The organism is Kineococcus sp. AC630 (genome assembly GCF_979255925.1).
Window position 1 is genome coordinate 1 of sequence record NZ_CEEDMJ010000008.1, and the last position, 205845, is coordinate 205845.

The 205845-nt window shown below is 72.6% G+C and carries 202 protein-coding genes, 4 tRNA genes, 2 pseudogenes and 2 riboswitches; of the genes and pseudogenes, 125 read left to right on the top strand and 83 right to left on the bottom strand.

Annotation, left to right across the window (positions count from 1 at the left end):
* Positions 1-146 precede the first annotated feature (146 nt).
* The 4 genes from AC0I8G_RS09935 to AC0I8G_RS09950 all read left to right on the top strand — a co-directional run bounded on the left by AC0I8G_RS09935 (position 147) and on the right by AC0I8G_RS09950 (position 4435).
* Positions 147-1160 carry a LacI family DNA-binding transcriptional regulator gene (locus tag AC0I8G_RS09935; RefSeq protein WP_471729768.1) on the top strand — a complete coding sequence of 338 codons (1014 nt, stop codon included), beginning with the start codon at positions 147-149 and terminating at the stop codon, positions 1158-1160.
* Positions 1161-1185: 25 nt separating this feature from the next.
* On the top strand, positions 1186-1575 hold the full coding sequence (locus AC0I8G_RS09940; RefSeq protein WP_471729769.1) for a tautomerase family protein: 390 nt from the start codon (positions 1186-1188) through the stop codon (positions 1573-1575).
* Positions 1576-1661: 86 nt separating this feature from the next.
* A riboswitch (glycine riboswitch) is annotated at positions 1662-1756 on the top strand.
* Between the two features lies 1 nt (position 1757).
* A riboswitch (glycine riboswitch) is annotated at positions 1758-1847 on the top strand.
* A gap of 44 nt (positions 1848-1891) precedes the next feature.
* On the top strand, positions 1892-3016 hold the full coding sequence (gene gcvT, locus AC0I8G_RS09945) for a glycine cleavage system aminomethyltransferase GcvT (protein WP_471729770.1): 1125 nt from the start codon (positions 1892-1894) through the stop codon (positions 3014-3016).
* A gap of 30 nt (positions 3017-3046) precedes the next feature.
* The gene (locus AC0I8G_RS09950) at positions 3047-4435 is read left to right on the top strand and encodes an L-serine ammonia-lyase (RefSeq protein WP_471729942.1); all 1389 of its coding nucleotides are present in this window, start codon (positions 3047-3049) and stop codon (positions 4433-4435) included.
* Here AC0I8G_RS09950 and AC0I8G_RS09955 read toward each other — a convergent pair.
* Positions 4416-5345, bottom strand: a complete 930-nt coding sequence (locus tag AC0I8G_RS09955; protein WP_471729771.1) for a LysR family transcriptional regulator — start codon at positions 5343-5345, stop codon at positions 4416-4418. The genes AC0I8G_RS09950 and AC0I8G_RS09955 overlap by 20 nt on opposite strands.
* 100 nt (positions 5346-5445) lie before the next feature.
* Here AC0I8G_RS09955 and AC0I8G_RS09960 point away from each other — a divergent pair, with 100 nt between their 5' ends.
* The 6 genes from AC0I8G_RS09960 to purM all read left to right on the top strand — a co-directional run bounded on the left by AC0I8G_RS09960 (position 5446) and on the right by purM (position 10497).
* Entirely contained in the window at positions 5446-6741 is a 1296-nt protein-coding gene (locus AC0I8G_RS09960; RefSeq protein WP_471729772.1) for an MFS transporter, read from the top strand.
* A gap of 10 nt (positions 6742-6751) precedes the next feature.
* Entirely contained in the window at positions 6752-6997 is a 246-nt protein-coding gene (locus tag AC0I8G_RS09965; RefSeq protein ID WP_471729773.1) for a hypothetical protein, read from the top strand.
* A 31-nt stretch (positions 6998-7028) separates the two neighbouring features.
* Entirely contained in the window at positions 7029-7421 is a 393-nt protein-coding gene (locus AC0I8G_RS09970; RefSeq protein WP_471729774.1) for a sterol carrier family protein, read from the top strand.
* Positions 7418-7774 carry a hypothetical protein gene (locus tag AC0I8G_RS09975; RefSeq protein ID WP_471729775.1) on the top strand — a complete coding sequence of 119 codons (357 nt, stop codon included), beginning with the start codon at positions 7418-7420 and terminating at the stop codon, positions 7772-7774. Before AC0I8G_RS09970 ends, AC0I8G_RS09975 begins: the two co-directional genes overlap by 4 nt.
* A 63-nt stretch (positions 7775-7837) precedes the next feature.
* Positions 7838-9382: an amidophosphoribosyltransferase gene (purF, locus tag AC0I8G_RS09980; RefSeq protein WP_380160696.1), complete on the top strand. Its 1545-nt coding sequence runs from the start codon at positions 7838-7840 to the stop codon at positions 9380-9382.
* Entirely contained in the window at positions 9379-10497 is a 1119-nt protein-coding gene (gene purM / locus AC0I8G_RS09985; protein ID WP_471729776.1) for a phosphoribosylformylglycinamidine cyclo-ligase, read from the top strand. The genes purF and purM overlap by 4 nt, the downstream gene beginning before the upstream one ends.
* A gap of 77 nt (positions 10498-10574) precedes the next feature.
* Here purM and AC0I8G_RS09990 read toward each other — a convergent pair whose 3' ends face one another.
* Positions 10575-10835 (bottom strand): DUF3073 domain-containing protein, encoded by a 261-nt coding sequence (locus AC0I8G_RS09990; RefSeq protein WP_328293037.1) that lies wholly within the window; start codon positions 10833-10835, stop codon positions 10575-10577.
* Positions 10836-11019: 184 nt separating this feature from the next.
* Between AC0I8G_RS09990 and xylB the strand changes: the two genes are divergently transcribed.
* A complete protein-coding gene (gene xylB / locus AC0I8G_RS09995; RefSeq protein WP_471729777.1) occupies positions 11020-12453 on the top strand; it encodes a xylulokinase in 1434 nt (477 codons plus the stop codon).
* Positions 12454-12464: 11 nt separating this feature from the next.
* On the opposite strand, the gene AC0I8G_RS10000 is transcribed toward xylB, so the two are convergent.
* The 5 genes from AC0I8G_RS10000 to AC0I8G_RS10020 form a co-directional block, all read right to left on the bottom strand.
* Entirely contained in the window at positions 12465-13334 is an 870-nt protein-coding gene (locus tag AC0I8G_RS10000) for a GGDEF domain-containing protein (protein ID WP_471729778.1), read from the bottom strand.
* On the bottom strand, positions 13331-13651 hold the full coding sequence (locus tag AC0I8G_RS10005) for a hypothetical protein (RefSeq protein WP_471729779.1): 321 nt from the start codon (positions 13649-13651) through the stop codon (positions 13331-13333). Before AC0I8G_RS10005 ends, AC0I8G_RS10000 begins: the two co-directional genes overlap by 4 nt.
* 115 nt (positions 13652-13766) lie before the next feature.
* Positions 13767-13839 (bottom strand) — tRNA-Phe (locus AC0I8G_RS10010).
* Between the two features lie 29 nt (positions 13840-13868).
* Positions 13869-13942 (bottom strand) — tRNA-Asp (locus tag AC0I8G_RS10015).
* Between the two features lie 111 nt (positions 13943-14053).
* Positions 14054-14126 (bottom strand) — tRNA-Glu (locus tag AC0I8G_RS10020).
* 92 nt (positions 14127-14218) lie between these two features.
* Here AC0I8G_RS10020 and AC0I8G_RS10025 point away from each other — a divergent pair.
* Entirely contained in the window at positions 14219-15304 is a 1086-nt protein-coding gene (locus tag AC0I8G_RS10025) for a PHP domain-containing protein (protein WP_471729780.1), read from the top strand.
* On the opposite strand, the gene AC0I8G_RS10030 is transcribed toward AC0I8G_RS10025, so the two are convergent.
* The gene (locus AC0I8G_RS10030) at positions 15237-16124 is read right to left on the bottom strand and encodes a helix-turn-helix transcriptional regulator (protein ID WP_471729781.1); all 888 of its coding nucleotides are present in this window, start codon (positions 16122-16124) and stop codon (positions 15237-15239) included. The two genes, AC0I8G_RS10025 and AC0I8G_RS10030, sit on opposite strands and share 68 nt — an antisense overlap.
* Before the next feature lie 113 nt (positions 16125-16237).
* Here AC0I8G_RS10030 and AC0I8G_RS10035 point away from each other — a divergent pair, with 113 nt between their 5' ends.
* Positions 16238-16933: an SDR family NAD(P)-dependent oxidoreductase gene (locus AC0I8G_RS10035; protein WP_471729782.1), complete on the top strand. Its 696-nt coding sequence runs from the start codon at positions 16238-16240 to the stop codon at positions 16931-16933.
* A gap of 253 nt (positions 16934-17186) precedes the next feature.
* Here the strand turns inward: AC0I8G_RS10035 and AC0I8G_RS10040 are convergent, their stop codons facing one another.
* From AC0I8G_RS10040 to AC0I8G_RS10055, 4 genes are all read right to left on the bottom strand, one after another.
* Entirely contained in the window at positions 17187-17858 is a 672-nt protein-coding gene (locus AC0I8G_RS10040) for a response regulator (protein ID WP_471729783.1), read from the bottom strand.
* Positions 17855-19003, bottom strand: coding sequence for a sensor histidine kinase (locus tag AC0I8G_RS10045; RefSeq protein WP_471729784.1), 1149 nt, complete (start codon positions 19001-19003; stop codon positions 17855-17857). The genes AC0I8G_RS10040 and AC0I8G_RS10045 overlap by 4 nt, the downstream gene beginning before the upstream one ends.
* Positions 19000-19848, bottom strand: a complete 849-nt coding sequence (locus tag AC0I8G_RS10050; protein ID WP_471729785.1) for a lysostaphin resistance A-like protein — start codon at positions 19846-19848, stop codon at positions 19000-19002. The genes AC0I8G_RS10045 and AC0I8G_RS10050 overlap by 4 nt, the downstream gene beginning before the upstream one ends.
* A 468-nt stretch (positions 19849-20316) precedes the next feature.
* Positions 20317-21285 (bottom strand): alpha/beta hydrolase family protein, encoded by a 969-nt coding sequence (locus AC0I8G_RS10055; RefSeq protein ID WP_471729786.1) that lies wholly within the window; start codon positions 21283-21285, stop codon positions 20317-20319.
* A 145-nt stretch (positions 21286-21430) separates the two neighbouring features.
* Here AC0I8G_RS10055 and AC0I8G_RS10060 point away from each other — a divergent pair, with 145 nt between their 5' ends.
* Positions 21431-21919, top strand: a complete 489-nt coding sequence (locus AC0I8G_RS10060) for a MarR family winged helix-turn-helix transcriptional regulator (protein ID WP_471729787.1) — start codon at positions 21431-21433, stop codon at positions 21917-21919.
* Positions 21920-21968: 49 nt separating this feature from the next.
* Here AC0I8G_RS10060 and AC0I8G_RS10065 read toward each other — a convergent pair whose 3' ends face one another.
* Positions 21969-22412 carry a VOC family protein gene (locus AC0I8G_RS10065; protein ID WP_471729788.1) on the bottom strand — a complete coding sequence of 148 codons (444 nt, stop codon included), beginning with the start codon at positions 22410-22412 and terminating at the stop codon, positions 21969-21971.
* 62 nt (positions 22413-22474) lie between these two features.
* On the opposite strand from AC0I8G_RS10065, the gene AC0I8G_RS10070 reads away from it, so the two are divergent.
* Positions 22475-23476, top strand: coding sequence for a helix-turn-helix transcriptional regulator (locus tag AC0I8G_RS10070; RefSeq protein WP_471729789.1), 1002 nt, complete (start codon positions 22475-22477; stop codon positions 23474-23476).
* 111 nt (positions 23477-23587) lie between these two features.
* Here AC0I8G_RS10070 and AC0I8G_RS10075 read toward each other — a convergent pair whose 3' ends face one another.
* The gene (locus AC0I8G_RS10075; protein WP_471729790.1) at positions 23588-24781 is read right to left on the bottom strand and encodes a phytanoyl-CoA dioxygenase family protein; all 1194 of its coding nucleotides are present in this window, start codon (positions 24779-24781) and stop codon (positions 23588-23590) included.
* 124 nt (positions 24782-24905) lie between these two features.
* Between AC0I8G_RS10075 and AC0I8G_RS10080 the strand changes: the two genes are divergently transcribed.
* Positions 24906-25940 carry a LacI family DNA-binding transcriptional regulator gene (locus AC0I8G_RS10080; RefSeq protein ID WP_471729791.1) on the top strand — a complete coding sequence of 345 codons (1035 nt, stop codon included), beginning with the start codon at positions 24906-24908 and terminating at the stop codon, positions 25938-25940.
* Between the two features lie 189 nt (positions 25941-26129).
* Complete coding sequence (gene argS, locus AC0I8G_RS10085; RefSeq protein ID WP_471729792.1) at positions 26130-27854, top strand: arginine--tRNA ligase; 1725 nt, start codon at positions 26130-26132, stop codon at positions 27852-27854.
* Between the two features lie 92 nt (positions 27855-27946).
* On the opposite strand, the gene AC0I8G_RS10090 is transcribed toward argS, so the two are convergent.
* The 4 genes from AC0I8G_RS10090 to AC0I8G_RS10105 are packed head-to-tail and all read right to left on the bottom strand — an operon-like array spanning position 27947 to position 31924.
* A complete protein-coding gene (locus AC0I8G_RS10090; RefSeq protein ID WP_380160713.1) occupies positions 27947-28189 on the bottom strand; it encodes a hypothetical protein in 243 nt (80 codons plus the stop codon).
* 38 nt (positions 28190-28227) lie between these two features.
* Positions 28228-29277 carry a lipoate--protein ligase family protein gene (locus tag AC0I8G_RS10095; RefSeq protein WP_471729793.1) on the bottom strand — a complete coding sequence of 350 codons (1050 nt, stop codon included), beginning with the start codon at positions 29275-29277 and terminating at the stop codon, positions 28228-28230.
* 47 nt (positions 29278-29324) lie between these two features.
* Positions 29325-31283, bottom strand: coding sequence for an acyl-CoA dehydrogenase family protein (locus tag AC0I8G_RS10100; protein ID WP_471729794.1), 1959 nt, complete (start codon positions 31281-31283; stop codon positions 29325-29327).
* Complete coding sequence (locus tag AC0I8G_RS10105; RefSeq protein ID WP_328293023.1) at positions 31280-31924, bottom strand: TetR/AcrR family transcriptional regulator; 645 nt, start codon at positions 31922-31924, stop codon at positions 31280-31282. The genes AC0I8G_RS10100 and AC0I8G_RS10105 overlap by 4 nt, the downstream gene beginning before the upstream one ends.
* Positions 31925-31987: 63 nt before the next feature.
* Here AC0I8G_RS10105 and AC0I8G_RS10110 point away from each other — a divergent pair, with 63 nt between their 5' ends.
* Genes AC0I8G_RS10110 through AC0I8G_RS10120 form a run of 3 tightly spaced genes read left to right on the top strand, consistent with a single transcriptional unit; the run spans position 31988 to position 35405 of the window.
* Positions 31988-33241, top strand: a complete 1254-nt coding sequence (locus AC0I8G_RS10110) for an acetyl-CoA C-acetyltransferase (RefSeq protein WP_471729795.1) — start codon at positions 31988-31990, stop codon at positions 33239-33241.
* The gene (locus AC0I8G_RS10115; RefSeq protein ID WP_471729796.1) at positions 33241-34563 is read left to right on the top strand and encodes a 3-oxoacyl-ACP reductase; all 1323 of its coding nucleotides are present in this window, start codon (positions 33241-33243) and stop codon (positions 34561-34563) included. The genes AC0I8G_RS10110 and AC0I8G_RS10115 overlap by 1 nt, the downstream gene beginning before the upstream one ends.
* Complete coding sequence (locus AC0I8G_RS10120) at positions 34563-35405, top strand: MaoC family dehydratase (RefSeq protein WP_471729797.1); 843 nt, start codon at positions 34563-34565, stop codon at positions 35403-35405. Before AC0I8G_RS10115 ends, AC0I8G_RS10120 begins: the two co-directional genes overlap by 1 nt.
* A gap of 17 nt (positions 35406-35422) precedes the next feature.
* Here the strand turns inward: AC0I8G_RS10120 and AC0I8G_RS10125 are convergent, their stop codons facing one another.
* The gene (locus AC0I8G_RS10125) at positions 35423-36322 is read right to left on the bottom strand and encodes a PHP domain-containing protein (protein WP_471729798.1); all 900 of its coding nucleotides are present in this window, start codon (positions 36320-36322) and stop codon (positions 35423-35425) included.
* Positions 36323-36498: 176 nt separating this feature from the next.
* Here AC0I8G_RS10125 and AC0I8G_RS10130 point away from each other — a divergent pair, with 176 nt between their 5' ends.
* The 8 genes and pseudogenes from AC0I8G_RS10130 to AC0I8G_RS10165 all read left to right on the top strand — a co-directional run bounded on the left by AC0I8G_RS10130 (position 36499) and on the right by AC0I8G_RS10165 (position 43074).
* Positions 36499-37413: an ABC transporter ATP-binding protein gene (locus AC0I8G_RS10130; RefSeq protein WP_471729799.1), complete on the top strand. Its 915-nt coding sequence runs from the start codon at positions 36499-36501 to the stop codon at positions 37411-37413.
* Positions 37413-38216: an ABC transporter permease gene (locus AC0I8G_RS10135; protein ID WP_471729800.1), complete on the top strand. Its 804-nt coding sequence runs from the start codon at positions 37413-37415 to the stop codon at positions 38214-38216. The genes AC0I8G_RS10130 and AC0I8G_RS10135 overlap by 1 nt, the downstream gene beginning before the upstream one ends.
* 20 nt (positions 38217-38236) lie before the next feature.
* On the top strand, positions 38237-39367 hold the full coding sequence (locus AC0I8G_RS10140) for a sensor histidine kinase (RefSeq protein ID WP_471729801.1): 1131 nt from the start codon (positions 38237-38239) through the stop codon (positions 39365-39367).
* Positions 39364-39993, top strand: coding sequence for a response regulator (locus AC0I8G_RS10145; RefSeq protein WP_471729802.1), 630 nt, complete (start codon positions 39364-39366; stop codon positions 39991-39993). Before AC0I8G_RS10140 ends, AC0I8G_RS10145 begins: the two co-directional genes overlap by 4 nt.
* Positions 39984-40634 (top strand): hypothetical protein, encoded by a 651-nt coding sequence (locus AC0I8G_RS10150; protein ID WP_471729803.1) that lies wholly within the window; start codon positions 39984-39986, stop codon positions 40632-40634. Before AC0I8G_RS10145 ends, AC0I8G_RS10150 begins: the two co-directional genes overlap by 10 nt.
* A gap of 33 nt (positions 40635-40667) precedes the next feature.
* Positions 40668-41402, top strand: coding sequence for an SDR family NAD(P)-dependent oxidoreductase (locus tag AC0I8G_RS10155; RefSeq protein ID WP_471729804.1), 735 nt, complete (start codon positions 40668-40670; stop codon positions 41400-41402).
* A gap of 42 nt (positions 41403-41444) precedes the next feature.
* Positions 41445-41738, top strand: a pseudogene (locus tag AC0I8G_RS10160) (SDR family oxidoreductase); the annotation flags it as partial.
* Positions 41739-41766: 28 nt separating this feature from the next.
* The gene (locus AC0I8G_RS10165) at positions 41767-43074 is read left to right on the top strand and encodes an MFS transporter (protein WP_471729805.1); all 1308 of its coding nucleotides are present in this window, start codon (positions 41767-41769) and stop codon (positions 43072-43074) included.
* Here the strand turns inward: AC0I8G_RS10165 and AC0I8G_RS10170 are convergent.
* Both AC0I8G_RS10170 and AC0I8G_RS10175 read right to left on the bottom strand, forming a co-directional pair.
* Entirely contained in the window at positions 43071-43646 is a 576-nt protein-coding gene (locus tag AC0I8G_RS10170; RefSeq protein ID WP_328293008.1) for a hypothetical protein, read from the bottom strand. The genes AC0I8G_RS10165 and AC0I8G_RS10170 overlap by 4 nt on opposite strands.
* Before the next feature lie 22 nt (positions 43647-43668).
* The gene (locus tag AC0I8G_RS10175; protein ID WP_380260641.1) at positions 43669-44010 is read right to left on the bottom strand and encodes a nuclear transport factor 2 family protein; all 342 of its coding nucleotides are present in this window, start codon (positions 44008-44010) and stop codon (positions 43669-43671) included.
* 52 nt (positions 44011-44062) lie between these two features.
* On the opposite strand from AC0I8G_RS10175, the gene AC0I8G_RS10180 reads away from it, so the two are divergent.
* The gene (locus tag AC0I8G_RS10180; protein WP_471729806.1) at positions 44063-45235 is read left to right on the top strand and encodes a winged helix DNA-binding domain-containing protein; all 1173 of its coding nucleotides are present in this window, start codon (positions 44063-44065) and stop codon (positions 45233-45235) included.
* A 1-nt stretch (position 45236) separates the two neighbouring features.
* Here the strand turns inward: AC0I8G_RS10180 and AC0I8G_RS10185 are convergent, their stop codons facing one another.
* Both AC0I8G_RS10185 and AC0I8G_RS10190 read right to left on the bottom strand, forming a co-directional pair.
* On the bottom strand, positions 45237-45854 hold the full coding sequence (locus AC0I8G_RS10185; protein ID WP_471729807.1) for an MBL fold metallo-hydrolase: 618 nt from the start codon (positions 45852-45854) through the stop codon (positions 45237-45239).
* A 27-nt stretch (positions 45855-45881) separates the two neighbouring features.
* The gene (locus AC0I8G_RS10190; protein WP_471729808.1) at positions 45882-46118 is read right to left on the bottom strand and encodes a hypothetical protein; all 237 of its coding nucleotides are present in this window, start codon (positions 46116-46118) and stop codon (positions 45882-45884) included.
* Between the two features lie 185 nt (positions 46119-46303).
* Here AC0I8G_RS10190 and AC0I8G_RS10195 point away from each other — a divergent pair, with 185 nt between their 5' ends.
* The 3 genes from AC0I8G_RS10195 to AC0I8G_RS10205 are packed head-to-tail and all read left to right on the top strand — an operon-like array spanning position 46304 to position 49919.
* Positions 46304-46474 carry a hypothetical protein gene (locus AC0I8G_RS10195; protein WP_328293003.1) on the top strand — a complete coding sequence of 57 codons (171 nt, stop codon included), beginning with the start codon at positions 46304-46306 and terminating at the stop codon, positions 46472-46474.
* 37 nt (positions 46475-46511) lie between these two features.
* Positions 46512-49427 carry a helix-turn-helix transcriptional regulator gene (locus AC0I8G_RS10200; RefSeq protein WP_471729809.1) on the top strand — a complete coding sequence of 972 codons (2916 nt, stop codon included), beginning with the start codon at positions 46512-46514 and terminating at the stop codon, positions 49425-49427.
* 45 nt (positions 49428-49472) lie between these two features.
* Positions 49473-49919, top strand: coding sequence for a YbaK/EbsC family protein (locus AC0I8G_RS10205; protein WP_471729810.1), 447 nt, complete (start codon positions 49473-49475; stop codon positions 49917-49919).
* 77 nt (positions 49920-49996) lie between these two features.
* Here AC0I8G_RS10205 and argG read toward each other — a convergent pair whose 3' ends face one another.
* Together argG and AC0I8G_RS10215 are read right to left on the bottom strand one after the other, a co-directional pair.
* On the bottom strand, positions 49997-51409 hold the full coding sequence (gene argG / locus AC0I8G_RS10210; protein ID WP_380260647.1) for an argininosuccinate synthase: 1413 nt from the start codon (positions 51407-51409) through the stop codon (positions 49997-49999).
* Positions 51410-51473: 64 nt separating this feature from the next.
* Positions 51474-52364, bottom strand: a complete 891-nt coding sequence (locus tag AC0I8G_RS10215; RefSeq protein ID WP_471729811.1) for an aldo/keto reductase — start codon at positions 52362-52364, stop codon at positions 51474-51476.
* A 90-nt stretch (positions 52365-52454) separates the two neighbouring features.
* Here AC0I8G_RS10215 and AC0I8G_RS10220 point away from each other — a divergent pair, with 90 nt between their 5' ends.
* A complete protein-coding gene (locus tag AC0I8G_RS10220; RefSeq protein ID WP_471729812.1) occupies positions 52455-53021 on the top strand; it encodes a TetR/AcrR family transcriptional regulator in 567 nt (188 codons plus the stop codon).
* On the opposite strand, the gene AC0I8G_RS10225 is transcribed toward AC0I8G_RS10220, so the two are convergent.
* Positions 53022-54341: an FAD-binding oxidoreductase gene (locus tag AC0I8G_RS10225; protein WP_471729813.1), complete on the bottom strand. Its 1320-nt coding sequence runs from the start codon at positions 54339-54341 to the stop codon at positions 53022-53024. It abuts the gene before it with no gap.
* Entirely contained in the window at positions 54338-54607 is a 270-nt protein-coding gene (locus tag AC0I8G_RS10230; RefSeq protein ID WP_471729814.1) for a helix-turn-helix domain-containing protein, read from the bottom strand. Before AC0I8G_RS10230 ends, AC0I8G_RS10225 begins: the two co-directional genes overlap by 4 nt.
* Positions 54608-54664: 57 nt before the next feature.
* Between AC0I8G_RS10230 and map the strand changes: the two genes are divergently transcribed.
* From map to AC0I8G_RS10245, 3 genes are all read left to right on the top strand, one after another.
* Positions 54665-55432, top strand: coding sequence for a type I methionyl aminopeptidase (gene map / locus AC0I8G_RS10235; protein WP_471729815.1), 768 nt, complete (start codon positions 54665-54667; stop codon positions 55430-55432).
* Between the two features lie 102 nt (positions 55433-55534).
* The gene (locus AC0I8G_RS10240) at positions 55535-56698 is read left to right on the top strand and encodes an enolase C-terminal domain-like protein (RefSeq protein ID WP_471729816.1); all 1164 of its coding nucleotides are present in this window, start codon (positions 55535-55537) and stop codon (positions 56696-56698) included.
* 88 nt (positions 56699-56786) lie between these two features.
* Entirely contained in the window at positions 56787-57233 is a 447-nt protein-coding gene (locus AC0I8G_RS10245; protein WP_471729817.1) for a GNAT family N-acetyltransferase, read from the top strand.
* A 24-nt stretch (positions 57234-57257) separates the two neighbouring features.
* Here the strand turns inward: AC0I8G_RS10245 and AC0I8G_RS10250 are convergent, their stop codons facing one another.
* Positions 57258-57761 (bottom strand): P-loop nucleotide/nucleoside kinase family protein, encoded by a 504-nt coding sequence (locus tag AC0I8G_RS10250; protein WP_471729818.1) that lies wholly within the window; start codon positions 57759-57761, stop codon positions 57258-57260.
* 101 nt (positions 57762-57862) lie between these two features.
* Here AC0I8G_RS10250 and AC0I8G_RS10255 point away from each other — a divergent pair, with 101 nt between their 5' ends.
* Positions 57863-58753 (top strand): helix-turn-helix transcriptional regulator, encoded by an 891-nt coding sequence (locus tag AC0I8G_RS10255; protein WP_471729819.1) that lies wholly within the window; start codon positions 57863-57865, stop codon positions 58751-58753.
* Here AC0I8G_RS10255 and AC0I8G_RS10260 read toward each other — a convergent pair.
* Positions 58693-59604: a MurR/RpiR family transcriptional regulator gene (locus AC0I8G_RS10260; protein ID WP_471729820.1), complete on the bottom strand. Its 912-nt coding sequence runs from the start codon at positions 59602-59604 to the stop codon at positions 58693-58695. The two genes, AC0I8G_RS10255 and AC0I8G_RS10260, sit on opposite strands and share 61 nt — an antisense overlap.
* A gap of 96 nt (positions 59605-59700) precedes the next feature.
* Here AC0I8G_RS10260 and AC0I8G_RS10265 point away from each other — a divergent pair, with 96 nt between their 5' ends.
* On the top strand, positions 59701-60741 hold the full coding sequence (locus AC0I8G_RS10265; RefSeq protein ID WP_471729821.1) for an SIS domain-containing protein: 1041 nt from the start codon (positions 59701-59703) through the stop codon (positions 60739-60741).
* A complete protein-coding gene (gene nagA / locus AC0I8G_RS10270; RefSeq protein WP_471729822.1) occupies positions 60738-61835 on the top strand; it encodes an N-acetylglucosamine-6-phosphate deacetylase in 1098 nt (365 codons plus the stop codon). The genes AC0I8G_RS10265 and nagA overlap by 4 nt, the downstream gene beginning before the upstream one ends.
* Position 61836: 1 nt before the next feature.
* Here nagA and AC0I8G_RS10275 read toward each other — a convergent pair whose 3' ends face one another.
* Positions 61837-63363 carry an APC family permease gene (locus tag AC0I8G_RS10275; protein ID WP_471729823.1) on the bottom strand — a complete coding sequence of 509 codons (1527 nt, stop codon included), beginning with the start codon at positions 63361-63363 and terminating at the stop codon, positions 61837-61839.
* Positions 63364-63507: 144 nt separating this feature from the next.
* On the opposite strand from AC0I8G_RS10275, the gene AC0I8G_RS10280 reads away from it, so the two are divergent.
* A complete protein-coding gene (locus tag AC0I8G_RS10280) occupies positions 63508-65469 on the top strand; it encodes a primary-amine oxidase (protein ID WP_471729943.1) in 1962 nt (653 codons plus the stop codon).
* Positions 65470-65480: 11 nt separating this feature from the next.
* On the opposite strand, the gene AC0I8G_RS10285 is transcribed toward AC0I8G_RS10280, so the two are convergent.
* Positions 65481-66863: an NAD(P)/FAD-dependent oxidoreductase gene (locus AC0I8G_RS10285; protein ID WP_471729944.1), complete on the bottom strand. Its 1383-nt coding sequence runs from the start codon at positions 66861-66863 to the stop codon at positions 65481-65483.
* 96 nt (positions 66864-66959) lie between these two features.
* Between AC0I8G_RS10285 and AC0I8G_RS10290 the strand changes: the two genes are divergently transcribed.
* From AC0I8G_RS10290 to AC0I8G_RS10330, 9 genes are all read left to right on the top strand, one after another.
* On the top strand, positions 66960-67427 hold the full coding sequence (locus AC0I8G_RS10290) for an Lrp/AsnC family transcriptional regulator (RefSeq protein ID WP_380160778.1): 468 nt from the start codon (positions 66960-66962) through the stop codon (positions 67425-67427).
* 75 nt (positions 67428-67502) lie between these two features.
* A complete protein-coding gene (locus tag AC0I8G_RS10295) occupies positions 67503-68897 on the top strand; it encodes an aspartate aminotransferase family protein (RefSeq protein ID WP_380160780.1) in 1395 nt (464 codons plus the stop codon).
* Positions 68894-70255, top strand: coding sequence for an NAD(P)/FAD-dependent oxidoreductase (locus AC0I8G_RS10300; RefSeq protein WP_471729824.1), 1362 nt, complete (start codon positions 68894-68896; stop codon positions 70253-70255). Before AC0I8G_RS10295 ends, AC0I8G_RS10300 begins: the two co-directional genes overlap by 4 nt.
* 183 nt (positions 70256-70438) lie before the next feature.
* Positions 70439-72124 carry an amidohydrolase gene (locus tag AC0I8G_RS10305; RefSeq protein ID WP_471729825.1) on the top strand — a complete coding sequence of 562 codons (1686 nt, stop codon included), beginning with the start codon at positions 70439-70441 and terminating at the stop codon, positions 72122-72124.
* Entirely contained in the window at positions 72121-73251 is a 1131-nt protein-coding gene (locus tag AC0I8G_RS10310) for an ABC transporter ATP-binding protein (protein WP_471729826.1), read from the top strand. The genes AC0I8G_RS10305 and AC0I8G_RS10310 overlap by 4 nt, the downstream gene beginning before the upstream one ends.
* Positions 73252-73277: 26 nt before the next feature.
* Positions 73278-74453, top strand: coding sequence for a polyamine ABC transporter substrate-binding protein (locus tag AC0I8G_RS10315; protein ID WP_471729827.1), 1176 nt, complete (start codon positions 73278-73280; stop codon positions 74451-74453).
* The gene (locus AC0I8G_RS10320; RefSeq protein ID WP_471729828.1) at positions 74453-75346 is read left to right on the top strand and encodes an ABC transporter permease; all 894 of its coding nucleotides are present in this window, start codon (positions 74453-74455) and stop codon (positions 75344-75346) included. The genes AC0I8G_RS10315 and AC0I8G_RS10320 overlap by 1 nt, the downstream gene beginning before the upstream one ends.
* Positions 75343-76233: an ABC transporter permease gene (locus AC0I8G_RS10325; RefSeq protein ID WP_471729829.1), complete on the top strand. Its 891-nt coding sequence runs from the start codon at positions 75343-75345 to the stop codon at positions 76231-76233. The genes AC0I8G_RS10320 and AC0I8G_RS10325 overlap by 4 nt, the downstream gene beginning before the upstream one ends.
* An 87-nt stretch (positions 76234-76320) precedes the next feature.
* Positions 76321-77145 (top strand): hypothetical protein, encoded by an 825-nt coding sequence (locus tag AC0I8G_RS10330; protein WP_471729830.1) that lies wholly within the window; start codon positions 76321-76323, stop codon positions 77143-77145.
* A 9-nt stretch (positions 77146-77154) separates the two neighbouring features.
* Here the strand turns inward: AC0I8G_RS10330 and AC0I8G_RS10335 are convergent, their stop codons facing one another.
* Positions 77155-77550, bottom strand: coding sequence for an ATP-binding protein (locus AC0I8G_RS10335; RefSeq protein WP_471729831.1), 396 nt, complete (start codon positions 77548-77550; stop codon positions 77155-77157).
* A gap of 253 nt (positions 77551-77803) precedes the next feature.
* Between AC0I8G_RS10335 and AC0I8G_RS10340 the strand changes: the two genes are divergently transcribed.
* The 7 genes from AC0I8G_RS10340 to AC0I8G_RS10370 all read left to right on the top strand — a co-directional run bounded on the left by AC0I8G_RS10340 (position 77804) and on the right by AC0I8G_RS10370 (position 84598).
* Positions 77804-78847, top strand: coding sequence for a LacI family DNA-binding transcriptional regulator (locus AC0I8G_RS10340; RefSeq protein ID WP_380260671.1), 1044 nt, complete (start codon positions 77804-77806; stop codon positions 78845-78847).
* Positions 78848-78960: 113 nt separating this feature from the next.
* Entirely contained in the window at positions 78961-79935 is a 975-nt protein-coding gene (locus tag AC0I8G_RS10345) for an ABC transporter substrate-binding protein (RefSeq protein ID WP_471729832.1), read from the top strand.
* 53 nt (positions 79936-79988) lie between these two features.
* Positions 79989-81539: a sugar ABC transporter ATP-binding protein gene (locus AC0I8G_RS10350; RefSeq protein WP_471729833.1), complete on the top strand. Its 1551-nt coding sequence runs from the start codon at positions 79989-79991 to the stop codon at positions 81537-81539.
* Positions 81536-82606, top strand: coding sequence for an ABC transporter permease (locus AC0I8G_RS10355; protein ID WP_471729834.1), 1071 nt, complete (start codon positions 81536-81538; stop codon positions 82604-82606). Before AC0I8G_RS10350 ends, AC0I8G_RS10355 begins: the two co-directional genes overlap by 4 nt.
* Entirely contained in the window at positions 82603-83655 is a 1053-nt protein-coding gene (locus AC0I8G_RS10360; protein ID WP_328292969.1) for an ABC transporter permease subunit, read from the top strand. Before AC0I8G_RS10355 ends, AC0I8G_RS10360 begins: the two co-directional genes overlap by 4 nt.
* Before the next feature lie 266 nt (positions 83656-83921).
* Positions 83922-84218, top strand: coding sequence for a type II toxin-antitoxin system Phd/YefM family antitoxin (locus AC0I8G_RS10365; RefSeq protein WP_471729835.1), 297 nt, complete (start codon positions 83922-83924; stop codon positions 84216-84218).
* The gene (locus AC0I8G_RS10370) at positions 84215-84598 is read left to right on the top strand and encodes a PIN domain-containing protein (RefSeq protein ID WP_471729836.1); all 384 of its coding nucleotides are present in this window, start codon (positions 84215-84217) and stop codon (positions 84596-84598) included. The genes AC0I8G_RS10365 and AC0I8G_RS10370 overlap by 4 nt, the downstream gene beginning before the upstream one ends.
* Positions 84599-85258: 660 nt before the next feature.
* Here the strand turns inward: AC0I8G_RS10370 and AC0I8G_RS10375 are convergent.
* Together AC0I8G_RS10375 and AC0I8G_RS10380 are read right to left on the bottom strand one after the other, a co-directional pair.
* Complete coding sequence (locus AC0I8G_RS10375; protein WP_328292966.1) at positions 85259-85585, bottom strand: hypothetical protein; 327 nt, start codon at positions 85583-85585, stop codon at positions 85259-85261.
* Between the two features lie 140 nt (positions 85586-85725).
* Positions 85726-86256, bottom strand: a complete 531-nt coding sequence (locus AC0I8G_RS10380; protein ID WP_471729837.1) for a hypothetical protein — start codon at positions 86254-86256, stop codon at positions 85726-85728.
* A gap of 37 nt (positions 86257-86293) precedes the next feature.
* Here AC0I8G_RS10380 and AC0I8G_RS10385 point away from each other — a divergent pair, with 37 nt between their 5' ends.
* A complete protein-coding gene (locus AC0I8G_RS10385; protein ID WP_471729838.1) occupies positions 86294-86431 on the top strand; it encodes a hypothetical protein in 138 nt (45 codons plus the stop codon).
* 152 nt (positions 86432-86583) lie between these two features.
* On the opposite strand, the gene AC0I8G_RS10390 is transcribed toward AC0I8G_RS10385, so the two are convergent.
* The 3 genes from AC0I8G_RS10390 to AC0I8G_RS10400 all read right to left on the bottom strand — a co-directional run bounded on the left by AC0I8G_RS10390 (position 86584) and on the right by AC0I8G_RS10400 (position 89826).
* Positions 86584-87804 (bottom strand): saccharopine dehydrogenase family protein, encoded by a 1221-nt coding sequence (locus tag AC0I8G_RS10390; RefSeq protein ID WP_471729839.1) that lies wholly within the window; start codon positions 87802-87804, stop codon positions 86584-86586.
* 449 nt (positions 87805-88253) lie between these two features.
* Positions 88254-89315 (bottom strand): helix-turn-helix transcriptional regulator, encoded by a 1062-nt coding sequence (locus AC0I8G_RS10395; RefSeq protein WP_471729840.1) that lies wholly within the window; start codon positions 89313-89315, stop codon positions 88254-88256.
* Positions 89316-89394: 79 nt separating this feature from the next.
* Positions 89395-89826 carry a VOC family protein gene (locus AC0I8G_RS10400; protein ID WP_380260681.1) on the bottom strand — a complete coding sequence of 144 codons (432 nt, stop codon included), beginning with the start codon at positions 89824-89826 and terminating at the stop codon, positions 89395-89397.
* A gap of 198 nt (positions 89827-90024) precedes the next feature.
* Between AC0I8G_RS10400 and AC0I8G_RS10405 the strand changes: the two genes are divergently transcribed.
* Positions 90025-90324, top strand: a complete 300-nt coding sequence (locus AC0I8G_RS10405; protein WP_471729841.1) for a hypothetical protein — start codon at positions 90025-90027, stop codon at positions 90322-90324.
* On the opposite strand, the gene AC0I8G_RS10410 is transcribed toward AC0I8G_RS10405, so the two are convergent.
* The gene (locus tag AC0I8G_RS10410; protein WP_380160809.1) at positions 90311-90745 is read right to left on the bottom strand and encodes a RidA family protein; all 435 of its coding nucleotides are present in this window, start codon (positions 90743-90745) and stop codon (positions 90311-90313) included. The two genes, AC0I8G_RS10405 and AC0I8G_RS10410, sit on opposite strands and share 14 nt — an antisense overlap.
* Here AC0I8G_RS10410 and AC0I8G_RS10415 point away from each other — a divergent pair.
* On the top strand, positions 90744-91277 hold the full coding sequence (locus tag AC0I8G_RS10415; RefSeq protein WP_471729842.1) for a cysteine hydrolase family protein: 534 nt from the start codon (positions 90744-90746) through the stop codon (positions 91275-91277). The genes AC0I8G_RS10410 and AC0I8G_RS10415 overlap by 2 nt on opposite strands.
* Here the strand turns inward: AC0I8G_RS10415 and AC0I8G_RS10420 are convergent.
* Together AC0I8G_RS10420 and AC0I8G_RS10425 are read right to left on the bottom strand one after the other, a co-directional pair.
* Complete coding sequence (locus AC0I8G_RS10420; RefSeq protein WP_471729843.1) at positions 91235-91975, bottom strand: FadR/GntR family transcriptional regulator; 741 nt, start codon at positions 91973-91975, stop codon at positions 91235-91237. The genes AC0I8G_RS10415 and AC0I8G_RS10420 overlap by 43 nt on opposite strands.
* Positions 91972-92688, bottom strand: a complete 717-nt coding sequence (locus AC0I8G_RS10425; protein ID WP_471729844.1) for an SDR family oxidoreductase — start codon at positions 92686-92688, stop codon at positions 91972-91974. Before AC0I8G_RS10425 ends, AC0I8G_RS10420 begins: the two co-directional genes overlap by 4 nt.
* A gap of 63 nt (positions 92689-92751) precedes the next feature.
* Here AC0I8G_RS10425 and AC0I8G_RS10430 point away from each other — a divergent pair, with 63 nt between their 5' ends.
* The 3 genes from AC0I8G_RS10430 to AC0I8G_RS10440 all read left to right on the top strand — a co-directional run bounded on the left by AC0I8G_RS10430 (position 92752) and on the right by AC0I8G_RS10440 (position 95458).
* Complete coding sequence (locus tag AC0I8G_RS10430) at positions 92752-93504, top strand: SDR family NAD(P)-dependent oxidoreductase (RefSeq protein ID WP_471729845.1); 753 nt, start codon at positions 92752-92754, stop codon at positions 93502-93504.
* A gap of 160 nt (positions 93505-93664) precedes the next feature.
* Positions 93665-94222: a hypothetical protein gene (locus AC0I8G_RS10435; protein WP_471729846.1), complete on the top strand. Its 558-nt coding sequence runs from the start codon at positions 93665-93667 to the stop codon at positions 94220-94222.
* Positions 94223-94285: 63 nt separating this feature from the next.
* Complete coding sequence (locus tag AC0I8G_RS10440) at positions 94286-95458, top strand: MFS transporter (protein ID WP_471729847.1); 1173 nt, start codon at positions 94286-94288, stop codon at positions 95456-95458.
* 73 nt (positions 95459-95531) lie between these two features.
* On the opposite strand, the gene AC0I8G_RS10445 is transcribed toward AC0I8G_RS10440, so the two are convergent.
* Both AC0I8G_RS10445 and AC0I8G_RS10450 read right to left on the bottom strand, forming a co-directional pair.
* On the bottom strand, positions 95532-96353 hold the full coding sequence (locus AC0I8G_RS10445) for an IclR family transcriptional regulator (RefSeq protein WP_471729848.1): 822 nt from the start codon (positions 96351-96353) through the stop codon (positions 95532-95534).
* Between the two features lie 251 nt (positions 96354-96604).
* The gene (locus AC0I8G_RS10450) at positions 96605-97534 is read right to left on the bottom strand and encodes an exopolyphosphatase (RefSeq protein WP_328292952.1); all 930 of its coding nucleotides are present in this window, start codon (positions 97532-97534) and stop codon (positions 96605-96607) included.
* A 180-nt stretch (positions 97535-97714) separates the two neighbouring features.
* Here AC0I8G_RS10450 and AC0I8G_RS10455 point away from each other — a divergent pair, with 180 nt between their 5' ends.
* The 3 genes from AC0I8G_RS10455 (at position 97715) to AC0I8G_RS10465 (ending at position 99958) form a co-directional block, all read left to right on the top strand.
* Entirely contained in the window at positions 97715-98044 is a 330-nt protein-coding gene (locus tag AC0I8G_RS10455) for an L-rhamnose mutarotase (RefSeq protein ID WP_328292951.1), read from the top strand.
* Positions 98045-98117: 73 nt separating this feature from the next.
* Complete coding sequence (locus AC0I8G_RS10460; protein WP_471729849.1) at positions 98118-99119, top strand: LacI family DNA-binding transcriptional regulator; 1002 nt, start codon at positions 98118-98120, stop codon at positions 99117-99119.
* 59 nt (positions 99120-99178) lie between these two features.
* Complete coding sequence (locus AC0I8G_RS10465; protein WP_471729850.1) at positions 99179-99958, top strand: carbon-nitrogen hydrolase family protein; 780 nt, start codon at positions 99179-99181, stop codon at positions 99956-99958.
* On the opposite strand, the gene AC0I8G_RS10470 is transcribed toward AC0I8G_RS10465, so the two are convergent.
* Positions 99942-101171, bottom strand: a complete 1230-nt coding sequence (locus AC0I8G_RS10470; RefSeq protein ID WP_471729851.1) for an MFS transporter — start codon at positions 101169-101171, stop codon at positions 99942-99944. The genes AC0I8G_RS10465 and AC0I8G_RS10470 overlap by 17 nt on opposite strands.
* A 637-nt stretch (positions 101172-101808) precedes the next feature.
* On the opposite strand from AC0I8G_RS10470, the gene nrdH reads away from it, so the two are divergent.
* From nrdH to nrdF, 4 genes are read left to right on the top strand one after another with little or no spacing between them, the layout of a single operon-like run.
* Positions 101809-102048, top strand: coding sequence for a glutaredoxin-like protein NrdH (gene nrdH, locus AC0I8G_RS10475; protein WP_471729852.1), 240 nt, complete (start codon positions 101809-101811; stop codon positions 102046-102048).
* Between the two features lie 20 nt (positions 102049-102068).
* A complete protein-coding gene (gene nrdI / locus AC0I8G_RS10480) occupies positions 102069-102467 on the top strand; it encodes a class Ib ribonucleoside-diphosphate reductase assembly flavoprotein NrdI (protein WP_471729853.1) in 399 nt (132 codons plus the stop codon).
* Positions 102464-104623, top strand: coding sequence for a class 1b ribonucleoside-diphosphate reductase subunit alpha (nrdE, locus tag AC0I8G_RS10485; RefSeq protein ID WP_471729854.1), 2160 nt, complete (start codon positions 102464-102466; stop codon positions 104621-104623). The genes nrdI and nrdE overlap by 4 nt, the downstream gene beginning before the upstream one ends.
* A 28-nt stretch (positions 104624-104651) precedes the next feature.
* Entirely contained in the window at positions 104652-105623 is a 972-nt protein-coding gene (nrdF, locus tag AC0I8G_RS10490) for a class 1b ribonucleoside-diphosphate reductase subunit beta (RefSeq protein ID WP_471729855.1), read from the top strand.
* 64 nt (positions 105624-105687) lie between these two features.
* Here the strand turns inward: nrdF and AC0I8G_RS10495 are convergent, their stop codons facing one another.
* From AC0I8G_RS10495 to AC0I8G_RS10505, 3 genes are all read right to left on the bottom strand, one after another.
* Positions 105688-107247, bottom strand: a complete 1560-nt coding sequence (locus AC0I8G_RS10495) for an amidase (RefSeq protein ID WP_471729856.1) — start codon at positions 107245-107247, stop codon at positions 105688-105690.
* Positions 107244-107543, bottom strand: coding sequence for a hypothetical protein (locus tag AC0I8G_RS10500; RefSeq protein ID WP_471729857.1), 300 nt, complete (start codon positions 107541-107543; stop codon positions 107244-107246). Before AC0I8G_RS10500 ends, AC0I8G_RS10495 begins: the two co-directional genes overlap by 4 nt.
* An 84-nt stretch (positions 107544-107627) precedes the next feature.
* Complete coding sequence (locus AC0I8G_RS10505) at positions 107628-108353, bottom strand: FadR/GntR family transcriptional regulator (RefSeq protein WP_471729945.1); 726 nt, start codon at positions 108351-108353, stop codon at positions 107628-107630.
* Positions 108354-108514: 161 nt separating this feature from the next.
* Here AC0I8G_RS10505 and AC0I8G_RS10510 point away from each other — a divergent pair, with 161 nt between their 5' ends.
* The 3 genes from AC0I8G_RS10510 to AC0I8G_RS10520 are packed head-to-tail and all read left to right on the top strand — an operon-like array spanning position 108515 to position 111996.
* Complete coding sequence (locus AC0I8G_RS10510; protein WP_471729858.1) at positions 108515-109270, top strand: SDR family NAD(P)-dependent oxidoreductase; 756 nt, start codon at positions 108515-108517, stop codon at positions 109268-109270.
* Positions 109267-110919 carry a D-apionate lactonase family protein gene (locus AC0I8G_RS10515; RefSeq protein WP_471729859.1) on the top strand — a complete coding sequence of 551 codons (1653 nt, stop codon included), beginning with the start codon at positions 109267-109269 and terminating at the stop codon, positions 110917-110919. The genes AC0I8G_RS10510 and AC0I8G_RS10515 overlap by 4 nt, the downstream gene beginning before the upstream one ends.
* A 48-nt stretch (positions 110920-110967) precedes the next feature.
* Entirely contained in the window at positions 110968-111996 is a 1029-nt protein-coding gene (locus tag AC0I8G_RS10520; protein WP_471729860.1) for an ABC transporter substrate-binding protein, read from the top strand.
* Between the two features lie 406 nt (positions 111997-112402).
* Here the strand turns inward: AC0I8G_RS10520 and AC0I8G_RS10525 are convergent, their stop codons facing one another.
* Together AC0I8G_RS10525 and AC0I8G_RS10530 are read right to left on the bottom strand one after the other, a co-directional pair.
* A complete protein-coding gene (locus AC0I8G_RS10525) occupies positions 112403-112975 on the bottom strand; it encodes a TetR/AcrR family transcriptional regulator (RefSeq protein ID WP_380260706.1) in 573 nt (190 codons plus the stop codon).
* Complete coding sequence (locus AC0I8G_RS10530) at positions 112968-113816, bottom strand: alpha/beta fold hydrolase (protein WP_471729861.1); 849 nt, start codon at positions 113814-113816, stop codon at positions 112968-112970. The genes AC0I8G_RS10525 and AC0I8G_RS10530 overlap by 8 nt, the downstream gene beginning before the upstream one ends.
* A 79-nt stretch (positions 113817-113895) precedes the next feature.
* Here AC0I8G_RS10530 and AC0I8G_RS10535 point away from each other — a divergent pair, with 79 nt between their 5' ends.
* On the top strand, positions 113896-114855 hold the full coding sequence (locus AC0I8G_RS10535; protein ID WP_471729862.1) for a glycoside hydrolase family 43 protein: 960 nt from the start codon (positions 113896-113898) through the stop codon (positions 114853-114855).
* On the opposite strand, the gene AC0I8G_RS10540 is transcribed toward AC0I8G_RS10535, so the two are convergent.
* Together AC0I8G_RS10540 and AC0I8G_RS10545 are read right to left on the bottom strand one after the other, a co-directional pair.
* Positions 114843-115760: an NmrA family NAD(P)-binding protein gene (locus AC0I8G_RS10540; RefSeq protein ID WP_471729863.1), complete on the bottom strand. Its 918-nt coding sequence runs from the start codon at positions 115758-115760 to the stop codon at positions 114843-114845. The genes AC0I8G_RS10535 and AC0I8G_RS10540 overlap by 13 nt on opposite strands.
* Positions 115761-115770: 10 nt before the next feature.
* Positions 115771-116334, bottom strand: a complete 564-nt coding sequence (locus tag AC0I8G_RS10545; RefSeq protein WP_380260710.1) for a MarR family winged helix-turn-helix transcriptional regulator — start codon at positions 116332-116334, stop codon at positions 115771-115773.
* A 99-nt stretch (positions 116335-116433) separates the two neighbouring features.
* On the opposite strand from AC0I8G_RS10545, the gene AC0I8G_RS10550 reads away from it, so the two are divergent.
* Positions 116434-117630: an epoxide hydrolase family protein gene (locus tag AC0I8G_RS10550; RefSeq protein WP_471729864.1), complete on the top strand. Its 1197-nt coding sequence runs from the start codon at positions 116434-116436 to the stop codon at positions 117628-117630.
* Here the strand turns inward: AC0I8G_RS10550 and AC0I8G_RS10555 are convergent.
* Positions 117621-118577: an arginine deiminase-related protein gene (locus tag AC0I8G_RS10555; RefSeq protein ID WP_471729865.1), complete on the bottom strand. Its 957-nt coding sequence runs from the start codon at positions 118575-118577 to the stop codon at positions 117621-117623. The genes AC0I8G_RS10550 and AC0I8G_RS10555 overlap by 10 nt on opposite strands.
* A 105-nt stretch (positions 118578-118682) precedes the next feature.
* Positions 118683-119585 carry a dihydrodipicolinate synthase family protein gene (locus AC0I8G_RS10560; protein WP_471729866.1) on the bottom strand — a complete coding sequence of 301 codons (903 nt, stop codon included), beginning with the start codon at positions 119583-119585 and terminating at the stop codon, positions 118683-118685.
* 258 nt (positions 119586-119843) lie between these two features.
* On the opposite strand from AC0I8G_RS10560, the gene AC0I8G_RS10565 reads away from it, so the two are divergent.
* The 4 genes from AC0I8G_RS10565 to AC0I8G_RS10580 all read left to right on the top strand — a co-directional run bounded on the left by AC0I8G_RS10565 (position 119844) and on the right by AC0I8G_RS10580 (position 123679).
* The gene (locus AC0I8G_RS10565; RefSeq protein WP_471729867.1) at positions 119844-120581 is read left to right on the top strand and encodes a GAF and ANTAR domain-containing protein; all 738 of its coding nucleotides are present in this window, start codon (positions 119844-119846) and stop codon (positions 120579-120581) included.
* A gap of 61 nt (positions 120582-120642) precedes the next feature.
* Complete coding sequence (locus AC0I8G_RS10570; RefSeq protein WP_471729868.1) at positions 120643-121623, top strand: acyl-CoA dehydrogenase; 981 nt, start codon at positions 120643-120645, stop codon at positions 121621-121623.
* Positions 121611-123008 carry a PIG-L family deacetylase gene (locus tag AC0I8G_RS10575; RefSeq protein ID WP_471729869.1) on the top strand — a complete coding sequence of 466 codons (1398 nt, stop codon included), beginning with the start codon at positions 121611-121613 and terminating at the stop codon, positions 123006-123008. The genes AC0I8G_RS10570 and AC0I8G_RS10575 overlap by 13 nt, the downstream gene beginning before the upstream one ends.
* The gene (locus AC0I8G_RS10580) at positions 123005-123679 is read left to right on the top strand and encodes a glycosyltransferase family 2 protein (RefSeq protein ID WP_471729870.1); all 675 of its coding nucleotides are present in this window, start codon (positions 123005-123007) and stop codon (positions 123677-123679) included. Before AC0I8G_RS10575 ends, AC0I8G_RS10580 begins: the two co-directional genes overlap by 4 nt.
* Positions 123680-123821: 142 nt before the next feature.
* On the opposite strand, the gene AC0I8G_RS10585 is transcribed toward AC0I8G_RS10580, so the two are convergent.
* Both AC0I8G_RS10585 and AC0I8G_RS10590 read right to left on the bottom strand, forming a co-directional pair.
* Positions 123822-125030 carry a zinc-dependent alcohol dehydrogenase gene (locus AC0I8G_RS10585; RefSeq protein ID WP_471729871.1) on the bottom strand — a complete coding sequence of 403 codons (1209 nt, stop codon included), beginning with the start codon at positions 125028-125030 and terminating at the stop codon, positions 123822-123824.
* A 35-nt stretch (positions 125031-125065) separates the two neighbouring features.
* Positions 125066-125950 (bottom strand): Rieske (2Fe-2S) protein, encoded by an 885-nt coding sequence (locus AC0I8G_RS10590; RefSeq protein ID WP_471729872.1) that lies wholly within the window; start codon positions 125948-125950, stop codon positions 125066-125068.
* 172 nt (positions 125951-126122) lie between these two features.
* On the opposite strand from AC0I8G_RS10590, the gene AC0I8G_RS10595 reads away from it, so the two are divergent.
* Positions 126123-127163 (top strand): NAD-dependent epimerase/dehydratase family protein, encoded by a 1041-nt coding sequence (locus tag AC0I8G_RS10595; RefSeq protein WP_471729873.1) that lies wholly within the window; start codon positions 126123-126125, stop codon positions 127161-127163.
* Here AC0I8G_RS10595 and AC0I8G_RS10600 read toward each other — a convergent pair.
* Positions 127049-127837: a sigma-70 family RNA polymerase sigma factor gene (locus tag AC0I8G_RS10600; RefSeq protein WP_471729874.1), complete on the bottom strand. Its 789-nt coding sequence runs from the start codon at positions 127835-127837 to the stop codon at positions 127049-127051. The genes AC0I8G_RS10595 and AC0I8G_RS10600 overlap by 115 nt on opposite strands.
* 223 nt (positions 127838-128060) lie before the next feature.
* On the opposite strand from AC0I8G_RS10600, the gene AC0I8G_RS10605 reads away from it, so the two are divergent.
* The 3 genes from AC0I8G_RS10605 to AC0I8G_RS10615 all read left to right on the top strand — a co-directional run bounded on the left by AC0I8G_RS10605 (position 128061) and on the right by AC0I8G_RS10615 (position 131268).
* Positions 128061-130193, top strand: coding sequence for a catalase (locus AC0I8G_RS10605; protein ID WP_471729875.1), 2133 nt, complete (start codon positions 128061-128063; stop codon positions 130191-130193).
* A gap of 23 nt (positions 130194-130216) precedes the next feature.
* Complete coding sequence (locus AC0I8G_RS10610; RefSeq protein WP_471729876.1) at positions 130217-130360, top strand: hypothetical protein; 144 nt, start codon at positions 130217-130219, stop codon at positions 130358-130360.
* 182 nt (positions 130361-130542) lie between these two features.
* Positions 130543-131268, top strand: coding sequence for an ANTAR domain-containing protein (locus AC0I8G_RS10615; RefSeq protein WP_471729877.1), 726 nt, complete (start codon positions 130543-130545; stop codon positions 131266-131268).
* 90 nt (positions 131269-131358) lie between these two features.
* Here the strand turns inward: AC0I8G_RS10615 and AC0I8G_RS10620 are convergent, their stop codons facing one another.
* Positions 131359-131817 carry an SRPBCC family protein gene (locus tag AC0I8G_RS10620; protein ID WP_328292919.1) on the bottom strand — a complete coding sequence of 153 codons (459 nt, stop codon included), beginning with the start codon at positions 131815-131817 and terminating at the stop codon, positions 131359-131361.
* Between the two features lie 144 nt (positions 131818-131961).
* Complete coding sequence (locus tag AC0I8G_RS10625; protein WP_471729878.1) at positions 131962-132288, bottom strand: DUF3140 domain-containing protein; 327 nt, start codon at positions 132286-132288, stop codon at positions 131962-131964.
* Between the two features lie 95 nt (positions 132289-132383).
* Between AC0I8G_RS10625 and AC0I8G_RS10630 the strand changes: the two genes are divergently transcribed.
* On the top strand, positions 132384-133277 hold the full coding sequence (locus AC0I8G_RS10630) for an SDR family oxidoreductase (protein WP_471729879.1): 894 nt from the start codon (positions 132384-132386) through the stop codon (positions 133275-133277).
* Positions 133278-133304: 27 nt separating this feature from the next.
* Here the strand turns inward: AC0I8G_RS10630 and AC0I8G_RS10635 are convergent, their stop codons facing one another.
* Complete coding sequence (locus AC0I8G_RS10635; protein ID WP_471729880.1) at positions 133305-133946, bottom strand: trimeric intracellular cation channel family protein; 642 nt, start codon at positions 133944-133946, stop codon at positions 133305-133307.
* 58 nt (positions 133947-134004) lie between these two features.
* Here AC0I8G_RS10635 and AC0I8G_RS10640 point away from each other — a divergent pair, with 58 nt between their 5' ends.
* From AC0I8G_RS10640 to AC0I8G_RS10655, 4 genes are read left to right on the top strand one after another with little or no spacing between them, the layout of a single operon-like run.
* Positions 134005-134838 carry a GAF and ANTAR domain-containing protein gene (locus AC0I8G_RS10640; protein ID WP_471729881.1) on the top strand — a complete coding sequence of 278 codons (834 nt, stop codon included), beginning with the start codon at positions 134005-134007 and terminating at the stop codon, positions 134836-134838.
* Positions 134839-134864: 26 nt separating this feature from the next.
* On the top strand, positions 134865-135908 hold the full coding sequence (locus AC0I8G_RS10645) for a chemotaxis protein CheB (RefSeq protein ID WP_471729882.1): 1044 nt from the start codon (positions 134865-134867) through the stop codon (positions 135906-135908).
* Positions 135905-137773: a CheR family methyltransferase gene (locus AC0I8G_RS10650; protein WP_471729883.1), complete on the top strand. Its 1869-nt coding sequence runs from the start codon at positions 135905-135907 to the stop codon at positions 137771-137773. Before AC0I8G_RS10645 ends, AC0I8G_RS10650 begins: the two co-directional genes overlap by 4 nt.
* Positions 137774-137818: 45 nt before the next feature.
* Entirely contained in the window at positions 137819-138274 is a 456-nt protein-coding gene (locus AC0I8G_RS10655) for a DUF4383 domain-containing protein (protein WP_471729884.1), read from the top strand.
* A 7-nt stretch (positions 138275-138281) separates the two neighbouring features.
* Here the strand turns inward: AC0I8G_RS10655 and AC0I8G_RS10660 are convergent, their stop codons facing one another.
* From AC0I8G_RS10660 to AC0I8G_RS10675, 4 genes are read right to left on the bottom strand one after another with little or no spacing between them, the layout of a single operon-like run.
* Complete coding sequence (locus AC0I8G_RS10660) at positions 138282-139157, bottom strand: NAD(P)-dependent oxidoreductase (protein ID WP_471729885.1); 876 nt, start codon at positions 139155-139157, stop codon at positions 138282-138284.
* On the bottom strand, positions 139154-140191 hold the full coding sequence (locus tag AC0I8G_RS10665) for an alcohol dehydrogenase catalytic domain-containing protein (protein WP_471729886.1): 1038 nt from the start codon (positions 140189-140191) through the stop codon (positions 139154-139156). Before AC0I8G_RS10665 ends, AC0I8G_RS10660 begins: the two co-directional genes overlap by 4 nt.
* Positions 140192-140228: 37 nt before the next feature.
* On the bottom strand, positions 140229-141017 hold the full coding sequence (locus tag AC0I8G_RS10670; protein ID WP_471729887.1) for an SDR family NAD(P)-dependent oxidoreductase: 789 nt from the start codon (positions 141015-141017) through the stop codon (positions 140229-140231).
* Positions 141018-141047: 30 nt separating this feature from the next.
* Positions 141048-141704: a TetR/AcrR family transcriptional regulator gene (locus AC0I8G_RS10675; RefSeq protein ID WP_471729888.1), complete on the bottom strand. Its 657-nt coding sequence runs from the start codon at positions 141702-141704 to the stop codon at positions 141048-141050.
* A 119-nt stretch (positions 141705-141823) separates the two neighbouring features.
* Here AC0I8G_RS10675 and AC0I8G_RS10680 point away from each other — a divergent pair, with 119 nt between their 5' ends.
* The 6 genes from AC0I8G_RS10680 (at position 141824) to AC0I8G_RS10705 (ending at position 152003) form a co-directional block, all read left to right on the top strand.
* The gene (locus AC0I8G_RS10680) at positions 141824-143194 is read left to right on the top strand and encodes a flavin monoamine oxidase family protein (protein WP_471729889.1); all 1371 of its coding nucleotides are present in this window, start codon (positions 141824-141826) and stop codon (positions 143192-143194) included.
* Positions 143191-144057 carry a universal stress protein gene (locus AC0I8G_RS10685; protein WP_471729890.1) on the top strand — a complete coding sequence of 289 codons (867 nt, stop codon included), beginning with the start codon at positions 143191-143193 and terminating at the stop codon, positions 144055-144057. The genes AC0I8G_RS10680 and AC0I8G_RS10685 overlap by 4 nt, the downstream gene beginning before the upstream one ends.
* Positions 144054-145589 (top strand): APC family permease, encoded by a 1536-nt coding sequence (locus AC0I8G_RS10690; protein ID WP_471729891.1) that lies wholly within the window; start codon positions 144054-144056, stop codon positions 145587-145589. The genes AC0I8G_RS10685 and AC0I8G_RS10690 overlap by 4 nt, the downstream gene beginning before the upstream one ends.
* A 17-nt stretch (positions 145590-145606) precedes the next feature.
* A complete protein-coding gene (locus AC0I8G_RS10695) occupies positions 145607-147022 on the top strand; it encodes a gamma-aminobutyraldehyde dehydrogenase (protein ID WP_471729946.1) in 1416 nt (471 codons plus the stop codon).
* Between the two features lie 99 nt (positions 147023-147121).
* Positions 147122-147194, top strand: a tRNA-Lys gene (locus AC0I8G_RS10700).
* A 2505-nt stretch (positions 147195-149699) separates the two neighbouring features.
* On the top strand, positions 149700-152003 hold the full coding sequence (locus tag AC0I8G_RS10705; RefSeq protein WP_471729892.1) for a lanthionine synthetase LanC family protein: 2304 nt from the start codon (positions 149700-149702) through the stop codon (positions 152001-152003).
* 268 nt (positions 152004-152271) lie between these two features.
* Here the strand turns inward: AC0I8G_RS10705 and AC0I8G_RS10710 are convergent, their stop codons facing one another.
* Positions 152272-153087, bottom strand: coding sequence for a nitrilase-related carbon-nitrogen hydrolase (locus AC0I8G_RS10710; RefSeq protein ID WP_471729893.1), 816 nt, complete (start codon positions 153085-153087; stop codon positions 152272-152274).
* Between the two features lie 19 nt (positions 153088-153106).
* Positions 153107-154423 carry a histidinol dehydrogenase gene (gene hisD / locus AC0I8G_RS10715; RefSeq protein ID WP_471729894.1) on the bottom strand — a complete coding sequence of 439 codons (1317 nt, stop codon included), beginning with the start codon at positions 154421-154423 and terminating at the stop codon, positions 153107-153109.
* Positions 154424-154502: 79 nt separating this feature from the next.
* Here hisD (AC0I8G_RS10715) and AC0I8G_RS10720 point away from each other — a divergent pair, with 79 nt between their 5' ends.
* Complete coding sequence (locus tag AC0I8G_RS10720; RefSeq protein WP_471729895.1) at positions 154503-155429, top strand: LysR family transcriptional regulator; 927 nt, start codon at positions 154503-154505, stop codon at positions 155427-155429.
* Positions 155430-155438: 9 nt separating this feature from the next.
* Here AC0I8G_RS10720 and AC0I8G_RS10725 read toward each other — a convergent pair whose 3' ends face one another.
* The 3 genes from AC0I8G_RS10725 to AC0I8G_RS10735 form a co-directional block, all read right to left on the bottom strand.
* Entirely contained in the window at positions 155439-156617 is a 1179-nt protein-coding gene (locus AC0I8G_RS10725; protein WP_471729896.1) for a cupin domain-containing protein, read from the bottom strand.
* A gap of 51 nt (positions 156618-156668) precedes the next feature.
* Positions 156669-157649 carry an ester cyclase gene (locus AC0I8G_RS10730; protein ID WP_471729897.1) on the bottom strand — a complete coding sequence of 327 codons (981 nt, stop codon included), beginning with the start codon at positions 157647-157649 and terminating at the stop codon, positions 156669-156671.
* Between the two features lie 112 nt (positions 157650-157761).
* Complete coding sequence (locus AC0I8G_RS10735; RefSeq protein WP_471729898.1) at positions 157762-158757, bottom strand: LacI family DNA-binding transcriptional regulator; 996 nt, start codon at positions 158755-158757, stop codon at positions 157762-157764.
* A 134-nt stretch (positions 158758-158891) separates the two neighbouring features.
* Between AC0I8G_RS10735 and hisD (AC0I8G_RS10740) the strand changes: the two genes are divergently transcribed.
* Genes hisD (AC0I8G_RS10740) through AC0I8G_RS10760 form a run of 5 tightly spaced genes read left to right on the top strand, consistent with a single transcriptional unit; the run spans position 158892 to position 162669 of the window.
* Complete coding sequence (gene hisD, locus AC0I8G_RS10740) at positions 158892-160217, top strand: histidinol dehydrogenase (RefSeq protein WP_471729899.1); 1326 nt, start codon at positions 158892-158894, stop codon at positions 160215-160217.
* Positions 160214-160981: an SDR family NAD(P)-dependent oxidoreductase gene (locus AC0I8G_RS10745; protein WP_471729900.1), complete on the top strand. Its 768-nt coding sequence runs from the start codon at positions 160214-160216 to the stop codon at positions 160979-160981. The genes hisD (AC0I8G_RS10740) and AC0I8G_RS10745 overlap by 4 nt, the downstream gene beginning before the upstream one ends.
* The gene (locus AC0I8G_RS10750; protein WP_471729901.1) at positions 160981-161745 is read left to right on the top strand and encodes an HpcH/HpaI aldolase family protein; all 765 of its coding nucleotides are present in this window, start codon (positions 160981-160983) and stop codon (positions 161743-161745) included. Before AC0I8G_RS10745 ends, AC0I8G_RS10750 begins: the two co-directional genes overlap by 1 nt.
* Before the next feature lie 55 nt (positions 161746-161800).
* A complete protein-coding gene (locus AC0I8G_RS10755) occupies positions 161801-161983 on the top strand; it encodes a hypothetical protein (protein ID WP_471729902.1) in 183 nt (60 codons plus the stop codon).
* On the top strand, positions 161980-162669 hold the full coding sequence (locus AC0I8G_RS10760; RefSeq protein ID WP_471729903.1) for an alpha/beta fold hydrolase: 690 nt from the start codon (positions 161980-161982) through the stop codon (positions 162667-162669). Before AC0I8G_RS10755 ends, AC0I8G_RS10760 begins: the two co-directional genes overlap by 4 nt.
* Before the next feature lie 16 nt (positions 162670-162685).
* Here AC0I8G_RS10760 and AC0I8G_RS10765 read toward each other — a convergent pair whose 3' ends face one another.
* Positions 162686-162937, bottom strand: a complete 252-nt coding sequence (locus AC0I8G_RS10765) for a WhiB family transcriptional regulator (protein ID WP_471729904.1) — start codon at positions 162935-162937, stop codon at positions 162686-162688.
* Between the two features lie 373 nt (positions 162938-163310).
* Between AC0I8G_RS10765 and AC0I8G_RS10770 the strand changes: the two genes are divergently transcribed.
* The 7 genes from AC0I8G_RS10770 to AC0I8G_RS10800 all read left to right on the top strand — a co-directional run bounded on the left by AC0I8G_RS10770 (position 163311) and on the right by AC0I8G_RS10800 (position 173065).
* A complete protein-coding gene (locus AC0I8G_RS10770; RefSeq protein ID WP_471729905.1) occupies positions 163311-164909 on the top strand; it encodes an alkaline phosphatase family protein in 1599 nt (532 codons plus the stop codon).
* Positions 164906-165466 carry a hypothetical protein gene (locus AC0I8G_RS10775; protein WP_471729906.1) on the top strand — a complete coding sequence of 187 codons (561 nt, stop codon included), beginning with the start codon at positions 164906-164908 and terminating at the stop codon, positions 165464-165466. Before AC0I8G_RS10770 ends, AC0I8G_RS10775 begins: the two co-directional genes overlap by 4 nt.
* A 137-nt stretch (positions 165467-165603) precedes the next feature.
* The gene (locus tag AC0I8G_RS10780; protein ID WP_471729907.1) at positions 165604-166536 is read left to right on the top strand and encodes an ABC transporter ATP-binding protein; all 933 of its coding nucleotides are present in this window, start codon (positions 165604-165606) and stop codon (positions 166534-166536) included.
* Positions 166533-167888 (top strand): ABC transporter permease, encoded by a 1356-nt coding sequence (locus AC0I8G_RS10785; RefSeq protein WP_471729908.1) that lies wholly within the window; start codon positions 166533-166535, stop codon positions 167886-167888. The genes AC0I8G_RS10780 and AC0I8G_RS10785 overlap by 4 nt, the downstream gene beginning before the upstream one ends.
* Positions 167889-167894: 6 nt before the next feature.
* The gene (locus tag AC0I8G_RS10790) at positions 167895-170708 is read left to right on the top strand and encodes a bifunctional YncE family protein/alkaline phosphatase family protein (protein WP_471729909.1); all 2814 of its coding nucleotides are present in this window, start codon (positions 167895-167897) and stop codon (positions 170706-170708) included.
* Positions 170709-170859: 151 nt separating this feature from the next.
* Positions 170860-172467, top strand: a complete 1608-nt coding sequence (locus AC0I8G_RS10795; RefSeq protein ID WP_471729910.1) for a methyl-accepting chemotaxis protein — start codon at positions 170860-170862, stop codon at positions 172465-172467.
* 115 nt (positions 172468-172582) lie between these two features.
* Positions 172583-173065 (top strand): DinB family protein, encoded by a 483-nt coding sequence (locus AC0I8G_RS10800; RefSeq protein WP_471729911.1) that lies wholly within the window; start codon positions 172583-172585, stop codon positions 173063-173065.
* 69 nt (positions 173066-173134) lie between these two features.
* Here AC0I8G_RS10800 and AC0I8G_RS10805 read toward each other — a convergent pair whose 3' ends face one another.
* A complete protein-coding gene (locus AC0I8G_RS10805; protein WP_471729947.1) occupies positions 173135-174331 on the bottom strand; it encodes a threonine aldolase family protein in 1197 nt (398 codons plus the stop codon).
* A gap of 98 nt (positions 174332-174429) precedes the next feature.
* On the opposite strand from AC0I8G_RS10805, the gene AC0I8G_RS10810 reads away from it, so the two are divergent.
* Positions 174430-174681 (top strand): type B 50S ribosomal protein L31, encoded by a 252-nt coding sequence (locus AC0I8G_RS10810; RefSeq protein ID WP_471729912.1) that lies wholly within the window; start codon positions 174430-174432, stop codon positions 174679-174681.
* Between the two features lie 398 nt (positions 174682-175079).
* Positions 175080-176582, top strand: a complete 1503-nt coding sequence (locus tag AC0I8G_RS10815; RefSeq protein WP_471729913.1) for a methyl-accepting chemotaxis protein — start codon at positions 175080-175082, stop codon at positions 176580-176582.
* Positions 176583-176630: 48 nt separating this feature from the next.
* Here the strand turns inward: AC0I8G_RS10815 and AC0I8G_RS10820 are convergent.
* Positions 176631-176849: pseudogene (locus AC0I8G_RS10820) on the bottom strand (TetR family transcriptional regulator C-terminal domain-containing protein); the annotation flags it as partial.
* 147 nt (positions 176850-176996) lie between these two features.
* On the opposite strand from AC0I8G_RS10820, the gene AC0I8G_RS10825 reads away from it, so the two are divergent.
* Together AC0I8G_RS10825 and AC0I8G_RS10830 are read left to right on the top strand one after the other, a co-directional pair.
* Positions 176997-178253: a phophatidylserine decarboxylase associated domain-containing protein gene (locus AC0I8G_RS10825; protein ID WP_471729914.1), complete on the top strand. Its 1257-nt coding sequence runs from the start codon at positions 176997-176999 to the stop codon at positions 178251-178253.
* Between the two features lie 74 nt (positions 178254-178327).
* Positions 178328-179125: an MBL fold metallo-hydrolase gene (locus tag AC0I8G_RS10830; RefSeq protein WP_471729915.1), complete on the top strand. Its 798-nt coding sequence runs from the start codon at positions 178328-178330 to the stop codon at positions 179123-179125.
* A gap of 22 nt (positions 179126-179147) precedes the next feature.
* Here AC0I8G_RS10830 and AC0I8G_RS10835 read toward each other — a convergent pair whose 3' ends face one another.
* The 7 genes from AC0I8G_RS10835 to AC0I8G_RS10865 form a co-directional block, all read right to left on the bottom strand.
* A complete protein-coding gene (locus AC0I8G_RS10835) occupies positions 179148-179618 on the bottom strand; it encodes a hypothetical protein (RefSeq protein ID WP_471729916.1) in 471 nt (156 codons plus the stop codon).
* 92 nt (positions 179619-179710) lie between these two features.
* Positions 179711-180439: a cytochrome c oxidase assembly protein gene (locus AC0I8G_RS10840; RefSeq protein ID WP_471729917.1), complete on the bottom strand. Its 729-nt coding sequence runs from the start codon at positions 180437-180439 to the stop codon at positions 179711-179713.
* A complete protein-coding gene (locus tag AC0I8G_RS10845; protein ID WP_471729918.1) occupies positions 180436-180885 on the bottom strand; it encodes a DUF2243 domain-containing protein in 450 nt (149 codons plus the stop codon). The genes AC0I8G_RS10840 and AC0I8G_RS10845 overlap by 4 nt, the downstream gene beginning before the upstream one ends.
* A 7-nt stretch (positions 180886-180892) precedes the next feature.
* On the bottom strand, positions 180893-181387 hold the full coding sequence (locus tag AC0I8G_RS10850; protein WP_471729919.1) for a hypothetical protein: 495 nt from the start codon (positions 181385-181387) through the stop codon (positions 180893-180895).
* A 210-nt stretch (positions 181388-181597) separates the two neighbouring features.
* Complete coding sequence (locus AC0I8G_RS10855) at positions 181598-182260, bottom strand: SDR family NAD(P)-dependent oxidoreductase (RefSeq protein WP_471729920.1); 663 nt, start codon at positions 182258-182260, stop codon at positions 181598-181600.
* A 68-nt stretch (positions 182261-182328) separates the two neighbouring features.
* Positions 182329-182739: a (R)-mandelonitrile lyase gene (locus AC0I8G_RS10860; protein ID WP_471729921.1), complete on the bottom strand. Its 411-nt coding sequence runs from the start codon at positions 182737-182739 to the stop codon at positions 182329-182331.
* A gap of 29 nt (positions 182740-182768) precedes the next feature.
* Complete coding sequence (locus AC0I8G_RS10865; RefSeq protein WP_471729922.1) at positions 182769-183791, bottom strand: zinc-dependent alcohol dehydrogenase family protein; 1023 nt, start codon at positions 183789-183791, stop codon at positions 182769-182771.
* 193 nt (positions 183792-183984) lie between these two features.
* Between AC0I8G_RS10865 and AC0I8G_RS10870 the strand changes: the two genes are divergently transcribed.
* The gene (locus tag AC0I8G_RS10870) at positions 183985-184911 is read left to right on the top strand and encodes a helix-turn-helix transcriptional regulator (RefSeq protein ID WP_471729923.1); all 927 of its coding nucleotides are present in this window, start codon (positions 183985-183987) and stop codon (positions 184909-184911) included.
* A gap of 68 nt (positions 184912-184979) precedes the next feature.
* Here AC0I8G_RS10870 and AC0I8G_RS10875 read toward each other — a convergent pair whose 3' ends face one another.
* Complete coding sequence (locus tag AC0I8G_RS10875) at positions 184980-186089, bottom strand: alpha/beta hydrolase (protein ID WP_471729924.1); 1110 nt, start codon at positions 186087-186089, stop codon at positions 184980-184982.
* Between AC0I8G_RS10875 and AC0I8G_RS10880 the strand changes: the two genes are divergently transcribed.
* Both AC0I8G_RS10880 and AC0I8G_RS10885 read left to right on the top strand, forming a co-directional pair.
* Positions 186061-187041, top strand: a complete 981-nt coding sequence (locus tag AC0I8G_RS10880; protein ID WP_471729925.1) for a cyclophilin-like fold protein — start codon at positions 186061-186063, stop codon at positions 187039-187041. The genes AC0I8G_RS10875 and AC0I8G_RS10880 overlap by 29 nt on opposite strands.
* 94 nt (positions 187042-187135) lie before the next feature.
* The gene (locus AC0I8G_RS10885; RefSeq protein WP_471729926.1) at positions 187136-188350 is read left to right on the top strand and encodes an MFS transporter; all 1215 of its coding nucleotides are present in this window, start codon (positions 187136-187138) and stop codon (positions 188348-188350) included.
* Positions 188351-188443: 93 nt separating this feature from the next.
* Here the strand turns inward: AC0I8G_RS10885 and AC0I8G_RS10890 are convergent, their stop codons facing one another.
* On the bottom strand, positions 188444-189217 hold the full coding sequence (locus tag AC0I8G_RS10890; protein WP_471729927.1) for a peptidase: 774 nt from the start codon (positions 189215-189217) through the stop codon (positions 188444-188446).
* A gap of 190 nt (positions 189218-189407) precedes the next feature.
* On the opposite strand from AC0I8G_RS10890, the gene AC0I8G_RS10895 reads away from it, so the two are divergent.
* The 6 genes from AC0I8G_RS10895 (at position 189408) to AC0I8G_RS10920 (ending at position 195385) form a co-directional block, all read left to right on the top strand.
* Complete coding sequence (locus AC0I8G_RS10895) at positions 189408-190385, top strand: pyridoxal-phosphate dependent enzyme (protein ID WP_471729928.1); 978 nt, start codon at positions 189408-189410, stop codon at positions 190383-190385.
* A 172-nt stretch (positions 190386-190557) separates the two neighbouring features.
* Positions 190558-191529, top strand: a complete 972-nt coding sequence (locus tag AC0I8G_RS10900) for an AAA family ATPase (RefSeq protein WP_471729929.1) — start codon at positions 190558-190560, stop codon at positions 191527-191529.
* The gene (locus tag AC0I8G_RS10905) at positions 191526-192428 is read left to right on the top strand and encodes a DUF58 domain-containing protein (RefSeq protein ID WP_471729930.1); all 903 of its coding nucleotides are present in this window, start codon (positions 191526-191528) and stop codon (positions 192426-192428) included. Before AC0I8G_RS10900 ends, AC0I8G_RS10905 begins: the two co-directional genes overlap by 4 nt.
* A 1-nt stretch (position 192429) precedes the next feature.
* Positions 192430-192879: a hypothetical protein gene (locus AC0I8G_RS10910; RefSeq protein ID WP_471729931.1), complete on the top strand. Its 450-nt coding sequence runs from the start codon at positions 192430-192432 to the stop codon at positions 192877-192879.
* The gene (locus AC0I8G_RS10915; RefSeq protein ID WP_471729932.1) at positions 192876-194732 is read left to right on the top strand and encodes a VWA domain-containing protein; all 1857 of its coding nucleotides are present in this window, start codon (positions 192876-192878) and stop codon (positions 194730-194732) included. Before AC0I8G_RS10910 ends, AC0I8G_RS10915 begins: the two co-directional genes overlap by 4 nt.
* Positions 194729-195385, top strand: a complete 657-nt coding sequence (locus AC0I8G_RS10920; RefSeq protein ID WP_471729933.1) for a hypothetical protein — start codon at positions 194729-194731, stop codon at positions 195383-195385. Before AC0I8G_RS10915 ends, AC0I8G_RS10920 begins: the two co-directional genes overlap by 4 nt.
* Before the next feature lie 25 nt (positions 195386-195410).
* Here the strand turns inward: AC0I8G_RS10920 and AC0I8G_RS10925 are convergent, their stop codons facing one another.
* Positions 195411-196250, bottom strand: a complete 840-nt coding sequence (locus AC0I8G_RS10925) for a DUF4232 domain-containing protein (protein WP_471729934.1) — start codon at positions 196248-196250, stop codon at positions 195411-195413.
* A 125-nt stretch (positions 196251-196375) separates the two neighbouring features.
* Between AC0I8G_RS10925 and AC0I8G_RS10930 the strand changes: the two genes are divergently transcribed.
* Both AC0I8G_RS10930 and AC0I8G_RS10935 read left to right on the top strand, forming a co-directional pair.
* Positions 196376-197083 (top strand): response regulator transcription factor, encoded by a 708-nt coding sequence (locus AC0I8G_RS10930; RefSeq protein ID WP_328292843.1) that lies wholly within the window; start codon positions 196376-196378, stop codon positions 197081-197083.
* 1 nt (position 197084) lies between these two features.
* Positions 197085-198101, top strand: coding sequence for a sensor histidine kinase (locus AC0I8G_RS10935; RefSeq protein ID WP_471729935.1), 1017 nt, complete (start codon positions 197085-197087; stop codon positions 198099-198101).
* Between the two features lie 31 nt (positions 198102-198132).
* On the opposite strand, the gene AC0I8G_RS10940 is transcribed toward AC0I8G_RS10935, so the two are convergent.
* Complete coding sequence (locus AC0I8G_RS10940; RefSeq protein ID WP_380260800.1) at positions 198133-198417, bottom strand: KTSC domain-containing protein; 285 nt, start codon at positions 198415-198417, stop codon at positions 198133-198135.
* A 341-nt stretch (positions 198418-198758) separates the two neighbouring features.
* On the opposite strand from AC0I8G_RS10940, the gene AC0I8G_RS10945 reads away from it, so the two are divergent.
* From AC0I8G_RS10945 to AC0I8G_RS10955, 3 genes are all read left to right on the top strand, one after another.
* The gene (locus AC0I8G_RS10945) at positions 198759-200501 is read left to right on the top strand and encodes an ATP-binding SpoIIE family protein phosphatase (RefSeq protein WP_471729936.1); all 1743 of its coding nucleotides are present in this window, start codon (positions 198759-198761) and stop codon (positions 200499-200501) included.
* Between the two features lie 147 nt (positions 200502-200648).
* A complete protein-coding gene (locus AC0I8G_RS10950; protein ID WP_471729937.1) occupies positions 200649-202070 on the top strand; it encodes an MDR family MFS transporter in 1422 nt (473 codons plus the stop codon).
* A 40-nt stretch (positions 202071-202110) separates the two neighbouring features.
* Complete coding sequence (locus AC0I8G_RS10955) at positions 202111-202908, top strand: thioesterase family protein (RefSeq protein ID WP_471729938.1); 798 nt, start codon at positions 202111-202113, stop codon at positions 202906-202908.
* Between the two features lie 43 nt (positions 202909-202951).
* Here the strand turns inward: AC0I8G_RS10955 and AC0I8G_RS10960 are convergent, their stop codons facing one another.
* Entirely contained in the window at positions 202952-204022 is a 1071-nt protein-coding gene (locus AC0I8G_RS10960) for a cell wall-binding repeat-containing protein (protein WP_471729939.1), read from the bottom strand.
* 210 nt (positions 204023-204232) lie between these two features.
* Here AC0I8G_RS10960 and AC0I8G_RS10965 point away from each other — a divergent pair, with 210 nt between their 5' ends.
* On the top strand, positions 204233-205432 hold the full coding sequence (locus tag AC0I8G_RS10965) for an MFS transporter (RefSeq protein WP_471729940.1): 1200 nt from the start codon (positions 204233-204235) through the stop codon (positions 205430-205432).
* A gap of 21 nt (positions 205433-205453) precedes the next feature.
* Here AC0I8G_RS10965 and AC0I8G_RS10970 read toward each other — a convergent pair.
* A partial coding sequence (locus tag AC0I8G_RS10970) for a pentapeptide repeat-containing protein (protein ID WP_471729941.1) occupies positions 205454-205845 on the bottom strand: 392 nt, incomplete at its 5' end.

Sequence of the window (205845 nt, forward strand, 5' to 3'; positions counted from 1 at the left end):
GGTGGGGGGCATCGGTCGGGCCTCTCGGGAGGGGTCGCGGGTCGGCACCGGCACTGGTGCGACGTGGTTTCAAACCGGTTTGAACGAATGCCGCTAGAATCGGTTCGACCGTCCGCCGTTGTCAAGCGGGCCAAGGAGGCAGTCCGGTGTCCGCTCGACCCACGATCAAGGACGTCGCGGCCCGGGCCGGGGTGTCGAAGGGCATGGTGTCCCTCGCCCTGCGGGGGGCTCCGGGGCCCAGCGCCGAGACGGCTGCCCGCGTGTTGCGGGCGGCCGCCGACCTCGGGTACCGCGCCGACCGCGCGGCGAGCAGCCTCGCGCTGCGGCGCACCCGCCTGCTCGGGATCACCGTGGCCGTCCGCAACGCCTTCCACGCCGAGCTCGTCGAGGAGCTGCAGGACGCCGCGGAGGAGGCCGGCTACGACGTCGTGCTCGCTGCGGTGACCCGCACGCGGGGGGAGCGGGCGGCGGTCGAGACCCTGCTCGACTCCCGCTGCGAGGCGCTGCTGCTGCTCGGGCCGGAACTGCCCGGTGCGGAGCTGGCGAAGCTGCGGCGACGCGTCCCCGTCGTGGTCCTGGGACGGCGGCCGCGCCTCGCGGACCCCGGGTCGCCGAGGCCCGACGTCGTGCGCGCCTCCGACGAGGTCGGGACGCGGCTGCTGGTCGAGCACCTGGTCGGCCTGGGTCACCGGGACCTGCTGCACGTCTCGGGCGGTGCGGGGGACATCGCCGCCGACCGCCGCGCCGGGTTCGAGGCCGCCGTCGCGGCCGCCGGGGTGCGCGGGCGGGTCGTGGAGGGGACCTTCGACGAGGAGGGCGGGGCGGCCGCCACCCGGCGGGTCCTGGGTGGGGGGTGGACGGGGACGGCGGTGGTGGCCGCCAGCGACCGGATCGCGCTCGGCGTCCTCGACGTCCTCCTGCGGGACGGGATCGCGGTCCCCGGGCGGGTGTCGGTGACCGGCTACGACGACAGCCTCCTGGCCCGGCTGGGGCACGTGCGGCTGACGTCGGTGAGCCAGGACGCGGCGGGGCAGGCGGCGTGCGCGGTGCGGGCGGCCGTGCGGCGCCTGGACGGCGCGGACGATCCGGGCCCCGCCGACGTCGTCCTCGCCCCGCGGCTGGTGGTGCGGGACACGACCGGTTCAGTCATGTCAGAATGACAGGACAAACTACCTGGAGGTTCTCGTGCCCCTGCTCCGCTTCGACCTCGTCGCCGGCCGTCGCCCCGACGAGGTCGCCACGCTGCTCGACGCCGCCCACGCCGCCGTGGTCGAGGCGTTCGGCGTCCCCGACGGCGACCGGTACCAGGTCGTCCACCAGCACCCCGAGGGCGAGCTCGTCGTCCACGACACCGGCCTCGGCATCGAGCGCACCCGCGACGTCGTCGTGCTGCAGGTGACCAGCCGCCCCCGCCCGCGCGCGCAGAAGGAGGCGTTCTACCGCCTGCTCGTCGAGCGGCTGCGCACCCGCTGCGGGACCGCACCCTCCGACGTCGTCGTCTCGGTCGTGGAGAACTCCGACGCCGACTGGTCCTTCGGCCACGGCCGCGCCCAGTTCCTCACCGGGGAGCTCTGAGCCGGCGCGGCGGGACGCGGCGGCGCTGGTCCCCAGGGGCGGTCGTGTGCCACGCTGACGGGCAGCACAACTGAACACACGGCCGCTTCCCCCGGGCGGGAGAGCCTCACCGGTCCCACCGGTGGGCACCGAAGGAGCAACCACCCCGGAACCTCTCAGGTCCACGTACCGCCACGGGCAGGCCGCTCTGGAGAGCAGGACCCCTGGGTCCTCACCGACGGGGAAAGCCCTGCCCCGCAGGGTGAAGCTCTCAGGTTCCGCGACAGAGGGGGTCCAGCACGCGACCGCACCGCGCGGTCGCGACGAGAGGAGCCCTGTGAACACCCAGGTCAGCAGCTCGACGGCCAGCCCGACGAGCACGCCCCTCGCCGACGTCCACGCGGCGCTCGGCGCCTCCTTCACCGACTTCGCCGGCTGGCAGATGCCGCTGCGCTACGCCTCCGACCTCGCCGAGCACAAGGCCGTCCGCGAGAGCGCCGGGGTCTTCGACCTCTCGCACATGGGAGAGATCCGGGTCACCGGCCCCGAGGCGGGAGCGGCGCTGGACGCGGCCCTCGTCGGGCGGGCCTCGACCATGCCGATCGGCCGGGCGGCCTACGGGATGCTCGTCGACCACGAGGGCGGGATCGTCGACGACCTCGTGACCTACCGCCTCGGCGAGCAGGAGTTCCTCGTCGTCGCCAACGCCGCGAACGTCGAACCCGTCGTCGTGGCCATCGCCGACCGGTGTCGCCCCTTCGACGTCCACGTCGCCGACGAGACCGCCCGCTGGGCCCTCGTCGCGGTGCAGGGGCCGGCGTCGGTGGCGATCCTCGGACCCCTCGTGGACGTCGACCTCGACGCGCTCGGCTACTACCGCAGCGCGTCCGCCACCCTGCGCGACGTCCCCGTGCTGCTCGCGCGCACCGGGTACACCGGGGAGGACGGTTTCGAGGTGTTCGCCCCGGTCGAGCACGCGGTCACCGTCTGGGACGCGCTGCTGTCCGCGGCCCGGGAGCACGGTGGGGTCCCCGCCGGGCTGGCCTGCCGGGACACCCTGCGCCTGGAGGCGGGGATGCCGCTCTACGGCCACGAACTCACCCGCGGGACCAGCCCGTTCGCCGCCGGCCTCGGCCGTGTCGTGAAGCTGGACAAGGACCCGGGACCGGTCGGGCTCGAGGCGCTGCGACGACTCGCCGAGGTCGCACCCGCCCGGGTGCTGGTCGGCCTGAAGGGATCGGGGCGCCGGGCTCCCCGTGCCGGGTACGCCGTCGTCTCCGACGGGAACCCGGTCGGGGAGGTCACCAGCGGCGCGTTGTCGCCCACGCTCGGCTACCCCGTCGCGATGGCCTACGTCGACGCCGCGCTCTCCGCCCCCGGCACCGCGCTGGCCGTCGACGTCCGCGGTTCCGAACTGCCCGTCGAGGTCGTCGCACTGCCCTTCTACCGTCGGGAGCGCTGACGCGTGAGCGCTCCGCTGTCCGTCTTCGACATGTTCTCCATCGGCATCGGCCCGTCGAGCTCGCACACCGTCGGCCCGATGCGCGCCGCCCTCGCCTTCGCCGAGCACCTCGAGGGAACCGCCGCGCTGGAACGGGTCGTCTCCGTCACCATCGACCTCTACGGATCGCTGGGGGCCACCGGCCGCGGACACGGCACCGACCGGGCCGTCGTCCTGGGACTGCTCGGTGAACGGCCCGAACTCATCGATCCCGACGCCGTGGGAGGGCTCCTCGACGAGATCCGGCGCAGCGGTGAACTGCGGGTCCTCGGCCGGCACGCGGTGGGTTTCGACCTCGACGGCGACGTCCGCCTGATCGGCCGGACCTCGCTGCCCGCCCACCCCAACGGCATGGTGTTCACGGCCCGCGACGCCGCCGGTGACGTCGTCGCCGAACGGACGTCGTACTCCGTCGGTGGGGGTTTCGTCCGCGACCACCCGCTGGACGCGAGCGAACCCGTCGTGGGGACCGGGGCGGGGTTGCCGCACGGTTTCCGCAGCGCCCAGGAACTCCTCGACCACTGCCGCTCGACCGGCCTCGGGGTCGCGGACCTGGTGCGCCGCAACGAGGAGAGCCTCCGCTCCGGGAACGACGTGGACTCCGGGCTGCTGGACATCTTCGCCGCCATGGCCGCCTGCGTCGACCACGGCCTCGTCACCGACGGAACCCTCCCCGGCGGGCTCGGCGTCCGCCGCCGCGCCCCGCGCCTGCACCGCGAACTCCTCTCCGAGGAGGGGAACACCGCCGCCGACGTCCTGCACGCGATGGACTGGGTCAGCCTCTTCGCGCTCGCGGTGAACGAGGAGAACGCCGCCGGCGGCCGGGTCGTCACGGCCCCGACGAACGGCGCCGCGGGCATCGTCCCCGCCGTGCTGCACTTCTACCGGCGTTTCGTCCGCGGCGCCGACGACGCCGGGACGGTCCGGTTCCTGCTGGCGGCCGGGGGGATCGGGATCATCCTCAAGGAGACGGGTTCCATCTCCGGCGCCGAGGTCGGGTGCCAGGGCGAGGTGGGTTCGGCCAGCGCGATGGCCGCGGCCGGTCTCGCCGAGGTCCTCGGGGGAACGCCCGAGCAGGTGGAGAACGCCGCCGAGATCGCCGTCGAGCACCACCTGGGCCTCACCTGCGACCCCGTCGGCGGGCTCGTCCAGATCCCCTGCATCGAACGCAACGCCGTCGGCGCGACCACCGCGATCCACGCGGCCCGCACCGCGATGCGCGGCGACGGCAGCCACGTCGTGAGCCTGGACACCGCGATCGCCACCATGCGCCAGACCGGCGCGCACATGCGCTCGGAGTACAAGGAGACCTCCCTCGGCGGTCTCGCCCTCACCGTCATCGGCCGCCCCACCGTCGGGGTCAACGTCCCCGAGTGCTGACTCCCGGGTCGGGCGCGGAGCGGCGGACGTGGCGGTCGACGGCCTCGGTGAAGGCGGTGACGGCCTTGCGCACGGGACGTTCGGGGGAGGGACGCGAGGTCGCCAGCGACAACGTCCAGCTCAGCGGCTCACCCGCGACGGGCTGCTCGTGGCAGCCGGCCCGGACGGGGACCGAACCCGGCACGAACGCCGGGCCGAGACCGGCGGCGACGTAGCGGGGGAACGTCGAGACGTCCGGCACCTCCAGGACCACCCGTCGCGTCGCGCCGACCCGCGCGAACAGCGCGTCGACCTGCAGGCGGTTCGCGAAACCCGGCGGCCCGTCGATCCAGCGGTCCCCCGCGAGGTCCGCCAGTTCCACCGGGGCCGAGGAGGCCAGCGGGTGCCCCGGGGGCAGCAGCAACCGGAAGGCGCTCCGGTCGAGGTGGCGCAGCACGACGCTCGCCGGCGGCCGGAACGGCCAGGACAGGAACGCGACGTCCAGCTCGCCGCCGACGAGGGCGCGCAGCAGACCCCGCGAACCGTCCGCGAACACCCGCATCGACACCGACACCCGGGGGTTCGCCGTCGTGAACCGCTGCAGCAGCAGGGGCAGGTCCACCGGGTGCATCGTCGTCACGACGCCCACGGCCAGCGGCCCGGAGGGTCCGCCGTCGGCGTCGAGCACCGCCGAGCGCGCCTCGGAGACCCCGGCGAGCACCCGTCGGGCCTCCGGGAGCAGGGCCCGGCCCGCGTCGGTGACGACGGCCCGGCGTGAGGTGCGGACGAACAGGGCGACGCCCAGGTCCTCCTCCAGCGCCCGGACGACGGTGCTCACCGCGGACTGCGCGGCCCCCAGCCGCCGGGCGGCCGCGCTGATCGTCCCCGCCTCCACGACGGCGAGGAACACCTCCAGCTGACGCAGCTCCACCGCACTCCCATCCCGCTCTTCCATCGTTGATCGCGATGGATGGTCCCACCGCCCAGCGGTGGAACGGAAGGCTTCGTGCCGACCGGTGCTTGCACGGTCCATGGGATCGAACCGCCGGCACCGTCTCGGCTTCTGGATCGTCGCCTCCGCCTTCGCGACCGCGCTGGCCTTCGCCACCGTGCCGACCCCGCTGTGGGCCCTCTACCGCCAACGCGACGGGCTGCCCACGGTCGTGGTGACCGTCGCCTTCGCGGTCTACGCGGCCGGCGTCGCGATCGCCCTCTTCACCGTCGGGCACCTCTCCGACCACCTGGGCCGGCGCCGGGTCCTCGCCCCCGCCCTCGTGCTCGAGGCCGTCGCCGCGCTCGCCCTCGCGCTCACCCCGAACCTCGCGGTCCTCATCGTCGCCCGGGTCGTGACCGGGCTCGCCGTCGGGGCGCTGACCCCCACCGCCACCGCGTACCTCGCCGAGCTCCACGGCCGGACCGCCTCCCGCAGGCCGGGGCTCGGCGCCGTCGTCGCCACCGCCGCCAACCTCGGCGGCCTCGGCCTCGGGGCCCTCGTCGCCGGGTTGCTCGTCGGCCACCTCGGGGACCCGCTGCGGGTCCCGCACGAGGTCTTCCTCGTCCTGCTGCTGCTCGCCGCCGCGGCCGTCGCGCTGCTCGTCCCCGAGACCGTCGAGCGCGAGCACCGGCCCTACCGCGTCCAGCGGATCGCCGTCCCGGCCGCCGCCCGGGGCCGCTACCTCGCCGCCGCCCTCGCCTCCTTCGCGCTCTTCGCCGTCCTGGGGCTCTTCACCTCCCTCGCCCCCGCGGTCCTGGCCTCCCTCGGGCACCCCGGCCCGGTGACCGGCGGGGCGAGCACCTTCGCCGTCCTCGCGGCGGCGGCGCTCAGCCAGGTCCTCCTCGTCCGCCTGCACGCCACCCACCAGGTGCGGATCGGGCTGGCCCTCACCGCCCTCGGCGTCGTCGGTCTCGGGGTCGGGGTGGTGCTCGGGCTCGTCGCGGTGTTCCTCGGCGGCTCGGTCGTGGCGGGGGCGGGCGTCGGCGTCCTGCTCAAGGGCTCGCTCACGACGGCGACCTCGCTGGCCCCGGCGGGTGCCCGCGGTGAGGCGGCCGCCGGCATCTTCCTGGCCGGCTACCTCGGGATGGCCGTCCCGGCGCTCGCCGTCGGGTTCAGCAGTTCCGCCGGGGTCGCCTACGACGTCTCGGTCCCCGTCCTCGCCGTCGTCGTGCTCGCCCTCCTGGGCACCGTCGCGGTGGCCCTGCGCCGCAACCCCGCGCCCGACTCGGGACCTGACTCCGGGTCCGGCTCGGGGCCTGCTGACAGCGGCCCCGTCCAGGTGTCTACTGGTGGCGGCGACGACCGGCAGGGGGTCGCCGCCGGCCCTCGGTGAGGAGGTCCACGTGCGCACCACGAGAACCGCTGCCCCGGACCGTCTCGAGGTCGAACACCCTCCCCACCCGCACCCCGGCCTGGCCGTCGCGCTGCTCGGGCTCGCCCTCGTCGTGGCCGTCGTCGTGGCGGTGGTCGTCGTCCTCCTCGTCCGCGCCGGCGACGGCGGAGTGCCCGCAGCGCCCGGTCTGCCGGGTCTGTCGGGTGTGCCAGGTCACGTCCCGCAGCCCGTCCCCGGCCCGGTGGTCCGCGCCTGACCTGGAACGCTCGACCTGGGACGATGACGCGATGCCCACCCGTCGCCGCACCGACCCCGCCGAAGGCCTCGCCGCCGTCCGCGCCGTGGAGGACCTCTGGGAACGGGGCGAGAAGCCCGGCCGGCCGGTGCTGGCCACCGCCGTGCGGTACTCGCTGGAGGAGCTCGCGGCCCGCTACCCCGGGGGGAGCGTCGAGGTGCGCGTACCGCCGTTCGCGGCGGTGCAGGTCATCGAGGGCCCGCGGCACACCCGGGGCACCCCGCCGGCCGTCGTGGAGATGGACGCCACGACCTGGATCGAGCTCGCGACGGGCCGGACGGAGTTCGACGCGGCCCGGGCCGCGGGACGGGTCCAGGCCAGCGGCAACCGCGCAGACCTCGGCGAACTGCTGCCGCTCGTCCCACCGCGTACCGTTCACCCGTGAGCGAGCAGGCCCAGACCCCGTCCCCCGGCGACGCGCCGGAGGAGACCCCTCAGGTGTCCCCCGAGGTGTCGCCGGAGCGCGAGGGCACCGCGTTCGTCCAGGTCACCCGTCGTCGGGCGCCCCGGTTCCGCGCCTTCGTCGTCACCGGACTGGTGCTCGCCTTCGTCGTCGCCGCGGTCGTCGCGGCCGTGACCCCGGCGCGCGACGGCTACTCCCAACGCGCCCTCTTCGGGTACCTGTTCTGCGCGCTGGCCCTGTTCGGGGTCCTGCTGGGGGGTCTGGTGGCCGTGCTCGTGGACCGCCGCACCGGGACCCGACCCGCTCCCCGCGTGCGGCGCGGCCGCCGTCGTTGACGTCGGTCCCCGACGCGGTCGTTGACGTCGGTCCCCGACGCGGGGGTGTGACACACTTCGAGCGTGGCCCGCGGTGACGGACGTCTGAACCACGACCTGCTTCCCGGCGAGAAAGGACCTCAGGACGCTTGCGGCGTCTTCGGGGTCTGGGCTCCCGGTGAGGAAGTCTCCAAACTGACCTTCTACGGTCTCTACGCCCTGCAGCACCGGGGGCAGGAGGCAGCTGGCATCGCCGTGAGCAACGGCGAGCAGATCCTCGTCTTCAAGGACACCGGTCTGGTGTCCCAGGTCTTCGACGAGTCCGCGCTGGAGTCCCTCCAGGGGCACATCGCGGTCGGTCACGCCCGCTACTCCACGACCGGTGGCGGCGGGTGGCAGAACGCCCAGCCCACCCTCGGCGACACCGCCGGCGGGACCGTGGCGCTCGCGCACAACGGGAACCTCACGAACCTGTTCGCGCTGCGCGACCTGCAGGCCGAGCGCTACCCGAACTCCGCCCGTCCCGTGCTGCCCGGACGGCCCTCGCCCAGCGAGCTGGCCCGCGGCAACACCACGGACACCGCGATCCTCACGGCCCTCTTCGCCGGGGACCCCGACCACACGCTCGAAGCGACGGCCGCGGAGGTCCTGCCGCACGTGCAGGGCGCCTTCAGCCTCGTCTTCATGGACGAGCACACCCTCTACGCCGCACGGGACCCCCAGGGCATCCGCCCGCTGGTCCTGGGGCGCCTGGACCGCGGCTGGGTCGTGGCCTCGGAGATCCCCGCGCTGGACATCGTCGGTGCGAGCTTCGTCCGCGAGATCGAACCCGGCGAGCTCATCGCCATCGACGCGGACGGCCTGCGCAGCACTCGCTTCGCCGAGGCCAAGCCCAAGGGCTGCGTCTTCGAGTACGTCTACCTGGCCCGCCCGGACACCGCCATCAACGGCAAGGTCGTCCAGGAGGCCCGTGTCGAGATGGGCCGGGTCCTGGCCCGCGAACACCCCGTCGAGGCCGACCTCGTCATCCCCACCCCGGAGTCCGGGACGCCCGCCGCCATCGGCTACGCCGAGGAGTCCGGCATCCCCTACGGACAGGGGATGGTGAAGAACTCCTACGTGGGCCGCACCTTCATCCAGCCCAACCAGACGATCCGCCAGCTCGGGATCCGGTTGAAGCTGAACCCGCTCAAGCACGTCGTGGCGGGCAAGCGCCTCGTCGTCGTGGACGACTCGATCGTCCGCGGCAACACCCAGCGCGCCCTGATCCGGATGCTGCGCGAGGCCGGCGCCGCCGAGATCCACGTCCGGATCTCCTCTCCGCCGGTGAAGTGGCCGTGCTTCTACGGCATCGACTTCGCGACCCGGGCCGAGCTGATCGCCAACGGCCTCTCCGTCGAGGACATCGCCCAGAGCATCGGGGCCGACTCGCTCGGCTACATCTCGACCGAGGGCATGATCGAGGCGACCGAGCAGCCCGTCGAGCGGCTCTGCACCGCTTGCTTCTCCGGCGAGTACCCCGTCCCGCTGAACGACCTCGACCGTCTCGGCGAGCACGCGATGGACAAGCCGCGCATCCCGATCACACCGGTCTCCCGGTCCGAACCCGCCCAGGGGGCCCAGCAGTGAGCGCGACGACGACACCGGCGACGACACCCGCGGGGACGACGTACGCGGACGCAGGGGTCGACGTCGTCGCGGGGGACCGCGCCGTCGAGCTCATGAAGGCGTCCGTCGCCCGGACCCAGGGACCCGAGGTCGTCGGCGGCTTCGGCGGCTTCGCCGGCCTCTACGACGTCTCGGTGCTCAAGGACTACCGCCGCCCGCTGCTGGCCACCAGCACCGACGGGGTCGGCACGAAGGTCGCGATCGCGCAGGCGCTCGACCGGCACGACACCATCGGCTCCGACCTCGTCGGCATGGTCGTCGACGACATCGTCGTCTGCGGTGCGACGCCCCTGTTCATGACCGACTACATCGCGTGCGGACGGGTCGTCCCCGAGCGGATGGCCGCGATCGTCGCCGGCATCGCCCGCGGCTGCGAAGAGGCGGGCGTGGCGCTGGTCGGCGGCGAGACCGCCGAGCACCCCGGGCTCCTCGGGCCGGAGGAGTACGACGTCGCCGGAGCGGTCACGGGGGTCGTCGAGGCCGACGAGCTGCTGGGCGCGGAACGCGTCGAGGTCGGCGACGTGCTCGTCGCGATGGCCAGCTCCGGGCTGCACTCCAACGGGTACTCGCTGGTCCGCCGCGTCTTCGCCGACGCCGGGTGGGCCTACGACCGGCACGTGGAGGAGTTCGGCCGCACCCTGGGCGAGGAGCTCCTCGTCCCGACCCGGATCTACGCCCGGCCCGCGCTGGCCACGTTGAGCTCCGGTGGCGTGCACGCCATGAGTCACGTGACCGGGGGCGGCCTCGCGGCCAACCTGGCGCGCTGCCTGCCGGCGGACGTGACGGCCGTTGTGGACCGCACGACCTGGACCCCGGGTGCGGTGTTCAGCCTGGTCCGCGACCTCGGCCGGGTGCCGACGGACGACCTCGAGCGCACCCTGAACCTGGGCGTGGGCATGCTGGCCGTCGTGCGTCCCGACAGCGTCGACGCCGTGGTGGCCACCCTGGAACAGGCCGGCATCCCGGCGTGGGTGTGCGGCGAGGTGCGTGGACGCACCGAGGCGGACGGCCCCAGCAACGGCAAGGGCATCGCAGGAGGCGTGACCCTCCTCCAGGGCCGGCACCAGGGTTGGTGACGGCGGTGGAGGCGGGACACGCCTCGTGCGATGCCTCGGTCGTGCGTGCTGCGGTAGACCCGTAGCCTCCGAGCCGGTCAGGCTCGGCGCTTGGACGTCCACTCGTCGTGGTCGTCCGTCGCGGTGTACTTCGACCAGTCCTCGGCTTCGTCCTCCGAGTCGTCGTCCTCTACCACGTCAGACTCCGGCGCCTTCTGGGGCTCTGGTCGCCCGAGTTGGCGGTACGGGTCGGGCCCGTGAAGCTCACGTTGCAGAGCGTTGTAGTCGGTGTCGGGACTGAAGTACTTCAGCTCCCGAGCGACCTTCGTCTGCTTGGCCTTCTGACGGCCGCGCCCCATGGCGTCGACCCCCTCGCGCGTCGGCCGGGGCAGACAGTGCTGACCCCGGAGCAGCTGTCATCTCTCCGTGGCTCCAACGGTACATGTTCGCGAGACCTTCCGGCATCCCGGTCGCCACCTGGACACCCCGGACGGCCCACGAGCGTGTCCCGCACGGCTGCCGCGCATGCTGTTAGCTGTGCCCATGACCAGCGTCGGAGGCGGAACGGACCGCCGTGTCGTGGCCGGGATCGACTCCTCGACCCAGTCCTGCAAGGTCGTCGTCCGCGACGCCGGAACGGGCGAGTTGCTGCGGATCGGGCGGGCCAAGCACCCCGACGGCACCGAGATCGACCCCGCACGCTGGTGGCAGGCCCTCGAGGAGGCCGTCGCCGACGCCGGTGGCCTCGACGACGTGGACGCGCTCGCCGTCGGCGCCCAGCAGCACGGCTCGGTGCTGCTCGACGAGTCCGGCGAGGTCGTCCGGCCCGCGCTGCTCTGGAACGACGGACGCTCCGCGCCCGCGGCCGAGGCGCTGACCGCCGAGCTGGGCGGCCCGAAGGCCTGGGCCGACCAGGTCGGCAGCGTCCTGGTGGCCTCGCTGACGATCACCAAGCTGCGCTGGATCGCCGAGCACGAGCCCGAGAACGTGGCCCGCACCGCCGCGGTCTGCCTCCCGCACGACTGGCTGACCTGGAAGTTGGCCGGCGGTCAGGGGGCGCGGCTGGTGACGGATCGCGGGGACGCGTCCGGGACGGGCTACTGGTCACCCGCCGAGGGGGGCTACCGCACGGACCTGCTGCAGTCCGCCTTCGGCGCCTCGCCGGACCTGCCGGACGTCCTGGGGCCGGCGGAGTCCGCAGGCGCCAGCGCCAGCGCTCTCTCCCGGGGTGCCCTGATCGGGCCGGGGACCGGGGACAACATGGCCGCCGCCCTCGGGGTGGGGGCCCGGGTCGGTGACGTCGTCGTGTCGATCGGGACGTCCGGCGTCGTCAGCGTCGTCAGCGACGTCGCGACCCACGACCCGAGCGGTCTGGTCGCCGGGTTCGCCGACGCGAGCGGTCGCTACCTGCCGCTGGTCTGCACGCTCAACGCCGCCCGCGTCCTGGACGCCGCCGCCCGGATGCTGGGGGTCGACCACGACGAGCTGTCCCGGCTGGCCCTCTCGGCCCCCGCCGGCAGCGGGGGACTCGTCTTCGTGCCCTACCTGGAGGGGGAGCGGACCCCGGTGAAGCCGGACTCCACCGGCGCGCTGCACGGACTCACACTGTCGACCTCGACCCCCGCGCACGTGGCCCGCGCCACCGTCGAGGGACTGCTGTGCGGTCTCGCCGACGGCCTGGACGCCCTCGTGGCCCAGGGGGTCGAGATCGGGCGCGTCGTGCTCGTCGGCGGCGGGGCGCGTTCGGAGGCCGTGCGGCGTCTGGCTCCCGCGGTGCTGGCCCGTCCCGTCGTCGTCCCCGAACCGGGGGAGTACGTCGCCGACGGTGCCGCGCGGCAGGCGGCGTGGGTGCTCTCCGGTGCAGAGGCCCCACCGGACTGGACGTTGAACGCGTCGCAGACCTTCGAGGCCGACCCGACCCCGCACGTGCGGGAGCGCTACGCGCAGGTGCGCGACCTGACGGCGGACCGGATCTGACGTCGCCGCCCTCAGGCGTGCGGACCGGTGCCGTGGATCCCGGGCAGGTCGATGCTGCGACCTGCACGCTTGTCCTCGTACATGCGCGCCTCCGCCTCCGCCAGCACGGCCTCCGTGGTGCGGGTGAGGTCGTCGGCGGCCCAGCCGACCGAGAGCCGCACGTGGACGCCGGCCTGCACCACGGCGATGCTCCGGCGCAACCGGTGGGCGAGGGCCTCGACGTGGGCCGAGGGCACCGCCTCGACCAGGACCACGAACTCGTCCCCACCGAGACGGGCGACGGTGTCGCTCGGGCGGACCTCCGCGGCCAGCCGGCGGGCGACCTCGACGAGCAGGGCGTCCCCGGCCCGGTGCCCGAGCCCGTCGTTGACCTCCTTCAGCCCGTCGACGTCGCACAGGAGGACGAACGTGGCCAGGGCGGGGTCGGCCTGCACCCGGGAGCGGGAACGGCCCCAGCGGTCCGCCAGGAGCGCGCGGTTGGGCAGCCCGGTGAGGTGGTCGTGGCTCGCGCGGTGCCCGAGCTCCCGTTCCACCGCCAGCCGGTGGGAGACGTCCCAGGCCGCCACCACGAGGTGGTCGGCGGCGCGGGCCCGGGCGACGAGTTCGAGGCGCACCTCAGGACGTGCGGCGGGCCGCAGCCGCAGCGGCCCGGAACGCTGCCCCGGCTCTCGCACGGCCCTCAGCGCGGCGCGGGCGCGGGGGCGGTCGGCCGCCAGGACGAGGTCCAGGGCGTCGGTGCCGACGAGGGCGGGCGGGTCGACCAGGACGAACTCCGCGAGCCCCGGCGAGGCCCACTGCACGGTGCTGCCGAGCAGGAGGGCGGTGGCGGGTGCCCCGGCGGCCAGCGCGCGCCAGTCGGGACTCGCCCCGTGGGGGGTCACGACCCGGCGCTGCCGACCCGTCCCGCGAGGCCGTCGCCCACGCCCGCCAGGACGGCGGCGGCCGCGGACGTCGTCAGCACGGCCGGCCACGGGCCCAGGCGCTGGGACAGCGGGTGCGAGACGCCCACGAGACCGACCGTGCCCAGGGCCAGGGCGATCGCAAGGACGGGGGAGCGCTTCGCCCAGCGGGGGAGGGCGAGGCCCAGACCGGCCGCGAGCGCGACCCCGGCGAGCGCGCGGTTCCCCGTCGTGCGTCCGAGGACGTACCCCCCGAGGACGGCGGGGCCGATGAGGGCGGGACTCGGGATCGCAGGCACGCCAGGAGGTTAACGGCCGGACCTCGGCGCAGCGCAGGGTGGGGCTGGAGGCCGGCTGGGAACGACGAAGGCCCCGACGCGGGTGCGTCAGGGCCTTCGGGAGGTTCTTTCCAGGTGGCCAGGAGCGGGGTCGAACCGCTGACCTTCCGATTTTCAGTCGGACGCTCTACCAACTGAGCTACCTGGCCGTGCCGGGTCGGTGAACCGACACGACGAGCGACCCCGACGGGACTCGAACCCGCGACCTCCGCCGTGACAGGGCGGCGCGCTAACCAACTGCGCTACGGGGCCTCAGAAGAGACCTTGTCTTGCTGTGGTGCTTGCTTGCAGAGAAGACCTTACCCGATGTCGGCCGGTGGTCGTGACCACCGTTCGGCACCACCTGACGGCAGGGCTGCTGCGTACCCCCAACGGGATTCGAACCCGTGCTACCGCCTTGAAAGGGCGGCGTCCTAGGCCACTAAACGATGAGGGCGTGGCGCTGCGGCACTGGTGCCGAAGCCCGTCCAGCATAGAGGACCCGACGGGGTGCTGCTGACGGTGCCGGTGTCGTGGCGATGGGGCAGAGTGGTCCACGCTCAGCTCGACCCCGACCTGGAGGTGGCCGTGGATCCCGTGCAGGCGTTGCGGCGCACCGCTTTCCTGCTGGAACGCGAACAGGCGAGCAGCTTCCGGGTCGAAGCGTTCCGCAAGGCCGCCTCGGTCCTGCTGGCCCTCCCCGCCGAGGAGTTCGACACCCGCCTCGCCGCCGGCACGCTGACCGACCTGAAGGGGATCGGGAAGTCGTCGGCCGAGCTCGTCACGCAGGCCGCCGCCGGCCGCACCCCGGACCGCCTCCGGAAGCTCGAGGACGCAGCGGGCCCCCTCGTCGAGGGCGGGGAGGCGCTGCGCGCGCAGTTGAAGGGCGACCTGCACACCCACACCGACGCCAGCGACGGCGGCAGTCCGCTCGCCGAGATGGCCTTCACCGCCGTCGAGCTCGGTCACGACTACATCGCCGTCACCGACCACTCCGAGGGTCTCAAGGTCGCCAACGGTCTGGACCGGGGCCGTCGGGAGGACCAGCTGGCCCAGATCGAGGCCCTCGCTGCGCCGCTGCGACCGTTCCGGCTGCTGTCCGGCATCGAGGTCGACATCGGCAGGGACGGGGTCCTGGACTGCCCGCCCGACCTGCTGGAACGCCTCGACGTCGTCGTCGCCTCGGTGCACTCCGAACTCCGCATGCCCGGCGACGCGATGACCCGCCGCATGCTCACCGCGATCCGCTCGGGCCGGATGGACGTCCTCGGCCACTGCACCGGGCGGATGGTCAAGGGCGGGCACGGCCGGGTCGGCGAGAAGGGCCGCCCACCGAGCGACTTCGACGCCGAGCAGGTGTTCGCGGCCTGCGTCGAGTTCGACGTCGCGGTGGAGATCAACGCCCGTCCCGAACGCCTCGACCCACCGCGGGCGCTGCTGCGGCAGGCCGTCGAGGCCGGCTGCACGTTCACCCTCTCCACCGACGCGCACGCGCCCGGCCAGCTCGACTGGCAGCCCTACGGCTGCGCGCGCGCCGAGGAGTGCGGCGTCCCCGCCGAGCGCGTCGTCACGACGTGGCCGGTCGAACGGGTGCTGGAGTGGACGGCGCGTCGCCGGCGCGCTGCCCTCGGGTGACCCGCAGGAACTCCAGCTTCTCCTCGTCCACCGAACCCGGCACCGGGGTGTAGACCACGAGCCGGACGTCGGAACCCGGAGCGGTCAGGACGTCGCAGTCGAGGGTGATGTCGCCGACGTCGGGGTGCTCGACGGTCTTGCGCGAGGAGACGTGGCGTCCCACGGTCCCCTCCCGGCAGTAGCGCGCGAACTCCGGGCTCGCGGCCTTCATCTCCGCGGTCAGGGCGATCAGGCCCTGGTCGTGCGGGTAGTCGACCAGCGCCGAGCGGAGGTCCGCGACGAGCGCCGCGGGCAGACCCACGTCCTCGTGGCGCACCGGCCAGTTCGAGAGCCCGCTGCGCCCCTCGGTGAAGACGGCCCGGATGAGGTTGAGCTCCTTCGCGGGCTTCCCGCTCGGGTCGCCGATGAGCACCGCCCACGACGGGGTCCAGGTCAGCAGCGTCCAGTCCGCGGCGAACACGCCGACGGGGAAGGCCCCGAGCCGGGACAGCATCCGTTGCACACCGGCGGGGACGAGGTGGGAGATCGTCCCGTCCGCAGGGGGCAGCAGACCGGACAGCCGGTAGGCGTGGTCCCGCTCCTCCCGGCTCAGTTGCAGCGCACGGGCCAGCGTGGCCACGACCTGGGCCGAGGGGTTCGTGGCCCGGCCCTGCTCCAACCGCACGACGTAGTCGACGGAGAGGCCCGCGAGGTCGGCGAGCTCCTCCCGCCGCAACCCCGCCGCCCGCCGCTTCGCCCGGTGCGGCAGGCCGACGGCCTCCGGGGTCAGCCGGTCCCGCCACCGCCGCAGCGCCGTTCCGAGGTTCTCGCCTTCCACCACGAGACCATCCTGCCCCCTCGCGAGGCGTCGGACGCGGTCCCAGCCTGGTACTGCGCGTCCCACCGTCGCAGCGGGCACTGGTTGAGCCCGAGGAAACGGGCGATGGTCTTCCCATGACCACCACGTTCATCACCGGAGCCAACAAGTCCCTCGGCTACGAGACGGCCCGCCGCCTCATCGCCGCCGGGCACACCGTCCTGATCGGCGCTCGCGACCCCCAGCGCGGGCAGGCCGCCGCCGAGGCCCTCGGTGCGCGTTTCGTCCAGATCGACGTGACCGACGACGCGTCCGTGCAGGCCGCGGTCGACGACGTCGCCGCCCACGAGGGCACCGTCGACGTCCTCGTCAACAACGCGGGGGTCTCCGGCCCGTTCACGCCGGCCGACGAACTGACCGCCGCCGACGCCGCGGCCGTCTACGACGTCAACGTGTTCGGCATCGTGCGGGTGACCCACGCGTTCCTGCCGTTGCTGCGCAAGTCCTCGAACCCCGTCGTCGTCAACGTGTCCAGCGGTCTCGGGTCCTTCGCCGTGACCCACGACCCCGAGCGCGTCGAAGGCCGGCTCGCCGCCCCGCTCTACACCTCGTCCAAGGCGGCGGTGACGATGCTGACCACGCAGTACGCCAAGGCGCTGCCCGACGTGAAGTTCAACGCCGTCGACCCCGGCTACACCGCCACGGACTTCAACGGCCACGGCGGCCCGCAGACCGTCACCGAGGGGACCGACGCGATCGTCGAACTCGCGAGCATCGGCACCGACGGCCCGACCGGCGTGTTCCGCGACCGTCACGGTGTCGTCGCCTGGTGACGTCCTGACCGGCGGGAGTTCCGACCCGCCCGGTCTCGAGGTTCCGCCGCAGCTGCGCCAGGGCCGCGGCAGCACCCGAGAGCTGCGCCGACGTCAGCGGCCCGAGCAGTTCCGCGAGTCGCCGGGTGACGGTCGCGTGCGCGGCGTCGACCAGTTCCCGGCCCTCCGGCGTGAGTTCCAGCAGGGACGAGCGGCGGTCGGTCGGGTTCTGGAGGCGGCGCAGCCAGCCCCGCTGCTCGCAGCGGTCGACGCCCTAGGTCACCAGCCCGTGCCGGTACGCGTACACGACGGCTTGGACGCGGTCACGCAGGTCGAGCTTGGCGAGCAGCCGGGACACGTACGTCTTCACCGTCTCCGGGCTGAGGGTCAACGTCGCAGCGATCTCGCTGTTGGACAACCCGTCGGCGATCAGCCGCAGGACCTCGAGTTCGCGCCGCGTGAGGACGGTGTCCTCCGGTGCTCGCCGGGTCGCTCGGATCCGTGAGGCGTAGCGGCCGACGAGCCGCCGGGTGACCTCCGGCGCGAGCAGGGAGGTTCCGGCGGCCACGGTCCGGATCCCGTGCAGGAGCTGGGCAGGCCGCGCGTCCTTGAGCAGGAAACCGCTGGCGCCGGCGCGCAGGGCTTCGTAGACGTACTCGTCGAGGTTGAACGTGGTGACGATGAGGACCTTCGTCGGCGGCTCGACGCCCGGGCCGGCCAGCAGGCGCGTCGCGCCGATCCCGTCGAGGACGGGCATGCGCACGTCCATCACCACCACGTCGGGACGCAACTCGCCGGCGAGGTCGACCGCGGCGCGCCCGTCGCCGCACTCGCCGACGACCTCGAGGTCGGCCTGGGCGTCGATGATGGTCGCGAAGCCGGCCCGGATCATGGCCTGGTCGTCGCACACCAGGACCCTGATCGGCGCCTCGACCGGGAGGTTCACGACGACGCCCCGGCAGGGATGCGGGCGCGGACGACGAAGTCGCCGTTCGCACAGCGGCGTGCGCTGAACTCGCCGCCGAGGACGGTGACCCGCTCACGCAGACCGCTCAGTCCGCGTCCGCTGCCACCCACCGCCTCGCCCACCGCCTCCGCGGCCCGGGTCCTCACCTCCACGGTGATCTCCTGCGCCCGGTGCTGGACGCTGACGGCCGTGGCGCTGCCGCGCGCGTGCTTGAGGGCGTTCGTCAAGGCCTCCTGCACCACCCGGTACGTCACGAACTCCGCACTGCCACTGCTCACCGCGACCCTGCCTTCCTGCGTGAACTCCACGGGCTGGCCGGCCCGACGTGCCTGCTCGACGAGGACCTCCACCTCGCCGGGGCGCACCGGCCCGTCGCTGCCGTGCCCGGGGTCGAGCAGGTCGAGGAGGTGGCGCAGGTCGGAGATCGCCCGCCGGCCCGTGTCGGCGATCTCGGTCAGGGTCGCCTCGAGCCTGTCGGGCGCGCCGGTCAGGTAGTGCGCTGCTTCGGTCTGCACCACCATCGCGGTCACGTGGTGGGTGACGACGTCGTGCAGTTCCCCGGCGATCCGCGTGCGCTCGGCGGCCACGGCGACCGCGGCCTCGGCCCGCTGCCGCCTGGCCTCGCCGGCGCGGGTGGAGCGCCACCACGCACCAGCGCCCCAGGCGAGGACCAGCAGCAGGTAGAACTGCACGAATCCGCTCACCAGTTCTCCGGAGCCGAGCTGGTCGAGTCGGACGGCCAACAGGAGGTAGGCCGCCGACAGCAGCACCGCCCCGGTCCGGCGGTGCCGTTCCTGGTGCGCCCCGGCCGAGAACAGCGCGACGGCCAGCGCGGTTCCGGCGAGGGAGTGGTAGGCGCGAACCTGGTCCACGAGAAAACCGAGCGAGACCACCGCCAGGCACGCGAGCGGCCACCTGCGCCGCCCCAGCAGGGGCAGCGACTGCATCAGCACGACCACGACGGCCAGCGCGTCGAAGGGGCGGGCCGGCAGGTTCCCGACCTGCGTTCCGTGACCCTGGGAGGAGGGCAGCAACGACCCGACCACGAACACGAGGGCCAGCGGGAGGTCTCGCGCCGTGACGTCGAGCCTGCGCCACCGCTCCAGGAGCAGCTTCTCGCTCACCGGACCGGCCTCGGCTCCTCGTGAGGAGCGGCGATGCCCCCGGTGCGGACGGAACTCCTGGGACGCAGGTTCCCGCGGCGACGGGCGAGCAGGAGGAATCCGGTGGTGACGGTGCTGCACACCAGCACCGAGAACACGCCGGCCTCCGGGCCGAAGTCGCCGCCGGTGATCCAGGTCGAGCCGGCCAGGGTGCTGTGCAGCAGGCCCGGGGGCTGGTCCGTGCCGGACACGCTCATCCCGAAGACGCCGCCCTCGGCGAAGTTCCAGGCGAAGTGCACGCCGATCGGCAACCACAGGGTCCGCGTCGCCGTGTAGGCGGCGGCGAGCATCGCCCCGGCTTCGACGGCGATGGCCACGGCCCCCCAGGGACTGGCGTGCGGGTTGAGCAGGTGCGAGGCGCCGAACAGGGCTGCCGTCAGGATCAGAGCGGGCCAGCTGCCCAGCCGGCCCTCGACCACCCGGAACAGCACGCCACGGAAGACGACTTCCTCCGTCACCGCGGCTGCGGCGCTGAACCCGAGCAGAGCCGCAGCTCCGGACGCGGAACCCCATCCGTCGATCCGGTAGTCCCCGACGACGGCCATCAGGGCGATGACGCTGCCGAACAGGGCGAACCCGAGCAGCACCCCGCGACCCAGGGCCGGCCCGGCCCCGCGGAGCAGCAGCTCGGTGGGAGCTCGTCGCTCCGTGCGGCGCACGATCCACCGGTACGCCACGACGGTGGCTGCTGCTGCTGCGAGCCCCAGCAGCAGGGTGAGCGGCGCGTTCCAGTGCGCTGCCCGCACCACGAGACTTCCCAGCAGCGCAACGATCATCACGCATCCGAGCTGTTTGACCACACGCACGACGACTCCTCTGCAGACGGACACCGGCGGCCGGTTGTCCCTTGAGAACGAGGCTAGGGACGTGCAGCGCCGGGGTCGTCACCGTCAGGTGGACACTTCCCGGTAGTCCTCACGGGGGACCGCTCGACCGACACCCGGAGGTTCGATGCGGGCGGTGATGACGGGGTCCGGGCCGAGCTGCGGGCCGTGACTGATCGGCTCGAGCTGGTAGCGGCCTCGTTCTCGTCGATGAACTCGACGCTCACTGTCGTGGACGGTCGGGCTCTCTCGCGGGGAATCCTCCTGCGCTGCAGAGAATCGCGTTCGTCCGATCCGGTTGCCGTCCCCCCCGCGCCGGCCCGGCCAGCGGCTGTGCACCTCTGCCCGAGTTTCCCGGCCGCTGCACAGCGTCGGTCTCGACCTGCTGAACTCCCGTCGGACGCCGCTCGAGGTCAGGGCGGGGGTGATCTGAGGTTCGTGCGCCTGCTGCTACTTCGCCTCGACCTCGGCCAGGGGCTGCTCGGCGTTGGTGAGGGCGTCGAGAGAGTTCTGCCAGGCGGGGTCGTCGGCGAAGAGGAGGCTGCGCAGGTACGCCCACACGAGGGCCCGCAGGGCGGCGACCCGTTCGGGGTTCTCGTCCGAGGTCTCGGCCGCGTCGTAGCCGGAGACGCCTCCGTAGATGTGCTCTGCTCCGAAGAAGGTCAGGAGGGTCTTGCCGGGCCCCGGGCTGAGGGTGAACGCGTCGGAGCGGTAGCTGATCCGCTCCGAGAAGAACGGGTTGAGGTCCGCGTCGCCGGCGATGACGAGACCCCTGCCCGTCATGGTGCTGAAGTCGAGGTGCTGCAGGACGGGGTAGTTCTCCCGGGCCCAGTCCGCGAGGTCGTGGCCCGCTCCGGGAGCGCCGATGATGACGCCGGCCTTGATGCGGGGGTCAGAGAGGTCCTTGGCGCGCCGGTCGCGGGGGTCCTGGACCTGCATGCCGAGCAGGGACGCGACGGTCATGCCTCCCAGGGAGTGACCGACAGCGGTGACTCGTCCGGCGTCGAGCCTGCGGGCGGCGAGGCCGGGGACCTGGTCCTGGATGTCGTCGAGGTGGTCGAGGACGTGGTGCATGTCGGTGGCGCGGTCGTGCCAGAAGAGCGGCGCGTCGGGGAGGTCGGTGTCGCGCAGGCCGAGCTCGTTGGCGTCGAGGTGCGTGGGCTGGATGACGGCGAAACCGTGGGCGGCCCAGAACTCGACCACCGGGGCGTAACCCTTCATGGAGGCCAGGAAGTTGGACGCGCCGTGACCGTGGGAGAGGAGGATGACCGGCAGGTCAGTGCCCGTGGCGGGCACGGAAACCTTGACCTCGAGGGGGGCGGGGCGGCCCGGGGCGTCGACCGTGACCGGGTGGTAGGTGATGACCGGCTGCGGTTCGTCGACGGGGAAGCCGGCGGAATCGGCGTAGGACGACGTCATGGTGTGTCTCCTCGGGGAGCTCGGGTGGGTGAGGCCGCGGGGTGCGGCACGGCTGGAGCGGCGGAACCGGAGGTACCTCTCAGCTTTGTCAGCTCCAACAATCATCAGTAGTACTGACGATCAGCTTAAGAGTAAGGTTCTCGGCATGTCAACCGTCGGCTCCTCCGCCCCGCCCGTGCCCGCTCGAGCGCACGACCAGGTCCTGGGCTACCTGTTCAAGCACGCCTACCTGGAGCTGGAGGAACAGACGGACGCCGCTCTGGAGCCGCTGGGTACCACTGCCCGCGACCTCGGGGTCCTGCGGGTGGTCGCCGCGGCAGCAGGGCGATCGCAGCAGGAGGTGGCCGCGGTGCTCGGGGTGGACCGCACGTCCATGGTGGCGCTGCTGGACCGGCTGGAGCGCAAGGCGATCATCGCCCGGCGGCCGTCGACGCAGGACCGTCGCCGCAACGTCGTCGAGCTCACCCCGGCTGGACGGGAACTCTTCGAGCAGGCAGAGCGGATCAACCTCCAGGTCGAGGAGGAGTTCACGCGCTCGATCGGGTCGCGCCGAGCCGGGGAGCTCAGGCGCACCCTGCGGTCGCTGCTCACCGTTCCCGCCGCAGGGGCAGCTGCACCGGAACAGCTGCCCTGAGCTGACCGAGACGCGCCCGAGCCCCGCCGCCGGCGCGGCCGGCTGCAGGTCAGAGGCCGAACTTGGCGATGGCCTGCGCCGTGACGGGAGTGAAGAGGTTGACGAGGTTCCCGTCGGGATCGCGCAGCAGCAGGGACCGGTTGCCCCACGGCATGGTCACCGGCTCCGCCAGGCCACCGTCCACGAGTGGGCGCAGCCGGGCGTGCTCGGCGTCGACGTCCGCGACGAGGAACTCGATGATCGCGCTGTGGTTCTCGCCCGCTCGCGCCGAGCCGGCACCGAAGAGGGCCACGGTGCGCGTGCTGGCGATGGCCAGGGTGCCCACCGCGGTGACCACCTCGGCGAAGTCGGGGGTGGACCACTGCGCGGGCGCGGCGGTGACGTGCTCGTAGAAGGTGACCAGGCCCGCGACGTCGTCGGTGATCAGACGCATCGAGATCAGGCGCGCGGCAGGGGTGGAGGAGGTGGCGGGGGAGTGCGGGGTGCTCGTCATGCACACCACGCTAGGACCGGTACCGGACAGTTTCCGCCCGGTATCGGTGGCACCCTGGGAGGGTGACCCGTCCGACCGCTCGTGTGCTGGCTCTGCTGGAGCTGCTGCAGTCCAGCGCCCGCATCCGCACCGTGGCGGACCTGGCCCAGCGGCTGGACGTCGACGAGCGGACCCTGCGCCGCTACGTGGCTCACCTGGTCGAGCTCGGCGTGCCGGTGCGTTCGCTGCGGGGCCGCTACGGCGGCATCACCCTGGCCCCGGGCTACCGCATGCCCCCGCTGATGCTCACCGACGAGGAGGCCCTCGCGGTTCTGCTGGGGTTGGTCACCGCTCGCCGGGCGGGGGTGGTGGCGACCTCGCCGGGGGTGGCCGATGCCGCGGTGGCGAAGCTGCGGCGGGTCCTGCCCGCCGCCGTGGTGCAGCGCCTCGACACGCTCCTCGCCGTCGCGGACGCCGCGCTCCCCGCTCCTCCGGTCAGCACCCCGCAGGCCGATGTCCTGCTGGTGCTGGAGCAGGCGGTGCGCGAGCGGCGAGCGCTGTCCCTGACCTACACCGCCACCGACGGCCGCCGCAGCAACCGCACCGTCCACCCCTACGGGCTGGTGGTCGCCTCCGGGCACTGGTACCTCAGCGCCGCCGACGCCGACCGCGGGGAGCTGCGCGCCTTCCGGGTGGACCGCGTCGGTTCGGCGCAGGTGCTGATCGACGGGTTCGAGGTCCCGCCAGGTTTCGACGCCGGCGCCCAGGTGGCCTCCGCCCTGGCCCAGGTGCCGTGGCGGCACGAGGTGTCCCTGCGGGTGCGCACCACCCTCGAGCAGGCCGCAGGGCTGTTCCCGCCCGGGTTGGTCACCCTCGAGCAGGTACCGGTGGAGCAGGTACCAGGGGAGCAGCAGTGGGTGCGGGTCACGCTGCGGGCCGAGCGCCTGGAGTGGTTGCCCGCCGTGCTCGCCGGCCTGCCGGTCCCCTTCGTCATCGATTCACCGCAGGACCTGCGTGAGCTCGTGCGCTCGCTGGCGCGACGTCTGAACGCCGCAGCCGACACCCCTCCGGGTCCTTCCCGGTAGGGGTTCCCCCTGACGCCGTCTCCGCCGAGAACCTCGGGGCCGTCCTCGGCGAAGATCGAGGTGCGATGTCCACCGCCGGGGCGACCGGCCGCAGCCGGCCGGGGCCAGGCGTCAGATCTCGTCGGTCCGGCGCCGGGCCGCGTAGGCGTCGAGTTCCGTGGTCGTCCGTTCGACGTCCCACCCCTCGGCCAGCGCCCGGTGCAGGAGTTCGGTCTCGGAGAGCGGGGTGAGACCGTCGACGTTCGGGTCGCGGTCGAGGTTCGTGGGGAACGGGTAACCCTCGGTGGCGCTGGTCACCGCGTTCGCCACGAACTCCTCGCCGGCGCCGGAGTCCTTGCGCGACAACAGGGCCGGGTAGACGGATTTGGCGACCTTCACCCGGTCCACGGTCTCCATGGCGCGTCCGAACGCCGAGGAGACCTGCAGCAGGTTCGCGACCCGTTGCACGTCGCTGGAGACGTTGGTCCCGGCGCCGTGGAACAGGGCGGGGTTGAAGAACCCGGCGTCGCCCTTCTCGAGCGGCAGCTGCACGTGGTGCTCGGCGAAGTACTCCTTGAACTCCGCCTGACGCCACGCGAGGTACCCCTGCGGGTACTGGTGGGAGTACGGCAGGTACAGCGTCGGACCGCTCTCGAGCGGCATGTCGCTGTGCGCCACGGCGCCCTGCAGGGTGAGGACGGGGGAGAGCAGGTGGACGTGCGCGGGGTAGCGCGCGGCGACGGGGTTGGACAGGAAACCCAGGTGGTAGTCGCGGTGCGGGTCCTGCGCCCGGCCGCCGGGGCGGACGACGTTGACCTGCGAGGTGACCTGGTAGCCCGGGCCCAGCCAGGCCGTCGAGACCAGGGCGAGCACGTCGTTGGCGTAGTAGTCGACGAACGCCTCGGGGTCGCGCACGGCGAGCTTCTCGAGGGCGTTCCAGACCCGGTCGTTGGCCCCGGCCTTCGCGAAGTGGTCGCCCTTCGCCGTCCCGGACGCCTTCTCGTCGGCGATGATCCGGTCGAAGACCGCGGTCACGCGGTCGACGACGGAGAGGTCGGGGAAGGCACCCTTGAGGACGACGACCCCGGGACCGTCGGTGAGGGCCCGCACGAGTTCGCCCTCCACCTCCTCGCGGCCCGCGTCGGTCGCGACGGCCCGCCGCAGGAGCGCGGAGTCGTAGAGCAGGACGTTCTGCTGGACGTCGACGGCGTGCGGGAAGTCGGCCAGGACGGTGGTCCGGTCGAGCAGCTTCGCGAACTCCGTGACGTCGCAGTCGCTCTCGCGGAACCGGATGGGGGTGTGCCGGGCGGTGGTCGGTGCGCTCATGGGGTTTCTCCTCGTCGAGAGTCGTGCGGTGGGCTGCGCGCTGGTCCAACGGTAGGACGCGTTGACGCCGCCGTGGCATCCTCGACGCATCAAGAACGCATCACGCACGCATCGGGGGATGTCGATGGCGCACCCGTACCGGATCCGTGAGATCGCGCAGCAGGCCGGCCTGAGCACCGCGACGGTCGACCGCGTGCTCAACGGGCGGGCCGGCGTGCGCGCGAGCACGGTCGCCGAGGTGCACCGCGCGATCGCCGACCTCGAACGACAGGCGTCGCAGGTCCGGATCGGTGGCCGGACGTTCTTCCTCGACGTGGTCGTCCTCGCGCCGGACCGCTTCTCGCGCGAAGTGCGGGCCGCCCTGGAGGCCGAGCTCCCGTCGCTGCGCCCGGCGGTGATCCGGGCGAGGTTCCACCTCCGCGAGGAGGGCAGCGCCGCGGACCTCGCGACCCTGCTCGACGCCATCGCGCGCAAGGGTTCCAGCGGCGTGCTGCTCAAGGCGCCGGACGACCCGGCCGTCGTGGCGGCCGTCGCCCGCCTGGAGGACGCGGGGATCCCGGTGGTCACCTTCGTCACCGACGTGCCCACCAGCCGTCGCATCGCCTACGTCGGGATGGACGACCGCGCGGCCGGGGCCACCGCGGCCTACCTGCTGACGGCCGTGGCCCCGGACGCGGGTGGGGTCCTGGTCTCGTTGAGCCGCAGCGCCTTCCGCGGCGAAGGGGACCGCGAACTGGGTTTCCGTGCCGCGTTGCGCGACCTCGCGCCGCAGGTACCGGTGACGGTGGTCGAGGGCACCGACGGACTCGACGCGTCGATGTTCGCGACGGTGTCGGCGGCGCTGGGACGCAACCCGGGGATCGACGCGGTGTACTCGGTCGGTGGGGGGAACCAGGCCGTCCTCGCCGCCTTCGACGCGGTCGGGCGCACCGTCCGCGCGTTCGTCGCGCACGACCTCGACGCCGAGAACCTCGTCCTGCTGCGTCGCCGCCGCTTGACCGCCGTGCTGCACCACGACCTGCGCACCGACGTGCGCCGGGTCTGCCGCGCGGTCATGCAGGCCCAGGGGGCGCTGCCGGGGCGACCGGGTTCCCAGCCCTCGCAGATCCAGGTGATCACCCCCTACAACGAGCCGGCCGGGTTGGTGGACGCGGTCTGAGTTCCCGTGTCATGCTCCTGGCATGTCGTCGACCCGTGCTTCCCGTCGTGACGCGCTCGCCGCGTCCCGACGACGCGCCGGGCGACGCCGACTCGCGGTCTGACCGAGCTGTAGTCCACCGCGGGTTCCCTGTCCCGCACGCACGTCCGGCACCTCTGCACCTCCCTCCTGTCGTGAGGAAACTCCACCGTGCTCACTCCCGATCGACTCCTCGCCTCCCGGTTCCGGCCGGCCCTCCAGGGACTCGGCGCTCCGTACGCCGGGTGGGACCCCGAACTGCGACCGGCCACCCGGCCCGAGTTCGGGCACTTCCAGACCAACCTCCCGGTGCGGTTGGCGAAACCCCTGGGACTGCCGCCCCGGGAGGTCGCCGACCGGCTGCTCGCCGGGTCGCACCTCGACGACGTGTGCCTGCCGCCCACCTTCGCCGGAGCGGGGTTCCTGAACCTCACGTTGCGGCCGGAGTTCCTGGCGCGCCAGGTCAGTGCCCTCCTCACCGATCCGCACCTCGGTGTGGCACAGGCCGATCCACCGCGACGGGTCGTCGTCGACCACTCCTCGCCGAACGTCGCGAAGCAGATGCACGTGGGTCACCTCCGCTCGACCGTCATCGGGGACGCGCTGGCCCGGGTCTTCGCCGCGGTGGGGGACGTCGTCGTGCGCCAGAACCACGTGGGCGACTGGGGAACCCAGTTCGGGATGCTGATCGAGCACTTCCTCGAGGAGGGCCACGACGGCGCCGACCTGGACCTCTCGGCGCTGGACGGGTTCTACCGGCAGGCCCGGGAACGCTTCGACGCCGACCCGGGTTTCGCGGGCCGGGCCCGGGCCAGGGTCGTCGCCCTGCAGAGCGGCGACCCGCGGACGCACCACGTCTGGCGCGGGCTGGTCGACACGTCGATGACGTCGTTCGCCGAGGTGTACGCCCGGTTGGGATCGGGCCTCACCCCGGCCGACACCGCGGGGGAGAGCAGTTACGCCGCCGACCTTGCCGGGGTGGTGGACGACCTGCGCGCGGCGGGACTGCTCGTGGAGTCGGACGGGGCGTCGTGCGTGTTCCCCCGGGGTTTCGCGAACCGCGACGGGGAACCGTTGCCGGTGGTGGTGCGCAAGTCCGACGGGGGGTACGGCTACGACGCGACCGACCTGGCGGCGCTGCGGCACCGGGTGACGGCGTTGCGGGCCGACCGGATCGTCTACGTGGTCGACGCCCGGCAGGCGTTGCACTTCGACCAGGTGTTCGCCGTCGCCCGGGAGGCCGGGTGGCTTCCCGAGGAGGTGACGGTGCAGCACGTCGCCTTCGGGACGGTGCTGGGGGAGGACGGTCGACCGTTCAAGACGAGGACGGGAGGCACCGTTTCCCTCAGCGCGCTGCTCGACGCGGCCGAGAGCCGGGCGGCGGAGGTGCTGGGCGGACGGGGGTCGCGCCTCGACGCGCCGGAGCGCGCCGCGGTGGTGCGGGCCGTCGGGATCGGCGCCGTGAAGTACGCCGACCTCGTCAACGGCCTCGGTCGCGACTACGTGTTCTCGCTGGAGCGGATGGTCGCCATGGACGGCAACACCGGCCCCTACCTGCAGTACGCGCACGCCCGGGCGGCGTCGCTGCTGGAGCGCAGCGCGATCGTGACCCGGGACGTGTCGGTGCTGGACCACCCCGCGGAGGTGCGGCTCGCGCTGCTCCTGACCGGCTTCCCCGGAGCCGTCGCGTCGGTGGCGGAGACGCTCGAACCACACCGGCTGTGCGGTCACCTGCACCAGGTGGCGACGGCGCTGTCGGCGTTCTACGAGGCCTGCCCGGTGCTCTCGGCGGAGGGGGAGGTCCGGGCGAGCCGGCTCGCCCTGTGCCGGGCGACACGGGAGGTGCTCGCGGCGGGCCTGGGTCTCCTGGGGATCGACGCTCCGGAGCGCATGTAGGGGCCCGGAACGACGAAACCCCGGTCCGGCTGAGCGCCGATCCCGAGGTACGTCGTGATTTTCCCAGATTTCGTGGTCGTTGTCAATCGCGGCTACGTACCGGTCGGGTCCACGAGGAGGGAGGACCCGAGGGCCGCGAGCAGCTCGACGACCTCGGCGCGGTCGAGGCGGACGGTCGAGATGCAGGTGGAGTCCTGCCACGTCGAGAGGACGACACGACCGTCCCCCGGGGCGGCAGCGGGGTGCGCGCTGACCCGCAACGCCCGCCCGGGCCGGTCCGCGTCCCGGACGACTCCCGTGCGCACTCCCCGCTCGACCGCCGCACCGTGCTCCATCGACCGAGTCTGCGCCCCGGCCGGACGGCTGTCGAGACTCAGGGGATGCGGGCCACCCACTCGCGCGTGGCGAACTTCTGGGCGACCAGTTCCTCGGCCGCCGCGAGCTCCGCGGCGCTCAGCGCGGAGTCGGTGAGGCCGTACTGGCGGCGGAAGGTGGCGACCATCGAGTCGATGACGTCCTCGCGCGGCAGGCCCGTCTGACGGCGCAGCGGGTCGACCCGCTTCGCGGCGCTGGCGAGGCCCTTCCCGGACAGCTTCTCGCGGCCGATCCGCAGCACCTGCAGCATCTTCGCCGCGTCGATGTCGTAGGACATCGTCACGTGGTGCAGGACCGTCCCGTCCGCGAGGCGCTTCTGCGCCGCGCCCGCGATCTTGCCCTGCTCGGTCGCGATGTCGTTGATCGGCTGGTACCAGGCCTTGATGCCGAGGTCGCCCAGCGCGACGAGGACCCAGTCGTCGAGGAACGCGTAGGACTCGGTGAACGAGAGCCCCTCGACGAGCGAACCGGGTGCGTAGACGGAGTAGGTGATGGTGTTGCCCGGCTCCACGAACATGGCGCCACCCCCCGAGACCCGGCGCACGACCTCGACCCCGAGCCGTTGCGCCGCGTCGCCGTCGACCTCGTTCACGAGCGACTGGAAACTCCCGAGCACCACGGCCGAGCTGCCCCACTCCCACACCCGCAGGGTGGGCGGACGACGGCCGGCCGCCACCTCGCGGGTCAGGACCTCGTCCAGCGCCATGTGCGTCTGCGGGGACTGGGGACCCGTGTGGACGAACTGCCAGTCGTGGTCCAGCCACCCGCTGGCCCCGCCGACGGCGCGTCGCACCGTCGTCGCGACGGCCTCGGGGGTGAAACCGAGCAGCACCGCGCCGCTCGGCAGGGCCGAGCGGACGCGGTGCGCGAGGTCGGCGGCGTCGCTGTCGGCGGGGACCCCCGTCAGCGCCGCGTCGATGGCCTCGAGCGCGTCGTCGGGTTCGAGGAAGAAGTCCCCGCTGAGGCGCACCCCGGCGAGCCGCCCCTCCTCGATGTCCAGATCGACGACGACGAGCTTCCCGCCCGGGACCTTGTACTCACCATGCACTCGCGCAGGCTACGCCAGCCCCCACCGTCACCCCGGGGACCCGACGGTCACGGCACCAGGGAGGAGGCCAGCCAGGCCCGCGGCGTCCCGAACCCGTCCAGCAGTTCCCCGGTCCGCGGCCGCAGCTTGCGGCACACCGCGTTCACCGCGGTCGTGACCGCCTTGGCGCGCAACGTCGTCATCCGGCGGTGCTGGAGGTACCAGCCCTTCTCGGCCTCGAGCACCGAGAGGGCGTGCAGGTCGAAGACGTCGGACAGGAGTTCCACGACGGCCGGGTCGTCGCAGCGCGCGATCGCGGCGGCGAAGGCTTCCGCGACGACGCGCTCGACGTGCGCACGACCGGCCAGCAGCAGGTGGTCCTGCAGTTCGTCGACGGCCTCGAAGCGTTCCGCCTCGGGCCTGGACCGCGCCTTGCGCATCCGCTTGGCCAGCGACTCCACGACGTGGCGCTCGCGGTCGGCGAGCATCCGCAGCTGCCAGGCCCGGTCGTGCAGCTCCTCGGGGATCCGGCCCGCTTCGACGACGTCGGCCACGAGGGAGCGGGCGGGGCTGCGGCCGGCGTAGGTGCTGACGAAGTCGCGCGTCGCGAATCGCGCCATGCCGAGGGTGTCGAGGTCGGAGAACTGCTGGGCGTACGCCGTGAGCTGGCCCTTGGCGACGAGTTGCAGCAGGACGGTGTTGTCGCCCTCGAAGGTGGTGAACACGTCGGTGTCCGCCTTCAACTGCGGCAGGCGCGAATCGGCGAGGAACCCGTTGCCGCCGCAGGCTTCGCGACAGGTCTGCAGGGTGCGGGTCGCGTGCCAGGTGGAGGCGACCTTGAGACCCGCGGCGTGCGACTCGAACGCGCGCTGCCGGGTCGCGTCGGGCTCGTTCCCGGCGAGTTGGACGCGCAGCAGTTCGTCCATCTCGCTCAGCAGGTCGTCCTGCGCGAACGAGAGCGCGTAGGTCGTCGCGAGCGGGATCAGCAACCGGCGCTGGTGGGCCAGGTAGTCGAGCAGGACGACTTCGCCGTCGCCCCCCGGGCGCTTGAACTGGGTGCGCTGCAGGGCGTAGCGCAGCGCGATCTCGAGGCCCACCTTCGTCTGCGACAGCGCACCGCCGGAGACGCTGACCCGGCCCTTGACGAGGGCGCCGAGCATCGTGAAGAACCGCGAGTTGGCGCTGGCGATGGGAGAGGAGTAGCTGCCGTCCTCGGCCACGTCGGCGTAGCGGTTCAGCAGCGCGGTCCGGGGGATCCGCACCCGGTCGAAACCGAGTCGGCCGTTGTCGAGGCCGTTGAGCCCCATCTTGCGGCCGTCGTCACCGCGCCAGATCCCCGGGAGATCCACCCCGTCCTCGCGCAGCGGGACGACGAAGGCGTGGACGCCCTGCGAGGTCCCGCCCGTGACGAGCTGGGCGAACACCACGGCGACGTCGGCGTCCTCCGCCGCGCCGCCGATGTAGTCCTTGCGGCAGGAGACGTCCGGGGTGTGGACGACGAACTCCTGCGTCGCCGGGTCGTACGTCGCGGTCGTCCCGATGGAGGAGACGTCGGAACCGTGCCCGGTCTCGGTCATCCCGAAGCAGCCGACGAGTTCCAGTCGCAGGAGCGGCTCGAGCAGGGTCGAGTGGTGGCGTTCGGTGCCGAGCGCCTGGACGGCGCCGCCGAACAGGCCCCACTGCACCCCCGACTTGATCATCAGGGACGCGTCGCCGAACCCCAGCATCTCGAACTGCGCGACCTGACCGCCGGGGGAGTCGCCGCCCCAGGGCCGCGCGTAGCCCAGTTCGTGACCGCCGAGTTCCGCCAGCTGCCCCAGCCGCTGCCGGGTGAGGTCCCGGTGGTCGCGGGTGGAGAGGTCGTCGGTGGGGGTGAAGAGGTCGGCGGGGGCCTCGCGGCGGAACTGCTCGCGCAGGTCGGCGAAACGGCCGTCGAGGACGCGGCGCAGGACCTCGGTGTCCAGCGGCGGCGGAACCTCGACGGGCTCGTCGAGGGGGGTCTCGGGTCGCAGTTCGGTGGTGGTCACGGAACCTCCTCGGGAACGGGTGCCAGGGGTGGGGCGCTGAGAACGGTGGCGAGACCACCCCAGGCCAGGTGGGTGAGATCGGAGACGAGCGTGGCCGCCGGCACCCGGTCGGTGCTGGAGATCCACCGGTCCGCGGCGGTGCGGATCATCGCGACGAGGCCGTGGGCGAGGGCGTCGGCGGAGGAGTCGCGGGCGCCGCCCACGCGCAGGTGGGCGGTGATGGTGCGGGCAGTCTCGTCGGCGATGGTGCCGGAGATCCGCTGCACGGGGTCGTTGCTGAGCGGCCGTTCCAGGAACGGGTGGACCACGACGAAGCGGTAGACCTCGGGATCGGCCTCGACGAGCTGGACGTAGGCGGCGATGATCCCGCTGAGGGCCTCGCGGGGGGAGTTCGAGGAGGCGACGGCCTCGCCGAGTTCGCGCAGGATCCGCGAGTTCACCCGTTCGGCGACGGCGAGGTAGAGCTCCTCCTTGTCGGCGAAGTGCCGGTAGAGCACGGTCTTGCTGGTGCCGGCGGCCGCGGCGACCTCGTCCATGCCGACGCCGGCGCCCTTGGCCGTGATCGCGCGCAGCGTCGCCGTCACGAGTTCTTCGCGACGCCGTTTCCGGTGCTCTTCCCAGCGCGTGGCGCGACCGTCCATGCCCTCGACGGTACCCCGCACGACGGGTATCGGGTACCCGTAGTACCTGATAACTTCGGCCGGGTGAGCACCCGTGCTGTCCGCAACGTCGCGATCATCGGTGGCAACCGCACCCCGTTCGTCCGGGCCGGTCGCCGCTACGCCCAGGCCTCGGCCCAGGACCTGCTCGTCGCGGCCCTCGACGGGCTGGTCGCCCGGTACGGACTGGCGGGGGAGCGGCTGGGCGAGGTCGTCGCCGGGGCCGTGCTCAAGCACAGCCGCGACCTCAACCTCACCCGCGAGGCCGTCCTGTCGACCGCGCTCGACCCGAGCACCCCCGCCTACGACGTGCAGCAGGCCTGCGCCACCGGTCTGGAGGCCGCCGTCCTGCTGGGCGGCAAGATCGCCCTCGGGCAGGTCGACGTCGGGATCGCCGGGGGTGCCGACTCCGCCAGCGACGCCCCCATCGCGGTCGACGACGGACTGCGGCGGGTGCTGCTGGAACTTTCGAGGGCCAGGACCGCCGGCGCCAAGCTGGCCGCGCTCGCGAAGCTGCGGCCCGGTCAGCTCAGACCCGATCCGCCGCGCAACGCCGAGGTCCGCACGGGACTGTCGATGGGGGAGCACGCGGCCCGCACGGCCCTGGAGTGGAAGGTCACCCGCGAGGCGCAGGACGAACTCGCCCTGGCCAGCCACCGCAACCTCGCCGCCGCCTACGACCGCGGGTTCTTCAACGACCTCCTCACCCCCTACCTCGGCGTTCGACGCGACGACCTGCTGCGCCCCGACACCTCGCTGGAGAAGCTGGCCGCGCTGCGTCCCGTCTTCGGTCGCGACCTCGACGGCGAGGCCACGATGACCGCCGGGAACTCGACCCCCCTGACCGACGGCGCCGCCGCCGTCCTGCTCGCCACCGACGAGTGGGCCGCCTCCCGCCGCCTCCCCGTCCTGGCCCACCTGGTCGACGCCGAGACCGCCGCCGTCGACCACGTCCACGGGGCGGGGCTGCTCACCGCACCCGTCGTCGCCGTACCGCGGTTGTTGCAGCGCAACGGGTTGACCCTGGCCGACCTCGACCTCGTCGAGATCCACGAGGCGTTCGCCTCCACCGTCCTCGCCACGACGGCAGCCTGGGCCGACGCGGGGCTGGGCACGGTGGACCCCGCGCGCCTCAACGTCACGGGCTCCTCCCTCGCGACGGGGCACCCCTTCGCGGCGACCGGCGCGCGCATCCTCGCGACCACCGCGAAGCTGCTGCACGAACGCGGGGGTGGCCGCGCGCTCATCTCGGTCTGCGCCGCCGGCGGGCAGGGCATCGCGGCCCTGGTGGAGGCGTGATGTCCGACCCCTACGGCGCCTTCGTGCGCACCGCCCCGGGGAGGTTGCTCGCCGCCCGGACCGGGCTGCCGAGGCCGCCGCGGCTGCGCCGGTACCAGCCCGGGCAGCCGCTGCTCACCGGACCCGCCCTGGTGATCGGGCTCGAGGGTGCGAGCTGGGTCGAGGAACTCTCGGACTGGTTGCGCGCGGCCGGGGCCACCGTGAGCGAGGGGACCGGGGAACCCCTCGGCGCCGTGCTCGTCGACGCGACCGGTCTGCGTCGCGTTGCCGGTCTGGAGGAGTTGCGGCAGCGGCTCGCCCCCGCGTTCCGCCGGACCACCGGCCGCGTCCTGGTCCTCGCGGCCGATCCCGCCACCGATCCCGCCGTCTCGGGCGACCCCGAGACCCGTGCGGTCCAGCAGGGTCTGGAGGGTTTCGTGCGCAGCCTCGCCAAGGAGGCCCGCGGTGGCACAACGGTCAACCTCGTGCGCGTTGCGGCCGGTGCCCGCACGTCGTTGCGCAGTGCCGTCGAGTTCTTCTGCTCCACCCGTTCGGCGTTCGTCGACGGGCAGCCGATCGTCGTCGGACCCGGTGTCCCCGTTCCGTCACGGGAACGACCGGTCGCCGTCGTCACCGGTGCGGCGCAGGGGATCGGGGCCGCGGTCGCGGACGTCCTGGCCCGCACCGGTCACCACGTCGTCTGCGTCGACATCGCCGCCTCGGGGGAGAAGCTGGCCGCCGTGGCGAACCGCGTCAAGGGGGCGACGCTGCACCTGGACGTCACGGCCGAGACCGCGCCGCAGACCCTGGCGACCCACCTGGCCGACCGGTTCGACGGGGCCGACGTCGTCGTGCACAACGCCGGCATCACCCGCGACCGCTCCTTCGTGAACGTCGACGAGGAGGCCTGGAACTCCGTCCTCGCGGTGAACCTGCTCGCCCCCGTGCGGTTGACGACGGAACTCCTCGACCACCCCGGCGCGCTCGCGCCCGGAGCCCGGTTCGTGTACCTGTCCTCCATCAACGGTCTCGCCGGCGCGAAGGGGCAGACGAACTACGCGACGAGCAAGGCGGGACTCGTCGGTCTCGTCCAGGCCCTCGCGGAACCGTTGGCGCAGCGTGGTCTCGCGGCCAACGCCGTCGCTCCGGGTTTCATCGAGACCCCCATGACGGCGGTCATGCCGCCGGTCCCGCGCGAACTCGGCCGACGGATCGCCAGCCTGCAGCAGGGCGGGTTGCCGATCGACGTCGCCGAAGCGGTCGGCTGGCTCGCGCAACGAGACGCCACCGGCATCGACGGTCAGGTGCTGCGGGTGTGCGGCCAGAGCCTGCTGGGGGCGTGATGACCAGGGAACTCAGGACGGCCCCGTCGCTGTCGGCGTTGTACGCGCGTTCGCTGCTGCACCGGCCCCGGCGCGCGGTGGACTTCCCGCGCACCACGGTGTCCCTGCGGGGCAACCGCTTCGACGTCGACCGGGTGGCGGCCTTCTGCCGCAGCACCGGGTTCCCGCTCCGCGACACCGTGCCGCTGCCGTTCCCGCACCTCGTCGGTTTCGGTCTGCAGGTGGACCTGATGGTCCGGGAACCCTTCCCGTTCACCCTGCTGGGTCTCGTGCACCTCGCCCAGTCCTTCGAGCAGACCCGGCCGCTGTCGGTCGAGGAGGACTTCGACGTCAGCGTCCGCGCCGTCGGGATGCACGCCCACCGCCGCGGCGCGACCGTCGACCTGGTGACGGAGGTCCGCACCGGGACCGAGAAGGTCTGGACGGGCCGTAGCCGCTACCTCGCGCGCGGGGTGTCGTGGCCCGGTCGGGCGGAGGAACCCGCACGGCTCCCCGCCGCGGAGGGGCAGGGCACCCTCTGGCGGGTCCCCGCCGACACGGGCCGCACCTACGCCGCCGTCTCCGGTGACGTGAACCCCCTCCACCTCTCCCCGGTCACCGCCCGACTCCTGGGGTTCCGACGTGCCCTCGCGCACGGGATGTGGACGGCGTCCCGGAGCCTCTCCGCGATCGGCGGCCCCCCACCGGGGGCGGCACGGTTCGAGGTCGAGTTCGGGAAACCCCTGCTGCTCCCCGCGACCATCCGGCACATCGCCGTCGAGGAACCCGACGGGTGGTCCACCGCCGTTCGCAGTCGCGACGGCTCGAAGCTCCACCTCGCCGCCCGCCTCACCTCCTCGTGAGCTGACGGCCCCGTCGGTCAGCGCACGCGTCCCCAGAAGGCCGTCGGGTCGTCGGTGGCCCGGAACCCGCAGCCTGCGACGGCGGAGGAGACCTCCCGGAACCGGCGACCCACGTCCCCCGGGACGTGGGCGTCGCTGCCGAAGGAGACCGCCGCCCCGCCGGCCTCGTGCCACCAGCGGACCACCCGCAGGTCCAGAGGGATCGAGGTGTTGACCTCCAGCACGCGGCCCGACGCGGCGAGCACCTCCAGGACGTGACGGGTCTGCTCCTCCACCGCAGCCCACGGCGACGGTTCGAGGTCCGGGGAGGAGTGCCGCAGGGGGAAGTCGATGTGGCCCAGGACCTCGAACGGGCCGTCGCTCGCCGCCATCGCCTCCACCTCGCGCAGGTAGGCGGAGAGCAGGTCGACCGGTGAACGCTGGTCCTTCGCGTGGTCGACCAGGACGTGTTCTCCGGGTTCCCGCAGATCGTCGAGGGTGTGGACGGACCCGACGACCCGGTCGAAACCCCGGGAGAGGACGTCCCGGACGGCGTCGGTGTGCCAATGGACCTCCGACATCTCCACACCCGAGCGGATCACCAGGTCCGGGAAGCGGTCGCGACACCGCTCGATGGCCGCCTGGTAGGCGTCGACCTCCAGCGGTGCCCCCATGAAGTGGCCGTGCCCGTCGTAGTCGCCGCGAATCCCCTCGTCCCACGCCCAGCCTCCCGGTGGCGCGTTCCAGGCGGTGAAGTCGACGTGCTCGGTGAACGAGATCGCCGGCAGGCCCACCTCGACGGCGTGCCTGCAGCTGGCCTCCATGTTGCCGTGGGCCGAGTCCCATGAGAACTGCGAGTGGGTGTGGTCGTCGGCGGGCATCCGGACGGCCGAGTCGTGCTCGGGTCGTGAGGGCAGGGAGACCACAGCGCAGGTCATGGAGCGCAGTCCACCACCCCAGCTGTTGCGACGACAGCCCGGACCCGGCGCCGGTGCGGGTGTCGAACCAGGCGCCGCCGGCCGTGAGGTTCGTCATGGGTGAGGGGTGCGGGAGACGGCGGAACTCGTGACGGCGGACACGGGGACGACGCGCGGTCCGCCGCCACGCTGGAGACATGAGCGCAGTCGTCGTCAGGGACCTCGAACGGACCTACGCCAGCGGCACGAGAGCCGTCCGCGGCATCAGCTTCTCCGTCGAACGCGGTGAGGTCTTCGGCCTCCTCGGCACCAACGGAGCCGGCAAGACCTCCACCGTCGACGTCGTCACCGGGCTGGTGCGACCGTCGGGTGGCAGCGTCAGCGTGCTGGGGCACGACCCCGTCCGCGAGCGCCGCCAGGTCCGGCCGCGCACGGGTGTGGTCCTGCAGTCCGGCAGCCTGCCCGGGGACCTGACCGTCGCGGAGTCGCTGCAGATGTGGAGCGGCACCCTCACCCGGCGGCGGCCCACCGCGGAGGTCGTCGAGGTCGTGGGCCTGCAGCACAATCTCGACGCCCCGGTGAAGTCGTTGTCCGGGGGGGAGCGTCGCCGTCTCGACCTCGGGGTCGCGCTGCTCGGCCGGCCGGAGGTCCTCGTCCTCGACGAACCCACGACGGGGCTGGACGCGCAGTCGCGTCGCTCGGTCTGGGAACTGGTCCGCGACCTCGTCGCCGGGGGCACGGCCGTGATGCTCACGACCCACCACCTGGAGGAGGCCGAGGAACTCTCCGACCGCCTCGCGATCATGCACCGGGGACTGGTCGCCGCCGAGGGGACCGTCGCCGACGTCGTCGCCGGGCACCGCTCGGAGATCCGCTGGAACGCCGACGCGGGGCGTCCCGAGCTCGCGGACCTCAGCCCGGGCGACACCGTCCAGCACCACGGCCGCTACGTGGCCGTGCGGACGAACCACCTGCAGCGCAGCCTGTCCCGGGTCCTCGCCTGGGCCGACGACCACGCCCTCGCCCTGTCCGAGTTGAAGGCCACCCCGGCTTCGCTCGAGACCGCCTTCCTCGAACTCGCCGGCACCCACGTCACGGAAGAGGCCGCCTGATGACCACCCTCGAGACCGCACCCGCACCCGCGGTCCGGACCACGAACCGCGTCGCCGCCAGCGCCCGCCGCACCTGGTCCCTCACCCGCGCCGAACTGCTGCTGCTGCGCCGCAACCGGACCCTGATGTCCATCACCCTGATCATGCCGATCAGCGTCATCGGCCTCTTCAGCACCCTCGACGGTGTCGGGGACGGGGGGAACGCCACGGCGCTCGCGATCGCCAGCCTGGTCGGGATGCTGTTGTTGTTCGTCGTCTACTACAACGTCCTCTCGGCCTCCGTCGCCCGCCGCGAGGAAGGAGTCCTGCAGCGGTTGCGGACCGGGGAGGCGGCCGACGGCGAGATCCTCGTCGCGCTCGCCGCGCCGTCGGTGGCGATCACCCTCGTGCAGTCGCTGGTCCTCGCCGTGGCGGGGGCCGTCGTGCTCGGGCTGCCGGTCCCGCAGAACCCCGTCCTCACCCTGGCCGGGATCCTCGTCGGGTCGGCCGTCTTCACCGGGCTCGCGCTGGTGACGGCGGTGTTCTCACCGACCCTGGAGTCCGTGCAGATGACCAGCCTGCCCGTCATCGGGATCGCGGTGCTGGGGGCCGGTCTGGCGATGCCGCTGGACGCCCTGCCCGGGAGCATCAACCGGATCGCGCAGTTCACGCCGATGAGCCCGGTGCTGGACCTCGTCAACGCGGGCTGGACCGGTGACCCCGCGGGGATCGACCTCCTGCAGGCCGCGGGGGTGGCGCTGGCCTGGATCGTCCTGGCCGTCGTCGTCGTGCAGCGGCGGTTCCGCTGGTCGCCGCGGGTCTGAGGGTCTGGGAGAGTCGGCCCGTGAACCTGCTGGGACGCTGGCGCGCCGCGGACGACCCGCGGCGCGTCGAGCTGTACACCCACTGGTCGCTGGTCCCGGCGGTGTTCTGCGCGCCGTTGCTCGTGCTCGGCCTGGGAGTCGGGGCCGACGCCTCCGGGGCGTGGGTGGCGGCCGCCGCCTCGCTCGTGCAGGCGTTCGCCGTGGCGCTCGCCGTCAGCCGCGTCGTGCACCGCAGGGCCTGGGGGCTCTCGCTGGTCGTCGCGTGGGTCACGGCGTCGGCCCTCGCCTACGTGGTCGGGCTCCTCGCCCTGCGGGGGACCACCGCCACGGCAGGTGTCGCGACCGCCGCCGCGGTCCTCTCGGTGACCCCGCTGGGCCGGTTCCGGTTCCGCCGCTACGCCCCCGTCGTGGTCGTCGTCGTGGGGGCGGCCACCGCACCGCTCACCGCGCCCCCGGCGGTCGCCGTGATGTTCGTGGTCTACGGCTGGATCCTGGCGTCGATCCTGCAGCTCTCGATGTGGCTCCTGGACGTCGTGCGCCGCCTGGCCGACGCCGAACGCGTCGGGGTCCGGCTGGCGCTGGCCGAGGAGCGGTTGCGGTTCGCCCGCGACCTGCACGACGTCGTGGGACGCGACCTCTCCGCCATCGCCGTGACGAGCGACCTCGTCGCGGAACTGGCCCGCCGGGGTCGCCCCGAGGCCGTCGACCGTGCCGAGGAGGTCCGGACGATCGCGCAGAACTCGTTGCAGCAGATCCGCGACGTCGTCCGCGGGTACCGCGCGGTCGACCTCGCGACGGAGCTCGAGGGGTCGGTGGCGCTGCTGCGCTCCGCTGGCGTCGAGTGCACCGTGGAGCACACCGAGAGCGACCTGCCCGTCGAGGTCCGGTCCGCGGCGGCCTGGGTCATCCGCGAGGGGGTCACCAACGTCGTGCGGCACAGCGCCGCGACGTGGTGCCGCATCACCGTCTTCCGCTCCGCCGACGAGCTGGGGGTGCTGCTCGAGAACGACGGGGTGAGCTCGGCCGCCACCGGGAACGGTTCCGGCCTGGCGGGTCTGGCCGAACGGCTGCACCCCCTCGGCGGTCGCCTCGACGTCCGACGGGGCGACGGCACGTTCGTCCTCGACGCCCGACTGGAGGTCCCCGCGTGATCAGAGTCCTGCTCGCCGACGACGAGAACCTCGTCCGCAGTGCCGTCGCCGGTCTGCTCGACCTGCAGGACGACCTCGAGGTCGTCGGCCAGGCCGCGTCCTGCGCGGAGGCGCTGGCCGTGGCGTCCAGGACGAACCCCGACGTGGCGGTCCTCGACCTGCAGATGCCGGCGGGAGACGTCCGCGCGGGGGCGCCGTCGGACGGCATCGCCCTCGCCGAGCGGCTGCACGTCGAGGTTCCCGGCATCACGACCCTGCTCCTGACCAGCCACGGTCGTCCCGGTCACCTGAAACGGGCCCTGGAGGCGGGCGTGCGGGGTTTCCTGCCCAAGACGTCCTCGGGATCCGTTCTCGCCGAAGCGATCCGCACCGTGTCGTCCGGGGGTCGCTACGTCGACCCGTCGCTGGCGGCCGACGCGATCGCCGCCGGGGCCAGCCCGCTCACGGCCCGTGAGTCCGACGTGCTGGAACTCGCCGCCGACGGCGCCGGGGTCGAGGAGATCGCGGTGAAGGTGTCACTCTCGCCCGGGACGGTCCGCAACCACCTGTCCTCCGCCTCCGGCAAGCTCGGCGCCGCCAACCGCCACGAAGCCGTCGCCCTGGCCCGGAAGGCGGGATGGATCTGAACGGCCGGACTGCCGAGGAACAGGCTCTGGCCTGGGCCCTGGTGAACCCAGCGCCCGCCGTCGAGCTGCCGCTGCGTCCCGAGGCGCGGGCGGTGCTGGACCACCTGCGGTTCGCCGCGGGGATGCGGGGGTGGGGCGCGCGGCGCGGCCGTCCTCGCGACGAGCCACTGCTGGCCGGACGAATCCTGCTGTCCGACGAGGAGTTCACCGCGTGGGCCGGTGTCGAGACACCCGAGATCGTCACTCCCCGGGCGCACCGTCGCGTCTGCACCCGGCGTGGGGGCCACGACCGGGTCACGGTCTTCTGGCTCCCGGCTGACGCCGACGTGGGGGAGTTCACCCGGGAGGAGGCCGAGGCGTCCGCTGCCCCCACGCTCTCGGTCGACCGTCACGACGGGGCACCCGCCGCGCACCCCGAGTCGCCGGTGACGTCGTTCGCGGGCGCCCCCGGCGGGAGGACGTCGGTGACCGTGGGGCGCAGCGTCGTCACCGTCCAGCGGATCGGTCCCGACGCGACGCGGATCACCTGGGTCCGCGAGGACCTGCCCCGCCCGCTCGCGCACGTGCTGATCGTCCCCTTGCTGCCCACGCCGGCTGTCGAACTGGCGCTGCGCAGCCCCGGACTGCCCTTCGCCCGCTGAGCCGGGCCAGGTCGGACCAGGCAGGATGGCGGGATGAACCCCGTCCTGCTCCTCGGTGGCCGCAGCGAGATCGGACTCGAGGTGGCCGAACGACTCGTGCGGGCCGGGGCGCGGACGGTGGTCCTGGCGGCCCGCCGCTCCGGGGAACTGCAGGGGGAATCGGCCCGGCTCAGCGCCCTGGGCGCGAGCGTCGAGACGGTCGAGTTCGACGCCGACGACGTCAGTTCGCACGGACTGCTGCTGAGCGACGTCGTCGCCCGGCACGGCGCGGTCGACGCCGTCGTCGCGTTCGGGATCCTCGGTGACCAGGCGCGGGCGGAGACCGACGTCGCGCACGCCCTCGCCGTCGTGCACACCGACTTCGTCGCCCAGGTCAGCGTCCTGTCGCACCTGGCGAACCTGCTGCGGCCGTTGCGGTCCGGGCGGATCGTCGTGTTCTCCTCGATCGCCGGGGCGCGGGTGCGCCGGGCGAACTACGTCTACGGGTCCGCGAAGGCCGGACTCGACGGTTTCGCCTCCGGACTCGCCGACGCGTTGCACGGCAGCGGGGTCCGGCTGCTGCTGGCCCGGCCGGGTTTCGTGGTCGGGCGGATGACCACGGGCATGTCGCCCGCACCGCTGGCCAGCGATCCCGCGCAGGTCGCCGACGCCGTGGTGGCCGGTCTGGCCGCCGGGCGCGACGTCGTCTGGGTCCCCGGCACCCTGCGCGCCCTGGCCGCCGCGATGACGGTCACACCGCGCGCCGTGTGGCGCCGGGCGCCCCGGTAGTCCACCGGGCGGCCTCGCGCGGCCGTGACCGGCGTGACCGGCATGGACCGGCAGGTCGCCGCCGCCGTCCGGGTGGCGCGGACGTTCCTGGACGGCATGCGGCGCAGGGGATGGGGACGCATCGTCCTGCTGGTCTCCGAGGACGCCGTGGAACTCGGCACGAGCGTCGAGCAGGCGATCAGCGGTTTCCTCGACGAGGAACGGCCGTCCACGGAGCTGGAGCGGTGGGGCGAACCCGAGGAGGTCGCCGCGCTCATCGCGTTCCTGCTGTCCGAGCGCGCGAGTTTCGTCGACGGCAGCGACTACCGCGTGGACTCCGGGAGCGTCGCGACCGTCGAGGGCCCGGCACCTAGGCTTGGCGAACGTGAGCGCACCCACGACCGTCTCGCAACGCCTCGACACGTTGCCCTTCACCCGCCGCCACCGGCGCCTGCTCGTCGGCTCCGGGGTCGGCTGGGCGCTCGACGCCTTCGACGTCGGTCTCGTCGCCTACGTGCTCGTCGCGCTCAAAGCGCAGTGGGACCTGGACGCGTCGCAGTTGTCGTGGATCGCGTCGATCGGGTTCGCCGGGATGGCTCTCGGCGCCACGTTCGGCGGCCTGCTCGCCGACCGGATCGGGCGACGCCAGGTCTTCGCGTTGACGTTGCTCGTGTACGGGATCGCCACCGGCGCCGCGGCGTTGTCGTGGTCGCTGGGAGCCTTGCTGGTCTTCCGCTTCCTCGTCGGCCTCGGGCTGGGCGCGGAACTACCCGTGGCCTCGACCCTGGTCAGCGAGTTCGCACCGCGTCGGATCCGCGGTCGGGTCGTCGTGGCGCTGGAGGCGTTCTGGGCCCTGGGCTGGACCCTCGCCGCCCTGGTCGGGTACCTCCTGGTCCCGGCGTCGGAGGACGGGTGGCGCTGGGCACTCGCGCTGGGGGCACTACCGGCCGTCTACGCCGTCGTCGTGCGCCGCGGGCTGCCGGAGTCCGTGCGGTTCCTGCTCTCGAAGGGTCGCACCGCGGAGGCGACCGCGGTCGTCGAGGAGTTCGAGGCCGCCGCCGGGGTCCGGCCCGTCGGGGAGCTCGTGCCCGATCCGCGACCGGTCGGCGGGCACGGGATCTGGCACCCGACGTTGCGTCGCCGCACGCTGGGCCTGTGGCTGGTCTGGTTCTTCGTGAACTTCAGCTACTACGGCGCGTTCACCTGGATCCCCAGCCTGCTCGTCGAGGACGGGTTCACCGTGATCCGGTCGTTGCAGTTCACGCTGATCATCACGCTCGCCCAGCTGCCGGGGTACGCGGTCGCGGCCGTGCTGGTCGAGACGTGGGGGCGGCGGCGGACCCTGGCGCTGTTCCTCGTCGGCTCGGCCCTCTCCGCCCTGGGTTACGCCGCAGCCGGTTCCACGACGACGATCCTCGCGGCCGGGATGGCCCTGTCGTTCTTCAACCTGGGGGCGTGGGGTGCGCTGTACGCCGTGACGCCCGAGGTCTACCCGACGGCCGTGCGCGGCCGGGGCACCGGGTCGGCGGCGGGTTTCGGCCGGATCGCCTCGATCCTGGCCCCGCTGAGCGTCCCGGTGCTCCTGGGCACCGGGGGCAGCGCGGTCGTGTTCGTGGTGTTCGCGCTGGCCTTCGCGATCGCCGCGTCGGCGAGCTTCCTGCTCCCCGAGACCCGCGGGACGGCGCTGGACTAACGGCTCCGCGCCGCCTCGGCCTCGAGGGCGGCGAGGTCCACGAGCATGCTCGCGGCCCCGTGCAGCCCGGCGCTGAGCGCGTCCATCCCGGGGGAGAGGATCGTCAGGTCACCGCGCTCGGCGAGTTCGGCGAAGATCCCGTCGTTGCTCACCACGAGGAACTCCACCGGGTCCGCCACCTTCGCGGCCGCGGCCAGCAGCGCGTAGTCGGCCACGTCGGCGCCCTGCGGGACGGCCTTGGCCCGGTCGGCGAACTCCTCGAGCCACGGCCTGGAGCGGGCCACCGCCCCGACCTGCCCGGCGAGCGCCACGTGGTCGGCCTGGCGGGCGAGCTCGACGACGACGGCGAGCCGGGCGCGCAACCGGCTGGGGGAGGCCCGCAGGTTGTCGAGGTCGACGAGCAGGACCCGCTGGGCACCCTGCTGGGCCCACACGGGGTAGTCCCGCACGAGCAGGCGCAGCGCGTCGCTGGCCGGGTCCGGGCCGACGCGGACGACCTCGGGGGCGGGGACGTCCTCGAGCCTGAACCACTCGTAGTCGGCCCACTCGTCCGGCGCTCCACCCAGTCCCATGGCTCAAGACTCCCACCGATGATCAGCAGAGCGTGCCCTGGTGGTACCGCAACTTCCAGCCGTCCGGGGTCCGGCGCCACAGCGAGGACCGGCGGGCGCGGCGGCCGGTGGGGTCGGAGACGTAGGTGAGGAGCACGACGCCCGGGGCCAGGACCTCCCCGGTGAGCTCGGCGTGCGGGGTCGGCTCGGTCCGGTCCTCGCCTGCCAGCAGCTCGATCGTCTCGGCGCGCGACCAGACCCGACCGGAGGCGCCGATCTCGCGGAAGTCCGCGTCGAGCAGCTGCCCCAGCCGCTCCGGGGAGCGTCGGGCGGCGGGGGAGAGCAGTTCGACCTCGAGGTCCCGGACCACGTCCACGTCGTTCACGACGTGATCCTGGCAGCAGCGGTCCCGCGCCGCGGTGGAGGAGGATGGCGCTGTGCGCCACGTGACCGACGCCGAACGCCGTGCCCGGATCGCGTGGCGGCACGCCCTGGCGCCGGCGGCGAGGCTCGACAGCCCGGAGGCCGTCACGCGGGCGATGACGGTCCTGCACTCCACGGAACCGGCGACGGTGCACCTCTCCTGCTGGGCGCGGGGACGGGACCTGCGGGTCGCCGACGTCGAACGGGCGCTCCACGTCGACCGCACCCTGGTGAAGCAGCTCGCGATGCGGCGCACGCTGTTCGTGTTCCCGCGGGAACTGCTGCCCCACGTCTGGCCGAGCGCGTCGGCGCGGGTCGCGGGCACCGAACGCGCGACGATCGCGAAGGACGTGGTGAAGGCGGACCTCGCGCAGGACGGTCAGGAGTGGCTGGACCGCGCCCGCCGGGAGGTCCTCGCCGTCCTCGCCGACGCGCCGGAAGGCCTGACGGCGCAACAGGTCCGGCTCGCGGTGCCGATGATCGACGTCAAGGTCTCGGTCTCACCGGGGTCGTCGTGGTCGGCCTCGCGGATCCTCACCCACCTCGGGCTGACGGGACACGTGGTGCGGGGCGTCAACACCGGGCACTGGCGGACGTCGCGGCCCCGGTGGACGCTGACCCCCGACTGGCTGGGTGAGGTTCCCGCACCCACCTCGGCGCAGGAGGGCTACCGGGAACTCGTCCGGCGCTGGCTGGGGAGGTTCGGGCCGGGGACCGAGGACGACGTCGTCTGGTGGCTGGGCGCGACCAAGACGATCGTGCGTGCGGCGCTGCGCGAACTCGACGCCGTCGAGGTGTCGCTGGACGGCGGGTCGCTCGGGTACCTCCTGCCCGACGACGTCGAGGAGACGCCCGACCCGGGCGCCTGGGCGTCGCTGCTGCCGGTGCTGGACCCGACGGTGATGGGCTGGAAGGCGCGGGAGTTCTACCTCGGCCCGCACCGCGAGCAGCTCTTCGACCGCAACGGCAACGCCGGCACGACCGCCTGGGTCGACGGGCGCGTCGTGGGCTGCTGGGTGCAGGACGAGGCCGGTGTGGTGCACCTGCGGCTGTTGGAGCAGGTCGGTGCCCGCGCCCGGAAGGCGCTGCGGGCCGAGGCCGCGCGTCTGACGTCCTGGCTCGGCGGGGTGCGCGTCGGGACGGTCTACCCGTCCGCGGCGATGCGGGGACCGGTCGTCCCGCCGTGACCTACCAGCCGCGTTCGCGCCACTGCGCCAGGTGCGGGCGTTCGGTGCCGATCGTCGTGGGGGCCCCGTGGCCGGGGTGCACGACGGTGTCGTCGTCGAGGACGTCGAACAACCTCGTGCTGACGTCGTCGAGGAGCCGGGCGAAGTCGGCGGCGTCGCCGCGGGTGTTGCCGACGCCACCGGGGAACAGCGAGTCGCCCGTGAAGACCTGGTCGGGCCCGTCGGCGTCGCGCAGGACGAGGGCCACGGACCCGGGGGTGTGCCCGCGCAGGTGCACGACCTCGAGGACCACGTCACCGACGCGGACGACGTCGCCGTGCGTGAGGCGCTGCTGCACGGGGAGGGGCAGGTGGTCGGCGTCGTCCTCGCCCGCGGCGGTGGTGGCGCCCGTGGCCTCGACGAGCGCGGCGAGGGCCCCGACGTGGTCGTGGTGGCGGTGGGTGGTGACGATCAGGTCCAGCGGGCCGCCGACGAACTCCAGCAGCTTCGCGGGCTCGGCGGCCGCGTCGATCAGCAGGCGGCGGCCGGTGCTGCGGCAGGTCACGAGGTAGGCGACGTTGTCCATGTCCCCGACGTGGACGGAGTCGACCTCGGCGGAGCTGGTGGTGGTGGCGCTCATGTCCAGACCGTAGCGACCGCGGGCGGGTCAGCGCGGGCGGGCCACCGGGTGGAGGACCGGTGTCGCGGCGTTCTCGCGCAGGTCGATGACGCGGTCCTGCGCGGTCCGGCGCTGGGCCAGGCCGATGGCGAAGGCCATGGTCAGCAGGCCGTAGAAGACGGCCCGGGCGACCTCGCCGTCGGCGGCGAACCCGCCGGTCAGGGCGAGGCACCCCAGCGCACCGATGAGGTGCACGAGGTCCATGAAGGACTTCCAGACGGCCACCTCACGATGGTGGCTCGGCGTCGGGGCCGATGCACGCTCGAGCGTCGAAGTCGACCGGGCCGGTCCACGCCTCAGGACACTGCGTTCCACCTCATGAACTGTAAGTAACTAAGGCGCGGAGTGCGCGCCGAGGCGACGTGAACGCCGGACGACCAGCCCCGGGCCTCAGCAGGAACGTCGTCCGCATGAACCTCACCGCCCTGGAGTGGGAACTGCACGGAGGACTCGACCAGCGCCGGAAGGAGGCCGAAGCCCTCGCCGCCCGCGAACACCTCGTGCGGGTGCTGCGCACCGCCCGTCGCGCCGCCGGCCCGCCGCAGCGACGTCACTGGTGGACGCGACGGCTCCGGCGCTGACCGGCCCCGCGTCCCCCTCGGTGCCACGATGTCCGGCGTGCCCGCGCTGCCGCCCGACCCGACCCGCCTCGTCGGGCGGGCACGGGAACTCGACGTGCTCGAGGGAGCCCTCGGTGCGGCCCGCGCGGGAACCTCCGGGGCCGTCCTGGTCGAGGCCGACGCCGGGGTCGGCAAGTCCCGGCTCGTCGCCGAACTCGCCCACCGCGCGCGCGGGAACGGGGACACCGTCCTCCTCGGGCACTGCGCCTCCGCCGGTGGCGAGGCCCTGCCGTACCTGCCCTTCGTCGAAGCCCTGGAACCGTTGCGCGGCGACGACCCCGACCGGTGGTTCGGTGGCCGACCGGGCCCGACCGGTTCCGACCTGTCCCCGCTGCAGCTCTTCGACGCGGTCACCGCCACCCTGGCCGCCGCCGCCCGGGACCGGCCGGTCCTGCTCGTCCTCGAGGACCTGCACTGGGCCGACAGCGCCAGCCGCGACCTGCTGACCTACCTGCTCCGCCGGGTGCGGGAGGAACGACTCCTCGTCGTCGCCACCGTCCGCACCGACGACCTGCACCGGCGTCACCCGCTGCGGCCCGTCCTCGCCGAACTCGGCCGGCTGGCCTCCGTGCGGCGCCTGGCCCTCGAACCCTTCACGGGTGCGGAGATGCGTCAGTTCCTGCGCGACCTCCTCGGGCGCGACGTCGACCCCACGACGGCGAGCCGCATCCACCAGCGCGCCGAGGGGAACGCCTACTACGCGGCGGAACTCCTGCTCGCCGCGCCCGTGCGCGGTGGTCGCCTGCCGACCGCCCTCGCCGACGTCGTCCTCGCCCGGGTCGAGACGCTGCCACCCGAGGTGGCCGACCTCGTCCGGGCCGCCTCCGTCGGCGGCCGCCGCGTCCGGCACGACCTGCTGCGGGCCGCGACGGGAACCTCCGACGACGACCTCGACGCACGGGTCCGGACGGCCGTCGCCCTCCGGATCCTCGACGTCGACGGCCAGGACGGCTACGCCTTCCGGCACGCCCTGCTGCAGGAAGCCGTCTACGAGGACCTGCTGCCCGGTGAACGGGTCCGGCTGCACGCCGCCTACGCCCGCGCCATCACCGGCTCCACCGCCGCGGGGCAGCCCTCCGCCTCCGCCGCGACACACTCCTTCGCCTCCGCTGCCGAACTCGCCCACCACGCCCGCCGCAGCAACGACCTCGCCGGGGCGCTCGTCGCGGGCATCGCCGCCGCCGACGAGGCCGAACGCCTGCGCGCCCCGGCCGAGGCCTGGCGACACCTCGAGGAGGTCCTCCCGCTCTTCGACGCCGTACCCGACGCCGCCCGACGGTCCGGGACGACCCTCCTCGAACTCACCACGCGTGCCTCCGACCTCGCGATGGTCTCCGGGGATCCCGGACGGTCCGCCCTGCTCGCCCGCGCCGCGGTCGACCTCCTGCCCGACGACGCCGCGCCCGCGCTGGCCGCCGAGGTCCACCGGCAGTGCGCCACCGCGCTCTGGGGGTGCGGGCAGCAGGAACGGGCCATCACCCAGGCCCGCGAGGCGCAACGCCGGGGCGGCGACGATCCCGCTGCGGCGCAGGCGGTCTGCTGGGCCACCGCCGTGATCGCCCGGTGCTACCTGAACCTCGACCGGTTCACCGAGTGCCGGCGGGAAGCCGAACGCGCGCTCGCCCTGGTCGCCACGTCGGGCGACCTCGCGGGGGCCGAGGCCGACGTCCTCATCACCCTCGGCGGTCTCGACAACCTCGACGGCGCGCTCGCCGACGCCGACGCGCTCTTCGCCCGCGCCGCCCGCACGGCCGAGGAGGCCGGCCACCTCGGCACCGCCCTGCGGGCCCGGTACAACCTGGCCGTCGAACGCTACGACCGGGGAGACCTCGCGGGTGCGGCGGAGGTCCTCGACGACTCCTGCGCCTGGGCCGCCTCGGTCGGGCTGTCCTGGGCGCCCTACGGCCTGCAACTGCTCTGGCTGCAGGTCACGACGAGCTTCGTCACCGGGGAGTTCGACCGCGCGCTGCGTCAGGCCCGGGCGATCGGATCGCAGGCCCCCCACCTGGCCGCCGCGGCCGTCGGCGTCGTCCAGGCGCAGGTCCTCGCCGCGCGCGGGGCCTTCGACGAGGTCACCGCCCTGCTCGACCCCGCCTGGTCCGACGACCCCGAGGAAGGCCTCTCCGTCACCGTCGTGCAGGCCGAGGTGCTGAGCTGGCGCGGGGACCCGGCCGGTGCCGCCCGGCTGCTCACCGAGGCCCTCTTCAGCTTCGAGGGCATCGAGAACCCCGCCCACCTGCGCGGTCTGCGCCTGGGAGCCCAGGCCGTCGCGGCGCTCGCGGACGCCCGTTCCACCGACGACGCTCTCGTGCAGCGCATCCACGACCGCGTGCTGCACCTCGTCGAGGTGGGACAACCGCGCGCGGGGACGATGGGCCCGGAAGGTCGCGCCTGGCTCGCGACGGTTCACGCCGAGGTGGCCCGGTTCCGCGGGAGCGACCCGGCGGAGCAGGTGCGGGCCTGGCGCCTCGCGGTCGAGGAGTTCTCCTACGGCGACGTCTACGACCTGGCCCGGGCGCGGTGGCGCCTGGCCGAGGCGTGCAGCGCGGCCGGTCTGCGCGAGGAGGGGTTGCTCGCCCTCGACGAGGCGCGTCGGGCGGCGGCGGCGATGCGCGCCGTCCCGTTGTCGGCGGCGCTGGAGGACCTGGCCCGCCGGATGCGCGCCACGGCGGCTCCCGGGCGCGGCCCGCTGACCGCGCGGGAGTTGCAGGTCCTCGACCTGCTCGCCGCCGGGCGCACCAACCGGCAGGTGGGGGAGGAGTTGTTCATGGCCGAGAAGACCGCCAGCGTGCACGTCTCCCGCATCTTCGCCAAACTCGGGGCGTCCTCCCGTGCCGAAGCGGTGTCGATCGGGCTGCGCAGCGGCTTGCTCTCCCCGGCGGTCCGGGGCGAGGATCGCCAGGACACCTCGTAGCTCCACCCGATCCCGGGAGTTCGCGTGCACCGCAACGCCGAAGTCGTGTCGCAAGCCCTGCACGAGGCCGGAGCGGGTGGTGAGGTCGTGGAACTGACGACGTCGGCCCGCACGGCCGCCGACGCCGCCGGTGCCCTGGGGTGTTCGGTGGGGGCGATCGCCAACAGCCTGGTGTTCCTCGCCGACGGTGAGCCGGTCCTCGTCCTCACCAGCGGTGGGCACCGCGTGGACCCGGAGCACACCGCGGCCGCCCTCGGGGTGGAGAAGCTGACCCGCCCGAACGCGGCGACGGTCCGGGCCGCGACGGGGCAGCCCATCGGCGGGGTCGCACCGCTCGGGCACCCGGCCCACCTGCGGACGGTGATCGACGTCGACCTGCTGCGCTACGACGTCGTCTGGGCCGCTGCGGGAACCCCGCACACGGTCTTCCCGACGACGTACTCCGAGCTCCTGCGCATCTGCGACGCCGAACCGGTGACCGTCGCGCCGTGACGGCCTGACCCCCGGTGCCGGTCAGTCGGTGCCGGTCGGTCGGTGACGGTCGGTCGGTGACGGTCGGTCGGTGCCGGTCAGTCGGTGCCGGCCTCCATGGCCGCCCGGTCGAGGAGCTCGTCGCCGCTGCCCGTGCCGCGGGACGCGATCGCCTCCGCGCCACCGGCCTCCAGGGCCCCGATGAGGCTGACCTGGGAACTGCCGACCATGCCCATGCCCGCGTACTGCTCGAGCTTGGCGCGGGAGTCGGCGATGTCGAGGTTGCGCATGGTCAGCTGCCCGATGCGGTCGACGGGACCGAAGGCGGAGTCCTCGGTGCGTTCCATCGACAGCTTGTCCGGGTGGTAGCTGAAGGCCGGACCCTGGGTGTCGAGGATCGAGTAGTCCTCGCCGCGGCGCAGCCGCAGGCTGACGGAACCGGTGACGGCGTTGCCGACCCAGCGCTGCAGCGACTCCCTCAGCATGAGCGCCTGCGGGTCCAGCCAGCGGCCCTCGTACATGAGGCGACCGAGGCGACGACCCTCGTTGTGGTAGCTCGCGACGGTGTCCTCGTTGTGGACGGCGTTGACGAGGCGTTCGTAGGCCGCGTGCAGCAGGGCCATGCCCGGCGCCTCGTAGATCCCGCGGGACTTGGCCTCGATGATCCGGTTCTCGATCTGGTCGGACATGCCGAGCCCGTGCCGACCGCCGATGGCGTTCGCGGCCAGGACGAGGTCCACGGCGTTCTCGAACGTCTCACCGTTGATCGAGACGGGACGGCCCTGTTCGAAGCCGATCGTCACGTCCTCGGTCGCGATCTCGACGGCGGGGTCCCAGAACCGGACGCCCATGATGGGTTCGACCAGTTCGACGCCGACGTCGAGGTGCTCGAGGCGCTTGGCCTCGTGGGTGGCGCCCCAGATGTTCGCGTCGGTGGAGTACGCCTTCTCGGTGCTCGCGCGGTAGGGGAGGTCGCGGGCCTGCAGCCACTCCGACATCTCCTTGCGCCCACCGAGCTCGGTGACGAAGTCGGCGTCCAGCCACGGCTTGTAGATCCGCAGCGAGGGGTTGGCGAGCAGGCCGTAGCGGTAGAACCGCTCGATGTCGTTGCCCTTGTAGGTGGAGCCGTCGCCCCAGATCTGGACGTCGTCCGCGAGCATCGCGCGCACCAGCAGCGTGCCGGTGACGGCCCGGCCCAGCGGGGTGGTGTTGAAGTAGCTGCGGCCGCCGGAACGGATGTGGAAGGCACCGGTGGTCAGGGCGGCGAGGCCCTCCTCGACCAGCGCGGCCCGGCAGTCGACGAGGCGCGCGAGCTCGGCGCCGTAGGCCGAGGCCCGTCCCGGCACGGAGTCGATGTCGGGTTCGTCGTACTGCCCGATGTCGGCGGTGTAGGTGCAGGGCACCGCGCCCTTCTCGCGCATCCACGCGACGGCCACCGACGTGTCGAGACCGCCCGAGAAGGCGATGCCGACGCGTTCGCCGGCGGGCAGGGACGTGAGCACCTTGGACATGCGGAACATTATGCACCGGAGTGCATGTTCATGCAAACATCACCCGGCCGGAGGGCGGGGCGTCTCACTGGGTGGTGATGTTCCCGGAGCGGGACGGGACCGCGTCGAGCGCGGCCAGGGTCGCGGCGTCCAGCGTGATCCCGCCGACGGCGAGGTTCGCCTCGAGGTGGGCGAGGTCCGCCGTGCCCGGGATGAGGTGGGTGGTGGCGGCGTGGGCCAGCAGCCATGCGAGACCGACCTGCGCGGGGGTGACCCCGAGGGCCTGCGCCGCAGCCCGAACCGCGGGTTCGTCGGTCACCTTCGGCAGGCCCGGGAACGCCCCGCCGAGCGGGAAGTACGGCACCCAGGCGATGTCCTCCGTCGTGCAGAGGTCGAGGAGGTCCTCGCTGTCGCGGCTCACCAGGCTGTAGGAGTTCTGCACGCAGGCGATCCCGACGGGCAGTGCCCGTCGCAGGTCGGACAGGGTGACGTTGCTCAGGCCGATCGCCCCGACCTTCCCGGCGTCCCGCAGTTCCGTCAGGACGGCGAGCTGGTCGTCGAGGTCGACGACCTGGTCACCTTCCGCGATCAGACCCGGTCCGACCTCGGCCCGGCGCAGGTTCACCAGGGGCAGCCGGTCGAGGCGGAGGCTCGTCAGGTTCGCCTCGACGCTCGCCCGGAGCTGCTCGGGACGCTGGGCCAGTCGCAACGGGACCGGGCCGGTGGGGTTCGGTTCGCCGCCGACCTTGGTCGCGACCAGGACGTCGTCGTCGCGGCGCAGTGCGTCGCGCAGCACGCCGTTGACGAAACCGTCGCCGTAGAACTGCGCCGTGTCGACGTGGTCGACGCCGCGGTCGAAGGCGTGGCGCAGCAGGGTGATCGCGGCTTCGCGGTCGGTGTGGAGCCGTTCCAGCTGCATGGCGCCGTAGCCGATGCGGTGGACGGTGCGGCCCGCGAGCGTGGCGGTGCTGGTCATCGTGGGATCCCTCTCGACGTGGGATGATGGGTTGAAGCGGAGGAGCCTCCGTATCGACGACGTTAGCACTGAAACGGAGGAACCTCCGCTTTGTCTGTCGCTCCCCGTCGTCCACGCGCCGACGTAGCCCGCAACCGCGAGCTGCTGCTGAGCGCCGCCCGGGCGGCCTTCGCCGGTGGCGAGGCCGTCGCGCTCGAGACCATCGCCCGTGACGCCGGGGTCGGGATCGGGACGCTCTACCGGCACTTCCCGACCCGGGACGCGCTGGTGGAAGCCGTCTACGGCGCAGAGCTCGACGGCGTCGTCGAGGCCGCGTCCGGGGTGCTGGCCGAGCTTCCGCCGGACCTCGCCCTGCGGGCCTGGCTGGCCCGCTACGCCGAGTTCGTCGCCACCAAGCGCGCGATGATGGACACGTTGCGGGCCGGCTGGGCCTCGGGTCGGATCACCACTCCGGCGACGCGGGAACGCATCACCGCGGTCCTGGCGACGTTCCTCGCGGAGGGGGCGAGGACCGGGACGTTGCGCGCCGACGTCGAACCCGACGACGTGGCCGCGATGCTGCTCGGGGTGTTCCTCTCCACCGCCGGCGGGCCGCCAGGACAACCCGTCCGCCTGCTCGACCTGCTCGTCGACGCCCTCCGCGCTGCCCCGCGGTGATCAGACGGCCTTGCCGGGGTTGAGGATCCCCAGCGGGTCGAACACCGCCTTGATGCTGCGCTGCAACGAGAGCGAGTCGTCGCCGAGTTCCCGCCGCAACCAGGTGCGTTTCAGCAACCCGACGCCGTGCTCACCCGTGAGGGTCCCGCCGAGGGCCAGGGCGAGGTCGAACACCGCGCAGGCCGCGTCCCAGGGCGGGCCCTCCGTGACCGTCCCGCCGCGTTCCACGACGATGATCGGGTGCAGGTTCCCGTCGCCGGCGTGGGCGATCGTCGCGATCCGCACCCCGGTGCGGGCGGAGATCTCCTGGATGCCCGCGACGGCCGCGGCCAGCTGCGACCGCGGCACGGCGACGTCCTCGATGAACACGTCGCCCGTGCGTTCCAGGGCCGGCAGTCCCGCCCGGCGGGCGGCCAGCAGTTCCTCGGCCTCGACGGGGTCGCTCGTCGAACGCCACGACGACGCGAACGGCGCCACGACCGCGGCGACGGCGTCGATCTCGGCCTGAGCGCTGAGGCCGTCGCACTGCACGACGAGGACGGCGGCACCCAGGGCGCGCAACGAGGAACCCCGGGCCGCGTCGACGGCCTCGAGGGTGACGCTGTCCACGAGTTCCAGGACGGAGGGTTGCAGGCGGGCCGTCGTGATCGCCGAGGCGGCGGCCGCCGCGGCCACGAGGTCGTCGAAGTGCGCCGCCAGCGTGGCGATCGCGGCCGGTCGCGGCCGCAACCGCAGGGTCGCGCCCACGACGACGGCGAGGGTCCCCTCCGAACCCACGACGAGGCTGGTGAGGTCGTAGCCGGCGACGCCCTTGACGGTCTGGCGCCCCGTCGAGACCTTCCGGCCGTCGGCGAGCACCAGGTCCAGACCGAGGACGGCGTCGCGGGTCACGCCGTACTTCGCGCAGCGCAGACCGCCCGCGTTGGTGGCGATGTTCCCGCCGATCGAGGAGATCGCGGAACTGGCCGGGTCAGGCGCGTAGAACAGCCCGTGCTCGCCGGCCGCGGCGTCCAGGTCGGCGGTGAGGACGCCGGGTTCGACGACGGCGACCTGGTCGTCGGGGCGGATCCCGACGATGCGGTCCATCCCCGACAGGTCCAGGACGATCTCGCCCGCCTGGGCGCTCGACCCGGCGGCGAGGCCCGTCCCGGCGCCCCGGGTGACGACCGGGGTGCGGTGCTCGGTGGCCCAGCGGAGGGTCTCGACGACGTCGTCGACGGTGGCCGCGCGCACGACCCCGTCGGGCAACGTCGCCGGCAGGTGGCCGGAGCGGTCGGTCGCGACGGCGCGCCGGGACCCCTCGTCGGTGAACAGCTTCACGCGACCCCCTCCGTCCGGGATGCCGGTGCGGCGCAGTGGGTCACGAGGTCCGCTAGAGGCAGGTCCAGGGCGTTCGCGAGGGCCACGACGGTGAAGAACGCGGGGGTCGGGATGCGGCCGGACTCGATCTTGCGCAGCGTCTCGGCCGGGACGCCGGAGGCGGCGGAGATCTGCGGGACGGTGCGCTCGCCGCGCGCGGAGCGGAGCAGTTCGCCCAGGAGACGACCTCGGGCGCGGACTTCCTCGGGCAGCGGCGGACGGACCATGGAGTGATACTAATACCGGGATAGGAATACCAAGTCCGTGACGAGCAGGAGGTCGACGTGGTCGAGCTGAAGACACCCCGCGAGATCGAGGGGATGCGGGCCGCCGGTCGGGTCGTCGGCGCGGCCCTGGCCGCGGTGAGGGAGCACGCGGCCGTCGGGATGCGCCTCGACGAACTCGACGCCGTCGCCCGTGAGGTGATCTTCGGGGCCGGGGCGACCTCCCCGTTCCTCGGCTACCAGCCCGGATTCGCCGACTCGCCCTTCCCCGGGGTCATCTGCGCCTCGGTGAACGACGCCGTGCTGCACGGGATCCCCGGCCGCTACGTCCTGCGCGACGGTGACCTGCTGAGCGTCGACTGCGGTGCGGTCCTCGGCGGCTGGGCCGGTGACTCCGCCACGACCTTCAGCGTCGGCACTCCCCGCCCCGGTGACGCGGAACTCGTCGCGGCGACCAGGGAGGCGCTCGCGGCCGGGATCGCCGCCGCCGTCGTCGGGAACCGGATCGGTGACGTCTCCGCCGCGATCGGTGCCGTCGGCCGGGCGCACGGGTGCGGGGTCAACACCACCTTCGGTGGTCACGGCGTCGGGCACACGATGCACGAGGACCCCTCGGTCCCCAACGACGGCCGCGCCGGTCGCGGGCTCGTCCTCAAGCCCGGGCTGGTCGTCGCCATCGAACCCTGGTTCATGGCCGGTGGGAGCCCCGAGTTCACGACCGACGACGACGGGTGGACGATGCGCAGCGTCGACGGGAGTTCCGGGGCGCACGAGGAGCACACCGTGGCGATCACCTCCGACGGACCGGTCGTCCTCACCCTGCCCTGAGCGGGTCCCGGTCGACGGGGAGTTGCGCGGAGGGGGTTTCGTTGACACCCCTCCGCGCGCTGCCTAGGGTCGGTCGCACACGCTGCGAGGAGGCAGGCACCCGTGCCCACGAGCATCACCGACGTCTCGGTCCGGGTCTTCGAGACCGAGACCCGGCTGCACGTCGACAGCGACGGTCACGCCCACCCGGGCCCCGGGCACACCACGACGGCCGCGCTGCTGACGGTCCGGGACAGCGACGGGGTCGAAGGCCGTTGTCTCGCAGCTCCTTCCTTTGCCGTCGAACGTTCCCTGGTCGAGCAGCACGTCCGGCCCGTCCTGCTCGGGGCCGATCCGTACCAGCGGGACCGGCTCTGGTACGAGCTGGCGAAACGTCGACGCGGCACCCACGGCGCACTGCTGGACCGGACGCTCAGCACCGTCGACCAGGCGTTGTGGGACCTGCTCGGACGGCGGACCGGGATGCCGGTGTGGCGGTTGCTCGGCGGGGTCCGCGACCGGGTTCCCGCCTACGGCAGCACGATGTGCGGCGACGACGTCCCCGGCGGGCTGAGTTCCCCGCAGGAGTACGGGGAGTTCGCGGTGCAGCTCCTGGACCAGGGGTACCCGGCGATCAAACTCCACACCTGGATGCCGCCCGTCCCCGGGGCCCCCGACGTCCGGCGGGACATCGCCGCCTGCACGGCCGTCCGCGAGGCGGTCGGGCCGGACGTCCCCCTGATGCTCGACGCGAACCACTGGTACTCCCGGGTGGAGGCGCTCACCCTGGGCCGGGCGATCCAGGAGCTGGGTTTCGCCTGGTACGAGGAACCCATGGAGGAGTCCTCGATGCAGTCCTACCGCTGGCTCGCCGACCAGTTGGAGATCCCGGTCGTCGGGCCCGAGACGGCGTTCGGGACGTTCCACGTCCGTGCGGAGTGGGCGGTCGCCGGAGCGTGCGACATCCTCCGGGTGGGGGCCTCCAACGGGGCCGGCATCGGTGCGGCGATGAAGGCCGTGCACGTCGCCGAGGCGTTCGGGATGGACTGCGAGATCCACGGGCCGGGATCGGCGAACCTGGCCCTGCTCGGCGCGATGGGAAACGGTCGCTGGTACGAGCGCGGGTTGCTGCACCCGCACCTGGACTACGACTGGGTCCCACCGCACCTGAACTCGATCGTGGACCCGATGGACGCCGACGGGTCCGTGGCCATGCCCGAAACCCCTGGCCTCGGCGACGACCTGGACCTGGAGCACGTGGAACGGCACGCCGTTGCGACCTGGTGAGGAACGGGGGACCGGCCGGGCACCGAGCCCCGCGGACCCGTCCCCGCACCGGCCGTACCCGGAGTCGCTGCTCGTGGGTGACGAGGGGTTGCGACTCAGCACGTCCGAGGACGCCGAACTCATCACCGGGTGGTTGGCCGACCCCCGTGTCCACCGCTGGTGGGGCGGCGAACCGGTGCCGCTCGCGGAGGTCCAGCGCAAGTACACCGGAGCGCGCGCCCCCGACGTCGTCGTCCACCTCGTGCTCCGGGACGGCGAGCCGGTCGGGTTGCTGCAGGCCTGGCGCGACCCCGACGGCAGCACCGGCCTCGACATGTTCCTGGCCGCGCACGCGCAGGGTCGGAGGACGGGCCCCCGGGTCGCCCGGGCCCTGGCCGAGGAGCTGACCCGTTCCGGCTGGGGAACCCTCACCGTCGACCCCGGGGTGGACAACGCCCGGGCGATCGCCGCCTGGCAGCGGGCGGGTTTCGTGCCCACGGGGGAGCGCGGTGAGGACGAGGGACGCGAGACCCTCCTGATGGTCTTCCGCCCCTGAGGACGGGAGACGTTCCTCCACCCGTCACGGTCGGGCCGGCCCCTCGAGCACGCGTTCGACGGCCGCGGCGACCGCCTCCGTCGCGGTGTCGACGACCAGCCGGTCCCCGTCCCACGGCTCGAACTCCACGGCTTGCACGTCCTCCCAGGTGGGCAGCGGCAACCCCTCGACGTCACCGACGCGCTCGCGCACCCGCCGCTCGTGCAGCGCGACGTCGGAACACACGACCTCGACCTCGCGGAACCCCACGTCGGCCTCCCGCGCGACCCGTCGCCACATCTCCCGCGTGACCGTCAGCGGGTTCACGCTGTCGGCGACCACGGTGTGTCCCTGGCGCAGCAGGTCGCCCGCCAACGCGCGCAGGACGTAGTACCCGGCGGGGCTCACGGGGTGGGTCTCGCGGCCGGAGTCGACCAGGGCCTGCTCCACGGTGTCCATCCGCAGGTGCACCACACCCGCGCGGGCGGTCAGTGCCCGGGCCACGGTCGTCTTCCCGCTGCCGGGCAGTCCGGACAGGACGATCAGCATCGTTTCCTCCTCAGGGTCCCGGGACCCAGTCCACCTCTCCCCGGGACGGAGCAACAGGTTCCCGGTGCTCACGGGCATGTTCCGGCGTCTACGGTGCAGGGGTGCTCGGCGATCTGCTCGGCGGGAGGGCCCGCACGCACGTCTCGCTCTCCTACCTGGCGGAACCGTGGGGGATGCGGTTCGTCGGCGACGCGGGACTGACCGTCCACGTGCTCGTCCGCGGTGCGGCCGGGTGCGCCGGGGAGGTCGTCGAACCGGGTGACGTGCTGCTCGTCCGCGGCCCGCACGAACTCCGGGACGCCCGGGGAACCCCGCCCGGGGTCGTCGTCGAGGGTCCGGGGCGGAGTCGGGAACCCGCTGAACCCACGGTCGCGGCGGGCGACCGGTGGCGCCTGCACCAGGCCCGCAGCTACGGGAGCGCGCTGGGGGCGGAGACCCTCGTCGTCCACGCCACCCACCCGGCGGGTGACGTCCTCGATCGGCGTGTCCTCGCCGCCCTCCCCGCGGTCGTGCGGGCTCCCGCACCACCGGCGTTGCGGGAACTCCTGACCACGGAGTCGGTGCGGGAAGGGGCGTGGCAGCACGCCGTCCTCGACCGTCTCGTGGACCTCCTCGTCATCACGGTGCTCCGGTCGCGCGACGACACCGGGTGGCTGGCGGCGGTGGCCGATCCCGTGGTGGGTCCGGTGCTGGAACTCCTGCACGGCGATCCCGCCCGGCCGTGGACGGTCGGGGAGCTCGCGGGCCGGGTGGGCGTCTCCCGGGCGTCCCTCGCGCGGCGTTTCCACGGCCTCACCGGAGAGCCGGTGATCGCCTACCTCCGGGCCCACCGCCTCGACCTCGCCGCGGAACTGCTGCGGACCAGCGACCGGACGATCGCCGCCATCGCCCGCGAGGTCGGCTACGCCGACGCGTTCAGCCTCAGCGCCGCCTACCGGCGACGGACCGGTCGCCCGCCCTCGACCGACCGCGGTCCTTCGACGGCGCGGTAGGTCCGTTGCAGCGCAGCGGTGGCGGAACTCCCGCGTCGCTGCACGACCGCCACGTACAGGCAGTCGAGGACGAGCAGGGAACTCGCGCGGCTCGCCATCGCCCCCGCGCGGTAGGCCGTCTCCCGCCCGGTCGCGACCAGCGTGTGGTCCGCGCACCCGGCCAACGGCGAACCCGCCGAACTCGTCACCGCGACGACGGTGGCTCCCCGGTCCCGGGCCTGCCGGGCGGCGGTCACGACGTCGACCGTCCGCCCCGAGTGGCTGACGACGAGGGCCGTGTCGCCGGGTTCCAGCAGGGCGGAACTGACGAGGGCGCCGTGCCCCTCGGTGCGCAGCCGGGTGAGCAGACCGACCCGGGCGGCCTTGTGGTCGAAGTCCGCGGCCAGCAGGCCCGAGGCGCCGATGCCGTAGCAGTCGACGACCCGCGCGGTGTGGACCGCGTCGGCGGCCGCGGCGAGGGCGACGACGTCCAGCGTGCGGGCGGTCGCCGTGATCGCCTCGGTCTCGACGGCGGCCAGCGTCGCGACGACGGTGGCGAGGTCAGCGGAGTCCTCGATCGAACCGGTCAGCAGTGCGGCGGGTTCGTGGGCGGCGCCGGACGCGGCGAGGGCGAGGCGCAGCTGCGGGTAGCCGGCGAAACCCAGGGACCGCGCGGTACGCACCACGGTCGCCTCGCTCGTGGTGGCCCGCCGGGCGAGTTCGGTGACGGTCAGCTGGGCGGCGCCCGCGGGGTCGTCGAGCACTTCCCGCAGGACGCGCGCCGCGGACGCCGTCGCCGAGGGCAGCGCGGAGAGCAGACGAGCGTGCAGCGTCGCCGGGTCGTGCGCGGGGTCGTGCGCGGGGTCGGTCACGAAGCTCCGTCCAGAGGGGTCTGGCGATGACTTTCACCAACGGCTACGGTTGTGTCAACTTCCTTCATCGTCAGCACCACGGAACTGGAGCAGCGCGTGAGCACCCCCCGGGGACACCTCGTCCGATCCGAGATCGCCGAACAGCCGGCCGTCGCCGACCGGATCCTCTCCAGCGCGACGGGGGAGGTCGCGCGCATCGCGGGCCTCATCCGCGAGGCGGCTCCCCGCGCCGTGCTGCTGACCGCGCGCGGCACCAGCGACCACGCCGCCCTCTACGCGAAGTACCTCGTCGAGGTCGGGCTCGGGCTGCCCTGCGGGCTGACCTCCACCTCGACGCTCACCGTCTACGGCGCGACCCCCGACCTGCGCGGGGTGCTGTGGATCAGCGTCAGCCAGTCCGGCGGGTCACCGGACCTCGTCGAGTCGACCGCCGCGGCCCGCCGGGCCGGGGCGATCACCCTCGCCGTCACCAACAACCCGTCCTCCCCGCTGGCCGCGGCCGCCGAGCACCACCTCGACGTCCACGCCGGACCGGAACTCGCCGTCGCCGCCACCAAGAGCTACACCGCCCAGCTCCTCACGCTGTGGCTGCTGATCACGACCTGGCGCGGGGGCGACCTCACGCCCGCGAAGGCGCTGCCGCAGTTCCTGGAACGGGCCGTCTCCAGCCCGGACGTGCCCGAGGTCGCCGCGCGCTACCGCTTCGTCGACCGGCTCGTGGTCACCGCCCGCGGGTACTCCTACCCGACGGCGCGCGAGGCCGCGCTGAAGCTCATGGAGACCAGCTACCTCTCCGCCCAGGCGTTCTCCGCCGCCGACCTCATGCACGGCCCGCTGGCGATGGTCGACGCGGACCGGCCCGTCATCGCGATCGTGGCCGAAGGTCCCGGCGGGGACGCCATGGCGCCGGTCCTCGACGCCCTGAAGGACCGGGGCGCCGACGTCTGCGCGGTCGCCCCTGCCGGCCGTGCCCCGGACGCGACCGTCCGGCTCGACCTGCCGACCGGGATGCCCGAGGACCTCGCTCCCGTGGTGCAGATCGTTCCGCTGCAACGCCTCGCGCTCGAGATGGCGGTCGCGCGCGGTCTCGACCCGGACGCGCCGCGCGGGCTGCGCAAGGTGACGGAGACCCGGTGAGCACCGTCCTCGCGCGGGGGACGGTCCACACCGGGGGACGGGTCGTCCCCGACGGGTGGGTGCTGCTGCGGGCGGGGGAGGTCGTGGCGGTCGGGACGGGTCCCGCGCCCGCGGCGGACGAGGTCGTCACCGGCGCGCACGTCGTCCCCGGTTTCGTCGACGTCCACTGCCACGGCGGGGGCGGGGCGAGCTTCGGGGGTTCGCTCGAGGACGCCCGCACCGTCGCCGCCGTGCACCGCGCGCACGGCACCACGACGCTGGTCGCCAGCCTCGTGACCCGCCCGGTCGACGACCTGGCCGCCACCCTCGACGCCTACGCGGACCTCGTCACCGACGGGGTGCTGGCCGGGGTCCACCTCGAGGGGCCGTGGCTCAGCCCGCTGCACCAGGGGGCGCACGACCCGTCGCTGCTGCGGGAGCCCGATCCGGTCGACCTGGACCGCCTGCTCGGCACGGGGCTGGTCCGCGTCGTCACCCTCGCCCCCGAACTGCCGGGTGGACTGGCTGCCGTGGAACGGATCGTCGCGGCCGGAGCGGTCGCGGCCATCGGCCACACCGACGCCGACGCCGCCACGGCGCGACGGGCCGTCGACGCCGGGGTCAGCCTCGCCACGCACCTCTTCAACGCGATGCCGCCCCTGCACCACCGGGCCCCCGGAGCGGTCGGGGCGCTGCTGGACGACGACCGCGTCACCGTCGAACTCATCGCCGACGGGGTGCACCTCGACCCGCTCGTGGTGTCGCTCGCCGCGCACCGGGCCGGCCGGGGTCGTGTCGCCCTGGTCACCGACGCCATGGCCGCGACGGGTTCCGCGGACGGTCGCTACCTGCTGGGGGACCTGGAGGTCGACGTCGTCGACGGGGTCGCCCGCCTCGTCGAGGGCGGCTCGATCGCCGGCAGCACCCTGACCCTCGACCGCGCGCTCCGCTTCGCCGTGCTCACCGCGGGGATCGACCTGGACGACGCCCTCGCCGCCCTCACCTCCACCCCCGCCCTGGTGCTGGGCCGCACCGACGTCGGGCACCTGGAGCCCGGCGCGCGGGGTGGCGCCGTCGTCCTCGACGCCGACCTGACCCTCCAGCGCGTCCTCTGACTCAGAGGCCGCCGATGGGGGGCTCGCCGGTCTCCGGCACCAGGATCGGGGTGTCCGCGTCGAGGGTCTCGCCGCGGAAGAACGCCCGCAGGCGGGTCGCGCAGAGCAGCATCAGCGGGACGCCCAGCACGAGCATCCCGACGCCGATGACGAACACCCCGCCGAGGGGACCGAACGTGGTGTAGCCGTAGTCCGGGGCGAGCATGTCCACGCAGCTCTGGACGAAGGCCCAGAGCATCGCGATCCCGCCGAGCGCGGGCAGCAGACCCCGCAGCAGGAAGTCCCGGGCGGACCGGTTCAGGGTGCGGCGGAAGTACCAGACGCACGCGAACGCCGTGATGCCGTAGTAGAACGCGACGGCCAGCCCCAGCGAGGCGATCGAGTCCTGCAGGGCGTTCTGGCTCACCAGGCTGAGGACGAGGTAGAACGCGACGGCCGCGGCGCCCATCACCACCGTCCCGAAGGACGGCGTCCTGAACTTCGGGTGCACCTTCGCGAACCGTTGCGGCAGAGCGCCGTAGACCGCCATCGACAGGGTGCCCCGCGCCGTCGGCAGGATGGTCGTCTGGGTCGAGGAGGCCGCCGAGATCGCGACCGTGAACAACAGCAACCCCGACATCACCGCCCCGCCGACCGGATCGCCGAGCAGGGTGAGGACGTCGTCGGCGTTCTCCTCGTTGGCCAGCCCGATGCCGCTCGTCCCGAAACCGGCGTAGGCCTGCACCGCCACGGCCACCAGGACGTAGGTCACGACGAGGATGACCGTCGCGAGCAGCGCCGCCCGCCCGGGGGTCCGGTCGGCGTCCTTCGTCTCCTCGCTCACCGCGAGGCAGGCGTCCCAGCCCCAGTAGATGAAGATGCAGAGGATCACGGCTTCGGCCAGCGCCGAACCGCTCACGCCGAAGGGGCTGAACCAGTCCCACGACGGGTGCACCGCCTGGGCGCCGGCCCCGCCGGAGTAGACCAGGTACAGGGCGCCGATCGAGATGATCCCCAGCACCGCGAACTGCACCAGGATCAGCACGTTCTGGATCCGCTCGGAGATGGTGATCCCGCGGTAGCTGACCCAGGTCATCCCGACGATGAACACCAGGCCGAGGCCGACCCGGACGAGGAGGTTCTCCGCTGCGGCGTCCAGGCCGAGCAGTCGCAGCGTGTAGACCGCCGAGATCTCCGCGACGTTGGCGAGCACGATGATCGCGGACACCGCGACCCCCCAGCCGCCCATCCACCCGACCCACGGCCCGAACGCCTTGGTGCCCCAGGTGAAGGTCGTCCCGCAGTCCGGAGCGGCGCGGTTCAGTTCGCGGTAGGCGATCGCGACCAGCAGCATCGGGACGAACGCGACCAGGAACATCGCCGGGGCCTTGTCGTGCACCGCGAGCACCACGTACCCCAGCGTCGCCGCCAGGCTGTAGGCCGGTGCCGTCGCGCCGAGGCCGATGACGGTGTTGCCCCACAACCCCAGGGCGCCGGACTGCAGGCCCTTCCCGGAGGGTGCGGCGGTGGGGTGGTCGGTTGCTGCCACGGGGGCTCCTTGCGGGCTTTCAGGGTCGAGAACCCGGAGACACTAGCAGTCCCAGAGGGTCTCACCACGGAATCCGTGGTGAACCGGGAGGCACGCGACGGAGAACGCCGGTCGAGCTTGTAGGGGGTGCGGGATGCGGTCACACTGTGGCTCCGACGCCCCGCCCAGGAGGACCCCGACGTGCCTGCGCACCCGCTCACCCCCCTCCGCGAGGAGGAGTTCCGCCGCAACCTCGACGTGCTCCGCGCCGAGAACCGCCTGACCCCCTCGATGCGCTTCGCCGGGGTCGTGCTGGCGGAACCGCCGAAGGAACGGGTGCTGGCCTGGGAGCCCGGTGACCCCGTCGAGCGGCGGGCGCGCTCCACGGTCTGGGACCGCGCCGACAACCGCACCTACGACGTGCTGGTCGAGCTCGAGGGCGGGGTGGTCGAGCGGTTCGAGCACCTGCCCGGGATCACGCCGAACTTCACCCTCGACGAGTTCCACGAGGTCGCGGAGGCGCTCATCGCGGAACCCCGCGTGGTCGCGGCGCTCGCGGCGCGGGGCATCACCGACCTGTCCCTGGTCCTGCTCGACACCTGGACCTACGGTGCGGCCGTCATGCCCCCGCAGTGGCGCGACCGCCGCCTCGGGTGGGTCGACGTCTGGGTGCGCGAGACCCCGAACGGGAACCCCTACGCCCACCCCGTGAGCGGGCTCAAGTTCGTCGTCGACGTGAACACGTTCGAACTGCTGTCCGTCGACGAGGACGTCGCCGCCGCCCCCGCCCCCGTGATGGGGGAGTACGTGCCCGAACTCGTCCCCGGGCTCGTCCCGCGGGAACCGTTGCAGCCCCTGGAGATCACTCAGCCGGACGGCCCGTCGTTCACGATCTCCGACGACGGGGAGCTCCGCTGGGCGCAGTGGTCGTTGCGGCTCGGCTTCACCCACCGCGAGGGTCTCGTCCTGCACCAGCTCGCCTGGGACGACGGCAGCGGGCGACGCGAGATCGGCTACCGCCTGTCCTTCGCCGAGATGGTCGTGCCCTACCGCGACGCGAGCTTCGACCACCGCCGCCGCACGGCCTACGACATCGGCGAGTGGGGCCTCGGGTACATGACGACCTCGCTCGAACTGGGCTGCGACTGCCTCGGGGAGATCCGCTACCTCGACGCGGTCCTCTCCGACTCCCGGGGCGAGCCGTACTCCGTGCCGCAGGCGATCTGCCTGCACGAGGAGGACGACGGCGTCCTGTGGAAGCACGTCGACGAGAACGCCGGCGCGGAGGTCCGCCGGTCGCGACGGATGGTCGTCTCCTTCCACGCGACGGTCGCGAACTACGAGTACCTCGTCTACTGGCGGCTCTACCTCGACGGCACGATCGAGTGCGAGGTGCGCGCGACCGGGATCATGGTGACGACGCCGTTGCCGGAGGGGGCCGCCACCCCGTCGACGGGAACCCTCGTCGACCAGCGGACCTACGCCCCGATCCACCAGCACTTCCTCGTCGCCCGCCTCGACCTCGACGTCGACGGCCAGCGGAACACGGTGCACGAGGTCGACACCCACGTCGTGGCGACCGGTCCGGACAACCCGCACGGGCTCGCGCTCGCGACGACCGCGACGCCGGTCCGTTCCGAGCGCGAGGCGGGCCGCGACGTCGACTGGCAGCGCCAGCGGGTCTGGAAGGTCGTGAGCTCCGACCGGCGGAACTCCCTGGGGACCCCGACGGCCTACGCCCTGCACACCCCGAACGCGTTGCCGCACCTGTTCGCACCCGATGCGCCGCAGTTCCTGCGGGCCCCCGTCATCGGGCACGACGTGTGGGTCACCCGCCACCACGACGACGAGCTGTGGCCGGCCGGTGACCACCCGACGCAGAGTTCCGAGGACCTCGGGATGACCCGCTGGACCGCCGACGACGAACCGCTGGTGGACACCGACGTCGTGCTCTGGCACGTCTTCGGCATCCACCACGTCCCCCGTCCCGAGGACTGGCCGGTCATGCCCGTCGACGTCGTCTCGTTCTCGCTGACCCCGTCGGGGTTCTTCGACCGCAACCCCGCCCTCGACCTGCCGCGGAGCCCGTCCGGCCACTGCCACCCGCCCGCCACCGGCAAACCCTGAGCCGTCGGGGTTCAGGAGTCGAAGCCGAGACCGAACCGGTCGAGGGCCCGCAACCACACGTTGCGGTGGCCCTCGTGCCGGTCGGCGTGGGCCAACGACAGGGTCGTCGCCTCCACCCCGGCCCAGGCGAGGGGTTCCGGCGGGAACGGGACGGGGGTGCGCCGGACGAGTTCGAGCTCGGTGAGCTCGGTGGGGCCCTGCTCGTCGGCGGCGAGCAGGTCGAGCAGGACGTCCGCGGCGAACCGCGTCATGCCGACCCCGAGGCCCGTGTAGCCGGCGACGTGCGCGACGCGGCCGTCGTGGGCCGTGCCGAAGAACGGGAAGAACCGCGTGCAGGTGTCGATCGCCCCACCCCAGGCGTGGGTGAACCCCAGCCCCTCGAGCTGCGGGAACGTCTGCTGGAAGTGCGAGGCCAGCGTCCGGAACGACTCCGGGTTCTGGTCGTGCTCCGAGGACAGCGACCTTCCGTAGTGGTAGACGGCGTCGAAACCGCCGAACAGGATGCGGTCGTCGGCGGTCAACCGGTAGTAGTGGAACCGGTTGCCGAGGTCGTCGATGCCCTGCCGGTTCTGCCAGCCGATCTCCGCGAGCTGGGCGGTGGAGAGGGGTTCGGTGACCAGGGCGTAGTCGTAGACCGGGATGGTGTGCAGCCGGTAGCGCCGGAGCAGGGCCGGGAAGACGTTGGTGGCCAACGCCACCCGGCGAGCCCGCACGGTTCCCGACGTCGTCTGCACCGACACCCCCGACCGGTTCGAGCGGATCGCCCGCACCGGGGTGTTCTCGGCGATCCGGACCCCGAGGTCGAGGCAGGTCCGCTTCATCTCCCAGACCAGGCGGGCTGGGTTCACCAGGGCGGTGTCCTCGGGGGTCCAGACCCCGGCCAGGTAGGTGGGGGAGTTCACCTGGTCCCGGACGGCCGCGGTGTCCAGGAAACCGTCCTGCCCCCGCAGCTCGTCGACCTGGTACGGCTCGGTCGCCACCGACAGGCCGCCCGTGCGTTCGTAGTCGCAGACCCAGCCGTACTGCGCGACGGACTTGCCGAGGGCGTCGAGGTTCGCGATCCCGAGTTCGTCGAGCCGGTCCACCTCGTCGGGCAGGTGGAGTTCCCCGTTGCTGCGCCCGTGGGTGAGGCTCGCCGAGACGAACCCGCCGTTGCGACCCGACGCCGCCCAGCCCGTCCACGCCCCCTCCAGGAGCAGCACGTTGCGGTCGGGGTCGCGTTCCTTGGCGCGCAACGCCGTCCACAGCCCGGTGAAGCCGCCGCCGACGACGACGAGTTCGGCCGTCGAGTTCCCGCGCAGGGCGGGTTCCGGGTCGGGGCGACCGGGGTCGTCCAGCCAGAAGGGGGTGCTCGCGGCATGGCGCAGAGCGTCGTCGACGGCCGGGGAACTCATCGAGAGGAACGGCACCCCGGGAGTTCTACCGTTCTCCGGCCGGTCGGACAAGGGGGAACCCCTGACCGCGCAGGGTGTGGCCCGTAGACTCACCCGGTGTCCAGCCGCCTTCCCGCCCCCGCTCTCGACGACGTCTCCAAGCGGATCATCGAGGTCCTGCAGGAGGACGGACGGATGTCCTACGCAGCGATCGGGAAGGCCGTGGGGTTGTCCGAGGCGGCGGTGCGCCAGCGGGTGCAGCGCCTCCTCGACGGTGGGGTCATGCAGATCGTCGCCGTCACCGACCCGGTCCAGGTCGGTTTCGCCCGGCAGGCGATGATCGGCATCCGCGCCGAGGGGGACACCCGCGTCGTCGCGGACCGCCTCGCCGAGCTGGCCCAGATCGACTACGTCGTGGTGACGGCCGGCTCCTTCGACATCCTCGTCGAGGTCGTCTGCGAGGACGACGACGGCCTGCTCGAGCTCATCAACGCCAGGATCCGGGCCATCCCCGGCGTGGTCGCGACGGAGACCTTCGTCTACCTCAAGCTGCGCAAACAGCTCTACAACTGGGGTACTCGCTGACGGGATCCGTCGTTCGTCTTCGATTCAACGACTGAATCCCTTGTCCGAGCCGGGCTGAGCGCCTAGTCTCCGGGCATGTCCAGCCTCCCCGCGACGACCCCGCGCGGCACGGAGCGCTCCGCCGCCGCCCGCGACCACCTGTGGATGCACTTCACCCGCCACGCCCCCTACGAGCGGGGCGAGGAGGTCCCGATGATCGTCCGCGGCGAGGGCGCGCGGATCTGGGACCAGCACGGCCGCGAGTACATCGACGGCCTCGCCGGGCTGTTCACCGTCCAGGTCGGGCACGGGCGCACCGAACTCGCCGAGGCCGCCGCCCGGCAGGCCTCGACGCTGGGCTTCTTCCCGCTGTGGTCCTACGCGCACCCCGCGGCCGTCGACCTCGCCGAGCGCCTGGCCCACGAGGCACCCGGCGACCTCGACCGGGTGTTCTTCACGACCTCCGGCAGCGAGGCCGTCGAGACGGCCTGGAAACTGGCCAAGGCCTACTTCAAACGCGTCGGCAAGCCCGGCAAGCACAAGGTCGTCAGCCGTTCGATCGCCTACCACGGCACCACGCACGGCGCGCTCTCCATCACGGGGATCCCGGGGGTGAAGGCGGAGTTCGAACCCCTGGTGCCCGGCACCTTCCGGGTGCCCAACACGAACTCCTACCGGGCTCCGGAGCACCTGCGCGACGACCCCAAGGCGTTCGGGCGCTGGGCCGCCGATCGGGTGGGGGAGGCCATCGAGTTCGAGGGCCCCGACACCGTCGCCGCGGTGTTCGTGGAACCCGTGCAGAACGCCGGTGGGTGCTTCCCGCCGCCGCCCGGGTACTTCGAGCGGCTGCGTGAGATCTGCGACGAGCACGACGTCCTGCTGGTCAGCGACGAGACGATCTGCGCGTTCGGCCGCATCGGTGAGTTGTTCGCCTGCAAGGACTTCGACTACGTCCCCGACATGATCACCTGCGCCAAGGGACTCACCAGCGGGTACTCCCCGCTGGGGGCGGTCATCGCCTCGGACCGCATCTTCGAACCCTTCCGCCGCGACGAGGACAGCTTCGCCCACGGCTACACCTTCGGTGGGCACCCGGTGTCGGCGGCCGTCGCGATGGCCAACCTCGACATCTTCGAACGCGAGGGACTCGTCCAGCACGTCCACGAGAACGCACCGCTCTTCCGCTCCACCCTGGAGAAGCTGCTGGACCTGCCGATCGTGGGGGACGTGCGCGGAGCGGGGTTCTTCTACGGGATCGAACTGGTGAAGGACCGCCAGACCCGGGAGACGTTCGACGACGCCGAGGCCGAACGGTTGCTGCGGGGGTTCATCTCCCCCGCGTTGTGGGAGGCCGGCCTCTACTGCCGGGCCGACGACCGCGGCGACCCCGTCATCCAGCTGGCGCCCCCGCTGATCATCGGCCCGAGCGACTTCGACGAGATCGAGCGGCGCCTGCGCTCGGTCCTCGACGAGGCGGGGAAGCGCCTGTGAGGGTCCGCTCGCTCTGGGCCGACACCGCTCCGGAGGCCCCGGAACGGGCCCCGCTGGACGGGGACACCGAGGTCGACGTGTGCGTCGTGGGCGCGGGGTACACCGGCCTGTGGACCGCCTACTACCTGCTGCGGCGCGACCCGACCCTGCAGGTCCTCGTCGTGGAGGCCGAGACGGTGGCGTTCGGCGCCAGCGGTCGCAACGGTGGCTGGTGTTCCGCCCTGTTGCCGCAGGGCGTCGACCGGATGACCCGTGACCACGGACCGGTTGCGGCGCAGGCGATGCGCACCGCGATGCGCGGAACCCTCGACGAGGTCGAGCGGGTCGTGCGGGAGGAGGGCATCGACTGCCACTGGCGGCGCGGAGGGACCGTCGTCGTCGCCCGCAGCGCTCCGCAGCTCGCCCGCGCGGCGGCCGAGGTTTCCGACGACGAGGCCGGCGGGTCGCCCGAGGGCCTGCGCCTGCTCGACGCCGAGGAGACCCGCAAGACCGTCGGCATGACCCGCGCCCTCGGAGCGACCCACACCCCCGACTGCGCCCGCATCCACCCGTTGCGACTGGCCCGCGGCCTGGCCGCGGCCGTCGAACGCCGCGGCGGGCGCATCGTCGAGCGCACCCGCGCCCTCGATCTCTCGCCCGGTGCGGTCCGCACCGACCGCGGGGTCGTCCGGGCGCGGCACGTGCTGCGCGCGACGGAGGGGTGGACCCCGCGACTGCCCGGGGCGGCCCGCGAGGTCGTCCCGGTGTACTCGCTCGTGGTGGCGACGGAACCGTTGCCCGCACCGTTCTGGGACGAGGTCGGGCTGTCCGGCGGGGAGACGTTCTCCGACTTCCGCCACGTGATCGTCTACGGCCAGCGCACCGCCGACGACCGGCTGGTGTTCGGCGGACGGGGTGCGCCGTACCACTTCGGCTCCTCCGTGCGCCCGGAGTTCGACGGGGACGAGACCGTGTTCCGGAGGCTGCGGAGCACGCTCGCCGACATGTTCCCCGCTGTGGCCGGGGCACGCTTCACCCACGCCTGGGGCGGCCCGCTCGGGATCTCCCGGGACTGGCACGCCGTGGTCCGCCACGACCCGGCCTCCGGGCTCGGGAGTGCCGGCGGCTACGTCGGCGACGGGGTCGCGACGACGAACCTCGCCGGGCGGACGCTCGCCGACGCCGTGACCGGGACCGGTTCCGACCTCGTGCGGTTGCCCTGGTTCAACCACACCTCACCACGGTGGGAACCCGAACCCCTGCGCTGGCTCGGCGTGAACGCCGGCCTGCTCGTCGCGCGCGCCGCCGACGCCGCGGAGAACGTCCTGAACCGTCCCACGCCGCTCTCCGGCGCCCTGGCCCGCCTCACCGCGCACTGACGCCTCCGCGCAACCTTCGTGCGAGGTCCGCCACGGGGGGGTTCGTCGACGACGAGGTGGAACTCCTCCCCGGTGTCGGCGAATCCCCGATCGTGGGACGAGGGGAGCGGAATCCGTGGTGGCAACACGATCGAAACATCGAATCCGTTGTCACAGCGATGAGTTGCTTGTACGTTCCGGTTCATGAGGGACAGCGCAGAACTCGTCCTGCACTCGGGCCGGGTCTTCACCGGGGCCGGGCTCCACGAGACGGCCACCGCGGTGGCCGTCTCGGGGGGACGGGTCGTCGCCGTCGGCAGCGACGCCGACGTGCGGGCGGCGGTCGGAGCGGAGGCGGAAACCCTCGACCTCGCGGGGCGGCTCGTCCTGCCCGGTTTCACCGACGCCCACGTCCACCCCGTCATGGGCGGGCTGGAACGGCTGGGGTGCGACCTGACGGCGACGTCGGGACCGGGCGGCGCGTTGCGGCGGGTCGCCGAGTTCGCCGCGCAGAACCCGGGGGAGTGGATCTCCGGCGGGGGCTGGGCGATGGCCGACTTCCCCGGCGGGACCCCGCGGCGCGAGGACCTCGACCGGGTGGTGCCCGACCGGCCCGTGTTCCTGCTGAACCGCGACCACCACGGGGCCTGGGTGAACTCGCGGGCCCTCGAACTGGCCGGTGTCGACGCCGGCACTCCCGACCCGACCGACGGCCGGATCGAACGCGACCCGGACGGTACCCCGACGGGAACCCTGCACGAGGGCGCGATGGACCTCGTCTCCCGGCACCTGCCCCCGGTGACCCGCGACCAGCTCGCCGCCGGCCTCGCCGAGGGCCAGCGCTACCTCCACTCCGTCGGCGTGACCGGGTGGCAGGACGCGATCGTCGGTGCCTACGCCGGCCACGAGGACACGACTCCCGTCTACCTCGACGCCGTGGCCGCGGGAACCCTGACGGCCCGTGTCGTGGGGGCGCTCTGGTGGCCCCGCGGGCACACCGTCACCGACGTCGACGCCCTGGTCGAGGGGTTCGCCGCCCACCGCGAGGCCGTCTCCGTGCGGACGGCGGAACTCGGGTCGGACCGGTTCGTCACCACGAGCATCAAGATCATGCTGGACGGCGTCGCCGAGAACCGCACGGCCTCGATGCTGGCGCCCTACCTCGACGGGTGCGGCTGCAGCACCGGTGAAGAGGGGTTGTCCTACCTCGACCGTGACCTCCTGCTGGCGGCCGTCCCGGCGCTGGACGCCGCGGGTTTCGACGTCCACGTGCACGTCATCGGCGACCGGGCCGTGCGCGACGCCCTCGACGCGGTCGAAGCGGCCCGCCGGGCCTCGGGCACCGGTCGCCACCACCTGGCGCACCTGCAGGTCGTCCACCCCGACGACGTCGCGCGGTTCGCCGCGCTCGACGTCGCCGCCAACGCGCAGGCCCTCTGGGCCTGCGACGACGCGCAGATGTCCGAACTCACCGTCCCCTTCCTGGGTCCCGAACGCAGTTCCTGGCAGTACCCCTTCGCGGGGTTCCTGCGGGCCGGGGCGCGGTTGGTCATGGGCTCGGACTGGCCCGTGTCCACCCCCGATCCCTGGCAGGCGATCCACGTCGCCGTGAACCGCACCCCACCGGGGGAACCGGGAGAACCGTTCCTGCCCGAGCAGGCCCTCACCCTCACGCAGGCCCTCACCGCCTACACCGCCGGATCGGCGTGGATCAACCGCCACGCCGGCGCCGGGTCGATCGCACCGGGTGCGGTGGCGGACCTCGCGGTCTGCAGCGCCGACCCCTTCACCCTCGACGCCGCCGACCTCTGGGAGGTCGCCGTCGACCACACCTTCGTCGGGGGCCGTCCCGTGCACGAGAAGAACCTGACCAGCGGAGGAGTCCTGTGAGCGTCCTGGCCCCGGACACGGCGTCCCTCACGGGGGTCGGCGGAGGGTCCGTCACCCTCACCGGCATCGTCAAGCGCTTCGGCACCGCGACCGCGGTCGCCGGGGTCGACCTGGCCGTGGAGTCGGGGGAGTTCCTCTCGCTGCTGGGGCCCTCCGGGTGCGGGAAGACGACCCTGCTGCGGATGCTCGCCGGTTTCGAGGACCCCGACGAGGGGGACATCGCCATCGCCGGGTCGTCCGTGCTGGGGCTCCCCGCGCACCGGCGTCCCGTCAACACCGTGTTCCAGGCCTACGCGCTGTTCCCGCACATGAGCGTCGCCGAGAACGTCGCCTACGGGCTGCGTCAGCGCCGGGCGGGGGGCCGGGCCGGCCGAGCCAGTAAGGACGAGATCCGCCGCCGCGTCGGCGAGGCGCTGGAGATGGTTCGCATGAGCGCCTTCGCCACCCGGGCCCCGGCCGCGCTCTCCGGCGGGCAGCAGCAGCGGGTCGCCCTCGCCCGGGCCCTGGTCAACCGGCCGCAGGTGCTGCTGCTGGACGAACCCCTCTCGGCGCTGGACCGCAAGCTGCGGGAGGAGATGCAGGTCGAGCTGAAGCTCCTGCAGAGCTCGCTGGGGACGACGTTCGTGTTCGTCACCCACGACCAGGAGGAGGCGCTGTCGATGAGCGACCGCATCGCGGTCATGCTCGACGGGCGCATCCAGCAGTTCGGGGCACCCGAGGACATCTACGCCGAACCGGTGAGCGCCTTCGTCGCCGGGTTCATCGGCAAGCAGAACTTCCTGCCCGCGACGGTCGTCCAGCCCGGCGTCCTGCACTGCGCCGACGCGACGCTGTCGAGCTCCCGCGCGGGCGACCTCGCTGCCGGGACGGCGGTGCTGGCCGCCGTGCGGCCGGAGTCGCTGCACGTCAGCACCACCGAGCCGGTCGCGACCCCGAACCGGGTCCGTGGGCGCCTGGCCGGGGTCGCCCACCTCGGCGACGTGGTCCAGCGCGTCGTCGTGACCGCTTCGGGGATCGAGCTCCTCGCCCGTGCCCCTCGGGGGGCCGCCGGACCCGCCACCGCCGAGGTCGGGGTCGAGGTGTGGTGCGGTTTCGCGCCTGAGAACGTCCACGTCTTCCCCGCCTGAGACCGATCCCAGAACCTGGAGCCCCCGTGTCCCGCACCGATCGACCTGCCGCGTCCGTCCTCGTCCCGACCGCGACCGCGGAACGCGTCGGGCGGACCCTCGCCCGCCGCCGCAGCGTCCTGACCGCGCTGGCCTCGACCGCCGCTCTGGCCGCCTGCGGTGGGAACAGTTCCGGCAGTGCCGGCACCTCGGTCGACGGGAAGGTCGAGGACAGCCTGAACGTCTACAGCTGGGCGGACTACGACGACCCGGACGTCCTGAAGGCCTTCGGGGACACCGGCCCGCGGTTGCAGGTCGACAGCTACGGGTCCAACGAGGAGATGCTGGCGAAGCTGGTCGCCGCCAACGGGGCCAGCGGGTACGACATCGTCGTGCCGACGGGGGTCTACATCCCGCAGATGTCCGGCAACGGCCTGCTGGCCGAACTCGACCACGGCAAGCTGAAGAACTTCGGCAACCTCGACCCGGCCTACCTCGGGCAGAGCTGGGACCCGGACAACAAGTACTCGGTGCCGAAGGACTGGGGCACCACGGGCTTCGTCTACGACACCACCGTGATCAGCCGGGACCTCCTCTCCTGGGCCGACTTCCTCGACGCCGCGCAGAAGGAGGGCAAGGGAAACACCTCGATCCTCGAGGACCCCTGGGAGGTCACCTCGATGTACTTCGCGGCGAACGGGATCGACCCGAACACCACCGACGACGCGGAGATCGCGGCCTGCAAGGAGTGGATGGTCGCGAACCTGGCCCCGAACCTCAAGGGTTTCGAGTCCAACCCCGGCGGCAGTGCGATCGCCCAGTCGACGTACGCCCTCATGCAGTGCTGGAACGGTGACGCCCGCCTGGGGATGGACGGGTCCGAGGAACCGGACAAGTGGAAGTTCGTGTACGCGACGCCGACGGCGAACCTCTGGATGGACAACTGGTGCATCACGGCCGGGGCGGAGCACCCCGACGCGGCCTACGCCTTCATCGACTTCATGCTCGACGTCGACAACTCCGTCAAGGACGTCCTCTACATCGGCTACAACACCGCGCTCACCGACATCGAGGCCAAGGCCACCGCGGCCGGGCTCGACCGTCCGGAACTCGTCTTCCCCAGCCAGGACGTCGTGGACCGGTTGACGGCGAGTCAGATCACCGAGAAGCACGACAGCATCGTCGCCATCCTCGACGCGATCCGCGCGGCGGCCGGGTCCTGATGCTGCGCCGGCTCCGGGCCCCCCACGGGGCGCTGGCCCTGCCCGCCTGGGTGTTCCTGCTCGGGTTCTTCGTCGCGCCCGTCGCCCTGGTCGTCTGGTACAGCTTCGGCTACAAACCCGGGCTGTTCGGGACCCACGCCAACGACGTCCTGTCCCTCGACCGCTACGGGGAGGCGCTGGGCGGGTCGTTCCTGCGCACGTTCTGGAACACCCTGCGCATCGGTGTCGTCGGCACGCTGATCTGCCTCGTCGTCGCGCTGCCGTTCGCGTACTGGCTCGCGGTGAAGGTCCCCGCCCGCTGGCGCGGTCTGCTGCTGGCGCTCGTCCTGGTGCCGTTCTGGACGAACTTCCTCGTCCGGACGCTGGGGTGGCAGATCGCGCTCTCCCCGGAAGGACCGTTCTCGACCGCGCTGCAGGCGATCGGTGGCGGTCCGCTGGACGTCCTCTACACCCGCGGCGCCGTCCAGCTGGGGGTCGTCTACAACTACCTGCCGCTCATGCTGCTGCCCGTCTACGTCGCCCTGGAGCGGACGAGCCAGGCCCTGCGCGAGGCGAGCCGGGACCTCGGCGCCGGACGGTGGCGCACGTTCGCCGACGTGACCCTGCCCCTGGCGTTCCCCGGGATCGCGTCGGGTTGCCTGCTGGTGTTCGTCCCGCTGATGGGTGACTACGTCACCGCGACCGTCCTGGGCGGGGCGAAGGGGAACATGGTCGGGCAGCTGGTCGCGAGCCAGTTCCAGACCGCGCAGAACTGGGCCCTCGGGTCGGCGATGGCCGTGGTCCTCGTGCTGTTCACGGGGGGCACCGTCCTGCTGACGGCGACCGTGCTGCTCGTGGTGCGGCGCGTCGTGCGCGCCTCGCGCCGGGTCGACCTCGAGGGGGTGACGGCGTGATCGACGAGCGACCGGCGGAGGCCGGGGTTCCCCCCGCGCGGCGGCGCCACCGCCGGTCGGGGTCGACGACGGTGCTGGGGATCTGGGGCGTGCTCGTCCTGGCGTTCCTCTTCCTGCCGATCGTCGTCATCGTCGTCTACTCCTTCAACACCGGGCGGTTGCTGACCGCCTGGCAGGGGGCGGGGTTCGACGCCTACGCCGCAGGACTGGACCGCCCGGTGATCCGGGCCGCCGTCGTGACCTCGCTGGAGTCCGCGGCCGGGGCCGCGGTGCTGTCGGCGGTCATCGGATCGCTGGCCGGCCTCGCGCTGGCGCGCCGTGCGGGGCGCTGGACGGCGCTGCTCACCCTGTTGCTGGGCCTCACCCTCGTGACCCCCGAGATCATGGACGCGATCTCGTTGCTGGGGTGGTTCGTCTCGCTGAACACCGAGGCCGGGTTGCCGTTGTTCGGCGACGGGATCGCCCGGCTCGTCATCGCGCACTCGGTGCTCTCGACGGCCGTCGTCACCTTCATCGTGCGGGCCCGGGTCTCGGGGCTGGACTCCCGGCTGGAGGAGGCCGCCGCGGACCTCTACGCCACCCCGTGGCGCAGGTTCCGCGACGTCACGCTGCCGCTGGCCGCGCCCGGGGTCCTCGCGGGTGGGCTGATGGCCTTCACGTTGAGCCTCGACAACACGATCGTCGCCAGCTTCGTGTCGCTGCCCGGGGCGAGCCCGTGGCCGGTCTACGTGTTCTCGGCGCTGCGGGCCGGTCTCCGACCGGAGATCGCCGCCGTCTCCACCCTGTTGCTGCTGCTGACCCTGGTGGCCCTGGGCGTCGTGGCGTTCGTCCTGCGCCGATCGGGTGACTCCGCCTCCGACATCGCCCGCACGATGGCGGGTGGGTGAGTGGTCACACGTTGTGCGCACGGGCTCACCGGGGCACCATCGGGGGAGCCGCACTGACGTCGCGGTCCGACCGCGAGGAGGCGGCGCATGCGCACGACGGTGGGTTTCTCCGGGTCCGGCGCGTCCCGGCGGGCGGTGCGCTGGGCGGTCCACGACTGCGCGGCGACCGCGCACCCGCTGCACGTCGTGCTGGCCTCCGGAGCCGCGGCCGGACCGGGTGAACTGGACGCCCTCCTCGCCGAGGAGCTGAGCCGGGTCCCGGGCCGGGAACCGGAGGTGGACGTCACCGTCACGACCGGCGACCCGGCGAGCGCGCTCCTGCGGGCGGCGGCCGACAGCGCGGAACTGGTCCTCGGGTGCGGGCGGAAGGTGGCCCCGATCGGTCCCGGGACGGGGAAGGTCCTCAGCGTGGTCCTGCCGCGCAGCCCCGCCGCCGTCGTCCTCGTCGGCCCGCAGGCCGTCCTCACGGCCCCCCGGCGACTGCTGATCGTCTCCTCGACGGACGCCGCCGTGAGCGAGTGGGCGCTGGAGCGGGGCGGCGACCTCCCGCTGCGCCTGCTGACGACGTGGCAGGCGCGCTCCGTCGCGACCCGGCCCAGCGACGTCGAACGACGTCGCGCCCACCTCGTCGCCGCAGGTCGCCACCAGGCCGTCCGCTCGGTGCTGTCCGCTGCCACGGCCCGTCCCGTGCGGGCCGACATGACCGAGGGGTCGGTGGGGGAGGTCGTCCCGCAGCGCCTCACGGTGGGCGACCTCGTCGTGGTCGCGGCGGCGAGCGTGCGGGCGATGCCGATCAGGACGTTGCGCTCACCGGTGGTGCTCGTACCGCCGAGCGAGCGGCGCGTCGCACTGCCCGCGCCGGACGTCGTGGACCTGCGGGACGACGTCCGGCACGGCCTGCGGCGCAGCTGAGGGCGAGCCTCAGGTCGGCCACTCGGCGTCGGCGGCCACGTCGAACCAGACGGTCTTCCCGTCCTCGGGCTCGTCCGCCACGCCCCAGCCGGTGGCGAGCTGGTCGATCAGCGCGACGCCGCGCCCGCCGGTGGCCATCGCAGCGACGTGGCGCAGGACGGGGTGGTCGGGGCAGGTGTCGTGCACGGTGACGTGCACACCCCGGCCGAAGGCGTCGACCTCGACGGTGATGGGCCCGCTGCCGTGTTCCACGGCGTTGGCCACGGCTTCGGTCACGAGCAGCTGGAGGACCCCGAGCGCCCCGGTGGGCAGGCCCTGTGCGCTGCAGACCTCGGAGGCCCAGTGCCGTGCGAGAGGGACGGCCGAGGTCTCGGCGTCGAGGACCAGACGTCGGGGTTCAGGCACGGGGAGTCCGGGCATCGCGGACGAACAGCGGCACGGTGCCTCCTCCCGGGTCGGGCGGAGACTACCGAACCGCGAACCCGTGGAACCAGGAGCGTCCCGTGGAGGTGGACGGCGCGGGTGTTCGCCCCGGACACCTCGAGTTCCCGGGCGCCCCTGGAACGGCGGAAGGCTTCCCTGCGCTCGCCTGCCGCCCTAGGATGTGAACGCTCTCAACGGTGAAGGGGTCCCATGCGCACTGTCCGGATGTCCCGCCGTGTCTGAAACGATCCGCGGGAACGTCGACGGCGCCCGGCCCCCGGCGATGAGCGACGTGGCCAAGCTCGCGGGGGTCTCCCACCAGACGGTGTCGCGAGTCCTCAACGACCACCCCAACGTCAAGGACGAGACGCGAGCGCGGGTGCGCTCGGCGATCGCGGAGCTCGGCTACCGGCGCAACGAGGCCGCCCGGGCCCTCGTGACGCGCCGCACCGGGGCGATCGGTGTCATCACCGAGGACTCCCCGCTCTACGGGCCGACCATGACGCTGATCGCCATCGAGGGCGCGGCCCGCAGCCAGGGCACCTACGTCTCGGTCGCCACGGTCACCCGCTGGGAGGTGGCGACGGTCCAGGCGACCCTGGAGCACTTCCTGGACCAGGGCGTGGACGGCGTCGTCGTCATCGCCTCGCACGACGAGGCCGTGCGGGCGGTGAAGGACTACAGCCGACGGTTGCCCGTCGTCATGGTGGGGCCCACGCGCGTCAACGGGGACATCCACACCGTGGCCGTGAACCAGTACGCCGGAGCGGGTCTCGCGGTGGGCCACCTCCTGGACCTGGGGCACACCGAGATCCTGCACGTCAGCGGGCCGTCGATGTGGCTGGACGCGCGGGCGCGGGAACGCGGGTGGCTCGACGCGATGCTGCAGTCCGGAGCGGCGCCGCGCGATCCGGTTCCGGGGGACTGGACGGCGTCCTCGGGTTTCGCCATCGGGCGGTCCCTGCTCGGACAGCGCGACGACCGGGCCCTGCCCACGGCCGTCTTCACCGCCAACGACCAACTCGCCCTCGGCCTGCTGCACGCCTTCGCCGACGCCGGCGTCAGCGTCCCGCGGGAGGTGTCCGTGGTGGGTTTCGACGACGTCGAGGGGTCCGAGCACTTCTTCCCGCCGTTGACCACCGTGACGCCGGACTGGGCCGCGCTCGGGGCCCGCTGCCTGGAACGCATGACGGCGGCCATCGACCACCTGCCCGCCGAGGGGGCCCTCGTCGGTGCGCGGTTGACCGTGCGGGCCAGCAGCGGTCCACCGCGTCGCTGAGTTCCACGGTCGTGACTCGGCCGTGACCGAGAACCGCTTGACCCCCGTGGTTGTGAGCGCTCACAATCCAAGTCGGCCCGACACAGCAGTCGGCCACGCTCTAGGAGGAGCTCATGTCCACGTTCCCTTCCCCCTCTCGCCGCTCGTTCGTCGCCGCCGGTCTCGCCGCCGCCGTCTGGGGGCTCAGCGCCTGCGGTGGGGACGAGTCCACCGGGACCGCCGCGGCCGGCGACGCCGTCAGCGTCGGCTTCTCCCAGCTCGGGGCCGAGAGTGGTTGGCGCACGGCGAACACCGAGTCGGTCAAGGCCAGCCTCACGACGGCCAAGGGGTTCGACCTGAAGTTCGTCGACGCCCAGCAGAAGCAGGAGAACCAGATCAAGGCGCTGCGCGACTTCATCGCCCAGGACGTCGACGTCATCGCCTTCTCCCCGGTCATCGAGACCGGCTGGGACGAGGTCCTGCAGGAGATCAAGGACGCCGGGATCCCCGTCGTCCTCGTCGACCGCACGGTCGACACCTCGGTCGAGGACCCCTACACCACCTGGATCGGCGCGGACTTCGAGCAGGAGGGCAAGACCGCGGGGGAGTGGGTCGCCAAGAACGCCCCGGACGCCAAGGTCTTCGAACTCCAGGGAACCCTCGGCTCCGGTGCGCAGGTCGACCGCGAGAAGGGTTTCAACGCGGTCGCCGGGAACCAGGTGGTCGGCAAGGCCAGCGGGAACTTCACCCGGGCCGAGGGCAAGACGGCCGTCGAGGCCGCGTTGCAGACCTACCCCGAGACCACCCTCATCTTCACCCACAACGACGACATGGGACTGGGTGCGATCGAGGCCGTCGAGGCCGCGGGCAAGACCCCCGGCAAGGACGTGCAGATCGTCTCCGTCGACGGCGTCCGCGACGGCCTGCAGGCCCTGGTGGACGGGAAGTTCAACTACGTCGTGGAGTGCAACCCGGTGTTCGGGACCCAGCTCGCGGAACTGGTCAAGAAGGTGGCGGCCGGCGAGGACGTCCCCAAGGAGACCATCGTCAAGGACGAGGCGTTCGACCAGACCACCACCCAGGCCACCGTGGACGCCCGGGCCTACTGAGGCGGCCCCGGAACCCCGGGTCCTGGAACCCTGACGGCCCAGAGAGGGCGTTGATGTCGAACACGCGAACCACGGCGGGGGAAACCGTCGTCCGGATGACGGGGATCACGATCAGCTTCCCCGGGGTCAAGGCCCTCGACGGGGTCGACCTCACCCTGCGCCGGGGTGAGGTGCACGCTCTCATGGGCGAGAACGGCGCCGGGAAGTCCACGCTCATCAAGGCGTTGACGGGGGTGAACCGCATCGACCACGGCGGGATGACGGTCGAGGGTCGTGACGTGCGCTTCACCGGTCCCAGCCAGGCCCAGGCCGCCGGGATCGCCACCGTCTACCAGGAGGTGAACCTCTGCCCGAACCTCACGGTGGCCGAGAACGTCATGCTCGGCCACGAGATCCGGCGCGGTCCGTTCATCGACTGGGCGGCCACCCGCCGCGCCGCGCGTGGTTACCTGCAGCGGCTCAACCTCGACGTCGACGTCCGCTCCCAGCTCTCCGCGCACAGCATCGCCGTCCAGCAGCTGTGCGCCATCGCCCGGGCCCTGGTCGTGGACTCCAGGGTCCTCATCCTCGACGAGCCCACCTCCAGCCTGGACCGGGCGGAGGTAGCGGAACTGTTCCGCGTCATCCGTCAGCTGCGCGACGCGGGGGTCGCGATCCTCTTCGTCTCCCACTTCCTGGAGCAGGTGTACGACCTCTCCGACCGCATGACGGTGCTGCGCAACGGCCGTTTCGTCGGAGAGTTCCTCACCGCGGAACTGCCTCGGCGTGAACTGATCTCGCACATGATCGGCCGGTCGGGGGAGGCGCTGGCCGGCATCGAGGAACAGGCCCGCGCCGCCGTCACCACCCACTCCGCCCGCGAGACCCCGCTCATGACGGGCCTCGGGATCGGGCGGTCCGGCGTGGTGGAACCCCTCGACCTCGACCTCTACCCCGGGGAGATCGTGGGTTTCGCCGGTCTGCTGGGATCAGGCCGTTCCGAGGCGGCCCGGCTCCTGGTCGGAGCGGACCGTCCCGACCAGGGGACGCTCACGCTGGACGCCCGTCCCGTGAAGCTGCCCACCCCGCTGGCGGCCCTGCGCCGCCACATCGCCATGTCCAGCGAGGACCGCAAGAAGGAGGGGATCATCGGCGACCTCACGGTCCGGGAGAACATCGCGCTGGCCCTGCAGGCCGGTCGCGGCACCTGGCGGCGCATCCCCGCGCGTGAACTCGACGAGATCGTCCAGAAGTACATGGTCGTCCTCAACATCAACCCGCCCAACCCGAACGCGCTCATCCGGAACCTCTCCGGGGGCAACCAGCAGAAGGTCCTGCTGGCGCGTTGGCTGGCCACCGCCCCCCGGCTGATGGTCCTGGACGAACCCACCCGGGGCATCGACATCGGGGCCAAGACCGAGATCCAGCGCCTCGTCGCCGACCTCGCCGCCGATGGGATGTCCATCGTCTTCATCTCCTCCGAACTGGAGGAGGTGCTGCGCCTGAGCCAGCGCATCGTCGTGATGCGCGACCGACAGAAGATCGCTGAGATCACCAACGACGCCTCGGTCACCACCGACACCATCCTCGAAACCATCGCCGACACGGAGGTGAGGGCGTCGTGAGCGGCACCCCGAAGAACGCGAACCCGTCCGCGTTGCTGCAACGGGTCTCCCAGCACGGTCTGCTCTGGCCGGTCCTGGCCCTCGTCGTCCTGCTCCTGGCCTGCGGTCTGAAGAGCCCGGGGTTCCTCGACGTCGCCACCCGCGACGGCAACCTCTACGGTCAGCTCATCGACCTGCTGCGCAACAGCGCGACGCCCCTGCTGCTGGCGCTGGGCATGTGCCTGGTCATCGCCACCGGCGGCATCGACCTCTCCGTCGGAGCGGTCATGGCGATCTCGCTGGCCGTCTCCCTCACCTACCTCGCCGGAGCCTCCGACCCCGGTTCCCCCGGGACGGTCACGATCGCGGTCGTGCTCGGTCTCGCGTTGGGCCTGGTGGTCGGCGCCTTCAACGGGTTCATGGTGACCTCGCTGGGGATCCAGCCCTTCATCGCGACGATGATCCTCATGGTCGCCGGGCGCGGCATCGCCATGCTCATCACCAAGGGGCAGATCACCACCGTCACTAGCGCGCCGTTCAAGTTCCTGGGTTCCGGCTTCGTCCTGGGCATCCCCGTTCCCGTTCTCATCGCCGCCGTGGTCTTCGTCCTCGTCGCCCTCACCGTGCGCCGCACCGCGCTCGGCATGTTCCTGGAGTCGATCGGCATCAACCGCGAGGCCAGTCGGCTCGCCGGGGTGAAGGCGCGCTCGACGACCTGGACGGTCTACGTCCTGGCCGGGGTGCTCGCCGCTCTGGCCGGGATCGTCTACGGCGCACCGACGATGGCCGCCGACGCCAACAACATCGGGCTCCTCAAGGAACTCGACGCGATCATGGTGGTCGTCCTCGGTGGTACCCGGCTGGACGGTGGGCGCTTCCACCTCGGTGGTCTCGTCGTCGGCGCTCTGCTGCTCTCGACCCTGGAGCGCGCGGTCATCGTCTTCGAGCTCCCCAGCCAGACGACACCCCTGTTCAAGGCCCTCGTGCTCATCGCGGTCTGCGTCGCGGCGTCGCCGTACCTGCGTTCGCGTCTGCACCGGCCCGCACCCCGGCCCCAGCGATCGATCCCCACGGAGGTGGCGGCATGAGCACCGAACTGTCCCCTGCGCCCCCGAGCGCCACCCGCCGCCCGCGCGAGCACCGCGTCCGCCGGGTCCTGGACCGCCTCGACCGCCGGTTCCTCCCCGTCGTCGGCACGGTCCTGACCCTGGTCGTCATGCTCGGGGTCGGTCAGCAGCGGTACAGCACCGCACGCGCCGACTTCCTCAGCATGCGGCTGCTCTCCAACCTGCTCCTGGACAACTCCTACCTCCTCGTCCTGGCCGTGGGCATGACCTTCGTCATCCTGGCCGGCGGGATCGACCTGTCCGTGGGGGCGGTGGTCGCCCTCGTCGGACTCATCACCGCCAAGTTGTTCACCGCCGGGGCGCCGTTGCCGGTGGTGCTGGTGGTGGGAGTCCTCATCGGAACCTGTTGCGGGCTCCTGATCGGGGTCATGGTCCAGGTCTTCGACATCCAGCCGTTCATCGCGTCGCTGGCCGTCATGTTCCTGGCCCGCGGCCTGGCCAACGTGGTCAGCACCAACTCCCTCGTCATCGACGACCCCTCCTTCTCCGCCCTGGCGTCCTGGAGCATCAAGTTCGGGGAGGGCCGGGGGACGTGGCGGATCAACGCCAGCATGGTGATCGCCGTCGCGGTGCTGCTCCTCGCGGTCTACGTCCTGCACTACACCCGTTTTGGGCGCAGCGTGTACGGCCTCGGTGCCGGGGACCGCGGCGTCGCCGTCGAACTCATGGGCCTGCGTCCCGCCCGTACCCGCATCGGGGTCTACGTCATCTCCGGAACCTGCGCGGGCATCGCAGGGATCCTCTTTGCGCTGTACACGAAGTCCGGGTTCAACCTCACCGGGATCGGCATGGAGCTCGACGCCATCGCCGCCGTCGTCATCGGGGGGACCCTGCTCTCGGGGGGTGTCGGGTTCGTCCTCGGCACCGGGGCCGGGGTTCTCGTCTACGGCCTGATCCAGGTCCTCATCGCCCGCGAGGGGCTGGACTCCTGGTACACCCGGGTCTTCATCGGCGCCGTGCTGCTGGCCTTCGTCGTCCTGCAGAAGGTCGTCACCGCGCGCCGGACCTGAACGCGGCGGCCGCACCGTCGGCAGGCCGGCACGGCAGTGGTGGAGCGACAGACCGAGGCCGGTGCAGTTCGACGGCGAGCTCGTGAGGCGGCCGCTGCTGCGGCCGAGGCCACCGTCGTGGACGTCCTCCGAATCCGTGCTCCGAGGAGCCTCGACCTCGTGGTCGAAGAGTGTGGGGCGGTCACCGGTCGTCCGCGCCCGCCTGCGGGTCGGCGTTGTCGTCGTGATCTCAGCCGCGTGTAGCAGATCGATGCTACGGTTGTCCCGTGAGGACGATCAGTCAGCGGGAGCTCCGCAACGACAGCGGTAAGATCCTCCGCGAGCTGCGCGACGGGGAGGAGTTCGAGGTCACCATCAACGGGGAGAGCTTCGGCATCCTGCGGATGACCCCACCCCCTGCCAAGCCCCAACGGTTCGTCAGCGCCGACACCCTCCGAGCTCTGTACGCCGAGGCACCGTTGAGCACCGAACAGGCCGAGGCCTGGAAGCGGGACGTCCGCGACGTCGTCGACGACGAGCTGGACGACCCGTACACCCGCGCCACCGGTCGCGGAGAACGGTGAACGTCCCCGAAGCAGTTCTCATCGACACCAACGTGATCATCGACGGGATCGTCGTCGAAGGTGCCGCCATCTCCATCTTGACGATGTTCGAGTTGGCCGGTGGGATCAACAGCGTCGGTGACCCAGCACTGCGAGCGGCTCGGCAACGGCGCTACGACGCCGCCGCGACGGTCTTCGATCCGTTCCCCGTGTCTGGACGGGTTCTCGAGGCCTACCCCGACATCGACGCTGCCGTGGTGGCCATCGGTCGCAAGCCGAGACCTCGGCGGCTGGACCTGATGATCGCGGCGACCGCTCGAGCACACGAGCTTCCGTTGGTGACTTCCAACCTCGACGACTACCGAGGGCTGGAAGCGCTGCTGGATCTGCGAAGCCCCTGACGCGAGGCGGGTGAGTCGCCGAGAACCGCACGCGCAAACTATCGTCGACCTCGGCGTCAACGGTCCCGTTCACGGCCCCGGTGTCCGACGACGACTACGAGCACGGCGTTCCAGGAGCGGGCTGCCTGCCCCGGTCTCGGTGCACCACGGCACTGCCGGGCGCAGCGCGGATCGCCCAGCCCCGCCGGGAGGCTCCGGTGCGGAGCGCGTGGACAGCCCCTGCCTCACGGGCTCCGCAGGTTCCGGACCGGCGGTGGGAGCGGGTGGCTCGTGAACTCCGACGGTGCCACGACCGGGATCCGCTCACGGGTCTCACCGGCTCTGCTGGTGGGCCCGCTCACCGATCCCCGCGTGCCGCACCGACCACTGACCAACGTCGCTCTGATGCTCTCGTCCGCGCAGCTCGCGGTTCTCTGCCTCTAGATCCACGCTGACCGCGGTGCGGCGGCGGACGCGCCCTCGTCGTGGTGGGCGATCTTCAAGAGCGTCCGAGGCAGGATCCGGAGACGTCGACGCTGCGGGCGATGTCGGCTCGGGAGCGGCGGCAGACCCGGGGCGCTGTCCGCCGCTCAGGTGGACTCGAAACAGGTGCAGGTCGCCGGCGCGGGCGGAGCTGTTCGGCCGTGCCCCTCCGCCTCCTTCGTCGTGCCCGTCAGGTGGTCAGGCGGCTTGGACCTCGGCGGCGTAGATGAGGTCGGCGGTGTGGAGGAGGGGAGCGAGGTCGAGGTCGCAGGTGTTGCAGAGGTGGTGGATGTCGGTGAGCAGTTCGATGAGGGCCTGCTGCACGTCCTCGGCGTCGCTGGCACTGGCGCGGGTGTGGTGGTGGAGGGCCTGGGCGGCGTATCCGGCGCGTTGAGCGTTGTTGTGGCGGGTCCGGGCGGCGCGGGTGGCGGGGTCCTCACCCTCGTGGTTGAGGACGACGACGTCAGCATCACCATCAGCGCCTGCACGGGTGCTGGTGGGCTCGTGACTGGGGATCTGGGTCATGGCGGGTCCTTCGGTGTGGTCCTGGGATGGGAGGTGCCAGCGATCTGCGGACAGCCCTGCTGCTCAGGGCCCGTGCACGGCGTACGGCTGTCGGTGCGGCCCTCAGCGGAGCAGGTGCTCGAACTGAGTTGGGCCGGATCTCAGCTGCTGAGGTGCCGATCGGGGTGGGTGACGATGAGGGTGAGGTGGGGACTGCTCTCGTCGAGCCCGCCGGGAGCGGCGTCAGCCGGTGCGTCGTGGGTCGTGACGGCTCCGCGGCTGGACGCGTGCACCAGGTGGAGCCCGGGCCGGAGCTGGTCTGCGGGGGGTCGGGCCAGGGCGGCGAGGTGGCCACCGCCGATGGGTGAACCGGTCCCGGGGCCGGGGACGGGCTCGCTGACCACGGTGACCACCGGCGCAGACGGCTGGGCGGTGGCGGCGGCACTGCGTTGTGCGGCCTGCAGCTGCTCGATGTGCTGCTGGATCTCCCGCAGCCGCTCGTCGTGGGAGTGGGGGTCCGTCGAAGCGGTGTGGCCGGCGAGGTAGCCGAGGAGCACGGCAGCCGGGACGGCGGCGAGCAGCAGGAGCACCCGTTCGCTGGGCTTGGCCGGTGCCAGGAGGGGAAGGAGGGTGAGGGTGGCGAAGGAGGTCAGGGCGACGGTGCCGGCGCGGCGCATGGTGGTGCGGGGCACGTCATCACTCCTGCCTGCTGCAGATGTCGGTTCACCGGTGTGTTCCTCGACCCAGGTGGCGACGACACCTCCGGTGGAGGCGACGTCGTCGGTCTACAACGTCATCGGGTCGAGGAGTTGTTCCGTTTCACTGCGGGTCCGCCGTGTCTTCGTCCTGGTCTTCGTCCTGGAGTGAGCCTGCCACATCGACGCACCAACAGCCCAGGGGTGCAGGGCACGGCCAGGTTCCGGGCTCCGCCCGTCCCGGCCGGCCGCAGCGCCGTCGCGAGCGTCGGGGAGTCCAGGCTCACCGTCGTCGACGGTGGGCGCGCCGGACGCCCCGGGGCGTCAGTCCGCGACGTCGAGCGTGAAACCTCTGCGGCGCAGACGATCCACGAGCGGGATCCCGATGCCCGTGGCGGGGGTCAGGACCCCCGCGCGGGCGGGTAGGCGGTCGCCGTCGAACGCGAGCGCCAGGGCGCTCTCGCCGAGCATGACCGCGGTCGCGGCGTAGCCCGGGTCGCCCTGGGCGGCGACGGTCACAGTGGCGCGGCGGTCGGACTCCGTGCGCGCGTCGAGGCGCAGGTGGAAGCGGCCCGTGCGGCGGGTGTGCTCGCTGGGGCCGGTGCCGGGGGAGGGCAGCAGACGGTCGAGCAGCGGCCGCAGGGGCTGGACGGCCAGCAGGCCGGTGAGCCCGGCCAGGACCCCGGTGACGGCGGTCGCTCGCAGGGCCGCGGTGCGCCCGGAGAACGCCATGACCTCCGCGTAGCGCAGGCGTGGGCCGTAGGCGTGGTCGAGCAGGGCGTTGCTGCGTCGTACCACCCGGGTGTTGTAGGAGGACATGACGAAGGGGGCCACCCAGTCGCCCGTCCCCCCGCGTCGGTGGGGGCCGAACGCGTCGGGCTGGCGGCCCAGGTCGGATTCGCTCGCGCGCTCGGGGCTCAGGGCGTACGGGTCGGCCACCAGCCGCCGCGCCTGCGGGTCGCGGCGCGCGGTGTCCAGCTGCAGGCGCAGCGAGTCGACCGTGCCGCCGCTGAAGCCGCCGCGCGCCGAGACGACCTCGAGCGTCGCGCTGACGAGCGGTCCGGCGTCGTGGGTCCGTGCCCAGTCGTGGGCGAGCAGCACGGCCAGGTCGGAGGGGACGGAGTCGAAGCCGCAGGAGTGCACGATCCGGGCTCCGTTGGCGCGGGCCGTCTCGTGGGCGGTGTCGATGCTGCGGCGTGCGAACAGGACCTCGCCGGTCAGGTCGGCGTAGTGGGTGCCGGCGCGGGCGCACGCCTGCACGAGCGGCAGCCCGTGCCTCAGGTAGGGGCCGACGGTCGAGACCACGACGTGGGCCGACTCGGCGAGCGTGCGCAGGGACGCCTCGTCGGAGGCGTCGGCCACCACGAGCGGCCAGTTCGCGGCGGCGGGTCCCAGGTCGCGGGCCACGGCCGCCAGCCGTTCGCGCGAGCGGCCGGCCAGGGCGATCCGCGTTCCGGTGGGGGCGTGCGTGGCGAGGTGCGCCGCGGTGAGGCGCCCGACGAAGCCGGAGGCGCCGAAGAGCACGATGTCGATGTCGCGAGCCACGCCGTCACGCTAACCCGCCGACCCCGGTCCTGGTCCCCTGCCCTCACCGCCGGGCTGTCGGCCACGGCCATCGAGCAGGCCTCGGCAGGGCGGGACCGTCGGCTGCTGGATCCGGCCGGGGCGCCGTGGGAGTTTCCTCCACGAGGGGGAGTTTCCCAGCGCGATGCTCGTCGTCGGACCCGCGGACCTGGTGCTGCTCGATCGTGCTTGCACCATGGCGGAGATCAGCAGCAGGACCGGCGACCGTAGAACGCGTCGGGTCGACTCCTGCGTGGGCGGAGTTCCTCCGGCGGAGGATCGGCGTCAACTGCATTGCAGGGCAACAGCTCAGAAGGATTCAGTGTTCTCTTCCCTGAAACCACCAGGAGGTTTCCGTACCGGTCCACACCGGTCTGAACACCGACGTCGAACGTCGGGTCGCAGCGATCCGCCGGTGCCGGCGGACGAGGTCAGGACGGAACTTCTCCCGGCTGATCCGCCTGCTGGAGTTCTGCGGGTCGTGGAACGACTGCCGCAGCCCGTCCTGCCCGTTCGGCGAGGCGGGTGAAGGCGTCCCGCAACTCCTGGGGTTCGATGACCTCGACGTCCTCGTCCAGACGGGCCAGAGAGGCCGCCAGTCCCGTCCAGGACCAGGATCCCAGCACGAGACGACAGCGTCGCGGACCGATGCTCTCGAGGGTTCCGTCCCCGACGAACGGTGACAGCTCAGCGGCGGAGGCGTGCACGACGACCACCCCCGTGCACGGCCACACGTCGCCCGCGGGCGAACCCTTGAACCGGCCCGCGACGAAGGCGGCCGCGTCACCACCGGGGATCTCGCGCGGGGTGAAGCGGGCCCCGCCGGGTACCCGCAGTCGCATCCGGTCGACGCGGTAGGTCCGCCAGTCCTCCTTCCGGGGTTCCCAGGCGAGCAGGTACCACCGGCCGGCACGCAGGACCAGCCGGTGGGGGTGGACCTCCCGGGCCGCCGCCGGTCCGGTCGGCGGGACGGTGTCGTGCTCGTCCGCCTGGGGCACGCCGTAGTCGAAGCGCAGCCCTTCGCTGCGCTGCACGGCCTGGCCGATGGCGAGCAGGACGTCGACGTCGACCTGCTCGCCACCTCCTCCCGCGGTCCGCTCCACCACGATCGGGCGGAACCCCTCGACGCGTCGGGTGAGGTGGGAGGGGAGGACCTGCGAGACGGTGCCGAGCGCTCGGGCGGCGGCCTCCCCGATCCCGGCACCGGTGACGACGGCGAGTTGCAGAGCCACCGTCAGGGCGACGGCCTGCTCGTCGTCGAACAGCAACGGCGGCAGTCGGGCGCCGGCCTCCAACCGGTACCCGCCGTCGGGTCCCTTGACCGCGTTGATCGGGTAGCCGAGTTCCCGCAGACGGTCCACGTCACGGCGGACGGTCCGCTCGCTGATGTTCAGCCTCCGGGCCAGCACGGACCCGGGCCAGTCGCGTCGGGACTGCAGCAGGGACAGCAGCGACAGGAGGCGCGAGGACGTGGCGGAGGCGGGAAGAGCCATGGCGACAGCGTGCCCTCTCGGTGGTCAGCGGGTGTCCGCACGTCCGGACGACCTCGAGGCGCCACCCCACGACCGGGGCTCACTCGGCCGGGGACCAGGGGACGATGACGTCGATGATCCAGATGACCCCGAACTGGTCGGTGAGCTTGCCGTAGAGCGGGCTGAAGATCGACGGACCCAGTTCCACCTCGACGTCGACGGCGCTGGGGCGCAGGCCGTTCCAGTACCGGGTGATCTCCTCGGCGTCGGTGCTGCGCAGGGACAGGTAGTAGGGGTTCTGACCCTGGTCGTAGGGCTTGGACCCCTGCACGTCGTAGGCCATGACGTGGAACCCGTTGGGCGAGACCACCTGACCCCAGGCGATCTGCTCGGCCTGGTCCGGTTCCTGGCCGGCGGGGGCGCTGCCGTACGGGACGGCGACGACGTCGCCACCGAACACGGACCGGTAGAACTCCAGGGCCTGCTTGGCGTTGCCGCGCAGGTTGACGTGCAGGGTGCTGGTGACGCTCACGGTGGTCCTCCTCCGACCTGAGCGGACCGTCCGCTCGGGTGTGGAAGAACCATCTCGGGAGAAGAGGTCAGGGACTGTCCTGCACCAGCGCGCGGCTCTTCGTGGTTCCGCCGTTCGGGGAGCGGTGCGCGTGCGGACGACCGGGACCCCGCGCGCGGGGACTCGTACAGGTGTTCGAAGCTGTGCGATGCTCGCGGGGTGTCCGGGGGTCAGTCGCGCAGGAACGGGCAGCGTCCGCTCTACGAGCTGGTGCGCGAACACCAGGCCCGGCGCGAGGCCGGGGAGCGCACCGCCGTCCGGCACTGCTGGGTGCGACCGGCCGACGGTGGGGCGGAGCCGTGGCCGGGGATCGTCGTCGCCTGGGCGAGGGGGCCCCGGGGGTGGCGTGGCCGGGTGGTCTACGTCGTGCCGGGTCCGGAACCCGTCGTCGTCGAGGCGTGGGTCGAGGCGGTGAACCTGCGCGCGGCCGGACCCGGCGGTGACCCTAGCGCTGGATGATCGCGTCGGCCTCGACCTCGACCAGCAGGTCCGGTTCGATGAGCGCGCGGACCTCGACCATCGTCGTCGCCGGCCGCACGTGGCCGAAGAACTCGGCGTGGACACGTCCGACCTCCTCCCAGCGGGAGATGTCGGTGACGAACATCCGGGTGCGCACGACGTCCTCCAGGGTCGCGCCGGCCTCGATCAGCGCCGCGCGGATCCGCGTCAGGCAGGTGCGGGTCTGCTCGCCGACGTCGTCGCCCCCGACGGGACCGTCCGGGGTCGCGGCGGTGGTGCCCGAGACGCTCACGTGGTCGCCGACGCGCAGCGCCCGCGAGTAGCCCACGATCGGCTCCCAGGTCCCGCCGCTGGAGATCGACTGTCGAGTGCTCACGGGGAGACTGTGCCACCAGGGCCCGGCCGGTAGCGTCCGCACCATGGTGCCCGCCCCCTGGCTCGTCCTCATCGACCTGCAACGCATCTTCGGCGCCCCGGAGAGCCCGTGGGCCGCGCCCCGGTTCGACGCGGCCGCGCGCGTCTGCGCGGAACTCCTCCAGCGCTACGCGCCGCGGGTCGTGCTCACCCGGTTCGTCGCCCCGGCCGAACCGCGGGGGGCGTGGAAGCCCTACTACGAACAGTTCCCCTTCGCCCTCGTCCCCGACGAGGACCCGCTCTACGCCCTCGTCGACGGGTTCTCCGGACGCGGGGTGCCCGTCCTGACCCGCACCACGTTCGGCAAGTGGGGTCCGGAACTCGCGCAGATCGTCGGGGACGCCCCCGTCGTGGTCGGCGGGGTGTCCACCGACTGCTGCGTCCTGTCGACGGTCCTGGCCGCGGCCGACGACGGAGTTCCCGTGACGGTGGTCGCCGACGCCTGCGCCGGCGCGAGCGACGTCGACCACGAGCGGGCGCTCGACGCCCTGCGCCTCTACGCGCCCCTCGTCTCGGTCGTGACCTCGCGCGACCTCTGACCCGCCTGCGCGGCCGGTCGCCGCACCCTCGGCCGGTCCCGGGTGCGGGCGACGAGTTCACCCATCGCGGCACCCGCGGTGGTGTCGTCGCCGGCGGCGACGGCGCGGGCCAGCGTCGTGTGGAGTTCCACGTCGCGGGCGACCGGGTCGATCTCGGCGCGTTCCTCGAGGGCTTGCGAGACCACCGCACCCAACCGGACGAACATCGCGTTCCCGGAGGCCTCCAGCACGGCGGAGTGCAGTTCCTCGTCGGCGGCCAGGAAGCGGGTGGGATCGGCCAGGACGGCCGGGTCCTCCAGAGCCGTTGCGGCATCGAGCAGGCGCTGGGCCATTCCCGAGCGGGAGATCCGCCGGGCGGCGGCCACCGCGGCGGCGGGTTCCACGGCCGCCCGCAGTTCCCGCAGTTCCTCCAGCTGCGCGTCGCGGTCCGGGCCCTGCAGTCGCCACCGGATGACTTCGGGGTCCAGCAGGTTCCACGCCGGGCGCGGACGCACCACGAGCCCGACGCGCGGCGACGCCGTCAGCATCCCGAGGGCGGCCAGGACCCGGGTCGCCTCGCGGACGATGCTGCGCGAGGTCAGGGTCCGCGCGGTCAGCGTCTCCACCGACGTGGTGTGTCCCGGTGGGAACTCCCCGGCCACGACGGCCCGGCCGAGGTCGTCGAGCACGCGGCGGAACGCGGGACTGCGACTGCTCACGCCTGCGCGACGGGGGAGACGACCAGTTCGTCGATGCGCACGTGGGCGGGGGAGTCCAGCACGAACTGCACCGTCCGGGCGACGTCCTCCGGGGTCAGCATCCGGGCCCGGGCGGCGGCGTCGGGAACGTTCGGGCGCTGGTCGAGGAAGTCGGTCGCGACGTCACCGGGGCAGAGGTGCGTCGCGCGGACCCCGGACGCCGCCTCGTGGGCGTTCAACGTGCGGACCAGGGAACCCAGGGCGGTCTTGCTCGCCGAGTACGCCACCCCGGCACTGGGGTGGAACGACCAGCCCGCGTAGGACGAGATCACCACCACGACGCCACCGGTCTTCCGCAGGTCCGGCAGGGCCGCGTCGACCGTGGTCGCGACCGCACCCAGGTTCGTCGCCACGACGTCGTGGAACGTCGCGATCTCCTGGTCGTCCCAGCGACGCTTCGGGGTGTTCACGCCGGCGGCGAGGACGACGCCGTCGAGGTGGCCGTGCTCGGCCACGATCCGGGCCCGGGCCGCGGCGACCGCCGCGCCGTCCTGGACGTCGAGGGGCAGTGCGAACGCGGTCCCACCGGACCTCGAGATGGTGGAGGCGGTGTCCTGCAGCGGTTCCGCACGACGACCGCTGAGGGCGACCGTCCACCCCGCAGCGGCGGCGGACAGGGCGACGGCCCGTCCCATGCCCGATCCGGCACCGGTGATCCAGAGCACTCGTTGCACGTGGGGCCTCCTCGACCGTAGGTTCTCCGACGACAATAGTATGTCCAATGGGAGGAGAACCCCGTGCACCTCGACGTCGCAGGCCGGGTGGTCGTCGTCACCGGAGCAGGACGGGGGATCGGGCACACCCTCGCCCGTCGTTTCGTCGCGGAGGGCGCGCAGGTCGTCGGTCTCGACCGTGCCTTCGAACCCCAGGACGGGGTGACCGAGATCGTCTGCGACGTGACCGACCCCGCCTCCGTGACCGCCGCGGTCGAGGAGGTCGTGTGCCGTTCCGGGACGATCGACGTCCTCGTGAACAACGCCGGGATCAACGTCGACGGTCGGGTCGCGGACCTCACCTGGGACGGTTGGCGGCGCTGCTTCGACGTCAACGTCGGCGGGGTCTTCCTCGTCAGTCAGGCGGTCGCCGAGGTCATGAAACGCGCCGGGAAGGGACGGATCATCAACGCCGCCTCCTTCGCGGCCATCGTGCCGAGCGTCGGCAGTGCCGCCTACGCGGCGTCCAAGGCGGCCGTCGTGCAGTTCACCCGCGTCCTGGCCTCCGAACTCGGGCCGTGGAACATCACCGTGAACGCCTACGCACCGGGGATGATCCCGACCGCGATGAACGGTTTCGCCGAACTCCCGGCCGAGAAGGCCGACGAACTGCTCGACACGTTGTCCCTGCGCCGCTGGGAGAGCGCCGACGACGTCGCCGACCTGCTCGTCTTCCTCGCCAGCGACGCGGCCGGCTACATCACCGGCACCCTCGTCGACGTCTCCGGCGGGAAGCTCGCCACCCAGATCCCGCGACGGGCCTACGAGGGGCTCTGACGGCGAGCGGACGACCGGGCGCCGGGGGCCCGGGTGGAGACCGTCTCCACCCGGGTTCCACCCCGGATCGGTTCGGCGGTGGACGACGTGGGGCGCCCCGCCGGGCGAACCTCGAGGTGTTGCAGGGAACACCGACGAACACCCCACGGAAGGCCGGACCATGTCTCTCACCACCGCCCTCGTCATCGCCCTCGTCATGATCGTCTCGACGCTCCTCTTCGACCGCGGCGTCCGCCCGGTGGGCCGGGGGCGGGTGCTGCGCCCCCTGCTCGTGGGCGTCCCGATCGCCCTGTTCTTCACGGCGCACCTCGTCACCGGCGGCGCCGGACTCGCCGTCGAGGCCGCCGGGGCGGTCCTCGGCCTCCTCGTGGGGACCGGGACCGCGCTGCTCGCCCGGGTCGGCCGGGACGAGACGACCGGGCAGGCCGTCACCCGCGCCGGTACGGCCTACTTCGCCTTCTGGATCGCCGCCTGCGCCGTCCGCTTCGCCTTCAGCTACGGCGCGCAGCACTGGTTCGGGCAGGACATGGGCACCTGGCTCTACGGGCACGGCGTCGCGCTGGACGACATCACCGCCGTCATCACCAACGGGATCGTCTTCTCGGTGCTGGGGATGCTCCTCGGCCGTGCCGCCGGGATGCTGGTCCGCGCCGGCTTCGTCACCCGCGGGGTCACCCGCGAGGTCACGGTGGTCGGGGCCCGCACCCCCGCGCTCTGATCCGCGCGAGCCCTCCCGGAGGGGCGGGCGGGGTGGTGGGCAGCTGTCTGGGATCGTTGCCGGATGCCGAACCGCGAGATCCCCTGGCGCTCGCTCGCGGCGGTCTACGCCCCGGCCGCGTTGTTCAGCACCAGTCAGGGTGCGGTCCTCCCCGTCCTGCCCCTCACCGCCCGCGACCTCGGCGCCTCCGTCGCGGTGTCGGCGTTCCTCGTCGCGCTCCTCGGGGTCGGACAGGTCGCGGGGGCGCTGCCGGCCGGGGCGCTGGTCGCCCGGTCCGGGGAACGGACCGCGATGCTGCTGGCCGCTCTCGTCTCCGCCGCCGCGCTCACCGGGGCGGTGTTCGCCCCCGGTGAGGCCGTGCTCGCGCTCTGCGTCCTCGCCCTCGGGGTGGCCGCCGCCGTCTGGAGCCTCGCCCGGCAGTCCTTCCTGACCGCGGCCGCGCCCGTCCACCTGCGGGCGCGGGCGTTGTCGACGCTCGGCGGGGTGGGCCGGATCGGGACCTTCGTCGGACCGTTCCTCGGCGCCGGCGGGAGTGCGCTGTTCGGGCTCCGGGGTTCCTACGTCGTCGCCGGCATCGCCGTCCTGCTGGCCGCCGGAGTCGTCCTGCTGCTGCCGGACCCGGAACTCGAGGAGTCCCGGCACGGACCGGCCCCGACGCTGCGCGAGGTCCTGCGTTCCCACGCGAGGGTCCTCGCCACCCTCGGCGTCGCGGCGCTCGCCGTCCAGGCCGTGCGCCAGTCGCGCCAGACGGTGCTGCCCCTGTGGTGCGACCACATCGGCCTCGACGCCACCACGACCAGCCTCGTCGCGGGAGTGTCCGGTGCCGTCGACATGCTGCTCTTCTACCCGGCGGGTTCGGTGATGGACCGCCTCGGCCGGGCGGCCGTGGGAGTTCCCTCGATGCTCGTCCTCGCGCTCGGGCACGTGCTGCTCCCGTTCACGCACACCGCCTGGACGGTGGCCCTGGTCGGGGTGGTCCTCGGCTTCGGCAACGGCATGGGCGCCGGGTTGGTGATGACGCTGGGCGCCGACGCGGCCCCTCCGGGGGGACGGGCGGTGTTCCTCGGGGCGTGGCGCCTGGTGACCGACGCGGGTGCCGCCTCCGGCCCGTTGCTGGTGGGGGTCCTGGCCGGTGCGGGGAGCCTCGTCGTGGCGACCGGAGGCGTTGCGGTGCTGGCGGTCGCGGCCGCCGCCGGGTTGTTCAGGTTCGTGCCGCGACACCGACCCGGGCCGTGAGTTCCGCGACCGTGGCGAGTCGCCGCCGACCCCGGTCCGGGTGGGTCGGCCACCACCCCGAGGGGTTGCGGCGTCAGCGGATCCCGACGGAGCGGAGGTGCCGGGCGAGCTCGCCGGCGTGCCGGGTGAGGATCTCCGCGACCCGCTCGACCTCCTCCTCCGTCGCGATCTCGGCGGGCAGGCTGCAACTGATCGCGTCGGTCGCGGGGATGCGGTACTCGACGCGGACCCCGACGCAGACCGTCCCGGGCAGGTTCTGCCCCCGTTCCACGGCCCAGCCGCGACGGCGGACGGCGGCGAGTTCCTCGTCGAGCGCGGCCCGGCTCGACACCGTGTCCGGGGTGAGCGGGGGCAGGACGTCGCCGGGGAGCAGGGCGTCGAGTTCCGCGGCGCTCCGTTCGGCGAGCAGCGCCTTGCCCAGCGACGTCGCGTAGGCGGGCAGGAGACGGCCCACCCGGGAGTGTCCGCGGTGGGCGTCGGCGGCCTCGCGGGTCGCGAGGTACACGACGCTGCCCCCCTCGAGGCGCGCGATGTGGGTCGTGCACCGGCTCTCGTCCCGGACGGCCTCGATGGCGGCGATGGCCGGTGGCAGCGCCGGGTCGCGGTCCAGGTAGGCGGTGCCGGTGAGCAGGGCCTGCGCGCCGATCCCGTACCCGCCCGTCCCCGTCGCGCCCCCCGTGGGTGGCTCGATCCAGTCGAGGTCGACGAGCGTCCGCAGCAGCGCGTGCAGGCTGGAGCGCGGGTAGCCCGTGCGTTCCTGCAGTTGTGCGACGGTCAGCACGTACGGCGGTTCGGCGAGGGCCTGCAGGATCCGGACCGTCCGCTCGGCGGACTTCACCGGCCCGCGCCCTGGGTCGGACTCCTGCTGTTCGGCCTCGGTGTCCTGCGTCGTCACCGGTCCCACCTCCAGACCGCGAGTCTAGAGGGGTGGCAGCCGGCGGTCCGGGAGGACCCGTGCTGCTCGGCGTTCACCAGCGTGGACGGGGACCAGGCACGGGGCGGACGGTGGGGCCGGGTTCGCGTGACCGGTGGACAGGTGTCACCCCGGGAGTTCCACCGCGTCGGACGTGACCGCCCCGCTCGCCCCTCCAGACGCCCGACCCCACCGCACGACGTGTCTACCCCACATCGTGATCACGGCGGACCTCAGCGCTCGGCGCGGAGCTTCCCCACCAGTTCGTCGAGGACGCGGACGGAGTCGGTGTGCGGGACCTGGCAGGTCCCCGCGGCCAGGTGACCGCCGCCCCCGTACTCCAGGCACACGGCGCCGACGTCGACGGGAGAGGTGCGGTCGACGATCGACTTGCCGATCGCGAAGACGGTGTTCATCTTCGCCTTGCCCCACAGCACGTGCATCGAGACCCGCGCCTGCGGGTACATCGCGTAGACGAAGAACCGGTTCCCGGCGTGGATCGTCTCCTCCTCGCGCAGGTCCAGGACGGCGACGTCGCCGTGCAGGGTCGTGACGCGTTCCAGCTGGGCCTCGAACAGCTCGGCCTGGGCGTGGAACAGCTCGACCCGCTCCGCGACGTCGGGCAGCGCGAGGATCTCCTCGACGTCCTGGTACTCGATGCAGATGTCGATGAGCTGCATCATCAACTGGTAGTTGGAGATCCGGAAGTCGCGGAAGCGGCCCAGACCGGTGCGCGAGTCCATGAGGAAGTTCAGCAGGGTCCAGCCGGTCGGCTGGAGGATCTCCTCGACGGAGTACTGCGCCGAGTCGGCCTGGTCGACGGCGCGCATCAACTCGTCCGAGATCTTCGGGAAGCGGTCCGCGCCGCCGTAGTGGTCGAAGACCACCCGGGCCGCCGACGGTGCGTCCGCGTCGATGACGTGGTTGGCGCGTTCGCCGTTGCGCAGCGTCTCGGAGTGGTGGTGGTCGAACACCAGGTGCGCGCGCGGGTCGTAGGGCAGGTTCGTGAGGATGTCCCGGCTCGAGATCTCGACGACCCCGTCCTGCACGTCCTTGGGGTGCACGAAGGTGATCTCGTCGACGAGGTCGAGCTGGCGCAGCAGGACGGCGCAGACCAGCCCGTCGAAGTCGCTGCGGGTCACGAGGCGGAAGGTGTCGCTCACGGTTCAGTGATCGGCTGCCCCGGGCCCGGGCTTGACCCCTCGTCGGGACGGATCGCGGACCGCCCGGCCACCCACCGACGGCTTGACGGTCCGGGAGGGCTCGCCCACACTGCCGGAGCCCCGCCGTGAATCGTGTCAACGAGTCCGGTCACCGTCGACCGCTCCTCCGGAGGAACCCGCGTGAGTGAACGAGCCTGCTTCCTGCTGCACCTGCGGCCGGAGACGTTGCCGGAGTACCTGGAGGTCCACCGCGAGGTGTGGCCGGAGGTGCTCGAGGCGTTGACCCGGACCGGGTGGCGCAACTACTCCCTCTTCCTCCGCGAGGCCGACGGCCTGGTCGTGGGGTACTGCGAGACCGACGACTTCGCGGCGACGACGGCGGCGATGGACCGCGAGGACGTGTCGGCCCGCTGGGAGCAGGCGATGGGGAGGTACTTCCAGCCCAGCGCCGCGGCCACCGGGGAGGACCGGCCCCGGGAGCGGCTCGTGGAGTACTTCCACCTGGACTGACCCGCGGACGAGGAGCGCGCCACGCCCGCGGTCCTGTGCCGAGCGCCGGCCGCGGAGGTGACATCCTGCCCGGATGGCGACGGTCAAGGAGGTCGCCCGGCGCGCCGGGGTGTCGCTGGGGACGGTGAGCAACGTCCTCAACCGACCCGAGGTCGTCTCCGAGGGACTCCGCACCCGGGTCCTCGACGCGATCGCCGAACTCGGCTTCGTCCGCAACGAGTCCGCCCGCCAGCTGCGGGCCGGGGTCAGCCGGACGATCGCGATGGTCGTGCTCGACGTCGCCAACCCCTTCTTCACCGACGTCATCGCCGGCGCCGAGGAGCTCGCCGAACGGCACGACTCGCTGGTCGTCATGTGCAACAGCGCGAACTCCGCCGACCGGGAGGCGCGCCACCTGCGCCGCCTCGACCAGCAGCGGGTGCTCGGGGTGCTGCTGACCCCCGTCCACGACGCACCGAGCGCAGCTCTCTCGGAGGTCCGTGACCACGGCACGCCCGTCGTGCTCGTCGACCGGGGGGCCGCCAGCCCGGGACAGTCCTCGGTGGCCGTCGACGACGTCCTCGGCGGGCGGCTCGCGGGGGAGCACCTCGTCGGTGCGGGGCACCGCCACATCGCCTACGTGGGGGTCGCGACACCGCTGCGCCAGGTCGAGGAACGACTGCGCGGGGTGCGGGAGGCCGTCGGTGCGGCGGGGACCGTCGAGGTCGTCAACGCCACGGGTCTCTCGGTCCGGGCCGGTTCGCAGGCCGCCGCGCAGATCCTCGCCTCCCCGCCCGGGGAACGGGCCACCGCCGTGTTCTGCACCAACGACCTGATGGCCCTCGGGGTCCTCAACGAGTGCGTGCGGCGGGGGGTCCGGGTTCCTGACGAACTCGCCCTCGTGGGCTACGACGACATCGGTTTCGCGGCGACCGCCAGCGTTCCGCTGACCTCGGTGCGCCAGCCCCGGGAACTCCTCGGACGCACGGCCGTGGAACTGCTGCTGGCCCAGGTGGAAGGTCGGCCGGCCCAGCAGATCGTCTTCGAGCCGGAACTCGTCGTGCGGCGCTCGACGGCTCGACGCGTCACTCCCTGAGTTCCTCCCCCTGATCTCCCCGGTTCCCACCGCGACCGTCCGTGCGGCAGGGTTGGGGCGTGCGCATCGCCCTGGCCCAGATCTCCAGCTCCGCCGATCCCGCCGCGAACCTCCGGCTGGTCCGCGAGGAGGTGGCGGCCGCCGCGGCGGCCGGCGCCCGGTTGCTCGTCCTCCCGGAGGCGACGATGTGCCGGTTCGGGGTTCCGCTGGCGCCGGTGGCCCAGCCCGCCGACGGACCGTGGGCGAGCGCGTTGACGGAGCTCGCCGACGCGGCCGGCCTCACCGTCGTCGCGGGTGGTTTCACCCCCGGTTCGCGGGGGCGGGTGCGCAACACCCTCTTCGCCCGGGGCGGCGGGATCCACGCCGACTACGACAAGGTCCACCTCTACGACGCCTTCGGCTTCGCCGAGTCCGACAGCGTCGAACCGGGGGCGGAACCCGTCCTGCTCGACGTCGACGGGGTCGGCGTCGGGCTGACCACCTGCTACGACCTGCGCTTCCCGGGGTTGTTCACCCACCTCGCCGGGTCCGGGGCCCGGATCGTCGTGGTCTCGGCCTCCTGGGGGGCCGGGCCCGGCAAGGTCGAGCAGTGGCGACTGCTCGCCCGCGCCCGGGCGCTGGACTCGACCTCCTTCGTGGTGGCCTGCGGGCAGGCGCTGGCCACCGAGGACCACGGCGGGGCGCCGACCGGCGTGGGGCACAGCCTCGTCGTCTCCCCGGACGGTGAGCTCCTCGCCGAGCTGGGGGAGGAACCGGGTCGCCTCGTCGTCGACCTCGATCCGGCGCTCGCCGACGACGTCCGCACGGTCCTCCCGGTCCTGCTCAACCGACGGTTCTGACCGCTCGGCCCGCACGGCGGGCCAGGACGGCGAGGCCGACGGCGATCACCGGCAGGGCGGCGACGGGTGCGGTGAACAGGTAGGAGAAGCGCGCACCGCCGTGGTCGACGAGTCGACCGCCGAGCCCGGAGCCGAGCGCCGTGCCGATGACGAGGGTGGCGCTGAAGAGGGCCAGGGTCTCGGTCAGCCGGTGCGCGGGGCTGGACGCCTCGAGCAGCCGGTTGGCGGCGACGCTCAGCGGGGCGAACGTGGTGCCGGCGACGAAGCTGATGACGATGATCCACGCGAGTCCCGGGGCCAGCGCCAGCGGACCGTAGCCGAGCAGGAAGAGCACCGCCGCGGCCGTCAACCCCCGCCGGGGGTCCTCGGGCGGGCGCTGCGCGCCGACGACGAGGCCACCGCAGACCGCGCCGAGCGCCCCGGCGCCCAGCACGGTGCCGGCCAGTTCCGGCGCGCCGGCCTCCCGGGCGAGAGCGACGGCACTGAGGTCGGCCAGGCCGAAGGTCACCCCGACGGCGGTGCCCGCGACCATCAGGGCCCGGGTCCCGATCGGCACCGAGGGCAGCTCCCAGCGGCGTCGCCGCGGCGCGCCCGGGGTTCCGCCCCGCGGGTCGCTGGAGCGCTGGGCCGCGAGCAGGACCGTCCCCGTGACGCCCGCCGCGCAGGTCGCCCACAACCCCCAGACCGGGGCGACGGCGGCGGCCAGGAACGACGCCGCGGCCGGCCCGCCGACCCAGACGAGCTGGTCCAGCACCGACTCCAGGGCGAACGCCGTGTTCAGGCGGGGGCGGTCGCCGCCCAGCAGACGCGACCAGCGGGCCCGGGTGAACGAGCCGATCGGGGGGACGCCCGCCCCGGCGACGGCGGCGGCGAGCAGCAGCCAGCCCCGGGCGACCCCGGGTGCCGCGAGCACGACCAGGGCGCTCACCCCCACGACGTTGACGACCGCGGCCCCGAGCAGGACCCGGGCCTGCCCGCGGCGGTCGCCGAGGCGGCCGAGGAGGGGGCCGGCGGCGGCGTTGGCGGCGGCGAGCACACCCGAGACGGTTCCCGCGAGGGCGAAGGAGCCGGTGCGTTGCTGGACGTGGAGCAGGGCGGCGAACCCCAGCACGGCCGCCGGCAACCGAGCCACGAGACCTGCGGCGACGATCCTGCGGTGCGTGGGCGGGGCCAGCACGCGCGTGTAGGCGAGCACCGCGTCGGTGGCGGGCAAACGGTTCTCCTCGACGTCCTCGTCGGGTCCGGGAGCGGGAGCCGTCCCGGTGTCAGGCTCCTGCCGTGCGGACGCGGCGTCAAGACCACGACGGCACCGCAGAGTGCGGTGCGGCACCCTTGTCCGCCGCCAGGGCGTCGGGGAGGCCGGCCGGGATCCGTGCCGCGATCGCCGTGGGCGGCTCCCGAACGGCTCCGGGGGGCGTTCACCGGGATCAGGCCACCCCACATCTGGGGGCGGAAAGGGTTCGGCGCCCCCAGGTGTTGTGGATGAGTGTGTGGACGTCATGGGGACGGGGGTGTGGACGCCTGTGGAGGACACGCCGACGCAGATCGACACGCCGGTCACGCTGCGTGCATCTCTACTGACGACGGGTGCCCGCCAGTCAGGTGACGAAGGGGTAGAACCGCAGGTCAGAGGCTTGAGAAGGTCGGTGACCGTCCGCTCCGTCCGGCGGGGCGAATAACATCCTTGTCACACACCATCTTGTGGTGGTTTGCCATCCGGCCCCCTAGGGGTAGTGTCTGAGAGACCCCAGCAGCACGGGACGCGTCGTCCAGCCGACACGGATTCCACGCTCCACCTGGTGCCGATCAGCTGGACCCGCACGACACCACCCGAGGGAAGGACCACCCCGATGACCACCACCGTCTACAGCACGCCGTCCTGCGTGCAGTGCAAGGCCACCTACCGTGCGCTCGACCGCAATGGCATCGCCTACGAGGTCGTCGACGTGACGCAGGACGCCGACGCGCTGGCGCTGGTGCGCTCCCTCGGGTACGTCCAGGCGCCCGTCGTCGTCGCCGGTGAGGACCACTGGTCGGGCTTCCGTCCCGACCGCATCGACGCTCTGGCTCGCACCACCGCCTCGGTCTGAGCGCGTCGGGAGGAACGACCGTGAAGCCCGGCGTCGTCTACTTCTCGAGCGTCTCAGGCAACACGCACCGCTTCGTCGACAAGCTCCGGCTGGAGCAGCCGGCCCTGCGGATCCCGCTGCACGCGCGTGACGAACCCCTCGTCGTCACCGACCCCTACGTCCTCATCCTCCCCACCTACGGTGGCGGCGGTGGGGTGGGAGCGGTCCCCAAGCAGGTCATCCGCTTCCTCAACGACCCCGCGAACCGTGGCCTCGTCCGAGGCGTGATCGGCGCGGGCAACACCAACTTCGGGGAGCACTACGCCGCTGCCGGTGACGTCGTCGCCGTCAAGTGCAAGGTGCCCCACCTGTACCGCTTCGAACTCTTCGGGACTCCCGACGACGTGCGCCGTGTGCGCGACGGATTGGACTCGCTGTGACCCTCACCTCCGACGCCCCCGAGCTGGAGACCGTTCCCGCTCCCACCTCCCCCGGGTACCACACGCTCAACGCGATGCTGAACCTCTGGGACGAGGACGGGAAGATCCAGTTCGAGGCCGACGTCGAGGCGGCGCGGCAGTACTTCCTGCAGCACGTCAACCCGCGCACCCGGAAGTTCCCGACCTTCGAGGCGCGTCTCGCGCACATGGTCGACAACGGCTACTACGAGCAGCACGTGCTCGACCAGTACTCCCCGGAGTTCGTGCGGTCGCTGACCGACCACGCGCACGCCGCGAAGTTCCGGTTCGCCACCTTCCTCGGGGCCTTCAAGTACTACACGAGCTACGCGCTCAAGAGCTTCGACGGCAAGGAGTACCTCGAGAACTTCGAGGACCGCGCCGTCATGACCGCCCTCACCCTCGCCGTCGGTGACGAGGCGCTGGCCACCGCGGTCGTCGACGAGGTCATCGCGGGCCGCTTCCAGCCCGCCACCCCGACGTTCCTCAACGCCGGCAAGTCCTCCCGCGGTGAGCTCGTCTCGTGCTTCCTGCTGCGCATCGAGGACGACATGGAGTCCATCGGGCGCGGCATCAACTCCGCCCTGCAGCTGTCCAAGCGCGGTGGCGGCGTCGCCCTGCTGCTGAGCAACATCCGCGAGTACGGCGCCCCCATCAAGCGCATCCAGAACCAGTCCTCGGGCGTCATCCCCGTGATGAAGCTCCTCGAGGACTCCTTCTCCTACGCCAACCAGCTCGGTGCGCGTCAGGGTGCGGGTGCGGTGTACCTCTCCGCGCACCACCCGGACATCCTGCGGTTCCTCGACACCAAGCGCGAGAACGCCGACGAGAAGATCCGCATCAAGACCCTGAGCCTCGGGGTCGTCGTCCCGGACATCACGTTCGAGCTCGCGAAGAACAACGAGCCGATGCACCTGTTCTCCCCGTACGACGTGGAGCGCGTGTACGGCAAGCCCTTCGGCGACGTCCCCGTCAGCGAGCACTACCGCGAGATGGTCGCCGACGACCGCATCCGCAAGACGCAGATCAACGCCCGCGAGTTCTTCCAGACCCTCGCGGAACTGCAGTTCGAGTCGGGCTACCCCTACATCGTGTTCGAGGATACGGTGAACAAGGCCAACCCGATCGCCGGCCGCATCAACATGTCGAACCTCTGCTCCGAGATCCTCCAGGTCAACACGCCCAGCACGCTGGCCGAGGACCTGACCTACGCCGAGATCGGCAAGGACATCTCCTGCAACCTGGGCTCGCTGAACATCGCCCTGGCCATGGACGGCGGGAACCTCGGCCGCTCGGTCGAGACGGCCGTGCGTGCGCTGACCGCGGTGTCGATCGCCAGCGACATCCAGTCGGTGCCCTCGATCGCGTACGGCAACTCGAAGTCGCACGCCATCGGCCTCGGCCAGATGAACCTGCACGGCTACCTCGCCCGCGAGCGCGTCCACTACGGCAGCGAGGAGGGTCTGGACTTCACCAACGTGTACTTCGCGGCGGTGCTGTTCCACGCCCTGCGCGCCAGCAACCTGATCGCCGTCGAACGCGGCGAGACCTTCGAGGGCTTCGAGAACTCGAAGTACGCCGACGGCACCTTCTTCGACAAGTACCTCGAGACCGACTTCCTGCCGGCCACCGAGCGCGTCGCGGAGCTGTTCTCCCGGGCGGGCATCGCGCTGCCGACCCGGGCGGAGTGGGCCGAGCTGAAGGCCTCCGTCGTCGAGCACGGCATCTTCAACCAGAACCTCCAGGCCGTGCCGCCGACGGGTTCGATCAGCTACATCAACAACTCGACCTCCTCGATCCACCCGATCGCCTCGAAGATCGAGATCCGCAAGGAGGGCAAGCTCGGCCGCGTGTACTACCCGGCGCCGTTCATGACGAACGACAACCTGGAGTACTACGCCGACGCCTACGAGATCGGCCCCGAGAAGATCATCGACACCTACGCCGCGGCGACGCAGCACGTCGACCAAGGTCTGTCCCTGACGCTGTTCTTCAAGGACACCGCCAGCACCCGTGACATCAACCGTGCTCAGATCTACGCGTGGCGCAAGGGCATCAAGACGATCTACTACATCCGGATCCGGCAGATGGCCCTCGAGGGCACCGAGGTCGAGGGCTGCGTCAGCTGCATGCTCTGAGCAGCTGCAGCCGCGAGAAGAGGGAACGATGGAAAAGCTGAAGCTCGTCGACCGCGTCAACGCGATCAACTGGAACCGCCTCCAGGACGACAAGGACCTGGAGATCTGGAACCGCCTCACGAGCAACTTCTGGTTGCCGGAGAAGGTCCCGTTGTCCAACGACGTGCAGTCGTGGCAGAACCTCAGCCCCGAGGAGCGCACGCTGACGCTGCGCGTCTTCACCGGTCTGACCCTGCTGGACACGATCCAGGGCACCGTCGGGGCGGTCTCGCTGATCCCCGACTCCCTCACCCCGCACGAGGAAGCCGTCTACACGAACATCTCGTTCATGGAGTCGGTCCACGCGCGCAGCTACTCCTCGATCTTCTCGACGCTGGCCACCACCCGCGAGATCGACGAGGCGTTCGGCTGGTCCGAGGACAACGAGGCGTTGCAGCGCAAGGCCTCCATCGTCATGGAGTACTACCGCGGTGAGGACCCGCTGAAGCGGAAGGTCGCCTCCACCCTGCTGGAGTCCTTCCTCTTCTACTCGGGCTTCTTCCTGCCGATGCACTTCTCGTCCCGCGCGCAGCTGACCAACACCGCCGACCTCATCCGGTTGATCATCCGGGACGAGGCCGTGCACGGGTACTACATCGGCTACAAGTTCCAGCGCGGTCTGGAACTCGTCGACCAGGCCAGGCGCGACGAGATCAAGGACTACACCTTCGAGCTGCTCTACGAGCTCTACGACAACGAGTGCAAGTACACCGCCGACCTCTACGACGGTGTCGGTCTCACCGAGGACGTCAAGACGTTCCTGCACTACAACGCCAACAAGGCGCTGATGAACCTCGGGTACGAGGGGATGTTCCCCTCCGACATGACGAAGGTCGACCCGTCGATCCTCTCGGCCCTGTCGCCCAACGCCGACGAGAACCACGACTTCTTCTCGGGTTCCGGTTCCAGCTACGTCATCGGCAAGGCCGTCGCCACCGAGGACGCCGACTGGGAGTTCTGACCTCCCGACACCCCTGACCCCGCGGTGGTCGAGCACTCGACGTGCTCGACCACCGCGGGGTTCGTCATTGGGCGGTGCGGGCGACGGTGGCCGCGTCCAGCTGCAGCGCAGCCGAACTGAGCAGTCGCGCCGGTGCCGGGTCGGCGGGGCGGCGCAGGTGGAAGTCCGAGACCGCCTGGTGCGCGGCGGCGACCTGCAGCAACCGGTCCTCCTCGTAGGGCTGGCCGCCGAGGATGACGCCGACGGGGGCGAGCGGGCCGCCCTCGTAGGCCGGCGCTTCGCCGATCGGGAACGCGATCTCGGGCAGGCCCAGGATGTCGAAGGGCACCGGCGATGTCTGCAGCACCACGTCGCACTGCGTGAACAACCCCGAGAACAGTTCCTGCAACAGCCACGTCTTGGCGCGCTGTCCGGTGATCCACTCGTCCCCGGAGAGCAGCAGGCCCTGCAGCCAGGACAGCGAGCTCACCCCGAACAGCGACAGGTCCTGGCGCAGCCAGTGCCGGAACGGCTCGGTGCGCTCGGAGAGCCGGATCGCGTTGAAGGCTCCCGTGAGCAGTTCCCAGTCGGTCGGGTAGGTGACGTCCACGAGGGTGACTCCCGGGACGGCCGCCACGCGGTCGAGGAAGCTCTGCCGGGCGGCGGCGACCTCCGGGGTGAGGTCGGCGAAGAAGTCGCCCGGAACCCCGATCCGGGTGGCCCGGCGCAGCTCGACCCCCTGGGCGCCGTAGACGGGCGTCGCCGCCGTCACCAGGTCGGGGACCTTCGGCAACCCCAGCGTCCGCGGGTCCAGCGGGTCCGGGCCGGCCAGCACCGACAGCACGATCGCCGCGTCCATGGCGTCCCGGGCCAGCGGACCGGAGTGGTCGCGGGTGAAGGACAACGGGATGATGCCGTGGATCGAGGTGCGGCCCATCGTCGGTTTGAGACCCGTGAGGTTCTGCTGGCGCGACGGTTCGGTGATGCTCCCGCCGGTCTGGGTCCCGATGGAACTCGTCGCCAGCCGGCCCGCCACCGAGGTCGCGGGCCCGGTCGAGGAACCGCCCGGGTCCACGGTGACGTCCTCGGGGGTCCAGGCGTTGACCGTCGTGACCACCCCGGCGGGGGTCGTCGCGCGGGTCGTGGCGAGCGGGCCCATCTGTCCCTTGCCGAGGACGATCCCGCCGGCCGCGGTGAGCCGCGAGACCGCCGTCGCGTCGGTGTCGGGGACGAAGTCGGCGAAGATCCGGGAGTTCGCGGTGGTCCGCACGCCCGCGGTCCAGTAGTTGTCCTTGACGCACAGCGGGATCCCGGACAACGCCCGCCGCACGTCACCCCGGGCGTCCACCTCGGCGGCCTTCGCCAGCGCGCTGTCGGCGGTCACGGTGTTGAACGCCTGGTAGGTGTTCTCGAACCGGTCGATCCGGTCGAGGTGGGTCTGCACGAGTTCGGTCGCGGACAGGGTGCCGGCCCGCAGCATCGTCAGGGCCTCGGCGATGGTCGCCTCGGTGGGGTCGTCCACGGCGGCCGCACGCAACGTCACGTCGGGCGCGGCCTGGGCGGTGGGGGACACCGCGGCAGCGGCCGCGAACGTGGCCCCACCGGAGGCGGCGAGGAACGTCCGGCGGTTCAGGGCGCGGCTCACGCGGCACCCCCTTCCGACCCGGGGGCCCAGGCGGTGGCGATCGAGGGGTACAGCAGCGGGGCGGCGGCCTGCTGCGCCGCCTCGGGAGAGGCGACGGGCGGTTCCCAGGCGTTGAGCTGCGGCACGGTCTGCACGAGGAACGCGCGCAGCGACTCCAGGGCCGCGGCGCGGGTCGGGACCCCGGTCGCCGGGTCGGCGACCTCGGGGAGTTGCGCCAGGTCGACCCCGGCCAGGGCGAGCCGGGTGGTGATGAGGGTGTCGAGAGCTTCGTCGCTCAGAGTTGCCAGGTCGATCACGAGGTTCCTCCGCATCAGGATGGGTCACCTGTGACTGTGGTGACTCCTGAGGCGGGTGGGAAGACCTTCCGTGTTACCTGCCGGTTACGTCTGTGCGTCGGAGGGGGTGGCGTTGTCCTCGTCGGAGTGCTCGACCCGGCTGCCGGCGGTGCGCATGTGCGTCCGCATCGCCGCTTCCGCGCGGTGCGCGTCGCGGGCCGCGACGGCCTCGTAGACGGCGCGGTGCTCCACGCAGGCGGTCTCGGCCTGTTCCCGGCGGCGCAGCCCGCGGTCCACCCACAGCCGCAGCAGGCTGCGCGTCGTCTGCAGGAGATCGCCCAGGACGTCGTTGCCGGAGGAGCGGGCGATGGTGACGTGGAACAGCGCGTCGGCCTCCACGAAGGCCGGCAGGTCGTCGAGGTTCGTCTCCATCTGTTCCAGCGAGCTGCGCAGGGTCTCGACGCCGTCGTCGTCGATGCGGTCCGCGGCGAGCGCCGCCGCGTGCACCTCGAGGGCGCTGCGCACCTCGGAGAGCTGCGAAGTGTGCTTGGCCGAGAGCATGAGTCCCCAGCTCAGCGTGGTCGGCAGGAGTTCGGACATGCTGTCGCGCAGGTAGGTCCCCGAGCCGGGTCGCACGGTGACGATGCCGAGGACGTCGAGGGCGGCCAGTGCCTCGCGGACGGCGGAGCGGCCGACGCCGAGTTCCTCGGCGAGCTGGCGCTCGGGGGGCAGGCGGGAACCGGGGGCGAACTGACCGGAGGACAGCAGCCCCGTCAGCTGGCGGACGACCTCCGACACGGCACTGCCGCGGGGGACGGCCTTGAGTTCCATCTGCACGAGCGCAGGGTCGTCTCTGCGGTAGGCCGGCACGCCGTCAAGGTACCCGACAGCGGGGAGGAACACCGGTCAACCGGTTGACACACAGACGTGTGCCGCGCACGATGCGGAGCCGGACCGGTCCGCGACGCAGCGGCCGGAGTCAGGGGAGACGCGTGAGCGAGCGACTGCAGGGCAAGACCATCCTCGTCACCGGGGCCGCCTCCGGTATCGGGCGGGCGGTGGCCGAGGGGTTCGTCGCCGAGGGTGCGCGGGTCGCCTTCACCGACCGCGACGGTGCCGGCGCCGCCGACGCGGCACGCGCGGCGGGTGGCGGGTCGTTCGGCCTCACCCTCGACATCACCGACGAGAGTTCCGTCGAGGCCGCGTTCGCCGCGGTGCTCGAACGCGGGTCCACCCTCGACGTCGTCGTGGCCAACGCCGGGGTGCAGTTGTTCGGCCAGGACGCCCCGATCGCCGACCTCGACCTGGCCGTCTGGGAACGCACGGTGGCCGTGAACCTCACGGGAACCTTCCTGACCGTGAAGCACGCCGTGCGCGCGATGCTGGCGACCGGTGGGTCCATCGTCCTCACCGGTTCCCCGACGGGCCTGAACGGCGAGGGCCGGGACTTCACCGCCTACTCCAGCACCAAGGCCGGGATCCACGGCATGGCCCGGACCGTGGCCGCCGCCTACGCCGACCGCGGGATCCGGGTGAACACCGTCGTCCCCGGGTACACCGAGACACCCCTGGTGACCTCGATCTCCGGCGACGCCGAGTCCCGCGCCGCCATCGTCGCCCGGACCCCGTTGGGTCGCCCCGGCCGCCCCGCCGACGTCGTCGGCATCATGGTCTACCTGGCCAGCGACGAGTCCTCCTTCGCCACCGGCGGCCTGTTCCGGGTCGACGGGGGGATGACGACGTTGTGAACCGCCTCGACCTCGGCGGGATCTGGCGCGACGAGGAACCCGGACCCCGCCGGGTCGACCTGGGGCCGTGGTCGCTGGAACTGCGCCGGGGCGGGTCGTTGTCGAACCTGGCCTTCTCCGGGGTCCCGGTGCTGCGGGCCGTCCGCGGTGTCCTGCGCGACCGCGACTGGCGGACCGCGCCGGCCACCGTCCTCGACGTCACCACGCGCGACGGGGAACTCCGGGTCCACGGCACGTTCCACGACGAGGGGGGTGAGGACGTCGTCGACGCGACGTGGGAGATCGGCGCCCGCGCGGACGCCGGGCGACTGGTCGTCGGGTTCACCGCGACCACGCGTCGTGCGTTCCAGCGCAACCGGTTCGGACTCGTCGTGCTGCACCGCCCGGACGACGCGGGGACGCCCCTGCAGGTCGGGCACCCGGACGGCGCGTGGACGGCGACGGAGTTCCCGGTCACCATCGCCCCGCACCAGCCGGCCCGCGACGTCGCGGAACTGCGGTGGAGCCGCCCCGGGGTCGACGTCGCGGTCGAGTTCCGTGGCGACGTCTTCGAGATGGAGGACCAGCGCAACTGGAGCGACGCGTCGTTCAAGACGTACAGCACCCCGTTGTCCGAACCGTTCCCCGTGCGGCTGGAACCGGGGACGGTCGTGCACCAGCAGGTCGTGGTCCGCTGCGCACCCAACGCCCTCCCGGTACCCGTCCCCGCCCGGCCCACCCGCATCGACCTGGTGGTCACCGACGAACCCTCGCCGCAGTGGGGGAGCACGTCCCCCGTCGAGGGTTTCGCCGGTCCGCTGCTCGTCGAACTGGTCACCGCGGACCCGGAGTGGCTCGGGGTGCTGGAACGCGCCCGGCGCTGCGGACGCCCCCTCGACGTCCGCGTCGTCACCGATGACCCGGCCGAGGTCCCAGTGGTCGTGAAGGCGGCGTTGGGCGCCGACGTGGTCCGCTGGGCCGTCCACTCGCGCACGACGCACGTCAGCACCCCGGAACTCTGGGCCGCCCTGTGCGCGGCCTGCGCGGGGCTCCCCGGGGACCTCGTCGCCGGGGCGCGGTCGCACTTCACCGAGCTGAACCGGACGGTGGAGTTCCTCCCCGCGGACGCCGACGGCGTGGTCTTCGCCAGCACCCCGCAGATGCACGACACCGGTCGGGACCAGGTCCTCGAGGCCCTCGCCGTCCAGGAGCTCACCGCCCGTCAGGCGGTGGCGATCGGCGGCGGACGGCCCGTCCACGTCGGGCCGGTGACGCTCCGGCCCCGGTTCAACGCTGTCGCGACCACCCCGTGGCGGGTCGACCGGGACCGGGTGCCTCGCGATCCTCGTCGAGACGCGAGGGGTTTCGCGGCCTGGGTGGTCGCGAGCGCCGCCGCCTTCGCCGTTCCCGGGGTCGCGAGCGTCACCTTCGGTGACGTCGACGGCTCCGCGGCCGCCGGCCTGCGGCTGCTGGCCGGGCTCGACGGGTCGCGGCGGTTGCGGCTCGCGCCGGGATGCGTTCTGGCGCAGGGGGTCCACCTGATCGGCGGTCGCAGTGCGGGCGATGACGCGGTCCTGGTCGCCAACCTCGCCGACGACGTCCGGGTCGTCGACCTCGCCGGAACGGACCTCACCCTCGAACCCGGTGAGGTCCGCCGCCACGCGGGGTGACCGGCCGCGGTGCGAGAACCGGAGATGAGGGTAGGCTAGCCTTGACGGGTGCACCGTCGATCCCTCCTCGCCGCGCTGGCTGCTTCCGGCGCCCTCACCACCCTCGCTGCCTGCGGAGGCGGTGACGACTCCACGACCCCGGGGTCGGTGTCGTCGCAGACCACCTCCGCCGCCGGTGACGGCGTCTTCCCCGTCACCATCCAGCACAAGCTGGGTTCCACGACGATCGAAGCGGCCCCCACCAAGGTCGTCACCGTCGGTTACAACGAGGAGGACTTCGTCCTCGCCCTCGGCGTCACCCCCGTCGGAGCCCGCACCCCGCTGGGCAGCTACGACGCCTCGAAGCGCCCGTGGGCCGTGGACCTGCTCCCGGCCGGCGGGATCACCTCGGTCGGGCAGGCCGAGCTGAACTTCGAGACGGTCGCCTCGCTCGAACCCGACCTCATCATCGGGGCCTACGCCTACCTCGAGCAGGCCGACTACGACAAGCTGTCCCAGATCGCGCCGACCATCGGCGACCTCGTCCCCGCGGGGCAGGCCGCGAACTCGACGGCGGCCGCGAGCTGGCAGGAGGAGCTCGCCGCCATCGGGAAGGCGCTGGGCAAGGCCGACGAGGCGAGTTCACTGACCGACGAGGTCGAGGGCCACTTCCAGACCGCCGCCGACGCGCACCCCGAGTTCACGGGCAAGACCGTCAGCGTCGTGCTCTTCAACGAGGGCTACTACCCCCTCGACTCCTCCGACCCCCGCGGGAACTTCTTCCTGCAGTTCGGTTTCGACGAGAACACCGCCGTGGACCCGAAGGGCCTCAGCGAGGAACAGGTCGCGTTGCTGGACACCGACGTGCTCGTGGTCCTCGGGCGCAGCGCGGCGGAGTTCGCGAGCAACCCGGCCGCCGCCGCCCTGGCCGTCGTGACGCAGGGCCGCACCGTCTACGTGCCGACCTTCGACAGCGACTTCGCCGGCGCCCTGGGCAGCTCCAGTCCGCTCTCGCTGCCGTACGCGATCGAGCAGGCCGTCCCGGCGCTCGCCGCCGCGGCCGACGGCGACCCCGGCACCGTTCCCGGCACGCTCTGAGCGCCGGCGGGGTCAGAGCGAACCCTGCACCCCGCCGAGCACCACCATCGAGAGGACGAACGCCCAGCCGCCCCGCAGCCGTCGGGAACTCGTGCGTTCCGTGGGGCGGCCCGCTGAGCAGCAGGAACGCAGTCACGCCGAAGGGCGGGGCGGCGTTGACCAGGACCCCCAGCCCACCGAACCCCTGCACCAGGGTGAGGACGCCGACCCAGGCGGGAACCCCGAGACCCAGGACGGTCCACGTGGGGCCGAAGTGCTCGGGCGCGGTCTCGACGGGAACGTTCCGGCCCCAGGACGCCACGAGGACCCTGACGTCCTGCCCGGTGCCCGTCCCGTCGAGGGCGTCGGGCGGGAGGCCGCCGGTGACCTGCACGTCGCTCGCCTGGCCCGAGGTCACGACGCGGAGCTACCGTTCCGCGTTCGCCCGCAGACCCCGATCGAGGAACTCGACGAGCCAGTCGAAGCTCTCGTCGACGTCGGTGGCCATCTGGAAGCCGTCGGAGGCCTCCAGGGTGGCGAACCCGTGCAGCACGCTGCGCAGCATCCGCAGGGCGTGGACCTCGTCGGCGGGGTCGAGGCGGTAGCCGTGCAGCACGGCCGCCAGCGACGCGAGGGTCCGCTGCGCGGCCGCGACGAACGGGTCGTCCGGTCCGGTCGCGCGGACGCCGACGGTCGCGGCGTAGCGGCCGGGGTGGGCCTTCACGTAGCGCCGCAGCGCCTGCGCCGCACCGGCCAGCGCCTCGCCCCCGGCACGGCCCTGGGTGGCGTCGCGCAGTGCGTCGCCGACCTCGGTGGCGGCCAGGACCGCGATGCGGTGGGTGAGGTCGGCGAGGCCGTCGACGTGCTTGTAGAGCGAGGGGGTCTTCACGCCGAGCCGTTCGGCGACGACGCCCATGCTGAGCCGGGCGATGCCGATCTCGTCCGCGAGCGCGGCGCCGGCCTCGGTGACGGTGGCGGGGTCCAGTCCGGCTCTAGGCACGGGTGGCGTCCTGGGGGAGGGTCCGGGCGAGGAAGGGCAGGACGAGGGCGAGCAGTGCGTCGGGGGTCTGGGTGTGCGGGTAGTGCCCGGCACCGTCGATGACGGCGAGTTCGCCGAGACCGGCGGGCAGGTCGGCGACGATGCGTTCCCCTTCGGCGCGGGGGTCGGCCCAGTCGGGATCGAGACCGCCCTCGACGACGAGGACGGGGCAGCGGACGTTGGCCAGCTGGGCGCCGGCGTCGACGGGGGAGGTCTTCGTCATGCCGCGCAGGGCGGCCATCCGCTCGGGCCGGGCCAGGGTGTCCTGGATGCGGGCGCGTTCGGCGTCCCAGTCCGCGGGCCGGGTGGGGAAGGCCAGGTCCAGGTAGGCCAGCCAGCCCTTGAGGCTGCCGGTGGTCATGACCTTCCCGAGCTGGAGCGTCCCGCTGCGGTGGTTCTTGTTGCGCAGCAGGCCGACGAGGTCGACGGACTGCTTGCGGGTGAAGGGGGCGAGCTCGACGACGGCGGAGATCACGTCGGGTGCGGTGGCGGCGGCGATGGTCGCGGCGCCACCGCTGATCGACTGGCCGACGACGACGGCGGGGCCGCCGAGGTGGCGGACGAGGGCGACGAGGTCGCCGGCGATGTCGGTGCGGCTGTAGCTCGTCCAGGTCGCGCTGGAGTCTCCGCAGCCGCGGAGGTCGACGTTGGCGACGCGGTAGCCGGCGGCGACCAGGGCGGGGGCGACGAAGCGGTAGGAGTGCCGGCTGTCGCCCATCCCGTGGGCGAGGACGACGAGCGGTCCCGCGCCGGTCAGGTCGTAGGCGATGGTGCCCTCGTCGGTGGTGAGGTGCTGGAGCATGTCGTCCTCCGGGCTAGTGGCTAATTACGTTAGCTAAAAGCTAAGGCCATTAGCCGCAGCTGTCAACTAGCCTGGCGACGTGACCTCAGCGGACGAGTTCGGCTACCTCTTCGTCCACCACGTCGAGGACCCCGATGGGCACGGCGAGCAGGTGTTCTTCTCCCTCAGCGACGGCGACGACCCGAGGTTCTGGCGCCGGCTCAACGGGGGAGCGCCCGTCCTGCGGCCGACGCTGGGCACCGGCGGCATCCGCGACCCCTTCCTCGTGCGGGGGGACGGGGAGTTCTTCGTCCTCGCCACCGATCTGCGGATCTACGGCGGTGACGACCGCGGCTGGGACGCCTGGACGCGCCACGGTGCGCGCAGCATCGTGGTGTGGCGCTCCGTCGACCTGCTCACCTGGTCGGACCCGTGGCTGCTCGAGGTCGCCCCGCCCGAGGCCGGGATGGCCTGGGCCCCGGAGGCGAGCTTCGACCCCGGCAGCGGGGAGTTCACGCTCGTCTGGTCCTCGGCCCTCTACGACCCCACCGACGTCGAGCACGCGGGCGACAGCTACAGCCGCGTCCTCACCGCCCGGACGCGGGACTTCCGCAGCGTCGAGGGGGTGGAGGTCCTCATCGACCGCGGGGTCGCGGTCATCGACACCACCGTCCACCGACTCCCCGGCGCCGTGCTCCGGGTGTCCAAGGACGACTCCCGGCTGCCGGGTTCGCGCAAGCTCTTCGCCGAGGTCGACACCGGTGACGGTTTCCGCGTCGTGGCCGAGCGGATCGCCGACGACCTCTACGCCGACGTCGAGGCCCCCGTGCTGGTGCACGACGCGCGGCGCGACCGGTGGTTCCTCTTCGTCGACCAGTTCTCGGTGCGCCCGCAGGGCTACCTGGTCCTCACCAGCGACGACCCGCTCCGGGGCGGGTGGTACCCGTTGCCGCCCGGGGAGTTCCACGTCCCCGCGAACACCAAGCACGGCGGGATCCTCCCGTTGCGGGCGGGGGAGTTCGAGCAGGTCGAGGCCCGGTTCGGCGCTCAGCGGTCCTGAACCGCTGCACCCGCGACGTGGTCGCCCAGGACGTCGCGGACGCTGGTCCACGCGTGCGGGCCGTAGCGGTCGTTGTCGACGTGGCGCAGCTGCGCGTGACCGCTGAACATGCTGGCGAAGTACTGCATGCCCTGCCAGGCCGGGAAGGTCTCGTCGAGGTCGCGGGACAGTGATCTGGCGACCTTGCTCATGGCCGAGAGGGTTCCCGCCGTACCGGCCCACTGCAGCCGGAAGGGGGTTCCCGTCAGTTCCGTCATCGTCCGGGCGACGTCCCGGGCGCAGACCCGCGAACCCGCGACCTCGAGGACGCGCGGGGTGTCCGGGTCCAGGACGGCGAGCGCGGTGAAGCGGGCGACGTCGTCCTTCGTCGTGAAGTCGAGCACCTGGTCGGGCGAGGACCAGAACAGGACCCGACGGCGGCCGAAGAGGATCATCGGCGCCTCACCCGTGAGCAGGTCGGTGAACATCCCGTTGAGGATCGACGTCGCACGGACCGGTGCGGCGTCGACGTCGGCGGCGAACTCCCGGCGGAGTTCGAAGTTGCGGTTGCTGCCCGGGGCGATGCTGCGGTAGTCGGCGGAGTAGTCCGAGGGGACGAACCGCGCGACGCCGGCCGCGACCGTGGCCGCGAGGAGGGCGCGTTGAGCGTCCACGATCACGGGACGGGTGCCGCTGACCGCGGAGACGACCACGTCGACCCCCGCGGCGGCCGTGGTCAGGGCGGCGTGGTCGGAGTAGTCGGCGGTGACCACCTCGACGCGGGGTTCGGCACCGAACAGCGTGGTGGCCGTCGTGCTGCCGGGGCGGGTCAGGACCCGCAGCCGGAGGTCGTGCCGCAGGAGTTCGCGGGCGATGCGGTGGCCGAGGTCGCCGGTGGCGCCGGCGACGAGGACGGTGGTGGTCACGGGGTTCGTCTCACTTCTTCTCGGGAGCAGTGGTCGGTCGACGTGATCGACCGGGGACGGCCAGGGGGACGTCGGGAACGGCCGGCGTGCCGGGCGCGACGTCGACGGCCGTGAGGGCGACCCGGGCCAGGAGGTGTCGCAGCCGGGTCCGTTCGGCCTCGCTCAGGTGCCGCATCAGGTCCGCCTCCGCCGCGCGCAGGGCGGTGCGGGCCGCGGCCAGCGCCGTCCGGCCCGCCGGTGTCGGGTGCACCTGGCGGACGCGCCGGTCGGCGGGGTCCGGGCGTCGTTCGACGAGCGCTGCCGCTTCGAGCGCGTCGACGACGTAGGTCATCTGCGTCTTGTCGATGCCGAGACGGTGGGCCAGCGCGAGCTGCGAGGAGGGTTCCTCGGTGGTGATCGCCACGAGCACCTGGTAGCCCCGGGGCCCGGCCGGCAGGTCGGCGACCGCGGTCGTCCCGGCGCGGGAGAAACCCTGCTGCACCGCGGCCAGCCCCCAGCCCAGTTCGGTCTCGATCCCGCCGGCGTCCCAGTCGATCTCGGGCAGGGGATCCACCGTCCGCGCAGAACTCGTCACCCCAGGACTGTACGCCGACCAGAACGTCGTGTGCAAAGATCGTCTTTCAGAAAGATGATCCGACCCACCTCGGGTCCACGAACGCACGGGAGACCCGCCATGACCACGACCGAGACCGAGACCCAGACCGACGCCGTCCTCCCCTTCACCCTCGACGTCGCCCAGGCCGACCTCGACGACCTCCAGCGTCGCCTCGTGAACACCCGGTGGCCCGAGCGGGAGACGGTCGGCGACACCTCCCAGGGGCCCCGGCTGGAGAAGGTCCAGGCGCTCGTCCGGCACTGGAGCACCGACTACGACTGGCGCCGGACCGAGGCGCTGCTCAACGGCTGGGGGCAGTTCACGACCAACGTCGACGGCCTCGACGTCCACTTCCTGCACGTCCGCTCCGCCGTTCCCGGGGCACGCCCGTTGCTCCTCACCCACGGCTGGCCGGGCTCCGTCCTGGAGTTCCGGCACGCCATCGGCCCCCTGACCGACCCCGAGGCGCACGGGGGGCGGTCCGAGGACGCCTTCCACCTCGTGATCCCCAGCCTGCCCGGGTTCGGCTTCTCCGGGAAACCCACCACGACCGGCTGGACCCTCGCGCGGACCGCGAAGGCCTGGGCCGTCCTGATGGAGCGTCTCGGGTACCCGAGGTGGTTCGCCCAGGGAGGCGACCTCGGCGCCTCCGTCACCGCCGAACTCGCCGCCCTCGAGGCCACCGCCACCATCGGCCTCGCCGGCGTCCACCTCACCATGGCCCTGTTCACGCCCACCGACGAGGAGGTCCGTGCGGCGACCCCCGAGGAACGGACGATGCTGGCGGAGTCCGGCTACTACTGGCAGGTGCTGTCGGCGTACTCGCAGGAGATGTCGACCCGACCCCAGACCATCGGGTACTCCCTGACCGACTCCCCGGTCGGACTGGCGTCGTGGATCTACGCGATGTTCCAGGACGTCGGAGGTTCCCACGACGAGCACGGGAACGCCGAGGCGATCTTCACCCTCGACGAGATGATCGACGACATCATGCTCTACTGGCTCCCCAACGCCGCCGCCTCCGCCGCCCGCACGTACTGGGAGGCCGCCAGGACCGGCTGGGCCACCCCCGGCACCCTGGAGGACCCCCTGACCGTCCCGGTCGGGCTCAGCGTCATGCCGGGCGAGTACGTCCGGCGGTCCCGGCGGTGGGCCGAACGTCGCTACCCCGACCTCGTCCACTTCGGTGAGGTCGCCCGCGGTGGCCACTTCGCGCTGCTGGAACAGCCGGAACTCCTCGTCGAGGAGATCCGGACGACGTTCCGTCACCTCTGACGGTCCGACCCGTTCCTCGGCGTGAGGTGGATCCCGCCCAACGTGCAGCGGACGGAACCCCCGGCGAGTTCCAGGGTGGGGACGGGGACCGGCAGCAACCGCACGTGGTTCTCCACGACCGCGCGGACGCCGTCCGGGAGAGCCTGCACGGCGCGTTCGGAGAGGGCGAGCAGGCGTTGCGAACCCTGGAGTTCCAGGCAGTTCCCGGCGAAGTTCCGGATCGCCTCCCGGGGCAGGTCGACGACTTCGCGGCCGGAACCCTCGAGGGCGGCGACCAGCCGGCGGCGCTGGCCCGCGTCGGTGAGGAGACCGGTACCGACGAGCGCGACGTCGGTCCCCACCGACATCAGCACGTTCGTGTGGTAGACGGGAACCCCGTCGTCCTCGGCGTCGACGACCACGGGCTCGAACTCCAGTTCCCGGCAGAAGCGCTGCAGGAGAGCCGGGTCGGTGCGGCGGGAACGGCACACGAACGCGGTGCGCGAACGGTGGTCCAGGACCATCGCGCCCGTCCCCTCCAGGGCCGTCCCGGGGGTGACCCCCGCACCCAGGTCGAGGGTCCGGGTGACGACGTAGTCGCGGGCGAGGAGTTCCAGGACGTCGGATCGACGTTCTCCCCGTCGGTTCTCCGCGTGCATCGGGTAGACCACGACCGTGCCGTCGGGGTGGGTGGAGAACCAGTTGTTGCAGAAGACGCTGTCCGGGGTGGTGTGCCCGGTGTCCTCGACGAGGTGCACCCGGACCCCGTGCGCCTCCAGGGTGGCCGCCAGGGCGGTGACCTCGGCGTGGGCCGGGCCCGCGGTGTCCCCTCCCCGCGCGGGCCGCTGGAAGCTGTTGTCCGCGACCGTCTGCGGGTTCGGACGGAAGTGGTGCGGCCGCACCAGCACCACCGCGGCCGGGGCCTGGGGGATCCCGGTGGACGTGGGCGTGTCGAGGGTGGCGGTCACCCCACGACGGTAGGCAGCGGCGGTGCGCGCAGACCAGCGGCGAGCTGCACCGTTCGTGGCCCCACGGTGCGCGGAGCGCGCAGTTGCGACCGACGATGTGCGGGGTCAGGCCAGCGGACCGCTCGCCGAGACCAGGGCGAGCGCCTCCTGCACCTGACGGCGCGCCGCCTCGGGCAGCGGCAGCAGGGGCCGGGGCGGGGTGGCGGCGGGGACGTACCCGAGCACCTCGACCACCGCCGAGACGATCCGCAGTCCGCCGTACCCGGCGAAGAGGTCCCACAGCGGCAGCAACTGGTCGGAGAGTTCCCGTGCGCGGTGACCGTCGCCGGCGGCGAAGGCGTCCACGACCGCGCGGCAGCGACCGGGGAGGGCCCCCGCCAGCACCGAGTACCAGAGGTCGCAGCCGGCCCCCAGACCGGTCACGGCGTGCACGTCGCCGGAGACGCCCACGGTGACCCCGGCCGGGAGGACGGCCCGCAGCCGGGTGACCCGCTCGGCGGCCTGGGTGGGATCGCCCGGGACGCCGGGGATCTTCACCGACACCACGTGCGGCAACGCGGCGACCCGGCCCAGCAGTTCGTCGGTGAAGCGCACCCGCGTCGTCGTCGGGTTGTCGTAGACGCACAACGGGACCGACAGTTCCCGGGTCACGTCCTCGTACAACGCGAGGACCTCGTCGTCGGTCAGCGGCTGGTAGCTCAGCGGCGCCAGCAGGACGCCCGCCACGCCCGCGGCCTGCGCGTCCTCGACGTGCTGGAGGACCTCGCGCGTCGACAGCGCCCCGACACCCACGAGCACCGGGACCGTGCCCGCTGCCTCGACGCTGAGTTCCGCGACCCGCCGTCGGTCGGCCCGGCTCAGGTAGGGGTAACCGCCGGTGGAACCGAGGGCGCCGATGGAGTCGGCACCACCCCGAGCTGCCCTGCTCACCAGGGTGTGGACGCCCCGCGCGTCGACGCGGCCGTCGTCCAGCGGCGTGACGGGGAACGCGCTCAGCGGCCCGAACACGTCAGGAGACCCGTCCGTCGGAGGTGACCGTGTGCTGGATCCGCGTCATCCGCTGCGCCTGCCCCGTCGTGCGTGGTGGTCGTGACGGCCCTCGTCGCGGGACCCCCGTGAGCCTAGCCTCGTGATCACCGCCCGGACCCGGTGTCGCACAGGACGCGTGGTCGTGAAGAATGGACGGGCACGCGCAGCCCGGGGCGTGCCGACGAGGTGTGGCGGGACGACCAGCCGGCAGAACGCCCGGCTTCGTGGAGGGTTGGCGTGGACGTACGCGCCGATGCGGTCGCCGCGGCGGTCAACGACATCGCCCAGGTGCTCGCCGACCACGGCGAGGCCCTGGACCTGGCCCACCGCCTCGTGCACCACTGCGCCCGGCTGCTGTCGGCCAGCTCGGTCGGTCTGATGGTCGAGGACACCGCCGGCCGCCTCCAGCTGCTGGCTGCCACCTCCGACGACGCCCACGACGTGGAACTCGTCCAGCTGCAGACGGGGCAGGGCCCCTGCCTGGACGCCTACCGCACGGGGCGGGTCGTCTCCGTCCCCACCTCGGCCGAGTTGGGCGCACGCTGGCCCGAGTTCGCCCGCAGCGCCCGCGCGGCCGGGGTGACGGCCATCCACAGCGTTCCCGTGGAGAGCGGGGGACGGACGATGGGGGCCCTGAACCTGTTCCGCGACCACGAGGGTCCCTACTCGCCGGTGGAGTTCGACGTCGCCCACGCGATGGCGTCGTTCGGGGCGATCGGCATCCTCCAGCTCGAACACGTCGCCGAAGGCGCGCGGGTGCGGGCCCAGCTGCAGGAGGCCCTCGACAGCCGGATCGTGCTGGAACAGGCCAAGGGTGCGCTCGCGGAGCGCTACCGCTGCCACCCCGACGAGGCGTTCCAGCGGCTGCGGGCCCGGGCCCGGGCCGAGCGACGGCGACTGCGCGACGTCGCCCAGGAGATCGTCGACGACCTGGACCCGGTGGACGGTGCCCTCCGACGCGCCGGGCAGGCCTGACGGGGTTACGTTCCTGCAGGTCGCAGAGCCTCCGCGGCCGGAGATCCGGAGGTTGCCGCACGTGCCCATCCAGCAGGCCCTCGCCGTGGCGAGCAGTTCCTCGGCGACCGTGCCGCTCCCCGGATCCGGCGACACGTTGCGCCGCTGGCGGTTCCTCGCCGCGTCGGCCGCGGAGGACCTGACGACGGCCCGGATCCTCGAGGCCCACCTCGACGCGGTCGCCATCCTGGCCGAAGCTGGGGAAGCCCTCCCCCCGGGAAGCACCTGGGGAGTCTTCGCCGCCGAGTCGGGCACCGTCCGCCTCGACGCCCGCACGGCGTCGGGACGCTGGGTCCTCGAGGGCACCAAACCCTGGTGCTCGCTCGCCGGCGACCTCTCCCACGCCCTCGTCACCGCTCACACGCCGTCCGGTCGCCGGCTGTTCGCCGTCGACCTCGCGGCGGGCCGGGAGAGCGGGGCCGTCGAGGTCGAGGCCGGCGCCTGGCACAGCCGGGGGCTCGTCGAGGTCCCCAGCGGACCCGTGCACCTGCACCGCGCCCCCGCCGAGCCCGTCGGTGAGGCCGGCTGGTACCTGCGGCGACCGGGTTTCGCCCACGGCGGCATCGGGGTCGCGGCCTGCTGGTTCGGTGGTGCCGTGGGCGTCGCCCGCGCCCTGCGGTACGGAACCCGGGACGACCAGCTCGCCCGGTACCACCGCGGGACCGTCGACCTGCGGCTGCGGAGCGCCCGGCTGGCGCTGGAGGCGGCCGCCGTGGCCGTCGACGCCGGAGCGGCCACCGGACGGGCCGGTGAGGTGCTGGCCGCGCAGACCCGCGCGATCGTCGCGGAAGCGGCCGAGGACGTCCTGCAGATCGTGGGTCACGCCCTCGGCCCCGCGCCGCTGACCTTCGACGCCGCGCACGCGGCCCGGGTCGCCGACCTCACCGTGTACCTGCGCCAGGACCACGCCGAACGCGACGTCGCCGCCCTCGGCGAGATGCTCGAGGAACCCGACGAGACAGCCGACCAGGAGACCGAGGAGGGCACGGCATGGCCGTCGTGAACGAGGAACCCGTCGAGTTCACCCACGACGGCGACGGGACACCCGAAGCGGACTGGCTGGCCTGGCCCGGCCTGCGCGACGTCCCCCGGTTGTCCTGGGACGGTGTCGCGCACGTGCTCGTCGTCGCCGCCCACCCCGACGACGAGACCCTCGGCGCCGGCGGGCTCCTCGCCACCGCCGCCGCCCGCGGCCTGCCGCTGGACGTCCTGGTCCTCACCGACGGCGAGGCGTCGCACCCCGCGTCGTCCACCACGACCCCCGACCGCCTCGCCGAGGTCCGTGCCGTGGAGGTCGCCCGCGCCGTCGCCCTGACCGCGCCGGACGCCCGGGTGCACCGGGCGCAGATCCCCGACGGGACCCTGACGGCAGCCTCCGCTCGCGTGCGCGAGGCGGTGCAGCACCTGCTCCGGCCCGGAACCTTGCTGGTCAGCCCGTGGTCCGGGGACGCCCACCCCGACCACGACACGGCCGGCCTGGTCTGCGCGGAACTGGCCGTCACCGCCGGCGTCCGCTGCCTGCAGTACCCGGTGTGGGCGTGGCACTGGGCGCATCCCGGTGACCACCGGATCCCCTGGACGGCAGGGGTCCGTCTCGACCTCGACCCCGTCGCCCGCGGGAAGAAGAACGCCGCCCTCGCCGAGCACGTCTCGCAGACGCGACCGCTGTCGGAGCTCCCGGGGGACGAGGTCCTGCTGCCGCCCGCCGTCCAGCAGCACTTCGACCGGGACGTCGAGGTCTTCCTGGTCCACGACGGGCAGGAACTCACCGGGAGCCTCGGCGTGGAGTTCTTCGACGGCTTCTACACCGAGAACGGCGACGACCCCTGGGGTTTCGAGGACCGCTGGTACGAGCAGCGCAAACGTGCCCTCACCGCTGCGGTGCTGCCCCGGCCGAGGTTCGCGTCCGCCCTCGAGATCGGCTGCAGCGCAGGGGTCTTCACCGTCGACCTCGCCGCCCGGTGCGACCGGCTCCTCGCCCTCGACATCGCTGCGTCCGCCGTCCGGCAGGCCCGGGACCGCGTCACCGCCGCGGGTTTCGGTGACACCGTCGAGACCAGGGTGGCCCGGGTCCCGCAGGAGTTCCCCGCCGGGGAGTTCGACCTCGTCGTCCTGTCCGAGGTCGCCTACTACTGCGGACCGGCCGACCTCGCCGACCTCCTCGCCCGCGCCACGGCCGCGTTGAGCGCGGACGGGGTGCTCGTCGCCTGCCACTGGCGACACCTCGTCCAGGGTTACCCGCTGACCGGCGACGAGGTCCACCGCGTGCTGCGCGCCACCCCGGAACTCACCGTCCTCGCCCACCACGAGGAGGAGGACTTCCTGCTCGACGTCCTCGTCCGACCCCCCGCGACCTCCGTCGCCCGGGCCGGTGGACTGACCCCGTGACCGCCCTCGAGCGGATGGTCGTCGTCGTGCCGGCCCGCGACGAGGAGACGACGATCGCCGCCGCCGTCACCTCGGTCCTCGTCGCGGCCGGCCGTCTCGGGATCCCCGTCGACCTCGTCGTCGTGGCGGACCTCTGCCGCGACGCGACGGCCGAGAACGCGGCCGCCGCAGGCGCTCACGTGATCCGCTCCCGGGCCGGCAACGTCGGTGCGGCCCGGGCCGCGGGAGTCGACGAGGCGCTCGCGGGCCGCTCGACCCGAGAACTCCGTTCGACCTGGATCGCCTGCACCGACGCGGACTCCGTCGTGCCCGGGCAGTGGTTGCCGCACCACCGGCGTGCGGCCGACGCGGGGATCGACCTGCTGCTCGGAACCGTCCGACTCGCAGGGCCCGCCACGCTCCACACCGAGTGGCGGAGACGGTACGCCGCAGGCACCTGCGCCGCGGGCCACCGCCACGTGCACGGCGCGAACCTCGGCGTGCGCGCCTCGACGTACCGGGCCGCCGGTGGGTTCCCGTCCCGGCCGGCGCACGAGGACCGGGAGTTCGTCGACCGGGTCCGCGCGGTGCCGGGCGCGAGCGTCCTGAGTTCCACCGCGTACCCCGTCCTCACCAGTGACCGGCTCCTGGGACGGACCCCCGCCGGGGTCGCCCACGACCTCAGCGCCTGACGCCGCTCACGAGGTGGGGACCAGGGCCCCGCCACTCCTCGGCGACCGCGAGGGACGACACCGCGCCCGCCACGATCCCGGCGAGGGTCGCGGCGAGCGCGGTCCGCAGCGCGAGACCGAGGCGCGGGTGGTGCAGCAGGCGTCAGGGTTCGAGGACGACCTTGATGCACCCGTCGCGCTTGGTCTGGAACATCTCGTACGCGTCCGGGGCGTCCTCGAGCGGGACCCGGTGGGTCGTGAGGTCGTCGATGCCGAGCGGGTCGGTCGGGTCCTCGACGATGGGCAGCAGGTCCTCGATCCAGTCCTTCACGTTGCACTGGCCCATGCGGAACTGCAGCTGCTTGTCGAACATCGTCATCATCGGCATGGGGTCCGCCTCACCGCCGTAGACGCCCGACAACGACACGGTGCCCCCACGACGGACGGCGTCGACGGCCGTCCGCACGGCCCACAACCGGTCGATCCCCCCGGTCTCCATGACCTTCTGGGCGAGCTTGTCCGGCAGCAGTCCGACGGCGGTCTGAGCCGCCTTGGCCACGGCGCCCTCCGTGCCCCCGTGGGCCTCCATGCCGACGGCGTCGAGGACGGCGTCCGGGCCGCGCCCGTCGGTGCGTTCGCGCAGCTTCGTGGCGACGTCGGAACCGCTGCCGTCGGTGAGGTCGATGGCCGTCACCCCGTTGCGGTGCGCCATCTGGCGTCGTTCCTCGACCGGGTCCACGCCGATGACGTCGTATCCGAGGTACCGGCCGATGCGGGCCGCGAACTGGCCGACCGGCCCCAGACCCAGCACCGCGAGGGTGCCACCCTCGGGGACGTCGGCGTAGTGCACGCCCTGCCAGGCGGTGGGGAGGATGTCGGAGAGGAACAGGTACCGCTCGTCCGCGAGCCCGTTGTCGCCCTCCCGGCCGACCTTGATCGGGCCGAAGTCGGCGTGCGGAACGCGCAGGTACTGCGCCTGGCCGCCGGGGACGGAGCCGTAGAGGGAGCTGAACCCGAAGAGGGCCGCCCCGGAGCCCTTCTCCCGCACCTGGGTGGTCTCGCACTGCGACATCAACCCGCGGTCGCACATGAAGCAGTGCCCGCAGGAGATGTTGAACGGGATCACGACCCGGTCGCCCGGGCTCAGGTTCGTGACGGCGGACCCCACCGCTTCGACGATGCCCATCGGTTCGTGCCCCAGGACGTCACCCTTGGTCATGTAGGGGGCCAGGACCTCGTAGAGGTGCAGGTCGGAGCCGCAGATCGCCGTCGAGGTGATCCGCACGACCGCGTCCGTCGGGTCGACGACCTGCGGGTCCGGGACGTCCTCGACGCTGACCGAACGCTTTCCCTGCCACGTCAGTGCTCGCACGCTGTTCTCCTGTCGTCTCGGTGGTGTTCTCGAACTCAGAGGGGCGGTCCGACGACGCGCGCCAGGACGCGCCCCGCCTCCACGCGGGTCTCGACGACCGGCTGCGGAGTGCTGGCCGGGCCGTCGAGCACCTCACCGTCCGCGAAGCGGAACTCGCTCGCGTGCCAGGGGCAGGTGATGGTCGTCGCGGAACCCGTCCCCTTGACCTCGCCGTCGTGCAGCGGGGCGCCGAGGTGGGTGCAGGTGTCGGTGAGGGCCATGACGGAACCGCCCCGGCGCAGGACGCACAACGGCGCGTCGCCGATCCAGCGCTGCTCCGGGCGACCCTCCGCCAGGTCGTCGAGCGTCCCGATGTCGGAGAACTCCTGCCCGTCGCCGGCCAGGTGGACCAGGTGCTCGGCGTGGTTCATCCCCGCCGCCCAGCGGTAGGCCAGGTGGCCGCCCAGGGCTCCGGCCGCCCCGGCGGCCAGGGTTCCGGCGGTCCGTAGCAGCCGGGCCCGCCGCCCGGCGAACAACGACGCCGTCCACAGCGTGGCCGCGACCGCGTTGCCCGCCGCGTGCACGATCGCGGTGCGCTGCTGGTCGGGGTGCAGGTCGACGTAGTCGGCCCACCCGGCGATGGCGGTCGGGGCGACGGTGGCGACGCTCGCGGCGGCGAGCAGTCGCGCGGGGGCGCCCAGAGCCTGCCCTCCCGGGAGCAGCACCGCGGCGGCGTCGAGGACGAACGCCGAGACGGAGGTGCCCACGGGGACCATCGCCATCGCCGGGTGGACGGCGTGGCCCGCCGGGCGGCCGTGCAGCAGACCCCGCAGCGAACCACCGGGCAGCAGACGGTCGGCGGTGTCCTTGGCCCGGGCCGCCACCGGGTCGAGGACCGTCCACCGCGAGGGAGCGTCGAAGAGGGAACTCAAGAGGGGCATGCGACGGTCCTACGCCCTCCACCGCGGTTGCGCGAGGTGGAACGAACGACGTTTCGGGAGTCCGCGAGGGGGTAGCGAAAGCTCATGAGCACCTCCTCCGCCCTTCGTCGTCGACGTTCCGGGCGCGACGACGTCCGGTTGCCGGACGAGAACACGATGGGAGCGTGGTGACATGCGCATCGCCATCACCGGAGCCACCGGCAACGTCGGAACCGCCCTGCTGCGTCGCCTCGCCGCGGAGAACGTCGAGGTCGTCGGGATCTGCCGGCGGCTGCCTGAACCCGTCGGGGTCTACGCCGGGGTCCGGTGGGAGAGCCTCGACATCGCCGGACCCGCTGCGCCGGAACGGTTGACCGAGATCTTCGCAGGCGTCGACGCGGTGATCCACACCGCGTGGCTCATCCAGCCGGCCCGGGACCCGCAGGAGATGACCAGAGTCAACGTCACGGGGAGCCGGCAGGTCGTGCACGCCGCGCTGCGGGCGGGGGTCCCGCACCTCGTCCACCTCTCCTCCATCGGCGCCTACGCGACCCACCCCAGCGACGACGGTCCCGTCCAGGAGTCCTGGCCCGCCACCGGGATCCCGTCCTCGCAGTACTCCCGCGAGAAGGCCTTCGTGGAGACCCAGCTGGACGACGTGGAGCGCGAGCACCCGGAACTCGTCGTGACGCGCATCCGTCCGGCCCTCGTGTTCCAGCGGGACGCGGGCAGCGAGATCGCCCGCTACTTCGCCGGTGGGTTCGCGCCGACCCGGGCCATCCGGCGCATCCCGCTGCCGACCCTGCCGCTCCCGACGGGTCTGCGCTTCCAGGTGGTCCACGCCGACGACCTCGCCGACGCCATCACCCGTGTGGTGCAGCGGGTTCCCGGGGGTGCGTTCAACGTCGCCGACGACCCGGTGCTCACGGCGGACGACCTGGCCGAGGCGTTCAAGGCACCCCGCCACGTCGCGGTGAACCGCAAGCTCGCGCGAGCGGCGGTCGACCTCAGCTACCGCGCCCACGTGCACCCGGTCCAGCCGGGGTGGCTGGACCTCGGCCTGGGAGTACCGGTGATGGACACCACCCGTGCGCGCGAGGTGCTGGACTGGAAGCCCGTTCACGCCGCCCGGGCTGTGCTGACCGAACTCCTCGACGGCATGCGCGACCACGCAGGGGCGGCCACGGGGCCGCTCCGGCCCCGCTCGGCGGTGAGCTCGCGGACGGGGACCTGACCGTCGAGGAGGGCGCGCATCCGCCGGAACAGCGCGTTCAGGAGCCGCGAGACCTGCATCTGGCTGACCCCGAGCTCGGCCGCGATCTCCGACTGGGTGGCGTCCTGGTAGAAGCGCAGGTGCAGGATGCGGCGGTCCCGGTCGTCGAGGTCCTCCGCGACGCGGCGCAGGGAGAGGAGGTCGTCGACGGTCCCGACGTCGTCGGAACCGTCGGCGAGGAGTTCCGCCAGCGGTGCGTCGTCGGAGTCCCAGGAAGCGTCGAGGGACACGGCGGAGTAAGCGTTCGAAGCCTCCCGTGCCGCCCTGACGTCGGCCACGCTGGCTCCCAGGCGGGCGGCGAGGACCTCGTCCGGGCCGGCCTCCTCGGCCTGCAGGCGCAACCGCAGTTCCTGCAGGCTGCGCGGGGGGCGGACGAACCACCCGTGGTCGCGGAAGTGGCGGCGGATCTCACCGATGATCGTGGGGGTGGCGTAGGAGGCGAACCGGTAGCCGGTGGTGGGGTCGTAGCGCTGGGCCGCCTTGACCAGCGCGAGGCTCGCGACCTGCACCAGGTCGTCGTAGGGCTCGCCGCGGTTGCGGTAGTGCGCGGCGAGCGACCTCGCCAGACCCAGGTGCGTCAGCACCAGGTGGTCGACGGCGGGTTCGTCGACCACCGTCGCGGTGGATCCTTCCATCAGCAGCCTCCGAAGCCGTTTCCACGGTCGTCAGGGCGGACTGCTACACCCGGGGGGCTCACTCCAGCACCCACCGCCGACGTCGGCAAGCGGGGGCCTCAGGCGGTCGTAGGACCGGAGCCTTGAACGAGCGACCCGCGCGACCCGGGCCTACGGTCGATCCGCACGACCAGCAGTCGAAAGCGTCGCGCAGGCGGCGGAGCGGTCACCAGGAAGGCCCCACATGACCACCGAGTCCGATCAGCCCATCCGTCGACGCGCGGACCAGTCGGCGCCCCGGTCGGTGAGTCCGACCGGAGTGACCTACCAGGGCCCTCGCGCAGGCCGAGATCCTCGGGCGCAGGGAGGGGAGCGGCTCACCAGCCCCCAGGGCGTTCGGATCTCGGACACCGACCACTCCCTCAAGGCCGGACCGCGGGGACCCGTCCTGCTGGAGGACTTCCACCTCCGCGAGAAGATCATGCACTTCGACCACGAACGCATCCCCGAGCGCGTGGTCCACGCGCGGGGTGCCGGGGCGCACGGGGTGTTCACGGCCTACGGCAACGCCGCGTCGGTCACCCGGGCGCAGGTGCTGGCCCAGGAGGGTCTGCAGACGCCAGTCTTCGTGCGCTTCTCCACCGTCCTCGGGTCGCGGGGATCGGCCGACACGTCGCGCGACACCCGTGGGTTCGCCGTGAAGTTCTACAGCGGCGAAGGGGTCTGGGACCTCGTCGGCAACAACATGCCGGTCTTCTTCATCCAGGACGCGATCAAGTTCCCGGACATCATCCACGCCGGGAAGCCCAGCCCGGACACCGAGATCCCCCAGGCGCAGTCCGCGCACGACTCGTTCTGGGACTTCGTCTCCCTGCACACCGAGGCGACCCACCACACGATCTGGAACATGAGCGACCGGGGGATCCCGCGCTCCTACCGGACCATGGAGGGTTTCGGGGTCCACACCTTCCGGTTGGTGAACGCCGACGGCGGGACCAGCCTGGTGAAGTTCCACTGGAAGCCCGTCCTCGGGGTCCACTCCCTGACCTGGGAGGAGGCGCAGATCGCGATGGGCGTCGACCCGGACTTCCACCGGCGCGACCTCTCCGAGGCCATCGCCGCGGGCGCCTTCCCGGAGTGGGAACTCGGGCTGCAGGTCATGCCCGACACCGACGAGGAGACGTTCGAGGGGATCGACCTGCTCGACCCGACGAAGCTCGTCCCCGAGGAACTCTGCCCGGTGCAGAAGGTCGGCCGGTTGACGCTGAACGCCAACCCCACCAACTACTTCGCCGAGACCGAGCAGGTCGCCTTCCACACCGGTCACGTCGTCCCGGGCATCGAGTTCACCAACGACCCCCTGCTGCAGGGCCGGAACTTCTCCTACCTCGACACCCAGCTCACCCGCCTCGGTGGGCCGAACTTCGCGCAGATCCCCATCAACCGCCCGCACGCGCCGGTCAACGACAACGTGCGCGACGGGTTCCACCAGCACGCCGTCCACGAGGGCGTCGCCCCGTACACGCCGAACACCCTCGACGGTGGTGCGCCGTTCCCCTCCAGCGCGGAGGAGGGCGGTTACGTCAACGTCCCGCGACGGGTCGAGGGGGAGGTCGTCCGTGGCGCACCCGCGTCCTTCGACGACCACTTCACCCAGCCGGCGATGTTCTACGCCAGCCTGTCGCCGGTGGAGCAGACGCACGTCAAGGAGGCCTACACCTTCGAACTCGGCAAGGTCCGTGAGCAGAGCATCAAGGAGCGGACGCTCGCCGTCCTCGCCAAGATCGACACCGACCTCGCCGCGACCGTCGCCACCGGCCTCGGGCTGCCCGCCCCGGCGCAGGACGCGGTGGACCACCTCCCGCCCTCGCCGGCCCTCACCCAGATCACGGGGGAGACGTACCCGGTCGACGGCCGGATCGTGGGGATCGTCGCCGGTCCCGACGCCGACCTCGCCGGCGTCGCCGCCCTCCGCGCGGCCCTGCTCGCCGAAGGCGTGCAGCTCAAGGTGATCGCCCCCGTCGGGGGTGTGCTCGGCGGTGGGAGCGACGCGGAGCAGGTCGTGGAGCGCACCTACGTGACGGCGCGGTCCGTCGAGTTCGATGCCGTCGTCGTCGCGGACGGCGCACCGACCGGAGCCGACGTCAAGGCCGTCGTGCTCCTGCAGGAGGCCTTCCGCCAGTTGAAGGCGTTCGGCACGTGGGGCAGCGGTGATGCGGTCCTCGCCGGCGCCGGCATCGGCACCGGGGGCCCCGGGGTCCTGGTGGCCGCCGACGCCGCGCAGCTCGCCCCGTCGCTGCTCGCGGCTCTCGGCGCGCACCGCGTCTGGGACCGAGCCGACCTCGTGACCGCCTCCGCCGTCCCGCCCGCCCAGTGAGCCCCACCGAAGAGAGGATCGACGTGTCCACACAACCCGAGGAAGCATCCGGCACCGACGAGGCCGCGGAGTCGCCCACACTGGACGGCTACGGCAACGACACGGGCTTCGCGCAGGAGGCCAAGGAGGCCGACGAGCGCACCGACGAGGATCCCGAACAGACCTGACCTCCGTGACCGGGGTCGTGCGTCGTCGTGTAGGTTCTTCCGCGGGTTGAACCTCCAGCCACACGCACGACTGCTCGGCCCTGGTCACGTCCACGGGTGACGGTGGCCGTCGAGCAGGCACTCCTGCCGCTCCGACCGCTCTCCGCCTCCCGACGTCCGGCGTCGGGCCGGGAGGAAAGACCATGCCGCTGCCGATCGACGTGGCGTTCCTCGAGCTGGGTCGGACCTTGCTCGACCAGCCGTTGCCGTCCGTCATGAAGCGGGTCGCGACGCTGGTCGTCGAGACGGTCCCCAGCGCCGACGACGTCTCGGTGACCTTGATGCGGGGCTCGTCCGCACACACCATCGCGTTCCACGGTGACCTCGCCGTCGACCTCGACGAACGGCAGTACTCACTGGGGTTCGGACCCTGCCTGGCTGCGGCGCAGGCGGGCACCACCATCCGGATCGAGGACACCAGCACCGACGAGGCCTTCCCGGACTTCTCCTCGCTGGCCGCCCGACGAGGGGTTCGCAGCGTCGTGAGCGTGGGGCTACCCGTCCCGGACCGGTCGCTGGGCTCCATCAACGTCTACCGCTTCAGCATTTCCGCCGACGACGGCCCCGGTGACGATACGGAGCAGTCCCTGCGGCTGTTCGCGCAGTACGCCGCCGTGGCCCTGGGCAACGCCGCGGCGCTGGCCGAGTCGAACGACCGGGCGGACAACCTGGTGGTGGCCATGCAGTCCCGGGCCGTCATCGAACAGGCCAAGGGCGTGCTCATCGCCCGCCACGGCGTCACACCCGAGGCGGCGTTCGAGCTCCTCGCGCGGCGGTCGCAGCACGAGAACCGGAAACTCCGCTCGATCGCCGAGGAGGTCGTCGCGACGGCTGCCGGGCGCACGGACCGTCGAAGCTCGTCGTCCTGACGCACCGTCGCCTGCGCAGGTGCCCCACCCCACGACCCGGGGTACGCGAACGGCCCGGCACCTCGAGGGGGCCGGGCCGTTCGGGGTGCGTCAGGTCGCGGGGGTGACGTCTCCACGCCAGGCGCCCGTCTCGCCGCCACGGGACTCGATGAACGCCTTGAAGCGCTTGAGGTCCGCCTTGATCTGACGGTCGTCGGCGCCGATGGCGGCGCCGGCCTTCTCGATGAGACCCTCGGTCTCCCAGTCGAGCTGAACGGTGACGCGCGTCTCGTTGTCGCCGAGACGGTGGAAGGTCACGACACCGGCGTGCTCCTTGCCGTCGACGCTCTTCCACGCCACCCGCTCATCGGGGTGCTGCTCGGTGATCTCCGCGTCGAACTCGCGCTCGACCCCGGCGATCTTCGTCACCCAGTGGGTGTGCGTGGAGTCCGTCTGCGTGATGCGCTCCACGCCGCCCATGAACTCGGGGAAGGACTCGAACTGGGTCCACTGGTTGTACGCCGTGTGGACGGGGACCGACACGTCGACGGTCTCGATGACACTGCTCATCTTCGCTGCTCCTCCTGCGGCGTCACAGGACGCCGGCTGGATCGACATGTTCTCCGGGCGCACCCGTGAAGTCCGGGTGCCTGCGCCCACAGTGCCCACGACTGCGTCGGAACGCATCCTGAACCCGGCGTGTTCGCCGGACCTTCACTTCAACGGGTCGTTGCCCCAGTTCATGAGGGAGTAGCGCCACTTCGTGTCCGTGACGTCACCTCCCGGCCGCTGCTTCGAGTGCCGGGCCACGTAGCCCGCCACCTTGCGCATGTGCTCGTAGTCGGCGTCGGTGCGCTCGCTCTTCTTCCCCCGTAGGATCTCGACGATGCGCCGACCGGAGTGGTGCCCGACCGATTCGCCCTCGCCGACCCCCACGGACTTCGACTCGTCGGTGGCGAGCCAGTCCTCGAGTTCCTCGGGGGTCATGTTCACGGCGTCGTCGAAGCGCTGCGCGACGTCTTTCTCCTCCTCGTCGTCCATGCCGCCAGCGTGGGGTTCCGCCGCTGCCTCCGCACGCCGACCGGCGCGGGTGCTCCGACGCGCGTCGTCCTCCGGTCCTGCCTACCGTGGAACCCATGACCGACCAGTACACCTTCAGCGATCCCGTGACCCGCTACCACCAGGGAGGTTTCGAGCCGCAACCGCAGGACGGCCCGGGCCTGGCCGGTGAGCAGTCCCCGAAGCCGGACCACGGCGAGTCGACGTACCGTGGAACCGGACGGCTGTCGGGTCGCAAGGCGTTGGTGACCGGGGCCGACTCCGGCATCGGTCGTGCCGCGGCGATCGCCTTCGCCCGGGAAGGTGCCGATGTCGTCCTCAACTACCTGCCGGAGGAGCAGTCCGACGCCGAGGAGGTGGCGGCACTGGTGACGGAGGCGGGGCGCAAGGCCGTGCTCGCACCCGGAGACCTCGTCGATGAGGAGTTCGCTCGCAGTCTCGTCGCCACGACGGTGCGCGAGCTGGGGGGCATCGACCTCGTCGCGAACGTCGCCGGGAAGCAGCAGCACGTCGAGGAGATCGGTGACCTCACGTCGCAGCAGTTCGAGGAGACGATGCGCACGAACCTGAACTCGCTCTTCTGGGTCGTGCAGGAGGCCGTCCCGCACCTGCCCGCCGGATCGACGATCATCAACACGTCCTCGGTGCAGGGTTACCAGCCCTCCCCGAACCTGGTCGACTACGCGACGACCAAGTCGGGGATCATCGCCATGTCGCAGGCCCTGGCTCAGCAACTCGCCCCGAAGGGCATCCGCGTCAACGTGGTCGCACCGGGCCCGGTCTGGACGCCGTTGCAGATCGCAGGGGGTCAGCCCGACGACGCGATGCCGGAGTTCGGGCAGTCCACGCCGCTCGGCCGTGCTGGTCAGCCTGCCGAACTCGCCCCCGCCTACGTGTTCCTGGCCTCGGCCGAGTCCAGCTACGTCGTCGGTGCGGTGATCAACGTCAACGGCGGCATGCCCACGCCGTGACGAGCTCCGCGTGACCGAGGCGGCGGGTCACTCCTCCGAGGCGTCGCGCGCGGACCGGGGTGCGCTGGGGGCTCGCCACCCGCCCAGCACGCCACCGACGCGTAGACCGGCGCAGACGACACCTCCGGCGAAGGCGGCCACCCCCGACTCCAGACCGAGCAGGGGACCCACGACGGCCACCGAGGAACCCACCAGCGCCGGGACCGCGTAGAGCCCACCGGTGAGGATGGTCGGGACCTTGAGGACCAGGACGTCGCGCAGGGTGCCGCCACCCACGCCGGTCAGCCCTCCCAAGAGGATGGCCTGGCCCGCACCGAGTCCCGAGTGCACGGCGAGCTGTGCGCCGGTCACGGCGAACAGGGACAGGCCGATCGTGTCGAAGATCAGGATGGGGCGGGACATGCGGGCCAGGAGGTGGTGTCCCCAGAAGGCGACGAGAGCGCCGACCGTCGCGGTCGTCAAGTAGTACCAGGTGCGGAACGTGGCCGGCGGGAGCTCTCCGAGCAGCAGGTCCCGCAGGATCCCGCCCCCCAGCGCCGTGACGATGCCCAGGGTCACGACCCCGAACAGGTCGAGGTGGGCGGCCCGCATGGCGGACAACGCACCGTCGAGGGCGAAGGCGAAGACCCCGACCAGTTCGAGCAGCAGCAGGAATCCTTGAGCGGTCACCGGCTGATCCTCCCCTCTCGACGGTGCGGAACCCGCCCGCTGCCCCGACGATGGAGGTATGAGCACGGTGTCCTCCCGTGAGGTGCTGAGCCAGGCGGCTCAGGTGATGGCCAGCGCCCGACGGACCGACGAGCGGCTGCGGCGGGCCAACCGGCAGTTGGCCGGACGCCTGGTGGGTGGCCGCCCCTCGCACGGCGAGCGCAGACCGCGAGCGCCGGGGCTCCCGGAGACCTCGCCCGAGCTCGCGCTGTGCCTCGAGACCGCCCGCGTCGTGCCCTTCGACCGTGCCGCCGTCAGCCTGGCCTCGGCCGGCGTGCCGGTGGCTCCGCTGGCGGGCTCCGACCCGGGGCTCGTCCTGTTCGTCGACCAGCAGCACTCCGTCCGGGAAGGTCCGGAGGTCGAGGCGCTCGAGACCGGACGGCCGGTGCTCGTGCCCGACCTGGGGTCGCAGCGCGGCCGCTGGCCCTACCTCGCGGGTCTCGGCCGGTGGGCCTCCTTCCGCTCCCTCGCCGCGTTTCCCGTCTCCTCCCCCGGAACGGGCACGCTGGGGGTCCTGACCGTCGCCCGCGACCTGCCGCGGGCCTTCGACCGCCAGGACGAGTTCGTCCTCACCCGCCTGGCCGACCTCCTGCTGGCGTTGCTGCTGACCCGCACGGCCCCGCCCACCGCGAGCAGGCCGTCGGCGGCCGGGGAGACGGTCCCGTTCCTGCGTCCCGACACCGTGTCGACGGCTCTCGGGGTCCTCCGGCAACGGCACGGGGTTCAGGTCGACGAACTCGTGAGCCGGTTGCGGGCCGTCGCCTTCGTCACCGGCCGAACGGTTCACGAACTCGCCGAGGCCGTCGTGCAGGGCCGGTGGGACCCCCTCCTCGACGACGCCGGCGGGGTGTGACCCGTCGTCACGGCTAGGCTCGCGCGGTGAGCACCCGGGACGTCGTGCTCGTCGGTGCCAGTGCCGGCGGGGTTGAGTCGTTGCGCGAGTTCGTCGCCGGTCTACCGGCCGACTTCCCCGCGACGGTGCTCGTCGTGCTGCACGTGCCGGCGAGCGGGACCGGGGCGCTCGCGGCGATCCTGGACCGGTGCACGCCGTTGCCCGTCCGGGCCGCGGTGCCGGGAGAGGTCCTCCCGCGGTCCACGGTGCTCGTCGCCACCCCCGACCGGCACCTGATGCTCACCGACGACCACGTCACGCTCTCCGCGGGGCCGCACGAGAACGGTCACCGTCCCTCGATCGACACCCTCTTCCGTTCTGCCGCACGGGCCGTGGGACCGCGTGCGATCGGGGTCGTCCTCTCGGGAACGCTGGACGACGGATCCGCCGGCCTCGTCGCCCTCCGGGCCCGCGGCGGGGTCGGGGTCGTGCAGGAACCCTCGGACGCCATCTACGCAGCGATGCCGCTGAACGCGATCGCCGCCGCGGACCCCGAGCACGTCCTGCCGTTGGCGGAGATCCCGGCTCTGCTCGGGAAGCTGGTGCGCGAGACCGCGCCGGAGGCGCCGGCGGGGACCGGCACCGAACTGGACGCAGAGATCGCCGAAGCGGGTTTCGACCTCGGGGTCATGGCCGGTGACGACCACCCCGGAACGCCGTCCGGTTTCTCCTGCCCCGACTGCGCCGGGGTGCTCTGGCGCATCGAGGACCACGGCTTCCTGCGGTTCCGGTGCCGGGTGGGGCACGCCTGGTCGGCCGAGAGCCTGTTGCACGAGCAGTCGGCCGCCCTCGACCGGGCGTTGTGGATGGCGCTGCGCAGTCTCGAGGAGCGTTCCGCGCTGAACCGCGAACTCGGCCGGCGCGCCGAGGAGTCGGGTCGCCGCATCAGCGCGACGCGCTTCGACGAACGTGCCGCGGAGACCGCCGAGGCCGCGCACCTCATCCGCCACCTGCTGGTGGGGCGGGAACGGGACGACACCGCGACCCCGCCACCGGGCGATCCGGACGAGCGGAGCGGGGTGGCCGGATGAGCACGGGGGAGGGAGCGGCGGGGGTCCAGGAGGGCGCGGAGTTCGAGGACTTCCTGCAGCACCTGCGCTCCGCCCGCGGGCTGGACCTGACGGGGTACAAACGGGCGAGCCTGCTGCGCCGGGTGCGCCGCCGGATGAGCGACGTCGGGGTCGCCTCCTTCGCCGAGTACCGCGACGTCCTCGAGGTGGAGGCCGAGGAGTTCGGCGCCCTGTTCGACACCATCCTCATCAACGTCACGTCGTTCTTCCGCGACCCCGAGGCGTGGGCGGTGCTGCGCGACGTCCTCCTCCCCGAGGTCCTCAGCCGCCGACCCGAGGGGGCGTTGCGGGTCTGGAGCGCCGGGTGCGCGTCGGGTCAGGAGGCGTACACCGTCGCGATGGTCCTCGCGGAACTGCTCGGGCCGGACGAGTTCCGCAGCCGGGTGAAGATCTACGCCACCGACGCCGACGAGGCGGCGCTGGCGCAGGCCCGGACGGCGACCTACTCCGAACGCGAGGTCGAGGGGATTCCCGAGGAGCTCCTCGCCCGGTACTTCGAGCGCCGCGGCGGTCAGTTCACGTTCCGGCAGGACCTGCGGCGCTCGGTCATCTTCGGCCGGGCCGACCTCGTCCAGGACGCGCCGATCTCGCACCTGGACCTCCTGCTGTGCCGCAACACCCTGATGTACCTGACCGCGGAGACGCAGGCGCACATCGCGGGACGCCTGCACTACGCCCTGCGACCCCACGGGATCCTCTTCCTCGGCAAGGCGGAGATGCTCCTGGGCCACTCGGCCCTGTTCAAGCCCGCGGACCTCAAGAACCGGCTGTTCCGCCGCGTCGAGGGTCTGCGCGAGGCCGGGAGCCGGACGTCGCTGCGCGAGCGTGAGGACCTGCCCCCCGACCACGACAGGCTGCGGTGGGCGGCGCTCGCCGCGAGCCCGGTGGCCCAGCTGGTGCTGGACGCCGACGGTCGCGTCGTGACCTCCAACCAGCGTGCCGACCTCTCGTTCGGGTTGTCCGCCGCGGACGTGGGTCGCCCGTTCCAGGACCTGGAGGTCTCCTACCGCCCGCTGGAGCTGCGGTCGGCGGTGGAGGAGGCGCACGCGAACCGGCGGACGGTCTGGATCCGGGACGTGGAGTGGTCACGCGCCCGGCAGGACGTCCAGTGGGTCGACGTCCAGGTCGTCCCGCTGGTCGGCCCCCAGGGGGCGACGCTGGGCACCGCGGTGAGCTTCGTGGAGGTGACCCGGGCCCACCGGTTGCAGGTCGAGCTGGAGGCCACTCACCGCCAGCTGGAGACCGCCTACGAGGAACTGCAGTCGACCAACGAGGAGCTCGAGACGACGAACGAGGAGCTCCAGTCGACCGTCGAGGAGCTCGAGACGACGAACGAGGAACTGCACTCGACCAACGAGGAACTCGAGACGATGAACGAGGAGCTGCAGTCCATGAACGACGAGCTGCAGATCTTCAACACCCAGCTGCGTGACCGGACCGACGAGGTCGACGCCCTGAACTCCTACATGGAGAGCGTCTTCGCCAGTCTGCAGGTCGGGGTGGCCGTGGTGGGTGCGGACCTGGGCGTGCGGATCTGGAACTCCTGGGCGGCGGACCTCTGGGGGGTGCGCAGCGACGAGGTCGTGGGCGCGCACCTGCTGACCCTCGACATCGGCCTCCCGCTGGAACGCATCGGACCGGCCGTCCGTGCTGCCGTCGCCGACGGCGTGTCCTCGACGCTGCTCGTGCCCTCGGTCAACCGGCGGGGGCGTGCGGTGACGGTGCAGGTGACCGTCAGTTCGCTGCAGGGTGTGGCCGACGCGGGAGCCGTGGTGATCATGGAGCAGGTCGACCCGCGCGACGCGCCGGAGCGTCCGGAGTCCTGAGCCGCCTCCTCGTTTGCCGCGTCCCCACCGGGGTAGGACGGGGGTATGAGCCTGAACATGTCGGGAGCCGTGACCCGCTCTCGTCCGCGCGTCACTGCAGCGCAGCACCTGTCGCTCATCGTGGGCGTGCTGCTGATCCTCCTCGGGGTCGTCGGGTTCTTCGTGTCCGGTTTCTCGGACTGGACCGGCGGCACGAAGGAGCAACAGGTGGTGGGGCTCGCGGTGAACCCCCTGAGCAACGTGCTGCACCTGGTGCTGGGTGTCCTGGGCGTGCTCGCCCGCACCGGGGCGCGCCGAGCCCGGTGGTACGGCGTGTTCCTGCTGCTGGCCGGTGGGGCGTGGTTCGCCCACGGCGCGGTGGACGCCGACGGGGGCGGACCGCCGTTCAACCTGAACTGGCCGATGAGCACGGTCCACGCCGTGCTGGCGGCGGGCGGTCTCGTCATGGCGTTCGTCCCGGTGCGCACCGCGCCGCGACCCTCGACCGCGGAACTCGACTGAGGAGCGTTCACCCGCCCGCGTCGGCCGGTGGCCGGTCGGCGGAGACGACGCGGTGGACGGCCGTGTGGTCGAGACCACCCAGACCACGTTCCACGGCCTCGACGAAGAGTTCCGCGGTGCGGCGGGCCTGACGCAGCGGGGCTCCGGTCTGGTCCGCCAGTTCCGCGGCGTAGCGCAGGTCCTTGACCTGGTTGTCGATGCTGCCGCCGAGGCGGTGGTCGCCGGTCAGCATCCGGTCGGCCTTGCTGTCCAGGAACACGCCCCCGGCGAGCCCGCCGCGCAGCACCCGCAACAACTGCTCCCCCTCGACCCCGGCGCGTCGGGCGAGGTCGAGGGCCTCGGCGACGGCGGCGACGGTGGCGGCCACGACGACCTGGTTCGCGAGTTTCGCGGCGGTTCCCGTCCCGACCGGGCCGAGGTGCTCCACCGTGGTCGCGAAGCTGCGCAGCAGGGGTCCCACGGTGGCGAACGACTCGGGGCTGCAGCCGACCATCAGGCTGAGGGTTCCCGCCCGGGCGCCCGCGTCCCCACCGCTCATGGGAGCGTCGACGAGCGCGATCCCGTGCCCCCGCAGCCGGTCCTGGAGAGCGGTGACCTTGTCGCGCGAGGTGGTGCTGAGCACCACGACGTGACGGGTACCGTGCTCGGCCCAGCTGCGCACCACGTCGTCGGGGGCGACGTCGTCGAACTGGTCGACGTCGGGCAGGGCGGAGAACACGACCTCGGCGCGGACCTCGGCCGGTTCCCCGACGGCGCGGTCGCCGAACGCGGCGGCGACGGAGGCCGTGCGGTTCCAGACCCGGAGGTCGACCCCGTGGTCCAGGAGGTGCCCGGCGATCGGGCGCCCCATCGGGCCGAGCCCTAGGACCGCGGCGGTGCTCACGCGTCCGGATCGGGGCTGACGGCCAGGACGGTCTTCGACGACTGCGCGGAGTCCGCGGCCCGGGCGAAAGCGGCTGCCGCGTCGCCGATCTCGTACACGTCGGTGACCACGGCCGCCAGCCCGGGTTCGGCGGCGAGGAGGGCCACGGCCGCGTCGAGCTCGACGTCGAAGCGCTGGGTCCCGAACAACGCCACCTCCTTGCCGACGAGTTCGGACACGGGGATCGGCTGCGGCCCGGCCGGCAGGATGCCCAGTTGCAGGATCGCGCCGCCCGGCCGGACGGCCCGGATCGCGGCGACGAGGGAGGGGACGACGCCGGCCGCCTCGACGACGACGTCGAACTCCGCCTCGGGGAGTCCCCCGGTCGAGAGGTCCACCGTCGCGTCGGCGCCGACGGCGGAGGCGACCCGCAACGGGAGTTCCTGCAGGTCCGCGGCCGTGATGTGCTCGGCACCGGCGTGGCGCAGGGCCGCGACCGCGAGGGCGCCGATGGGCCCGGCCCCGCTGACCAGCACCCGCGCGCCGCGGACCCGGTCCCCGAGGCGGGAGACGCCGTGCAGGGCGACGGCCAGCGGTTCGGCCAGCACGGCCCGGCGCAGCGGCAGACCGTCGGGGAGGACCCGCAACCGGTCGACGCCCACGCGGAGCAGTTCGACGAAACCGCCCTGCGTGTGGGGCTGCGTCGACGCGCTGCCCAGGTACGTCCCGCCGCGCTGCAGGTGCAGGCCGGTCGGTCCGGTCGCGCCGGCGGGGGCCGAGGGCGTCGCGGGGTGGATCGCGACACGGGTCCCGACCGGTGGCGCTGCGGGGGTGTCCGCCCCGACGTCCGAGACGACACCGACGACCTCGTGCCCCAGGACGAGGGGTTCGAGGACGCGGTAGTTCCCGTTCCGGGCGTCCTTGGCGTAGTGCAGGTCCGACCCGCAGATCCCGCCGTAGACGATGCGGACGAGGACCTCGCCGGGGGACGGTTCAGGGGTCGGGAACTCCTCGACCCGGAGGTCACCCGGGGCGTGCACGGTCACGGCTCTCACGTCGTCACTCCTCGATCGGTCGTGCTGTCGGTCGTGCTCAGGCGATGTGCGATCCGCCGTTGACGTCGTACGTGACGCCGGTCAGGTACCCCGCGTCCTCGCTGACCAGGAACGCGATGACCGCCGCCACGTCCTGCACCGTACCGATGCGTCCCACCGGCAGCTCCCGCAGCAGGAACTCCTTGCGCTCGTCGGTGAGCGGGCCGCCCATGATGTCGGTGTCGATGGAGCCGGGGGAGACCGAGTTCGCGGTCACCCCGTGCGGCCCGAGCTCGCGGGCCAGGGTTCGGGCCAGCCCCAGCAGGGCGGCCTTGGAGGCGGAGTAGGCGGCCCGGCCGTACACCCCACCGCCGCGCTGGGCCGAGGCGGAGGACACGTTGACGATCCGTCCGAGGCGGTGGGACGCCATCACCCGCGCCGCCTCCTGGGTGACGTGGAAGGTGCCGTGCAGGTTCACGTCGACGACGCGGCGCCACTCCTCGTCGGTGACCTCGAGGAACGGGACCGGTGAACTCACGCCCGCGTTGTTCACCAGCGCGACGAGTTGCGGGAGTTCGGCGACCACCGTCGCGACGGCGTCCCGCACGCCTGGCCGGTCGCTGATGTCCACCCCCAGGCCCAGGCAGGGGACGCCGTGGAGTTGCTGCAGCTCCGCGGCGACGGCGGAGCTGGCGGTCGGGTCGAGGTCCAGGACCGCCACCGACCACCCCCGGGAGGCCAGCCGGTCGGCGGTGGCTCGGCCGATCCCGCGCGGGGAGGCCGCGCCGGTGACGATCGCGGTGCGCTGGAGGGGGAAGGGGCTGGCCGGGTACGGCGGCAGGGCCATGGCGGTTCCTGTTCTCCTCGGTGAGTCCCCTCATCCTCCTCGACGTGCGGCGAGGAGGGCGCGCAGGCCCGCGAGGAGGGCGCCGAGGCCGAGGTCGAAGGCGGCGAGGGCGGTGTCACCGCCGGGACGGGCGCGGGTGGCGGCGGTGAACACCGGAGCCGAACCCTCGAGGTCGCCGGGGTCGAAGATGTCCGCCGGCGCCTGGGTGTCCAGCGCGGAGCCGAGGACGAAGGACTCGACGGCGACGACGACGTCGGTCAGCAGGTGCTCGGGCCAACCGCCTGCGAGCAACCCGGCCGTGACGCGTTCGTACATGGCGACGGTGTGCGGGGCGCTGCGGACCGGGGTGATCGCGATGACGGGCACGAGGGCGGGGTGACGGGCGTAGGCGTCGCGGTAGGACCGGGCCCACGCGGCGAGCGCCCCGTCCCAGGGCAGCGTCTCGAAGGCCGAGCAGTCGATGCGGGCGTTCACGTGGTCCTGCACCGCGCGCAGCACGTCCTGCTTGTCGGTGACGTGGTTGTAGAGCGCGGAGGGCGCCACGCCCAGCCTGCGGGCCAGCGCCGCCATCGTCAGCCCGTCCTGCCCGCGTTCCTCGAGCAGCGCGACGGCGGCGGTGGTGATGCCGTCGACGGTCAGCAGCGGGTTGCTGGGCCGACCGCGGGGACGGCGGGGTGGGGCGATCACCGGGTCATCCTGACGCACTCCAATCCTCCCGCAACCCTTGACAGCACCGTTCCGCAGGTCATTAATGAAGCCCAATCACTTTAGGTGGTGCAGGCCGACGACGACCTCAGGAGGACCCCGTGAAGTCCGCAACACCCCCCGAACAGACCGCCGACGTCGTGGTCGTGGGCGCCGGCCCCGCCGGCCTCAACACCGCGCGCCACCTCACCCGGGCCGGCCTCGACGTCGTCGTCCTGGAAGCGCGGGACCGCGTGGGCGGGCGCACCTGGACCGACGAGGTCGAGGGCGCCACCCTCGAGATCGGCGGCCAGTGGGTCTCCCCGGACCAGACCGAACTCCTCGGCCTCCTCGCCGAACTCGACATGGACACCTACTCGCGCTACCGCGACGGTGAGAACGTCTTCATCGGCGCCGACGGCGTCCGCTCCCGCTACCGCGGCGACACGTTCCCCGTCTCCGACGCCACGGCGAAGGAGATCCACCGTCTCACCGAGCTGATGGACGACCTCGCCGCCTCCGTCGGGGCGCACGCACCGTGGGCCCACCCCCGCGCCCGGGAACTCGACACCGTCTCCTTCGAGCACTGGCTGCACCAGCAGTCCGACGACGAGGAGGCCCGGACCGCCGTCGCGCTGTTCATCGCCGGGGCCATGCTGACGAAACCGGCCCACGCGTTCTCGACGCTGCAGGCCGTGCTGATGGCCGCCTCGGCCGGCTCGTTCACCAACCTCACCGACGAGTCCTTCATCCTCGACAAGCGCGTCGTCGGCGGGATGCAGTCGGTCTCCGAACGCCTCGCCGCCGACCTCGGCGACCGGGTGCACCTCTCGACGCCGGTCCGCACGATCCGCCACTCGGACTCCGGCGTCGTCGTCGAGTCCGACCGGGTCACGGTGCGCGCCCGCCGCGTCGTCGTCGCCGTCCCGCCGCCGCTGTTCTCCCGCATCAGCTACGACCCGCCGCTGCCGCGCCGCCAGCACCAGATGCACCAGCACCTCTCCATGGGCCTCGTCATCAAGGTCCACGCCGTCTACCCGACGCCGTTCTGGCGCGCGGACGGCCTGTCCGGCACCGCGTTCGGCACCTCCACGCTGGTCCAGGAGGTCTACGACAACACCCTGCACGGCGACGACCGCGGCACCCTCGTCGCGTTCGTCTCCGACGAGAAGGCCGACGAGCTGCACGCCCTGGCCGAGGGCGAGCGCCGCGCGCGCATCCTCGCCTCCATCGCGGAGTTCCTCGGCGACCGCGCCCTGGAACCCGACGTGTACTTCGAGTCCGACTGGGGCAGTGAGGAGTGGACCCGCGGGGCCTACGCCGCCAGCTTCGACCTCGGCGGTCTCTCCCGCTACGGCGCCGACCAGCGCCGCCCCGTCGGGCCGATCCACTGGGCCTGCTCCGACCTCGCCGCCGAGGGGTACCAGCACGTCGACGGCGCCCTGCGCAGCGGGCGGGACGCGGCGGCCGACGTCACCGCGGCGCTGTCGTGACCCCCGTCGACCGGGTCCTCCGGTACTCCCGCCCGTCCTACGTCGTCGCCTTCGACGGGGGTGACCGCGGCCAGGACGCGCTGAGCTGGGCCGCGGTGTTCGCCCGGTCCCTCGACGTCACCCTCGACGTGGTCTCCGTCACCAAGACCGACGACCCGTTCGGGGGTCCGTACCCGCCGGTCGGCGACGTCACCGGCCTCATCACCGAACAGGCCGAGAGCTGGCTGGCCGAGGCCGTCGCGCAACTGCCCGACGACGTCGAGGTGCGCACCCACGTCCGCACCGCCGGCTCCGTCCCGGAAGGGCTGCTCGACGCCGCCGCGGAGTTCGGCGCGTCCGCCGTCGTCGTCGGCGCCGGCGGGGGAGCGATCCCGTTCGGCGTCGGCCCCGTGGCGCGTGCCCTCTTGCACTCCGCACCGCTGCCCGTGATGCTCGTGCCCCGGCGGGAACCCCCGGCGGGCATCGATCAGCTCTACGTCGCGGTCGGCACCCGCCAGGGTGCACCGACCGTCCTGGAGGAAGCGTGGGAAGCGGCCGCCCGCACCGGGTTGCCGTTGCACGTCGTCAGCCTCGTCGAACTCGACGAGAACGCCGGTGCGGACCGTGAGGCCGTCGCCGCGGTGCAGCACCTGGTCGACGACGTCGCGAGCCGCTCCCGCGGGGTGGACGTCACCGTGGAGATGGGGCGAGGACGCACGATGGCCGAAGCAGTCGGCTCGATCGACTGGGCCGCAGGAGGTCTGCTGCTCCTGGGCTCCTCCCGCCTGGCCCAGGGCCGGCAGACGTTCCTCGGGCCCACCGCGGCGCGGATCCTGCGCCACGTCCCCGTCCCCGTCGTCGTCGTGCCCCGGGGTGACTCGTGACCGCCGCGCCGGAACGACAGGTCAGCGAGTCCAAGGGACTCGGTGACGGCCGGGTCGGGCTGCTCGGTGCCGTCGTCATCGGCATCTCCACCATCGCCCCCGCCTACACCCTGACCGGTGCCCTCGGTCCGACCGCCTCCGCGGTCGGCGAGCACCTGCCCGCCATCTTCCTGGTCGGCTTCATCCCCATGGTGCTCGTCGCCCTCGGCTACCGCGCCCTCAACAGCGCCATGCCGGACGCGGGGACGACGTTCACCTGGAGCTCTCGCGCCTTCGGCCCCTGGATCGGCTGGATGGGCGGCTGGGGCCTCCTCGCCGCGACCGTGCTCGTCCTCTCCAACCTCGCCGGCATCGCCGTCGACTTCTTCTACCTGATGCTCTCCCAGGTGACCGGCCGGGACTCGATCGCCGACCTCTCGACGAACGTCGTGGTCAACGTCGCCACCTGCCTGGTGTTCATGGCGCTCGCGTGCTGGATCTCCTACCGCGGGCTCGAGGCGACGAAGGTCGTCCAGTACGTCCTCGTCGCGTTCCAGGTGGTCGTGCTGCTCTGGTTCGCGATCGCCGCGTTCGTCCACGTCGCGAACGGCTCCGCGCCGGCCGGTCTCGCGATCGACCCGGAGTGGTTCAACCCCCTCGGCGTCGGGTCGTTCTCCGCCTTCGCCACCGGTATCTCGCTGTCGGTCTTCATCTACTGGGGCTGGGACGTCGTCCTCACCATGAACGAGGAGACCTCCGGCGCCCGCAGCACCCCCGGACGCGCCGCGCTCGCGACCATCGCCGCGATCGTCGTGCTCTACCTGACGATCGCCCTCGCCGTGCTGTCGTTCTCCGGGACGGGATCCGACGGTCTCGGCCTGGGGAACGCCGACATCCAGGAGAACATCTTCGCCGCCCTCGCCGGCCCCGTCATGGGCCCCGTGGCCGTGCTGATGTCGTTGTCGGTCCTCGCGTCCTCGGCCGCGTCGCTGCAGTCGACGTTCATCTCCCCGGCCCGCACGATGCTCGCCATGGGCCACTACGGCGCCCTGCCCCCGGCCTACGCCCGGGTCAGCCGCACCTTCCAGTCGCCCGGGTACGCGACGATCGTCTCCGCCGTCGTCGCGTCGGCGTTCTACGCCGCGATGCGCGTCGTGTCCGAGGACGTCCTGTGGGACACCATCTCCGCACTGGGGATGATGGTCTGCTTCTACTACGGCGTCACGGCGCTCGCCTGCGTCTGGTACTTCCGCGGCAGCTGGGCCGGTGACGTGAAGGCGTTCCTGTCCCGCTGCCTCGCGCCGCTGGTCGGTGGGGTGCTGCTGCTGGTGTTCTTCGTGCAGACCGCGGTCGACTCGATGGACCCCGACTACGGTTCGGGGTCGCAGGTGTTCGGCATCGGGCTGGTGTTCCTGCTCGGGGTGGGGGTGCTCGCTCTCGGTGTCGTCGTGATGTTCTTCCAGTACCGGGCCCGCCCGGGGTTCTTCCGGGGCGAGACGATCGTCCGTGGCCGCAGCAGTTCCGCCGACCTCGAAGGAGAAGTCCAGTCGTGAAGCAGTTCCAGAACGTCATCGCCGGTGAATCGCGGGACGCGCTCGACGGTGCGACCAGCGAGGTCGTGAACCCCTCCACCGGACAGGCCTACGCCACGGCCCCCGTCTCGGGGGCCGCCGACGTCGACGCGGCCTACCAGGCCGCGTCGAAGGCCTTCTCCACCTGGGGGCGCACGACCCCCTCGGAACGGCAGAAGTTCATGCTGGACCTCGCCGACGCGATCGAGGAACGTGCCGAGGAGTTCGTCGCCGCCGAGGTGGAGAACACCGGGAAGCCGATCGCGCTGACCCGCAGCGAGGAACTGCCGCCCGCGGTGGACCAGTTGCGGTTCTTCGCCGGTGCCGCGCGGGTCCTGGAGGGCCGGGCGGCGGGGGAGTACCTCGCGGGTCACACCTCGTGGGTGCGCCGGGAGCCGATCGGTGTCGTCGGTCAGGTGACGCCGTGGAACTACCCGCTGATGATGGCGATCTGGAAGATCGGCCCCGCCCTGGCCGCCGGGAACACCATCGTCCTGAAACCGTCCGACACGACACCCGCGTCGTCGGTCCTGCTGGCGCAGGTCGCGAACGAGGTGCTCCCGCCGGGGGTCCTCAACGTCGTCTGCGGTGACCGCGGGACGGGACGCGCGCTCGTCGAGCACCCGACCCCGCAGCTCGTCGCCATCACCGGTTCCATCCGCGCGGGCATGCAGGTCGCGGAGTCGGCGTCGAAGGACGTGAAGCGCGTCCACCTGGAACTCGGTGGCAAGGCCCCCGTCGTGGTGTTCGACGACGCCGACGTGGCTGCGGCCGCCGAGGCGATCGCGGGCGCCGGGTACTTCAACGCCGGCCAGGACTGCACCGCCGCGACCCGCGTCCTCGTCGCGCCGCGGTTGCACGACGACTTCGTCGCCGCCCTGTCGGAGCAGGCCAGGAACACCAGGGTCGGTCTGCCCGACGACGCCGACGCCGCCCTCGGTCCCGTGAACAACGCCAACCAGCTGGCGCACGTCTCCGGGTTCGTCGACCGGCTGCCCGACCACGCCGTCCTCGGTGCGGGAGGTGCGCGTTCCGTCGGCGACCTGGCCCGCGGTTTCTACTACGAACCCACCGTCGTGTCGGGGCTGACCCAGGACGACGAAGCCGTGCAGAACGAGATCTTCGGCCCCGTCATCACCGTGCAGCGCTTCACCGACGAGGACGAGGCGATCCGCTGGGCCAACGGCACGAAGTACGGCCTCGCCTCCAGCGTCTGGACGAAGGACTTCGGTCGCGCCATGCGCGTCTCCGCGGCCCTCGACTTCGGCTGCGTGTGGATCAACACCCACATCCCGCTCGTCGCCGAGATGCCGCACGGCGGGTTCAAGCAGTCCGGCTACGGCAAGGACCTCTCGATGTACGGCATGGAGGACTACACGCGCATCAAGCACGTGATGGCCAACCTCGACTCCTGACCCGTTCCCTGCGTGACCGGGCACGTCGCCGTCGTGACGTGCTCGGTCGCGGGGGAGAGGACGGGTCTGCGATGATGGTTGCGGACCCTCCGGGGTCCGGGGCCTCTAGCTCAATTGGCAGAGCAGCGGACTTTTAATCCGCGGGTTGTCGGTTCGATCCCGACGGGGCCCACCCTTTCTGACCTGCATTTTCACGCTCACCGAGCCTGAAGATCATCTGCGTGGCAGAGTGATCGGCCACGCGATCCTCGTGGGCTGGGGTCACGAGGAGGCGCCCCTTCGCCGAGACCGCCGGCACGACCTGGGCGAGGACGACGCAGATCGTCGGTCGGCGAGGTGGGCGGCGTTCTTGATCCGGCACCAGGCGGCGCGGGCAGGAAGCCAGGCCTGCGCGACGAGCATCCTCCCCTCCCGGCCGAGGTGCGGCTCGCCCGGGAGCGGTTCGATGCTCCTCCTGGTCCGGTAGGCGTCGTCGACGACCTCGGTGGTCCGTTCCAGTCCAGCCCGCAGGGGAAGGCGCCAACGGACCACCGGATCCCCGAAGCCCTCTCTGCGGCGATCGTGCCCGTCTCGTCGAGGAACTCCCGCGCTGCCGCGGCCGCTCCCGCGGGGCTCGTCCGCCACGTGCGGGGAAGAGGCAGGTTGATGCGCGTAGCGACGCAGGTTGCCCAACCTCACGGGGCAGTTCTGCTCCCGATGGCTTTCGGTGCTCCGATCGCAGTCACCCCCTCCGGCCTCGCGCAGCATCCCACTGCCCGACGTCTTGCGCGAAGGGCTCCGCCCCACTAGCGTCCCCTCTGAGTTCGAAGACCTTCGGGGTGCGTAGACACACTCCTGGCTCTAGGTGTCTCAGGTGCGACCTCAGGGCCCGGTACACCGTGCAAGGGGCTGAAGGAGTCGCCTGACTCGTCGGCTCAGCATCTCGATCGTACCTGCGCAGTGTGCCCCGGTGACGTTTCCGTCGGCGTTCACCCGTCTCCACTCGCACCAGGCGACGCTCCAGAGGCTGGGCAGAACAGGCCGTGGAAGACGGAGGAAGCGCTCGACCCAAGCTCCATGCGCGAAGAGGCAGTGATGCCGCTTCGGTCAGGTGTTGAGTTCAAACGCCCTGTGGTTCACCGTAGTCGTGGTGCCATCAGCATCGAACGTCCCCGCCGGCTCTATTCCTCGTGTTTCGGGGAATCGCGCGAGTACGTCGAAGGGATGCAGGCGCGCCCGCCGGCCCGGTCCGGTACTGACTGACCGTCGAGGGGGCACGATGTTCACCTTCAACCAGTTGACGTTCACGGTGATGCCCGGCATGGGATCGGCAGTCCCCGGCGGTCTTCCCGCTGACGGCGAAGACGCGAACTGCACGGTCACGTGCTTGGGTTCGACGTTCTGCGAGGACACGGGCTGTGGGGACACGGGCTGTGGGGACACGGGCTGTGGGGACACGGGCTGTGGGGACACGGGCTGTGGGGACACCGGCTGTGGGGACACCGGCTGTGGGGACACCGGCTGTGGGGACACCGGCTGTGGGGACACCGGCTGCAGCCCCCACAGTGATTGCGGAGCCGTCTCGTGCTTGGGCGACACCACGTGTGGAATGGTCAGTGACTGCAACACTTACGCAACAGATTGCGGCGAGACGTGTCCAGGTAACACGGACTGCGGCACCGGAGGCTGGAGCGCCTGTGGGCCGAACAGCGAATGCGGTCCGGACAGTTACTGCGACACCGCGGCCACGACGTGCCGAGCCGCCAGCAACCACTGCAACGCCCTGACTTGCATCTGTCGCAAAGGTTCGCAGATCGGGGGTGACAGTCTGATCGACGAGACCTCCCCGAGGGACCTGCTCGATCTCGAGATGCTGTTGCAGCGACTCCACGCGCGAACCGCGATGCAATGATACGACCAGCCAGTCGTACCGCCGAACTCTCGTTCGAAGCGATCCGCCACACTGCCCGCTTTCGTGCACTGACGTCGGATCAAGCGATCGGTATGCTCTACCGCTTCAACACCATCCCGCGGTCACCGCGACTCGCGCGTGACCTCGGTCGGCCAGAAGCGCTCACGGAATGGTTGCTCGGTTCGCCGGGTCGACTTGAACGGGATCTCCGGGACCGTTGGTCACTCGCGGTTCAGCACGCCCCCTCTTCCCACCACTGGCGACTCTACCGCCCAGTGTCACCACCAGAAGACGGTCGGCCGTCTCCCCATGCCTTGTACAAGTTGTACCTCAGCCCGACGTTAGAAGACGTCCCGCAAGTTCTCAGTGACTCCGTCGAGACGCTGACGAGGTGGAGGCCGACCGCCTTCAAGGTGGGTCGAACCTTGGCGGACCTCTTGAGACCCGACAAGATCGTGTGGTATTTCCGGGATCTTCCGGACATGCTCTCAGGGGGATGCGAACTGGAGGAGTCATTTGGGTCGATCGTGCCTCAAGGCGTTCCGTTCTCGGCGCAGATCGGTTCTTCAGGAGTCGTTTCATGGGGACTCGATCACACTGCAGGATCGAGTTCATACATCAGCTGGCGCGCATGGTTGACGGGTCTTCTCGGCCGTACCCTGTCCGGAAGCTCGGAACTCCCACTGGAGGGTCGCATCAAGGCCGCACAGGCGAGCGCCGCAAGCTCCGGGGTGGATCCGGACAGCTGGAAACCGACAGGCTCGCTCTGCCGGGGATGGTCCCACGATGGCATCTGACGCACTGTTCCAGCTCTCTCCCGACGCGTTCCTCTTCGAGGCGTCCGCCCGAAACGTTCCTTCGTGGGCGCGGAGGATAACGCTCGACGGGACAGTGACTCTCACGAAACGCAGCGCACGGATGTCGAGCTTCTCACTCGACCTCGCACTGGCGTCCCTCGTCCGGAGGTTCGCCGAGCCCCGCAGCATCGTTGACGCGGTCCTGTCGTTCTCCGAACACGAGGCGCTCTCCGCGGAGGACGTCCTGCGTGAGGCGCTCCCGATCCTCAGGCGATTGATTTCCTTGAGGATCCTGGTACCGACCGACGGGCAGGACGAGCCACCATTCAGCCCCTCCCTCGTCACGGGAGAGGTGTTCGACGAGATGCAGGTCGTCAAGACGTTGCACGTGCTGGACGACACGGAGGTCTACGAGGTCGCGGACCCCGGCGGGGAAAGACTCGTCCTCAAGATCTGTCCGCGAGCCGACTCCTGGACAGCAGCTGCGCTCACCCGGGAAGTGGGTGCTCTGATGTGGTTGGAGGGATCCGGCCTCGCGCCGAGGTGCGTGAAGCACGATGTTGCTGTGCCCCGTCCTCACGTCGTTATGACCTTCGTGGGGAGTCGACACGTCGGTGAAGTTGCTGCCGGATACCGACGGACCGGACAGAAGGGCCGACTGCAAGATTTGCTCGTCAGTGTGGCTCGGGCTTACGCCCGCCTGCATCAGGTGGGAGTCCTCCACGGGGACGTACAACCGCGGAACATCCTGGTCGACGACGCCGGCGGCGTCTCCATCATCGATTACGGACTCTCGTGGCGCGGGGATGACGCGGGGAACGTGAGCTCGCCGCGCGGTGGCGTCTCGCAGTTCTACGACCCCGAGTACGCCGCCTCTCTCCGTGCCGGCGAATCGTCACCACCCCTGACCCCTGAGGCCGAACAGTTCTCCTTGGCTGCTCTGTGCTACTTCTTGTGGGTGGGGCGGCCTCATCTCCGCGAAGAAGTCGAGTACGAAACCTTCCTCCAGAGATCGCCCGAGGCGGTGATCCTGCCTTTCGTCTACCACGGATCGGGGGCAGAACCTGAGCTGGAGCGAGTCCTCCAACGAGCCTTGAGCCGCTCTCCCGAGGATCGTTTCCCGAGCATCGAAGACTTCGCCGGCGCGCTCTTGAAGTGCCAGGTGGGCGCTGCATCTCGGTCATTGGACACCGGCCGGCTCTTCGAGACTCTGCGACAACAGGTTCGGCACGCGGAAAGCGTCTTCGAACTGACCGCTTCGGCGCCGAAGGGGTCCTTCAACTACGGTGCGCTGGGGCTGGCCTACGCCCTGTACAAGCAGGGAATGCTCATGGGTGACCCAGAGAGCCAACAGCTGGCTTCTGAGGTCCTCGACGACGTGGCTGGTCACACGACGGACCCGGACATGTGGTTCGACGGGGAGGAGATCTCCGAGGAACGATTAGGTTGGGGATCGCTGTACCACGGCCCGGTCGGGTTGGAGCTGATGCAGGTGCTGGTCGACGGCCGAAGCATCCGGTCCCATCAGAGCCGTGTCCTGGATCCCTCCTCCATCGGCCGGGGATTCCCGATCGGCGATCTCGTCGCAGGAGTCGGCGGCCGGTTGATCGCGGCGACGTTGGCCTTCGAGGTCCTACCTGACAACGCCGCACGGGCCGTGCTGACGGTTGGAGGCCAGCGGCTCGCGGACGGTGCGAGCGCCTCGATGGTTCCCGGGAGCAATCGCTACCTGGGGGTCGCCCACGGTTTGGCCGGGGTGATCTACGGAAGCCTCTTGTGGAGCAAGTCTCAACGACTCCCTGTCGCGGACGAAGCAGTGGAGGCCTTGAAGGAGCTGGCTCGCCATGGACACCCGACGCGCGAGGGCGGCATCGCTTGGCCACGGCGCACCGGGCACGAAGAATCGTGGTCCGGGTGGTGCCACGGCAGCGCAGGGTACGCCCTGTTGTTCTCTCTGGCGGCCGAGCTGGACGTAGCAGGCGGAGACTGGCTCGGCCTCGCGAGGGGTTCCGCGTTGCACGCCTTCCAGAAAGCGCACGGAACGGTTGGCCATCTTTGTTGCGGCTCCGGAGGGCAAGCCTATGCACAGCTGACCCTCTTCCGCGTCACGGGAGAGGGTATCTGGTTCGATCGTGCTCGTGAACTCCACGATGTTGCGATCTCCACCGTCGGCGGATCGAGCATGAGGCGTTTCAGCCTCTACAAGGGCGACGTCGGGGTGGCCCTCCTGGGCATCGAGCTGCTGAAGCCGGAGTACTCGTCCTTTCCGCTCTTCGAACTGCATGGCTGGTAAGTACCTACCTGTGGGAACTCCATCGGGCGAACCGAACGACGCTCACCCGAGCACTCGGCGACGTCGGCCCTGACGGACTGGTCCTGACCGCCCTCGCGCCCGGCGAGGACGTTGCGGGCGTACGGGCGCTGACCGGGGCCGAGTTCACCGTCGGCCCTGCGCTGGACCCGCCGGGAACCCGTGAGGGCCGCGGATCGGCAGCAGCGTCGGTTCCGACATCGGCCACGGCGCAGCTTCCCGTCGAGTCGGGGACGTGACCCGAGGAGGATCACGCCGGGTAGACGTCGGGTCGTCGGTCGTCGAACAGGTGGGCCCGAGGGGTCAGCTGCTTGTCGCGCGTCGGCGCCAGGTCGACGTCGACGAGCAGCAGGCCCTCGCGGTCGCGCGACGCCACCGGCCACCCGTCGGCCCCCACGACCGTCGTTCCCGCCGTCCACTCCTGGCCCCGCTCGGTCCCGGTGCGGTCGCAGCACGCGACGACGACCCGGTTGACCCGGGCCGTGGCCATGGCGATAACGACCTCGGGCGGACGTTCACCGGCCGGGCGCGGGACGAGGGGCCAGTTCGTGGGGACGGCCAGCAGTTCCGCGCCGGCCAGCGCGAGGGCGCGGGTGAACTCGGGGAACTCCAGGTCGTAGCAGACCAGCGGGGCGATCGCGCCGACCCGCGTCGCCAGCACGGGCGGCAGGGCGTTGCCGGGCCGGAAGAACCGCTTCTCCTCGTCCCACAGGTGGACCTTGCGGTACACGGCCAGGACACCGGACGCGTCGACGACGGCGGCGCTGTTGTACAGGCCGTCCTCCCCGCGTTCGCAGAAACCCCCGACGACGACCGCGTCCCCGCGGGCGGCCTCCTCGGCCCAGCCGGCGAACACCTCGTCGTCGCGGGTGATCGCCACCCCTGCCGCCTCCTCGGGCGAGGCGAACACGTAACCGGACGTGACGAGCTCGGGCAGGACGACGAGGTCGGCCCCGGCCTCCACGGCCGCGCGGACGGCGGCCCGCGCGTCCCGGGTGTTGGCGGCCAGGTCGGCGATGCGGGGGGCGGAGCTGTGGCAGGCGATCCGGACCACGGAGGTGGTCATGCGCGCTCCACGCACCGTGTCACCGCCAGCGGGCGGTGCGCAGGGTGGCGGTGGCGCTGTGCGCGGCCATCCCCTCGGAGTCGGAGATCACCTGGACCGCCGTCGCCAGGTCGGGCGTGGCCTCGCGCGAGATCCGCTGGTACGTCAGCGGTTTCAGGTAGCGCGCGACGGACAGCCCGGCGCTGTGCCGGGCGCCGCCAGCCGTCGGCAACGTGTGGTTGGTCCCGGCCATGCCCTTGTCGGAGTAGGCGACCGTCGACCACTCCCCGAGGAAGAGCGAGCCGTAGTTCGTCAGACGGTCGTGGTACCAGTCGTCCTCGGACGTCAGCACCTCGAGGTGTTCCGGGGCCAGGTCGTCCATGAGCGTCGCGGCCGTCTCGCGGTCCGCGGCCCAGGTCACGCTGCCGTGGTCGCGCCAGGCGGCACCGGCGATGTCGCGCGTCGCGAGCCCCCCGAGCTGCCGGTCGACCTCGGTGACGACGGCCTGCGCGAGTTCCCGCGACGTCGTCACCAGTGCCGCGGGGGAGTTCGGACCGTGCTCGGCCTGCCCGAGCAGGTCGGCCGCGACGAGGACCGGGTCGGCGCTGTCGTCGGCCAGCACCGCGACCTCCGAGGGGCCGGCGAGGAGGTCGATCGCGACGGTGCCGAACAGTTGCCGCTTGGCCTCCGCGACGAACGCGTTGCCGGCTCCCACGAGCATGTCGACGGGGCCGTCGCCGACGAGGCCGAAGGCCATCGCGGCCAGGGCCTGCACCCCGCCGAGGACGAACACCCGATCGACCCCGGAGACCGCGGCGGCGTACAGCACGGCGTCGTTGGCGCCGCCGTGGGGTTGCGGCGGGGTGCACGCCACGACGGAGGGAACCCCGGCGACCTTGGCGACGCCCACCGTCATGAACGCGCTCGCCGTCAGTGGGAACCGCCCGGCCGGCAGGTACGCCCCCACCCGGCCCACGGGCACGTAGCGCTGGCCCACGAGCAGGCCCGGGGTCAGCTCCACGGAGAAGTCGCTCAGGTGCGCGCGCTGGGCCGCGGCGAAGGCCCGGGTGCGTTCACCGCCGAGTTCGATCGCCTCGCGCAGTTCGGGGGTCAGGCGCTCGCCGCTGCGGACGATGGTGTCGGCGTCGAGTTCCACGGCGCGGCCGTCGTAGCCGTCGAGTTCCGCGGCGTAGCGCAGGACGGCGTCGAGCCCGCCCTCCTCGATGTCGGCGAGCATCCCGGACACGCGCGCGGCGACCGCGGGGTCGCGCTGGGCGGGCGGGGTCTGGACGGCGGGAACCTTCACCGGCGAGAACCGGCCGGCGAGGGCGGAGAGGACGGCGGGGGTGAACTGCATGCGGGAAGGCTAGGAACTGCGCGACCCTCAGGACAAGACCCGGAGATCCTCCGGTACCCGCAGGACTACCCTGTCGATCGTGACGCTGAACCAGCTCCGGGCCTTCCTCGCGGCCGCCCGGGCGGGGTCGTTCACCGCGGCAGCCGTGGACCTGGAGATCGCCTCGGCCTCGGCCTCCGAACTCGTCCGGCGGCTCGAGGAGGAGCACGGGATCGCGTTGTTCACGCGTGGGCCGAGGCGGCTCGTCCTCACGGGCGCGGGTGAGCAGCTCCTGCCCTTCGCGGAGCAGTCCGTCTCCGCGGCCGACGCCGGGAGCGACGCGGTGCGGGCGTTGCGCAGCCTGGGCGGTGGGGTCGCCACCTTCGGGGTCCTGCGCAACGCCGACTACTACCTGCTCTCCGACCTGGTCGCGGAGTTCCACCGGCGCCACCCCGCGGTCCGGGTGCGGCTGGTGGGGCTGAACTCGGTGGCGGTGGCGGCCGCCGTGGCGGCGGGGGAGATCGAGGCGGGTCTGGTCGTCCTGCCCGTCGACGACGCCGGGCTGACGGTCACCCCCGTCCTGCGGGACGAGGTCCGCTACGTCAGCGCGGACCCGGCCAGACTGCGGCGGCCGGTGACGATGGCCGACCTGGCGGTCGCGCCGCTGGTCCTCTACGACGCCCACCACGGCTGGCGGGACCCGACGCGTCGCCAGCTCGCCGACCGCGCGCGGCTGGAGGGCGTCCGGCTGGAACCCCTCATCGAGGTCGAGCACGTCGAGGCGGCGCTCGGCCTCGTGGCGCGGGGTATCGGCGACACCTTCGTCAGCCGGGCCGTGGTGGACAGCGCGGCGTTCCCCCCGGGGCTCGGGACGGTGGGTTTCGAAACCCCGCTGCACGACGTCGTGGCCCTGGTGCAGCGTGAGGGGATCGCGCTGTCGCCGGCCACGCGCGAACTCGCCCGGCTGGCCCGTCAACGCCTGCTCGCGCACGGCGCCGACGGGTCCGGTGGGGCCTGGCCCGGCTGAGCGGGGCGGTCAGTCGTCCTCGGTGGCGGTGACCATGACGCCGACCGGCGCGAGGTAGCCGTTGGGGTCGATCATCCGGTCGGTGCGGCGGGCGGCGTACACGACCTCGGGAGCCCACTCCAGGTAGACGCGGTCGTCACCGGAGTTGATGACCAGCAGTTCACCCGGCCCGTCCGGGCCTTCCTGCACGCAGCGGAACGCGCGCCAGGCCCCCGGCGGGACCGAGAACGAGTCGCCCACGCCGAGCTCCACCGCCGTGGCCGGATCGCCGTTGAGGGTCACCGACCAGCGACCGGACTTCACCAGCAGGGCCTGGTTGCGGTCGTGGCGGTGCAGCAGCAGGCCCTCCTCCGCCGCGGCCCGGACCCAGGCGAGGTTGAACGAGTGCGGTTCGGTGATCGACGGGGTCTGGCGACGGTCCTGCGTCATGCCGTACCCGATGACCAGGGCCAGTTCGGCCGCCCCACCCGGCAACGTCGCGCACAGCAACGCGTTGCGGCTGTAGACGCGGTCGCCGGGCTGCACGACGCGACGGCGCATCTCCTCGACGGAGTAGGACGTCAGCTCGTCGATGTAGCGCGTCTTCATCGGGGTGACGAGGGCGACGCCCTCGGGCACCGCGTCGCCCGCGACGGTGTCGATCAGCCGGTTGTCGGCCGTCAGGTGCAGGCCGTGGGACTCGGCCTCCTTCAGCACCGAGGGGCCCCAGATGATCCCGCCGGTCACGTCGCGGCCCAGCACGGTGTAGAGGATGCCGTCGTCCGGTCCCTCGTTGGTGAACCCGCGGAAGATCCAGGTCGGGACCGAGACGACGTCGCCGTCGGTGCTGACGTACTCGCCCTGCTGCCCGTCGACGCCCCAGCGCAGGCGGAACTCGCCGCCGAGGTTGACGAACACCTCCGCGGTGAAGTGCAGGTGCAGGTTGTTGGAGATGCCGTTCGGCATCCCCGCGGCCCCGGTGTTGAAACCGTGCGGCTCGGTGAGGTTGATGAACTGGGAGGCGTTCTGCGAGACGCCGCCGCCGATGAAGGCGTAGTTCTCCTTGCGGTCGGAGCCGGGCGTGCGGCAGTCGATGAAGGCCGCGTTGCAGGGGACCCAGTCGCTCTTGCGGACGGTGCGGCGCTGGATCTCCGCGGCCCCGACGGTGACGTCGGTCAGTTCCGGGCGCACGTGCTCGGTGGTGGTCATGTGCTCTCCTCCAGAGGGGGGTCGAGGTCCTCGGTGGTTCTCGGGGGATCCTCAGTAGATGTTGACGGGTACGGTGTCGCCGTCGCCGCGGGCGGCCGCGATCTGGGTGCGCAGGGCGATGTCGTCGTACAGGCGCACCTCCTTGACGAGAGCGCCGCGGTGGAACGTGAACTGCGAGATCCCCAGCACGTCGACGGGTTTCCCCGTGCGCGGACCGTAGGTGGGAGCGCCGGTGTAGTCGCCGACGAACTTCCACGTCACCGCGACCCGCAGCCCGGCGTAGCGGACGTCGTAGTTGGTCTGGACGTCGCGGACCTCGAACTGCCCCGCCGGGAAGCACTCCAGGAACCGCAGCAGGGCCCGGCGGTAGCCCTCGGGACGGATGACGACCTGGTTGCCGACGGTCAGCAGGACGAGGTCGCGTGCGAAGAACGTCTCCACCTTCTGCAGGTCGCGGTCGTTCCAGACCGTCTGGATCATCTCCAGAACGCGTTCGACCTCGGAGCGGTGCTCGTCCGGACGGGGGCCGGAGTCGCCCGCGGCGACGACGTCGACCGGCGCGGGCTGGGTCCACGAACCCGTGTACCCGCGGAAGGTCTGGGCCCGGGCGAGCTCGTCGAGGTCCAGCCCCAGGTCCAGCGCGCCGGCGAGGGAGTCGCGCACGACCCACTCCTCGACCATGCGGCCGCGTCGGTAGAGGCAGTTGGCGATGGTGCGGCTGTGCGCGGAGGTGTGCAGGTGCCCCGACAGCACGAGGTGGGAGCTGAGGAACGCGTCCTGGCCCCGCGCCTCCCACACCACGTCCTCGGCCTGGCCGGTCCGGTCCGGGTCCGCCGAGATGCGCTGCAGCGTCCCCTCGATCACCTCCTGCCGTGTGGTGGAGGTCCCGTAGGCGCCGTGGACGATCGAGTCCGGCTCGTAGTTCTCGCGGATGAAGCTGATGGAGCGGTCGACCCAGATGAGGTCGGTCACCTCGCGGATGAAGTCGTCGGGGTCCGCGTACGGCGCGTACGCGACCGGATCGAGAGCCACTGGGGAGCATCCCTTCGTCGGCGGTCACGGCGAGCTGCTGCGCCCACCACGACGTGGAGCGTATGCGTATGCACAAACCGGTGCAAGGGGTTGCGCCCGGTGGCTCGGGGGGTCAGCCGGCGACCCCGAGGGTTCTGCGCTCGACGAAGGTGGTGGTGAACGTGGTGTGGGACAGGGGGGCTCGTGGATCCTCGACGCGGCGCACGGCGAGCCGGGCCGCCTCGCGGGCCATCTGCTCGAAGTCGTAGGCGATGGTCGAGAGCTGCACGATCGGCCAGGCGGCGGGGGGGAGGTCGTCGAAACCCACGATCGAGACGTCCCGGGGGACGTGCACGCCGGTGCGGCCGGCGGCGTTGAGGGCGCCGTAGGCGACCACGTCGTTGCCGCAGAAGATCAGCGTGGGGGGTTCGGGCAGTTCCAGCAGTTCGCTCACCGCGGCGTCGCCGACGGCGGTGTCGTACGGGCCGCGGCGGACGTACCGCGTTTCCAGGAGCAGGCCGTGGTCGGCCAACGCCGAGCGCAACGCGAGTTCCCGGCCCTGTCCCGTGCTGGTGTTGGTCGGCCCGAGCACGGCGCCCACACGGCGGTGGCCGAACTCGACCGCGCGGCGGACGGCAACCGTGAAGCCGGGCAAGGGATCCACGACCGTGGCGTCGGCGTCGACCTGGGTGCTGGTGCGGTTGAGGTAGACGAACGGCAGCCCCCGGTCGCGCAACCGCAGGGGGGCGGTGGAGTCGATCGTGGTCGTGGCCAGGACGACCCCGTCCATCCCGTTCGCCAGCAGGCGGTCCACGACGTTCCCGTTGTCGTCGGACTCGGTGTGCAGCAGGAGCTGGTACCCGCGGCTCTCGAGTTCGTGGTGCACGGGCGCGATGATGTGGTGGTAGAACTCGTTGTTCAGGTCGGTGACGAGCAACCCGATGCGTCGGGTGCGCCCGGAGGACAGGGCCCGGCCGGCGTCGCTGAGCACGTACCCGAGCAGGTGGGCGGCCTCGCGGACGCGCTGCTTCGTGGCGCTCGAGAGCCGGGGGTCGTCCCGCAGGGCCCGGGAGACCGTGGGCTGGGAGACGCCGGCCACACGGGCGACGTCGCGGCTCGTGACTGCCATGGGTGAACCCTTCCGCGACCCGCTGCGACCGCTGGAGTCTAGCCGACGGGTGCCTCGGTCAGGTATACGTAGACGCAGTTCAAGCATACGTATACGCAAACCCCTGCACACCACCACGGAACGAGGGTCCGACGATGCCCCTGCAGCTCAAGAGCGCCCCCACGAAGTCCTTCGCGGACACGGCCCAGGCCGACGTCGCCGAGCGGGTGGGGACGATCGTCGCCGCCGTCCGTCGCGAGGGCGACGACGCGGTCCGCCGCTACGCCGAGCAGTTCGACGGCTGGACGCGACCCTCCCGGCTCGACGACGACCAGGTCGAGGAGATCGTGGCGGGTCTCGACCCCCAGGTGATCGAGGACATCCGGTTCGTCCAGGACCAGGTGCGCACCTTCGCCCAGGCCCAGCGCGACTCCCTCGTCGACCTCGAGGTCGAGACCCTGCCCGGAGTGCGGCTCGGGCAGAAGCACGTGCCCGTGCAGGCGGCCGGCGCCTACGTCCCCGGGGGGAAGTACCCGCTGACGGCGTCCGCGCACATGACGATCGTCACCGCCAAGGTGGCGGGCGTGCCCCGCGTCGTGGCCTGCACCCCACCCATCCGGGGTGAGGTCCCGGCCGCCACCATCGCGGCCATGAAACTCGCCGGGGCCGACGAGATCCACGTCCTCGGTGGGGTGCAGGCGATCGCGGCCATGGCCCTGGGCACGGAGAGCATCGCCCCGGTGAACCTCCTGGCCGGTCCCGGCAACGCCTACGTCGCCGAGGCGAAGCGGCAGCTGTTCGGGGAGGTCGGCATCGACCTGTTCGCCGGACCCACCGAAATCCTCGTCGTCGCCGACGACTCCGCCGACCCCTTCCTCGTCGCGGTCGACCTGCTCTCGCAGGCCGAGCACGGTCCCGAGTCGCCCGCGGTGCTCATCACCACCTCGCGCGCGCTGGGCGAGCGGGTGCTCGAGCACGTCGAACGGCTGCTGCCCGGCCTGCTGACCGCCGACTACGCGGGACCGGCCTGGCGCGACTGGGGTCAGGTGCTGGTGGTGGACGACCTCGACGAGGCGTACGCGCTGGCGGACTCCTTCGCCTTCGAGCACGTGCAGGTCTTCACCCGCGCACCGCGCGAGGCGCTGGTGAAGATGCACGACTACGGCGCGCTGTTCCTCGGGGAGAACACCTGCGTCTCCTACGGCGACAAGGTGATCGGCACCAACCACGTGCTGCCCACGCTGGGCGCGGCCCGCTACACGGGAGGCCTGTGGGTCGGCAAGTACCTGCGCACGGTCACCTACCAGGAGATCAGCGACCCGGCGTCCTCGGCCCGGCTGGGGGAGGTCTGCGGCCGCGCCGCGCGGGTGGAGCTCTTCGAGGGACACGCCCGTTCCGGCGACGTCCGGGCCTGGAAGCACACCGGCCGCCGCTTCGACTGGATCGAGGACGCGCTCGCGGTCGGGACGGGGACGCCGTGACCGACCTCACCGACCTCACCGGCCGGACCGCGCTGGTCACCGGCGGCGGGAGCGGTCTCGGGGCCGCCATCGCGACCGCGCTGCACGGGGCCGGCGCGCGCGTCGTGCTGGTGGGACGCGACCGCGGCCGGTTGGACGAGGTCGCCGGGCGGATGGGGGAGCGCACCCGCACCGCGTCCTGCGACGTCGCCGACGAGTCCGCGGTCGAGCGCCTGCGGACCGAGCTGGCGGAGGAGGAGATCTCGGTTCTGGTGAACAACGCCGGGGTCCCCGGGCCGGTGGCCCCCCTGACGGAGATCTCCGTCGACGACTGGGACGCGGTGTTCGACGTCAACGTGCGGGGCACGTTCCTGCTGTGCCGCGCCTTCCTGCCGGCGATGGTCGCGCGGGGGGCCGGGGACGTCGTCAACCTCGCGTCGGTCTCGGGCAAGCGCCCGCTCGCGAACCGCACCCCGTACTGCGCGTCCAAGATGGCCGTCCTCGGACTCACCTCGACGCTGGCCTTCGAGGTCGGCCCGGCGGGGGTGAGCGTGAACTCCCTCTCGCCCGGGCCCGTGCTCGGACCGCGGATGGAACGCAACCTCCGGCTCGAGGCGCAACGTCGGGGGGTTCCGGTCGAGGTCGCGGAGGAGGCGTTCGTCGCGCGCGCGGCCCTGGGGCGCATGGTCACCGAGGAGGAGGTCGGACGGGCCGTGCTCGCCATGCTCGCGATGCCCGGCATGTGCGGGGCCGACGTCGACCTCTCCGCCGGGATGGTGGCGTGATGGCGGCCCTGCGCGAGCGCGCCGACACGTCGTTGCGCGAGCGCGCACAGACCGGCGAGCGTCTGCTCGGGGTGCTGCTGCGGATGCCCGCGGAGGAACTCGTGGAGATGGTCTGCGTGGCCGGTTACGACTTCGTGCTGATCGACTGCGAGCACGGCCCGGCCGACGTGCTGGCGCTGCGCCAGCACATCGCCTGCGCCGCGCTGCACGGGGTTCCCGTCCTGGTGCGGGTCGGCAGCGACGACCCGGGAATGGTCCTGCGGGTCCTCGACCAGGGGGCCGAGGGCATCCTCGCCCCGCACGTCGACAGCGCCGACGAGGCGGCCGCGGTGATCGCCGCCGCGCACTACCCACCGGTGGGTCGGCGGGGTTTCGCGACGTACGGGCGGGCCGGGCGGTTCGGCACCACGGACGCCCGGACGCACCTGGCAGACCTGCTGCGCCGCACCCTGGTCCTGGGCATGGTCGAGTCCCCCGCCGGGGTCGGTGCGGTCGAGGAGATCGTCGCGACCCGGGGGTTGGACGGCATCATGGTGGGACCCGCCGACCTGGCCGCGGCCACCGGTCCCGACGACCTGCCGGTCCCCGCGGCGATCGCCCGGGTCAACGCGGCCGTCGCGGCGGGCGGGAAACTCCGGGTGGACATCGTCGGGAGTTCCCGGCGCGCGTCGGCGGCGTTCGAGGACGGCGCGCAGATCGTGGTCTACAACCTCGCGCACGCCCTCATGGCGCACCTCACGGAACTCCTCGTCCCGCACGCCTGACGCCGGGAACGGAGTTCAGACCGATGTCACCAGGAACCGTTCCCCCGGAGCGCAGATGCCCGACGACACCGCTGCCACGGCCATCGTGGTCTCGGGCCGGATGAATGACCTCATGCTGCCCACCACCAGCGACCTCTCGGAGAACTCCGCGTGCTTCGCCGAGATGCCCCGGGAGCTCGACGAGGCGACCACGACCGACGGGGCGGTCGAGGGCTCACCGGGCGGGGTGGCGGGATGACGCGCTGGGTGCTGCTGGCGGGGATGAACTGCTCCGAGGACCTGTGGAGCGGGTGCGGGGTGGACGACGCCTTCACCCCGCCGCTGGACCGGGAGAGCGTGGACGAGCAGGTCCGGCACCTGCTGCGCACGCTGCCCTCGCGGTTCCTCCTGGGCGGTTCGTCCCTGGGGGCCGTCGTCGCGATGGCCCTGGCCCTGCGCGCCCCCGAACGCGTCGCGGGGCTGCTGCTGACGGCGACGAACGCCCGGGCGCCCACGGCCGCGCAACGCCGGGGGTGGGGGGAGTGGCGACGGCGGCTGGACGCGGGCGTCCCGCCGCGCGTCCTGCAGGAGGAGATCCTGCCCCTGCTGCTCGCCCCGTCCACGGCGATCGCCCGCCCGGACCTGGTCGAACGGACCCTGGCGATGGCGGACGCCGTCGGAGCGGCGGTGCTGCGTCGTCAACTGGCGCTGCAGGACAGCCGACAGGACCTGCTCGGCCGCCTGCCTGCGCTCACCGTGCCCGTCCGGGTGGTCTCCGGGATCCACGACGCCCTGTGCCCGCCCGAGTTCCACACGGCGATCGCGGCGGCCGTCCCGGGGGCGGAGCTCACCACGACGGCGACGGGTCACCTGGGACCGCTGGAGGACCCCCGACCGTTCGCGGCGCTGCTGCACCAGGCGGGACCCGGCTCCACCTCCCGGTGACCTGCCCCGCTCCGCGTCACGTGCTCTGCCGGGCCAGGTGACTCCGCTGGGCGGGCATGAGGCCGGCCCGCATCCCGAAGCGGGTGGCGGCCGTCTCGACGGCCAGCGCCTCCCGCAGGCAGTCGCGCCGCACGGGACAGGTCTGGCAGACCTCGGCGGCGAGACCGTGGTGGCGGGCACTGGTGCGGGTCGTGGAGTCGAAGGTCTGGTCGAAGACCTCGACGTAGTCGCGGCAGCTCGCGCGCTGCTCCCAGTCGGTGCCGGGCATGGTCGTGCCTCTCGTCGCCGTGGTGCTCCCCGCCTGGTGGGGGCGGCAGAACAGGTATCGGCAACGGTTGCTCCACGGCACAGGCGCCGTACGGGTGACCGCCCGCGGAGGAGGGGAGGAAGAGCGGGTCCCAGGGCTTGAACCTGGCCCTCTCCGGTGGAACCGGAGCGCGTCACCACGGACACCTGACCCGCACGAAGCACCGCCCTCACGGGCGTCGCTCGTGGCACGACCATACCCCGGGTACCGCCCGTGTCCCTGACTCCCGCAACCCGTCCGGCCCAGTCCGTGCCGAGGGACGGACCTCAGCGCCCACGGACTGATCGCTCGAAGCAACTACCGCGAACGGCCAGGAACTGCTTGGGTGTGGCCTGTGGTTCCCACCGGACGTTCTACCCGGCCTCGACGCCGGTCCAGCGCGGCGTTCGTCTCGATCGCCGTCCTCGTCGCCGGCTTCCTCGTCGCCGGCAGCACCGCGGCCGCCCAGGCCCACTCCGGCCCGTCCTGGACGCCGCCGAAGATCAAGCACGTGTGGACGATCGTCCTCGAGAACAAGTCGTACGAGGCGTCGTTCACCGGCCTGAACCAGAACTCCTACCTCTGGAAGACGCTCCCGTCCTACGGCGTCCTCGCCCGCCAGTACTACGGCACCGGCCACTTCAGCGAGGACAACTACCTCTCGCTCGTCAGCGGTCAGGCGCCGTCGCCGGGCCCGCAGGCCGACTGCCCCTACTACAACGAGACCGGCCCGGTCCAGGAGGTCGCGGACGGGCAGTTCAAGATCCTCGACGACACCCAGCGTCCGGACGGCACCTACCACGACGGGTCCACCCAGCCGGGCTGCGTCTTCCCCCGGCAGGTCAAGACGTTGTTCAACCAGTTCGACGCCCAGCACGTCAGCTACAAGGGCTACATGCAGGACATGGGCAACGACCCCGCACGCGAGGCGACGACCTGCGGCAACCCGCTGCCGGGTCCGGGTCCCGCCGTGGTCGACCCGGGTGCCGCCGAGGGGCCCTACGCCTCCCCGGGGAGCCTGGCCGCGCCGAGCACCACCGTCGACGACCAGTACGTCCCCAAGCACAACCCCTTCGCGTGGTTCCACTCGCTGCTCGACAACGGCGACTGCGCCCGGCACGTCGTGCCGCTGGCCACGAACCTGCTGGCGGACCTCAAGAGCGAGAAGACCACCCCCGCCTTCTCCTGGATCAGCCCGGACAACTGCAGCGACGCGCACGACGCCACCTGCAAGGGGGACAACCTCTCCGGCGGGTCGAACGTGCTGACCGGCGACCGGAAGACCCCGGCCAACACCCAGGGCGGCCTGTACGCCGCGGACCTGTTCCTGGAACAGGTCGTCCCGGCGATCATGCGCAGCCCCGCCTACCAGGACGGCGGCCTCATCGACATCACCTTCGACGAGGGGTTCCCGCCCTACAAGATCTACGGGAACTCCATCGCGGACAAGAACTACACGCCCGACGCGGGGCTGGGCACCGTGACGGGTGCCGCCAGTGCCGCCAACAACGGCAGCAGCGTCGAGAGCCAGGCGAACACCGCCCAGTCCGTCGTCGCCTGCTGCAACGAGCTGCCCGGCCCGAACACCGACCAGCCCGGCGACCGGGCGTTCAACCAGGACACCACCCCCGGCGGCGGGATCACCGGTTCCGTCCTCATCAGCCCCTACGTGACCCCGGGGTCGGTGACCGACCAGCCGTACAACCACTACAGCTGGCTGCGGTCGATGGAGGACCTGTTCCAGGTCGACCACGGCGGTTCCGACGGCCAGGGCCACCTCGGCTACGCCGGGGCGGACGGCTTGCGACCGTTCGGACCCGACGTCTACAACAACCCGAAGGCGAAGGTCCTGCCGCCGAGACCGTCCGGCGAGGGCGGGATCTACGCGGCCGTCGCCCGCCTCGACGAGGTCCAGGAACCCGTCAGCCACCAGCCCCTGGACCAGGTGAAGTGAGGCACCGCTCCGACGCACGGCGCCCCGCGGCGCTCGCACGGACCGTCGCGGCCGGCACCCTGGTGCTGGTCGCGTCGGCCGGGTGCGCGGACGCCGCTCCGGGCGCGGGTTCCTACCCCGTGGCCACGCCGCAGACCCAGGTCCTCGCGACCCCGACCGCCTCGGCGGGCGGCTACCAGCTCGTGGCCGCGGGAGACCCGGTCCGCGTCGTCCTGCCCGACGCCGACGTCACCGCCCAGGTGTCCGGGCCGGACGTCGAGGTGCCGACGCCCGCTCCCGGCCAGCCGCTGTCCGCGGTGTCGGCGCCGGGAGTGCTGACCGTCACCTTCACCGCGACCTCGGGCCGCCTCGACGTCGCGGCGGCCGGATTCCTGGGGCTCGACGAGAAGCAGGACCCGGAGGCGCTCACCGCCGACGCCGCGTCGGTGACGGTCGAACCGGGCCACCCGGCGACGCTGCACCTGTCGTCCACGTTCGCGACGGGCCACACCACCCTGACGTGGCAGCCCCTCGGGGCGCCGCTGGTGACGTGGGACTTCGTCGTCGAGATCGACTGACCCGGGTTCCCCGGGTACGGCACCGCGGGCGGCACCGATTGCCTCCGGCAACGTTCACCCGCTGTTTCCCTGGTGTCAGCCACCCTCATCCGAACGGCCCCTAGCCTCTCGCACTGAGCGAGGTTGAGGAGCTACCTGTGGAACAGGTGAGGCCGGTACGGGCGCGTGGCGTCCACAAGAACTTCGGGGACGTCATCGCCCTCGACGGCGTCGACCTCGACGTGGGCGAGGGTCAGGTCCACGGGCTGGTCGGCCCCAACGGGGCGGGCAAGACGACCCTCCTCGGCCTGCTGCTCGGTCTCTCGGTCGCCGACCGCGGCAGCGTGGAACTCCTGGGCACCCCGCTGCGGCACGGGAGCGCGGTCCCCGACGGCGTCGCGGGTTTCGTCGACGGCCCGGGTCTCTACCCCCAGCTCACCGCGCGCCAGAACCTGACCGCCGTCGCCGACCTGCGCCGCCGCGACCGCCGCGGGGTCGACGACGCGCTCGAGCAGGTCGGCCTGGGCGACGTCGCCGAGGACCGCGTCCGCGGGTTCTCCCTCGGCATGCGTCAACGGCTCGGGCTGGCCGCCGCCCTCGTGGTGCACCCGCGGGTGCTCGTCCTGGACGAACCCTCCAACGGCCTCGACCCCGCCGGCGCCCGCCACGTCCAGCGCGTCCTGGACCGGCTCGCCGCCACGGGAACGTCCGTGATCCTCTCCAGCCACCGCATGGACGACCTCGCGGCGCTGTGCAGCGAGATCAGCGTCCTGGCCGCGGGACGGGTCGTCTTCACCGGCCCGCTGGCCAAGCTGGCCGCCGAGTCCGGCGAACTGGACCACCGGCTGCGGACCTCCCGGCCCGAGGAGGCGCGGCGGGTCGCGGCGTCCTCGCCGGGGGTGCGGTTGCTGCCGGCCGACGACCTCGCGCAACAGCGCGACGCGGACGCGCTGCTCGTGCGGGGGGCCGTCCCGGCGCTGGAGGACCTCGTCGTCCGGCTCGTCCACGCCGGGGTGGCCGTGCGCGAGGTCGCGCCCGTCGTCTCCCCGCTGGAGGCGGCGTTCCTGGCCCTGACCGAGGACGCGCGGTGAGCGCCGTCGAGGTACGCCCCGCCCCGCTGACCCGCCCCGCGCCGGCCCTGCCCGGGTACCGGTTCGAACTCCTCAAGCTGACCGCGCAGTGGCGCACCCGTCTGCTGCTCCTGGTGTGCTGGGTGGGGCCCGGCGCCTTCGTGGCCGCCATCAGCCGCCAGAGCACCCTGCCGACCGACACCGTCTTCGGGCGCTGGATGGGCCAGACCGGCTGGGCCGGGCCGCTCGTCGTGCTGTCGTTCTGCTGCAGCTGGTTCCTGCCCCTGCTCACCTCCCTCGTGGCCGGTGACGTCTTCGCCGCCGAGGACCGGCTCGGGACCTGGCGCCACCTCCTGACCTCCGTCGGCTCACCCCGGCGCATCTTCGCCACCAAGGCCCTCGCCGCCCTCACCGTGCTGCTGGTCCTGGTGGCGGGGCTGGCCCTCTCCAGCACCGCCGGCGGCCTGCTGGCCGTGGGTTCCCACCCGCTGGTGGGTCTCGACGGGCACCTGCTCAGCCCCGGCCGCGCGGCCCTGACGGTGCTGCTGGCCTGGGCCGCCGCCCTGGCCCCGACGCTGGCCTTCGCCGCGGTGGGGCTGCTCGGTTCCGTCGCGTTCGGGCGCTCGCCGGTGGGCCTGCTCCTGCCCGCCCTGCTGGCCCTCGTGCTGCAGCTCGTGCAACTGCTGCCCGTGCCGGCCGTGGTGCGGGTGGCGCTGCCGGGGTACGCCTTCACCGCCTGGCGGGGTCTGTCGAGCGCACCGGCCCGGACCGCGCCGCTGCTGCTCGGCGTCCTCGTGAGCCTGGTCTGGGCGGTGGTGGCGACGGCCCTGGCGCGTCGGCTGTTCCTGCGCCGCGACTTCACCGGTCCGGGCCACGACGGGTCCCCGCGGCTCGTCCTCGGCCACGCGGTGCTGCCGTTGGCCGGGTTGCTCGCCCTCACCGTCGGGGCCGTCGCGGCCGCCACGCCGGTCAGCGGTTCCGGCGTCGACCGGGAGAAGCTGCAGACGTCGCTGGCGACCGCCTACGCGCACCTGTACCGGCTGCAGGCGCACGAACTGTCCCGCCCGGACGTGACCGAGGCGCAGCTGCGCACCGACGCGACCTGCGACAAGGGTGGCGACCGGGTCGAGGACACCGGGCCCGGCAACGACTGGCGCTGCGTCGTGACCTGGCACATCCCCGGCGCCACCGCCGTCGGTTCGGCGATCTACCAGCTGGACGTCACCGCGGACGGGCGCTACGTCGCCGACGGGGACGGACCGCAGGAGGTCAACGGTTTCTTCCCGGTCCAGGCCGCCACCGGCCAGGCCCCCAACCCCTTGTGGCAGTTCGACGGTTCCGTCGACCTGCTCACCGCCACGACGAGAGGCTGAACCCCGATGAACCACGTCACCCGACGCCGCACGACCCCGAAGACGCGGGCCGAACTCCTGCAGCGCCTCGGCCGGCGGCCGTTGCAGGTCGCCGCCGCCGGAACCGCCGTCCTGGTCGTCGTGGGGGGAGGGGTGGCCTACGCCGGCACCACGGGCTTCGACCACCACCAGGTCGGCACCCTCTACCCCGAGGGCCTGCAGGTCTCCGACGACCAGGTCCTCAAGCCGATCGGCGACCGACTGGTCACCGACAACGGCAAGATCATGGGCTCGACCGTCAGCCCCGACGGCCGGTTCCTGGCCGCCGCGAGCACCGACAAGTCGATCGTGCTGCAGGTCTTCGACCTGAAGACGTACAAACTCGTCTGGACGGTCGGGACGGCGGCCACGGCCGACCTGAAGGTGACCGACGGCAGCGTGGGGCAGGAGGCCCCGACGTTCTCCCCGGACGGCAAGTGGTTGTGGCTGTCCCAGGCCGACGCGCTGACCCGGTTCCCGCTGAACCCCGACGGAACCCTGGGCGCCGGCACGACGATCGCGCTGCCGCAGCTGAACGGTCAGTCGGCGTTGCCGGGCAGGTCGGTGTACTCCCCGGACCACTCCACCCTCTACGTACCGCTGAACGGGCAGAACACCGTGGCTGCCCTCGACGCCGCCGGCGGACGGGTCCTGCGCACCTGGGCCGTGGGGACCGCCCCCCGCGAGATCGCCGTCGTCGCCGGCAAGCTCTACGTCAGCGACGAGGGCGGCCGTCCGGCCCGCCCGGGTGAGGCGGCGATCAACTCCTACGGCACCCAGGTGCCCGCCGACCCGTACCTGGGCACGTCCACCACCGGCACGGTCAGCGTCATCGACCCCGCCCGTCCCGACGCCGCGGTCGGTTCCATCGACGTCGGGTTGCACCCCACCGCGCTGCACGTCCGCGCCGGTGCGCTGTTCGTGGCCAACACCAACTCCGACACCGTCTCGGTGATCGACACCCGCAAGGACAAGGTGGTGCAGACCATCTCCACCAAACCCTGGGCGTCCTCGGCGGTGGGGTACCAGCCCACCGCCGTCACCACCACGAAGGACGGCCACCTCCTCGTCACCCTGGGCCGGGCCAACGCCGTCGCCGTCTACCGCTACGCGGGACGGCCCCAGGAACCCGTGGGCTACGTCGGGCTGCTGCCCACCGACTACTACCCGGCCGACGTGGCCACCGTCGGCGACCAGGTCGTGGTCACCAACACCCGCGGCATCGACGCCCGCGGTCCGGAACTCACGTTCCAGGAGGGGACGGGCACGATCCCGGCGACGGGCCACGGCACGCACAGCACGACGGCGTCCCTGACCCGCTTCCGTCTCCCCACGGACCAGCAGATCCGGCGGGACACCGCGACGGTGTTCGCCCAGAACGGCTGGGGCCAGGACGACGTCGCCCAGGCCGGCCGCCACCCGGCGGCCCCGGTCGCGGTGCCGGAACGGGTCGGCGACCCCTCCACCATCAAGCACGTGTTCCTCCTGGTGAAGGAGAACCGCACCTACGACCAGATCTACGGCGACGACCCCCGCGGCAACGGCGACCCCGCGCTGGCGCAGTTCGGCCGGCAGGTGACACCCAACCAGCACGCCCTGGCCCAGCAGTTCGGCCTCTACGACAACCTCTACGACGTCGGTACGAACTCCGCCGAGGGTCACAACTGGCTGATGCAGGGGGACAACCCCGAGTACACCGAGTCCTCCGCGGGGGAGTACGTCCGCAGCTACGACACCGAGGACGACGTCCTGGGCCACCAGCGTTCCGGGTTCCTGTGGACCGCGGCGCAGTCGGCCGGGAAGTCGGCGCGCAACTTCGGCGAGTTCACCCAGTTCGAGACGAAACCCCCCACGGCCACCTGGCAGTCGTACTACTGCGCCGCGACGGGTGTGGAACAGGGCGCCGATCCCGCCACCCTGTTCGACCCCGCGATCCGGACGGACACCCAGTCCCCGATCCCCTCGCTGAACGCGATCACCGACCACGCCTACCCGAAGTTCGACACCGACATCCCCGACCTCTACCGCTACCAGGTCTGGAAGCAGGACTTCGAGAAGAACGGCCCTGCGGCGCTGAACACGTTCTGGCTCTCCAGCGACCACACCGGCGGCACCCCCGACCCCGAGGCGCAGGTCGCCGACAACGACCTCGCGGTCGGGAAGATGGTCGACGAGATCTCCCACAGCCCGTACTGGAAGGACTCCGCCATCTTCGTGGTCGAGGACGACAGCCAGGCCGGCGCCGACCACGTCGACGGCCACCGCGCTCCCGTGCAGATCATCAGCCCCTGGGCCCAGCACGGGAAGGTGGACAGCACCTACTACTCCCAGCTCACGGTGGTGCGCACGATCGAGCAGATCCTCGGCGCTCAACCCCTGAACCAGAAGCTGGCCGCGGCGACGCCCATGTTCAGCGCCTTCACCGCCCAGCCCGACAACACCCCCTTCACCGCGCTGCCCAACCAGGTGCCGCTGACCGAAGGGGTCGCGACCGCGCCGAACTGCGGTACGGACACCCTGGGGCGGACCGGGAAGGCGGCGCAGCTGCTCAGCGCCGAGGTGCAGCAGAAGCTCACCGTCCCCGACGAGCAGACGGACGTCGCCGGGCAGTGGACGACCTGGGCGAAGGACCAGCGCTTCACCGGGACCAACGCCGTCGCCGACCACGCGAACCCCGAGCAGATGAACCGCTACACCTGGTACCGCACCCACGGCTGGAAGGTGCCCTACCCCGGTGACTCGGTGATCTACGCCCCGTCGCAGGTCCCCGGCGCCTACGTCCCCAGCGCCGACGCGGACTGACCACACCGCACGGACGACGGCTCACCGGTGTTCCGGCGAGCCGTCGTCGCGTTCGGGATCGGCTCAGGGTGACGCGGGACCAGCCGATGGGAGGCCACCCCCGGCGTGGCCAGGTCCACAGGAGTTCCCGGGTCGACGGAAGGCCCCGCCCATGTCCTCCCTGCTCCGCCGCGCCCGAGTCGGCACGCGCCTCGCGCTGGCCTTCGGCATCGTGCTGGTCCTGCTCGCCGCCACCGGGGCGACCGCGCTGAACAGCATCTCCTCGCAGTCGCGCTCACTGGCCCGACAGCAGGAGATGACCGCGCTGCTCCACTTCGTCGACCAGCAGAGCTTCTACGACGCCGACGTCAGCGGCTGGCAGGCCGCCTACGCCTGGGACGCGCGCCGCATCGGTGCCGCCGCCGCCGTGGAGGACTCCTCCGCCAACCGCGCCGGGTTCTTGGCCGACCGGGCGAAGCTGCAGTCGGCGCTGACCGCCGCGCCCACCGCGTCGATGACCACCGCGGAACGCCGGCTCACCGAGAAGCTCACCACTCTGTGGAACGGGTACTTCGCCTCCGACGACCGCGCGGTCGCGCTCTACCGCGCCGGGCAGGTGGAGGCGGCCGAGGACGAGATCCTCAACGTCGGGTTCGTCGCCTACGGAGACATGCTCACCGCCACCCAGGAACTGACCACCTCCGTCCAGGACCGGGCCCGCGCCGCCGCGGCCACCGCCCACAGCGCCGCGCAGCGCAGTCGCGCCCTGGTCGTGACCGCGCTGGCCCTGGCGGCCGTGCTGACCGTGCTGCTGCTGGTCGTGCTGACCCGCAGCATCGTGGGGCCGCTGCGCCGCATCGTGACCGACCTGCACCGCGTGGCCGAAGGTGACCTGAGCGTCGTCCCCGTCGTGGACGGGCGGGACGAGTTCCGCGACATGGCGAAGGCGTTGGAGGTGGCGGTCTCGGCCACCCGTCGCACCGTCGGCGACGTGGCCGCGGCGGCCACGGACGTCTCGGGGATGGCCGAGGAGCTGTCCGGGCGGGCCCGGGACCTGTCCGCGGCCAACGAGCGCACCACCGGTGACACCGACCGGGCGGCCCGTTCGGCGGACGTCGTCTCCTCGGACGTGGCCACGATCGCCACCGGGGCCGGCGAACTGGGGTCGGCCATCAACGAGATCTCCGCCAGCATGGCCCTGTCGGCGTCGGTGGCCCGCGAGGCGGTCGAGGCGGCCGAGACGACCCGCGCCACCGTCGCCGAGCTGGGGCAGGCCACCCGGGCCATCGCCAGCGTCGTGGGCACCATCACCGCCATCGCCGAGCAGACGAACCTGCTGGCCCTGAACGCCACCATCGAGGCGGCCCGCGCCGGGGAGATGGGCAAGGGTTTCGCCGTGGTCGCCGGTGAGGTGAAGGACCTGGCCCAGCAGACCGCCGGTGCCACCGAGGACATCACCCGCAAGGTCGCCGCCATCGAACGCGGGAGCATCGAGGCCGCCGACACCATCAGCCGCATCGTGGAGGTCATCGCCCGCATCGACGACCACCAGGCCAGCATCGCCGCGGCGGTCGAGGAGCAGACGGCGACGACCGGTGAACTGGCCCGCACCGTGGCCGGCGCAGCGGACGGCACCCACGAGATCGCCGGGGTGCTGACCGCCGTGGCCGGGGCCAGCGCCGCGGACCGTTCCAGCCTGGAGCAGGTCCGCGTCTCCGTGGAGTCGTTGCGCGAGACGTCGGGACGACTCCGCCGGGCGGTGGACACCTTCCGCCTCTGACCGCGGTCCGCGGTGCTACGACCGATGACTTCCGGTCGGTGCGCGGGTCCAGGACGTCGTGGGTCCAGGGCGTCGGCGGGCGGGGAGGTCTGCGGTGGAGGGTGACCGGGATGACGTGGAGGCCCTGCACACGGCGTTGCGCGGCCAACGCGAGCACGTGCTGGGCATCGTCGCCGGTCTGGACGAGGAGGCGGTGCGGCGGCCGGTGCTGCCGTCCGGGTGGAGCTGCCTGGGGTTGCTGAACCACCTGGCGGTGGACGACGAGCAGTTCTGGTTCCAGCTGGTGGTGGCCGGGGATCCGGGGTTGGCGTCCGCCTTCGATCCCTCGTTCGACGCCTGGACGGTCGCGCAGGACGTTCCCGCGGCGGCCGTCGTGGCCGGGTACCGCGCGCAGTGCGCGCGCAGCGACGCCGTGATCGCGGCGACGAGCGGGGACGCGCCTCCGAAGTGGTGGCCCGGTGACCTCTTCGGCGACTTCCGCCTCGCGGACCTGCGGGCGGTGCTGCTGCACGCGGTGCTCGAGACGGCCACCCACGCGGGCCACCTGGACGCGGTGCGGGAACTGCTGAACGGGCGGCAGTGGCTGGTCCTCGACTGAAGGCCGTCGAACCGGGTGCGCGGCGCCGCGTCGGTGGTGCACGCCGCCCCGATCCACACCGCGTCCGGTTCACCCGGCGGTGTCGAAGAACTCGAGGAACTCCTGCAGGGCGGTGCGCACGTCGTCGGCGTTCCAGGCGAGCCCGGCCTCCCCGACGGTGATCTCGGTGCAGGACAGCCCCGGAGGCAGCCCGGGTTCGCGCCAGGGATTGGCGAAGAGCGCCGTGCCGGTCCGTTCGGCCTGCCGGGTGGCGGCCTCGTTCAGCCGGTCGGCGGACCCGGGGAACCAGAACTGGAACTGGTGGGTGTGCGGGACGGCGGGGTGGACCGCGGCCCAGGGGGAACCGGTGGACCCCCGGTCGGGTCGCTCGGCGAGTTCTCGGGTGAGGGCCTCGGCGACGACACGGGCGTGGGCGACGTGGTCGGGCAACCGGGGGAGTTCGCGGTGCAGGCCGTGCAGCGCGGTGAGGGCGGCCGGGAACTGCTGGAAGACGTTGCCGCCGTAGCGGTGACGTTCGAGGCGGGTTTCCTCGACGAAGTCGGCGGGTCCCGCCAGGGCGGCCCCGGAGAGGCCGCGCAGGGACTTGTAGAAGGAGACGTAGACGCTGTCCGCCAGGGCCGCGACCTCGGGGAGGGGACGGCCGAAGTGGGTGGTGGTCTCCCAGAGGCGGGCGCCGTCGAAGTGGACGGACGCACCGCGCGTCCGGGCCGCGGCGGTGACGTCCACCAGTTCCTCGAAGGAGGGCAGGACGAACCCGGCGTCACGCAGGGGCAGTTCGAGGACCAGGGTGGCGAACGGTTCGGCGACGGCGCGGACGTCCTCGGCGCTGGTGGGTCGCGGTGCGGTGGTGAGGGGGACGGTGTGCAGGCCGGCGAGGCGGGTGAAGGCCTCGGACTCGTGCAGGCGGGGGTGGGACAGGGCGTGCAGGGCGACACCGTCCGACCCTCCGCGGCGGGCCCAGCACCGCAGTGCCGCCTGCTGGGCCATCGTTCCGGTGGGGAAGAACGCGGCGTCCTCCTTCCCCAGGAGGTCCGCCACGCGTCGCTCCAGGACGGTGACCACGCCGTCGCCGTAGAGGTCGGTGGGGGAGTCGAGGTCGAGACCCGCGTCGGCGGCTAGTTCGGTCGCGGCCTCGGCCAGGTCGTGCAGGCGCTGCCCCAGACGGGCGGTGGTGACGGGGCGGTCCAGCACGCGGGTGGCGTGCTGCACGGCGCGGACCGCACGTCCGCTGCGTCCGGATCTCCTGCTGCTGTTCACCCGAGCCAGCGTAGGTGAGCCCGAGCCCGAGCCCGGGGACGGGAACAACCCTCCACTGAGAAGAGTTCTCATGAGGGAAGGTCAGAACAGCCCACCCGGAGGTCACCGTGAAGCTCCACACCCACCCCGCCTACGACGACGTCGTGTTCCGCGACAAGTCCGCCGGCACCGCGTTCCTGTCGCGTTCCACGCTGACCTCGCGCGCCGGCCTGCCCACCGTGGAGTGGGAGGGCGCCACCTACCCCGTCGTCGACGTCGACGTCTCCTCCGCCAGCCACCCGTTCTGGACCGGCAACGCCCGCGTCCTGGACACCGAGGGACGCGTGGAGAAGTTCCGTCGCCGGTACGGCCGCAGCTGAGGGTCCTGCGCCTGGTCCGCGCCCCGGACCAGCTGTGACGCAGCGACACCACCGTGGACCCCGGCCGGGGCAGCGTCCCTGACCGGGCCCACGGGTGGAAGTCGCCGCGCACCGCCCCTCCAGATCCTCGCCCACCTGCCGATGTGGTGGGTGCGCGGTCCCGGGAGATCCCGGACGTGCGCCGTCGACGACGTCTCCGCGCTGTCGACGAGATCACCCACCAGGTCGAGCAGCCGGCCCCGGGTACCAGCACGGCTCCCCGGTCGAGCTCCGTCAGGACTCGCTGCGCCGCGCCCCCGGACCTCGTGACCGGAAGGACGTGCCCGCACGTGTTCGGACGTCAGAACTCCTCCTCCGCGCACCGCTCCACCTCTCCCGCGCATCCGATGCCGCGTGACGTGGAAGCCCTCGAAGCGGTGCTCGCCGCCCTGTCCGGCGGCGTCGAGAACGAGGTCGACGCGCACCGTGCGGTCGTCGTGGCCCTCTCGGAGGCGCTGGGGCTGACCTACGGGGCGGTGTGGCTGCCCGCCCCCGGAGGTTCGACCGGGGCCGGTCACCCCTTCCGCCTGGTCGCGGAGACCGGAGCGTTGAGCGAGGCGCTCGGCCGCAGCGGCAGCGACACCATCACCTTGAACCCCGACCAGCTGCAGTGGGCCGCCACCCACACCATGGCCGTGCTGGATCAGTCCTCCACCGACGAGGTGCCCACCCACCAGCGCTGGACCGTCGCCGCGCGTGCGGGTGCGGGTCAGGGGGCGATCCTCCCCGTCGTCGTGGGCGGTCGCGTCGTGGCGCTGCACGAGTACTACGGCAGCGCCCCGCTGCCCTTCTTCGGGGTCCGCACGGAGAAGTGGAAGGCCATCAGTCGCGTCGTGGCCTACGGCGTGCAGCACGCACTGTCCGCTGCGGCACTCGCGGAGACCCTCCACGACCGCCAGGCCGTGACGACCGTCATCGCCCGGGTCGGCGAAGCGCCGGACGCCGCGAGCGCCCTGCGCACCGCGTTGGAGACGGTCCGCAGCGCGTTCGGGTGGGCCTACGGCTCGTTCTGGGCCCTGGACGAGACGGACCGGACGCTGAAGTTCCAGCTGGAGTCCGGTTCGGCCGGGCAGGAGTTCCGGGACGTCACCCTGCGCGCCTCCTTCGCCGAAGGGGTGGGCCTGTCGGGCCGGGCGTGGAAGGCACGTGACCTGGTCTTCGTCGCGGACCTGGCGGAGATGACCGACTGCGTGCGCGCACCGGCGGCCCAGCGGGCCGGGGTGCGCTCCGGCGTCTGCTTCCCCCTGCTCAGCGGGGGTGAGGTGGTGGGCACGATGGACTTCTTCACCACCGACAGCATCGAGCTGTCCGCCACGCGGGCCGAGGCGCTGCGCAACGTCGCGCAGCTGCTGTCCCAGCGTCTGGAGATGCTGCACCGTGCGGAGCAGGACGCCTCCTCGGCACGGTCGCTCATGGACACGGTGTCGCGGCTGCGTCAGGCCACCTACAACTCCGACCGGGTGGCGGGGGCCGCGCGCGACCAGGCCAGCGCCATGGTGCAGGAGGTGGAAGCGCTGGAGCAGGTCACCACGTCCGTCGGCGACGTCATCAAGATCATCTCCTCGATCGCGGGACAGACGAACCTGCTGGCGCTGAACGCCACCATCGAGGCCGCTCGTGCGGGCGAGGCGGGAAAGGGCTTCGCGGTGGTGGCGGGAGAGGTGAAGGAGTTGGCGCGGGCGACGGCGGAAGCCACCCAACGGGTCGGCGAGCAGATCGCGGACATCCAGGCCAGCAGCCGCAGCGTCGCGGCGGGGATCGGCGAGACGGGTCGGGTGATCGGTGAGCTGGACGTCGTCCAGGCGGACATCGCGGCGGTCCTGTCCGAGCAGGAGCAGTTGGCCGGCGACTACGGGCACTGACGGTCGCCACCGGCGCCTTCCGGGCCCGGCCCACCCCTGACGGATCAGGTGCAGGGCGAGACCGTCGAGGAGGGCGTGCAACATCGCGGTGGTGCGTTCCTTCCGCGGGGGCGCGGTGAGGACCCGCGCGACGAGGCGGCAGGCGTGGGCGACGTCCCGGTGCGCGGCGTCGGTCACGGTTCTCAGCGACGGGTCGGCCAGGGCTGCGGTTCCGAGGGAGAACTGCACCTCCGCGTCCAGGCGACGTCCGTCGTCGAGGGGTGGCAGTTTCTCCGGAGTTCTTCAGGGTGGAGCCGGAACTCGTGCTGGAGGCGGGTTTCCCGGCCTGGGCCGTCACGGGTGAGCCGAACGCGGTGTTCACCGGGTCCTCGAGGTCGGGAGGCGCCGACCGTGGACCTGGGGTTGGCTGGGACGGTGACTTCCGAGACCAGCGACCTCGAACGCACGGACGCCCGCCGCCGGGCCGGGTGGCTCCCACCGGACATGGAGGGGTTGGAGAGGTGGCTCGAACGCCACGTCGCCCGAGCCGCCGTCCGGGACGCTTCGATTCCCCTGCACCCGGTGCTCCAGGCCTTCCAGGAGCTGCTGAGGACCGACGCGGTCCTGCGCATGCACGTCGAACGCATGCTCGAGCAGGAACCCCAGGCCAAGCCCTACCGGAAGCGGCACGTCCACACCGTCGAGCAGCTCCTCCTGCTCATCGACGAGGTCCTCACGATGGCCCCGGAGTTCAGCGAGGACGCCATGGTCATCACGCCGATCGCCGCGATCCTGGACTGGTCGATCAGCACCCCCTCGGGATTCGCCGCCTTCCGTGACCCGCGCGTCAACGCGGCGTTGGAGAAGATCCTGAACACCTGGTGCGAGTTCCTCGACAGCCCGGCCTCCACCTACGTCCTCAACGACTCCCCGTCCGGGTGGAAGAGCGAGGCCGCCCGGGCGGCGATCGGCATCGAGCAGTACCAGCACGACCCCGACGACGAGCACTGGGGGTTCACCTCCTGGAACGACTTCTTCACCCGCCGGTTCCGCGACGGTCAGCGACCGGTCGCCGAGCCGGACGACGACAAGGTCGTCGTCAGCCCCTGCGAGTCCACGCCCTACGCCATCGCCCGCAACGTGCAGCGACAGGACCGGTTCTGGCTGAAGAGCCAGCCCTACTCCCTGCAGGACGTGCTGCACGGCGACGAGGCGGTCGAGCAGTTCGTCGGGGGGACGGTCTACCAGGCCTACCTCAGCGCGACGAACTACCACCGCTGGCACGCCCCGGTGTCGGGAACCGTCGTCCGGGCCTTCCCGGTGCCGGGGACCTACTACTCGGAAGCGGATTCCGAGGGCACCAGTGCCGGGGAACCCCAGGAGTCGCAGGGCTACCTGGCCCACGTCGCCGCCCGGGCGGTCATCCTCCTCGAGGCCGACGACCCGACCCTCGGACTGGTCGCGTTCGTCCCGGTGGGGATGGCCGACGTCTCCTCGTGCCTGATCGCCGACCACGTCGTGCCGGGGGCCAGGGTACGCAAGGGGGACGAGATCGGGCGCTTCCAGTTCGGGGGTTCCACCTGCTGCCTGATCTTCCGGCCCGGGGCGATCGCCGACTTCGCCCTCGAGACCGTTCCCGAACCGCAGGCGCCGGTGGTGCAGGTCCGCTCGCGCATCGCCACGGCCCGGTAGGTCTCCGGACCGGGGGAGGCGACGTGGAGCCGCGTCGCAGGAGTGTCCGGCCCGCAGCTGGGTAGCTGCACGGTGTGGACCGAACTCTCTCGCTGACGTTCGTCGGCACCGCCACCGTGCTCCTGCGGTGGGGCGCCCTGACCGTGCTGACCGACCCGAACTTCCTGCACCGGGGCCAGTTCGCCTACCTCGGCAAGGGAGTCCTGTCCCGTCGGCTCACCGAACCCGCGCTGTCGGTGGAGGAGCTGCCACCGCTCAGCGGGGTGGTGCTGTCGCACCTGCACGGCGACCACTTCGACCGGGTGGCCCGCCGCGGGCTCGACCGCGCGGTGCCGATCGTCACGACCCCGCACGCGCGTCGACGGCTCGCGGGCCGTCACGGCTTCGGTGACGTCCGTGGCCTGTTCACGTGGGAGTCGAGCACGCTCACCACCGGTCCGGACCAGGTGGTCGTCACCGCGACCCCGGCCCGGCACGCCCTCGGGGCGGTGGAGTCCCTCCTGCCCGCCGTCATGGGCAGCGTGCTGGAGTTCTCCCGGGTGGGGGGAGCGGTGGAGCGCAGGGTCTGGTTGTCGGGCGACACGTTGAACGTCCCGGAGTTGCGGCAGATCCCCACGCGCTACCCCGACGTCGACCTCGCCGTCCTGCACCTCGGCGGCACCACGCTGCCGGGAGGCGTGGTGGTCACCCTGGACGGCGCGGCCGGAGCCGACGTCCTCGAGCTGGTGCGTCCGGCGCAGGCCGTGCCCGTGCACCACGACGACTACGGGGTCTTCCGCTCGCCGTTGTCCGACTTCCGGGCCGAGGTCGAACGCCGCGGGCTCGGGTCGGTGGTGCGTTACGTCGCCCGGGGCGAGACGGCGGAGTTCTGACGGGGCGGTCCGGTCCGGCGGCTCAGTGCACCTCGGCGTCCCGTCCCGAGGAGAACATCGATGTGCCCTCCTCCGGGCTCAGCCGGACGTCGAGCACGAGGGGCACGTCCCCGGCCAGCGCCTCGATGACCGCGCCGGCGATCTCGGAGGGGTGGTGCACCTCGACCACGTCGGTGTCGTCGGGGAGCTGGATCACGGTCCGGGCGTCCCCCGTCGAGGTGTCCGTCACGTCGCAGACGACCAGGACGCCGCCGCCGTCGTGCGCTTCCTCCACGGCGTGGGCGAGAGGGCCGTCCAGGGCGGACCGTGCGCAGACCCCGACGGCGATCGGACCCGGGAACCCCGGGACCCGGGCCGACCAGGCGGAGAGCTCGCCGTCCTGCTGCGGGAGCAGCACGGCGCCTTCGGGGTACTGGTCGAGGAGGTCCCGCAGGTGCAGGACGAGGGACCGGGTGAGGTGTTCGAGACGCTCTTGCGAGGTGGGCTGCTGCACGGCTGCTCCTGGGCTCGGACGACGGCCCCGGCTCGACCTCCCGCCACGATGACGCCGACCGGGCGTACCCGCAAGTGCTCCGTGCCGGGCGGTCAGCGCGCGGCGCGGTCCCGGACGGCACCGGGACGCACCGGACGGCCGGCCGGACGGGAACGGGGCCGTCGGTACCACCGACCGAACAGCGCGACCGCGGTCAGGAGTTCGACGACGTCACCCCCGTAGAACAGGAGTTCGGCGGCCGCGCCGCCCCCGCGGGCGTAGAGGAGCTTGGCCAGGACGTCGTGGGCGGCGAAGACGGTCAGCAGCGCGACGGCCTTGCCCCCGAGGCTCGGCCGGTGGGGTACGGGGTCGGAACCCACGAGGGCGGTCGCGAACAGCCACCCCGCCGCGACCATGTGCACCATCAGCAGGCCGTGCACCGCGGGCGGGACCGGGACCAGGTAGTACAGGTAGAGACCGCCGACCTCGAGGGCGGTCGCGACCGGCAGCCAGGTGACCACCCGCGACCAGCGCAGGTGCAGCGCCCGGACGAGCAGTCCGCGCAGACCAGGTGGAGCAGTCCGCAGGGCGAGGCTCACAGGGGCCGACGACGCCAGCAGCACGGGCGCCGCCATCGTCACCAGCAGGTGGACGACGACGTCGTCCACGGCCCCGCGGACCGGCCACAACCCGGCGACCGCCCACGCCACCGCCGCGGCGACGGCGGCACCCGTCCGCGGGACCGGCCACCGGTCACCCCGCCGGTGCAGACCGCCCTCCGCCACCAGGTACGACGCCAGGAGGACTCCCGCCGCGAGCAGGAGCACCCAGCCGGGGATCACGCGTCCCGCCGCCGCCCGCGCCGACGTCCCACGAGCAGGACGACGGTGCCCGCCACCAACCCGGCCAACGCAGCCAGGTTCCACGCCACGTCGTAGGGCCACAGGTCGACGCCGTAGCGGATCTGGTGCAGACCGAACACCTTGTGCTGCACGAGCCCGTCGTAGAGCTGGAACCCGCCCCAGCCGAAGAGGCCGCCGGCCAGCACGCGGTGGCCCACGACGGCCCGACGCCGCTGGAGGTCCGCGAAGAGGAACAGGCCGGCGACGACGGCGATCCAGCTGCCGGCGTGGAACCAGCCGTCGGAGACGAGACCGACCGTCGACGTGGAGCGGTCGTAGAAGTGGTGCCAGTGCAGGAGCTGGTGGAACACCGTCTCGTCCAGGAACCCCGCGACCCCGATCCCGACGAGGACCCCCACGGGCAGCGAGCGTCGCGCCGCGACCACCGGAGCCTCAGCCCCCCAGGACGTCGCGGACCGCAGCGCGCCGCAGCTGCTCCAGCTCGGCGGCCTGACGGTCGGCGCGCTGGACCAGTTCCTCCAGGGCCTCGGCGTCCAGGCGCTCGTCGGTCAGGGCCAGCTCCCGCAGGCTGCGCCACCCGGCGGCCTTGCCCTGGACCCCCAGCAGCAGACCCTCCAGTTCGATGACCGTCCGCAGCGGTGAGGGCCGCACCAGGTGCCCGTTCGGTTTGAGCGCACCCAGCGCCTCCCCGACCCGGCCGGCGTACTGCAACGGTCGCTGCGAGGGGACGCCGAGGACCCGCATCCAGTGCAGCAGGCTCTGCCGGTCCTCGACGATCTCGTCGTGCAGCCGCTCCAGCGCACGCCCGGTCTCGGTCCCCCGGTGGGCCCGGGCGCTGCGGGCGAAGCGGGCCCGGCCCGTCGTCGCCCCGGCGAGGTGGTCGTTGAGGTAGACGGTCAGGTAGCGCCGGCGATCATGCTCGTTCACACCGGGGAGGTACCCGTGCAGGGTGGGCGGAAACCGATGGGGCCGCCGGACCCGGGTCCCCCGGGGACTCGTCAGCGTCCGACCCCGACGGTCAGGGTGGTGTAGCCCGTCGCCATGTCCCCGGGGTCCCCAGTCCCTGCTCGTCCAGGTCGTCCTGTGGTCGCGGCAGGGTTCTGCCCTCGAACTCCGGCGGGTTCCGCGGCACGTCGGTCAGGTGTCCATCGCCTCGGCGAACTCGCGGAACCGCTCGCGTCCGGTGTGCATCGACCACAACCGCTCGGCGAGGACGTCGGGATCGTGCGTCGGGTGACCGGGGGTGATCGCACCCGGGACGATCAGCTGACCCACGTGGACGCCGGCCGCCAGACCCTCGTGCAGCAGCGCCCCGTAGGTGCTCTCCGCGGCGAAGGCCACCGACGTCCCCGTGACTGCGAGCCGGGGACGGACGGCGCTGCCACCGTTGACGAGGAGGATCGAGCCGCGGCCCAGGGCGCGCATGCCCGGCAGCACCGCCTCGACGCTCGTCGCGAGCCCGACCACCGAGAAGGCGACGGCCTCGGCGAGGTCGGCGCTCGTGGTCTCGCCCACGGAACGCAAGTAGTTCTGCGCCGGGATCGGGCTGTACTGCAGCACCTCCACCGGGCCCAGTTCGTCGTGGGCCGCTCGCAGCGCTGCCGTCAGGGACGCCGGGTCCCGGACGTCGGCCTCGAACCCGCTCGCCGTGGTCCCACCGCTGCGCAGCCCGGCCGCCAGTTCCTCGACGTGGGCGAGGGTCCGGGAGACGAGGGCGACGGCGAACCCCTCCGCCCCGAACCTCCGGGCGACTGCGGCGCCGAGGCCCGTGCCGGCCCCGACGATGGCGATGGTGGTCACGGTGTTCCTCCAGGGGGTGGGCGAGCGGGGGTGGTGGACGGTACCGCCGTCACGGTCCGGCGGAGGGTTCAGGCCTGGGCGCGCGCGTAGTCCTCGTCGGTCACCGGTTCCAGCCAGGTCACGGGGCTCGTCCTACCGTCGGCGGTGTCGGCGGCCTCCTGGATGGCCAGGTGGGCGGCGAAGGAGTCGGCGGTGGCGCCGTGCCAGTGCTCCTCGTCCGGGGAGCAGACGACGGTGTCGCCGGCCCGGGCCCGCAGCACCGACCCGTCCCGGGTGCACACCAGGGCGGTGCCGTCGGTGATGTGCAGCACCTGGCCCATCGGGTGGACGTGCCAGTAGGTGCGTGCGCCGGGGGTGAACCGCACGTGGGCGACTCCGATCCGCGAGGGGGCCTCACCCGCGGCCAGTGGGGTCATCAGCACCTCGCCGGTGAACGTGGCCGTCGGCTTCTGGGTCGGTGCGGGGGTGTTGAGCTGCACGGGGTTTCCTTTCGGGAGGTGGAGGGGGTTCAGGGACGCAGGAGGACCTTGGTGGCCCGGCGTTCGTCCATGGCGCGGTAGCCCTCGGCGGCGTCGTCGAGCGGGAGTTCGAGGTCGAAGACCTTGCCGGGGTCGATCTTCCGGTCCCAGATGAGCTGGATGAGGTCGGGCAGGAACCGGCGCACCGGGGCCGGTCCGCCGTGGAGGTGCACGTGGGTCATGAAGATGTCGTCGCCGGTGATGGCGACGTCGTGCAGGACGCCGACGAAGCCGACGTGCCCACCGGGGCGGGTGGCTCCGATGGCCTGGTGCATCGACTCGTGGGTCCCCACCGCCTCGACCGCGGAGTGCGCCCCCAGCCCGCCGGTGAGTTCCTTCACGACGGCGACGAACTCCTCGCCACGCTCGGCGAGGACGTCGGTGGCGCCGAACTGGCGCGCCAGGGCCTGCCGGTCGGCGTGACGGCTCGAGATGATGATCCGCTCCGCGCCGAGCTGGCGGGCCGCGAGGACCGCGCACAGGCCCACGGCGCCGTCCCCGACGACCGCCACGGTCTTGCCGGGGCCGACGTCGGCCGCGACCGCCCCGAACCAGCCGGTGCCGAGGACGTCGGAGGCGGCCAGCAGCGAGGGGATCAGGTCGGCGTCGGGCTGGCCGGGGGTGGCGACCAGGGTGCCGTCGGCGAGGGCGATGCGGGCGTACTCCGCCTGGGCGCCGCTGGGGGCACCGGGCTGACGGTGGACGCAGCCGGTCTGGTAGCCGGCCAGGCAGATCTCGCAGGTGTTGTCGGAGGCGAAGAACGACCCGACGACGAAGTCGCCGACCGCCACGTTCCGGACGTCGGCGCCGACCTCCTCGACGACCCCGCAGTACTCGTGGCCCATCGGCTGCGGCGTCGTCACCTCGTCGGAGCCGCGGTAGGGCCACAGGTCGGACCCGCAGACGCAGGTCGCGGCCAGGCGGATGATCGCGTCCGTGGGTTCCACGATCGTGGGGCGGTCGACGTCCTCGACGCGGACGTCTCCGGCGGCGTGCATCACGACAGCGCGCACAGGGGTTCTCCTCGGTTCGGTCGGCCTGCACGGTCTCGTCAGGCCGGGTTGGGACACCTCGATGGTGGCCCCGTCCCGGTCCCCGCACCGCCCGGGAGCGGTGCCCTGGTGAGGGGTTCACCGGCAGTACACCCCTCGCCAGGGTGCGCCTGCGGGGTGTCTGCGAGCGCCGGGAGCACCTACCGTCGCCACCATGGACAACCGCGCCGAGGTCCGCGACTTCCTCACCACCCGCCGGGCCAAGGTCACCCCGGCCCAGGTCGGTCTGCCCGACGCCGGTCAGCGCCGGGTGCCCGGGCTGCGCCGGGCCGAGGTGGCGTCCCTGGCCGGGGTCAGCGTCGAGTACTACGCGAAGCTCGAGCGCGGTGCGCTCGGCGGGGTGTCCGCCTCGGTGCTCGAGGGGCTGGCCCGGGCGCTGCGACTGGACGACGCCGAACGCACGCACCTGTTCGCCCTCGCCCAGGCCGCCGACGGAACCTCCGCGCTGGCTCGTCCCCGGCGACGGTCCACGACGCGCTGGACGCCGCGTCCCAGTCTGCAGTGGACGCTGGAGGCGATCACCGTGCCGGCGATCGTGGTCAGCGGACGGATGGACCTGCTGGCGGCGAACACGATCGGAGCGGCCATGCACTCCTCGGTGTACGAGTCCGCCCACGCCTCCGTCGCCGGCGCGTCCCCGAACTTCGCCCGCTACACCTTCCTCGATCCCGACTCCCACCGCTTCTACCCGCACTGGGACGTCGCCGCCGCGATCGCGGTCGCCATCCTGCGCACCACGGCCGGGGCCGACCCCCGAGACAAGGAGATGCACGACCTGGTGGGGGAGTTGTCCACCCGCAGCGAGGAGTTCCGTCGGCTGTGGGGGACCCACGACGTCCGCCACCACGGTTCGGGGACGAAGACCTTCAACCACACGGCCGTCGGTGACCTCGAACTGGCCTACGAATCCACCTCGATGGTCTCCGAACCGGGTCTCACCCTGACCATCTACGCGGCGGAGCCGAGCAGCGTCACCGCGGAACGGCTGCAGCTCCTCGGGTCGTGGGCCGCGACCCGCCTCGAAGCCCGGGAACCCGCCTCCGCCCGGCACGAGGCGTCGCAGAGCCTCGAGCAGCGGTAGACCGACCCGGGCGCGCTCACGTTCCCCGTCGTCCCCCCGAGCGTGGCCCCAGGGGGAGGACGTGGGGATCAGAGGTGTTCGTGGAAGAACCCCGCGAGCCTGTCCCAGGGGATCAGGTCGACCCGGTCGTAGAGGTCGACGTGCCCGGCGCCGGGGACGATGAGCAGTTCCCTGGGTTCCGGGGCCTGCGCGTAGGCGTCCTCGGTGTAGTAGCGCGAGTGCGCGTCCTCACCGGCGACGAGCAGCAGGGGGCGGGGTGCGGTGAGTTCGAGCTGGGCCAGCGGCATGAAACCGGTGATGGCGCCGAGACTGGTGAGGGACAACGCGTGCGAACGCGGGTGGGCACCCCGCGGCGTCGTGTAGTAGGCGGCGAACTCGTCGGCCGCCGCCTGCTGGGAGGGTTTCAGCGCCACGGCGTCGCCGCCTCCGTAGCGCACCTCGGCGCCCTCGTACTCCGCCCACCGCTGTTCGGCGGCCTCGGCGAGGGCGAGCTGTCGTTCCTCGACGGTGTTGACCTCGCTCGGGACCGGTGCGTACCCCAGACCGTCCCGGTAGGCGCGGCCCATGTCGTACATGCTCACGGTGGCGACCGCCTTGAGGCGCGGGTCGACCTGAGCTGCGGAGAGGGCGAAACCTCCGCTGGCACAGACACCGAGGACGCCGATCCGGTCCCGGTCCACGGAGGGGCGGGTACCGAGGTGGTCGACGGCCGCGCTGAAGTCCTCGACGAAGGCCTCGAGGGAGGCGATGTGGCGGGGCCACCCGCTGCTCTCACCGTTGTAGGAGGCGTCGGGAGCGAGCGTGACGAAACCACGTTCGGCCATGGTCTGCGCGTACAGCCCGGAGGTCTGCTCCTTCACCCCGCCGAAGGGGTGCCCCACCACGAGGGCCGGCGCCGGCCCGACGAGGTCCAGGGGACGGTAGAGGTCGGCGACCAGTTCGATGCCGATCCGGTTGGTGAAGGTCACCTTCTGGTGGTCGACGGCCGCGCTCCGGGGGAACGTCTTGTCCCACGTGTCCTCCGGCGCGGGTTCCTCTGCGTGGGCCGCGGTCGAACTCGGAACCGTCGCGAGAGTTCCGGCCGCTGCGGCCACGCCGCTCATCGTCAGGACGCGGCGACGGGAGAAACCCGGCGGGAGCAGTTCGGCGGTGTCGGACTCGTGGGACGTCGAGGTCATGATGGCCTTCCTGGAGTTCGCGGAACGTCGAGCTCCCATCGAAGGTCGGTCGTGGTGGCGGGAGAAGTCCCTGCGGGTAGAGGTACTGCTGGGGTACCCCTGGTGGGGCGCGCCGGGACGGCGGGTCAGCTTGGATCGTGGGGATGCCCGTCCGGTCGTGCCCGCCCACCAGTTCCCCCGGAGTCCCGTGCCGACACCTCCACCCGTCTCGACCCTCGTCGAACGACCTTCCCCCCGGGCAGCCCTCGGCGTGCTGACCCGCTCCTGGCCTCGCAAGCGCCTGTCGATCACGGGGATCCTCGCCTTCCTCCTCGCCACCACGGTCACGGCCCTCTCCGGTGGAGTGACGCCGTCCCTGGTCTCGCGGTTCGTCGCAGGGGGTCGTTCGGGAACGTCGAGGGGGAGGAGGCGAGCGTGGGCCCTGCTGATCGCGGTGGTCCTCCTGACCGGTGCGGCGGTGACCTCCTGCAGTTCGCCGCAACCGATCGCCGCGCCGGGCAGCGATCAGATCACGGGGTCGCCCGGTGGTTCGCCTGGCAGTTCACTGGGCGGTGCCACCACCGTGACGCTTCCCGCCACGACCGACGTGGTGGGCACGGTCGTGCGCTTCACCTCCCCGCGGACGAGCGTCGACGTGACGATCGGGGAGGACAGCCCCGCGACCCGGGACTTCCTCTCGATGCTGCCGTTGACGCTCCCGGTGGAGGACCTCGCGGGGCGGGAGAAGATCAGCTACCTCCCCCGTGAGCTGGACCACGCCGGGTCCCCGGGGTCCGATCCCGAGGACGGCGATCTCATCTACTTCACCCCCTGGGGGAACCTGGGGTTCTACTACGACGCCTCCGGCGTCGAGTACGCCGACGACACGCTGCACCTCGGGACCTACCAGGCCTCGGCGGAACAGCTCGAACTGCTGGAGGGCGGTGCGGTGAGCGTCGACGTCGTGCCGTGACCTGCGCCACCGGGCCGGTGTCGTCCCCTGAGGTGCCCTGACAGGGAACCCCGGAGTGCGGTGGACGCCGGACGTCCGCGGTTACGGTGGGTCCGTGCCTCGACTGCGAACCCGCGGAGCCCGACGGAGTTCCCCAGCGGCGACGACCCCTGCGGAGGGTTTCCCCCTGACGGCGCTCCTGGTGATGGCGGTGACGGGTTTCCTGCTCATCGCCACCGAGACGATGCCCGCCGGGCTGCTCCCGGAGATCGCCGCGGGGATGGGGGTCAGCGAGGGACTGGCGGGGCAGTACGTCAGCAGCTACGCCCTGGGAACCGTCGTCTGCGCCGTCCCGGCCGCTGCGCTGACCCGGGGGGTCGGACGCCGGAAGGTGCTGCTCGTCACGGTCGGGGTGTTCCTGCTGGCCAACTCCGTCGTCGCGGTGTCCAGCGACCTCGTCCTGACCCTGGTGATGCGTTTCGTGTGCGGGGCGTGCTCGGGTCTGCTCTGGGGGATGCTGGCCGGCTACGCCCGGCGGATCTCCTCGCCCGCCTCGGCGGGCCGGGCCCTGTCGATCGCCTCCCTGGGAACTCCGGTCGGCCTGGCCGTCGGTACCCCGTTCGGTTCCTGGCTGGGGGCTTCGTTCGGCTGGCGGTGGTCGTTCCTGCTCGCGTCCGCGCTGGCCCTGGTGATCGTGGTGGTGGGTCGGTTCGTCCTGCCCGACGCGCCCGGAGGGCGACCCGAGGCGCAGCTGCCGTTGCGCCGGGTGCTGCGCATCCCGGGGGTCGCGCCGATCCTGGTCGTCATCCCCCTGTGGATGCTCGCGCACAACACGATGTACACCTACGTGTCCGCGTACCTGCGGGCGGTTTCCGTGCCGTTGCCGGTGGACCGGGTGCTGGTCCTCTTCGGGGTCTGCGCCCTCGTCGGTCTCCTCCTGACGGGCGCACTCATCGACCGGGCGCTGCGGCCGCTGGTCCTGGGCAGCCTCGTGACGTTCCTCCTCGCCGGAGGCGTCTTCCTCGTGGCCGGGGGTTCCCGGGCTGCGGTGCTCGCCGCCGTCGTCGCCTGGGGTCTCGCCTTCGGCGGCGCGGCCGCTCAGCTGCAGACGGCGATGGCCCACGCGGCGGGGGAGAACGCCGACGTCGCGAACTCCTTCATCGGGGTGGCCTTCAACCTCGCCATCGCCGGCGCCGGGGTCTTCGGCGCGGTGCTCATCGGCGGTGGCTCGGCCGGTTCCACCCTGCCCCTGCTCATGGTCGTCCTCGCGGGCGCGGCGCTGCTCGTCGTGGCGCTCGCGCGCCGGCACGCCTTCCCGGCGCGGGGTTGACGCGACGACAGCCGACCCCCTGAGCGCCGCCGGGTCCGCGCGTCCCCTCCGGCGCGCGGACCCGACGGTGCTCCGGTCGGCCGGAGCGGGAGGTCAGCCGCGGGGGATGGACAGCGACAGGGTGTAGGTGGCACCCGACGGGATCTGCAGGTCGAGGCGGTAGGAACCGTTCTGCGGCAGGGTGATCGTCGCGCGGCCCTGGTCTTCGCTCATGCTGGTGTGCAGCGGCGACCCGTCGGGGGCTACCAGGGACCAGGTGCCCTTCCCGGAGACGTCCTGGAACGTCACGACCGCGCGCTGACCGGCGGTGGCGTCGAAGTGGAAGTGCGCGGCACCGGTCGTGCCGACCCCACCGGTGATGGTCGTCGACGTCGTCCCGGGAGCGAAGCGGATCTTCTGGCCCGCGGCGGTCTGTGCGGCGCTCGTCGCGGCCGTGCCCGACGCCGCACCACCCGACGTCGCTGCGGGGATCGCGACCGACAGGTCGTAGCTGGCGGAGCGGGTGGAGACGATGTCGACGTAGTACGTGCCGCTCTCGGGCAGGCGGTAGGTGAAGTCGCTCTGGCGCGGGCTGTGCGCGTTGTGCACCGACGGCCCGGTCGGCCCCACCAGGGTCCAGGTCATGGCCGACGTGCTGCGGGAGAGGTGGAACGTCGCCGTCTGCCCGGCGCGGGCCTGGAAGGTGTAGCGGCGGTCGCCGTTCGCCGCGACGTGACCGCTGACGCGGGCCGAGGTCGCGCCGTGGGCGAAGTGGATGGGCGTGGCCGTGGGAACGGCCGGGGTGGAGGACGCGGACGCAGCGCCGGCGCCGGCGATCCCGGCGGCGGCGACGAGTGCGGCGGCGGCGACGGTGATCTTCGTACGCATGGTGTTTCTCCTAGGACGGTTCGGTCCGGGGACCGGTGTCGTGGTCGCCGTTGCGGCCACGTCCAGAACGTTAGGGATCCGGTGTGGCACCGTGGTGTCGGCGCCGACACCGTTCCGGCACTGCGTGTGTCGAGTTCGACACACGGCCCACGAGGTCGACGACCGCGCAGGTCGTCACGGAGGAGACGCGGTGCCCGAGCACCTTCCCGCCACGGTCCACCAGCCGGTCGTCCTGGGGTCCTGGCCGACCCCGCTGGAACCCGCGCCGCGCCTCGCGCAGGCCCTGGGTCTCGGACCGGAGGACCTCTGGGTGAAGCGCGACGACCTCATCGGGCTCGGGGGCGGCGGCAACAAGGTCCGCAAGCTGGAACACACCCTGGGCGCCGCCCTGGCGGCCGGGGCTGCGGCGGTCGTCACCAGCGGAGCTCCGCAGAGCAACCACGCCCGGCTGACCGCGGCCGCCGCATCGCGCCTGGGTCTGCAGGCGGTGCTCGTCCTCGAGGGCGACGAACCGGCGGAGGCGCGCGGGAACCTCCTGCTCGACGCCCTGCTGGGCGCGCGCATCGTCTGGGCGGGCGAGGTCGACCCGACGACGCTGGCCGCCCGCGTCGAGCGGGAGGCAGAATCGTTGCGCGAGAACGGTACCCCGACCGAGGTCATCCCCTTCGGGGGGTCGAGCGTGGTCGGGGCCCGCGGCTACGTCGCCGCCGGGGCTGAACTGCTGACCCAGGCGCCCGACCTGACCACCGTCGTCACCGCGATCGGTTCCGGAGGCACCATGGCCGGGCTGGTGCACGCCCTCGGTGTCGACCGCGTGCTCGGGGTCGACACGGGAGCGGTCCAGGACGCGCAGGCCCGGGTCTCCGACCTGGCCCGCGGGTTGGCGCGCGAGGCGGGGACCGCGGACCCGGGTCGGCCCCGGATGCGCCGCGACCAGGTCGGCGAGGGCTACGGCGTGCTCACACCGGCTGTCGCGGAGGCCGTCGCGCTCGTCGCGCGGACCGAGGGCATCGTGCTCGACCCCGTCTACACCGGACGCGCCGCCGCGGGTCTCGTCGCCGCCGTCCGGGCCGGCGACGTCGGGGCGGGCGAGCGCACGGTGCTCCTGCACAGCGGTGGCCTCCCGGGACTGTTCGGCCACCCCCAGGCCCCGGAACTGGTGCGCTGAACCGGGTCCACCGGACCCCGCGCGTGACACCTGCGAAACTCGTGCCGGTCCGGGGCAACCCGCGAGCCCGTCCCGACGTCGTCTCGAACGGGTCACTCGTCCACCCCCCCCGGGCCGGACGACCCGCGCTGGTCGACGTCCGCGACAGCGTTGAGCACCAGCGAGGAGTGTAGTGACCGCCGTACCGAACGACGCACCGAACGACGCCGAACTCGACCGGGCCGCGGTGGTCCTCGCCGAACTCCAGCGCGCGTTCTCCGCCCGGATCGTGGGGCAGCACCGTCTGTTCGAGACGCTCGTCGCCACCCTGGTCGCCGGGGGGCACGTCCTCCTCGAGAGCATGCCCGGTCTGGCCAAGACGACGGCCGCGTCGACGATCGCGAACGCCCTCGGCGGCAGTTTCCGACGGGTCCAGTGCACCCCCGACCTGCTGCCCAGCGACATCGTCGGGACGCAGGTCTACGACGCCGTCCGCGCGGAGTTCACCACCCGCCTGGGCCCGGTCCACGCCAACGTGGTGCTCCTGGACGAGATCAACCGCTCCAGCGCCAAGACCCAGAGCGCGATGCTGGAGGCGATGCAGGAGCACCAGGTCACCATCGCCGGCGTCACCCACCCGCTGCCGCAGCCGTTCTTCGTCGTCGCGACCCAGAACCCGGTGGAGAGCGAGGGGACCTACCCGCTCCCGGAGGCCCAGCTCGACCGGTTCCTGCTGCACGACGTCCTCGACTACCCCAGCGCGGAGGAGGAGGAGGAGATCGTCCGGGCCCACCGGACCGGGTCGACGCCCGACCCGCAGCCGTCCTCGGTCTCCCTCGACGACGTCCGCCTCCTGCAGGACCTCGCCCGCCGCGTGCACGTCGACGTCTCGCTGGTCGGCTACGTCGTGGCGCTCGTGCGGGCCTCCCGGGCGGACCCCGCCACGGAGTTCGGCGCCAGTCCCCGGGCCAGCATCGCCCTCACCAGCGCGGCGCAGGTCCGCGCCCTGGTGCAGGGCCGCGACCACGTGCTGCCGGCCGACGTGCGGGCGCTCGCCCACCGGGCGCTGCGCCACCGGATGGGGCTGACCTTCGAGGCCCTCGCCGAGGACGTCCGCGCCGACGACGTCGTCGACCGGCTCCTCGAGCAGGTCCCCGCCCCGTGACCGCACGTCCTCCCGCCGGTCGGGGGCCCGGACAGGTGTCCCCCCGCCTCGCGGCCCTGCTGGCCATCCCGGCGCACCGGCGCAGCCACGGCCAGCTCGACGGCGACTGGGCGGCGGTCTTCCCCGGTCGCAGCCACGACTTCGACGACCTGCGGCCCTACGTCGAGGGCGACGACGTCCGGGACATCGACTGGTCGGCCACGGCGCGCAACCCCGTGCCCCTGGTCAAGCGCTACGTCGCCCGGCGCGACCAGACCGTCCTCTTCCTCGTCCCCACCGGGGCGGAACTCGCCGCGTCCGGCGTCGGCGGGGAGCCCAAGCTCGTCGCCGCCCGCCTCGTCGTCGAGGTCCTCGCGGGGGTCGCCGAGGCCCGGGGCGACCGCGTCGCGCTGGTCGCCGGACGTCCCGACGCGCTCACCGTCCTCCCCCCGCGCAGGGGGGCCGCCCACCGGGCCCGGGTGGTCTCGTCGCTGACCGCGGCGATCGACGACCCACCCGTCGACGTGGGGACCGTGCTGGAGCGGGCGGCCCGCTACCAGCGGCGACGTGCCGTCGTCGTCGTGGTGGCGGACGACGTCGACGTGGACACCGGGCTCCAGCAGGCCGTCCGGCGACTCTCGATCCGCCACGACGTCCTCTGGGTGACGATCTCCGACGTCGACCCCACCGGGGTGGAGGGAACTCTCGGAGCCCTCGGCGGTCCGCGCCTCCTCCCGGGCCGGGTCCGGCGCACGGCCCGGGTGCGCGCCGCCCACCTGGCCGCCGACCGCGAGCGCCGTCGCCGTGCCGTGAGCCTGTTGCGCCGCAACGGGGTGAGCGTGGGACGGGTCGACGGTCCCCACGGCGTCATGGCGGGTCTGCACGCCCTCGTGCGCGAGCACGCCCGGGCCCGGGGCTGACGTGCTGACCCTCGGTGCGGGTTCCGGAGTGGTGCCGGGTGCGGGAGAACTGCACGCCCCGGTCCCGTTCTGGGGCGGCTGGACCGTGGTCGGGGTGGGGTTGCTGCTCCTCGCTGTCGTGGTCCTCGCCTGGGCCCTGTGGCGCCGCCGCCCCCGACCGGCCCCACCCGAGGACACGGCCACCCGCGACGCCCCCGCCCGGTCCGGGGAGGACCGCCACCGCGCGGCCCGGGAGGCCCTGGCCCGGATCGAGGAGGAGTTCCGGACCGGCACGCTCTCGGCCCGAGACGTGGGCCACCGCACCGCGGCGGTCCTCCGCTCGCTCGAGGTCCCCGCCGACTCCCCGGCGCTGACCGCCTGCCTGCCGTTCCAGTTCGCCCCCCGGCCCCCGGACGACCCCGCGCCGTTGCTGCGGGCCGCTCGGGCCGCGGCCGAGGAGGGCGGGCCGTGACCGAACTGCTGCACCCGTGGGTCCTCGCGGTCGCGCTCCTGCCGGTCGCAGTCCTCTGCGCCGTCGTCGTGCGCCGGGACCGGAGTTCGCGTCGACCCGTGCCCGTGCCCGTGCTCGCCCACGCCGACCGCCTGACGGCGCTACCGGCCTACCGCCGTGCCCACCGACGACACCGCGCCGCGCTGGCGGTGGCGACGGTCGCCGCGGTCGTCGCCGTCCTCGGTTGCGCCGTGCTCACCGCCCGCCCCGTCACCGTGGTCGCGGTGGACCAGGACAGCCGCAGCCGCGACGTCGTCCTCTGCCTGGACGTCTCCTCCTCGATGGCCCCCACCGACGCCGCGGTGCTCGACGCCTTCGCCCGCATCGCCCGGGACAGCCCCGGCGACCGCATCGGTCTCGTGCTCTTCGACAGCCGCCCGGTCCAGGTGTTCCCCCTCACCGACGACGCCGACTACGTCTCCACGCAACTGGCGAAGGTCCGCGCCGCCTACGACACGGCCAACGTCGGCTCACCCGCGTGGGCGGGGACCACGGGCGGGGAGGGGACCTCCGTCATCGGCGACGGCGCCGCGACCTGCGTCAGCGCCTTCGACCGGCTCGACTCACCCCGGTCGCGCTCGGTCGTGCTGGCCACCGACGACATCGCCGGCGGCCCCCAGCGCGTGACGCTCGACGACGTCGGCCGCCTCGCGCTGGCCCGTGGGGTCCGCCTCTACGGCCTCAACCCCGCCGCGCCGACGACGGACACGGCCCGCGCGGCCGCGCAGCGGTTCCAGGCCGCGGTCACCCTCTCGGGCGGGACGTACGCCGAGGTGACCTCGCCCGGCGCCGTCCCGGGCGTCGTCACCGGCCTCCGGGCCCGGGAGGCGGCCCGCGCCACCGGAACCCCGCGCCTCGTGCCGGTCGACGCGTCGCGGAGCGTGGGCGTCGTCCTCGGCGCGGCCGTGCTCGTGCTGCTGGTCGCGCGGGCGCTCGCGGGGACGCGGCGAGCGCGTCGGGGTGGCCTCGTCACGGTCGTGCTGGTCGGGCTGTCGGGCGTGCTGGTCTGGGCGCCGACCGCGCCGGGCGGGACCTCGGCGCTGCGCAGCCGTGACGTCGACGTCTACCTCGTCGTGGACGGGACGCTCAGCATGGCGGCGGAGGACGGCGCGGGCGGTCGCACCCGGCTGAGCGAGGTGCAGGCCGACGTGGGCGAACTGACGCGTCGCTACGCGGGGGCGAGGTTCTCCACCATCGTGTCGAGCGGCACGGCGCTGCAGACGATGCCGCTGACGACCGACACCGCGGCCGCCCTCACGTCGGTCGAGTCGCTGGTCCCCTCCAGCGCGGGGTCCGCGCAGGGCGGCGACCCCCGGCAGGCCTCGGCGTTGCTGTACCGCCTGCTGAGCGCCGGGGCGCGCCAGGCGCCGGGCCGCGCGCAGCTCGTCTTCTACTTCGGGGACGGCGAGGCCACCCGGCCGGCGTCCGCGGGCAGGTTCAGCGCCGACGGGGCCGGCGGCGGGGCCGTCCTGGGCTACGGGACCGCGACGGGTGGCCCGATGCGGGACGCCCCGCTGGTGGGGGGAGAGTCGACGTACGTGCCGGACACCCGACCCGGGCACCTGGGGAACGCGATCTCGCGGGAGGACCGGAAGACGCTGCAGGGCATCGCCGACGAGCTGGGCGTCCCGTTCGTGCAGCGGACCGGGAGCACCGGGTTCGACGCCGTCGTCGCCGACGCCGTCCCCGGCCGGTTGCGACCGGTGCGGGCGGCGCTGGGCAGCGGGACGCCGTTGAGCTGGATCGTGGCGGGGGTGCTGCTGGTCGTCCTGGCCGTGGACGGGGTGCACTGGTGGACCAGGAGGCGATCGTGAGGCCGCGCCGGACAGCCCGTCGCCGGCGACGGGTCCTGCTCGCCGCTCCGCTCGCGGTGGTGTTCCTGCTCGGGGCGGGGAAGGCGCTGAGCCTGAACCCGACCCTGCACCACCGTCCCGAACTCCTCGCCGTCCTCGACGTCGTCGAACCCTGGAAGTCGAGCCTGGCCCGCGGTGACCGCCACTTCGCCGACGGGGACCTGGGGGCCGCGGAGGAGCAGTTCGGCACGGCGCTGGACCGCGCGCCGGACGACGGTGCCCGCTGCCTGGTCCGGGTCAACCTCGCTCTGACGCAGTTCCTGCACGGGCAGGGGACCGTCGGGACGGACCGCCACCAGGGTTTCCGCTCGCTGGCCCAGGCGGTGCAGACGGCCGAGAGCGGGGGAGGTGAGACCTGTGCCGGCACCGACGCGCAGACCCTGGAGGACATCTCCGCGGCGGCGCAGCGGGCGCAGGTCGCCGCACTGGTCGTCGCCCCCTCCGACGGCACCCCGGTGCCGAGCGACCAACCGCAGCAGGCGGTCCCGCCGGACCAGGACGCCCTCGACGCCATCGCCCGCACCGCGCAGCAGTCCGCCGCGGAACGGGCGGCCCAGGCGGCCCGGGACCAGTTCGCCGCCGACGACCAGGAGTCCTCGAGCACACCCTGGTGAGCCCCCGCCGCTGCGGAGGAGGGCTTCAGACGGCCGTGTAGGGGGACTGGGTGAGCGTCCCCTGGTCGCAGACCGGTCCGGTCGACCACGGGACGGCGATCTCCGCGATCTGGTCCGGGGGGATGACGCGCAACGAGGTCGGGACGGCCTCGCAGTCGCCGACCGCGGGTTCTCCCACGGCGGTGTTCGCCGTGGTGGACCAGCTGATCGTCGACCGGGCGGAGCGACCGGGCGTCAGGGTGACCGTCGAGGTGGCCGTGCCGGAACGGACCTGGCGGGAGAGGACGGGGACACCGTCGCTGCGGCCCAGGGAGATCCCGCCGAAACCCCGGACGCGGCAGGTCAGCTCGCTCGTGTTCGTGAGGACCACGGTCGCCGTGGAGGTCCCGGTGCCGGCGGTGACGTCGGACACCTCCCCGACGAGCTGGGCGGTCGTGCACGAGGTCACGGGTGCGGACGCCGTGGGCGCGGGGCTCGGGACCGAGGGCGGGGTGGACCCGGTGGGGCCGGGGCGCGTCGGAACGGGTTGCGTGGGAACGGCCTGCGACGGAACGGTCTGCGTCGGGACGGGTCGCGTCGGGACGGGTGTCGTCGGACCGGGGTTCGTCGGGGACGCCGCGGTGGGGGTCGGGGTGACCGGCGGGGTGGTCGTGGGCGTCGCGGTCGCCGGCGAGCCGCCCGTCGGTGCCGGTCCCGTCACGACGGGATCCCCACCGCCCCGGGGCTGCTCGATGGCCACCCCCACCTCCGGTGCGTGCTGGGAACCGGCTCGCTCCACCGTGAGGTCCACCCCGGCCGAGCACCCCGCGAGCGCCGTCAGCACGGTGAGGCCGACGAGGACCGGGAAGGAGGAGGGGCGCCGCACGTCGCCATCCTAGGAACCGCGGGGACGGCGCGGGAGCGTGTGTCAGGACGGACACACCCGCCACGACCTGGACACACGTCGTCCCGGTCGCCGTCGGGACCCTCGCGACACGGCATCATCGGGGGGTGCCGACCATCCTGCTCGCGGACGACGAGACGGCCATCACGGACAACCTCGCGCCGCTGCTGCGGCGGGCGGGTTTCGAGGTGGTCGTCGCCCACGACGGGGAGGAGGCGTTGAACCGCCTGCGCGCCGGGGCCCCCGACCTCGTGGTCCTCGACGTGATGATGCCCCGCCTGGACGGGCGGGCCGTCCTGCGCCGGTTGCGCGAGGAGCGGTTCGCGACCCCGGTCATCCTGCTCACCCAGGTCGGGGAGTCCAGCGAGCGGGCGATGGCCCTGGAGGAGGGCGCCGACGACTACCTCAACAAGCCGTTCGACCCGCAGGAACTCATGGCCCGCATCCGTGCGGTGCTGCGCCGCCGGGAGGGCGGGGGAGGTGGCGGTCTCGGGCAGTTCCAGCGTCTGCGCAGCGGCAGCGTCCTCCTCGACCGGGTGTCCCAGCGCGTGTGGAAGGACGGCCGGGAGGTCGTGCTCACTCCCCGCGCGACGGCCCTGCTCGCCTACCTCATGACCCACCCCGACGAGGTGATGACCCGCGAGCGGCTGCTGGAGGCCGTGTGGGGGTGGAGCTTCCAGACGTCCACCCGGTCCGTGGACACCCGCATCGCCGAACTGCGGCGCGAACTCGAGGACGACTCCTCCGCCCCGAAACTCATCAGCACCGTCCTGGGCACCGGCTACCGGTTCTCCGGACACGTCGAGAAGGCCTGACGTGACCTCTGCACCACCCGTCCGCACGTCCCGGAAGGAACGGGTCCTGCGGTTCCTGCCGGCTCTCGTCCCGTTGGCGCTGGGTGGTCTGGCCCGGCTCGCCTGGGCCGTCGGGTGGTTCTCGGGCGGGGACGACCGCGTCGTGGTCCGGGCCGGTGCGCGACCCGGTGACTGGTCGCTCTTCCTGGGCGCGGTCCTGTCGGTCGTGCTGCTGCTCCTCCTCCGGGGGGCGCACCGGCAACGGGTCGCCGTTCTCCGCGCCGGGGAACGCGAAGGTGCCCGCGTCGCGGCTCAGGCCACCCGGGACCGGCAACTGCTGCTGGGGCGCCTCGACCACGAGCTCAAGAACCCGCTGACGGCCATCCGGTTGGCGCTGGCGAACGTGAGTGCGGACGATTCCTCTGCACCGCAACGGGACCGGGGACTGGGGAGCATCGACGAGCAGGTTCTGCGCCTGAGTCGCCTGACGGCCGACCTGCGCAAGATCGCGGACGTGGAGACCAGTCCGCTGGCCCGTCGTCCCGTCGACCTGACGGCGTTGCTGGAGGAGGCGGTCGAGGTGGTCGGGGAACAACCCCGCGCCGAGGGGCGCCGCATCAGCCTGGACCTGCCGCGGGCCCCGTGGCCACTGCCCCTGGTTCCCGGTGACGAGGACCTGATCTCGTTGGCGTTGGTGAACCTCGTCGACAACGCCGTCAAGTACACGCCCGTCGGTGGGCGCGTGGAGGTCCGGGGTCGCGAGACCCCGGAGGGGGTTCTGGTGGAGGTGGCGGACACCGGCCAGGGGATCCCCGCGGCGGACCTGCCCCACGTGTGGGACGAGTTGTTCCGCAGTCCCTCCGCCCGGGTGGTGGCGGGCAGCGGGTTGGGGTTGCCGTTGGTCCGGGCGGTCGTGGAACGTCACGGGGGCACCGTGTCGGCGCAGAGCCGGGAGGGGGAGGGGACCGTCGTGCGGATCCTGTTCCCCGTCGCCGAGAACCAGGTGGTCGCGCCCACGCGGAACTCCGTGGAGGGGTGACGCGGAACCCCGCGGACGTCAGGACCGGACGTCAGGGCTGGGCGACGGGGGTGCTGTCGTGGGCGGTGACGAGGACGCCGACCCGGCTCCAGGGGTTCGGGTCGAGCATCGCGCGGAACAACGCCGTCGGGACGTCGTGGTAGTCGTGGAGTTCGCCGGTGTGGAAGGCGACGCGCAGCGTCTGGGTCGCGGGGTCGTAGCCGACGGTGTGGACGGTGTCGCAGACGACGTCGTGCACCTGCGGTGCGTCGCCGTGGAGGGCGTCGTGGGTGAGCATCGTCGTCTCCTCGGGAGTTCCGGCCGAACGGGGGGACACTAGCGGTCATCGTCTGCGTGGATGACCTGGTTGACAAAACTTATGCACTCGGTACCGTTTGGCTCGACCCGGGCGTGAGAGCTCGCGCTTCTCCTTCGGGGGATGGGGATGCCGCGAGAGCTCTCGCGCCCGGGTCGAACGCCCCTGCCGGGGAACCGGTGCCGCGGGCCTCCCCGGCGGACCGGTCCGTCCACGCCGCCGCAGCCGCCGCAGCCGTTGCTGCCGAGTGGTCGGTGTGCTGGAGTGGTGGGCGCGCGGATCCCTCGGCCCGCGCCCGGGCCTGGGAGTGGATGATGTCTGACGGGCAGTCCGAGCAGCCGGGACCAGGGTTCTGGTCCGCGGTGGCGAGACTCGGTCTGGTCCTCAGCGTCGCGTCCACCGTCGAGCAGGTCGTGACCTCGCTCATCGACCTCGGCGTCCCGGCGTTGTCGGCGGCCGGTCTCGGGATCATCACCCGCGCCCAGGACGGTGGCTGGCAGTTGGGGGCCAGCACGTCCTTCGGATCCGTCCTGCGCGCCCGGTTCGACTACGAGCCGTACGACAGCCCGCTGCCCGCGTGTCGCGCGGCCCGGGAGGACGTCGACTTCTTCCTGCCCGACCGGGCGAGCGCCGTCGAGGTCCACCCGCGGATGGCCGAGGTGGTCGACCTCACCGGACGGCCGCGGTGGGCGCTCCTGCCGCTGCGGGTCGGTGCGGAGGTGGTCGGCGCCCTGGCCGTCTCCTGGACGTCGCCCGCTCCGTTCACGGAGGACGAGGAGACGGCGCTGCGGATCTTCGCCGCCCACTGCGCCCCCAGCGTCGAACGGGTCCTCGCCGGCGAGGTGCAGCGGCGCTCGAACCGGGAGACGGAACGGCTCGCCACGGCCCTGCAGCGAGGGGTCGTCACCCGGCTCCCCACCCTCGACGGGCTGGAACTGGCCGTCAGCTACCGGCCCTGCGCCGACGGTGCCGCCATCGGGGGGGACTGGTACGACGTCTTCGCCCGGCGCAACGGCGACGTGGTCGTCGTGGTGGGCGACGTCGCCGGTCACGACCAGGTGGCGGCGTCGACCATGATCCAGCTGCGCGCCATGCTGCGGGGGATCGCCTGGGACAGCGACGACGGCCCGGCACCCCTGCTGGACCGCCTCGACCGGTCGACGGCCGCCCTCGAACCGGGCACCACCGCCACGGCCGTCCTGCTCACCCTGACCCGCCGGGCGGACGCGGGTGTCGACGTGCGCTGGGCGAGCGCAGGTCACCCGCCCCTGCTGCTGCGCCGTCCTGACGGCGTGGTCGAGGTCCTCGGGGGCCACGACGATCCTCTGCTCGGTGTCGACTGGCCGTCGCCGCGCCGGGGGCACCGTCGGCTGCTGTCACCGGGGACGACCCTCGTCGCGGTCACCGACGGAGCCCTGGAGACGCGCGACCACACCCTGGCCGTGGGGGTCGACCACCTCGCGGCCGCTCTGGGCACCGCCGCGGACGTCGGCGCAGGGCCGGGCACGGTGGCGGAACGGACGCGCGACCACCTGGAGGACTCGACGACCTCCCCGCGTCCGCCCGGGGGGTCGGGACCGCGGGACGGCTCGTTCGACCCCGTGGACGACCGGACGCTGCTGGTGGTCCGCGCGCTCCCGACGGCGGTCGTCCCGGGGGTTCCCGGGCACGACGACACCTCCCGCGCCGGGGGTTCCGTCGTGGACGGGGGCAGGACGAGCCGGGTCGTGCTGCTCCGGCCCGAGGCCGCGTCGGCACCGGTGGCGCGTGCCCTCGTCCGGTCGTTGGCCACGACGGGAGGGTGGGGTGAGGACGACGTGGACACGGCGGAACTCCTGGTCAGCGAGCTGGTGGCCAACGCCGTCATCCACGGCCGCAGCGACCTGCGGCTGACCGCCTCGACGACGGCCCACCGGTTGCTGGTCGAGGTCGAGGACGGCAACGAACGGATGCCGGTGCTGCTGCCCGACGACGCGGACGCCCTCTCCGGCCGCGGTCTGCACCTGGTGCAGAACGCCTCGGACGAGTGGGGTTGCCGTCCCGTCGAGGGCCACGGGCCCGCCGGGAAGGTCGTCTGGTTCGCGCTGGACCGGGGGACGCGGTGACCGTTCCCCGCTGAGGAGCCGGGAACGTCACCACCGTCCCACCCGCCACCGGGCCAGACGCCGCCGCAGCTCGTACGGTTGCCCCCGGCACCCGTCGTCCGGCGGGCCGGGGCGGTGACGACCCGGGCCGGACGGAGGAGGAGCTGGATGACGTCGGCGACAGCGGCAGGTGTGGGTTTCCGCTCCGAACGGGGACCGGTGCTCATCGCGGTCATGCTCTCGACCGCCCTCGTGGCGATCGACTCGACCATCATCGCGACCGCCGTGCCCTCGATCGTGCGCAGCATCGGGGGTTTCGCGCAGTTCCCCTGGTTGTTCTCGATCTACCTGCTGGCGCAGGCGGTCACGGTTCCCGTCTACGGCAAGCTGGCCGACCTCTTCGGTCGCAAACCGGTCATGCTCTTCGGGATCGGGTTGTTCCTGCTGGGGTCCGTGCTCTGCGGACTCGCCTGGAACATCGGGGCGCTCATCGCGTTCCGGGCCCTGCAGGGGGTCGGAGCCGGTGCGGTGCAACCGATGTCGTTGACGATCGTGGGTGACCTCTACACCCTGGCCGAACGGGCGAAGGTCCAGGGCTACCTGGCCGGGGTGTGGGCCGTGAGTTCGGTCGTGGGGCCGACGCTGGGTGGGGTCTTCTCCGAGTACGTCAGCTGGCGCTGGATCTTCTTCGTGAACGTCCCGCTCTGCCTCCTCGCCGGAACCGTGGTGTGGCGGCGGTTCCACGAGACCGTCCGGCGCAGCCGGCCGCAGGTCGACTACCTCGGAGCCGCCGTGCTCACCGTCGGCCTCACCCTGCTCGTGCTCGGCCTGCTCGAGGGCGGCCAGGCGTGGGCGTGGGACGCGCCGCCGAGCCTGCTGGTGCTCGGCCTCGGCGTGGTGTTCCTCGTGGTCTTCGTGCAGGTCGAGCGGCGCGCCGCCGAGCCGGTGCTCCCGCTCGATCTGCTGCGGCACCGGTTGATCACCGCGACCAGCCTGGTCTCGGCCTGCGTGGGCGCCGTGCTGCTGGGCCTCACGACCTACGTCCCCACCTACGTCCAGGACGCGCTGGGGGCCGGCCCTCTCGTGGCCGGGTTCGCGCTGGCCGCCCTGACCATCGGGTGGCCGATCTCCGCCTCGCAGGCCGGTCGGCTCTACCTGCGCATCGGGATCCGGGCCACCGCGCTGATCGGGTCGCTCGTCGTGCTCGCCGCCTCGTCGTCGTTGCTGCTGCTGGACGCCACCTCCAGCATCCTCCAGGTCGCCCTGACCTGCTTCGCCATCGGACTGGGGATGGGCGTCACCGCCGCCCCCACGCTCATCGCCGCGCAGTCGGCGGTCGGCTGGGAGCAGCGCGGCGTCGTGACGGGGGTCAACATGTTCTTCCGCTCGCTGGGCAGCGCGGTCGGCGTCGCGGCGTTCGGCGCGGTCGTGAACGCCACCCTCGGGGTGGCCTCCCTCGAGGGCTCCGGGGTCGGCGCGGGTCCGTTGACGCAGGCCGTGCACCACGTCTTCCTCGCGACGGTGGCCGTGGCCGTGCTCCTCCTGGTCGCGGTCGTCTGCATGCCGCGCGGAGACCGTCGGCCCGGCTGAGCCGGAGCGGGTTCCGCTGCGGGGTCTACGATCCGTCGTCGTGACCACCGCACCGGGGACCCCCGCCTACTTCGAGAGGGTCGGCGCGGCAGCGTTCCGGGCGACCGAGCACGTCGGTGGGGGGTGGCGGGAGCACGAGCAGCACATCGCCGCGGCGCTGGGGTTGTCGGTGCACGTCGTCGAACTCGACCGCGACACCCGGCGGGACGACGGCCTGGTCCTCGGCCGGCTCTCCTTCGACATCCTCGGCACGGTGCCCGTCGACGTCGTCGACGCGAGGGTCAGCGTTCTCCGGCCGGGCCGGACGATCGAACTCGTCGAGGCGTTCCTGGCCCACGACGGCCGGGACTTCGTCCGGCTGCGGGCGTGGCTCCTGCGGCCGGGCGACACCGCGGAACTCGGGGGAACCACCCTGCCGCGGATCGCGCCCCCCGAGGAGACGCCGCCCTGGGACGTGACCTCGGTGTGGCCCGGTGGTCTCGTCGCGTCGCTGGAGGTGCGCCGTCGACAACTGGAACCCGGTCGGGCGAGTTCCTGGGTGCGGACCGCGACGGCGCTCGTGGCCGGCGAGGAGGTCAGCGCCCTGGCCGCCACCGCGGGGTTGTTCGACGTCGCGAACGGCATGACCGTGCGGGCGGACCCGCGTGAGGTCGCCTTCCCGAACATCGACCTCACCGCCCACCTGTTCAGGGTTCCGCAGCGCGGGTGGCTGGGTTTCGACACCTCGGTGTCGTTCGGCGCCCACGGCATCGGACTGACCAGCAGCGTCCTGCACGACGAACTGGGGCCCTTCGGAACCCTGGCCCAGGCCCTCACGGTGCGGCCCCTCCACGGCTGAGCCGCGGCGGCGGGGTGGCCCCGGTCGGGACCACCCCGGCGGATCACGAGCAGTTGGTCAGGAGCGATTCCGGGGTCACCGAGGTGGGGCCACCCAGGACGATCTCGCTGCTGATCTGGCTCGTGGAGACGTAGTCGTACAGGGACACCGGGGTGCACGCCTGCGGCAGTAGCAGCATCGGGGCCTGGTTCAGGGCCGCGACCGGAACTCCGGCCAGCGCGTCCGGGAAGTTCTCCCCGGTGGCGATGATCGCGGTGGTGGCGTCGGGGAAGACGCTCGCGGCGACGGCCGCCGCGGTGTCGTAGCGGTCGGCCCCGGCGAGGCGGGTCATCGCGGTGGCGTCGCTGACGTGGGCGGCGAGCTGCGTGGCCACGCCCTCGCTGACCGACGTGGGGCCGCCGACGACGACGGCGGCCTGGAACGTCTGCCCGTTCAACCACGAGGCCACGGGGTCCGGCAGGGTCCCGGGCTCGGTGATCATGAGAGGAACTCCGGCGGCGGCCGCCGCGGCTCCGCCGGAGAGCGCGTCCGGGAACGTGTCGCCCCGGGTGAGGACCACGCCCTTCGCCGCGGGGAAGAACTTCTCCGCGAGGTCGACAGCCGTGTCGTAGCGGGTCGCACCGGCGATGCGTTCGACGGTGGCTCCCGGGGAGGCCGCGGTGATCGCGGCGAGGGTCGTGTCGGAGATGCGGTCGGTACCGCCGACGACGTAGACCTTCGACGGGGTGAGGCGCGTGAGTTCCGCGGCGGTCGCCGCGGGGAGGGAACCGGCCTGGGTCAGCAGCAGCGGCGCGTCCAGGGAGGCCGCCGCGGGTCCTGCGGTCAGGGCGTCGGCGGGGGCCTCACCGCTGGTGACGAAGACAGCCGAACCGGCCGAGGGCTGGAAGGAACCGCGGGCGATGACGGCGGCGGTCTCGTAGCGGTCGGCGCCGGCTGCGCGGACGAGGCCCACGTAGGGGAACGGGGTGCCGACCTTCGGGACGGCCGTGTGCGTGGCGCCCGAGACGCCGGGCTCCGGAGCGGCGGCCTGGGCGGCGGTCCCCGTGAAGGTGCAGGCTCCGAGGAGCGCCGCCCCGGTGAGGGCGGTGAGGGTGAGGCGACGCGCGAGGCGCATGGGGTTTCTTCCTTCGTTCGCGACCGGGCCGGGGGCGACCTCGCCCCCGGTTGATCGCGAAACTAGGACACGGTCCCGGTGAGTTGCTCGAGGAAACCGGATGTTCACCCGGTCAGCGGAACGGGTGGGTGCGGACGCAGCGGTCGACGGGCCCGGATTAGGCTCGCGTCGGTCACGCTGACGACGGCGGACCAGGAGGAGCAACGCCCCGTGCCCGCAACGCCCCCGACCACCGTGAGTCCGCTGCGCGCCCGGAGTGCCGTGGTCACGCTGTTCCTCATCGCCGGCGCGGTCATGGGTGGCTGGTCCGGGCGGATCCCGACGATCAAGCACCAGCTCGGTCTCAGCGACGCGGGGTGGGGACTCGTGGTGCTGGCTCAACCGGCGGGGACGTTGCTCGCCCTGCTGGTGCTGACGCGGGTCATCTCCCGCACCGGCCCGCGTGCGCTGGCCCTGCCCGGGGCCGTGCTGCTGCTCGTCGTGGTCCCGCTGGCCGCGGCCTCGCCGTCGCCGGCGTTCCTGGTCCCGGCGCTGGCGCTGCAGGGGTTGGCGACGGGTCTGCTGTTCAGCCCGATGAACGCCCTCGCCGTCACCGTCGAGCGCCGCTACGGCCGCAGCATCATGTCCTCCTTCCACGCCTGGTTCAGCGTCGGGCAGCTGGGGGGTGGTCTCGCCGGGGCCCTCGCCGGTCACCTCGGGACCGATCCGTGGGTGCAGATCGCGATCTGCGACCTGGTCCTCGCCGTCGTCCTCTGCGTCACGGCGACGGCCCTGCCCCGGGGGGCCGAGGCTCCCCTCGCCGGGGGATCCGGCCCGGCCCCCCGGCGGGCACGGCCGACCCGGCAGATCCTCCTGCTGGCGGGCCTCGCCCTCCTCGCCGCCGTCACCGAAGGCTCTGCGGTGCAGTGGAGCGCCCAGTACTCCGTCTCGCTGGGCGCCACCGTCGCCACGGGTTCCCTGACCCTGGTCTGCTACTCGCTGGCGATCGCGCTGACGCGGTCGTTCGGGGACCGCCTCGTCGACCGCTTCGGCCGGGTGCGGTTCATCCGGTTCTCGGCGACGGTGACCGCGACGGGGGTGCTGCTGGCCGTCCTGACCGGCTCGGTCCCCCTGGCCCTCGTGGGTTTCGCCCTCGTCGGCCTGGGGTGCGCTTGCGTGTTCCCGACCATCATGGGTCTGGCCGGGAACCAGCCCGACGTGCCCGCCGGACGGGCGGTCGCGCTGGTCAACCTGGGCGAGTGGCCGGCGTTCTTCCTCGGGCCGCCGGTCATCGGCCTCGTCGCCGAACTGTCCTCCCTGCGGGTGGCGCTGGGCCTCCTCGTCGTGACGTCGGCGTTCGTCGCCGTCCTGGCCGGGCGGATCCGTGTCCCCGAGCCCGCCCACGTGGGCGGAGTTCCCAGGGAGCGGTGACGCAGGCGCTCTCCCGGTGCCCTACCTCCCGGTGACGCCGACCAGGACGGCTCCGTCGAAGGTGTGCGCGTCCCACTTCGCCTGGGTGAGGTCTACCCCGGTCAGGACCGCGCCGTGGAAGCTGGTGCCCCGCAGGTCCGCGTGGGAGAGGTCGACCGCGACGAGCCGGGTGAGGTCGAGGTCGGCCGTCCGCAGGTCGGTGTGGCTCAGGTCGAGGTCGTGCAACGTGGCGCCGGTGAGGTCCGCCCCCTGCAGCTTCGCTCCGCGCCAGTTCCCGGTGAGGGTCTGCAGCCGCAGGTCGCACCCGCGCAGGTCCTTGTCCTCGAGCCGGGTGGCGCCGTGGTGGGCCGCGGAGCAGGAGTCCGTCGCGGTGGGGGAGGCGGTGGGTGAGGCCGTGGGTGAGGCCGTGGGGG

Bases quoted from the DNA above. Each gene is read 5' to 3' on its own strand.
- AC0I8G_RS10590 (WP_471729872.1), bottom strand. From the start codon at position 125,950: ATGCCCCTCTTGAGTTCCCTCTTCGACGCTCCCTCGCGGTGGACGGTC.
- AC0I8G_RS10065 (WP_471729788.1), bottom strand. From the start codon at position 22,412: ATGACGAGCACCCCGCACTCCCCCGCCACCTCCTCCACCCCTGCCGCG.
- AC0I8G_RS10640 (WP_471729881.1), top strand. From the start codon at position 134,005: ATGAGCACGGTGTCCTCCCGTGAGGTGCTGAGCCAGGCGGCTCAGGTG.
- AC0I8G_RS10075 (WP_471729790.1), bottom strand. From the start codon at position 24,781: ATGAGCGCACCGACCACCGCCCGGCACACCCCCATCCGGTTCCGCGAG.
- AC0I8G_RS10080 (WP_471729791.1), top strand. From the start codon at position 24,906: ATGGCGCACCCGTACCGGATCCGTGAGATCGCGCAGCAGGCCGGCCTG.
- AC0I8G_RS10295 (WP_380160780.1), top strand. From the start codon at position 67,503: ATGTCCAGCCTCCCCGCGACGACCCCGCGCGGCACGGAGCGCTCCGCC.
- AC0I8G_RS10125 (WP_471729798.1), bottom strand. From the start codon at position 36,322: ATGACCTGCGCTGTGGTCTCCCTGCCCTCACGACCCGAGCACGACTCG.
- AC0I8G_RS09970 (WP_471729774.1), top strand. From the start codon at position 7,029: ATGCCCACCCGTCGCCGCACCGACCCCGCCGAAGGCCTCGCCGCCGTC.
- AC0I8G_RS10705 (WP_471729892.1), top strand. From the start codon at position 149,700: ATGGCATCTGACGCACTGTTCCAGCTCTCTCCCGACGCGTTCCTCTTC.
- AC0I8G_RS10105 (WP_328293023.1), bottom strand. From the start codon at position 31,924: ATGGACGGTCGCGCCACGCGCTGGGAAGAGCACCGGAAACGGCGTCGC.
- AC0I8G_RS10750 (WP_471729901.1), top strand. From the start codon at position 160,981: ATGGCGGCCCTGCGCGAGCGCGCCGACACGTCGTTGCGCGAGCGCGCA.
- AC0I8G_RS10130 (WP_471729799.1), top strand. From the start codon at position 36,499: ATGAGCGCAGTCGTCGTCAGGGACCTCGAACGGACCTACGCCAGCGGC.
- AC0I8G_RS10620 (WP_328292919.1), bottom strand. From the start codon at position 131,817: ATGAGCAGTGTCATCGAGACCGTCGACGTGTCGGTCCCCGTCCACACG.
- AC0I8G_RS10115 (WP_471729796.1), top strand. From the start codon at position 33,241: ATGTCCGACCCCTACGGCGCCTTCGTGCGCACCGCCCCGGGGAGGTTG.
- AC0I8G_RS10870 (WP_471729923.1), top strand. From the start codon at position 183,985: ATGGACAACCGCGCCGAGGTCCGCGACTTCCTCACCACCCGCCGGGCC.
- nrdF (WP_471729855.1), top strand. From the start codon at position 104,652: ATGGAAAAGCTGAAGCTCGTCGACCGCGTCAACGCGATCAACTGGAAC.
- AC0I8G_RS10725 (WP_471729896.1), bottom strand. From the start codon at position 156,617: ATGACCACCACCGAGCACGTGCGCCCGGAACTGACCGACGTCACCGTC.
- AC0I8G_RS10440 (WP_471729847.1), top strand. From the start codon at position 94,286: ATGCCGAACCGCGAGATCCCCTGGCGCTCGCTCGCGGCGGTCTACGCC.
- AC0I8G_RS10320 (WP_471729828.1), top strand. From the start codon at position 74,453: ATGCTGCGCCGGCTCCGGGCCCCCCACGGGGCGCTGGCCCTGCCCGCC.
- AC0I8G_RS10195 (WP_328293003.1), top strand. From the start codon at position 46,304: ATGAACCTCACCGCCCTGGAGTGGGAACTGCACGGAGGACTCGACCAG.
- AC0I8G_RS10760 (WP_471729903.1), top strand. From the start codon at position 161,980: ATGACGCGCTGGGTGCTGCTGGCGGGGATGAACTGCTCCGAGGACCTG.
- AC0I8G_RS10090 (WP_380160713.1), bottom strand. From the start codon at position 28,189: ATGGAGCACGGTGCGGCGGTCGAGCGGGGAGTGCGCACGGGAGTCGTC.
- AC0I8G_RS10625 (WP_471729878.1), bottom strand. From the start codon at position 132,288: ATGGACGACGAGGAGGAGAAAGACGTCGCGCAGCGCTTCGACGACGCC.
- AC0I8G_RS09960 (WP_471729772.1), top strand. From the start codon at position 5,446: ATGGGATCGAACCGCCGGCACCGTCTCGGCTTCTGGATCGTCGCCTCC.
- AC0I8G_RS10060 (WP_471729787.1), top strand. From the start codon at position 21,431: ATGTCAACCGTCGGCTCCTCCGCCCCGCCCGTGCCCGCTCGAGCGCAC.
- AC0I8G_RS10755 (WP_471729902.1), top strand. From the start codon at position 161,801: ATGCCCGACGACACCGCTGCCACGGCCATCGTGGTCTCGGGCCGGATG.
- AC0I8G_RS10710 (WP_471729893.1), bottom strand. From the start codon at position 153,087: ATGACCACCTCCGTGGTCCGGATCGCCTGCCACAGCTCCGCCCCCCGC.
- AC0I8G_RS10600 (WP_471729874.1), bottom strand. From the start codon at position 127,837: ATGGAAGGATCCACCGCGACGGTGGTCGACGAACCCGCCGTCGACCAC.
- AC0I8G_RS10950 (WP_471729937.1), top strand. From the start codon at position 200,649: ATGACGTCGGCGACAGCGGCAGGTGTGGGTTTCCGCTCCGAACGGGGA.
- AC0I8G_RS10120 (WP_471729797.1), top strand. From the start codon at position 34,563: ATGACCAGGGAACTCAGGACGGCCCCGTCGCTGTCGGCGTTGTACGCG.
- AC0I8G_RS10135 (WP_471729800.1), top strand. From the start codon at position 37,413: ATGACCACCCTCGAGACCGCACCCGCACCCGCGGTCCGGACCACGAAC.
- AC0I8G_RS10875 (WP_471729924.1), bottom strand. From the start codon at position 186,089: ATGACCTCGACGTCCCACGAGTCCGACACCGCCGAACTGCTCCCGCCG.
- AC0I8G_RS10035 (WP_471729782.1), top strand. From the start codon at position 16,238: ATGACCACCACGTTCATCACCGGAGCCAACAAGTCCCTCGGCTACGAG.
- hisD (WP_471729894.1), bottom strand. From the start codon at position 154,423: ATGCAGTTCACCCCCGCCGTCCTCTCCGCCCTCGCCGGCCGGTTCTCG.
- AC0I8G_RS10395 (WP_471729840.1), bottom strand. From the start codon at position 89,315: ATGGCTCTTCCCGCCTCCGCCACGTCCTCGCGCCTCCTGTCGCTGCTG.
- AC0I8G_RS10615 (WP_471729877.1), top strand. From the start codon at position 130,543: ATGCCGCTGCCGATCGACGTGGCGTTCCTCGAGCTGGGTCGGACCTTG.
- AC0I8G_RS10765 (WP_471729904.1), bottom strand. From the start codon at position 162,937: ATGCCCGGCACCGACTGGGAGCAGCGCGCGAGCTGCCGCGACTACGTC.
- AC0I8G_RS10790 (WP_471729909.1), top strand. From the start codon at position 167,895: ATGAACCACGTCACCCGACGCCGCACGACCCCGAAGACGCGGGCCGAA.
- AC0I8G_RS10170 (WP_328293008.1), bottom strand. From the start codon at position 43,646: ATGGGACTGGGTGGAGCGCCGGACGAGTGGGCCGACTACGAGTGGTTC.
- AC0I8G_RS10550 (WP_471729864.1), top strand. From the start codon at position 116,434: ATGACCACGACCGAGACCGAGACCCAGACCGACGCCGTCCTCCCCTTC.
- AC0I8G_RS10285 (WP_471729944.1), bottom strand. From the start codon at position 66,863: ATGAGTTCCCCGGCCGTCGACGACGCTCTGCGCCATGCCGCGAGCACC.
- AC0I8G_RS10630 (WP_471729879.1), top strand. From the start codon at position 132,384: ATGACCGACCAGTACACCTTCAGCGATCCCGTGACCCGCTACCACCAG.
- AC0I8G_RS10305 (WP_471729825.1), top strand. From the start codon at position 70,439: ATGAGGGACAGCGCAGAACTCGTCCTGCACTCGGGCCGGGTCTTCACC.
- AC0I8G_RS10655 (WP_471729884.1), top strand. From the start codon at position 137,819: ATGAGCCTGAACATGTCGGGAGCCGTGACCCGCTCTCGTCCGCGCGTC.
- AC0I8G_RS10670 (WP_471729887.1), bottom strand. From the start codon at position 141,017: ATGGCCCTGCCGCCGTACCCGGCCAGCCCCTTCCCCCTCCAGCGCACC.
- AC0I8G_RS10350 (WP_471729833.1), top strand. From the start codon at position 79,989: ATGTCGAACACGCGAACCACGGCGGGGGAAACCGTCGTCCGGATGACG.
- AC0I8G_RS10055 (WP_471729786.1), bottom strand. From the start codon at position 21,285: ATGACGTCGTCCTACGCCGATTCCGCCGGCTTCCCCGTCGACGAACCG.
- AC0I8G_RS10530 (WP_471729861.1), bottom strand. From the start codon at position 113,816: ATGCTCCAGCACCTCACCACCGACGAGGGCACCATCGCCTACGACCTG.
- AC0I8G_RS10155 (WP_471729804.1), top strand. From the start codon at position 40,668: ATGAACCCCGTCCTGCTCCTCGGTGGCCGCAGCGAGATCGGACTCGAG.
- AC0I8G_RS09950 (WP_471729942.1), top strand. From the start codon at position 3,047: ATGTTCTCCATCGGCATCGGCCCGTCGAGCTCGCACACCGTCGGCCCG.
- AC0I8G_RS10360 (WP_328292969.1), top strand. From the start codon at position 82,603: ATGAGCACCGAACTGTCCCCTGCGCCCCCGAGCGCCACCCGCCGCCCG.
- AC0I8G_RS10795 (WP_471729910.1), top strand. From the start codon at position 170,860: ATGTCCTCCCTGCTCCGCCGCGCCCGAGTCGGCACGCGCCTCGCGCTG.
- argG (WP_380260647.1), bottom strand. From the start codon at position 51,409: ATGTCCAAGGTGCTCACGTCCCTGCCCGCCGGCGAACGCGTCGGCATC.
- AC0I8G_RS10215 (WP_471729811.1), bottom strand. From the start codon at position 52,364: ATGACCAGCACCGCCACGCTCGCGGGCCGCACCGTCCACCGCATCGGC.
- AC0I8G_RS10330 (WP_471729830.1), top strand. From the start codon at position 76,321: ATGCGCACGACGGTGGGTTTCTCCGGGTCCGGCGCGTCCCGGCGGGCG.
- AC0I8G_RS10605 (WP_471729875.1), top strand. From the start codon at position 128,061: ATGACCACCGAGTCCGATCAGCCCATCCGTCGACGCGCGGACCAGTCG.
- AC0I8G_RS10150 (WP_471729803.1), top strand. From the start codon at position 39,984: ATGGATCTGAACGGCCGGACTGCCGAGGAACAGGCTCTGGCCTGGGCC.
- hisD (WP_471729899.1), top strand. From the start codon at position 158,892: ATGCCCCTGCAGCTCAAGAGCGCCCCCACGAAGTCCTTCGCGGACACG.
- AC0I8G_RS10250 (WP_471729818.1), bottom strand. From the start codon at position 57,761: ATGCTGATCGTCCTGTCCGGACTGCCCGGCAGCGGGAAGACGACCGTG.
- AC0I8G_RS10960 (WP_471729939.1), bottom strand. From the start codon at position 204,022: ATGCGCCTCGCGCGTCGCCTCACCCTCACCGCCCTCACCGGGGCGGCG.
- AC0I8G_RS10460 (WP_471729849.1), top strand. From the start codon at position 98,118: ATGGCGACGGTCAAGGAGGTCGCCCGGCGCGCCGGGGTGTCGCTGGGG.
- AC0I8G_RS10230 (WP_471729814.1), bottom strand. From the start codon at position 54,607: ATGGTCCGTCCGCCGCTGCCCGAGGAAGTCCGCGCCCGAGGTCGTCTC.
- AC0I8G_RS10410 (WP_380160809.1), bottom strand. From the start codon at position 90,745: ATGGTGCGGACGCTACCGGCCGGGCCCTGGTGGCACAGTCTCCCCGTG.
- AC0I8G_RS09990 (WP_328293037.1), bottom strand. From the start codon at position 10,835: ATGGGGCGCGGCCGTCAGAAGGCCAAGCAGACGAAGGTCGCTCGGGAG.
- xylB (WP_471729777.1), top strand. From the start codon at position 11,020: ATGACCAGCGTCGGAGGCGGAACGGACCGCCGTGTCGTGGCCGGGATC.
- AC0I8G_RS10345 (WP_471729832.1), top strand. From the start codon at position 78,961: ATGTCCACGTTCCCTTCCCCCTCTCGCCGCTCGTTCGTCGCCGCCGGT.
- AC0I8G_RS10505 (WP_471729945.1), bottom strand. From the start codon at position 108,353: ATGGAACTCAAGGCCGTCCCCCGCGGCAGTGCCGTGTCGGAGGTCGTC.
- AC0I8G_RS10435 (WP_471729846.1), top strand. From the start codon at position 93,665: ATGTCTCTCACCACCGCCCTCGTCATCGCCCTCGTCATGATCGTCTCG.
- AC0I8G_RS10890 (WP_471729927.1), bottom strand. From the start codon at position 189,217: ATGCGTACGAAGATCACCGTCGCCGCCGCCGCACTCGTCGCCGCCGCC.
- AC0I8G_RS10735 (WP_471729898.1), bottom strand. From the start codon at position 158,757: ATGGCAGTCACGAGCCGCGACGTCGCCCGTGTGGCCGGCGTCTCCCAG.
- AC0I8G_RS10415 (WP_471729842.1), top strand. From the start codon at position 90,744: ATGGTGCCCGCCCCCTGGCTCGTCCTCATCGACCTGCAACGCATCTTC.
- AC0I8G_RS10650 (WP_471729883.1), top strand. From the start codon at position 135,905: ATGAGCACGGGGGAGGGAGCGGCGGGGGTCCAGGAGGGCGCGGAGTTC.
- AC0I8G_RS10595 (WP_471729873.1), top strand. From the start codon at position 126,123: ATGCGCATCGCCATCACCGGAGCCACCGGCAACGTCGGAACCGCCCTG.
- nrdH (WP_471729852.1), top strand. From the start codon at position 101,809: ATGACCACCACCGTCTACAGCACGCCGTCCTGCGTGCAGTGCAAGGCC.
- AC0I8G_RS10375 (WP_328292966.1), bottom strand. From the start codon at position 85,585: ATGACCCAGATCCCCAGTCACGAGCCCACCAGCACCCGTGCAGGCGCT.
- AC0I8G_RS10185 (WP_471729807.1), bottom strand. From the start codon at position 45,854: ATGAGCGCCACCACCACCAGCTCCGCCGAGGTCGACTCCGTCCACGTC.
- AC0I8G_RS10575 (WP_471729869.1), top strand. From the start codon at position 121,611: ATGGCCGTCGTGAACGAGGAACCCGTCGAGTTCACCCACGACGGCGAC.